Raw genomic sequence first — 230,686 nt, forward strand, 5'->3', positions numbered from 1 at the left:
TGCTATTCACACTACCGGGGCACCCCTTCTCCCGAAGTTACGGGGTCATTTTGCCGAGTTCCTTAACGAGAGTTCTTCCGCGCGCCTTAGAATACTCTTCTCGCCTACCTGTGTCGGTTTGCGGTACGGGCACCTTCACCTGGCTAGAGGCTTTTCTTGGCAGTGTGAGATCATGACCTTCGCTACTACAATTTTCGCTCCCCATCACAGCTCAGCCTTAATGATGTGCGGATTTGCCTACACATCAGCCTCACTGCTTAGACGGACATCCATCAGTCCGCGTCACTACCCTACTGCGTCCCCCCATTGCTCATAACGGCTTACGGTGGTACAGGAATTTCGACCTGTTGTCCTTCGACTACGCCTTTCGGCCTCGCCTTAGGTCCCGACTTACCCTGAGCGGACGAGCCTTCCTCAGGAACCCTTAGGCTTTCGGCGGATCAGATTCTCACTGATCTTTTCGTTACTCATACCGGCATTCTCACTTGTATAATGTCCAGCGCTCCTTACGGTACACCTTCAACCCTTATACAACGCTCCCCTACCCCTGATGCAAGCATCAAGCCATAGCTTCGGTGGTGTGTTTAGCCCCGTTACATTTTCGGCGCAGAGTCACTCGACCAGTGAGCTATTACGCACTCTTTCAATGGTGGCTGCTTCTAAGCCAACATCCTGGTTGTCTGTGCAACTCCACATCCTTTCCCACTTAACACACACTTGGGGACCTTAGCTGATGGTCTGGGCTGTTTCCCTTTTGACAATGGATCTTAGCACTCACTGTCTGACTCCCGGAAGTAAGTCTATGGCATTCGGAGTTTGACTGAGCTTGGTAACCCTTGCGGGCCCCGCACCCAATCAGTGCTCTACCTCCACGACTCTGTTTTCCGAGGCTAGCCCTAAAGCTATTTCGGGGAGAACCAGCTATCTCCGAGTTCGATTGGAATTTCTCCGCTACCCCCACCTCATCCCCGCACTTTTCAACGTGCGTGGGTTCGGGCCTCCAGTGCGTGTTACCGCACCTTCACCCTGGACAGGGGTAGATCACCCGGTTTCGGGTCTACGTCCACGTACTAACTCGCCCTATTCAGACTCGCTTTCGCTGCGGCTCCGGCTCTTCACCTTAACCTTGCACGGGAACGTAACTCGCCGGTTCATTCTACAAAAGGCACGCCATCACCCCTAAAACGGGCTCTGACTTTTTGTAAGCACACGGTTTCAGGTTCTATTTCACTCCCCTTCCGGGGTGCTTTTCACCTTTCCCTCACGGTACTGCTTCACTATCGGTCGCTAGGAAGTATTTAGCCTTGGCAGATGGTCCTGCCAGATTCATACGGGGTTTCACGTGCCCCGCACTACTCGGGATCCGTCTCGGAGAGAATCAACTTTCAATTACAGGGCTTTTACCTTCTTTGGCGGGCCTTTCCAGACCTCTTCGTTTAACTGACTCCTTTGTAACTCCATGTGAGACGTCCCACAACCCCAAAGAGCAAGCTCTCTGGTTTGGGCTTCTCCGCGTTCGCTCGCCGCTACTGACGGAATCACTATTGTTTTCTCTTCCTCAGGGTACTTAGATGTTTCAGTTCCCCTGGTATGCCTCTACATAACCTATGTATTCAGTTATGAGTAACTGGAAATTACCCCAGCTCGGGTTTCCCCATTCGGACACCCCCGGATCAAAGCTTGCTTACAGCTCCCCGAGGCAGTTTCGTTGTTCGCCACGTCCTTCATCGGCTCCTAGCGCCTAGGCATCCTCCGTGTGCTCTTAGTAGCTTAACCAAATTGCTCCGGTTTCGATTGCTCACTCCCCTTGTTTTGGACTGCGTCCAAAGCCAAAAGTCGCTCCCACTCGATACCATCGCAACAGCAATTAACTACCGTTTTTATTGAAACTTGTTATGCACAAGTTCAGCTAAAAAGGAATGTTCTAATTCGCGTTTGTTTCGTTTCGATATCTAGTTTTCAAAGAACAAACTTGTAAAACATTTTTGGTGGAGCCAAGCGGGATCGAACCGCTGACCTCCTGCTTGCAAGGCAGGCGCTCTCCCAGCTGAGCTATGGCCCCATATAAAGTTTAAAGGTATAGATGGTGGGCCCTGGTGGACTCGAACCACCGGCCTCACCCTTATCAGAGGTGCGCTCTAACCAACTGAGCTAAGGGCCCACATTATATATACTTTTTTTGAACCCAGAATGGGTTACGCTTGGCGGCGTTCTACTCTCCCAGGACCCTGCGGTCCAAGTACCATTGACGCTGAAGGGCTTAACGGTCGTGTTCGGGATGGGAACGTGTGGAACCCCTTCGCTATCGCCACCAAACGTTTGAGAGTTTGAGCTCTCAAAACTGAGCAACGAGTGAGTAACTAGCCGACCTGGCTAGATTTTGTATTTGAATGTTTCCGCTACGGGAAACGATTCTCCATAGAAAGGAGGTGATCCAGCCGCACCTTCCGATACGGCTACCTTGTTACGACTTCACCCCAATCATCTATCCCACCTTCGGCGGCTGGCTCCTTGCGGTTACCCCACCGACTTCGGGTGTTATAAACTCTCGTGGTGTGACGGGCGGTGTGTACAAGACCCGGGAACGTATTCACCGCGGCATGCTGATCCGCGATTACTAGCAATTCCGACTTCATGCAGGCGAGTTGCAGCCTGCAATCCGAACTGAGACCGGCTTTTTAGGATTCGTTCCACCTCGCGGCTTCACAGCCCGTTGTACCGGCCATTGTAGTACGTGTGTAGCCCAGGTCATAAGGGGCATGATGATTTGACGTCATCCCCACCTTCCTCCGGTTTGTCACCGGCAGTCACCTTAGAGTGCCCATCCGTAATGCTGGCAACTAAGATCAAGGGTTGCGCTCGTTGCGGGACTTAACCCAACATCTCACGACACGAGCTGACGACAACCATGCACCACCTGTCTAGCATGTCCCGAAGGAAAGGACTATCTCTAGCCCGGTCATGCTGATGTCAAGACCTGGTAAGGTTCTTCGCGTTGCTTCGAATTAAACCACATACTCCACTGCTTGTGCGGGTCCCCGTCAATTCCTTTGAGTTTCAGTCTTGCGACCGTACTCCCCAGGCGGAGTGCTTAATGTGTTAACTTCGGCACCAAGGGTATCGAAACCCCTAACACCTAGCACTCATCGTTTACGGCGTGGACTACCAGGGTATCTAATCCTGTTTGCTCCCCACGCTTTCGCGCCTCAGCGTCAGTTACAGCCCAGAGAGTCGCCTTCGCCACTGGTGTTCCTCCACATATCTACGCATTTCACCGCTACACGTGGAATTCCACTCTCCTCTTCTGCACTCAAGTCACCCAGTTTCCAGTGCGATCCGGGGTTGAGCCCCGGGATTAAACACCAGACTTAAATGACCGCCTGCGCGCGCTTTACGCCCAATAATTCCGGACAACGCTTGCCCCCTACGTATTACCGCGGCTGCTGGCACGTAGTTAGCCGGGGCTTTCTTCTCAGGTACCGTCACCTTGAGAGCAGTTACTCTCCCAAGCGTTCTTCCCTGGCAACAGAGCTTTACGATCCGAAAACCTTCATCACTCACGCGGCATTGCTCCGTCAGGCTTTCGCCCATTGCGGAAGATTCCCTACTGCTGCCTCCCGTAGGAGTCTGGGCCGTGTCTCAGTCCCAGTGTGGCCGATCACCCTCTCAGGTCGGCTACGCATCGTCGCCTTGGTGAGCCGTTACCCCACCAACTAGCTAATGCGCCGCAGGCCCATCCCCAAGTGACAGATTGCTCCGTCTTTCCAGTTTCCTTCAGGCGAAGGAAACAACTATTCGGTATTAGCTACCGTTTCCGGTAGTTGTCCCAAACTTGAGGGCAGGTTGCCTACGTGTTACTCACCCGTCCGCCGCTAAGTCTCAAAGAAGCAAGCTTCTTATCAACTCCGCTCGACTTGCATGTATTAGGCATGCCGCCAGCGTTCGTCCTGAGCCAGGATCAAACTCTCCAATAAAGTATTGAAAAGAGCGATAAGCTCATTTTGAATCTGACGAGATTAAACATCTCATTTGTGCTCCAGTCGATCCAAGCCAAGGCTTGTCTCAAACTTTCGCGTTCATTCTGCAAGCAGAATGTTTACTCACTCGTTGTTCAGTTTTCAAAGATCAAACTTGTTTTTTTGTCACCATTTTCTCTCAGCGGCGACTTTTATAATATATCATACTTCGTTCGTTTTGGTCAAGTGTTTTTTTGAAATTCTTTTTCGAAGCTCGTAATGAACTTCTTCATTTCATCGAAAGCATGTAACCAAGCAAGCAAAGCAACGAGATATAATGTACCATATAAATATCCTGGGAGTCAACTATCCAAACAAAGAAAATTTCAACCCTAATAATAGGCCCACACCTGGCAATCCCAAAACAGTCACTGTCCCTATCGTTGCAGGGTTCAACGGGATGTAGGTTCCTATAATCCAGCCGGAATAATTCACGATGTATATCCCTACTGCAGCAAGCACCAGATGGATTCCAAATGACGTAAATACCGACAACCCTATCCGCTTTCTGAATAAAACCACAATAAGTCCCAGTAAAGATACAACTAGTACGCTCCCCAGTATAATACTCTTCATATGGTACACCTCCATGTTTAATGTAATCTCAGCTCTATATACTCAATCCTCGCTGTGATGCAACATCATCATTAGCTCTGGCTCGCTTTGCTCTTCTCAAATGAATCTGGTACTTTCGCTCAGCTGCCTCCAATACATAGATGGCATAATCAATCTCATCCTGCCCCTGCGCATCTTCAAACTGTCTCATAGCCCGTTCCCACTCCTGCTTAGCCGTCTGTACATCTGCATAGATCTGATCCTCCTCAAGCTCCTTCAACATTCTGTTCTGTTTCTCTATTGAGTTCCGTGTATTTCGCCACAAAAACATAAACTCTCCTCCTCCTGATCAGCACAGCATATTCTCATACTTATCAAGGAAAGGACAAACTTAGAACTTGAGCATTTATTTTCTCCACAAAAAAAGAGAGCCCTAGGGCTCTCTTTGCTCATCGAAACTTATTTAGCTTCCGAAGTTTCCAAGGAAGTTCATTGTTTAATTCAACCTGAAAACACTAACGCATCTCTCTGCGCCCTTCTAACGCCTTGGAAAGGGTCACTTCATCCGCATATTCAAGATCGCCACCTACAGGCAATCCATGCGCAATCCGGGTCACACTGATCTCAAACGGACGTACTAAACGGGAGATGTACATCGCCGTAGCCTCACCCTCAATATTGGGGTTTGTCGCCAAGATGATCTCTTTAATACGTTCATCACTTAATCGAATCAGGAGTTCCTTCAAACGAATATCATCTGGTCCAATTCCCTCCATAGGTGAGATCGCACCCTGTAACACATGATAGTATCCATCGAATTCCTTGGTGCGCTCCATGGCCACCAGATCTTTCGAATCCTGAACTACACAGATTACAGAGACATCCCTGGACTTATCCTGACAGATGCGACACGGGTCGGTATCGGTAATATTACAACACACAGAACAGTAATGAAGATTACGCTTCACACTTACGAGTGCTTTGGCAAAATCAATAACGTCATCTTCCTTCATGTTAAGCACATGAAAAGCTAAACGAGCTGCCGTCTTGGGGCCAACACCCGGCAATCGAGTGAAGGCATCAATCAGCTTGGCTATTGGTTCGGGATAATACAATCGATTGTGTCTCCTTTGACAGGATCAATTTTTAATTAAAATAATCCCGGAATATTCATGCCGCCAGTGAACTTGCCCATATCCTTGTTGGCAATTTCATCAGCTTTGGCCATTGCATCATTAACAGCTGTCATAACGAGATCCTGCAACATTTCAACATCTTCCGGATCTACCGCTTCAGGTTTGATCGTGATAGCAAGCAATTTCTTGTGTCCGTTAACTTCAGCCGTCACTACACCGCCACCGGATGTACCTTGGACTGTTTTGTCCGCCAATTCCTCTTGTGCTTTCAGCATTTGCTCCTGCATTTTCTTCACTTGTTTCATCATTTGGTTCATGTTGTTCATAATTGTTCATCTCCTTTGTTATGGTTATCGCGCTATGCGCATTATTCTTTGATCACTACAAGGTCCTCACCAAAGAGTTGAATGGCTTCATCTATCCAAGGCTGTTTACTGCTTGAACCACCGTCTTCATGCTCGGGTTCAAGCTTAAAGTCCTCCTTTGGCGTTTCAGAAGCTCCCTCCGTTGCTCCGGTCCAATCTTTGAGCATCATCGTCACCAATCGCGCAGGACGCCCAAGCTGCTCGGACAACACCCGCTCAATGACTTCACGGTTAGCCTGCTTCTCCGTTGTTTCACGGTGAATGTTGTTTTTAAAAGCAACCAACACATTGTCCTCAAGCAATGATACCGGCTCACCATCCACGAACCAGGCGTGAACGGTAACCCTCTCTTCCTTCACCCTTTGCAGGATCTGACTCCATTTTTTGCTGATCTCTGCGAACTCAGGGGCTCCCTTGCGCGCAACATACTGATCCAACTGTGCAGGAAGCTTCGCAGGCGAGTTCCCTCTCGATACAGGAGCTCTTGTTGCCGGACGCGACGGAGCGCTCGATGCAACTTCTCCACCAGACAACCCACTCTTTAGTGCACGATCCAACTTCTTCTCCAACTCAGCAAGCTGCTGCTTCAAGCGATTGATCTCTCCCCCATCAGCAGGTGCTGCATGAGCTGAAGCTCCCACCTGAACAGAAACCTCGCCTTGAGCTGGAATACTACACAGTTTAAGCAATGCAACTTCAAATAATGTCTGTGGTTGTACTGCATACTTCATTTCACTCTGGTACCGATTAAGAGTATCAATCATGTGGAACAGTTGTTCCCTGGTAAATGACTCTGCCATATCACGGAAAGATTCCGGATTAAGTACCCGGTCCGTCAGTTTATCTGCATCAGGTACCATCTTAATCATAAGCAAATCGCGGAAATAATACAGCAAATTCTCCATGCACTTGTCTGCGCTCTTTCCTTCATGCATGAAACCTTCAATCATCTGCAGAATATGACCAACATCACCCTTGAGTAGCGAAGCAGCCAGTTTGGCAAATTGTTCTGAAGCAATTCCACCCGTCATGTCCATGACCTGCTGGTACGTTACTCGCCCATCTGTAAATGAAGAGATCTGATCCAGCACACTGAGTGCATCCCTCATTCCACCGTCTGATAAACGGGCAATGTATTGGAGCGCATCCTGGTCCGCTTCCATACCTTCCTGTTCACAGATCAAGGTAAGTCTTGCTGTCTGCTCTTCCAGGGAAACCCGACGAAAATCAAATCGCTGACAGCGCGATATAATTGTTGCCGGAAGGCGGTGTGGTTCTGTTGTTGCCAAAATAAACATCACATGTGGCGGTGGCTCTTCCAATGTTTTGAGCAAAGCATTGAATGCCTCCGTCGTCAGCATGTGCACTTCATCAATAATATAGACTTTCTGCCGGACTTCGGTTGGCGCATATTTAACCTTTTCCCGAAGATCACGGATTTCTTCAACGCCCCGATTGGATGCAGCATCAATCTCCTGCACATCCATCACAGCGCCAGTCGTAATCCTGCGGCAAGCTTCACACTCGTTACAAGGTTCAGGCGCAGGCCCACGTTCGCAGTTCACAGCTTTGGCCAAAATCTTGGCGGCACTTGTCTTCCCCGTTCCTCTGGGCCCGCTAAATAAGTAGGCATGGGAAGTCCGCTGTTCACGAATCGCGTTCTGCAAGGTCTGAATAATATGCTGTTGCCCCACCATATCTTGAAACGACTGGGGACGCCAAGCCCGGTATAACGCGATATGCTCCATGATGCGTTACCTTCCTTCCACTTCGCATTCGAGTCCTTTGTCGTTCCCCCATTATACTATATTCCAGGGTGAATCCAAACTTTATCTGACTCATTCATGCGTGGTTTTTTAAGACATATCAAAAAGACCCCTGCATACATACAACTGCAAAGGTCTCTACATTTAAATGGTAAGCCGTGCACCTGCTATCGATATTTGCGATCCAAGTGGCACCCCTGAACAATAGCTCGGGCTAGGCAACCCTCCGGCACAAGAGTGATCTCACTTATGGCTGCTTCCTTCCGGACCTGACCAGGTTCATGAGTACTCATTGCGGAGGACCCAACCGTCAACACCACGTTTAGGGACCAAACCTCACATCGGCAAAACCTCTAGCAGGAATTCAACCTCGCTATAGCGGATTGCGAGTTACAGGGCACCGCTACCTCCCCATCTAGCACGGTAAGAAATAGTATAACGTAAGGTCATCCAAATTGCAACTAGAGGAAAGGAAAGCAGAAGCAACTATGCTTACATATAACATATAAAAACCCCTGCCAGATCAGCAGGGGTGTGTTGGATGCAATTAGCAGACAACTCCAAGAATTGTCCTATTAGATTCCGTATTTCTTCTTGAAACGATCAACACGGCCGCCAGCATCGATAAACTTCTGTTTACCTGTGAAGAACGGGTGGCACGCGGAGCAAATCTCTACACGAAGTCCGTCTTTAACCGAACCTGTCTCAAAAGTATTCCCGCAAGCGCAAGATACTTGACCAATCGTGTATTTAGGATGAATTGCTTCTTTCATTACCTTTCACCTCTTTCCGCCCTGAGCCTCAAGCGGACCCAGAGTAAATGGCACAACTCTGAGATTATAACACGGCCTTGTGCCTGTTGCAATCCATTATTGTTAAGAGGTAATCAACCGTTTGGGACGTGCCATTCCAGCTGGTGGAACATGGGTATACGATCCGATCACAACATCAGGCAACTCGTCTTCAAAGATCTCAATCATCTGCTTCATGCCCAAGATATCTCCTTGAGCAGGAGGGATTAATTCCAGATAACTCTCCGGATCAATATTGAGGTTACGCATCTGAATCAAGCGTAGATCGGTTCTTCTCGCAAACTCAATCATCGCCTCAATCTCTTCTTCACGATCCGTTACACCCGGGAAGATCAAATAGTTAATCGAGGTGTATACACCCTGCTGCGCCGCATATTTCATCGACTTTTCAACATTGGCTAAGGTATAACCACGTGGTTTATAGTAGGCGTTATAATGGTCATCCAGTGCGCTGATTGTACTTACGCGCATCAGATCCAATCCAGCATCCACAATACCTCTAATATGATCGTTCAGACCGGCATTGGTATTAATGTTGATATACCCCATGTCCGTTACAGAACGCACTTCGCGAATCGCTTCAATAATCAACTTGGCCTGCGTGGAAGGCTCCCCTTCACAACCTTGTCCAAAGCTAATGATGGACTCTGGCGTCTTCAGGTGTTCCAGCATAACCTCCACAATCTCATCCACACGTGGTCGGAAGTTCATACGTGTCTGCGGGGAAACAAAGCCGCTATCATCCGGTTGCTCGGAGATACACCCGAAACAACCTGCATTGCAAGAATAGGATACTGGCACTCCACCTTCCCAACGATTCAGGAACGTGTTCGATGAAGTCAGACATTCATATCCAAGCGCACAGTTGGATAGATGGGTGTAGAGACGGTTCTCGGGGTATTGCTCTGTCAATCGTTTAACGCCAGAACGCACATCGTCACGGTCACAGTTGAGCGGATTCCACTTGTCAGGACTATCCGACTTCGAAGCGGTGACATAAAAACCGCCATCTTTCCAGACTACTGCGGAATAACCAAACAACGGCAACTTATACTCCTTATCCGTCTTCACATATCCAGGGAGACACAAACGAGTAAATCCTTGCGGAAGCAAAGCACCTACAGCCTGTGTGTCCGTTGGCATTGGCAGCATCTCACCAGTGTCCGGATCCATACCAATGGGCCGGGTGCTCGGGAGTCCAACCAACGTCGCACCCTCTGGCAAAGGGATAAGTTCGTCTTCCATAATCTCCACGATCATATCTCCACTGCGGGCAAGCCCGTACAGGGAAGGATGATCAAATACATTACCTTTTTCATCTGCGTATACTAAATACATGATGTTCTCCTCACATCTAATGGGTTAAACCTAACGACGGGTATATTGTAACATTCACAGCAGTGCTGCAAAAAGAAAATGATTAGTCGAACGACACTTACGTCGATGTACCTGACGTAGCTGTCTGTCTAGATGAGCGACGGGTAGTTGTTGTCCCGGAATTGCTTGTCGGGCTATTACCAGCCGAATCAAATGCCGCCAAAAACTCTGCATTTGTCTTGCTGTTACGAAGTTTCTTCAGGAATCCTTCGACAAAGTCATGGGAATCATTCATGTTTTTACGAATCGCCCAGATTGTATCCAACTCTTCCTTGCTAAGCAATACTTCTTCACGACGTGTGCCTGAACGACGAATGTCGATTGCCGGGAATATGCGGCGCTCTGCCAGACGACGGTCCAGATGAAGCTCCATATTACCTGTACCCTTAAATTCTTCATAAATGACGTCATCCATACGCGATCCGGTATCAATCAATGCAGTTGCCAGGATGGTCAAGCTTCCGCCTTCTTCCACATTCCGGGCAGAACCGAAGAAACGTTTCGGACGATGAAATGCAGCCGGATCAATACCACCACTAAGTGTACGACCGGATGGTGGAATAACCAGGTTATATGCACGGGCAAGACGCGTAATGCTATCCAGCAGGATAACAACATCCTTTTTGGCCTCGACGAGACGAAGCGCACGCTCAAGTACCAATTCCGCCACTTTAATATGATTCTCAGGCAGTTCATCAAATGTCGAAGCCACAACTTCCCCTTTTACCGAACGCGACATATCCGTTACTTCCTCTGGACGTTCATCAATCAACAGGACAAACAGTTCAATTTCAGGATTGTTAGTTGAGATGCTGTTGGCAATTTCTTTGAGGAGAAGCGTTTTACCCGCTTTGGGAGGTGCTACGATCAATCCGCGCTGTCCCAATCCTACCGGGGCGAGCACATCCATAATTCGTGTGGACAAATGGTTGGGGGATGTTTCGAGAACCAGCTTTTTCTGCGGATACAGTGGGGTTAGTGCCGGGAAGTGAAGTCGCTCTGCAGCCGCCGATGGATTCTCACCATTTACAGCGTTGACTTGTAACAAACCGAAGTATCTCTCGTTTTCCTTAGGCGTTCTACATTTACCTGATACGAGGTCACCTGTTCTTAGGTCAAACTTGCGAATCTGAGAAGCTGAGATGTAGATGTCTTCCGTACTTGGCAAGTAGTTAATCGGCCGAAGAAATCCGTATCCTTCAGGTAAAATCTCGAGTACGCCTTGCATGAACATCAGACCGCTCTGTTCGGCTTGTGCGCGCAGTATAGCAAAGATTAATTCTTTCTTTTTTAACGTACCATAGTAAGGTATCTGATATTTTTTGGCCAGTTTGTAGAGGTCCGTTAGTTTCATTTCTTCCAAATCGGAAATTTGTAGATCCATATAATAACCACCTATTCAATTAATAAGTCCGTGTGAAATGGATAGTTTCGCTAGATGTTCCGGCTATAGAGCGCAGCATCTGCCACAATCTCTTCTGTCCATTGTACGGAATGTAACCGTTATAATGCAAATACTTGTCTTTGAGTGTAAGTTTCCGGGTGGGATGGCCAACATTCGGCATGATCCGCTATTGAGTGAACGATGCATTGAGGCGATCAATCCGGATAGACCGGCTATGGAGCGCAGTTCAAACAAAACCGGGGGTTGGGGATGAGAAATGATGTTCTTACAGCCATATGAAGTTTAATTCAAAAAAAGACCCTCCGGTAAAGGAAACAGTAACATTTCGTCTTATGCCGGAGAGACTGAGAACTCTATTAAAACAGGTTTACCTAATCACCGAAAAGATATGCAGTTCAGTTAAAATAAACATGTGTAGGACTGAATCATGCATCATGCTTCCTATTAATTAATCCGTTTCCCGCCATACATCTGCACCGAGCAAACGAAGATTAGTCACCAGATGATCATAACCACGGTCAATATATTCAACCCCAGTTACTTCAGTCACACCTTCACTGACGGTGAGACCTGCAATCACCAGCGCTGCACCAGCGCGAAGATCGGATGCTTTTACTTTGGCCGCGTTTAATGCACTGCCTTCAATAATCGCTGACCGTCCTTCTACTCGAATCTTTGCGCCCATCCGTACCAACTCAGGCACATGCTTGAACCGATTGCTGTATACAAAGTCGCTCAGGACACTTACACCGGTTGCCTGTGTTAATACACTGGTCATTGGTGACTGAAGATCCGTCGGAAAACCAGGATACACCAGCGCCTTCACGTCAACATGATTATAGTTCGGTTTGCCAATAACACGTATACTTTCATCCAATTCCTCAATGCCAACACCCATCTCCAACAGCTTTGCCGTTAAAGCTTCCAGATGTTTGGGAATCACATTGTCAATCAGAACATCTCCACGCGTCGCCGCTGCAGCGATCATATACGTTCCCGCTTGTATACGGTCCGGAATGATGGAATGACGGCAGCCTTTCAGCTCCGAGACCCCTTCAATACGGATCGTTTCGGTACCTGCACCCTTGATGCTGGCACCCATGGAATTCAGAAGTGTTGCTACATCTATAATCTCAGGCTCTTTAGCCGCGTTTTCGATAATTGTAGAGCCTTTGGCACGAGTAGCCGCCAGCATAATATTAATGGTTGCGCCCACACTGCTTACATCAAGATAAATTTTTGCGCCGCGAAGCTCTTTGGCATGCAAATGAATGGAGCCATGTTCGTTCGTTACGGTTGCGCCAAGCGCTTCAAAACCTTTGATATGTTGATCAATTGGACGAGGCTCAAAATTACAGCCCCCTGGTAAACCTATCGTTGCTTCTTTGAAACGTCCCAGTAATGCACCCATCATATAATACGAAGCGCGAAGCTTCTTCACGGGACCATTCGGCATAGGAATGGATTTGATCTCAGAAGGGTCAATTTTCATCTGACTGCCTTCCCAAGTTACACGTGCTCCGAGTTCCTCCAAAATTTCTGCATAAACCGCCACATCACTCAAAAGCGGCAGGTTGTCCAACACGACTTCTGACTCGGCAAGCAATGCTGCAGGAATAAGCGCAATGGCGCTGTTCTTGGCGCCGCTTATAGTTACAGTTCCCTGTAACGGACGTCCGCCACTAATCATCAATTTTTCCATAAAGCTTAATGTCCCCCTACGTGTTTTGCAGCCGATGAACGGCAATACGTGCTGTTGGCTTCCGATGTAGAAATAAGGTGTGAAAATGGAAAGACACCGGCTAGGCGGTGTTCTTCCATTTCACAGTATGGAACTGGCAAAGATAAATTACGCTTTGTTGTTGGAACCAAACTCGCGGATTTTACCTTTAACGGTTTCTTTGATTGCATCACGGCCTGGTACGATGAATGTACGTGGATCGTAAGCATCTGGTTTAGCTGCAAGCACTTCACGAACCACTTTCGAGAAAGCAATTTGGTTCTCTGTGTTTACGTTAATTTTGGATGTACCCAGGGAAATGGCTTTGTCGATGTCGTGTTTAGGAATACCTGTACCACCGTGCAATACGAGTGGAACTTGTACCGCGTCACGAACTTCTTCCATCTCTTTGAAGCCCAGGTTAGGCTCGCCATGGTAAGGACCGTGTACGGAACCAAGAGCCGGTGCCAATGTGTCGATACCTGTTTCTTTAACGATACGGATACACTCGTTCAGGTCAGCGTACATGATTCCGCCGATAACGTCGTCTTCTTGTCCGCCTACAGTACCTACTTCAGCTTCTACAGAAACGCCTTTAGCGTGTGCATATTCAACAACTTTTTTAGTCATTTCGATATTTTCATCGATAGAGTGGTGGGAACCGTCGATCATAACGGATGTAAATCCAGCATCGATCGCTTCTTTACACTTGTCGAAGCTTGAACCGTGGTCCAAGTGGATCGCAACTGGTACGGAGATTTTCATGTCGTGAATGAGTCCTTCTACCATTTTAACTACAGTGTAGAAGCCGCCCATGTGACGTGCTGCGCCTTCGGATACACCCAGGATTACTGGGGATTTTTCTTCTTCAGCTGCACCAAGAATCGCTTGAGTCCACTCAAGGTTATTGATGTTGTATTGACCAACTGCATATTTTCCTTCAAGTGCTTTGTTCAACATGTCTGTCATAGATACTAATGGCATGGTTTCAATCCTCCTAGGGGTTTGGGTTGTGTCTATGGTTTTTAGCCGAAATCACATACGGCCTTATTATACCACATCCCATGTCAAATACTAAACAAGCATTTGCAAAAATGCTGTGCTTTGCAGCACAGTTTTCATAGACACCGCTTTATAACTTACCCATTTCCAATATTCCCCGGATAAAGCGGTGAAATACCCCATTCTCCCCACCAAGTACCATCTATATTGTCCGCATACAAAAAAATCCTGTATCAACAGGATTCAACTGCATTTATTGACAGTACCATTGCGAAGCTGCATATTCACAGCCACTCGCATCTCGTCGATATCAAACGGTTTCGTGAAGTGCATGAGCGCTCCGAGATCCGTGGCTTCCTTAATCATGTCCAGTTCACCATAAGCGGTCATCATGATCACTTTGATCCCCGGATCAATTTCTTTAATATGCTTCAGGATTTCCAGACCGTCCATCCCGGGAATCTTCATATCGAGCAATACCAGGTCAGGCTTGTCATTATTTACAATCTCCAGAGCAACCTTGCCGTTGGGTGCTTGAAAGGTGTTATACCCTTCACTGCTGAACACTTCCATTAATAGGATTCGGATTCCGTTCTGGTCATCAACAATCAAAACTTTTTTATCTTCCACTCTGTAACCCCCTAGAATTAGGAAAGCATATACGTCTTCGAATCTGGATAACTATCCCATAGTCGTCATGATAAGTATTCTACCTCTTCCATTAAAATCCTGCTACTTTCACAAAATGACAAAAAGCATTTCAGCCTGCTTTTTACGCAAAAAAAAGGGATGTTCACGGCAACCTCTGCGGTTGCCATGAACATCCTCCAATATCTATTACGTCAACGCTAAAACATGATTATTTCTTTGCATTCTCCAATGAAGCTTTCACGAATTCACGGAACAATGGTTGCGGACGATTCGGACGGGAAGTGAATTCCGGATGGAATTGTACCGCCAGGAACCATGGGTGTCCTGGAAGTTCCACGATCTCAACCAGACGTCCATCCGGGGACGTACCCGAGATAACCAGTCCTGCTTTTTCGATCGCTTCACGGTATTCGTTGTTGAACTCATACCGGTGACGGTGTCTCTCATACACCAGCTCGTCATCATAACAAGCCATCGCCAAAGAACCTTCTTGAAGCTTACAAGGATACAGACCCAGACGCATCGTACCACCCAGATTTTCGATATCTTTTTGCTCAGGCAACAGATCGATTACAGGGAATTCGGTAGCCGGATTAATCTCGGAGCTGTTCGCACCATTCAAACCAACAATGGAACGTGCATATTCAATAACGGAAACCTGCATACCCAGGCAAATACCGAAGAACGGAATTTGTTTCTCACGAGCATAACGGATTGCCGATACTTTACCTTCAATACCACGATCTCCGAATCCGCCAGGAACAAGGATACCGCCAATACCATGTAACAGGTCGCCTACATTCTCATCCGTAATATCTTCAGAAGGAACCCAGCGAATTTTCACATCCGCATTCGATGCGAATCCAGCATGAGACAACGACTCAACAACACTCAGGTATGCATCGTGCAACGCTACATACTTACCAACAATAGCGATCTCAACCGTATGCTCCAACTTGTTGATCCGGTCAACCAGCCCTTCCCACTCGCTCATATCCGGTGCAGGAGTAGTCAGTTTCAGGTGATTTACCACAATCTCATCCAAGCCTTCTTCACGCAGGTTCAAAGGCACTTGATACAAGGTGTCTGCATCGCGACATTCAACCACGGCATTCTCATCAATGTCGCAGAAGAGAGCGATCTTGGCTTTCATGTCGTCAGACAATTCATACTCCGTACGGCAGACAATCACATTCGGTTGAATACCGATACTGCGCAGTTCCTTAACACTATGCTGTGTTGGTTTTGTTTTCACTTCACCCGCTGCTTTGATATAAGGAATAAGTGTTACGTGAATGTACATCACATTGTCGCGACCTACATCACTCTTGATCTGACGAATGGCTTCCAAGAAAGGCAAACTCTCAATGTCGCCCACTGTTCCGCCAATTTCCGTAATAACCACATCTGAACCAGCTTCACGTCCAGCGCGGAATACACGCTCTTTGATCTCGTTCGTAATGTGTGGAATAACTTGTACCGTTCCGCCCAGATATTCCCCGCGTCGCTCTTTGCTGATGACGGAAGAGTATACTTTACCAGTCGTGACGTTGCTGTTTTTGGAGAGATTGATATCAATAAAACGTTCATAGTGGCCAAGGTCCAGATCCGTTTCCGCGCCATCATCCGTTACAAAAACCTCGCCGTGCTGATAAGGGCTCATTGTCCCCGGGTCGATGTTGATATACGGATCAAATTTCTGGATCGTTACTTTAAGCCCTCTGTTTTTCAGCAATCTGCCCAGCGAAGCAGCTGTAATCCCTTTGCCCAGGGAGGACACAACTCCGCCCGTCACGAAAATATACTTTGTCACTGTTATTACCCTCCTAATATAAGTACAGAAATTCAGGCGATATATGGTATTATCGTAACCTGTTTCCCAGGTAATCATCGTTAAAAAGAGCAATGGCAGAAATTCCCTGCATCTGCGAACTGCTCTTTCTGCGAAGACGGTTTAAATACACGTTGTTTTACAGCAAAAAATGGTGCAAATATTCCGGTAGCCTTCATTTCATTTGGTGTTTTTGATATACAAAAACGGGCCACGAAATGTTGGCCGGGAGCATACGGAAAGGAAATTATTTTGCAAAATTATGCCTCTAAAAATACAAAAAAAAGTACTCCCGCAGGACGGGGCACCTTCTATAAAAAACATAAATATATTGTCGCTCATTCATAAGCCCATGCAATAGTTTACCCGTTACCCCGTCTGCTGTCAAGGCTGACTATTCCGGGGAAACGGGTAAATTATAGACGTCAAAAATGACTACCGATTATCAGAATCGTCGTCAAATTCATCCTCGTTTTCAGACTCTTCTTCGTCTTCTTCGAGGTCTTCATCTTCCAGATCGTCATCTTCGACCAGCACTTCTTCTTCGCTGTCTTCTTCATCAAAGATGTCATCTTCGTCTTCATCTTCTTCGTCTTCATCTTCGTCTTTATCCGTGCTGTCGAAGTCTTCATCGCTGTTATAGCTATCTTCTTCTTCACCGAAGTCTTCATCTTCCAGATCATCATCTTCATCGTTGATGATACGCGGACGCTTCGCACCCGTCATGGAATCTTCTGTTCCAGCTACCGGATACCAGCGCTTCAAGCCCCACAGACTTGTACCGACACAAGCAAAACGGCCATCGATATTAATCTCGGTATATAGCTGGGCGATAAACTCGTTGATTTCTTCATCAGTCATTCCGCGCTGCTTCGCTACCTCATTCATCAAGTCACGATAGTAATACGGCGTATTAGCCGCTTTCAGCACCATAAAGGCAAGGTCCACCAAAGGGATCTCTTTTACCTTTTCTTTATCAATTTTCAAATTGAGCGAGGTACTCACTGCAGACACTTCCTCTCACACAAAATTCACTTTTTAACCCCTACGAACTGGACTGTTACGTATAACATATCCATTAACAAACCTAAGTAAAACCTATTTAGCGTTAAAAAGCAAGTTTTTATGTACGGATGTGACGCAAATACGGAGAGCAGCTCCAATCTGTCCAATATATTCAACGCGATACGACATTAAACTCATACGTGTCCTTCATTGCAAAAGAGACAACTCCATAATAAAAAAGACGGAGTCCCCTCCGCCTTTTGACTGTATACCCTTGAAGGATTTCTCCTCACCAGGTTCCCCGCAAGAGCCCTCTAGCTCTCCATCCATCATATGTCCCTGCGCCCGTTTTGACACGAAGTGAATGTGTTTTTATAAAAAAAGGGCAAGTTCCCCATGCGGCGGGATGAGCGCATTCATAGAATACCTCAGCATGTTCATCCCGAAGGGGGCTGCCCATTATGGACTATACTGGTTTATTGCATCAATTAATTGACGGAATGAGACGCCCTGAACCAGAACAGGGAGGGCGATATTTGATCCGATTTGCCAAACCGCAGCAGTACGAGGCCTGCCTCGTGGAATTATCCCGAATGCGGAATGAATTTACCAACCTTGGGGCCGTCCGCTCCTCGCGACTAGCTCGTTCCATTATCGCTACAGTACAACGCCCGGAGGATTTATACCGCTATGGGGATGAGATTACGATTGAAGAAGACATCCCCATCTCCCTTCACGCCACCGCACTCCACAGCAAACCGAGCAATGCCCAAGGCATACCCTGGGGAGTGAAGCAGATTCGGGCACCCAAAGTATGGTCTGTATCTACCGGGCACCGGATCAAAATCGGTGTAATTGATACAGGTGCTGATTATCACCATCCTGATCTTCGATATTCCCTGGCACGCGGAATCAATCTGTTAAACCGCAGCCTGCTTCCTCATGATGATAATGGACACGGCACCCACATTGCGGGGACCATCGCCGCAGCCAACAGCACCGCAGGCATGATTGGTGTAGCTCCACGGTCCCTGATCTATCCCGTGAAGGCATTCGACCACAACGGATCGGCTTATGTATCCGACATTGTGCTTGGCATCGATTGGTGTGTGCGTAACAGGGTCGATATCATCAACATGAGCTTTGGCATGAAAACACGCAGCAAGGCACTGCTTGATGTTGTCAATCGTGCGTACCATGCCGGAATTGTCATTGTTGCTTCGTCAGGAAACGATGGCAAACGACGCAGCATTGATTATCCAGCACGTTATCCGCAGACCATATCCGTCGGAGCAACTGACAAAAACAGACGTATTGCTTCCTTCAGCAATCGTGGCGCATATGTGGATGTCTATGCACCTGGTGATAAAATTGTCTCCTCATGGGTGCAAGGCAAGCATCACGAGATGAGCGGCACTTCCATGGCAACCTCGCATGTGAGCGGTGCTATCGCCTTGCTGCTTGCTAAGCATCCGGGATTATCCCCCAGTGAAATCAAGACCCTCGTCAAACGTGCTACGATCCCACTGCGAGCCCGCAAGACTACCACAGCGAAAACCAAAATACGTGGCGGTGAGATTGACGCCCTGAAGCTAATGCAGGAGGGCGAAGAGTGAGTAGGCTATGCTAACCATTAGCAGAACTCGTTTGATTGATGTTTGGCGAATCACAGTAACCCACCCCCGACTTGAATGTGCGAAGAGATCTTGCTTGCGGCTGAATCCTCAAGTGGCACCCGCTGTGATGTCTGGGGAGGCTAGCGTATCTTAGATAGGGAAATTCGTTTTCTTCAGCTCTGGGTACAAAACAAAAAAAGTCTCCATGTACCACGTTGAAGACACAACGCGGACATGGAGACTTTTTGCTTGAGGCGGAGCGGCGGCAGGCCGCAAGCCTGGAATTTACATTTTATCTGGTGCGCTTACGCCTACCAGACGAAGCGCCGTTGCAATAACGGTACGCACAGCACCGATCAGTGCAAGACGTGCCTGAGTTTGCTGCGCATCTTCCGTAATGACACGTTCTGCACGGTAGTAGCTGTGGAACAGGGAGGCCAGCTCGTATACATAACGGATGATACGATGAGGCGCATATCCTGTTGCAGCTGCCGAGATTTCTTCAGGCAGTTCTCCCATTTTGCGAAGAAGGTCATACTCGTGCTCTGTTGTCAGCTTGGACAGGTCGATCTGTGCCAGTGGCAGCAGTTCAATACCTTGTTCTTCAGCCTGACGGTATACGCTACATACACGTGCATGCGCATATTGTACATAAAATACCGGATTTTCATTGGATGTCGAAATTGCAAGGTCCATGTCAAAGTCCAGGTGGGAGTCCATGCTGCGCATCGTGAAGAAATAACGGATGGCATCAATACCCACTTCATCCATCAGATCTTCCATCGTTACAGCTTTACCTGTACGTTTGGACATTTTCACTTTCTCGCCGTTCTGGAACAAGCTCACCATCTGTGCAATCAAAACGACCAGTTTCTCAGGGTCATTGCCCAGTGCTTGCATCGCAGCTTTCATCCGGGGGATATAACCATGGTGATCCGCACCCCAGATGTTGATCATCGTGTCGTATCCACGCGCATATTTGTCTCGGTGATAAGCAATATCTGGCGTCAGGTAAGTATACGTGCCATCGTTCTTGATTAACACACGTTCTTTGTCGTCACCGTATTGCATCGTTTTCAGCCAAGTTGCTCCATCTTGCTCATAGATCTCATTGCGGTCACGCAATTCATCAAGCACTCGCAGAACTTCTCCGTTGTCATACAGGGAGGTCTCGCTGAACCAGATGTCAAAGTTAACACGGAAGCGATTCAAGTCACGTTTGATCTTGTCCAGTTCCTTCTCCAGTCCAAAGTCACGGAAATAAGCTGCACGGTCACCCGGGTGCATGGACAGCAATTCATCACCCTTTTCAGCAACGAGTTGCTTGGCAAATCCTTTAATATCTTCACCGTGATAACCATCTTCAGGCATCTCAGCATCCTGACCCAGCTCTTGCAGATAACGAGCTTCAATGGAACGAGCCAGATTAAACACCTGATTACCTGCATCATTAATGTAGTATTCACGGGTTACTTCATATCCAGCGTAGTCAAGGATGTTACATAGAGCATCACCTACAGCCGCTCCACGGGCATGACCCAGATGCAGACTGCCTGTCGGGTTGGCACTGACGAACTCCATCTCGACTTTGCGCCCTTCTCCGATGCTAATTCTTCCGTAGTCTTTGCCCTGCTCCTGCACAAGCGCAAGTACTGGATAAAGGTAACTCTTGTCCAACTTAAAGTTAATGAATCCTGGACCGGCAATCTCAGCCTTCTCGATTCCTGCTTCAGCCAGATTCAGATTGGCAATGATCTCTTCAGCAATCTGGCGCGGATTGCGCTTGGCAATCTTGGTCAGCTGCATGGCAGCATTGGTAGCCAGGTCCCCGTGTGTCTTCTCACGCGGTACTTCCAATGTAATGGCTGGCAATTCTTCCTGTGTAACAATTCCGGCCGCCACAATGGCGTTGCCGATGGCCGTGCTTACCCGTTCGTTAATCGTATCTAGTGGATTACGTGTCATGAAATTGGTTCCTCCTGTATATGCAAACTAATCGCGAAATGTCCGGATTCTTCATCAAAGCGGTAAAAGTCGTAGCTCCACGCTGCGCGTGCGCTCAATCCCTGAATGGAAAGTTCCAGCTTCTGTGTATGCGTGGACAGGGCAAACGACATGTATGGTGATCGGTAGAAACCAGGAAGCTTCCGATTCAATTCAAAAGTCTGCTCCGATTCCACTTCACCATGACGTATAATCTTGATGGATTGTCCACCCAGCTTCAATGTGGTACGAGTTGTGCCTCCCTCGGGTCCAACCTCCGGTTCTTCATAACGAACATAAAGAACAGACCCTTTCAACACGGCTTCACCCTGCATTTCCTGCAGCACATCTTCACCTTCATAACGGCTGTGCAGCCGGATGTGTACCGGTCGCATGTTCGACATGAATGTTAACCTCCATTATATTCGAGGCGACGCAAAATCAGGCACGGCCGGTGAGAACAGCCCTTCCCGTATTGTTGTGTCGCTATACGCGCTCATATTCCCGGATAGCTCGCTATCCTACACTCTACTGTATAACTATATCCAGTTCCCTCGCTCAATTCAAATCCAAATTCAGAGTTTTTTCCTCATCAAGCCAAAAAAGAAGAGCTACACCTGTAAAGTGCAGCTCCCTTTTGCTTCATTATAGTAATATTCATTCATCCGATCAGGCCCATTGTGATTCATAAGGAAAAGGACATGTCGACTCGCTCAGCTTCGCTCGCACCTGTACAAGACAGCCACAGTGCCGACAAGTCGTGCCATATTGCAATCCCGGACAGGCAGAGCAGATGGATAGCCGCCGCTCGTATTCCTCATCCTGTACCGTCGGACGCGAGCGTGAAGCAATCTCAACAAGTCTGGCCATTTTGGCATCGCTAATCTTCACATCATACTGATCATTGCAACCCTTGCAAGGTTCCTGCCTTTTCATCATTATCCCTCTACAGCGATGACCCCAACCGATGCTGGAGGAAGAATAAAACGCAAGGTGTTATTCTCCAGTGTGAGTCCCTCCCACGCCACAGGCTGAACATGATTCGGCTGTTCAAAGGTATTGAATGCGCCAAAATCAGTATGGTGCAGAATCTGCCCGGATACTTTAGCCGCTTGAGCTGCGTCCAGCTGACAGACGACTTCCAACTCATCGATGTGGCTCAGATTACAAGCTGTCACATGAATGACCCCATCCTTGTTGCGGGACGCTGATAAGCTGAGCTGAGGAATGGTGTCTTCTCCGAAGGTATACCCAGGGCTATCATAATTCAAATCCAGTCGCTGCGCATCCATATGAACCTGATACATATCAAATACATGATACGTAGGTGTCAGGAGCATTTTGTCCCCTTCCGTGAGCACAAGCGATTGAAGCACGTTCACGATCTGAGCCAAATTGGCCATCTGTACCCGTTTATTATGCTGATTGAAAATGTTAAGGTTCACCGCTGCAAGAACTGCATCCCGCATCGTATTTTGCTGGTAGAGGAAGCCCGGATTGGTTCCTGGCTCGACGTTATACCACGTTCCCCACTCGTCTACAATGATACCCACCCGGCCATCTGGATCATATTTATCCATAATTTCGGAGTGCTTCACAAGCAATTCATCCATAAACAGCGTTTTCTTTAACGTGGTAAACCATTCAGCCTCTCCAAAACCGGTAGCGTTCCCTTTGTCTTCCCACACACCTGTCGGAATTGTATAATAATGAAGACTGATGCCATCCATGAAACGGGCAGCTTCCCGCATCAACACTTCCATCCATTCATAGTTACTATCGTTCGGGCCACAAGCGATTTTATAAATCTCGTTCCCGGAATAATTACGTACATATGTAGCATACCGACGATATTCATCCGCATAATATTCAGGACGCATATTCCCGCCGCATCCCCAGTTCTCATTTCCCACGCCAAAATACTTCAGCTTCCACGGTTCTTCCCGGCCATTCTGTTTCCGCCAGTTCGCCATAGGGGACTCGCCATCAAACGTAATGTATTCCACCCATTCCTGCATTTCCTGCACGGTTCCGCTACCCAGGTTGCCACTGATATATGGCTCGGTGCCGAGCAACTCACATAATCTCAAGAATTCATGCGTACCAAAGTGATTGTTCTCTTCCACACCACCCCAGTGCGTATTGATCATACGAGCACGCTCACTCTTCGGACCCACACCGTCTTTCCAGTGATATTCATCGGCAAAACAACCGCCCGGCCAACGAAGGACTGGAACATTAAGCTTCTGCAAGGCCGTCAATACATCATTTCGAATTCCATCCGTATTCGGAATAGGTGAATCTTCTCCTACCCACAGCCCCTCATAAATACAACGTCCCAAGTGTTCGGAAAAGTGACCATATATATTGCGATTTATTAATCCTTGGTCTGAATCTGCCTTTAGAATAACATCAACCATGATTTCAACCTCCATATAATGTATTGTTATCGCTTACAATAACTTGTTTTAAAGCAGGTTTCAACCGTTTTTATTTCTACACAAACAAGCCCCTTCCCACATCATTAGCCAGGAAGAGGCTTATTCATTATAGATATCCATGCAGAGACATACCAGATTGATTATCATTCATTTCTAATTTGGATTTGCTCTGTTGTTATTTCAGATTAACAGGCTATTTAATCCTGCTCTGAAGGCAACAACATTTTTTGTGTCCACGTTGTTCCGCCATCAGTAGTCTGATAGATCGCAGGGGAGTTATCACTTGTTACGACGAGCCAACCCGTCTTGGCCGATGGGAAAGAGATACGGGAACTGTACCCCGGATCTTTCAAGTCAACGTTTTTCCACGTGGAACCTGTATCATAAGAACGTCCAATACCCACTTTACCAGCTGCTGGTGAACCTGCAGACAGATAAGCTGTCTGATTACCAATCAACGCCATGTTACCTGGATGACCACCTGGATTGGCAGGTCCGGTTCCTTTCCCCGTACTGTTTGTACCTGGCGCAGGACCTCCTCCTGCTGTGGATTGCGCAAATACTTGGGTCCAGTTCTTACCTTGATTGCCGCTCGCATAGAGGGAGTACGATTGTTGGGACATGCCTGCATCACCATACAGAAGGGCCCACACTTGCTGACCGTGTGCATACAGATCCGCTCCACTCCATGTGTCTGAGACAACTCGAAGAGAGGTTGTCCAGTTCTTGCCGCCATCACTCGTTTGCTTCAGATGATATCCCGATCCAGGTACAACAACGACAACATACCCTTGCTTCTCTGTCGCAAAAGCAGCTGCACGTGTGTTGGCAGGCGTATTTATTTTGCTCCAGGTTACCCCGCCATCCTTCGTCTGATATGCACTATTATAGGTGTAACCATATCCTACATCTTTATTGCGAAAATCGATTCGCTTGAATTGAATGCCAGGCGTATCGAGTCGTGTCCAGTGCGATCCCCCATCATGGGTACGAATCAGATAGGTTGCAGGTGAATTTTTCACTTGTGCCAACGCATATCCATTCACATTATTCGGAAAATCAAGCTGTGTAAATTGCCACTGTCCGGTATATATGGACTGCCACGTACATCCTGCATTTGAGGTTCCGATCAGGAAGCCTTCACCCCCAGCTCGTCCAGTCGTATCATTAAGAAAATCAATGTCTGTAAATTGCAATCGTTGCTCTTCCACACCACTACCTTTTTTCAGTATAGCAGAGAGTCCATGATCTCCCTTTCCACATGCCTGCGAGGATGCAGCGTTAGCGCCTGATAGCGTATGTATCGGTCCCATCCCCCAAGCCAGCGTTAACGATAATGCGAGTGCACCAATCCGTTTCCATGTCACTGTACTCTTAGTTGTCATCGTAACACCTCCTTCTACGGTTTTACCCAAATCGGGTGATGATAACGTAACAATCTGGTGTACTTCGATGACAATTTCGCAAGAAAAAAACCACCTTTACCCATGATTGGATCATGTAGGCAGAGGTGGTTGATTACTAAACGTAGTGCACTCTAAGTTACATGGGAAATGTTCTTATACCAAGGATAACAAAACTGACACTTAAGAACAGGCATAAACTAAAGTATATTTTGTTGTATTTATATTCCCGAATACTATATGCAGCAAAAAGCATCGCGAGGCTAGCCAACATCAACGTGAAGTTAAGAAATACCGTCACTGCTAATACAAAATTGATGAAAAAAACTATAAAAACTACAGGAAACCATTTGGGATACATACTCAATTGAGATCGAATCACACGCATACATATTCACCTTCCTCTACTTCCATATTATACATAAGTGTGGTGATAGATTCATGCCAAGGCAAGATATCTGCATGTGCGAGCCTGTACTGATACAAGCAATAAATGGTAGAGACATAGGAACATACGTGCTATAATTGATTTTATGGACTCTTGAATAACGGTGGATGTTTTCCAGATCACGGCGCAGCTTCCCGAGAGGGGGTGACGTCGATGGTCAAACTTGTGGCGTTGCTTGATGTGATCCGATGGATTGCGGCGATCCTCAGTATTGTACTGAGTGGACGAAAGCTTTACCGTTGGTTACGCAAAAAGTTTCGTAGCAAGCGAAAACCCACCTCATAAGGTCGGAAGCCTGACGGTGGGTTTCGCTTGAATAGCATTATTTAGTTCATGCGCGCCGTGGCAATCCACAGCCTTTCGGGTCCTAAGAGTCTTTGCCGTTGGCGCGGTGAAGACTCTTTTTTAGTATATGGTCGAACCCGATCACCATATACTTCACGAATGTAATATATCAATTAATATACTACTGAATAACTTATGTAGTCAGTATAGCATAGCTCTTTCCAAAAGTTAAATTAAGTTAAGTTAACTTAACTTAATTTAACTTCGTCATTTGGTTTGCCAGAATACTTTTGGTCTAACAATCAATTCCGTTCCTTAGGCTAGAATAGTTGAGGACACAGGGATAAACGTGAACAAAAAAACGCCCTCCCTGCGCTAATTTGAAACAGCGCAGACAGAGAGCGTTATCTTTATCAATTATTCTGTGTTATTTCACGAATCCAAGCAGCATTTCGCGGATCAGCTTCGCAGCTACAATCTGTGTCTGTTGTGTGGGATCATAGATTGGTGCTACTTCAACCAGGTCACAACCAACTACATTTACATCAGATCCGGCGATCATATGGATGGCTTCCAGCAGTTCTTTGGACGTAATGCCGCCCGCTTCTGCTGTACCTGTTCCTGGAGCTGCTGACGGATCAAGCACATCGATGTCGATGGTCACATATACTGGACGGTTGCCCATCTTCGGAAGAGCTTCCTTCATCGGAGCTGCCACTTCAAATGGGTAGAAGTTGATGTTCTCGCGACCATACTGGAACTCCTCACGGGAACCAGAACGGATACCGAACTGATAGATGTTTTGGCCACCCATCAACTCAGCTGCTTTACGCACTGGCGTGGAGTGAGACAATGGCTCGCCTTCATAATTTTCACGAAGGTCTGCGTGTGCATCAATATGAATCAGGATAAGATCCGGGTATTTCTTGTACATTTGTTGGATGACTGGCCAAGTAACCAGATGCTCGCCACCGAGACCAACTGGGAACTTGTCATCAGCAAGCAGACTGCCGATGTATTCATGAATTACATCAAGGCTGCGTCCCGCGTTACCGAAAGGCAGTAGCAAGTCTCCAGCGTCAAAGTACGTCATGTCTACGATACTTTTGTCGAGATATGGGCTGTACTCTTCGAGTCCAACCGATGCTTGACGGATATGAGATGGGCCAAAACGGGAACCCGGACGGAAGCTGACAGTATAATCCATGGGCATACCATAGATAACTGCTTTCGAGTTCTCATAATCCTCAGAGCTGCAAATAAATACGTTTCCTGAATAAGCTTGATCCAGTTTCATTAATGATTTCCCCTTTATTTCGTTAAATCTTCCACGAATTTAGGAAGTACAAATGCTGCTTTATGCAGACGCGGAGAGTAATACTTGGTATCCATCTCCGGGAGTTGGGTCTCATCCACTTTGAGCGGGTCATGTTTCTTGCTACCCATCGTGAATGTCCACAAACCACTTGGATAGGTTGGAATATTACAGCCGTACACATGTACGATCGGGAAGATTTCTTTGACGTCTTTGTTCACCTTCTGGATCAGATCCGCCTTAAACCACGGGTTGTCCGTTTGGGCAACGAAGATTCCGTCTTCTTTTAACGCTTCATAGATACCTTGGTAGAAACCGCGCTCAAACAATGGAGCAGCCGGACCTACAGGCTCTGTAGAGTCTACGATGATCACATCGTATTCATTTTTATGTTCAATAATATGCATGTAGCCGTCGTTGACAAGCACTTCAACATTAGGCTCGTCCAACTTGCCGGCGATTTCAGGCAAATATTTTTTGGAGTATTCAATGACTTTTCCGTCGATCTCGACGAGAACTGCTTTTTCTACAGCAGCATGCTTGATCACTTCACGAATGACCCCGCCATCGCCGCCACCGACAACCAGAACTTTTTTCGGATTCGGGTGAGTGTTCAGCGCAGGATGTGCCGCCATTTCGTGATATACGAATTCGTCTTTTACGGTCGTCATCACCATGCCATCAAGAAGCAACATGTTACCGAATTCCTCGGTTTCTACCATGGCCAAATCTTGAAAATCGGTTTTCTCTGTGACATAGGTCTGCTTAATCTTCGCGGTGATCCCGAATACCGGGGTCTGTTTCTCCGTAAACCACAATTCCATAATCTCTACCTTCTTTCCGTAAAGTTAATGATCAGCCATACCCGATCAAGTGCGATGCACTATAATCGGTTCGCCCAAGCACGTCCAGCGTTCGGCGCCATATCACGTTATGATTGCTGGCCTGCGGGAAAAGTCCGCGGTTCACTTCATTATATAGATTAAATTGACCAGAGCGTGCAGAGCGTCTGACTAATCAATGAATCAATGACCATTCGTCTGTTCGTCCTTACGCGCTTTAGTATCTTGTGCCGAATCTTACCTTTTCATTACCCTTTTGCATTATACGCGATTGACGTTTATACTGCAAAACGGTTTTTCCGGCGAAAACGCTACATTTTGTCTGCTTATGTACCTGATTGAATATCCCTGCCAATGAAGTCCCATACTGGAAGAAAAGAGAGGAGCCCGTTCCATGACCAAGCCAAATCAAAAGACCCGCAAACGCGGGTTCCGTGTACGTAAATTCATTAAAAACCTGTCTCTGCTCGCCGTGCTCGCCATGCTTGCTACCGCTGCAGGATTGGTCTACCTATACGCAACCAGCCTGCCCCTCGCAGACTCTGATCGGAATTCCCGATTGCTGGACAGTCAAGGGGAAGTGATCGCTACCTTCTCCGCCGGTGGCAAAGACTCTGTTCCGGTTCAACTGGAGGATATCGCTCCGAATCTCGTCAACGCCACTCTGGCTGTAGAGGATCGCAAGTTCTATAATCACTACGGTTTTGACGTTCAGGGAATGGGACGGGCCGTGCTCGTTAACCTCGAACATATGCAGATGTCGCAAGGCGCGAGTACATTGACCCAGCAACTGGCGCGCAATCTATATTTATCTCATGAGAAAACATGGACTCGCAAAGCAAAAGAAGCCATGTACACGGCGCAATTGGAGATGAAATACAGCAAGGATGAAATCCTACAGATGTATCTGAATGAAATCTATTATGGGCATGGTGCATACGGAATCGAAGCAGCTTCGCGAATGTATTTTGGCAAATCCGCCAAACAGCTGGATCTCGCAGAGAGCGCTATGCTGGCAGGAATCCCAAAAGGACCAACCTACTATTCACCCTATAACCATATGAAAAACGCCAAAGACCGGCAGAAGATTGTGCTGAATGCCATGGCTGATATCGGCAAGATCACCCAAGCTGAGGCGGATAAAGCTTATGAGCAAATGCTAGCATTCAAACCGGAAAGCGAACGTAAAACGGTGGAAAGTGCCCCGTATTTCCGCGACTATATCCGGAATCTGGCCATCAAAGAACTGGGAATCAGTGAAGCGATGCTGGATCATGGGGGATTGAACATCTACACCACACTGGATCTGCGTGTACAAAAAGCAGCGGAAGACGCGATAGCGAAGGGTATGGATGCCAAAAGTGAGCTGGAGACAGCTCTGGTGTCCATCGACCCTCGGACAGGCTACATTAAAGCCATGGTGGGCGGCAAGAATTACCGCACCAATCAGATTAACCATGTACTGGCGACAACGCGCCAGCCAGGTTCGGCGTTTAAACCTATTATGTATCTGGCTGCCCTGGAGTCCAAGCAACTCACCAGTGCATCCATATTTAATAGTGAACCTACCCTATTTCACTACGACAATGACCGTAAGACCTATAAACCCGGCAACTTCGGAGACAAGTATCTGGGTGAGATTGACCTTAGACAAGCGATCGCCGCTTCAGACAATATCTATGCGGTGAACACCATTATGCAGATCGGTCCTGAGCAGGTTGTGAGTATGGCAAAAAACCTCGGTATTACGAGCAACCTGAGCGCCGTACCTTCTCTCGCACTGGGAACGTCACCTGTCAGCCCGCTGGAGATGGCGTCGGCCTTTTCCGTCATTGCTGCTGGCGGACAACGGACGCCGCCTGTCGCCATTCTGCAAGTGACGGATGCAGCAGGACGTGTACTCTATGAATCGCCTCAAACCAAGGCTGAGACCGTTGTGGAACCTGCGGCAGCTTATGTACTAACTCGATTAATGGAAAGTGTATTCGAAAATGGAGGAACCGGTAACCGGGTATCTGCCACAATTAAACGTCCGGTAGCCGGAAAGACAGGCACAACCAACACGGATGCCTGGCTCGTTGGATTCACACCAGAACTTTCTACCGCCGTATGGGTTGGATATGACCAAGGCAAAGCCATATCGACTTCGGACGGCCGCCGCGCGGCACCAATCTTTGCCCAATTCACAGAGCAGGCGCTTGCGAGCGTACCACCCAAAATTTTCACTGTTCCTGATCACGTCGTAAGTGTCTATATCGACCCGGAATCCGGTAAGCTGGCAGGCAACGGTTGCGAAGAGAAACGACTGGAAGTTTTTATTGATGGCACTGAACCCACAGAGGTCTGCCACGGTACGACGGATGATTCGGATCCTGGAGAAGATGAGAAGACCCGTGAGGTACAGAATCAACAAGGCATACAGGAAGAGAAACATTCCTGGTGGGGAGATTTCAAACGTTGGTGGGTAGAATGACGCAAATGCACGATGACTTAGTTGCGTCACTCGTAACTTCTCGTTATATTGGGCATTTGGAAATTAACTTCGGATGAAAACTCATAATTATTCAGTTCGATGAATACAGATCATACACAAGCAAAAGACCCCAAACCGAACTTTACGGTCAAGGGTCCTTTTGCTTTTTTTGATTTTATACGGTGTTGAATGATTTGCCTTAAGCGAGTGCTTCTTTCAATTCATCCGGAGAAGCATTCCACCATTCTTCGTTGTGTGAGATCAACAGCTTCTTGAGTGCAGCCCGATCTTCCGGCCCCAGTTCATCCAGCATGAAACGGCGCTTCATGGCATAATCCATGCGATTCACATGTTCCGCCAGCAGTTTCCATCCGCGTCTCGCTTCTGTATCGATCCACATCTCACATGCTGTTGCTCCACCATACAGCTGTCCCTCTTCCGTGCGATCCACAGCTACCCACACCAGCCATACTTGGCGACCGTTGGGTACATCCTCACGATTCGTCGAGAACTTGATATTGCGCTCCACTTTACTCTTCGCATGCATCGCACCAATATCAATTTTGGCTTCACCATTGTCAATAATGACCGGAGATAGGTTATTCAGATCAATGGAGCCTGCACCGAAGCCTTTATGCTTGCTCTTTGCACTAACGATATTCAAGGCAATCTGCTTTTTGCCGTTTTGCTCGTTTTGGTCCATGTTTATAGCCTCCAAGGGTTGATACAAATATTTTAACTAATAATCGGCCCATTGCAAACATATACATGCTGTAGATGCTTGTCAACGGGAGGTATTTATCGATGATTCCACGACGCGCCAAGAGCTGGCTCACCGCATCCCTGGCCCTGTGTGTGCTGGCCGGAGGGATATGGATCACTCTGGGTTATACTCACTCAACTCATTCCGAATTGCCAACACTTGCCCCGGAATCGGGCAAGCCTAAGGCAAAGTCCCCAACCCCAGCACCTCCAGAAAGTGTACAGACCCCTACTGCCGAAGTGTACAGCAACCGTGTTGTGGAATATCACATGGATGTAAAACTGGTCGAAGGGAACGTACTGGAAGGGACTCAGACGATTACTTGGACACATCCAGGTAAAAAAACCGTCAACGAGCTTTACTTTCATATGTATCCCAACGCCTTCTCTTCTGCTGACACCACCTTTATGAAGGAATCCGGCGGAAAGCTTCGGGGTGATGTCATGCCTACCAACGGTTATGGCTCCATGAATATTACCGAAATGAAAACGGAGGACGGGCTCTCTCTGCTGCACCGGATGCAGTATGTGCAACCAGATGACGGAAATATCAAGGACACCACCCTCATTAAAGTACGCTTACCCAAACCCGTCAAAGGCGGAGAAAGCATTACACTCCACACCCGCTTCCAAGTGAATCTGCCAAAGATTTTTGCCCGGATGGGAACTGCTGATGATTTTGTCATGGCAGGTCAATGGTTTCCCAAATTAAGTGCCTATGAACCTGTGGGCAGGCGCGGACGGACAACGGAAGGTTGGAATCTGCACCAATACCATGGCAATTCAGAGTTTTACGCCGACTTCGGTATATATAGTGTGCGTATTCGGGTGCCTGAAACATACAAAGTTGCCGCTACCGGATTTCCGACACAACAAGCCGTGGTGAAGAACGGAGAAAAAGTCTATCAATTCTATGCCGATGATGTGCATGATTTCGCCTGGGCAGCTTCACCGGATTTTGTCTACGCCGAGGAACCCTTCTCTGCACCCAATGTGCCTGGTGTACGAATCAAATTATATTTGGATCCTGCTCATCAGGATCTGAAGGAACGTTATTTCTACGCCGCGAAGGCCGCTCTATCCAATTATAGCAAATGGTTTGGCCCGTATCCTTATGCTACCTTATCCATCGTTGTTCCACCCAAAGCGGGGAACGGTGCTGGAGGTATGGAATACCCTACGCTAGTAACGGCCTTTGGAGCCGATGACACTACTCCAGGTTATGACCTGGAACGTACCGTAGTCCACGAGATCGGACACCAGTACTTCTACGGCATGGTTGCCAGCAACGAATTCGAGGAAGCCTGGCTGGATGAGGGGTTCACCTCTTATGCAGAAGACAAATTGATGGAGCAGGAATACGGATTGATTCCGAATCTGCCGGTACAATCGGGCCTGATTACGTCTCCTTCATCCTTAACACAAGAATCCTGGAAGTTCGATTCACAGAATGAGTATGCAGCCAATGTCTACACACGTGGCAAGCTTGTATTGCTTGGTATTGAACATCAAGTCGGCACAAAAAAGATGGAACGCATTCTCTCTACCTATGTGAAGAAGTACCGCTTCAAACATCCCACTTCGGCAGATTTTCAGAACGTTGTGGAACAAGTGACCCGCACGTCCTGGTCTGATTATTTTGACCAATACGTCTACGGTAATGGAATGGCTGACTTTGCTGTAGAGAAGATTCGTGTTACGCCTGTACAGAAAGACGGTCAAACATGGTACGAGTCATCCGTGACGATCGTCAAAAAAGGCAGTGATTACAACGCCGTTCCTGTTCGCATTGCTTTTGAAGACGGACATACCCTCACCAAGCAATGGGATGGCATAGAAGATCGAATTACCTATAAATTAACGCACACATCCCCCGTAGCCTGGGCCATGACCGATCCCCTGTACACGATCGTGCTGGAGAACCGCCATATGAACAATTTCCTAAAATCCGGACTGGATGAGCAGACGAAGTCCCGCTGGAGCATGAGTGTAACCAAACTAATAGAAGCCATATTCGGAGGTCTGTCATGGTGAGGTGGATACGGTGAAAGCGAAAATACGTGAAGGCTGGTTTCTCGTCCGTCAGCATATGTTCATTGCGGCACTCTTATTTCTTTATCAACTCATTTGGGGATATTTCTTCTATCGAATGGTACAATCGGCAGTCATCCCACTCCTCCTGCGCTATCCAGATTCTGATGCCGGGGAACTGAGTACACTTTTGTTCAAAATGGAAAGCCAACTTAACCTATCTACCCATCCGGAGGTTCATCGTTATCTATGGATTCTGGGGGGCATGCTGCTGGTTCGCATGTTGATCAGCCCCCTTATTCAGGCAGGACTGCTCTACTCACTTCAGCACTTTAATTCTACAGAAGAGCGCATCCCATTCGTCCGTGGAATCAAAAAACTGTGGAAACCGATGCTGCTGCTGCACACCATACGTACATTATTGATACTTCTGCCCGCCTACTGGCTCATACCGAAGCTCTACTCGATCCTCATGGACGGATTTCATTCCCTTCAATTACTTTTGCCTGGTATACCTTATGTTGCTGCCTGGATTGTATATGGATGGGTCATCCACCATGTCATGCTCTACATGCAGTTCGGTGTGTCGGCACCAGAAGGAGAAGGCGGGGCTCACGGCACCCTCAAAGCACTCTGGATTGCACTGCGTCATCTCATCGCCGTTATCGGCATTGCTCTCCTGCTGGGCGGAGTCCACTTACTCGTCTTTGGGGCATTCACTTCAGCCTCATGGTTATTAACGGGACTTACCGGACTTATACTACAGCAGACGTATCCACTTGCCAGATGTCTATTGAGTCTGTGGAAAATATGCAGCCATTTCCGATTGTGGCAGTCCAAAGTATCCAAAGGTGAGAGCATTTAGTTTAAAAATTGTTACCATCACATGTTAAACTCATGGCCTGCTATGTACTTATAAATAGGCAAACCTCAACCTTTCCCCGTCAAAGGTCGAGGTTTTTTTTGCTAATTTTGTTGCTAAACGTTGCCAAAGACGTACTCCTCTGTTACAATAATCGCAGTGAGTTTTTAGTAACAACTTTGTAATCTTTACATTCATATTTGTAACTACTTAAAATTAAATCGTCATTTCTTGATTTCGCAGGTGCATAACTAGCATAGCCAAATTCCTGGCACCTGGGAAGCGGGGGAACCAGTTATGGGTGAATTGATCTTGCTACAGAGGGATCATAGGGGACCTTCAACCGAATCCTTAAGCTAACCTCGCAGGCGTTGGAAGGGGAATATCTCTTGTTCAAGAAGAAATTAACCGCAGCTGTACTTAGCATCACATTCGCATTATCGCTTGGTGCAGGTAGCGCATTCGCAGATTCAAAAATGGATAAAGTAATTGATTCAGCAATGGGAACTACATACAAAAGTGGGGGAACAACGCTTAACGGCTTTGACTGCTCCGGATTTACACGGTATGTATTCGACAAATTGGGTATTGATTTGGCACGCCAATCCAGTTCCCAATTCGACATGGGCGATTCCGTATCCCGCATGGAAATGAGAGCTGGCGATCTGGTATTCTTTAATACTACAGGTAAAGGCGTATCCCATGTAGGAATCTTTGTAGGGGATGGAAAGTTCGCACACTCTTCTTCTTCCAAAGGTGTTACGATCAGTGCATTGAGTGAAAGCTATTGGGCCAATCGTTATGTTGGCGCTAAACGGATTATGAGCACGGACGCGTATGAATCACTGGCCCTTGACTAGGGACAAGCTGAGCAACATGATACTGTAACCATGAACCATACTGTAACGAAGCAAGAAGCATAACAGAACCGCCCGGTACATTCTCCGCAGGAATGTATCCGGCGGTTTTTTTGTGCTTCCATCCTGATTCATATTGCAAGTTACGCTCGGGGCTATCCTGCAACATCAACAGGCTCATTTTGTGCTCGTTCGTCCGTGCCCTTATGATGTTTTTACCCATCCTGTTATAATATAAACGGAATTACCGGAACTTTTGTTTCATATTTTTTTCTGGTAAGAGAGACTTGCTAAATGAATATCTCTTTTGTAGAGTGGACAGAGAGTTCTGTTTCAAGGAAAGGAGCATGCAGGTGTATGAAGGAAGCCCCCGTAACGTTTCACGTTGTACCCATGCGAGAAGAACATGCGGAGCTCATCTGCAGTTGGCAGTATGATCCGCCTTACAATATCTACAGCTGGCTCCCCTGGGAGCAGATGAAAGCGCTGGAAGTGGAATTCGGAGATGCACAGCTGCGGCAGGAGCAATATGCGATTGTCCTGGATCAGAACGATCGTATATGTGGATTTGCTCAATACTTCCCACTTCAAGGGGTAACCCGGATTGGCCTCGGCATGCATCCAGAGCTGTGTGGTCAGGGGCAAGGGACAGCTTTTGTCACGGCCATTGTACAGGAAGCCATTCGCCGAAATCCGATGAATGAGCTCGATCTGGAAGTGCTCACTTGGAATGCTCGTGCCATTCAAGTCTATCTAAAGAGTGGATTTGTCACCCAGGATACATACGAACGACAGACCCCAAGCGGCTTGAAGCCCTTTCACTGTATGGTTTATGAAGGGCCTCGTGATTAAAATCCATTGCAAAACAACCAAATTTGCGCCTTGTTATGTGATTAGTTCAAAAATTTCCCACAAAATGCTATGATGTCAGTACAGGTTCCGTTATAATGATATGGATAGTTTCAGGTTAGATGATCTTTCATTCTGGAGGGGACATAAGGGATGCACAAATGGATCATGAGCGGAGTATTTTTTGCAGCATGCGCTTTAGCTATTGTTTTAATGTTTACGCTTCCAGGGAAAGAAGAAGTGGCTGAAGAAGCCAAGCCTACCATGCCGGAAGTCACATTGGATGCCGGACAGGCTGAAGCACTGGTCAAAGCCAATTGTATCTCCTGTCACGGGGATCAGCTTCAGGGTGGCGTAGGACCTGCTCTAGCAAACATCGGCAGCCAGGATGATCTGGAGAAGATCTACACTACGATTGTCAAAGGTAAAGGTGGCGGTATGCCTTCCTTCAAGGGCAAACTGCAGGATGAAGAGATTGCTAATATCGCCATGTGGCTGTCAGAGAAGAAGTAATCTCTGCACACACATAACAAAGAGGCCCTTAATCCCCTTTTGGGAGAATAAGAGCCTCTTTGTTATGCTATTGATTAGGCATCTGCCGCATGCTCGGCCAGAAAGGCCTCCACTTCACGTGCGGACGGCATCCCGGACTGGGCGCCGAGCTTCGTCACGGATAACGCGGCCGCACCCATGGCAAAGCCTACGGCCGCGTCCAACGTCTCACCGCGCGCGAGGGCTACCGCCAACGCGCCGTTGAAGCAATCGCCAGCGCCGGTCGTATCGACGGCGCTTACGGCGTAGCCGGGCGCACGGCATGCGCCGGCACGCCCTGCCTGTACGCGGCCACCAGGCGCCGCCGCGTACACAGCCCCCTCGGGGCCGAGCGTCGTGACGACAGCGGCCCCGAGGGATGCGGCGAGCTCTGCGACCGCCGCATCCAGGTCTTCCGGCCGGAGATGATCCCGGCCGGTCAGCACGGCAAGCTCACTGCGGTTCGGCGTGACAACGTCCACGCACCGCAGGAGCTCCTGGGGCAGACCCGGCACCGCGGGAGCCGGGTTGAGCACCACCAGTGCGCTGCCTTCAGCCGCCAGTTGGGCGGCGCGGGTAACCGCTGGCAGCGGGATCTCCAGCTGTAGCAGCACCGCTGCGGCTGCAGTCAGGCTTTTTACCGTATCCGCTTCTTCCAGCATCTCAGGCACTACTTGCCCATTCGCACCAGGAATAACGATAATCCGGTTGTCTCCCCGAGAGAGCCAGATGGAAGCTGTCCCTGTAACCGTGTCTTCCAATCTGCGAACCTGCGAGACATCTGCACCACTTTCCGTCAGACTGTGCAGCAGACGTTCGCCAAAACTATCCGATCCCACCGCACCAATCATTGTGGTCTGTCCACCCAGACGCGCAGCAGCGACAGCTTGATTTGCACCTTTGCCGCCAGCGAGATAGTGGAGTTCCTCACCGCTCACTGTCTCTCCCTCTTCCGGAATCGTATCTGTCTTCACCACGAGATCCATATTGAGACTGCCTACGACAGCAATAAGAGGTTGTTCCTGATTATAGTCTGACATGTATGGGTTCACTCACTTCCGGCCGCGCGATAATAACCAACTTCGTTATTCCGACCTCATTTTGTCATAAGCTTCGTTGTACTGCCCTGCTTCCTTAATATCTACAGATGTAATACCGCCCGCATCCCATGACGTGAGACGCAGCGTAACCGTTGTATAGTCAATCGTAATAAAAGGATGATGATTGAACGCTTCCGAGATCGCAGCGACCTCATCCACAAATGCAATCCCTTTCATGTAGTTGGAGAACACAAATTTGCGTACAATCCACCGTCCCTCTTCCAGTTCCCAGCCTTCCAGCCTTCCCAGATGAGCTTCGACTTCCTCTTGCGAAAAAACCATGCGTTATCTTCCTCCCCATAGGATGGTACATTACAGACGTGCGTCCGTATAACCACCAACACCTTCGGTGCTATCGTCAGCAACCTCAAAGGCCAGGCTCATCGCCATGCGATCAGCCCATTTCACGAGTAACATCTTACCACGGACAAGCTTCAAAATCCAATCAACTTATATGGCGTAGAACCACTAACCATAAGGCTTTGTGGAAAATTCCAGTTCCATTCATACACCTTAAAATGCATGTATATACACTAGATTAAAGGTACAAATGTTAACTCTTCTTCCCCGATCAGAATATGAATGCGGTGCTGTTCCTTATCATGGATGACCACGCCACTTCCAACCGGAATCACAGACTCTTCGCCCAGTGCATAGAACAAATCTTCCGCCAACGCCTCATCCACTTCAAGTTGCTCAGGTGCAGCGAGTCTCTCCCACTCTTCCGCGTCCATTTCAAAGAAAACATACCGATCCGGTATGCGTCCAATTGCCGTTGTCAGATCTGTCAAAATTCCTTCATAATCCCGTCCATGCTTTACGCCCATTGGCTTTTCACTCCTATTCGGCCCCTAAGGAGCGGATTTGATCTTATTATACCTGAAAATAGCCCTTAAAAAAAAAGGCCTTCTGGTCGATAAATACTATATATGACCGTTTGAACTGTTTTAGCAACCGCAAGGAATGCCTAACATTGAACGGATTGCGGCCAAAAATTCGTCCGGAAGCCCGAATACAGCCGCTTGAAAGGATTCAATTTTATCTCATGGATGAGGTGTATGATGAACATTTCAACGATTATTGGACTAGTTTTTGGGCTGGTCTCCCTTGTACTCGGTATGTTCCTGAAGGGTGCGCCCTTAATCAACCTGGTTAACAATCCGGCAGCCTACGTTATTATCTTTGTTGGTACGGCAGGAACCATTTTTATTGCATTTCCTATGTCAGAAGTTAAGAAAATTCCTAAGCTTTTCGCGATTATTTTCAAAAATCAAGTACTTATTGATCGAGTGTCTCTGATCGGCACGTTTATGGATTGGGCTTCCACTACCCGTCGTGAAGGTTTGCTTGCACTGGAATCAAAAGTAGAAGAGATTGACGATCAGTTCCTTCGTGGCGGTATGCGTATGATTATCGACGGCAACGATCAGGAATTTGTAAGTGATGTACTGATGGAAGATATTCATGCTACAGAGGAGCGCCACCGCGGCGGTGCCTTGATCTTCGCCCAGGCGGGGATGTACGCGCCAACGCTCGGGGTTCTCGGGGCCGTTGTAGGCCTCATCGCAGCACTTGCCGATCTCAGTGACATGGAGAAACTCTCCCATGCGATTGCGGCAGCATTTATCGCAACACTCCTTGGTATATTTAGTGGTTACGTGTTATGGCACCCGATGTCTAACAAACTGAAGCGGATGTCCAAGCAAGAAATGGAGATCAAGCTGATGATGGTTGAAGGGTTGTTATCCATACAATCTGGTGTATCCACCATTGCCATCAATCAAAAGTTATCCGTATTCCTGACACCTTCCGAACGCAAACAACTGGAAGAGAAGGAGGGATCATCAGGTGAAAAAGGCTAAAAAGCACGAACCACATGAAGAACATATAGACGAGAGCTGGTTGCTTCCCTATTCTGACTTGATGACCTTGTTGCTTGCCCTGTTTATCACGTTGTTCTCCATGAGTTCACTCGATGCGGCCAAGTTCGAGCAGATGGCTTCCGCACTAAGTAGTGCATTGAATGGAGGCTCTGGTATTCTGGATCATACGTCCATGAATCCGGATACGCCAGGTGTTGACTTGGGTAAGAACAAACAGGAACCTACAGAAATCACCAAAAAAACACCAGCTCAGATTACGGATGCACAAATGGCTCAAAAAGAGCAGGAAGATCTGGAGAAGCTCAAGAAACGGCTTGACCAGTATATCTCGAAGAACGGCCTTTCGGACCAGCTGAACACCAAGCTGAATCAGTCTGAATTGAAAATCACCATCAGTGATAACGCCCTGTTCTCCTCAGGCAGAGCAGATGTGAAGCCTGAATCACGATCCCTGGCCAAAGCCATTTCAAGCATGCTGCAAGAATTTCCTGAATACGAAGTGGTTGTATCCGGTCATACCGATAATATTCCCATTTCGAACAACCAATATAAGGATAACTGGGATCTGAGTGCAGACCGTGCGCTTAACTTCCTGAAAATCCTGTTGCTGAACACACAATTGGACCCTTCCAAATTCACACCAAGTGGTTATGGAGAGTATCACCCGGTTGCCAGTAATGACACCAATGCCGGACGGGCACAGAATCGCCGTGTAGAGGTTTCTATCATTCGGAAGTATCAAAGTAACAATACCAATGTAAAAGCCGTTGGCGGAGGAAATTAAAAGCCACTAGGCCGCCAATGACCAAAAAGACCGTTCTCCATCTAACGATAGGGAGCGGTCTTTTGCTTTTATATTTTCTTCAATAACCATTTCACCTATTGGGTCAAAGAAAGTCGAATCGACTATTCCAGTGAATAGTCGAGCAGACCGCCCAGCTCCGCTTTTTCAGCAGCGGTGAGTTCTCTCCAAGAACCAGTTGCCATTTCTCCAAGATGGATGTTCATGATCCGAATCCGCTTCAGCTTACGAACCTCGTAGCCAAAGGCACTACACATCCGCCGAATCTGACGGTTCTTTCCTTCGGTCAGGATAATACGGAATACCCGATCCGTCATCCGGGTCACGGTACAAGGCAGTGTCATTTCACCCAAAATCTTAACTCCGGTGCTCATGCCTCTAAGGAAACTCGGCGTGACCGTTCGATCAACAGTGACGATATACTCTTTCTCATGGCGTCCTTCTGCTCTAAGAATCCGGTTAACGATATCTCCGTCATTGGTCATCAGAATCAAACCTTCCGAGTCTTTATCCAGACGTCCAATTGGAAAGATACGTTCATCGTGTCCGACAAAATCAACAATGTTCCCCTGAATATGCTGCTCAGTAGTACTTGTGATTCCAATCGGTTTATTCAGCGCAATATATACATGTTTTCTCTTTTCATTGATCGGTTTGCCATTAATTCGTACATCGTCGCCTTCTTCTGCCTGACTGCCCAGCTCAGCCTTAACTCCATTAATGGTTACCAGCCCACGATCCACCAACTTGTCGGCTTCACGCCGCGAGCAATAACCTGTTTCACTAATAAATTTATTAATACGCAAAAGGTAATCTCACCTCATCTATTTCTCTTCATCTGTAATTGGTTCATCCGTTACCTGATCTGCCTCGATAACCTCCGGTTGTTGCTCGGATGCAGGCAGTTCAATAATAACCGTTGTTCCCTTGTTCATGACGCTTTTAATATCCATCATGCCCTTATGTGATTGAATAATTCGCTGACTGACCATCAGACCAAGCCCTGTCCCGGACTCCTTATTCGTAAAGAAAGGCTCCCCAAGCTTGGGCATCATCTCTTCCGGGATACCAATGCCTTCATCCCTGATCTCAATTCTGACGCGCTTCGACTGCTCGTCATGCTTGAGCTTAATGTGGATGTTTCCTCCATTTGGCATGGCCTCCATACCGTTTTTCAGCAAATTGATGAATACCTGCTTCAACTGGTTCTCTTCACAGTGTACCATAGCCGAATCGGATGAGGCACGCAGTACAAATTCTACACCATGCAGGTGCGCCTGACTATCCAGTAACGAGATGACATCGCCGAGAATAAAACGAATATCCCGATTCTGAAAATGAACTGCCTGCGGTTTGGCCAAAATCAGGAATTCACCAACAATCAGGTTGATGCGATCCAGCTCCGATAACATCAGATCCAGATGACGATGATTCAGCTTGTTGCTCTCTTGCTGTAACTGTAGGAATCCGCGCAACGTGGTGAGTGGATTACGTATTTCATGCGCGACACCTGCCGCAAGCTGGCCCACGGTTGTTAGCTTCTCAGAGCGTCTGAGCAGCTCTTCCATCCGATTACGGCTTGTAATGTCTCTGGAGACACTAATGAGTGCGGTAATCTCCCCAGCTTCGTCTCGTACTGGAGCCGTACTGACACTGACTTCTACACGAGTCCCATCTTTCTTCATCCAGGTGGTTTCATTGGACGTAATAGACATTCCCTCAACGAGTTGGGCATGCTGACGTTTCATTTCTTCCTCTGCCTCTGGCGGGATGATTTTCAGATTACGACCTTCCACCTCGCGACTTCGAAAGCCATATAATTGTTCAAATGCCCGGTTAACCCGCAGCACTTTCCCTTCAAGATCCGTAATATGAATGGCATCGGCTGTCTGATTGATAATGGACTCCAGATGCTCTTTTACCGCGCGATTTTCTTCATACATCTGTTTCAGACGACTCGTATAATGGCCCAGATTACGAATCATGGCATTAATCCGATTGGCCAGTTGGCCGAGTTCATCCTTCCTCCGTACTTTCAGACGGAAGTCAAAGTGTCCATCCGCTACATCATTCACTTTGCCCAGTATGGATTGGATCGGACGCGTAATATAACCTGCGAGCAGATAGCTACCAAAGATCACGATCTCCAGCAACACCAACGATATTGAGGCATGGCTCACCAGTTGCTCAGACACCATGGAGGATATTTGCTTATAGTCCATGACAATACTGATGACATATGAAGACTGATTAGGTGTGAAAATAGGGATAAAACTCTTCAGCACCTTCTGTTCGTGCGTTTCACTGACAAAAGATACATTCTGTCCTGTCCGAATGGCGCGCACAACAGCACGATGATCTTCATCGGTAGATCCATACTGATACGTGCCAAACCGAATAGGTCTGTTATTCAACTTGCTAAAATTCGAATCTCTTCCGTCATCACCCATGTTCGGGCTGCCAAAAGTCAATGGATTGATGCCTGTAATCTCCAGAATGGAGGGATTGACCTCACGGATTTTATTCAAAATCTCATCCGGACTAGAGATTTTCACATAGTCATCAACTTCCGTATTATTATAGAAGGGATTGATTATGTAGTTTCTCTTTCCATCATGGTAGTAACCCCAGATATCAATATCCGAGGGACTGGATGTCGAATACTCGAAACCATCGGACCAGAAATGCTCCAGCTTCTGCCCTTGAGGAATCGTTACCTGTTGTTTTTCAAATAATTGTTTAAACGCCTGATACCAATAGGTCATGGATTTGGTGGACAGCCCGATCTCTCTTGGATCTGATGAACGGCTAACCACAATATCATCATCCGTCTGTTCCATCAATGAAATATGCGAAACGCCGACCTTTTGACTCAAGCGAACAAGTTCTTCATTTGTGATATTATTAATATCCGGGTCCAACTCTTCCGCTGCCATGACAGCAGCAAGCCACAGATTGTTTCCAATCTGCCTTTTTACATAATCTGAACTGTATTGATTCTGTTCGACAGCAATTGCAATCTGCTTTGCAGTGAGTACCATCTTGGTTTCACTGTCCTGCCTCAGATTCTCTTCTGTAGTATAATAACTCAGTGCGATATTCAACACTAAAATAACGAGCACTGAGCAGGACATAATCATGGATAATTTCGTTTTAATAGACAAGTTTTTTTGTTCACCTCTCGGCTTGTACCCTCTGGCGATATATGGCAAAACCTATCTCCATCATAACGCTTGTATGTCTTTTTGAAAAGGATAATTGACCTGTGACCAAAAGTTACCGAATGACGGAAAAGCTCGAAATTCGTTGTTTTTTGTATTTTTGAACTCTACAATGAAATTAATCACTGTATTTGTCCACATACCCACAGGCTTGTGGATAGTTTGTTTATAACTATGTGAGCAACTATACGGTTATCCACATTTCTATACACAACATGTTAACAACCCGAATGCCTGTTCGCTGAATAAATGCTTTTTGGAAGGAGTTATATTGTAATGGATGACCATTCTCTCCAGCCCGACCTTTCACAATTATCCGAGGAAGCTCAACATGAGCATTGGATGCGGGAGGCCATTGCTGAGGCATACAAAGCCGAGGCCCTTGGGGAAGTGCCGATTGGAGCTGTAATTGTACAAAATAACCAAATTGTTGGTCGAGGGTACAATCTGCGAGAAACGACACTGGATTCTACCGCCCATGCAGAGATGGTGGCTATTCGTCAGGCAAGCGAGACCATCGGAGCTTGGCGCTTGTTGGATTGTTCTCTGTACGTCACACTGGAACCTTGTCCCATGTGTGCAGGCGCCATTGTACAATCCAGGGTTCCCCGCGTAATCTTTGGTACGGCTGATCCCAAGGCAGGCTGTGCAGGTACACTGATGAACCTGCTACAGGAGCCTCGATTTAACCATCGAACCGAAGTGATCCCGGATATTCTTCAGCCCGAATGCTCCACGATGCTAACTCAATTTTTCAGAAGTCTGCGTCAAAAGTTAAAATAATCACCGACTACAAACATCCCAATTGGAAAGGAAGTGTGCTGTAATGGCGCTAACCCTATATGACACAGCCAATGGCATAAGCCTTCGGTTGCTCACACCCCAAGATACACAATCCTATCTGGACCTGATTCAAATTACACGAATCCCATACCAGTCCGTAGAACCCTTGCGAGAAGATGATTTCTATACATTGGATGCTCAGACTCGACGAATTGAGGATCGGGTCAATGCTGCAGAAGAAGGTACAGGTTACCAATTTGGGATCTACACCATTAAAGACAGCCTGTTGATTGGACAAGTAAGTCTTAACAATGTCGTATTAGGCGTTGCCAATTATGCTGATATGGGTTACTTTATCCATCCGGATTATCAGGGCGGCGGACGAATGACAGCAGCGGTTAAACTGGCCGTAGCCTATGGCTTCCGTGCGCTGAAGTTAAATCGGGTCCAGGCTGCGGTATTGCCTACCAACAAAGGTTCGCAGCGCGTGTTGGAGAAGAACGGGTTCCAGTTTGAAGGTACGGCTCGCAAATACCTCAAGATCAACGGCAAATATCAGGATCATCAGATCTATGCTGTACTTGCTGAAGACTTGGATGAACTTGCGGATTAACTAATTTAGAAGCTCCACCACATAGCTGTCTGCATCCCCAATTCAACATGATGCACATTCAATCTTTAAAACCGCGCTACCCTATTTATGTAGGAGAGAGTGCGGTTTTATTGGTATGTAACCTTAGCCACCATTCAAAAATACAAGATCAATCATTCGGAGGATATCCCCTCTTAACGCTATGTAACATAAAAAACCGCCTGTATCCAAGCGGAAGGAGATGATCCTTCACTTGAATCACAGACGGTTTGAACTCAGCAGATTAGTATCCGTATGAAGCGCTCATTAGTTCTTCGAACTCTTGCATAGTAATTACGTCATCGCCCGTAGGGATGTTGATTTTGAATGCTGCTTTTTCGTTAATCTTGGTGTACGTATTGGAACCGGTAAATGCCAGTTTCACTTCGTCTTTCGTATCTTCTGGCTTGATCAACACATCAGCGACCATCTTCTGATATACAGGGAAGTCGTTTTTGTCCAATGCGAAATCGATGTTGAATTGGTTAATTGTCAGAACATCTTTCAATTTATCCAAGTCTTTAGCCATTTCAGCCTGATCTGCTTCAGTGATTTTCAAATCTTCTTTAGCTTTGTCGATATCAGCCTGATCCATTTGCAGCATTTCACGATATTCCTCTTTGGACAGAATATCCAACACTTTAGGCATAGCTTTTGTTACCAGTACAGTAACGGCTTCTTTAACATTGTCATTATTCACCGAGAATTGTACAACTTGCTTCGCATCTACACCTTCAGGAAGTTGTGCATCTTTGGTGTCCAGGTTTTTGAAGAATTTAGCTTGATCGTATTCGCTCAGGACTGCGTCCATGACTTCGTTGCTCAGCTTTTGAGTTTTAGCTGCGTCCATAGCATCCGGGTTCCACTCCGTACCCTCTTGCTCAGCCAGTTCTTTCAGATCAAGTTCCAGGAATTTGCCAACAACGTTCTCCGGAATCGGGAAGAACGGAATATTCGGCACTTTCACATAGAGCTTCTCAGCCGTCATTACCATTGGAATGGTAAAGGTCATACCCATATCGCCTTTAAGTTCAATGCCAAGAGTCATCTCTGTCTGCATTGGCTCACTTTGGTATACACCTGTTACATTCAACTGAGCATCCTTCAACATGCTCATAAACTGAGTCATGCTCGGATCCGTTTGAGATGCATCCCCAGGTTTATAGCTCAATTCATTAATAGTGAAGTTGGAACTCATTTCATACGAAGTTAATTTGGAAGCATTGGCCGCAGCCGTCTTCAATGCCTCTTTTGGTTCCTGCTTGCTGCTACATGCTGTCAAGGCCATGGATACGGTCAACAGCAACGTAAGAAGAAGCGCCCCCATACGTTTAGTCATTTGTTTCTCTCCTCTCGTGATAACCCCAAAAAAAGTAATTCAATATCAATGATATACCATATCACCAGATACTGAAACCTAATTTGGGAAAAATGTGATCTTTCCTCTTTAAAATGGCTACAAAGACCTACGTGAGGTTTGGAAATAACCATGTGCCTGTCTTTGTATATGTATGAATACGCAAAAGCCCCCTGTTAGGTAACAAGAGACTTTTGCGTGAATCTGTTTCTTCTATTAACCTTGGGGATTCAAATGATCCACATGATTTTGATTTTTTACTTTTTTGGAACCGGATAATGGCTCCTGCATGGAAGAACGTTTGGATGAATGATGATGCTGTTCGTCAGCTTGCGCTTCCGGTACAGGAATTGTTTTCGGTTTGCTCATAATGTTACCCCCTCATCAATGTTAGGAATGGGATGGGTCCCTATCTTCCGTTTTATCATGATTTAGTGCATCCTGATGACGGCGATCATTGATATCTTGCTGAATTTGCTGGGCATGGTGACTGTTTACGGCTGGCTGCTCCAGATCATCAACTACATTTTGCAGGTTTTTGTCTACTCCCGCTTTGGCTTTAGTCAAATGTGTTCACTCCTTGAGGTTTCAAACTATTGTCGCGTCTGGGATTGTAACGACTGAGCACATTCGTGAATGTGCCTTGTATAATCGTGGGCCAGTTCCTGAATTGGCTCTGTACGCTCATCTGTCGTTCGTCCATCCCGTTCCACATCAATCAGTTGGACACTGACTTCACGGGAATCCACATACTCACATTTGAAATCAAAAGAATACATCTCATGACCTGCTGTCGCAATGTGTATCCGAATGGCCTGCTGATCGGCCTCATCCGCCATTACTTGAGCCTGATCACCCACATTCAAGACTTGAGGCAAACGCTCTTGCCAAGCCCCTACAAGCTCTGTCTGATCGATGTTTAACTCGCGATTCATCTTACCACCTCCACTCCTATAAAGTGCGGCGATGAAGATGTTTTTATACATATCAGACGTACTCAAAATATAATTTTGTACTGAGCGACGTATACAGGGGTCACCACCCCGTACCATCACTCCGTTAAACAATCGCATAACGCAAAAAAGGACCCGAGCGATATCGCTCGAATCCTTGTTATAAGTGTAGTATGGCGGAGAGGGTGGGATTCGAACCCACGTGGAGTTGCCCCCTAACGGTTTTCAAGACCGCCCCGTTATGACCGCTTCGGTACCTCTCCAGGGAATTAACTTTTATAAACTTGCCACGAAAAGTATCATACCATATCTCGACAATATAATGCAACCTTTTTTATATTAAAATTTATGATTCATATCAGACAAATGCCCTTTTAATACAAAACACTCCAACCCGTCATTCAAAATGACGGATTGAAGTTGTATTGCTCTTGATAAGGATGGTTAACTGTCGCTTAAGAGCGACGTGCAATCACACTTGTGCCGCCCATATAGGGACGCAATGCTTCAGGAATAACAACCGTACCATCTTCCTGTTGATAGTTCTCCAGGATAGCGGCAACCGTCCGTCCAACAGCCAATCCTGACCCGTTCAATGTATGCACAAATTCCGGTTTGGCTTTTGGCTCTCTACGGAAACGGATATTGGCACGGCGTGCCTGGAAGTCCTCACAGTTGGAGCAGGAGGAAATCTCACGATAGGTGTTGCTCTCAGGTAACCATACTTCAATATCATACGTTTTAGCTGAAGTGAAGCCCATATCTGCGGTACACAGTGTCAGAACGCGATACGGCAATCCCAATAATTGAAGCACACGCTCCGCATTTTGAGTCATTTGCTCCAACTCTTCATACGAAGTCTCCGGCGTAGAGAGCTTGAGCAGCTCTACTTTGTTAAACTGATGCTGACGAATCAATCCGCGTGTATCCCGTCCTGCCGAACCGGCTTCAGAACGGAAACATGAGCTGTATGCCACAAAGTGCTTCGGCAATTGATCTACATTCAGAATCTCTTCGCGATGATAGTTCGTTACCGGAACTTCAGCAGTAGGGATCAGATAATATTCGGTATCTTTCAACTTGAACAGATCTTCTTCAAACTTAGGCAGTTGACCTGTTCCAAACAAGCTATCCCGATTAACGATGTATGGAGGCAGAATCTCTTCATATCCATGTTGATCGCTGTGCAGATCCATCATGAAGTTGATTAATGCACGTTCCAGACGGGCACCCAATCCTTTATAAAAGGTAAACCGAGATCCTGTTACTTTGGCAGCTGCTTCAAAATCAAGGATATCGAGATTTTGAGCAATTTCCCAGTGTGCTTTTGGCGCAAAAGTAAATGATTTTGGCTCTTCCCAACGACGAATCTCAACATTGTCGTCTTCAGAAGCTCCAACAGGTACACTTTCGTTAGGAATGTTCGGGATCGCCATGGTGAGATCATTGATCTTCACTTCCAGTTCCCGAACTTCTTCGTCCATGGCTTTGATTCGATCAGAGACTTCGCGCATCTCCACAATCAGATCATCTGCATTTTCACGATTCTTCTTCAGTCTAGCAACTTCCGCAGAGACCGTATTCCGACGGCTCTTGAGCGTCTCACTCTCTTGAAGCAATTCCCGACGTTTGGTATCCATCTCGGTAAATCCAGCGATAAGATCCAACGATTTGCCACGTTTAGTCAATGCTTCCTCTACACGTGCATACTCATTCCGCAATATTTTCACATCAAGCACGATATACCCCTCCTAAATAACCCCACGAAGTGAAGCCTTATGTTAAATCGATTCTCAAAAATCTACTGTGTATACCTTACTATATACTTATCGGAATCTGTAACCACAAAAACAACCTATGCTCCCGGTGCGACCCTCCGCTGCGATTCCCGCTATGAAGCAGATACAGGCAACATCAGGCATCCGTTCAGATGCAACTGCCAATCAGCGGCCTTACAAGGCTGCTGGGGAAGTGATCCGATGACCGGGAGATCATAGGTTGTACATCATACACTATTTAGGGTCTACCGCGTGTTTGTAGGACTTGGCCATGTCTACAAAATAAGCATGCAGACGATAGTCATCCGTTAACTCCGGATGATACGAGCAAGCCAGCAAATGTCCCTGACGAGCTGTAACAATCTCATCATTGTAAGTAGAGAGTACCTCTACCTGCTCTCCAACACGCTCAATCAAGGGAGCCCGGATAAACACAGCTCTCACCGTTTCCTCGATGCCTTTGACCGGCAAATCTGTTTCAAAACTTTCTCTCTGCCGTCCAAATGCATTTCGGGATACAGTCATATCCATTAACTCCAAATGGGCCTCTTCCTGTCCCGTGATGTGCTTAGCCATAACGATTAAGCCAGCACAGGTACCAAATACCGGTTTGCCCTCAGCAGCAAACGCTCGAATGGCATCCATAAACCCATATTTACGCATCAGTTTGCCAATCGTTGTACTTTCCCCGCCAGGAAGGATAAGACCATCCAGATCATGCAATTGCTGAACCTGTTTGATAGCAACACCTTCTGCTCCAGCGCGTTCAATACTCCGTATATGCTCTGTGACAGCCCCTTGAAGCGCTAATACGCCGATCTTCATTTGCACATTCCCCTTCTCATACCAGCCGCGATCTTGCATACGCTCGGAAGGTGCAAGTTTGGATATCTCTATGCCCTTCATCGGTGCTCCAAGATACTTGGACACTTCGGCCCGTAATGTATGTGTCGTTCATTACCTTATATAGAGCAGTTAACCCACTCCACCAGGTAAAAAAACCTTGGAATTTTCCGCCTCATTATACGTGAATTCTAACTTGATATTTTACCGGAAAAATTGTAAATATACAATCCATCCGGTCGAATAACTTGTATTTTGGCAATGATATAACCACATATCATCCAATTCACGATCATACTCTTTTACAAGAAGTATCCTATAAACTAGAACAGGTTTTTGATCCCGTCAAAGAGATCGACGAAGAAATCTTTAACAGCTCGGAAGAACAAACGGAACCATCCGCCTTTATCAGCCTCTTCCGCTGTGATCAAGTTCACTGTTTTTTCCTGAGGCTCAATTCCATCTGCTTTGTACGTATACGTTACTGTACCAACCTTCGTACCTGCCTTGATTGGTGCTACCAGCTTGTCAGCCTCAGTTACGTTGGCTTTGAACGTCACATCCAGGTTCTGAGTACCTTTGGGTACAACGAAACTTACCGCATTATCTGTTACGACAGGAACAGTTGTTTCTTTACCTTTTTTCAAAGGTACAGCTTCCCAGCCCGTCACTTTGGTTTTGCCTGCGACAGCCTGCTTCACTTCAAAGTTGTTAAATCCAAAGTCCAATACCTTTTTAGTTTCTCTGAAACGTGCGGATTCCGAATCTGTGCCCATAACAACACTAATTAGACGCATACCGTTACGTTCCGCTGTACCTGTAAAGTTATTACCTGCGTTCGTGGTATGGCCTGTTTTCATTCCATCCAGACCTTCATAGGCATAGCTTTTGAAATTGGTTATATTTTTATTCGCTTCCAGCATCCAGTTATAATTGATAATTGGGGCTTTATCATTGGGACGGAACTTATAGGATTGAATGGTTGTAAAATCTTTGTAGTCTGGGTGATCCATGATGATATATCTGCATAGAATTGCAGCATCCAGTGCGGACATGACTGTTTCCTTGTCTTCAGCTGGGCGGAAATCGGCAGGCATATCTGCTCGATCGAGACCGGAAGAGTTGATGAAGAACGTATCCTTCATGCCCATACGCTTCGCTTCATCATTCATCATTTTCACGAAAGCTTCTTCCGAACCTGCAACATGTTCAGCCAAAGCGACCGTAGCATCATTAGCAGACCCAACAGCCATAGCAATATAGAGATCCTTAACTGTGTGTTGGTCCCCTTCAGCAAGGAAAATACGTGATCCGACACTTTGTGCAGCATTCTTTTTAACAGTTACAATATCGTCCCAGCCGAGTTTACCTTGTTTAACTTGTTCAGCGACAATGTACTCTGTCATCATTTTGGTCATACTGGCAGGTGGCATGGCTTTATCCGCATCGACATTGAGCAAAATCTGACCCGTTGATGCCTCCATGAGAACGGCTGACCTAACCTCAAGCCCCAATGAGTCTACCCCAGGTACCTGTACAGCTTTCTCCGTCTTCGTTGTTGTTGCTGCAGCAGTCAGGACCTGCCCGGAGTCGTTCGCAGCAGCCATGACTGGCATTACTGCAGACATGCAAAGCATGTTAATTAGCATTACCGAGGCTACGCTCTTTTTGAGCATTTGGCGTTTCTTCTTATTCATGTGTTTGGCTTTCAATGATGAATACTCCCTTCGATCCAAAGCATTGTTAATTGCTTCAGTGCAGCTTATGCTGCGATTTTCTTGTTCCCTAACCTGCATGTTTGATGTGTGAGATGTGTGCTATATGCGCTGTATCGAACGAGCAATATTATTGCTCCTAAAGTTCGTTATCGATTGTCACTTAGTCCGCATTTTGCGAATGCTTATGTAAAAGGACGTCCGCGCTTCTGTTTGGCTGGCAGCCTTTTTTTGCACTGCATTTGCTTTTCGAAACCATATTCATAGATTCACGTCAAATAGCCGCCGCAACGCCTTAATCCATCCATGGATCGTCACCGCTTGTTCTATTCTATCACAGGGGTATCTGCAAAAAAAGACAGACCCGGTGAAAATCACCGAGCCTGTCCTGGAAATGATTAACTCTCTTCCGATTACAACGAGTAGTTAGGTGCTTCTTTTGTAATCTGTACATCATGTGGATGGCTTTCACGCAGGCCTGCACCTGTAATACGAATAAAACCAGTATCGTTCCGAAGCTGCTCCAGGTTGCTTGTACCGCAGTAACCCATACCGGAACGCAGACCACCAATCAGTTGGTGAATCGTATCAGATAATGGACCTTTGTAAGCGACGCGACCCTCAATTCCTTCTGGAACCAGTTTCTTGTCATCATCTTGGAAATAACGATCTTTACTACCTTGTTTCATCGCAGCCATTGAACCCATACCGCGATAAACTTTGTAGCTACGTCCTTGGAAAATTTCAGTTTCCCCCGGGCTTTCCGCTGTACCGGCAAACAAACTTCCCAACATAACCGCGTGTGCACCTGCAGCCAGTGCCTTCGTAATTTCACCAGAATATTTAATTCCGCCGTCCGCAATAATCGGAACTCCATATTCACGTGCCACTGTTGCACAATCGTACACTGCCGTTACTTGAGGTACACCAATACCAGCAATTACACGTGTTGTACAAATCGACCCTGGACCAATACCCACTTTAACTACCGAAGCCCCTGCTTCAATCAGGTCACGAGTAGCTTCACCAGTAGCCACGTTACCTGCAACGATGGTCAGGGTAGGGAAGCGTTCGCGAAGCTGACGTACTGCTTCAATGATATTAATGTGGTGTCCGTGAGCCGAGTCTACCGTAATCAAATCAACACCAGCTTGTACCAAAGCATCCGCACGTTCAAAGGTGTCCTTGGAGATACCAATCGCTGCACCAACCAACAGACGACCTTGAGCATCTTTGGCTGCATGAGGGAATTGAATGGCTTTCTCAATATCTTTAATAGTGATAAGACCTTTCAACGTGTTCGTCTCATCAACTAATGGAAGTTTCTCAATCTTATGTTTCTGAAGGATACCTTCAGCTTCTTGCAATGTAGTACCTACAGGAGCGGTAACCAGATTCTCACGAGTCATAACTTCGCTGATTTTGATGCCGTAATCATGGATAAAACGCAAATCACGGTTGGTCAAAATACCAACCAGCTTCTGATCTCCTTCAATAATGGGTACGCCGGAGATCCGATATTTCGCCATAACTTCTTCAGCATCAGATACCAGATGATCTGCTGTGAGTGAGAATGGATTCGTAATTACACCACTCTCTGAACGTTTAACCCGATCTACTTCTTCAGCCTGTTGTTCAACAGACATATTTTTATGAATGATACCGATACCGCCTTCACGTGCAATGGCAATAGCCAAAGTCGCTTCAGTGACCGTATCCATTCCTGCACTAATCAAAGGAATATTTAACTTCACAGTGTCGCTTAAACGAATAGATACATCTACTTCCTTAGGCAGTGTCTCGGATTTCCGTGGCACTAGCAATACATCATCAAAGGTGAGGCCTTCCTTACCAAATTTATCTTCCCACACGCAAGTGTTCCTCCTTATGGTTGCTCAGCTTTACGGTCCAAAACCCGAAGATTCCAGGCTGTATTTTACGCCGAAAATACGTTTTCTGAAAAATTTATTATTGCCATCTTAGCAAAGCGATATTTAGACTGTCAAGGAAAAGTACTTGGTTATATTAGGTGTATTGCCTGATGAATACAACTGTTTTTGTCGTGCGGACAACTTAAAAAAATATAACCTATAAATGTCTGCACAAATCAAACGACGTTTATTTCTATTAAGCCATTTAGGATACAAAGTTTCCGTTTTCAGGCTTTTTTTATACCTCAAGTACTCATTTGTATATAAATAAAAACCACCACCGAATAACATCGGCAGTGGTTCTTTGCTTGGCGGCGTCCTACTCTCCCAGGACCCTGCGGTCCAAGTACCATCGGCGCTAGAGGGCTTAACGGTCGTGTTCGGGATGGGTACGTGTGGAACCCCTCCGCCATCGCCACCAAACGCGTAGCTTACATTTCAGAGTGGTTGTTCTCTGAAAACTAGATTCGAAACGAAACATGCGAACTATCACTTGCATATTTGGATAAGCCCTCGACCGATTAGTACTGGTCAGCTCCATGCATTGCTGCACTTCCACCCCCAGCCTATCTACCTCGTCGTCTTCAAGGGGTCTTACATACTGGGAAATCTCATCTTGAGGGGGGCTTCACGCTTAGATGCTTTCAGCGTTTATCCCGTCCGTACATAGCTACCCAGCGGTGCTCCTGGCGGAACAACTGGTACACCAGCGGTACGTCCATCCCGGTCCTCTCGTACTAAGGACAGCTCCTCTCAAATTTCCTACGCCCACGACAGATAGGGACCGAACTGTCTCACGACGTTCTGAACCCAGCTCGCGTACCGCTTTAATGGGCGAACAGCCCAACCCTTGGGACCTACTTCAGCCCCAGGATGCGATGAGCCGACATCGAGGTGCCAAACCTCCCCGTCGATGTGGACTCTTGGGGGAGATAAGCCTGTTATCCCCAGGGTAGCTTTTATCCGTTGAGCGATGGCCCTTCCATGCGGTACCACCGGATCACTAAGCCCGACTTTCGTCCCTGCTCGACTTGTAGGTCTCGCAGTCAAGCTCCCTTATGCCTTTGCACTCTTCGAATGATTTCCAACCATTCTGAGGGAACCTTTGGGCGCCTCCGTTACTCTTTAGGAGGCGACCGCCCCAGTCAAACTGCCCACCTGACACTGTCCCCGCACCGGATTACGGTACCAGGTTAGAACCTAGATACGATCAGGGTGGTATCCCAACGTTGCCTCCACGCAAGCTGGCGCTCACGTTTCAAAGGCTCCCACCTATCCTGTACAGATCGTACCCAAATTCAATATCAAGCTGCAGTAAAGCTCCATGGGGTCTTTCCGTCTTGTCGCGGGTAACCTGCATCTTCACAGGTATTAAAATTTCACCGGATCTCTCGTTGAGACAGCGCCCAAGTCGTTACGCCATTCGTGCGGGTCAGAATTTACCTGACAAGGAATTTCGCTACCTTAGGACCGTTATAGTTACGGCCGCCGTTTACTGGGGCTTCGGTTCACAGCTTCGGATTACTCCTAACCACTCCCCTTAACCTTCCAGCACCGGGCAGGCGTCAGCCCGTATACTTCGCCTTACGGCTTCGCACAGACCTGTGTTTTTGCTAAACAGTCGCTTGGGCCTTTTCACTGCGGCCCCCTCGTGCTATTCACACTACCGGGGCACCCCTTCTCCCGAAGTTACGGGGTCATTTTGCCGAGTTCCTTAACGAGAGTTCTTCCGCGCGCCTTAGAATACTCTTCTCGCCTACCTGTGTCGGTTTGCGGTACGGGCACCTTCACCTGGCTAGAGGCTTTTCTTGGCAGTGTGAGATCATGACCTTCGCTACTACAATTTTCGCTCCCCATCACAGCTCAGCCTTACGATGTGCGGATTTGCCTACACATCAGCCTCACTGCTTAGACGGACATCCATCAGTCCGCGTCACTACCCTACTGCGTCCCCCCATTGCTCATAACGGCTTACGGTGGTACAGGAATTTCGACCTGTTGTCCTTCGACTACGCCTTTCGGCCTCGCCTTAGGTCCCGACTTACCCTGAGCGGACGAGCCTTCCTCAGGAACCCTTAGGCTTTCGGCGGATCAGATTCTCACTGATCTTTTCGTTACTCATACCGGCATTCTCACTTGTATAATGTCCAGCGCTCCTTACGGTACACCTTCAACCCTTATACAACGCTCCCCTACCCCTGATGCAAAGCATCAAGCCATAGCTTCGGTGGTGTGTTTAGCCCCGTTACATTTTCGGCGCAGAGTCACTCGACCAGTGAGCTATTACGCACTCTTTCAATGGTGGCTGCTTCTAAGCCAACATCCTGGTTGTCTGTGCAACTCCACATCCTTTCCCACTTAACACACACTTGGGGACCTTAGCTGATGGTCTGGGCTGTTTCCCTTTTGACAATGGATCTTAGCACTCACTGTCTGACTCCCGGAAGTAAGTCTATGGCATTCGGAGTTTGACTGAGCTTGGTAACCCTTGCGGGCCCCGCACCCAATCAGTGCTCTACCTCCACGACTCTGTTTTCCGAGGCTAGCCCTAAAGCTATTTCGGGGAGAACCAGCTATCTCCGAGTTCGATTGGAATTTCTCCGCTACCCCCACCTCATCCCCGCACTTTTCAACGTGCGTGGGTTCGGGCCTCCAGTGCGTGTTACCGCACCTTCACCCTGGACAGGGGTAGATCACCCGGTTTCGGGTCTACGTCCACGTACTATGTCGCCCTATTCAGACTCGCTTTCGCTGCGGCTCCGGCTCTTCACCTTAACCTTGCACGGGAACGTAACTCGCCGGTTCATTCTACAAAAGGCACGCCATCACCCCTAAAACGGGCTCTGACTTTTTGTAAGCACACGGTTTCAGGTTCTATTTCACTCCCCTTCCGGGGTGCTTTTCACCTTTCCCTCACGGTACTGCTTCACTATCGGTCGCTAGGAAGTATTTAGCCTTGGCAGATGGTCCTGCCGGATTCATACGGGGTTTCACGTGCCCCGCACTACTCGGGATCCGTCTCGGAGAGAGTCAACTTTCAATTACAGGGCTTTTACCTTCTTTGGCGGGCCTTTCCAGACCTCTTCGTTTAACTGACTCCTTTGTAACTCCATGTGAGACGTCCCACAACCCCAAAGAGCAAGCTCTCTGGTTTGGGCTTCTCCGCGTTCGCTCGCCGCTACTGACGGAATCACTATTGTTTTCTCTTCCTCAGGGTACTTAGATGTTTCAGTTCCCCTGGTATGCCTCTACATAACCTATGTATTCAGTTATGAGTAACTGGAAATTACCCCAGCTTGGGTTTCCCCATTCGGACACCCCCGGATCAAAGCTTGCTTACAGCTCCCCGAGGCAGTTTCGTTGTTCGCCACGTCCTTCATCGGCTCCTAGCGCCTAGGCATCCTCCGTGTGCTCTTAGTAGCTTAACCTCGTGCTCCGGTTTCGACTGCTCGCTTCCCTTGTTTTGCTTGCGCAAAGCCAAAAGTCGCTCCCATTCGATACCATCGTACGTGCAATCTACCGTTTTTATTGAAACTTGTTATACACAAGTTCAGCTAAAAAGGAATGTTCTAATTCGCATTTACTTTCGTTTCGATATCTAGTTTTCAAAGAACAAGCTCCATGCAAAAGCAAGCTGTTTGAGAGTTTGAGCTCTCAAAACTGAGCAACGAGTGAGTAGTTTGCAGCTAAGCTGCGTATTTGAATGTTTCCACGCGGGAAACGATTCTCCATAGAAAGGAGGTGATCCAGCCGCACCTTCCGATACGGCTACCTTGTTACGACTTCACCCCAATCATCTATCCCACCTTCGGCGGCTGGCTCCTTGCGGTTACCCCACCGACTTCGGGTGTTATAAACTCTCGTGGTGTGACGGGCGGTGTGTACAAGACCCGGGAACGTATTCACCGCGGCATGCTGATCCGCGATTACTAGCAATTCCGACTTCATGCAGGCGAGTTGCAGCCTGCAATCCGAACTGAGACCGGCTTTTTAGGATTCGTTCCACCTCGCGGCTTCACAGCCCGTTGTACCGGCCATTGTAGTACGTGTGTAGCCCAGGTCATAAGGGGCATGATGATTTGACGTCATCCCCACCTTCCTCCGGTTTGTCACCGGCAGTCACCTTAGAGTGCCCACCCGAAGTGCTGGCAACTAAGATCAAGGGTTGCGCTCGTTGCGGGACTTAACCCAACATCTCACGACACGAGCTGACGACAACCATGCACCACCTGTCTAGCATGTCCCGAAGGAAAGGACTATCTCTAGCCCGGTCATGCTGATGTCAAGACCTGGTAAGGTTCTTCGCGTTGCTTCGAATTAAACCACATACTCCACTGCTTGTGCGGGTCCCCGTCAATTCCTTTGAGTTTCAGTCTTGCGACCGTACTCCCCAGGCGGAGTGCTTAATGTGTTAACTTCGGCACCAAGGGTATCGAAACCCCTAACACCTAGCACTCATCGTTTACGGCGTGGACTACCAGGGTATCTAATCCTGTTTGCTCCCCACGCTTTCGCGCCTCAGCGTCAGTTACAGCCCAGAGAGTCGCCTTCGCCACTGGTGTTCCTCCACATATCTACGCATTTCACCGCTACACGTGGAATTCCACTCTCCTCTTCTGCACTCAAGTCACCCAGTTTCCAGTGCGATCCGGGGTTGAGCCCCGGGATTAAACACCAGACTTAAATGACCGCCTGCGCGCGCTTTACGCCCAATAATTCCGGACAACGCTTGCCCCCTACGTATTACCGCGGCTGCTGGCACGTAGTTAGCCGGGGCTTTCTTCTCAGGTACCGTCACCTTGAGAGCAGTTACTCTCCCAAGCGTTCTTCCCTGGCAACAGAGCTTTACGATCCGAAAACCTTCATCACTCACGCGGCATTGCTCCGTCAGGCTTTCGCCCATTGCGGAAGATTCCCTACTGCTGCCTCCCGTAGGAGTCTGGGCCGTGTCTCAGTCCCAGTGTGGCCGATCACCCTCTCAGGTCGGCTACGCATCGTCGCCTTGGTGAGCCGTTACCCCACCAACTAGCTAATGCGCCGCAGGCCCATCCCCAAGTGACAGATTGCTCCGTCTTTCCAGTTTCCTTCAGGCGAAGGAAACAACTATTCGGTATTAGCTACCGTTTCCGGTAGTTGTCCCAAACTTGAGGGCAGGTTGCCTACGTGTTACTCACCCGTCCGCCGCTAACCATCAGAGAAGCAAGCTTCTCATCAAGTCCGCTCGACTTGCATGTATTAGGCATGCCGCCAGCGTTCGTCCTGAGCCAGGATCAAACTCTCCAATAAAGTATTGAAAAGAGCGATAAGCTCATTTTGAATCTGACGAGATTAAAAATCTCAATTGTGCTCCAGTCGATCCAAGCCGAGGCTTGTTTCAAACTTTCGCGTTCATTCTGCAAGCAGAATGTTTACTCACTCGTTGTTCAGTTTTCAAAGATCAAACTTGTTTTGTTACCGAATGTCGTTCTCTTCAGCAACTTTTATATCTTATCACATCCGAACCAACTTTGCAAGCTCTTTTTTAAGTTTCTTTCGAAGCTTATTTGATTTGCTTGCCGCACTGTGTAAATCGTGTTTTCTTGGCCGGAATTAGAATATACCATGTACAGATTTTTATTGCAAGTCTTTTTTTCAACTTTTATAGTTACCGAAATGATACGTCCTAAACGAATATAGAGTGTCCTCCCAATGTAGCAGATTCTTATACGCGTCCCACTTGATTTTATTGTTTAACATCCCTAGCAGGAACTTTTCTTGGCCATAAACTATAGCTAAAGCTTATTATAAAATCGATTCCGATTATGATTCCCCACATTTTAATCAGATTATAGAAGACGGCTGTACGTTCAGGATCCCCAATCCACCATATCATGGCGAATAGAAATGCACTACCTATTGCCCAAGCCAAAAGATGTCTAAACCATCCATTACGCTCATGACGTGCATGCTCCCTTCCATATAACTTGTTGCTACGAGGATTCTCTCCGCCTTTGAACCAATACAGGAAATATCGATCCGCCCAAGCGATCATCTGATGACCATAGGCGATACTTACTCCGATATACACCGCAGCAATACCATGGATCATGCTCGCTGTAGCTCCACGCTGAAGATCTATCACAGTGGCCACCAGCAACAACAGATCCACTATTGGTGTTGCCATCAACAAACCAATGCCTAACCTTTTCATGCCAAGAAGATACCTGACACTTAGACCCGCAAACACAAACACCCAAAAGGCAATCTCACATCCTATAATGAAATAACCAATCATCTATTAGCCCCCTTTTTTTATAATACGTTTGTATTAAATATAATTTAGCACATTTGTATCATAATAATCAACAATGATATAATGTTCCTATGCCTAAAATTGTTGATCATGATAAACAGCGTATGCTCGTGGCCGAGGCAGCTTGGCGTATTATACGAAGAGATGGCATGGAACAAGCCTCTGTTCGGAATATCGCTGAAGAAGCAGGAATTTCGGTCGGTTCAATGCGTCACTACTTTTCTACACAGTCAGAACTATTACTATATGCCATGAATCTGGTATCCGAGCGGGTATCCAATCGAATCCAACACATGTCCTTCACCGGATCTCCCATGGATAATATGAAATGTTTATTACTCGAGTTATTACCAAACACAGATGAAAAACTGGCCGAAATGGAGGTGTGGTACGCTTTTACAGCCAGATCCAAAACCGATGCTACGCTCAAAGAACTTGCCGATACAGTGTATGATGCACTCAGACAGGCTGTAGGCTATGTTATCACTCACCTGATCGAACATGATCTCACGAGACCAGATCTTGATATTAAACTTGAGATCGAGAGATTGTATGCACTCGTGGATGGCTTGGGTATCCATACGGTGCTTAGACCCGATCAGATGAATGCCAAACTCATGGATGATATCCTTGGTTTGCATCTTGCCTCCTTATGCCGTTAAACCAAAAAAAACCGCAGCACATTCGTTATGACCAAGCCCTGTTACGATAACAGGAGTTAGTTCTGAATGTCTGGCGGTTTTTCTTTTTATCCGATAATGATCCGGCCCTCCGGATGACGATACAGTTTCTTCTCTTTGCGCGGACGAAGAGCATACGCGATGGTTAATGGCCCAATACGACCTACAAACATGGTAACGGTAATAATGATTTTTCCCCAATTGGTCAACTCATCCGTCACTCCCACAGAAAGACCCACGGTACCAATAGCCGATGCAGCTTCAAACATCAGTGAAAGGAATGGCGCATCCTCTGTCGTAAGCAGAAGCATCACCACGATCATGAATATGATCAGTGAAACCATAATAATGGTCAGTGCCCTCATCAGTAATTCCTTCGGCACACGCTGGCGGAAAAACACAATATCCTTGTCTCCCCGAATCATGGCATACACTGCACCAATCATAATCAGGAATGTAGTCGTCTTGATCCCGCCCCCGGTCGATCCCGGGGAAGCCCCGATAAACATCAGCAGAATGAAGAAAAATTGGGTAGCCTGCCTCATCTCCGTGATATCGATTGTACTTGTTCCCGACGAACGTGTAGAGACCGATTGGAAGAAGGATGCATAGATCTTCTCGCTCCAGGTGAGTGAAGCCAGTGTATGTCCATTGGTAAATTCGAAAACAAACAACACAATTGCTCCTATACCAATCAGCGCTCCCGACACAGATAGCACCAGTTTCGACTGTAGGGATAGACGACGGCGTTTGCGATACTCAAACAGATCATTTAATACCACAAAACCTAGTCCACCAGAGATAACGAGCACGGATGCAATCAGGTTGAATATCCAGTCTCCAGTGTAATATTGAAAGCTGTTGCCTAACAGATCAAATCCCCCATTATTAAACAATGAAACGGAATGAAATATTCCATAGTATATAGCCTGAACCAATGGCATCTCTGTTGCCCAGCGCATCGCCAGTATGACAGCAGCCACCCCTTCAATGGTAAAAGAGAAGATCAACACCTTGCGGATAATGCGTACAATCCCTTCCATACTGTCTGCATTAATGGCTTCTTTGAGCAGTAGCCTGTCCTTGAGTGAGATTCGTCTGCCCAAGACAAGTGCAAAAAGGGTAGCTATGGTCATGAAGCCGAGTCCACCAAGCTGCATTAATACCATAATGACAAGCTGACCAAACAGATTAAAGGTCGTCCCTACATCTACGACGACAAGTCCTGTCACACATGCGGCAGAGGTTGATGTAAAGAGCGCGTCAATAAACGCCAAATGCTCACCACTTTGGTTAGAGATTGGCAACATGAGAAGCACTGTTCCAATCGCAATGATAAGCAAAAAACCACCGACCAGGATTAACGGGGGAGATAAAAATTTGGCAAAGTGAAGCCTGAACTTCATGAAGGGCACCTCTTTTAACAAAATACGAACAAGTTAGTCTAACTTGAATCCACGACGCAGTTCCACCATATTGTTGTTGTGCTTTGAACAGAACGTTCTGATGAACATTATTTTAAGCGCCTATGTAAACCTAAAGAGGAACTTGCCTCAGTATCATACTGAACGGCAGGTTCCTCTTCTATTATGAACGTACGGAACGTTCCTTATTTAATCTTGCGTACGAGGACGCATGTGCGGGAAGAGCAGTACGTCACGAATCGAAGGGGAGTTGGTCAGCAGCATGATCAGGCGATCAACCCCGATTCCCAATCCGCCTGTCGGTGGCATACCATATTCAAGCGCACGGATGAAGTCATCATCCATCTCATGAGCTTCGTCGTTCCCATGTTCTTTCTCTAGCATCTGTGCTTCAAAGCGTTGACGTTGATCAATTGGATCATTCAGCTCTGTGAAGGCATTGGCATGCTCGCGTCCAACGATGAACAATTCGAAGCGATCCGTGAAGCGCGGGTCTACATCGTTTTTCTTCGCCAGTGGTGAGATTTCAAGAGGATGTCCCGTGATGAATGTCGGTTGAATCAACGTCTCTTCCACAAACTCTTCAAAGAACGCGTTCAGAATATGACCGAATGTCATATGTTTTTCAACCGGAACCTTATGTTCCTTCGCCAAGTTATGTGCTTCCTCATCCGTCATATGCACGGAGAAGTCTACGCCCACAACTTCCTTAACTGCATCCACCATCGTAACACGACGCCACTGCGGCGTAAGATCTACTTCATGGTCTCCATACTGGATCACTTGCGTACCCAGCACTTCCTGTGCAATATGAGCTACCAGGTTCTCCGTCAATTGCATAATATCCTTGTAGTCGGCATATGCCTCATACAATTCAATCATTGTAAATTCCGGATTGTGACGTGTGGACATACCTTCATTCCGATATACACGGCCGATCTCATACACCTTCTCCAGTCCGCCAACAATCAGACGTTTCAGGTGAAGCTCAATCGCAATCCGCATGTACAATTCCATATCCAGCGCATTGTGATGTGTGATGAACGGACGTGCTGCAGCTCCTCCTGCGATGGTATGCAACGTAGGTGTTTCCACTTCCAGATATCCAAGGGAATCCAGGTAACGACGCATTGATTGAATGATTTTGGAACGTGCGATAAAGGTCTGTTGTACGTCCGGGCTCATAATCAAGTCAACATAACGCTGGCGATAACGAAGCTCCACGTCAGTGAGACCATGGAATTTGTCCGGAAGCGGATAGAGCGATTTGGACAGCACTTCAAGGTCTTTAACTTTGACAGAAGTTTCACCTGTTTTGGTCTTAAAGATTACGCCAGTTACCCCAACGATATCGCCAAGGTCCAGCAGGCTGAATGCCGCATACTTGTCCTCAGGCACGGTATCCTGACGAACATAGATCTGGATTCTGCCGCTCAGGTCCTGAATATGTGCAAAGCTTGCTTTACCCATTCCCCGCTTCGCCATAATCCGTCCGGCAATACTGACTTCGATGTGCTTCTCTTCCAGCTCTTCCTTGGTCAGTTCTTCATACTTTTTCAGAATGGAGCCGGCTTCTTCGTTACGTACGTATTTTTGGCCAAAAGGATCGATTCCCAATTTGCGGAGCTCGTCCAATTTGTCACGGCGAATTTGTAAAAGCTCGCTAAGTTCGGTTTCCTGATTCAAGACTTCATCCGTCATGATCTATATTCATCTCCTTATTTACATTGCAGGCATCGCGTGAGGACACTCTTCCTCAAATGTTGAAAAAGCTTCCCTAAGGAAGCTTTTGTTTACCATGCCCAACTGCTTCGTTACTATAGCTTTTTAATATCTACAATTTTATATTGAATTACGCCAGCAGGCACACTTACATCAACAACTGTACCATTTTTCTTGCCCAAGATCGCTTTACCGACAGGGCTTTCGTTGGAAATCTTGTTCTGAAGCGGGTTTGATTCAGCAGAACCTACAATTGTATATTCTGTGATGTCGCCGAATTCCAAATCTTCCACAGTAACTGTTGCACCTACACTCACGACATCGGTGTCAATCTCATCACTGTTAATAATGCGTGCGTTCCGAAGCATTTTCTCCAAAGTAATAATACGACCTTCAATGAAAGCCTGTTCGTTCTTGGCATCTTCGTATTCAGAGTTCTCACTGATATCTCCATACCCGATGGCTACCTTAATCCGTTCAGCCACTTCGCGGCGCTTCACTGATTTCAATGTTTCCAGTTCTTCTTCCAGCTTCTTAAGTCCCTCTGGTGTAAGGATAACTTCCTTGTCGCTCATCTCAACCGATTCTCCTGTCATGGGAATAATTTGATTGTACGGCAACGGAATCAGTGGTAATTACATAGCTCCGCCCGCATACATCTTCAAAACTATATGAAGTTCTCCAGAGAAATAGAATATTCCTCCTGATGACTAGCCTTTAATTAACGCACATGGCGAATTTATACTGTGAAAGTATAGGGGAACGATCTCGAAAAGTCAATGTTACGTCATCTGTAGCTGTAAACGTTTTACAGACTTAATTACGATGCACTTCCGGCAATTACCGGTTCTGACTCCAAATTACCTTCACTTTTCAGCTGACTCACAAAGTTCTCCAGAATCTGTACCATCTCATCCCGCTTGGTGCCTTCCATAATAACATCCTTGATACGGGCAGATCCTTTCAAGCCTTTCAGATACCAAGCCAGATGTTTACGCATCTCGCGTACGGCAACTGTCTCATTCTTCAATGCAATCAGGCGATCCATATGCAGGATGGCAACACGGATCTTCTCTTCGCCATTCGGGTCAGGAAGCAATTCCCCCGTGCTTAAGTATTGAATGGTACGATACAGCATCCATGGGTTTCCCAGCGCGGCACGACCAATCATAACCCCGTCACAGCCCGTTTCATCCAGCATACGGCGTGCGTCCTCTGGTGTATGGACATCACCGTTGCCGATCACCGGAATAGAGACAGCCTCTTTGACATCTTTGATGTGTGACCAGTCAGCAGTGCCTGTATAGAGTTGCTCTCGTGTTCGGCCGTGTACACTTACCGCCTGTCCGCCTGCACGTTCCACCGCGAGCGCATTCTCAACCGCGAAGATATGCTCGTTATCCCAGCCAATACGCATCTTGACCGTTACCGGCTTCTCAACCGCATCTACTACAGCGGATACCATCTCATAGATCTTGTTCGGATCAAGCAACCAACGTGCACCTGCATCACATTTTGTTACCTTAGGCACAGGGCATCCCATGTTAATGTCGATGATGTCTGCATTCGTTTCCTTGTCCACAATCTTGGCTGCTTCTATGAGGGAATCACGATCTCCTCCAAAAATCTGAAGGCTCAGCGGTTTCTCACGCTCATCTACAAACAACATCTCCCGTGTACGCTGGTTGCCATGGACAATGGCTTTGCCACTCACCATCTCCGCACATACGAGGCCTGTTCCGAATTCTTTTGCGATTAATCGAAAAGCCGGATTACATACACCAGCCATCGGCGCAAGTACGACCTGATTTTTCATTTCAATGCCACCAATGTTAAGCACGGTAGTCGTTTCACTCCTTTTACAATTCTATATAAATCAACGATTATGGTTCGATCGATATCTCTATTGTTATAGCATGACAAAACCGAAACGGTCCTAGTTACCCTGCAACTCCTCGATACTGATTGCCAGCACACCAGCAATTCGATCCAGTTCTTGCTGTGATACCTTACGGTTCCCCCGCTCAATGGTTCCCAGAATGGCCAGCGAGATGCCGGTCTCGGCAGCAAGTTCATGTTGTGTTAAACCTTTCAGCTTCCGGAATGCCCGGATTCGATTGGCCAATTGCATGTTTTCCAAAGCTGTATTCCATCCTTTCCATCCAGTACAGACAACGATGCGTGTACAAAGGTATACAAACCTGAAACCTCGTCCTCCGGTACGATATCCGACAGTGGCACCAGTACAAAAGCCCTTTCGCCCATACGGGGATGAGGCAATTGGAGCAATTCGGTATCTCGCGTCTCACCCTGCATCCAGAGCAGATCCAGATCAACGGTGCGCGGTCCCCAGCGAATATCACGAACACGACCAAGCCGGTTCTCGATATCCAGTAATTCCGTAAGTAACTGCTCCGGTGTCAGCATCACCTGTACGGCGACTGCCATATTCAGAAACGCAGGCTGATCTACATATCCTACAGGTTCCGTCTCATATAGCGAAGAACAACGCAGAACGAATATATGAGGGTGTTCATCGAGCAAAGACAACGCCTCAAGCAACGTCTCTTCCCGGTCACCCAAATTGGCCCCTAAAGCAATATAAGCCTCTGAAGATTCAGAGGTCGAATGTGCAATCATGATCGGTTCTCACTTTCTTGTGCGGCGAAGCTCTACCGTTACGCCCTCAAAATGAATATCGAATGGCGGATGTGGCTTCGTCACCTTGACTGTCAATGCATTGATAATAGTATAAGTGTCTAGTAAAGAAGATGCAATATGTTCGCCCAAAGCTTCAATTAACTGGAATGATTTATTCTCTACAATCTGTTTGACCAGCTCATGGATCTCCGCATAATTGATCGTTTTGGTCAGATCATCATTACGTCCAGCCTCACTCAGGTCCATGTCAATCTCCAGATCAATATAGTAACGTGCCCCTAGCTTCCGCTCCTCGGCAAATACACCGTGATATCCGTAATACTCCATGCGATGCATAACCATTCTATCCATACGATCCGCCTGCCCTCTATATATATTGAAATTCTAATCTATTTGAAGTTATTCCTTAGCTCCGCCTTATAAAAACGCTGCGCTTCCACTGGACGGGTCACTCTGACCCGCCAGAATTATTTCCTCCGTATACCTGGAGAAGCGTATAACATGGCATCACACATATCTGCCGTCCGCCGAATCGACTTCACATCATGAACCCGAACCATCTGGCAGCCTTGGGCGATGCCGAAGGCAACGGTCGCAGCCGTTCCTTCCAGCGCATCATCGGCACCAACATCCAGGGTGTTCTGGATGAATCTTTTGCGTGAGGTGGCTAGCAGAACCGGATAACCCATTTCATTGAGTAAACCGAGCGATGACATGAGCTTCAGATTTTCTGCGAGATCCTTCACAAAACCAATGCCCGGGTCCAGGATAATCTGATCTGCTTTTACACCGGATCCCAGCGCAATCTGTATGCTCTCCTGCAAATCGCTGACGACATCACTCAAATAATCGGTATAGTTTCGTTCCTGTCGATTATGCATCAGAATAACGGGACACTCCAGTGCTGCTGCCGTGCGTGCCATATCTGGATCTGCCTTGGCCCCCCACACATCATTAATGATATGGGCACCGGCTAGAATAGCTTGACGCGCAACATCGGCCTTATACGTGTCTACCGATATTGGAATGTGCGGGGCTTGCTGATGCAATGCTTCGATAACCGGAATGATCCGGCTCAGCTCTTCATCGGCGCCCACTACATTTGAACCTGGCCGTGTGGACTCCCCGCCGATATCAATAAGGTCCGCCCCGTCCTCCATCATCTGCATGGCATGAGCAACCGCCCGCTCCACGTTGGTATACCGACCACCATCCGAGAATGAGTCAGGTGTGACGTTGAGAATACCCATGATCTGTGTTCTTGCACCCAGCTTCAACTCAGCTGGCCCCCATGCATAGTTCCGTTCATAGATGACAGGTGTAAGTGTCATGAAGTATACCCCGCTTTCTGCCGGTACATACCCAGAAGGACTGTTGTAACCGGGCCTATATGTCCGTTGCTGATTATCGTTACGACTCCGTCCTGATCCCGCAGAGTCGTAACCGGAACCAGTTCGGCAACTGAGCCTGTTAGAAATATTTCATCTGCTTGCAGAAGATCTTTCCAAGCAGCTAACGTTTCTATGCAAGGAATGCCTTTCTTCGTGGCGATCTCAAGCACCACGGCTCTCGTGATGCCAGGCAGAATGCCGGTTGAGAGCGCTGGCGTGTAGAGCACATTTTCCCGTATCCAAAATACATTGCTGACAATACCCTCAGCGACATGCCCGTCACGGGTTAATTGTAGACCTTCTGCACCCTGTGCATCCTGCCCATACGCATTCAACTCCCGTTTCGCCAGAATGCTGTTCATATAATGCAGTGACTTGAATCGGACTTCACCTTCGGGCGTGTTGCGTGGTGTAGACAACCTTTGAAGCATTTTGCCACTTTCATATAAAGAGGGAGTGGGCTCAGGTAATGCTTTTGCCAGTAAAATATGATTTGGATTCGAATAATCACCAGAAGGTAAACCTAGCGGCGCTTCACCTGCGGATACCGTGTATCGGACGTATGCATCCTGAAGTCCGTTCGCCTGCATCAAACGTTGAATCCAATCTGTCACCTCTGCCGCGGTCGTTGTAAAAGGAATGCCCAGTTCTTCACACCCCGAAGCCATCCGCTCCAAATGCCGTTCCAGCAGAAAAGGGATGCCTCGATAGGTCCGAAACGTCTCGAACAATCCAAGTCCGTACAAAAAGCCGTGATCCGTTACAGGAACCACGGCTGCCGCCATATTGACCAACTCTCCGTTTATCGCGGCATATTGCATATTATACCTTCACCTGTTGGGACAGGAAGTTGCGAAGCATCTGATGCCCATGGTCTGTAATAATGGATTCCGGGTGGAATTGAACCCCTTCAATCGCATATTCTTTGTGACGCAAACCCATAATTTCACCTTCAGCTGTCTCCGCTGTAATCTCCAGGCAGTCCGGCAGACTGCTGCGCTCTACAATGAGGGAGTGATAACGGGTAGCTGTAAACGGGGATGGCAATCCGGCAAATACGGATGTTCCATTATGGTGCATCTCGGATGTTTTGCCGTGCATCATGCGCTCTGCACGAATGACATTGCCCCCAAACGCTTGTCCAATGGACTGATGCCCCAAACATACACCAAAGATCGGAATGCTTCCCTTGAAATGCTCAATGACTGCCAGGCTAATACCTGCTTCATTCGGTGTACAAGGACCCGGAGAGATCAGAATATGATCAGGTGCCAGTGTCTCTATGCCTGCCAAATCAATCTCGTCGTTGCGGCGAACTTCCACCGTCTCACCCAGTTCACCCAGATATTGAACCAGGTTGTACGTGAAGGAATCGTAATTATCGATAACCAGTATCATATGCCTGCTCCTCCTCATCTTCCGTCAATCAAGTGACGGTTGCTTCGTTTTATTTTTTAATGGCTTCGGCTCGCTCTACTTGTTCCTGTTCCATAACTCTGCTTGCTTCTGCCTCTTCGCTGTAATTCACAGCTCTCATCATCGCTCTTGCCTTGTTGCGACATTCCTTGTATTCCCGATATGGATCGGAATCAATGACAATGCCTGCACCGGCCTGTACATAACCAATACCATCCTTAATGGCAAGTGTACGAATGACGATGTTCAATTCCATATTTCCACTGTAATCCATCCACCCGATGGAACCCGTATAAGGTCCACGACGCACAGGCTCAAGCTCCTCGATAATCTCCATGGTGCGGACTTTGGGCGCTCCGGTAATCGTTCCACCCGGGAATGTCGCAGCAATCACATCAAATACGGATAACCCTTCTGCCAGTCTGCCTTCCACCTGGGAAACGAGATGCATGACATGGGAATACTTCTCGATGGTCATCAATTCAGGCACATGAACCGAACCGTAGGCTGCAATCCGTCCGATATCATTACGTTCCAGATCGACGAGCATAATATGCTCCGCCCGTTCCTTCTCACTACTCAGCAGTTCATCCGCCATCGCCTTATCCTCTGCCTCATCACGACCCCTTCTTCGGGTCCCTGCGATGGGACGTGCACTGACTTTGCCATTCTCCACTTTGACCAGCAGCTCTGGAGATCCGCTTACCAGTTGAAAGTCTGGACTACGAAGCATACCCATATACGGTGATGGATTCACGAGGCGTAACCATTCATAAATATGCTCAGCGCTCGAATGAAGCCGTTTTTCCTGTCTCAAGGACAGATTCACCTGAAACACATCGCCCTGTCTGATATATTCCTGTACTGTGCGTACTGCCTGTTCAAATTCCTCCTGCGGGAAGGAGGTTGCCCACCCTTCGGATTCCCCGTTCGTATCTTCAGGCTGCGGTGTACGATTGACCTGCTTGTTGCGGTGTTCCAGTGCCTGCATTTGTTCCTCGGCCTGTGCAACCCCCATTATATGAAGCCATCGTTGCTGCATCGCTATCGCCCGCGCTTCGGCTACTGCATATAGACCACGCACATCGGTTTCGTTCGGATTAGGCTCTACAGCCAGATGAACCATGCAGAAAAGTGCCTGTTGCTGATGGTCATACGCCCATATTTCTTCAAAACGCATCCACCAATAATCCGGCAGAGCCGGGTTATCTTCAGCCAAGGCTGGAAGCTTCTCCAACGATCTCGCTACATCATAGCTGAGATAACCTGCGTATCCACCCCCAAAGTCTGGAGCCCCAGTAACCTTAGGCGCACGATAAGGGGCTGTCCATCTCTTCAATACATCAAGCGGCTTGCCGCTGTCCATCGAGGTGGTTCCTTCCGGTACATCACGAATAACCGCTTCCTGACCCTTCCCGGAAATAACGGAAACGGGGTCTAGTCCCAGAAATGTATATCTTCCGCCTTTGCCATTCTCCAACACCATTGCGTAGGGTGACGCCTGTTCCCAGGCTGCTTCCCAAGATAACGGTAAACCGCCATGATACGGCCCCTCATCCGACTTGGTGATATAGGGCATCATGGTCCAGCCTTGCTCAGCCCACTCCATCCAGTCGGCGTATGTTGTCATCAGGTGTGTCATTGCGGTTTGCCGCCCTCCATCTGTCGCTAGTTCTATTGTCTGATAGTATACTAAAGCGCCGCTCCTTTTAAAAGCATTACACCAAAAATCCTCCATACCCGTCAGCGGGCAAGGAGGATTGGTTTTGTCATTTGTAGGTTTAGCCTTCGAAGTTGTAAAGCGGTGTGCTGAGGTAACGTTCACCGTTACTTGGCACGATTACAACAACACGTTTGCCTGCACCCAGCTGTTTGGCAACCTGGAGACCTGCACGGATCGCTGCACCGGAAGAAATACCGGACAGGATGCCCTCTTCCTTCGCTACCTGACGAGCCGTCTCGAATGCATCATCATTCTCAATGTGGATGATCTCATCATAAATTTCTTGGTCGAGGATCTCAGGAATAAAGTTGGCACCAATTCCTTGGATCTTATGAGGTCCTGGTTTGCCGCCTGCGAGAATTGGCGAAGCTGCTGGCTCAACTGCAACAATTTTAATACCAGGGAAAGCTTCTTTCAGCACTTCGCCTGTACCTGTAATTGTTCCGCCTGTACCAATTCCGGCAATGAACGCATCCAACGTACCGCCCACAGACTGGATTGCATCAACAATTTCAGGGCCAGTCGTTTCACGGTGAATCTTCACGTTGGCTTTATTTTTAAATTGCTCAGCCATGAAATAGGATGGGTTTTCTTTCAGCAGTTCTTCGGCTTTTTTAACAGCACCGTTCATACCTTCAGCTCCAGGTGTAAGCACAAGCTCAGCACCGTACGCACGAAGCAAGTTGCGACGCTCCAAGCTCATGGTCTCAGGCATTACAATAACGGACTTGTAGCCTTTGGCTGCAGCCACCATCGCGAGTCCAATTCCCGTGTTACCACTTGTTGCTTCGATAATGGTATCACCTGGTTTCAACTTGCCTTCTTTTTCCGCTTCTTCCACAATGCTAATTGCGATACGATCTTTCACGCTTGAACCTGGATTCTGATACTCCAGCTTCACGAATACTTCAGCACTGCCTTCAGGTACGATACGGTTCAGACGAACAAGCGGAGTACCTCCGATGAGTTCTGTTACGTTATTAACTACTTTAGCCATATGAATGCCCTCCTTAGTGGATGAATAAAACTTGAGTCCTGTTAACTATACTTGTGCGGCCGATAGCCTCTGGGATGTTATAGAAGAACTGCGGAAATCCTGCTGCTCCCATCCCTTACTGCTAATATTTCAAGACAGGGTGAAGGTTTCCGTAAGTTTCTTTGTTCAAAAGTAAAGCTTTTATATCCGAGTAAACGAGTAGGTATTTATTATTTTCATCTTATCAACGTTAACCCTTATTGTCAATATGAGTACTCAAAAAAATACTCTGCCTTCGGCCCTAAGACCGCAGACAGAGTATTTTTATCAAGATGCTGCAGAGCGAGACCATATTCCCATAAAATTTCAGGAGGCAGGAATCTCGGACAGGATTACGGCTTCATACTTGTTACGCAGCATTTGTTCGACCTGTGGCAAGGGATCCGCCTGACTCAGAGCCAGCTGCATTCGAATCTCCTCACGGACCTCTTCGGCCGATTGCACCTGTTGTTCTTCTTTATCATTGAGTCTGATAATCGCATAGCCCTCTTCCACTTGAACTGGACCACCAATATTACCTATATCCAGTCCGGCAGCGAGTTGGAGAATTTCTTCGGACTGGAATGGATCATTCCGCTCAATCCAGCCCAGCCTGCCACCAGCATCACGAGAGAAGCTGTCTGTCGATTGCCTGCGGGCAGCTTCTTCAAAGTCTTCCCCCTTCTCCAACGCATCCAGTAAGGAATCGGCTTCCTCTTCTTCCTTCACTACGATAATGGACAAGTCATATTTCTCGGGGGAAACGTAGTCCTCACGGTGTTCAGTCCAGTAATGCTCAATATCTGCATCCTTGATCTGTATGCCGATCGTTGCGATTTTCTCCAACAGCAGCCTGTAGCCGGCTTCCAATTCAAGCTCCTGTTTCGACAGGCCCAATTGAGACTTCATTTCGTCATAATACGCTTTCTCCGAATCGTACCCATCCATCGCGGCCGCGAGCTCCCTTGCAATCTCTTGGGGAGTGACGATCAGCTTGCGTTCAATTGCTTCGGCATATACCGCTTTACGGTTTAACATCTGGAGTAATAACTCACTGCCGTAACGTCTTTTCAGCGCATCGGTCCACTCTTTATCCGTGATAACTTCTCCGTTGATCGTCGCTACGGTGCTTCCTTCTTCCGTATTGGCATCATGGGATGCATCTGCCTCGTCTTTGCCCTGTCTGAGACCATGCATAGCCATCACCGTACCCATGACCAGCATGCCCAGCGTCAAGACAATGACAGCCGTCCACAACCCTTTTTCCTGTCTTGTCATTCCGCATCCCGTCCCCGCATAGATCAGTTCTTGGCTTGCTCTAGGATGGTCTCAAGTTGTTCTTTATTAAAGTCATAAGCTTCATTACAGAATTGGCAAACTACTTCAGCTTGGCCCTCTTCTTCAATTAATTGTTCCATCTCCGTTTGGCCCAGGCTGATTAGCGTCTTCTCTACCCGCTCACGTGAACACTCACAGCTAAAATGAATATCCAACCCTTCCATTACTTGTACATCTGGCAACAATCGGCGAAGCAACTCTTCCAATTCAAGCCCCTGCTCCAGTAAAGTCGTCACTGGCGGCAATGCACTAATAGCATTTTCGATCGCCGTGATCTCTTGATCTGTCAATCCCGGCAACAGCTGCATAATGAATCCGCCTGCGACAATAACGGAATTATCCGTATCAACGAGCACGCCAACGCCTACAGCAGAAGGTGTTTGCTCCGATTGAGCAAAATAGTACGTGAAGTCTTCACCCAGTTCTCCTGAAATAATAGGTACACTGCCACGATATGGCTCTTTCAATCCCAGGTCTTTCGTTATGTTAATGAAACCTTCCGTTCCAACCGCACCGGCAACGTCCAGTTTCCCCACACTGTTGCTTGGCAGATGTACATGTGGATTAGAAACATATCCTCGTACTTCGCCTTTGGCATTGGCATCGGCTACAATCTGTCCAATTGGACCATCGCCGTTGACTTGTACCGTTAACTTCTCTTCACCTTTGAGCATTGCACCCATAATGGCTGCAGTTGTAACCGTACGCCCCATGGCAGCTGTAGCCGTGGGAAACGTATCATGTCTTCTGCGTAGTTCCTCAACCAGTTCCGTAGTCTGGATAGCAAAGGCTCTTACCTTTCCATTCATTGCTGTACCACGAATTAACCGGTCATGCTTGTTGTTGTTTTCCAAGTCATTCAGCCTCCTTTGGCGTATCGCCATAATAGTCGTAACACAGAAAAAACGGCACAACACTTAAGCTGTAATCTCAGCCCGCTGTATGCCGTCTCTATGCTCACCTTTCCCGGTTCCGCTCATATATAATACGCAGCCCTTCAAGCGTAAGCAGCGGATCAACTTCCTCTATACTACGGGTTTCTTCTGCGATAAGTGTAGCGAGACCACCTGTCGCGATAACTCTGGGTTTCGCACCCATCTCTTCGCGAATGCGTTCTACAATACCGTCTACCTGCCCTGCATAGCCAAATATAATACCTGCTTGCATGGCATGAATAGTATTACGGCCAATGACCTTTTTAGGTTTCTCCAGCTCTATACGAGGCAGCTTGGATGCCCGCTCATAGAGGGCTTCCGTGGCGATCTGAATGCCAGGTACAATAGCTCCACCCAGGTAGTGACCTTTCTCGTCAATACAGTCAAAGGTCGTTGCGGTCCCGAAATCGACCACGACGAGAGGGCCGCCATATTTCTCAACGGCCGCTACTGCATTAACAATACGATCTGCACCCACTTCACGAGGGTTCTCATATCGCAAGTTCAAGCCGGTTTTGATGCCGGGCCCGACGAGTAAAGCTTTTTTGCCTACATATTTCTCACACATCGCTTCGATGACATTCACCAGTGGCGGAACCACAGATGAGATGATGACACCTTCGATGTCACTTGCCCTGATACCCGACATATGAAATAAATTATAAATCAATACGCCGTATTCATCCACTGTTGACTGACGGGATGTACTCAGACGAAAGTGGTGCAGTAATTCCCGGCCTTGATATACGCCGAGCACCATATTGCTGTTCCCCACGTCTACAACTAGAATCAAAGAGGTTCACCCCTCTTTCTTTTCATTTAAATCCAGGCTGATATCCAGGCTCTCAAAAGAATAGGTTAACCTGCCAACCGAGATTACATCCACACCACTCTCAGCAATACCACGAATGGTCTGGAGGGATACGTTACCGGATGCTTCAACCTTCACATGAGGAGCCTGTTCACGAATAAGCTCAACCGCTTCACGCATCCGTTCTGGATGCATGTTATCCAGCATAATGATATCTGCCCCGGCTTGCAAGGCTTCTCTCACCTGCTCCAGATTTTCAGTCTCCACTTCAATCGTCATCGTGTGTGGAATAACGGTTCGCGCACGCTGTACCGCCTCAGTGATTCCGCCTGCACCCTTGATGTGGTTATCCTTAATCATAACGGCATCGTACAGTCCGAATCGATGATTCGCTCCGCCACCCACGCGCACTGCGTATTTCTCAAGTAATCGGTGACCCGGCGTTGTCTTACGTGTATCCACAAGTCTGGTCTCAAGTCCATCCAGCAGATCAACGTAAGCACGCGTACGCGTAGCAATCCCGGACATACGTTGCAGCAAGTTGAGTGCCAGTCGTTCCCCCGTAAGTAGCGAGTGTGTACTTCCCTCTACCTCGGCTAAAATTGTGCCGTGGGTAACCTTGTCTCCGTCTGTTACCTTCGGTGTAAAAACAAGATCAGGATCAACGATCTGAAATACAAGTTCAGCCACAGTCATGCCTGCAATAATACCATTGTCTTTGGCGTGTATAATAGCCTTGGATTGGTTGCCTGCTGGGATCGTCACACTCGTTGTAACGTCACCTGCACCGACATCTTCACGAAGCCAGTTTTTGATTGATTCGATAAGCCCTTCATTATATCCGTTCAGTATCATGACATCAATTCCTCCACAATCGCTTGTTCTCGCTGCTGCAGACTATGCTTCTGCCACACCATATCATCACGTACCGGGAAATCCTCACGATAGTGAGCCCCCCGACTCTCCTCGCGGTGTAATGCGCCACCGGTAACTAACCAGGCACAGGTCAGAAGATTGGCATACTCCAACTCTTCCTTATGAGTAAGTGTCTGATCAAAAAACTGCAATTCCTGTTGCAGCTTCTCCATGGCCTTCCGCAGGTCCTCACCTTTTCGGCGCAAGCCTACCTGACGAACCATCATTTTCTGTAATCGTAAGCGTCTTTCGGATACCGGCTTTTGCTCTTCCATGATCTTGTTGATCTTGCTATTCATGCCCGCAGATGAAGGCGCACCCACTCTTCCTTGTAATGAACCAAGCGGAGGAAGAGATTGAATACGCTCAACAATTCTCCGGCCAAATACAATCGCTTCTGATAAGGAGTTGCTTGCCAGTCGGTTAGCTCCATGCACTCCTGTAGAAGATACCTCTCCACAAGCAAATAATCGGGAGATACTGCTCTCTCCACTTAAATCCGTTTTCACGCCACCCATCATGTAATGGGCAGCAGGTGCGACGGGAATCCAGTCGGTTGTCATGTCCAATCCATAACGCATACATGTCTCATATATGGTAGGAAACCGGTGCTTGATCATCTCTGGCTGTTCATGCGTAATGTCCAAATACACGAACGTACTGTTGGTGGACTCCATCTCACTAACAATCGCTCGTGCCACGATATCGCGTGGGGCCAGTTCAAGCTGGACATGATAACGATCCATGAAGCGTTCGCCCTTCACATTGCGCAAATATGCTCCTTCACCGCGTACGGCTTCTGACACAAGGAAACGCGGGGCCCCCGGGTAACAAAGAGAGGTGGGGTGGAATTGGATAAATTCCATGTCACGCACGATAGCCCCAGCCCGGTAGGCCATTGCTACACCATCGGCAGTAGCTACATCCGGGTTCGTTGTGTATCGGTATAGTTGCCCTGCCCCGCCAGAGCAAAGAACGGTTGCCTGTGCTTTCACGAACACTTGCGATCCGTCATCCTTTTGAACCAGTGCGCCAATGCATTCCCCTCGCTCTGTAATCAGGTCAACAACAAAATGCTCATCCCATACTTCAATCCCGGGATGCTCATTCACTTCGACAGCAAGTGCACGTACAATCTCATATCCCGTGGCATCCCCGTTGGCATGCAAAATACGGCGGTGGCTATGCGCACCTTCCTGCGTCAATGCCAACTCGCCGTTCTCCAGATCAAACAAAGTACCCAGACGAATCAATTCCTTCACTCCGTCCGGACCCTCATTTACCAATACCTCTACCGCCTCGGAGCGGCATAAGCCCGCTCCTGCAACAAGTGTGTCCTGCAAGTGGTAAGCAGGTGAATCATCCTCAGCAATAACCGCAGCGATTCCTCCCTGCGCATATCTGGTGTTACTTTCAAGTAATGACTTCTTCGTGATCATTAATACACGTTGTTGTTCACTGGCCTTAATAGCAGTAAACAAGCCAGCAATCCCTGAGCCTATAACCAGTACATCCGTCTCTACAATGGGTAGCGCAGACAGATCAAAATCAACTAAATATTGCGGTATCATGTTATTCACCTGTCTTGGAGCAAGAGTAGCGCATCCTATTTTACCAACAACATGCGCTCTAGTGATTCTCTGGCTTTGTCGGCAACAGCCGGTGGCACGTAGATCTGCGGCTTCATCGTTTCCAGGCATTTCACCAGTTTCTTCAAGTTGTTCACCTTCATATTGGGACATACGAGGAACTTGGTAGCAAAGTGGAACTGTTTATCCGGACTATCCAGACGAAGCTGATATCCTGTGCCATCTTCGGTACCTACGATAAATTCCTTCGCTGATGAATTTTTGCAATACTCCAGAATAGCTGTCGTGCTGCCCACGAAATCACCCATTTCCACAACCTCAGGGCGACACTCTGGATGAACAACAAACTCTGCATTTGGATGTTTGGCTCTCATCTCCACCACATCCTTGACTGTGAGCATATCATGCGTGTTGCAGTAACCTTCCCAGATAATCATTTTTTTGTCTGTATGCTGCTGCACGTAATGTCCCAGGTTTTTATCAGGTACCCAGATAATCTCGTCGGAATCCACCGATTGAATAACCCGAACTGCATTCGCTGAAGTACAACAGATGTCAGTCTCAGCCTTAATCTCAGCCGAGGAATTGATATAAGTAACCACCTTGGCGTTAGGGTGTTGTGCTTTCAATTTGCGTAGTCCATCCACGTTCACCATATCTGCCATCGGGCAGCCCGCACGTTCATCCGGAATAATAACTGTTTTGTTCGGCGCCAGAATTTTAGCGCTTTCACCCATAAAATGAACACCACAGAAAACAATTACATCGGCATCGGTTTGTGCTGCCTTCTGGGCTAACAAAAACGAATCTCCACGGAAGTCAGCAACCTCCTGTACCTCGTCACGTTGATAATAATGGGCAAGAATAATGGCATTCCGTTCCTTCTTCAATTCCATCAGCCGCTCACGCAGCTCGCGGTTCATCTCAGCCTTGCGCTCTAAAGCCAGAGCTTCCACCTGTGATCCTCTCCTTTATCGGGACAGCGTCATACGCTGTTTCGTAGGGCCATCCTAAGTCGTTAATGTCGCTTGAGAAACGAATCACAAGCGGTTTAACAACTAATCTACACAACGTTCACGACTCTGTCAATAAATGAAAAAGGCCCGGTACAGCACCTTAACCACCTGTTTGCTAACTGGTTCGCCATCTAACTCCCGTTTATCTGTATCTATCCTCTTTTAAAATAATGGACAAAAAAAGAGAGCCCAAGGGCTCTCCTGATTTCACCTGCTGGCATAGCCAGATGTATTATTCATTAAGACGTTGGCTTCGTTCCGCCATCATCCGGGTTATTGTTATTACCTTTTTCCAGATTCGGAGACTCGTTTGGAATATCTCCTGCTGGTGACTCAGGCGTTTCATCTTTACCTTGAATACGGACACGCACATCACCGATGTTGTCGATGATTGGCTCTCCGCCTTCAGTTGGTGTGCCTTCACCATCATTGTCGTTCTCTGCTTTTGGAGTTAAGGAACCTGTTTCGATCAATTGCTTGATCTGATCCATTTCCAAAGTCTCTACCTCAAGCAAAGTTTGAGCGATCAGATGCATCTCTTTTGAATGTTTAACAAGCAAGTCCTTACATTTCTCATAACATTCATTGATAAAGCGTTGCATTTCCTGATCAATCTCATACGCAATGGAATCCGAGTAATTCTGTTCATGACCGATATCCCGACCAAGGAATACCTGTCCTTGTGAACTTCCGAATTGCATAGGTCCCAATTTCTCACTCATTCCGTATTCCATAACCATGCTGCGAACAATACCTGTCGCTTGCTGGAAGTCACTGTATGCACCAGTACCAATCTCTCCGATGAACAATTCTTCAGCTACACGACCTCCGAGAAGTCCGGTTACTTTATCCAACAGTTCCTGCTTGGTAACCAGCATACGGTCTTCTTTTGGCAACATGATTACATATCCACCCGCACGTCCGCGCGGGATAATGGTCACTTTATGTACCATATCAGCATGTTCCAGGAAGTATCCTACAATGGTATGGCCTGCTTCGTGATAAGCAACGATTCGTTTCTCACGATCACTGATGACACGGCTTTTCTTCTCCGTACCAACGATGACACGGTCAATCGCTTCGTCAACTTCTTTCATGGAAATATCTTTACGATTACGACGTGCTGCTAGCAATGCCGCTTCGTTCAAGAGATTCTCCAAATCTGCACCAGAGAAACCTGTTGTACGTTTCGCGATAATATCCATCTTCACGTCTTTAGTCAGTGGTTTATTACGGGAATGTACTTTCAGGACAGCTTCACGGCCTTTTACATCAGGGCGGTCAACCGTAATTTGACGGTCAAAACGTCCTGGACGCAGCAAGGCAGGGTCCAAAATATCTGCACGGTTCGTTGCAGCTACGATGATAATACCTTCGTTAGCTCCGAAACCGTCCATTTCAACGAGCAACTGGTTAAGTGTTTGCTCACGCTCATCGTGACCACCACCAAGACCAGCACCACGCTGACGTCCTACAGCATCAATCTCATCGATAAAGATGATACATGGCGCATTTTTCTTTGCATTTTCAAACAAATCACGTACACGTGATGCACCGACACCGACAAACATTTCCACGAAGTCGGAACCTGAAATACTGAAGAATGGTACACCCGCTTCACCGGCTACCGCACGAGCGAGCAACGTTTTACCTGTACCTGGAGGACCTACGAGCAATACGCCCTTAGGAATCCGTGCACCTACTGCTGCGAATTTACGAGGGTCCTTGAGGAAGTCTACAACCTCAACAAGCTCCTGTTTCTCTTCGTCAGCACCCGCAACATCTTCAAATGTAACCCGCTTCTTCTCTTCGTTATAGAGACGAGCACGGCTTTTACCAAAGTTCATTACTTTACCGCCGCCGCCTTGAGCCTGATTAAACAGGAAGAAGAACAGCAGGAACATAATGATCAAAGGGATAAAGGAAGTCAGCAACGTCAACCAGATGCTGTCACCTTTCATTGGCTCCTGATGATATTGGAAATTGTTAGTTTCACTTGCAGCTACAAGCTCACTAATTGCCTCATCCGTAGGAGGAATATACGTTGAGAAATTTTCTGATTTGGCGCCATCTGGTGCCTTCTTGTATTGACCGGTCACGAGATACGTTTGACCGTTGAATTGAACCGTCAATTCAGAGACATTGTTGGCTTTGATCGCTGCACGCAACTGATCATATCTAGGATTATCGGTGGCTTCGCCGCCATTGCTGACGAACTGGACTATCCCCACCACAACTAAAAAAAGAATCAAATAAAAACCAGAATTCCGGATGAACCGATTCATCCCCTACCTCCTCTCGAGACACTTTAATTATTTTAACATAGCCCGACATGGCTTCTCAACAGAAGCCAAGAACAGCTCAAGGCTTGGGTCGGGCAGGATATTAGCTACTATAGACTTCCGGCTTCAAAATCCCAATATAGGGCAGGTTCCGGTACTTCTCCGCAAAATCCAAACCGTAACCAACGATGAACGCGTCAGGAATGTCAAAGCCTGTGTAATGAGCTTCCAACTCAACTTTACGGCCTGAAGGCTTGTCGAACAGCGTAACCACACGCACCGATTCGGCACCGCGGTTTTCTAACAGTTCAATCAGATAGCTGAGTGTAAGTCCGCTGTCGATAATATCTTCGACAATCAAAACTTCCCGTCCTTCAACGGACACATCCAGATCCTTAATGATTTTGACAACACCTGATGACTTGGTGGAAGCGCCGTAACTGGATACCGCCATAAAATCCATTTCAACAGGTACCGTTATGTTTTTAACCAAATCAGCCATAAATATAAACGCACCCTTGAGCACACAAATGACCAAAGGATTGCGGTTTGCATATTCGGCACTTAGTGTTGCACCTAATTCCTTGACTTTACTCTGAATTTCTTCTTCACTGATCAATACTTCTTGAATGTCGTTCTGCAACTGTGCGAACCTCCTAAGTTATACTATGAAAGCCTTACCTGAACCATAACCACTACCCCTGAATCGCTGAATCGCCTACAGTCATGTACAGGATTGCGGAAGTGCCCTCCCTGACAGGAGCCACATTGGACCGTCGAACACCCGGTAACCAGATGATATGACCTGCTCCATCACATACCACAGGAATACGTGGACGGACAGATGGGGGGATTTTCTCATCGATGAAAATATTTTTCACCTTTTTGCTTCCGTTTAATCCCATTACTTTCATGGTATCTCCAGGTAACCGTGAACGCACAACCAGCGGCATAAGCAGTTGATCCGCATCAAACGCGGCTTGATCCGCCGATTCCGGTACATGATAGTCCTCGGGACTCACCGTCATCAACCGAATATATCGATTAATTGGGGTGAGTGAAAGCTCATAAGTTCCACTCCATTGCGCAAGACGATACTCGTAAGATTGATCCTGTACGTCCGTCCGTATGCCGAAAGAAATCAGATTATACTCCCGAGTGCAGGCGAGTGTCTGTCCTATATCCAGGCTCCAGGTCGTCACATGGGTCTCCATGACCTTGTGTCGAATGGTTTCTATACGGGTAAAGTCGACAAAATCACTGTCCAAAGGCAGATAATTCAATATTAGTTTAATCAACCTTCGTTGTAAAGCGACATGTAACTTCAAGAAGGAAGGCACCTCAAAGGTTTGCCTTCCGCCGTTCACCTGCACTAGACACCTGTATGTGTCATATGCACTCTGCTCCATGAAATCGTCTTCATCACCCACAATTTCGGCAAGCCGATTCAATGACGGCGTGAGTTGTCCATTATACTGCCCCAAAAAAGGAAGCACATCCAAGCGAATGGCATTACGCCGATATTTACGCAGGGTGTTGCTTTCATCATTAAAATACATAAAACCCTGGGTATTACAAGCTTCTACAAGGTCTGTCTTGTTTATACGAAGGCATGGACGAATAAGTTCCACATTTTTTTCTCGCCTTTTAAACTTCATTCCCGAGAGTCCCGACAAGCCGGTTCCACGAAGCAAATGAAGCATGACTGTCTCCGCCTGATCATCCGCATGATGTGCCAAAGCGATGCTTGCGGCATTATACTTGGTAGCTACTTCATGTAGAAAAGCATACCGCTTGTTGCGAGCAGCCTCCTGTGGTCCTTGACCCGTCAGCTCCATATATGAAGGAACATCGGCCTTGGTCCATTCAAATGCAATGCCAAGCTGCTGTGCCAGTTCCATCATTTTGTCGGCTTCATCATCCGATTCGGGACGGAAACCATGATGCACATGCGCACAGATCAATTCAAGCGGGACATGCCGCTTGCTGATCTCGTGCATGATATGCAAAAAAGCCACCGAGTCCGGCCCGCCCGATACTGCGACGACAATCCGATCCCCGGGAACCCATAACTGATGCTCTTCCGCTGCATCCAGCACGTTCTTCACCAGCATGTTCCAGCGTAAAGCCTCCATACCTGTTCCTCATTCCTTGCGTTATGTATATGCACTCTCACAGATCAGAAACGCAGTGCATAGATGAGCACTCCAATAAGTAATATCACAGATACAGCGAATGCGTTCTTAAGCCAGCGCGGTGTTGTACTTTTGGAACGACGGCGTAGAGGCGTGGGACGAGCCATCATTTCCTTCCACGCTTGTGCCGCATGACCTGCATCACGAAACTGACCTCGTAGTGCCTGAATCGTCCAATTGCGAAAAGGACCCAGTCGTTCACTGCGCTCCACCAGCGCTACGAGCTGATTCACACTTCGCAGTTGTGGTAATCCTTCTGCTGCCAGTGCCTTGAGCGCGTCTGCTTCAAGTACATGAATCAACAATAATGCAAATGCAAACACATCATAGGTACCATCGGCTGTACGGCTGCCTGCATTCCAGAAGCCCCGATCATACCATTCGGTGAACTGCTTGACGCTTCGACCAATAGACGTAACTCCGCCGTAGTCGATCAGTTCTACCTGCCCATAATCGGATACCAGCACATTCTGAGGTTTGAGATCACCAAACACCCATCCTGCCTGATGCAATTGTGCCAGCTTCTGCAAGAGCCTAAGTCCCACCAGAAGTGTCCAGTCTGTCCCCTGACGCCGAATGAAGTGATGAAGAGCCTCACCTCTAACGTAACGCATCACATAAAAGGGAATATCCCGGCCACGAACGGCATAATCATCCACATCTTTAAGATAGGAAGGAATGCCGCTCTGCCGAAGGGCTTCATGATTACGCTGTAGTTGAAAAGATTTGAGCACATTGACTTCCGATTGTAGATCTACCGGATCAAATCCCATTTTTAGCGCGTAGTGTTTGCCATTTTCACCCCGTTGGACAAGAAAAACGATGCCATTGGCTCCTTTGCCCAGTAGCTTCCGAATCGTGTAACGACTGCGATTCCATTTCCCTGTAACCACTGTTCCTGGCGGGAAAGAGGCGTCAGACAACGTTGTCACCGAGCATCCCTTCTCTTTCAATGCGATAGTTCCCTTCTATTTCCTGCTGTTCCTCCAGTGTACCATAACGGTAAAAATCAATCACCTTCTGAATTGCAGGACCTGTCGGTGTTGCGCCCTTCATCTGCAACCTTCCAAACAGGGACCGAACACGGCCTGGATCCGTTGTCCAGTCAATATCCATTACCGCATCTTCTCCACTGTGTCGTCCCGGGAAATGAAATACGGAAAGCTTGCTCTGACCTACACGCGCCTGCAAACTCAACATTAAATCGCGAATGCCCTCTTCAACCGCTGCCAGTTTGGGCTTCATGCTGGCACTGACGTCTATTAGCAATATCACCTGTAAGGCTGTAGTTTCAGCCATGTCATCCATCACTTCCACGACCCGGGCACGTTGTGCAGGCTCCAGATCGGTTACCGTTTTGGGCTCCTTCTCCCCCAAAATTTGTGTTAACTCTCTATTAACCGCCTGCTGAATAGTCTGAACCACCGTTTTCCTTGTCATCATCTGCATGGTATGGGCAAGCTGCCGTGTACCTACGATTTGGCTGATTCCACCTCCGGCTCTGGCAATATCCTCAATCTCCCGACTGCCCAACTCACCAATGGTTCCATAATCAATCACGCCAACTACATTAACCGTAATGCCCTCTTCCTGTGCTTCGGCCGCTGCCAGCACCGGACTTGGTCCTACATTGGAACAACCGTCGGTGATCAATAAGATTTGCTTCATCCGATATCCCTCCGTTATTCGTTACTCTCCAACTCTATGACTAGCATTGCCAGATTGAAGAGACTTCAAACAGAAGAATATGCAATTAGCTGACGGTTCGTGGTCGCTCCATCCGATTAATGCCGGGCACACGCAGTGTGGCCCATTCAGGACGGAAATGCTCTACTTTTCCAACAACGACGGTCATATCATCCAGAATTTCATGCTGCTGATATCTTATGACACTTTCAAGCAGGCAATCGGCCAAATCTTGTGGATCGTCTGTATCAATCTCTTGAATGAGTCGTTTCATCCATAGCTCTTTGTTCACAGCATACCCCGGTGCATCATAGATGCCATCCGTCATCATAATGAGGATATCACCTGGTTGTAGCTGTACCGTCACCAAATCCACTTCAATATCTTTAATAATACCGATTGGCAAATTGCTGGCTGAAACTTGAATAACCTCCTGTCCACGTTTGATAAAGCTTGGCGTTGAACCGATTTTCATAAACGTTGTCTCTGCCGTATATTCATCAATCAGCGCCATATCGACTGTGGCATACATCTCTTCAGGGGAGCGCAGCATCAGAACGGAGTTCACGGATTTGATCGCCAGTTTCTCGTCCATGCCTGACTGTAGCAACTGCTCCAGTATGTTCAGCGCCGCGCTGCTCTCCATGCGAGCCCGTTCCCCATTGCCCATTCCATCACTGAGCGCAACCGCGAATGTACCGTTTCCTAACTCAACCGTGCTAAAGCTGTCGCCTGACATCACATCTCCCCCTTTGGCAGCAGCAGCAACACCGGTGGTTACCTCGAACGTTTTGGCTGAACCAAACGTAACAGTCGCCAGTCCCTGACGAGGGTCGGTCATCGTCTCATGCAAGACGGCGATATGTTCGTCCAGTACATCCGAGATCAGCGGAGCGATCATTTTCCGGCACTCGTCGAATCCCCGTGTATATGCATGTACTATCTCAATTTCCACATTGCCCGCTTCCAGATTGATGATCTCAATCGAGTGAATGGACAGGCCCAGTGACTCCAGTGCATCCCGAATCTGTTCCTCCTGTTGCACCATCTCCTCACTTTCCCGCTGAATTTCTTTGGCCAGGTCCTCCATGACCTGAGATACACCGGACAATTGCTCTGCAACTAGCTGCCGGCTATCAATAATCTGGCGTTTCCACTGCATGTTATGCTGATGCAGCCCGTATTGGGCACGCATGACTTCAAGTACCTCTTCCGGCTTGGAACACACCCTGTTCCATTCGACTGGAATTTGCTTACCTGAAATCTCCGGGTTCCCTTCAATGGTACTCATCACATCGGTCATGTATTTATAGGTCTGAATAAACTTGGCATCCCAACATTGCGTACGCTTGAAGCAGCTTGCACATGTGCCCTCGGCAACCGCATTCATGAAATGATCCATTCCACCTTCTTTCTGTACTGGCTCGCCCGCACCGGACATCTGATCAAAGCTGCGTGACAATTGACGGAATACCTGCGAGAAGCGAGTGACCCGTTCTGCTGTGATATCCCTAATCCGCTTGGCATACTCATGCTGGGATTTGGTATGGTCCTGCGTACCTGGTACATATTTCGATATCGCCGTCATCAAGCTCTTAGGTGTCAACATAAACAGAACGATAGCCGCACATGTCTCCCATAATGAATTCATCACATCACCTGGCCCACCCAAGTAGATGGATAGAATGGACGAACCCAGCAGCATGCCCAGTGCAACCCCCGCACGTTTACCCTCTCGAAGCATCCCTGCCAGCATCCCGGCAAAAGCAAGCAGGCTCATCTGATACACCGCTGACATGTCAGCCAGACTCAGAATCAAGCCGGTAATGACCCCAACTGAGGCTCCGAGGGGGGCTCCGCCCACCAGCGCAAAGATTAATATGAGATAACGGGAGAGCATATGCTCGACGGATAAGGATTGAATGGTCCACCCCACGGCTCCCGTCATAACGGAAGCGAGCAATATAATCAGGCAGAGGATCTCTTCGTTCTTTAGGCTGAACTTTTTTTTGCGGTAGGTGAAGATCGGTATGGCTTGTATGAAAACAAGGGTAAGCACAAAGCTTAGTACCGAATCCATCGTGAGCATCAGCATAGCGTACCAGCTGAAGGATGGCCCGATCACAACCGCGAATAATTTGACCATAAATGTAGTGGTAAACACCATCGTCGGCGCATAAGATAATTCAGCACGATCATATGACTCCAGACCGCGGAAGAGCAGATAAAAGATGGCGATCTCTGATGCAACAATGAGTGGTACGGGAAACGGTGCAAAGAGACTACCTGCGAGTAGAGCGGCGCCTACCGGAATGATGTAATCCCTGCGCATGAAAGTAATTACGGCGAAGTACGCAATGGCAAAGGGAGATAACTCATTCAGGATCATCGCCTTTCCGAGTAGAAATCCCATAAACGTAAGCAGCAGTACCCATTTGCGGGAAGCCACCATTTGGACAGCCTTGCGGGAGCCAAGCCAATGTTTCAGACGTACAGACAACTCCTCCCGAGCTTCCGTACCACCTTTACCTGCTTTCATTCCCGGAAATTGAATGACATTCCACTTTTCCATCATCCTCAAGGCACCCCATTCGATTAATTTGAATTTTCGTGTTTCGTTCTCGATGGTTCTGATTATAGATAGAATAGAAGACGTAGTTTGTCAGAATAGGTGGGTAGGGTCCAAAAAGTTTACGACAAAAGAAACGAACCTGGCGCGGTGGAGCAAAACCCCGGCCTTATTGTGGTTTCTGTCCTTCCCTTACTTCATTCCGACAAAGGCAATGTCTGATTTTGAACTGGCGATGCTTTGGTCTCGCCATCATTTGAGCAGGATAGCTGTGGAATGCCACGGAAACCTGTCGGTAAAAAATGGTAGACGACAAATGTTCTTATGGTTCCATTTTGTCGTGCAGAAAAACTGGGGATATGGAGATTCACTTTACAAAAAAAGCTATTCCGCTCTTATCTGTGAAAGTCATCTGTGAAAGAAATGCAAAAAAACCGTTAGCCCAAGGGCTAACGGTTTTACTTATATGTTTAGATCAGGTTGTGACAGATTACACACGCTTGGCTCCGCGGCCTCCACGTTTGCCTTCTGTGTTCTTCTTAAGCGAAGAGATCCGCTCTTCACTATCTTTCAGGAAGCGTGACATTTTATCCTCAAATGAAGGTTTGCCTGCTGCGGGCTTGAAAGAACGGCCTCCGCGGTCACCACGGTTAAATCCACCGCCGCCGCCACCACGACCTTGGCCACCACTTGGACCTCCGCCGCTGAATCGTTCGCGATCTCCTCCACTGCGTTCCGGTCTAGGAGCTCTCGGGGGTCTGGATTGTGTTTGTTGCTCAACCGGTTTGTCAACAGCTTGCTTAATGGAAAGTCCGATCTTGCCATCCTTGTCAACGTTGATAACCTTCACTGTAACGAGGTCATTCAGCTTCAGGTGGTCGTTGACATCTTTGACGTAATTGTCGGCGATTTCCGAGATGTGAACGAGACCCGTGACACCTCCTGACAGATCCACAAATGCTCCAAAATGCGTGATTCCTGTCACCTTGCCCTCTAACTTGGTGCCCACTTCAATTGCCATAGAATAAAATGATCCTCCCTTAAAAATATACAACCCGATTTTTTGAATGCCAAAATCAATGCTGCGCTAATGTAATTATACCTTATGCCGTAAACCAAGGTCAACTGAACACTACCCCATCAGAGAGCCTATTTTTTCCGGTTTAACGGCTTCAGACACACGGATAACAAACCTAGCTCGGTAATGGACCGAATTCCATCAGTTCCCTGACTCTTCAACCTGGATTGGCGTTTCCTCAGGAAGATAATATCCTTTTTTCCGTGCCAGCTGTCCTATGTATTCAGGGTCATTCAACCGGCTGACTTCGTACTTCAACTGTTCCAGCTTCTTCAATGTATCTGCCTTTGAAGCTTGCTGAGTAGCCAGCTGAGAACTCTTGTCCGAAATTTGTGCATTCTGCACAAGGAATGTATATCCTGCCCATATTACAAATACAATCATAAACGTCATCCAAAGCATGAGGCGCCTTTTTGCACCGGCAGATTTTCCTTGGTTAGTTGGAGCCTTTGATCTGCCCACAGGTGTTTTACCCATTACGGACCTCCTTAAAACCAGCGTTTCCATATCGCTGCAATTCTTGTACCCACACGGATCATGAAGCGTGGCGTTACCCAATATTTCAGGAGCGGCCTAAACATCCAGCGGAACAACTTGCCGAAAGGTACCAAACATTGCAGTACCAGCCTGCCCAGGAATAATAGTATCGCAATTACAAAACCGAATAATACGCGAATTAACTTATAAATTCCTTTAGCCGGCATAACGATCAGGATGTTAAGGATATGTCCACACCAATGAATCAGCGTTCTTGCGAGTTTAATTAACATTACCACAAAACGCTGGGTTGTAACACTTAAAAGCCAAAAATAGAAACAAACCCCTATAATCAGCCCCAAAAAGACATAAAACCGCAACTGTCCGTGGTTTCCGGCGTATAGCATCCGAAAAACGAACAGCGCGGAAGCAACCCAATACAACAGATCGAGCGTGTGAATACTCCATCTCGGAAACCGCAGCTGTCCGGACAGTACCCGGTAACTGTCGTAGGCCATTCCCATCACGACCCCCGAAGTAAGCATCCACATCAATGTGATCCATTGAGTATCCGGACTCATCGGAACATCTTGCCGAACAGGCCTTTACTATTCTTGTTCTGGGAACCGGGGTCCAGATATTGCAGAGAGCTAACTGTGCCTTCAATGGATAAGAGACCTTCCTCCAGGCTCAGGTTTTTGATATGTAAATTGTGCCCTCGGATGGTCAGATGCCCAAGTTCAGTCTGCAGCAAAAATTCCTCACTGTCGAAGCTCTCCACGTTGGAGACACCCGTCAGATCCAGCAGTTTCCGATTCTGCATGCTCAGATGATGCTGTTTGGCCTTACCGTGCTCAACCATGGCATGTACCCCTCCTTCTTACACCTAGCTTATGGATGTGGAGGTCGGAATAGAACCAGCGTTGTTGAACAAATAACCCGTCTTCCAGTAAAAACAAAAACGCCCTTCCCTGTGACAGGAGGACGTTTCGATTCAACTTGCATTGAATGCATATTCATACCAGATGTACTGTTACCAGTTCATCCCGTTATCCTTGGCGATCGGCTCTTCCTTCACCAAGGTGTAGAGGCTGCTCGCCTCATCCTTCTTGGTACTCTCGGCAATTCGTTCCACCTTCACGGTGACCAGTTTCTGACCGAACTGAACCGTCAGCTCATCGCCCACTTTGACATTGGCGCTGGGCTTTGCTTCACGTCCGTTCACCAGAACACGTCCCTGTTCAGAGACGTCCTTGGCCACAGTGCGGCGTTTGATTAGCCGGGAGACCTTCAGGAATTTATCAAGACGCATTATTTTACGGCTTCTTTAAGTTTGTTGCCTGCTTTGAATGCAGGAACAGTGGACTCAGGAATCACGATTTCATTCCCTGTTTGTGGGTTACGTCCGGTACGACCGGAACGTTTGCGGGTCTCAAAAGTGCCAAAGCCGATCAATTGTACTTTGTCTCCGCTGGCAAGTGCATCTGTAATTTCTCCCAAAAAGCCGTTCAATACGGACTCAACGTCTTTTTTAGTCAAACCACTTTTGGTTGAAATGTTGTTAATCAGATCTGTTTTGTTCATTTTTAAAAGCCTCCCAAATTGAAAAAAAAGTATCTGCGAATCCCTGACAATACATTGATTGCCGCTGATTCGCGTTAGGTCACTACACATGTATTCTGGCTTGGCATCTGAAATCCTGCCTTGGTCCGCGACTTTTTTAGCTTTTTTGTCGATGGTCGGCAGGGAACAGTCTAAGACCAGTACCCGAAACTATCCATGACTAAACATCAATCCAGTCATTACAGTTGAACACATGTTCGTATTATCATAACATACTGCATAGCATGATGGAATAAGGCTAATAGGTATTTTCCAGAAAATTGAACCCGTTATAATCCTGCCTTCTTCGCTTCCTGCCAGAATTGCTCCATCTCTTCCACATTGCTATCTGCTGGTGTTCTTCCCTGTTCATGAAGACGCTCCTCAATATATTGGAAACGCCCAATGAATTTGCGGTTCGTCGCAGCAAGTGCCTCTTCCGGGTCCGTATCGATGAATCTTGCAACGTTCGCGGCTGCGAATAATAAATCACCCAGTTCGAGCTTCCGTTCTTCCGCAGACTGGCCTTGTTGCACCGCTTCTTTCAACTCTGCGAGTTCTTCCTCGATCTTGGCAAACACACCGTCAACATCATCCCAGTCAAAGCCAACTTTGGCTGCTTTCTTCTGTAGCTTGTATCCCTTCATCAGTGCAGGCAAGTCACGCGGTATACCATCCAGCACGGAAACCTTCTGCTGGTCCTGACCTTTGCGCTTCTTCTCCTCTGCTTTCATCTGTTCCCAGTTCTGAAGAGCTTCATTCGCATCTTCTGCCTGATGTTCTCCAAAAACATGGGGATGACGGAAGATTAGCTTATCATTCAACCCTTCGATGACATCATAGACATTAAATGCGCCCACTTCTTCTTCCATCTGGGAATGCAATAAAATCTGCAGCAGCAGGTCACCCAGCTCTTCTTTCATATGATCAGGGTCATCCTCATCGATTGTCTCAATGACTTCATAGGTCTCTTCAATCAGGTTTTTGCGAATGGACTGATGCGTCTGCTCCTGATCCCATGGACAGCCACCCGGGCTGCGAAGAATATTCACGATCTCATGCAAACGTGCGAAGGATCGGCGACGCAGGGCATCATCGGTGTTCTTCGGTACATAGATCAGTGACAGATTGCCGTACCCTTCGATCCGGTCCAGTTCGTGTAGCGGAATTTTGTGAATGATCTCCTGGCCCTGTACACCCAGTGCATGACCGACAAATACGGGATAGTCATCCGGGTAAACTTCCATCAGGCACAGCTTCACGTCCGAAGCAGTGAACACATCATAGACTTGTCCGATCAACGTATGTAGCTGTGGTTGTACCAGTTCTGTATTCAAGCTGCTGGCATCCAGGAGTTGAAAGCCTTCAATAGGATCAAATCCAAGCCGTATAAAGGCTTCGTCCAGAAAGCTTTCTCCACCCATTACACGTAGTGAAATGCCCATTTGCGGACAGCGTTCTTTGAGCAGTCGCACACTGGCTTCTGCCACCATGGGATGACCGGGTACGGCATACACAATCTCCGTTCCAGCCTCACCCTTGCGAGCAGCCTCGATCAATTGGTTCGCGATCTCATCATACACCTCGGGGAAGGAGGACTTCGCCTCATAGATCGCATCAAACGAGGTCATCTCCAGCCCCTCTTGCTTCAGATCATTCAATACAGGATGATCCAGGGTACGTACATACAGCGTAGCTGCATGTTTCATTTTTTTGATAATACCTACGGTCAGTTGGTCTGCATCTCCTGATCCAAGACCCACTACGGTTAAAGCTGCACTCATTACGTAAACCTCCATCCGGACTATCCTGCCCAGGCTCACTCATTCAGCGTGCCTGATCAGGACTAATTACACGTATTATACCAGAATCATTCTATATCCTATAATTGCATATTGGCTGTGCTGAATGCAGAAGCACCGTGAGCATGAAGCTAGCGCAGCACACGCAGTCTGCGCAGCAGCTTGGCCAGGCGAGGCCCCAGCTTGGGCACAGCCGCCAGCTCCGCTGCGGTCAGTAGCCCTGTCCGAGCCGCCGCCAGCAAGAACACGGCCGAGCCTGCGGCAATGCCCAGCAGGCTCACGCCCATTGCGGCCAGCCTGCGGTAAGCCGCGATACCCATGCCGCCGAGTACCGCTTCGGCGGCCAAGGCCATGCCTACCGCCGCCAGACTCATGGCGGCGATCACCAGCGCCGGCTTCGCCAGGACGGCGCCAGGGGCAGGGCGCAGGGCGACAAGTCGCGCCAGTAGCGCCACATTCAGGCCAGCCGCCAGCATGTAGGCGACTGCGCCTGCAAGAGCCGCGCCGCTGATGCCCAGCGCCGGCACAAGCATAACGTTCAGCAGCGCCTTGACGCCTGCGGCGGCCAGCATGCTGAACGCGGGTGCGCGCACGGCGCCGAGGCCTTGCAGCAGCGCCGCCGCAATAATGCTGACGGTGCTGCCCGCAGCCGTCAGCGCCATGTACCGCAGTGCTTCGGTGCCTGCGGCATCTCCGTACAGCATGCGGTTAATCGGCTCCGCCAGCACCGCGAGACCCGCGGATGCCGCCAGGCCGATCAACCAGAACCAGCGCAGCGCGAGGCCTGCTTGCTGCCGGACGGCTTCTGGCCCGCCCTTTAACCGGGCTTCCGCCATCGCCGGAATAAACAGCACAGACAGTGACGTAGCCAGCATCGTCACCAGTTGAACCAGCGGCAATCCGCGGTTGTAAATGCCGAAGGAAACCATCGATTGGAGTTCATCCAATCCTTCTCCCCGCAGAAGCCGTGGCACGGTGAAGGTGTCCACCAGATTCATCAGTGGTACGGCAAGCGACCCGAGACAGACCGGAATGGCGTACATGAGCAGCATCCTGATCCATTCAGCATTGGATCGAGATTGGTCTGCCAGAGCGGGGTTAATGGAACTCACCGTTTCCATCTGTGGTGTAACCGATCTATTCTCCTGATGCTCATGAGAATCTGATCCAACCTCTCTTCCGTTACTGCTTCTTCCCAAATCCAATGGTCCGGTTCCCTCTTCCCTACGTTTCCGCCGATGACGGACCATGTACCCTAACATCGTTAACAGCCCGACCATTCCGCCAGCAACGGAGCCCATCATGGCTCCAGCGGCAATCGTCTCAAGCGAAGCGTCTCGTCTCATCAACCATACAAGCAGAACAATCATGACGGTGACACGTATCGTCTGCTCCACCACTTGCGATACCGCTGTTGGGACCATCTGCTGTAACCCCTGGAAATATCCACGCAGTCCCGTCATCACCGGAACGAACAACAACGCCCATGAAGCTGCACGAATCGAAGGAACCACATGTCGATTGCCAATCATGTCAGCGATTAGCGGCGCACCTGCATACATCAAGAGCGCCATAACAAGTCCTATTCCCCCGAGCAGCACGGAAGATATCCGGATAATCCTCCTGCTCTCGTCCGGTCTCCCCAGTGCATTCTGCTCTGCTACGAATTTGGATACGGCCAGAGGCAGCCCGGCAGCAGCAAGCGTAACAATGAGCATATATAACGGATACACCGTATTGTAAATGCCAAAAACACCGTCTCCCCCCAGATTCTGCAACGGAATCTTTTGAAAAGCACCAATGATTTTGGAGATAATGGCGGCAAGCCCAAGAACAAATGCACCCTGTAGCAGCCTTGAGCCTGTAGACGGCTGTTTCATAAGTCCCTCCTGCATAATCCTTTTAAGCATACCTTGTTATTATACCTGCCTGAGGGCATACAGACTAACTCTGCATCATGACACTTGTCTTAATCAATGCCTTCCCCTTAAAATGCAAAAACTCCCGCATGCCCATGTCAGGGCACCAGGAGTTGATTCGCTATCTATTGTTCCATTTGCTTGCCAAGGAAACCAGCAGCTGTCTCGGACATCTTCACTTCCATCTGAGACATCTTCACCGATTCATCCTTATTGAACAGGATAACCGTTCCGATGGGGTCACCACCTGAAATAATCGGCGCAATAACAAATGATGATAACGTCTCGTCATGATCTTTGCTAAGCTCATAGGAACCGTTGTTTGTTTCCAAAATGGTCTTTCTGTTTTCCATACAGCCCTCTAACAGTTGACCTACCTGCTTGTCCAAATACTCTTTTTTGGAACCACCTGCCACCGTGATGATCGTATCCCGGTCGGAAATCATCGTTACATGACCCGTACTCTCATACAGGGATTCTGCATATTCTTTGGCAAAATCACCAAGTTCGCCAATTGGCGAATATTTTTTAAGGATAACTTCTCCATCACGATCCACGAAAATTTCCAATGGATCACCTTCACGAATACGTAACGTACGGCGAATTTCTTTTGGAATGACCACACGACCAAGGTCATCTATACGGCGGACAATACCAGTAGCTTTCATTTCACATGTTGCCCCACTTTCTCGAGAAGATTTTTCAACTACTGTTCCTTAATGGGTAGAGGAAAGTCCCAGAACGTTTAGTGTGATATCTTGACCATAGTATTCATCTGTTCCCATTTCCTTATACATGCTTCGGAGAATATAGTTGTGTAACTTTCGAAGAAGACGACCATGTACCCATACAGCCTGAATATATACAAGAAGAAGCAAGAAGGAGGTCCTAAGTCCTCCCCTTGCTTCTCTGTATGGTTGTCCATATTTACGTAGTACAAGACATATTCGGGCAGAATTAACCCTGAACGTGTGCTAACACAGCATTACTTACTGCTTGTACCTTCATCTGTAGTTGCATCTTTGTCTGTTCCGGTCGTACCTTGGTCCGTCTTGGTATCTGTACCTTTGGAGTCATCCGTTTTTGGTTCGGTTGTTTTCTCTCCTTCAGTTCCTGTACCCGTTGTACCCTCAGTTGTACCTTCAGTCGTGCCTTCTTCGGCTTTTTCTGTTTTTGGCAATTTAACTTCTTTTACGATTTTGTCCAATTCATTTTGCATGAACGTATCAATCTCAGCAGCTGCCAATTGGCTCTTCAGACTTTCTTTTTGCTCAGCTGTCAATTTGGTGAAGTCCGCTTCCGTACGAGCTTCCACTTTCATGATGTGGTAACCATACTCCGTTTCAACCGGATCACTGATTTTGTTCAGTGGCAATGTTTTTGCAGCTTCCTTGAATGCCTCTACCCAGCTGCCTACAGGTGTTTCTTCGTACAATCCACCTTTTTCAGCAGAACCTGGATCTTCGGAATATTCTTTTGCAATTTTAGCAAAATCAGCTCCGCCATCCAATTTCGTTTTTACTTCTTTTGCAATTTTCAATGCATCTTCTTTTTTACGCTCTTTTTGCGTTTTTGGATCTGTGAAGTTAATCAACACGTGGCGAACAGAAGCTGTTGTGAACTGATCTTTGTTTTTCTCAAACTCAGCCTTAACTGCATCTTCCGTAACGCCTGTTTCTTTGTCTTTAATAACTGTCATGATGCGAGTCATGTAGTTTTTAATGTTATCGTCTGTCAGGTTCTGAGCTTTCAGCATCTCAGTCCATTGATCTGCCTGTACAGAAGCTTTCATTTTATCGAATTGCTCGGTTGCCGCTTTGGAACCTGCTGTTTTGGCTTCCTCACTTGCTTTGCCACTCAGATATTCATAAGCAACTTCCTGTTTCACCAAATACTCTTTGAAATCGTCCATATCCATCATTTGTGCATACTCCGGATAGAGGAATTTCATGACACGTTGCTCCATGTCGAATTCATTGGCTGTAATGGTACCACCATCATACGTAGCGACTACAGCACTCGTATCCGTCGATTCAGGTGTTTTTGCTTCTTCCTTCTTGCCACATGCAGCAAGCAGTGATAAGGATAGTACTGCGACCATGCTCACAGACAGTACTTTTCCTACTTTTTTATACTTTGGTAACATCTTTTAGTTCCCCCTTTGATTTAAAAGCCGTCTTCATGGACTCCAGAATTTTCTCTACCAGCTCCATCAGTTGCTTATCCCCAAGCCCCTTGCCTTTAGCGTGAATCAGCATATGGGGTCCTTGTTCAAATTGTACACGTCTTTCGAACTGATTTCCAATGTGCGCGATTTTCGAGAGTTCAAAGGCATGTTCACGCCCTTCATAAAACTTCACGGTAATGTCCTCACCACGTTGGGAAATGGACTCAATACCGTAAATTTTGCCGTATACTTTCATCCGCGCAACAGCCAGCAAGTTAATGACGGCTTCCGGAAGATCACCGAACCGGTCAACCAATTCGTCTTCCAACTCCATCGCATCGTCGAAGGATGCAATGACCGCCACTTTTTTGTATATCTCAATCTTCTGAATACTGTCATAAATATAATCGGACGGCAAGTAGGCATCAATACTGAGATCCAGCGTTGTGTTCCACTGGTCGGAAGGTACCGGCTCTTCGCCAAGCATCGTAACTTTGCGTTTGTTGATCTCCTCTGCAAGCATCTGAGAATACAGATCGAAGCCGACGGAAGCGATGAATCCATGTTGCTCTGCGCCTAGCAGATTTCCTGCACCACGGATCGACAAGTCACGCATGGCAATTTTGAAACCTGAACCCAGTTCGGTAAATTCTTTGATGGATTGCAGACGCTTCTCAGCAACTTCTGTAAGCACTTTATCCCGTTGGTACGTAAAATAGGCATACGCAATACGGTTGGAACGACCCACACGTCCGCGCAGCTGATACAGCTGGGAGAGCCCCATTTTATCCGCATCATGTACGATTAGTGTATTTACGTTTGGAATATCTACCCCGGTCTCGATGATACTTGTGCTCACAAGCACGTCATATTCACCATCCAGGAAGTCCAGAATCGTTTTCTCCAGCTCTGTTTCCGACATCTGACCATGTCCCACACCAACCTTGGCTTCAGGCACAAGTTCAGAAATTTCGGCAGCCATCTCCTGAATTCCCTGAACACGGTTGTAGAGGTAATACACTTGCCCGCCACGAGCAAGCTCACGTTCAATGGCTTCACGAACAAGCGCCTGGCTGTGTTCAACCACATAGGTCTGTACCGGGAAACGATTCTCTGGCGGAGTCTCAATAACGGACAGATCACGCACACCCAGCATGGACATGTGAAGCGTACGCGGAATCGGGGTTGCCGTTAGCGTCAGCACGTCCACATTGGTTTTCAGCTTCTTCAGTTTCTCCTTATGGGTTACTCCGAAGCGCTGTTCTTCATCAACAATGAGCAGTCCCAGATCCTTGAACACCAGATCCTGCGACAGCAATCGATGCGTTCCGATGACAATATCTACTGTGCCTGCTTTGATACCTTTGGCAGTTTCATTCTGCTCTTTACGGGAGCGGAACCGGCTAAGCACATGAATGTTGAACGGATAACCGGAGAACCGCTCACGGAACGTCTCAAAATGCTGCTGTGCCAGAATCGTTGTCGGAACGAGTACAGCCACCTGTTTGCCTTCAATAGCTGCTTTGAATGCAGCCCGAATAGCCACCTCGGTTTTTCCGTAACCCACATCCCCACACAATAAACGGTCCATTGGACGGTTTTGTTCCATGTCCTTCTTGATTTCTTCGATCGCACGCACCTGATCACGTGTCTCATCGTAAGGGAACATGTCCTCAAACTCCTGCTGCTCTGCAGAATCCTTGTCGAATCCAAATCCTTTGGAGGTCTGACGCTCTGCATACAGCTTGATCAGATCATCAGCAATATCCTGTACGGATGTGCGGACTTTATTTTTAACCCGTGTCCACTCATTGCCGCCCAGCTTGTATATTTTCGGTTCTTTTTCTTCGGAACCCACATATTTCTGAATCAGATCGATCTGCTCAATAGGTACAGACAGTTTGTCTCCACCGGCATAGAGAATATGCATGTAGTCCTTATGAATACCGCCAACCTCGAGGGTGCCGATCCCAAGGTATTTACCAATCCCGTGGTTCTGGTGAACGACATAATCGCCCACTTTTAACTCGCTGTAGGATTTGATTCGTTCCGCGTTGTCTACATTCCGAATCGGTTTGCGTACTTTACGCTGTTTTTGCGAGAACATCTCGCCCTCGGTCACGACAGCCAAATGAATGGACGGCATTTCAAATCCCGTTTGCAAGTTACCGATCATCATCTCTGGCTCTGGAATATCATAGTCCATCAATACCCGGCGCATTCGGTCGAGTCGTTCCTCACCGTTCGCCAGCATGAGCACTTGAACTCCGGCCTTATGCCAGCGCTCCATCTCTGCCTTCAGTACGTTCATCTGTCCATGGAAATCCTGCATGCCACGACTGATGAAGTTCAGAATGTTCTGTGGCTGGGTGTGTGGAACTTGGCGCAAAAAGATCGACATAAACAGCGTCTGGAATGGACGCTCATACAAGAGTTCATCACCGTCTGCGGATAATGGAAGATCCGGAAGTGTTTTTCCGTTTTGCATCAAATGCAGGTTCCACTCCGATTCATCACGGTCCAGCTGTTTTGATGTCTCTGATAGTCTGGCAGGCTCATCAAGGACCAGCAGGGTATCTTCTGGCATATAATCGTAAATCGTTTTGTTCTCCGGATAGAGCGGAGAAATATATTTATACATTTCGGAGAAATACACGTGCTCCCGCAAAAGCTCGATCTCCCGGTGAATTTCTTCACGAAGGCGCAGCTTCGCCTGCCGGTCCGTCATTTTCTCCAGCTGTTGCTCCAGCAAAAGAGCAGCCGCATCGGCAGCCTGTTCCATCCGTTCACGATCTGCAATTAACTCCTTGCATGGCAAAACCGTAATCTCTTCAATTCGTTCAATCGAACGCTGATCGGCTGGATCAAATGTCCGAATGGAATCGATTTCGTCATCAAATAACTCCACTCGATATGCAATCGATGAAGTAACCGGATAGAAATCGATAATACCTCCGCGTACACTCATCTCACCACGAGATTCCACGCGCTCCACACGCTCATATCCGAGCTTTACCATCTCCAGCAGGAAGGAGTCCAGTTGGAGTGTGTTGCCTTGTTTAATTAAAATTCGAGCATTGGCCATCACTTCCGGAAGCGGAACATAACGTCTTACCCCGGAAAAAGGAATAACAACAACGCCCCTGAATCCCTGGGCGCAGCGGACCAACACATCAATACGCTGACCCAATGTTTCCGGGCTGGAAACAGCAGCTTCAGCAGCGACAAGTTCGTTGGCAGGATAGATTAACACCTGATCATGTGAAAGCGCTTCCTGTAAATCTTCTGCAATTTTTTGAGCTGAAAACATATTGTGTGTTACTACGAGCAATGGTCGGTTCATTTCCTGATGCAGAGCTGCCAGCATAATCTGACGCGCTGAGCCGGATAGACCCGAAACCAATTGTTCCTTCATGCCGGACTTGATTCCGGCTGTAATGGACCCGAAGTCCGGATCTTTGGAAAAAGCCTGTATAAGTGCTTGTAACAAAAGGGGCACCTCTCTTATAACTTACTTGATTATCTCACGCATACGCGTAGTATCACTAATAAAATGGATACAAATTCCTTTTTGTCCTGTTTCATCATAAAGGATTACTCGCAACATTGCCACATCTGTTGATGTGGCGGGACCTGGTGTGGAGATAGCAGTGTGTTTCATGCCAACTGAAAAGAAGCCTCAGCAGGCTGCCAAGGCTATAAAAGGTGGAGCGTTATTACGCAACCGCCCTCAACTGTCATTCAATCCTGTACGGGCGATGTCTACTGAAGCGGACTCGCGAGCAGGCTAAGCTCTGGATTGTGCTCCAGGGCTTCCTTACAGTAATCACATGTAATCCGAACGGTAATGTCACCACCGGAATTATACGCTATTATATCCCTCCGCTCGTCGGGGGTCAAGAAATGAAAGCCGAGCTCTGCTTCCGTTATCCGGGCAGAATCGATTCGTCCGATAAAGGTACGGCAATGCCTACATACGTAATTCACTGACATGTTTATGCCTCCTGAACATGGTTTATACGTCCAGTATGTCCAGTATGGCTGAATCGAACCCGTCTTTTTGATCATTTTACCAGGTTGTATTACAACATTATCCGTTAAACTTCGCCATTGTTTGTTCAAACGTATGAGTCAAGCTATGCTCCAGAGCATCACATGTTTGCTCGATGGTCTGATCAAGGGCTTCCTTTTCTTTCTTCATGAATGTCGACAGTACATAATCGACAATGGCATGTCCTGGTTCAGGACGGGATATTCCCATGCGTACCCGGTTAAACTGCTGTGTACCGGTATGCTGAATGATGGACTTGATCCCATTATGCCCGCCAGCACTGCCTTGATAACGCAATCTGACTTTGCCAATCTCAGTATCCATGTCGTCGTATACAACAATCAGATCTTCAAGACTAACTTTATAAAAATCCATATACGCCCGAACTGATTCACCAGATAGGTTCATATAAGTCATTGGTTTAATCAGCACGGTTTTCACACCGCCAATATGGCCTTCTCCAATCAGCGCCTTACATTTACTCTGTGTAATGGAGATACTATGACGATCAGCCAACCGGTCGAGTGCCATAAAACCGATATTATGACGGGTTTTGGCATAGTTCGAGCCTGGATTTCCAAGTCCGACAATCCACTTCATCTTGTTCCCTCCTTCGGATTAGCCTGAGGTGAGGCATAGACTTCGAATGTTATATTTCATATAATATCAGGAAAGTAAAGTTACGATTTACTGTAGTATTCACAGTTAATATTTTATCAACCCAGGAAGGTGAGCGGGTTTTGCGCGAAGACAACGGACAACTGACTCAACATAGCGATTTTATCTATCATCTCGAATATCACGTACCTGTACAGGTATACGACCGCGACACCCATATTGAGATTGGACTCATCACCCGTTTTGATAATCAATTTGTCGAAATTGCCGATACACTTTTTCATCGGCGGCGTTTCCGATTTATCTCCCGCCCCGGGTATTAACCATATTAAGATGAACGAACCATTTTACACTGGATCATTGCGTGTGCAGAAACATCTTGCGTTGTAAATGAGTAGTTCAACTTATATGGATTGACCAGGGTCTATTTTCACTTTTAATAAAACGGCACGCCGACAGGGGTTACATTTTCCATTGAACCGGAAAACGTAACCCCTCTACTACTTTATGCAGACGTCCTTATTCAATTTCAAACAGCTTGCTGATTGACAATTCCTCATGAACCCGGATAATGGCTTCTCCGAGCAAAGGCGCTACAGACAACACTTTGAGTTTGCTTGTCGGATTAGCATGCGTAATTGGAATGGTATCCGTTACGATGACTTCCTTCAATGGTGCATTCTCCAAACGTTCCATCGCAGGTCCGGACAATACCGGGTGAGTACAGCACGCGTATACTTCTTTTACGCCGCCTTCCATCAGAGCATTCGCTCCCAGTACAATCGTTCCCGCCGTGTCAATAATGTCATCGATCAGAATGGCTGTTTTGCCCTCGATATTACCAATAATGTTCATCACTTCGCTCACATTTGGCTCAGGACGACGTTTATCGATAATCGCCAGGGGTGCATTCAGGAAATCAGCCAGTTTACGTGCACGCACTACGCCACCGTGGTCAGGCGACACAACAACCGGATTTTCGATCTGTTTCGACCGGAAATATTGAGCCAGAATCGGCACGCCGAGCAAATGGTCAACCGGAATGTCGAAGAATCCCTGAATCTGCATTGCATGCAAGTCCATCGCGATGACACGCGTTGCACCCGCTTTTTCAATCAGGTTAGCAACCAGTTTCGCTGTAATTGGGTCACGCGAACGTGCCTTGCGATCCTGTCTTGCATAGCCGTAGTAAGGTATAACAACGTTAATCGTCTTGGCAGATGCCCGTTTGAGTGCATCAATCATCACGAGCATTTCCATCAGGTTATCATTAACCGGCAAGCAAGTGGACTGCACGATGTAAACGTGACAGCCCCGAACACTCTCGGAGAGTTTCACTTGAATCTCGCCATCACTAAAGCTGGTCGTGTGGGATTCCCCCATAGGGATCCCGATATAATCAGCAATTTGATGGGCAAGCTTGGGGTTAGAATTGCAAGTAAATATTTTTAATTTCGAATCAAAATAAGTCATAAAATAAAAACCCTCCGTGCTGGTTCATTGGAATCTAAAAGCGTCTGCGACATGTCGGCACCTCCCGGATCTTCGGGAGGCAATCTTGTTATCAAAACCCCTTATTGGGGTTTGGCATTTTGTTTCTTGGCTTTGGCACGTCCGCGAATCTTCTCCGCATAACCAGGTTTATTCTCCTGACGTGGACGAGCAATGGCCAGATCATTCTCGGGAACGGAATGGGTAACGGTAGAGCCAGCAACGACATAAGCGCCTTTTCCTACCGTAATTGGTGCAATCAGATTGACGTTGCTACCTACGAAAGCATCATCTTCAATCGTCGTTACAGCCTTATTATAACCATCATAATTGACAGTTATTGCCCCGCATCCAACATTTACGTTTTTCCCTACTTTGGCATCCCCAATATAGCTGAGATGAGATACTTTGGAACCTTCGTCAATTGTAGCATTTTTCACTTCAACAAAGTCACCAATTTTTACGTTGCGACCCAGTTTAGTTCCTGGACGCAAATTAGCAAATGGACCAACCGTTGCATCAGAACCCACTTCGGCATTGGATAACACCGAATGTTTGATTGTAACTCCGTCCTGAATAACGCTGTCTTCCACATCTGCCTGAGGACCAATATGACATGCTTCGCCGATCGAAGTTGTGCCTTTGAGAATTGTCCCCGGATACAATACTGTATCTGCTCCAATCGTAACATCCGCTCCGATATATGTCGATGACGGATCAATGATTGTAACACCGTTCAACATATGACGTACAGCGAGACGTTCACGCATGAAGGCTTCTGCTTGCGAAAGTGCCAATCGATCGTTAACCCCGATGGATTCCGCGATGTCATCCGACATGTAAGCCTCAACCACATCTCCATCATTACGCAAAATGCCGATTACGTCTGTGAGATAATATTCTCCCTGAGCATTCTGGTTCGTTACTTTATCCAGCGCAGCGAACAATTTTGCATTATCGAAGCAGTATGTGCCTGTGTTAATCTCATTCACAGCATCTTCCTGTTCGTTGCAATCCTTTTGTTCTACGATCCGCTGTACGGAACCATCTTCTCCACGTATTACTCGGCCGTAGCCTTTGGGATTGTCCAACTGAGCCGTAAGTACTGTAGCTGCCGCCCCGCGACTCTCATTGTGATTCATCAGACCTTCCAATGTCTCACGAGTCACGAGCGGTGTATCCCCACAGACCACAATTGTGGATCCTGCTTCGCCGCCAAGCAAGGATTTAACTTGCTGTACTGCATGTCCTGTGCCCAGTTGTTCCGCCTGGAGTGCATACTCCGCCTTGGAACCTAAAAATGACTGCACCGCTTCGGCACCATGGCCGACAACTACCACACTGCGTTCAACGCCTGCGCTGAGTGCTGCATCCAGCACATGTCCAACCATAGGTTTACCGCATACGGGATGCAGTACTTTGTACAATTTTGACTTCATTCGTTTGCCTTGCCCTGCGGCAAGAACGATTGCCATTCGTTTCAAAGTTAACGACCTCCTGTTCTGAAAAACCCATTGAAATGCATTGCTTATCTATATCCAATGAGTATCGTTCAGCCGACTTCAAGCCGGTCTTGTTCATCGCCTGCTGTCTCTGTAATCACACGTAACAACGCGGACACCAACGAAATGTGACCTATATGTATACGCCGTGTACCTGCGAGCTTAACCGAATCCCAATGATTCCTAAGATGCCGCCCTGCCACCAAGCGCACGATGCGCTTTTTGTTCTCTGCTAATAAACTCAATACTGAATATATCTTATTCCGATCAAAAAGAAAAGAGAGCCATAAGACATGGCTCTCTTTTCCTTCGAACCCCAATAATGTTCTCAGGCACCTTCTTCAATGACTTCTTCCTCAGTTGCAGCACGATCGTATTCAGTCAGAACTGCTGCCTGAATCTTCTCACGCGTACCGGAAGAGATCGGGTGGGCGATATCACGGAACTCTCCATCAGGAGTACGCTTGCTCGGCATAGCAACAAACATTCCGTTGTTACCATCAATGACACGAATGTCATGAACGACGAATTCGTTATCGATGGTAATGGATGCGATAGCCTTCATTCTCCCCTCCGAGTTAACACGGCGGAGTCTGACATCCGTAATTTGCATGTGTGTGTTCACCACCTTTTTCCATCAGAACTTGGTGTATAATTCCACACGGCATATACGAACTCCTTCTTTTTATAACCATAAAAATTTCCTAATTTCAGGAATTTTTTTATTTAATACACAATTCGACAACGTTAGTGCCAGGTCGATGGAAAAGACCCTTTAACGACATAACATTCGTCATCTTTCTACAGGTCAAAATAGTTGCCAGGCTTGACGGAAATCTGTCTGCTCTTGGCATCAACCGCTGTCAGCTTCGCGAGAGATACGTAATCGGTTAACAGCCGTTCTTCTGAATCTACAGAACCAGATTCCACCAGTACCCCTACCCCGGCAACTGTAGCATTAAACTCGGCCAAAAGATCGATCATTCCTTGCACCGTACCCCCAGCCTTCATGAAGTCATCCACAATAAGTACTCTGGAATGCTCACGCATCGCCCTACGAGACAGGGACATGGTATGCAGACTTTTATGGGACCCGGATACATAATTGATACTTACGGCCGATCCTTCTGTAGCCTGATGGTCCCTGCGTACGAGCACGACAGGCAGGTTGAGCTGGGCTCCGGTCGCATAAGCCAGTGGAATTCCTTTGGTTTCTACCGTCATAACCACATCAATATTCATATTGCCAAAGGCCGTTGCAAAGATCTTGCCGGCTTCATTCATCAATGCGGGCTGACCAAGCAAGTCGGACATGTACAGGTATTCTCCAGGCAAGATCCGATCAGGTTGCGCGAGCTGGGTCGAGAGCCGTTCCGCAAATGCAAGTGCCAGTTCTCGGGATACCTTCGGAATCCACCTTACTCCCCCGGCTGCTCCAGCCAGTGTATGCAGTTCTCCTGAGCCACCTTCTTCGAACACTTCCTTGATAATCGCCAAATCTTCACTAATTGAAGACTTTGCGGCACCATAACGTTCGGCAAATGTGGTGAGCGGAATAACCGTATGCGGTCTGGACAATAAGTATTGCGTCATTTCAACCAGCCTTGCGCTTCGTTTTAACTTCTTCACAGAGATCCATCCTCACGATCACGGAAACATCTAAATCCGAATAATTATTTAAAAATATACCACCTTTATACGTGTTTGTACATTATAAAAGCGAATTTCATGTCAACATACGTACAGCGTACACTTCTTTACAGAAACCACGCAGGCCATTGTATATCCGGGCAACCTTGGATTCTTTGGAGACCAGTCCAAATACCGTTGGACCACTACCGGACATCAACACACCGTCTGCGCCCAACCGAATCATGGCATCCTTCAGATGCTGAACTTCCGGATACAGCTTCAACGTTACATCTTCAAGCACATTGCCCATCTGGTCACAGACTTCCGTAAAGGATTGGTTGCGAATCGCCTGTTCCATTTTAGCCGCACTCGGATGACGAACAATCTTGTCACTGCGGAACCGTCCGTATACATCGGCTGTAGACACATTGATTGGAGGCTTGGCCAGAATTACCCAACATTGCGGCGGATTAGGAATGGGAGTCAACTTCTCACCACGGCCTGTAGCGAGTGCAGTCCCTCCTGTGATACAGAATGGAACATCCGAACCGAGTTCAGCTCCAAGCTCCTGCAGTTCGTGATCCGGTATATTCAATCTCCACAGACGGTTCAATCCACGCAGAGCTGCTGCTGCATCACTGCTGCCTCCGGCAAGGCCGGCTGCAACTGGAATCTTTTTATCCAGATGAATATGGACGCCCGTACGTACGTTATAGCGCTCCTTAATCAGTCTGGCTGCCTGGAAAGCCAGATTCTTCTCGTCCAGCGGGATATAACCCGCCTGACTGGAGATGAAAATGGTATCTCGCGGCAGCTCCGACATTTCCAGCCGATCAGCTAGATCGACCATGGTCATGATCATTTCAACTTCATGGAATCCATCGCTTCTTTTATGTAAAACGTCCAGCATCAAATTAATTTTAGCAGGCGCTTTTTCGTAAATTTTCAAGGCGTTCACCCGTCCTCACCTTTTCCCTAAGACAACTTAACATATTATATCAAAATGGGGCTGTCAAGTCATTTCTATTCCGCATCTAAGGGGAAAAAGCGGGGTTGTCCCTGACGGATTTCCCCACTTTTCAATCTGCTTGAACCGGATTAAGATTTGCGGGCAGCCTGCTCAGCAAGTTGAATGGCTCTTTTCACCATGTTTCCTGCATCCTTGGCTTTGATTCCACCCCAACCTTCCTGTTGGACCGTATCATAGAAGCCCAGGTCTTTCGCGAGCTCATTCTTCAGATCCTCGGACATGACACTTCTTCTTCTGCGACTCATGAACCATCCTCCTCCAAAGTATCCATCATAATGTAATGAGTTCGTTCACGTTTTGGACATCTTGCATCAGGCCAATTGAAGTTTCCTCCATTGCTTAAGGAACTGCCCTTCACCTGTCCATATAGTATGCCGCGACCACCCCTCACTCATTCCTGCGTATGTATGGGTTACCATAGAAGATAAATGGGTGATTTTGTAGACATAAAAAAGCGATCCACCCAAAGGGCGAATCGCCTGTACAACGATACTTACGTCTCCATATAGGAGCTATGCGTCTGGCTGCCCGGGTCAAAAACCATGACTTCCACCGATTCCGTAAGTATATCCGCATAACTATAAGATACTCGCTTGAAGGTTTCTTGCTCTTCATCAAGCTTAACAATAAAAACAGAAGGGTACGTTTCTTCCAATACACCCGTACGCTCAATGGTCTTACGGCGGCCACCATTAGCCCGCAGCATAATCTTCTGACCAATATGTGCATCGAGATTGCGTTTGATATCCAACAGCGTGTTTTTAGCCATTGTCGACGACCACCTCTTTTCTTGTCCATTATACCGGATTTTACAGTCATTGTCAAATCAAAACTAATTATTATATCAGCATCAAAAAGTTGTTGTCAATGAATTTTTTTGCAAACAAAAAAAGCCCCAAATTGGGACTTTAAATGGCCTACATCAGACTGCCGATGGGTTCACTTTTAGCGTAGATAAATCATTCAGCCCCGGCAGGCCTACCCGGTAGCTCCCCCGTGTCTCGACACCACCCACACCTTGGCTACCACTGATCGTATTGTGCAGCACGTCATTCATGTTGACCGTTTCCCGTACCGATGTGAAGGAAGCCTTGGCTGCCACGTAGACCGGGTCAAGTGCATGAATGAGGATTCTGCCTGGAGAACTGGCAAAGTTCGCTCCAGCGCGCAGCAGTGCCTCAAAATGGGACTGACAGGCCCCTGCCACAATAGTGAGTGCATCCAGATGGCGTTCATATTGTCTGGCCACCTGAATGGCCGCTACAAAATTTTGCGAGTTCTTATAACTACCAAGACTATATAAGTCATAGGGCTGACGTGTCTTTAACACCCCGTCATGACCCGTAATGACCACGATATCTGGACGTACTTTGGGTAATAAACGGTATAAGGTATCTGCCATTGCCGATTCATGAACGTATTGTCCCTCTGCGGGAACACGAAGTTGCTCATAGAGATCCATACTTTTTTTCAAATAGTTCGGATCACCATCCAGATGAAGCACCTTTCCCGGCATTTCAAAATAAGCCGGCTCCTGTTGAGCAGACCAGTCCTGTACCAGACCTTCACGATTCCGCTCAGCCTGTTCCATACGAATCTGTTGCAGGCGGGAAAGGGTCTGATGTGCTTTAATATGCGCCTGTCTGGTCTTGGCGCTTTGCGGTTCGTAAGGAACCTGTATCAAATCGTCCACTGGGGAATCGGCAAGCAGCCGGAACTCAGTCCCTTTAATGACCGCAGCATCCAACTGAAGGCCTTCCACCCGAAAAGTCACATCGCCGCCGTATGACTTCCGAACGACCAAGTCTCCGATATTCATCAACGTAATCACCTCTACCCCATCGTATGGGCAGAGACCCGGTTTGGTTCATTCGAATTTTATAATGCTGCGCGTACCCCTGCTTCCCACATTACGGTGCTGAGTGTAGCATACTCCTGCAGACTTAACGTCTCTCCGCGTCGGGATGGTTGGATACCTGCCTGCTCCAGCAGAATGTCTGCCTGTTCCCGGTTCTCCTTTGTGAAGAAACGAGCCTTCAGGTTGTTCGAGATTGTTTTTCTCCGTTGGGCAAAAGAAGCCTGTACCACTTCGAAGTAGTGTGCTTCATCGGGAATCTCAACTGGTGGTTGCTCACGCACCTTCAGCTTAATGACAGCTGATTCCACATTAGGTTGGGGAATGAAGACCGTCGGTGGCACAATACACACAAGCTCAGGAATACTGTAGTACTGAACTGCGATGCTCAGACTGCCGTAGTCTTTCGATCCCGGTGCAGCAGCCATGCGTTCAGCCACTTCTTTTTGGATCATGACAACAATGCTGTCCACTGGCAGCTTCTCTTCCAACAGTTTCATCATAATTGGAGTCGTTACATAATAAGGCAGGTTAGCCACAACACTGACTTTGTCCACCGATGCAAAATCGCTTTGGAACAGTTCAGCCAGATCAAGCTTCAGCACATCACCATGATGCACACGTACATTCGGATAAGGCTGCATCACTTCTCCCAGAATGGGAATCAAGCGCTGATCAATCTCTACGGCTGTGACAGGACCCGCTACCCGGGCCAATCGTTCCGTAAGGGCTCCAATACCCGGTCCGATCTCTAAAGCGCCCTTGGACTCGTCCAAATCGGCTGCATTAACAATTTTGTTCAGTATATTTTGATCGATCAAAAAGTTCTGACCTAGACTTTTCTTAAATGAGAATCCGTGTCTTTGAATAATTTCTTTGGTTCGCTTGGGCGTTGCAATTTCTATCGTCTCTTCCATATCCTTCATATGCTCACAATCCTTCACGTTCAATTTGCGCTAATGCTGTAGAGAACTCTTCCCGTGTAATCTGAAATACACCGAGACGTTTGTGGAACTGCTTACCGTTACAATATCCGATACCCAGCAGATTGCCCATCTCCATGCGACGTGCAGCAGCCTGCGGATGCACAATAAGTCCTGCCGCGATCAGGTCCTCCCAATCGATCAGGCTAGGAGCGCCTTCGTATGAAGTATGTACGCGTGCAAGAGCATGACGGATCGCCTCCGGTGAGGCATTCTCCACCCCAATATCCCCTTTGCGTGTGGCATCGGCTTCCGGAATGAAAGCATGTTTGCAGCCAGGCACCTTATTCGCAATGATTTTACGAATGCGTTCGCCGGCATGATCCGGATCTGTCAGTACAATGACTCCCCGTCTCTCCTGAGCAAGCGCAATCCGCTTCAGAATGCGTTGGTTAATGGCTGATCCACCTGTTTCTATGGTATCGGCTTCCACGGCCCGACGGATGGCTACCGTATCATCACGGCCTTCCACCACAATGACTTCTTTTATCATGTTCCATTTCTTCCTTTCTAACGCAAAAAGAAGAGGAATATCCTCTTCTCTGCCAAACGGCGGGGGAGACTGAATTCAGACCCCTCCGCTGCATATTCCGCATGAATCATTCATGCAACTATTTTATAGCATTCCCATTTCAAAGTAAAACGATTTTAGTTCGCTTCCGGCTTCACCGGACCGATCACGTAGACCGTCTTGCCTTTCTTGCGTCCAAAATTCAGGGCATGCTTCACACTGTCATAATATACGTCAATTTTGTTGCCTTTAATGGCACCGCCTGTATCTTCCGCACGACGGAATCCCAGACCTTCGATATATACCCACCAGCCAATTGGAATGACTTTGGGATCAACCGCAATGGTGCGCCCTTCCGTTACACGAGTACCGGAAGCTGTTTTGGTTCCAATGCCAGGCTCTTCGGAAGAGTAGGCAGTCATGGATACATTCTTAAGTACTTTGGAGTATTTAAAAGAAGTCCCGGATACGGTAATCACTTTGCTGCCCGAGGCAGATGTTTTCTTCGAGTTCGTTGCTGTAGCCTTCTTCGTTGTTGAAGTTTGAGCTGATACGGTCTGAATCTCTGGTTTTTTCACAACAGGTTTTGCTTTGGTGCCGACAGCAATCACTTTATCTACACGATTATTCGCGACAGATTTGCCGACCATTTTTTTGGAGACCAATTCTCCATCCTGAAATACCTTTTCGATGTGCTGTACAAGTGTGCCTTCTTTGCCGTTCACAACGACACGGTTATCCCCTTTGTACAAGCTAGGGTCAGCCGTTTTAATTACTTTGTAAGCGATTGATTGTTCTACATCCACTGTACGCTTTGTTACGCGCACTACACGGATCTTCATATCTGCTTTGATCGCAGTTCCAAGCGCCGGATACACCTTATCATTACTTTCAACTTGAATACCTGATTTTTGAATTGCATCTTCTACGGATGAATCCGTTGTATACAGAGTCTTGGTGTCTCCGTCTGCCGTAATGTTAACTGGAACGGCCCGCTCAATAACGATTCGGTCTCCATCTGTAATCGCCCCGTTCATGGACATGGATACCTTGTCGTGAGGGCTGACTGTGATCGACTGCTCCTCCAGCATTTCCTGAAGCATTCCTGTACGAGTCTCTACCACCTGAGCTTTGCCATCAATAACCAGTGAAATTTGTTTCCCGGCCTGACCGTAAACGACTAACAAGATCATGATTGTAAGCGCAATTGAGAAAATCGCGATCAATGCCATTTGACGCATGTTCTCATGCTTCCACCGCAACGCGAAAGACTTACTGGATGATCGTGACTCATGGGTCTCTTCTGGTTGGAATGTGCCCACTTCTCCGTCCTCCTTCATAGCCTCGCCGTCTAAAGTAACGCATGATGTCTTTGACGTGACTATACCAAATTTTCTACAGAACACAGATCGGACCAACTGATCGGTTCTGCACCATGAATCAATCTTCGCAACATGATGTCATCCTCCTGAATACCTACCGTATGATGACAACATTTCTTTTATTCAAAAACAAAAAAGCCAAAGAAAGAGTGTAAGAGGAACTCTTTCGTGGCTTCCGAATGATTTTGAATATCGGAAATTCATGCACGAGGTTGCCTCTCTTTTTCCGCTTGCGAGGTTAGCTGTCGGGTTCGGGCGAAAGAGAGCCGCCCTATCTTGGGTCACCCGCTCATGGCGGACGCCCTTGAATTCACCCCGAGACCCAAAGAAGAAATCAAATACGGCTTCGCAGTTCCCTTCGCTGCTTTTGGGTCAGCGAACGTTGCGCATCGGCCAAATACACCGATGTTTAAGCCCTATTGGTTCCCCCGCTCTCCGTTAACGGAGACTCAGCGAGACTGATTCATGAAAGTAATGTTGTTTCATCGGAAAGTGTCCCTTTGTTCATCCCCCGAACATCTGTCCAATTTTCCGCACAACAATTCACTGAAAAGATGATATCCTGTTTTGATGCATGTTGTAAAGCGTTGATCAAGTACGTTTTTCTGAATATTTGGTTAAAATATTGTAATATTCTTGATTTATTTGGATCAAAGGGCAAATTAACTCCGCTTACCTGCCTTTTTCACCTCATTTGCTCGTTTTTTTAACGAATTCCAAATCGTTCCATGGCATTTTTGGTGGTTATTGCAGCAATTTCCTCCACCGAAATGCCTTTAATTTCCGCAGCTGCCTCTGCAACCAGACGTACATGCGCTGTCTCATTTCGTTTCCCGCGATAAGGGTGAGGTGTCAAATACGGAGCATCGGTTTCAATGAAAAATCGGTCCATCGGAACCTTCGCCAGCACCTCTTTGGGTTGCTTTGCGTTTTTGAATGTAATCGGTCCTCCGAAGGAGAGATGGAAACCCATATCGAGACAACTTTTTGCTGTTTCCCAGCTGCCCGAGAACGAATGCATCACACCACCAACTTCACTCGCCTTCTCTTCACGCAAAATTCTTATGATATCCTCATGTGCATCCCGATTATGGATGACAATCGGCATGTTCACTTCACGCGCTAAGGCAATTTGTTGTCGTAATACGCGATGCTGTATTTCCTTCGGTGAAGTATCCCAGTGATAATCCAATCCAATCTCACCGATTGCCACCACTTTTTCATGCTTGCATAAAGATGCAATCCACTCCAAATCCCCTTCCTGCATTGTGATCGCATCTACGGGATGCCAACCTACAGCTGCATATATAAAGTCATACGTTTCAGCGAGTTTCATTGTCGTTGGAATTGTCTCCCGGTTAAAGCCAATGTTGATCATGCGACCAACTCCTGCATCCACAGCACGCTGAATCATGTCCTCGCGGTCCTCGTCGAATTGTGGTGCATCCAGATGTGTATGTGTGTCGAACAGCATCATGTCTGTATCTCCCTTCATGTCGAAATAACGACTATCTTCTTTTGAAAATTTAATTGGTGAAATTCAAATTTTTCAATGACTCATACATAAAACATTTTGGGCAATCTGTATATTACATCATTACGTTTGTTTCTTCACAACTACAATATATAGAAGATATAAGGATATTCTGATCTACATATTGCTGATTGTGCTAACTTTGCCTACTTGCATTTACAAAATTATGTCGATCTACATATACTCCCCATTAAAGCAGATTACTGTATCATGAAAAATAGCTCTTTTTGAAAGTCTTTTGATATCTAAATTCTTCATTGGATTATACCCACACGATTACAAGAAATAGGGGCGTATATGTGACGGTAATTCATGAATAATCGCATCCACCTTGTTTTGCGGGTAATACAAATGATGTTTCCCCCGGTGAAGCCCGCTGATGGAACGGACAATGTCAGATACTTCTGACAACTCACGTAAATTGTCCTGTCGATCCAGAAGAAGAATCTGCTTATCCGTGGATTCATCCGGACGAAAAACATCATACGGATTATCGGAAGGAAAATCAATTTCAAGATCATATTCGGGATCAAGGCCTGCCTGTACAAAAGCTTCCCGAATCTCTTCTATTATTGTCAAGTCGACCTGTTCAAGCTCTACATACTTATATAACTTGCGATCCATAAAACGTTCGCATAACTCACTCAGAACAGTATCGTCCTCCTTTCGCCACTGTGTAAATGCCGTCTGAATTAATGCTTCATCCAACTGCAAATATTCATCTACGGATAATTCTCCTGCAAATAATTGAGGGAGTGGATCAATCATGAAGCGAAATTGAAAATCATGCTGTATGAGTGTTTTTGCTCGCTTGAATATTTGCCGCAATAGAATTTCAGAACTACGAGTTACCGGATGGAAGTAAATCTGCCAATACATCTGATACCTAGACATGAGGTAATCCTCCACAGCATGCATGCCTGACTCCTTGACTACAATTCGTCCATGATAGGGACGCAGCATCCGAAGGATGCGATCAAGGTCAATCGTGCCGTAATTTACACCTGTAAAATAAGCATCCCTAAGCAAATAGTCCATTCGGTCTGCATCAAGCGGGCTGGTCACCAAGTTCACCACAATCGGCTTTTCGTACGTTTTTTGAATGACAGATGCCACTTTCTCAGGAAAATCAGGAGCATACCGTCTTAAGATCGCCCCTACTTCGGTATCACCTGTAATAATGCGACAAGTCCAATCTTCGTGATTCATGTCAAAAGCTTCCTCGATGGAGTGAGAGAATGGACCATGCCCGAGATCATGAAGCAGAGCTGCACACAGAGCTACAATCTTTTCTTCCTTCGGCCAATCTGAATAATGACTTCTTTCAAATTGAGAAATGATCTTGCGTGTAATTTCATAAACACCTAGTGAATGTGAGAACCGGCTATGTTCTGCTCCGTGAAAAGTAAGGTAAGAAGTACCGAGTTGGCGAATCCGGCGTAAACGCTGAAATTCCGGGGTGTTAATTAACTGCCATATAACCGGATCTTGCACGTGGATATAATTATGTACCGGATCTTTGAATACTTTCTCTTCCGTTAGTCGTTGTTCCATGTCGATTCACTCCTTTAATTTCTTTTATATTAACGCTTTGAGCTCCACGATTCACCTAAGATTCGACACGTTATGACGAACTTTGTCGAATAACGTAGTTTTGTCGTTTTCCAAATCGACAAACTTGGCATTGTTGTTTAAATGCGAAAAAAGGCTGCCAATCCCTTACCACCAGTAACCTTGTGAAAAACAGCCTTAATTTTAAGCTAATTTTAAGGTTGACTGTTTTGGGAATCGTTGGTATGATGAGTATCATAAAACATAAAATAATGTCGAATAATGACAATGATAGTTAGCTGAGAGGAGCACTGATTATAATGATGAAATCAACAGGTATTGTAAGAAAAGTGGACGAACTGGGACGGGTAGTTATTCCAATCGAATTGCGCCGTACGCTCGGTATTGGTGAAAAAGATGCTCTGGAAATCTATGTTGACGGCGAGCGCATCATGTTGAAAAAATATGAGCCTGCTTGTATCTTCTGTGGTAATGCAGAGAACGTTACTTACTTCAAAGGTAAAATTGTTTGTAACGAATGTATTTCCGAAATCCCTGCACCTGTGACAAAATAAGAAAAACCAGGTATACTGGACTTATCTAAATTGTTATTTCTAACCTTTTTAATATTCCTTAATAGCCTTCCCGGTGTGAACCCCACCGCGGAAGGTATTTTTTTGCCCTGTTATGGGTTCTATTACCCAAAAACTACATGAATGTTGAATATAAGGTCCTTTTCAGGTTATGTTCCCCATAACAGAAGATATTGAGTTAGATTGGCTACTCGATTAACGCATTATATACATCCCGCTTCGTCAGACCACGATCCGTTGCCGTTTTTTTCATCGCATCTTTGCGGTTATATCCTTCACCCTCATAATGGCTGACATGATCCGCCAGTGACATCAGCTGCCACCATGCTTCGCGCTCAGCCTTACGCTCCTCTTCCTTAATACCTTCCACCAGCAAACAGTACTCGCCAAGAGGTGGATGCTCTTCAAGCCAGTCTATGCATTCCTTCACAGTACCCCTTGCGAATTCCTCATGACGCTTGGTTAGTTCACGAGCCAGGACAATGGAGCGATCACCCAGAATTTCTTCGAGGTGGACTAATGTTTTCCGAATACGGTGAGGTGATTCATAAAATAACAAAGTCCCGTTGGATTCGTCAAAAGCCTCCAGCACTTTTCGCATGTCCTTTTTCTCCCGCGGCAAAAAACCGCCGAATGTAAAACGCTCCGTCGGTAATCCGGACACGATCAGAGCAGACAATGCAGCATTGGGTCCAGGGATGGGAATGACCGTTATTCCGGCTTCCAGTGCAAGCTGTACAAGGTCGGATCCCGGGTCTGAAATGGCTGGCAGACCAGCATCACTGACGAGTGCCAAATTTTTTCCTTCTATTATATAGCGTATCAGTTCAGGTCCACTTGCCCCCTTGTTATGCTCATGATAACTAAACAGCATCGAAGGTGTAATTTCAAAATGAGTGAGTAGCTTCCGGGTCTGTCGTGTGTCTTCTGCTGCAATGATGTCACAACTCTGCAATGTCTTGATGGCTCGGAAGGTCATATCCTCCAGATTACCAATGGGTGTTCCAACCAGATACAGCTTGCCTGATCCTTCAAGCTGCTCCGCATAGCTTTTCTGAATATGCAAAGTCATCTATAGTCCTCCTTTCGTAGTACGCTCAGCATGTTGCTGGCCATAGTAAATATCCATAATCTCTTCGCAGTATTTCCCCTCTTCATTGTAGACAATGAGTGGAGGAAGCATCCTTACTTCCGGTTTACCATCTTTCATGCCTTCAATTAATACCATGTTGGCTTCCAGATGAGCACGGGGATGTACCATCCGAATTCGTTTCGGCTCCAGCTTATACTCACGCATGAGCGAGATAATCTCTGCAAGTCGCTGTGGACGATGAACCATCGATACTTTGCCGCCATTACGTACAAGTCGACTGCAAGCCTGGATCACTTCTTCCAAGGTACACCCGATCTCATGACGTGCCATTGCCTGATGTGTGTTCATTTTGAGGTCACTGCCATTCAGGGGCATATAAGGGGGGTTTACCGTTATTGCATCATATACAGCATGTCCCGTTTCTTTCACCAATTCTCGCAAATCACCTTCACGAATCATAATCGATTCGTCCAGTGCATTTAATTGAACGCTGCGACGAGCCATATCCGCCAAACGAGGCTGAATTTCGATTCCCTCCAGACTAGCCTGTGTACGCGTTGTAAGCAAAATGGGAACTACCCCGTTACCTGTACACAAATCAAGTACACGACCGCGTTTAGGTACGGAAGCAAATCGGGCTAACAATACCGCATCCATCGAAAAACTGAACACTTCATCACTTTGAATGATTCTTAAATCATGAGAGAGCAGATCATCAATCCGCTCTGACTCATGCAACACGACTTCATTTGCTTTCATATGGTACGCTCATCCTCCGGTACTCTATATCTCATGCTTGTTAAGTTTAGGTTTGTAACCTTGAAAAAAAACCGTAGGGGATCCCTACGGTCACTTCATTTATTCAAAAAAGACAGGCAGAACAGACAATCGCCTTCCGTCCGCAGATGTCCATAATAGACATTGCAGATATGGAAGCCTTCGTGATACAACCGAGCCAGGTTATCATACCCTTCACCCACAACGTCTTCACCTGTAGCCGGACCTGCTGGTCTTGCTACGGGAGCGAGTGCTGAGGAGATTGGCAGATCTGCCGGAGCCTCACGTTTGAGCAATTTGCGTAATTGCTCATTCTCGATGGTAAGCCGCTGATTATCCTCAAGCAGCTCCTTCACAATCATTTTTAACTCTCCTAAATCACCGTGCAACTGACCCAGTTGGGTTTCCATTTCATGAATGTGCGTAAACAGATTTTTCTTTTCCAAGTTTCCACCCCGAAGCAACCTTTATGGTTTACTTGATAACGACGTCATCCAGCGGAAGTTCTTTGACTTTACTGATGTCGAACAGTTGAACATGGACTGTGCGGCTACCGGCATTAATTCCGACAACTTTTCCTTCACCCAATGAGGTGACGACCAATTTGCCTACAGCTGGCAGTTCTTCTCTCACACTTTCATAGTTATCATGCTCAAATTTCAGACAGCACATGAGTCTTCCGCACAACCCTGAAATTTTCGTCGGATTCAGTGACAGGCTCTGATCTTTAGCCATCTTGATTGATACCGGCTCAAAGTCTCCCAGCCAGGAAGAACAACACAATACACGGCCGCAAGGTCCGATACCGCCAAGCATCTTCGCTTCATCACGTACACCAATCTGTCTCAGCTCGATTCGTGTCCGGAATATGCTTGCCAGATCCTTGACCAGCTCCCGGAAATCGACTCTTCCTTCAGCTGTAAAATAAAATATGATTTTATTGCGATCAAACGTAAATTCCACATCGACCAGCTTCATTTTGAGGCCATGGTCTTTGATTTTATTTAAACAAGTACCGAATGCTTCCTTCGCTGCACGCTTATTTTCATCAACCACACGGGCATCGGTCTCGCCCGCAACGCGGATGACTTTCTTCAGCGGCAACACCACATCGGACTCGCCCACTTCCTTCTTACCAACGACAACCTTACCGTACTCTACCCCCCGCGCTGTCTCCACGATAACGCAGTTTTCTTTCTCAATGGGAAGGTCCAGGGGATCGAAGTAATAAATTTTGCCCGCTTTTTTGAAACGGACACCCACTACACTGTACAAAAAATTAACCCCCTTGTAAGCCAACCCCACTTCGTCTGAAGCCCCGTCTTCTTAGGGAACCGGCCGAAGTTATAACCGTTTGCATATGATTGGAACTAACTTATCCCTCTCCCAGTCTTATGCCAAACCGATCAAAAATTGCTCCAGACAAAGCTGGCCATTGACGTTAAAACGCAATTTTTTTCTGCATGCTGCGGCCAGATCCATATAGGAAACCCACTGTTCTGTGCTGCGGGTATGTGCCAACTGAGATAGCATGTCTAACTGATCTATAAAAACGATATGTTCATGCCTACCGTACTGAACATACAGCATGTCCCTAAACCATAGATGGAACAAACTGAGTAACATGTCCAGGTGTTCAGAGAGTCCGGTTTTAAAAAGCTTCTGCTGTGCAGAGATCAATGATGTACTTCCTCTACCCAGGGACTCCTTCCCTAATTGTAACATTACGTTTCTAATTTCTGCAAACCAATTCTGCTGGAGAATTTCTCTACATGCTTCCAATCCTGACGCTAAATGGACGGCAGAGCGAGCCAGATTGGCAGGGTGCCCTTCCTCAATTAGTGATTGCAGCATCTCTTCCGGATTCAGTGCACTGAACGGCACCAATTGGGAGCGTGAACGAATCGTAGGCAACATGGCCTGTCCATTATCTGTAATCAGGATGCCAACTGCCGGTACCTGCGGTTCCTCCAGAAATTTCAACAGACTGTTTGCTGCCTGCACCGTCATTTTCTCGGCTTGTTCTATAATATATACTTTGGGATGACCTGCCTCTGATCGGTATGAAAAGATACGCTGCAGATCCCGAATTTGATCTATTTTAATATTGTTTCCATCAGGTGCAAGCATGGTTAGATCCGGGTGATTACCATGTTCCACCTTACGACATTCAAGACATTGTCCGCACGCGTCATCTTCCAGCTCTGTACAGAATATTGCCTTGGCAAAGGTAATTGCCGTCTTCCGTTGCCCGCTTCCCGCTGGACCGCTAAATAAATACGCGTGGCTTATTGCCTGACGTCTCAAACTGCTTTGTAACATTTGCTTGGCCGCTTGTTGACCCATAATCTGTTGAAAGGACATACTTCCTCCTCAGAAGCTTAAATTAATAAGCATCCCCCGAATTTCGCCTACTTGTTGCAATAGAGAGATTTTTCCTTCTTCTGTATCCAGCAATTCATCTGCCATGGATAACAGAGCGGAGTCAATTTCATCAATCAGCTTATAACGCTTGCCTCTGCCACGACGATCCCAACCCCTTGTCTCTTTCATGGATACACCGCGACGAACGGTCTCTTCCAGGAACCTTTTAACAAGTTGCTTATACGCCTTCAGTTCACGAATCGTCATGGAACGTGCCAGGCGATCACCTTGAAGCTGGATTTCACTAAACCGGCGATTCAGTTCAGCTTGTGAGGCCCGTTCCCCCTGGTGGTTCATCATATCAGAGAAATTTTTGGATTGAACCGGTTTGGAGCCTGAATCAGTAGAACTGATCCCGCTCTGAATCGGTCTGAATCCAGGATTGATTTTCATGGATACGCCCGCTTTCTATCAAAGTTAGCTAATCGCCCATCAGCACAGTGCGCGTTGCGCCTGTGCGTGAGGATGAGGCTTCTATATATGCTGATCACACTCTATATAAATGGTAGATATACATCACCATTAAGGACTTGTTGTTTGTAGTCAACCTCTTTCCGAATGAGCATTCCCCAGCTAGAAAATGTTCATTCGGAAAGAGTGTGCCAATTCTTCTGGTCAAGAAAGGCGGTTCCATAGGTGGCACACACGAACTTCTTTTAGATCTGCTTGCATCCATCGTTTCCAACATGCTATTGATCATGAAAGACCCTCATGGGATGATTCATGCAAAAAGTTTAGAAGTGTTCGAAGCGATCTACCGGGAGAACAAATACAGTAGCTCCACCTACTTGAACTTCAACAGGTAGCGGCAGGTAAGAGTCGGTTGTTCCACTCATCGGTGTGACCGGAGTCACGAGCTGTTCACGAACCTTACAGCTGCTGCGAATGACGTTCATTACGGACTCGACTTGACCATCATCGACACCGATCATAAACGTCGTGTTGCCTGCCTTCAAAAATCCACCCGTACTGGCCAACTTCGTTGCCCGAAAGTTTGCTTTGACCAATGCGCTGGATAATCGGTTGCTGTCTTTATCCTGTATAATCGCAACAATCAGTTTCATCCTGCATAACCTCCTTCAGAATAAGCACCTTTATTAAATGCCCTGTCTATATATTAGACAATTACTCGTCAAAATCCTTCAAAACCCCTGTCTCCAGCGACAAAATCATCGCTGCCAAGACATCCTCCTGCTTCATGGAAGCATCAATAACTCTGATTCGTTCCGGGAACTGCTCTTTTAATAGGAAATAACCCTCTCGCACTTTATGGTGAAACTCCAGATTCTCCAGATCCAGACGGTTCACCTCGCGGCCATCATGAGCGTCGATCCGTGCAAGCCCCAATTCAGGCTCGATGTCCAGATATAAGGTCACATCCGGCATAAGATCACCGATCGCAAAGCGATTAATAGCCCATACATTCTCTATCCCGAGTCCCCGGGCATATCCTTGATAGACCAGACTGCTATCGACAAATCGATCACAGATGACTGCTTTTCCAGCTTTCAGCGCAGGCTCTACCTTCTCCGCCAGATGCTGGCTGCGTGCAGCTGCATACAATAGCGCTTCGGTTCGAGCATCCATTGCCGTATGAAGAGGGTCCAGGATTATTGAACGTATTTTCTCCGCAATTTCAATTCCGCCAGGCTCTCGCGTAACTACGTAAGGTATACCCCGTTCTTCAAAATAAGAACCTATTCTACCAATCATCGTTGTTTTACCGGAACCCTCTCCCCCTTCCAGCGTAATGAATTTACCTCTGCCCTGCATATGCTTCCCTGCTTTCTATGTCGATAATTGCATCTATTGCTGCTGTAATTGAAAATGCTTTGACCCTCTTGCTACAGGATATGATATCCCCCGCCCAGAGGTGTATAGCTACAGCTATATCGTTACGTATTAATAACACCAAGATCATACAAGCTTGTTTCTTTCTATAATACTATAGGTCAGCAGTTACTCCAACATGAACAACAAAGTAAAGCGTCAACCGTAGATGATCCATACCCATAATGGAAGCATCATTGATCCGGCAATGGCACTTACAATCATGGATACTGAACTGAGGGCTACAGCATTCTCTCCATATTCAACAGACCTTGCCATGCCAAGGGCATGAGATGCTGAACCCAATCCAATTCCGTAGGCATGTTTACTGCGGACTTTGGCCCATTTCAGGAGCATCGGTCCCAGTAATATCCCTGAGAATCCTGCAATCATCACAAACAGCGATGTGAATGAGGCATTCCCTCCAACCTGATTAGCAAGTTGAATAGCAACAGGAGTCGTCACGGATTTTGGCAATAAAGCAATGACCATCTCTTGAGGATACCCCAGAAGAATGGCGATTAAAGCACCTGTGGACACCCCTGTAATACTGCCTCCGATCGTTCCGCCCACAATTGGAATGATATTTTGCTTCAGCACATGCAGATGTCTGGACAAGGGAAACGCGAGAGATACAACTGCTGGGCCCAAGAGTTCCTGTATCCATTTGCCACCTAGCATATACGTTTCCAGCTTGATACCGGAAATCACCAAGATCAGGATCAGGATGGCAGTCGTTGTGAGTACAGGCATAAGTATCGGCCATTTCAGCCTTTTATATAGACGAGTGGCTGGAATATATACAGCGATAGTTAGCGCGATCATTCCAATTCCGAGGATGAATGCTGACAAGTGATCGCCTCCTTTTTACCTGTATGAGACGATCTCCATATCATGAGCCACTCACTTAATTTGGCAGATATCAGACATGTGATTAATGTGCTAACGATCAAACCAAGGACTAATAATAATGTGTTAGCTCTAAAAAAATCAAAATGATTAATGATGCCCACAGTAGGTGGAATGAACAATAATTGCAAATGGGATTGAAGCCACGTTGACCCTTCTTCTCCCCAGCTCATTTTGACCCATCCCAGTTGGATGGCAATGAACAAAACCAGCATACCCACAATACTTCCTGTTAACGGCAGATGTAATAGAGTTTGAATGAGGTTGCCAATCCAGTAAAAACCGTACATTAACAAAACTTGCAGGACTATTCCTGTATATTTTTTTAGCGGAATACCCAAAGTGTTCCCTTCTTTCTTATGTCTATCTGTATAAGCTGAACTAGAACGTGTCTCCGTACCTGCTGAAAGGCGGAACGTAACTGAACGTGTCTGGAGCAGAGCACGGAGCGGGAGCGCTAACGACCCTGTGACGACTTATTCAGCGATTTGAAGCGCCCGCACCGCAGCAATCTAAGGAATCTGAAAGACGCTATATTGGAATAACCAGTCGTTTACAGCGTGTTTATTAGGTGATTTGGGTTAATAACAAGTCTCCGGTTCCTTAGAATATCGCCTGGACAATTCGCGAGGATCAGCAATCCTTGACTTCAAAATGTTGGACCCTAACATCCTTCAACATATTGCATGCCTGAGTTGGAAGATAGCAACTAGATTAATGACCAAGAGACCCTCACATGTGTAGGGTCCGGTATCACTAACCGTATTGGTCATACAGACTACCGTTGGTAAATGTAATTCAGACTTCATATGTGTATTTATCAATCCTTCATGACCTTTAATACCTGTAGTGATGCATCTGATACCCCGTGAAACTTCGCTCCTTCATTACGCAGGAGTTGTATACGATCCACCATCGTTGGACTTAGACGTTCACCTGGATAGACAAGCGGAATCCCTGGAGGGTATGGAGTAACCATCTCGGCAGATCGACAGCCTGCACTTTCTTCTATCGGGACATAGATCGTATCCGCCTCCACAATTGGTTGCATTGTGAAGGAGATCGGTTCGGAATAACCAGTGTTTTCTTGTAAATTGTTCCACGTGGAAATATAATGCGCAGAATCTTTCACGAGCTGATGTGATGTCTCTGCATTAGATTGGACCTGCTCATGCCCATTGGCAGAGCTGATATGGTGTAAAGCCTGCAACAGGTGCTTAGCATCTTGCACCGTTGAGCCCAGGCTGAAGAGCAAGACGACGTACCGTTCGTCGCTCATCTCGGGCACACAGCCGCATGCTTCCAGCTGCTGCTGTAGCCCATAACCGCTCAGCACCCCTGCGCCGTCATAGATGACGGCCTTGAATGGGTCCTGCGCGGTATACCCCGCGGCAGATGGCATCGCCGCCGCGGGCAGGCCCTCCCGTGTCTGCTGCGCAGCGGACACGGACATACCAGCCGGCTTCGCTGTTCCGGCTGGCGGTTCTGGCTGCAGCGGCTGTGCAGGCTGCAGCAACTGGAAGCGCGGCAGCTCCGCGAGGCCGCGCTTAAAGGCGTTCACGGCGGCGAGCCCCGCCGTGAATGTGTCCGCGCCCTGCACGTGCAGGAGCCGGCGCGCCAGATCAAGCGAAGCCATCACCGGGTATGATGGGCTTGAGCTTTGCACCATGGACAGGCGCTGCCTTAACAGGGACCGGTTTAACCGTGGTCCCTGGATGTGCAGCATCGCACCCATGGTGAAGGCCGACAGCATCTTATGCGTCGACTGCACGACACCGTCTGCTCCGCATGACAGTGCAGAAACAGGCAGCTCCGGATGCTGCCCATAATGCGCGCCATGCGCTTCATCTACGAGCAATGGCATGCCAGCAACGTGGCATACCTCGGCAATGGGCGTCAGATCAGCGCCCATGCCGTAGTAATTGGGCAAAGTGACAAGTACGCCCTTTGCCTCAGGATAGGACTGGACAGCAGCCTGAACCGTCTCAACCGACGGCATGACCGCAAGTCCAGACGCTGGATCGACCCACGGCTCCAGAAATACAGCTCTTGCGTCGGCTAGCATTAACCCGTGAATAACGGATTTATGTACATTCCGCTGAACCAGCACAATACTGTTCGGCTCATCACACACAGTAAGAAGTAAGGACAGATTACCAGCCGTACTTCCCCCCACAAGGAAGAAACTCTCCTCTGCACCAAAACAATCTGCCGCAAGCTCCTGTGCTTCCTGGATCACACCTTCCGCATGATGCAAATCGTCGGTGCCCGTAATCTCTGTAACATCCATCTCCATCATCTCCAGGAATGAACGATCCGGTACTAATCCTGTCTGCGAATGAGTCGCTTCATCGCTGAGTCGTTCCCCATTCCCTATGGCATCCCCATCGTTCTCCACTAAACTAAGTTGCTCTATCCTTCTATTTACATTTCTTCCCGCTTCGCTCTGAATATCTCCGTTATGCCGGAGTTCCTCATTAACAATATCCTTAACGGGAGATTGTCCTGCTTCTGCTGGTTTCAGCAAATGTCGGTAAGCTTGTCCATTCTTATGCCCAGGCACATGAAAAGAACGCTGCTTCGAATCACGATACGCAAGCAACGCTTCATATAAAGGGGCTCTACTTGATTTAATTTTATGATTCATGAAATAACCATCCTGTACATATATAATGTGCGCCCGGTGCGCTCCCACATGCTTCTTAATCCAAGGAACGCCATTCTTCCCCATCTCCACACGCGCTGCTGCAAATTTTCGATATCATTATATCAGCATACGCCTTCCTTAAATGTCAGACAAGACTCTCTCTCCTAAAAACAGAAAAAGGCCCAATGGGCCTCTATACACATCAGCATCTTTACAGCGTGATGTTTCGCTTCTACTTCTATTAGCAATATGCATTATGCGTTTTTTTGTACCCAAATTTGCTTCATTTGATGAATAAAATAATTGTACTTGGCATCCTGCGCATCGGTATGAACCATTTCTGCTTCACAAGTGTCACATATGAATTCAGATACAATAAAAATGCCTTCTCTTTTTCTTTGCTCGCAGATAATACATGTGTGTTCGGCATGTTCTTCCATGAACCATCCCACCTTGTTTTACGTTTACTATCAGTATTGCACAGTTTCTATTATTTTATACATTTTCATAGTGCTTTCTTTCTATAAAATATATATATTCGCCCACCCCCTCCGGGGTGTCTGTACCGAAAAATACATTCATCTTCTGATCAAGAGCATTCATCTTCTCATGTCTACACTGTTATCCTGCATCCATCGCGTTTCCCTCAAAATCACGTATCCCTTAGTCTGACTCAAAACTTATATTCAAATTACTTAAAAAAACTTGGAATCTCAGCCGATATATAATACATGATAACGATATCAAAGCCTGACAGTCCATGCATTCGAGAGTATACTGAGATAAGCTCATTCGAATCTCAATATCTTGTACAATCGTCATGGCGTGATAGACAAGGTTCATATATACATACATAATGCATTCCCTTTTACACGTATAAGAAAACAAATACCTATCCCACACAAACGTGAATTTGAAGGAGGATATATAAACGTATGATCGCCGAACCGGAGAATAAAGCAACATTTTATCAATACCGGCTTCTGAAAAAAAAGGCTATCGCCCGCAGTGTCATCTATAGTTATCTTTGTTTGCCGGTCATCATGCTTTTATTCAATCTACTTGCATTCTCTTGGACTGGCCTCTTCTTTTTTGTACTGGCAGGCCCAATCACCATTTGGATTCATTATGTCATTGCCAGAACAATATTACTTTTGGTACGTACCTCTTACGCCAAACGGTGGCGCTGGAATCTGCGTATGCCTTGGTTAGGTTATATCCCTGATCAGCATTTCAGCTTCCGTATGTTTGTACGGGTACACCTTAACATGAGCTGGATTGGACTATGTATCATTACAGTATGTTTGATATGGTCCCCATTGTCCTTCACCCTCTCGCTGATCTTCTGGCATTTGTGGTTGCTGGGTCCTCGCTTATATGTTGTCATGGTACTCTCCCGCGAGCGCAAAGATGGACTCATCAAATTAAATGAACAAGATGTCTCATATTATCTGCAATAATACCCTTCGTTCATCCAATAGTGCAGTATCTCATTCACCTGTAATACATAATGGCCTGAGCCCCTCGGATATTTGTTAAAAAAGAGCTCGTATCGTCCAGCTGGCTCAGCCTCACATGATCAAACAAAGGTTATCCACAGTGGATAACCTTTATGTTTTGTTCCCTTCCTGTCCCTTATCCACAGTCTGGGTATGGCTAAATTAGTTATCCCCATGACAGACTCCATTCTTCTCCACTTTTTCATCTGCTGTTCCATATCCTTTAACTCCAAATATCTCGTATACTTTACTCCTATGAGCGATCCTCTATCTCCCTTCTAGCCTAGCCTTCCATTAACCATTCAATCTACCCCATACCTTTATATAACTACATCTCTCGTCCTCTACCTTTAAAAGCTCAGCACACCCTATAATAGATCAAGCGCATATACTCGCCTTTCTGTACCACAATATCTACTCCTAATCCTCTTTACCTTTATGGCTTCTCTTGCATTTCACACTAGGTAATCCGATCACGATTGCAGCCTACTTCGTAAAATAACAAAAAGCCCCCTATCATGTACACGGGAGCTTTACTATATAAGGAACATCACAACGTTAATTTCATATCCAATCTTACACGCAGCAGCTCAATCGTCTTCAGCCAATGATTTAACTGTCGTTTGAGTAGCATCATTTCTAGGAACCATTAGTGTAAAGGATCCATCATGTACTGCTAAATGCACAGTATGTCCTTCCTTTGCAAATACTCGCAAGGTACTGGATTCATTGGATGTACCCTTGGCTTGCCTCTCTGTCCAACCCCAGCTTTTAATCTCGTCTAGATATACCTCAGGCAAGCTAGTGCTCTCACTAATACCAGACAGCGTATATCGAACATAGTCCATATCCGAATTGTTCTCGGACTGGTCAGATTTATTCGCTACTTTAGGCACCGGGAAACTCTTCTCGTTCACCGCACCTTCATATGAAGTCCATACAGATCCTGAAGCTTCACCGCATCCTGCCAGAACAACGGTCAAACAAAGCAACAGAATTGATTGTAGTCCAAGTCTCCGCCAACTTAACACACACACCCTCCTTTTCACAGCTGCACATTCCAGCTCTGTGGTCAGGTACTTTTAGCATATTTAACATAGTCCTATTATACTGGTTTTGCCGCTGTTATCCGTAACAAAAATGTTACCTTCATTTGACGATCATGTTAGAGCTTCCGCTCATCATCTCTAATCCTTATAAACAAATAAAAACCACCACCGAATAACATCGGCAGTGGTTCTTTGCTTGGCGGCGTCCTACTCTCCCAGGACCCTGCGGTCCAAGTACCATCGGCGCTAGAGGGCTTAACGGTCGTGTTCGGGATGGGTACGTGTGGAACCCCTCCGCCATCGCCACCAAACGCATAGCTTACATTTCAGAGATCGTTCTCTGAAAACTAGATTCGAAACAAAACATGCGAATTATCACTTGCATATTTGGATAAGCCCTCGACCGATTAGTACTGGTCAGCTCCATGCATTGCTGCACTTCCACCCCCAGCCTATCTACCTCGTCGTCTTCAAGGGGTCTTACATACTGGGAAATCTCATCTTGAGGGGGGCTTCACGCTTAGATGCTTTCAGCGTTTATCCCGTCCGTACATAGCTACCCAGCGGTGCTCCTGGCGGAACAACTGGTACACCAGCGGTACGTCCATCCCGGTCCTCTCGTACTAAGGACAGCTCCTCTCAAATTTCCTACGCCCACGACAGATAGGGACCGAACTGTCTCACGACGTTCTGAACCCAGCTCGCGTACCGCTTTAATGGGCGAACAGCCCAACCCTTGGGACCTACTTCAGCCCCAGGATGCGATGAGCCGACATCGAGGTGCCAAACCTCCCCGTCGATGTGGACTCTTGGGGGAGATAAGCCTGTTATCCCCAGGGTAGCTTTTATCCGTTGAGCGATGGCCCTTCCATGCGGTACCACCGGATCACTAAGCCCGACTTTCGTCCCTGCTCGACTTGTAGGTCTCGCAGTCAAGCTCCCTTATGCCTTTGCACTCTTCGAATGATTTCCAACCATTCTGAGGGAACCTTTGGGCGCCTCCGTTACTCTTTAGGAGGCGACCGCCCCAGTCAAACTGCCCACCTGACACTGTCCCCGCACCGGATTACGGTACCAGGTTAGAACCTAGATACGATCAGGGTGGTATCCCAACGTTGCCTCCACACAAGCTGGCGCTCATGTCTCTCAGGCTCCCACCTATCCTGTACAGATCGTACCCAAATTCAATATCAAGCTGCAGTAAAGCTCCATGGGGTCTTTCCGTCTTGTCGCGGGTAACCTGCATCTTCACAGGTATTAAAATTTCACCGGATCTCTCGTTGAGACAGCGCCCAAGTCGTTACGCCATTCGTGCGGGTCAGAATTTACCTGACAAGGAATTTCGCTACCTTAGGACCGTTATAGTTACGGCCGCCGTTTACTGGGGCTTCGGTTCACAGCTTCGGATTGCTCCTAACCACTCCCCTTAACCTTCCAGCACCGGGCAGGCGTCAGCCCGTATACTTCGCCTTACGGCTTCGCACAGACCTGTGTTTTTGCTAAACAGTCGCTTGGGCCTTTTCACTGCGGCCCCCTCGTGCTATTCACACTACCGGGGCACCCCTTCTCCCGAAGTTACGGGGTCATTTTGCCGAGTTCCTTAACGAGAGTTCTTCCGCGCGCCTTAGAATACTCTTCTCGCCTACCTGTGTCGGTTTGCGGTACGGGCACCTTCACCTGGCTAGAGGCTTTTCTTGGCAGTGTGAGATCATGACCTTCGCTACTACAATTTTCGCTCCCCATCACAGCTCAGCCTTACGATGTGCGGATTTGCCTACACATCAGCCTTACTGCTTAGACGGACATCCATCAGTCCGCGTCACTACCCTACTGCGTCCCCCCATTGCTCATAACGGCTTACGGTGGTACAGGAATTTCGACCTGTTGTCCTTCGACTACGCCTTTCGGCCTCGCCTTAGGTCCCGACTTACCCTGAGCGGACGAGCCTTCCTCAGGAACCCTTAGGCTTTCGGCGGATCAGATTCTCACTGATCTTTTCGTTACTCATACCGGCATTCTCACTTGTATAATGTCCAGCGCTCCTTACGGTACACCTTCAACCCTTATACAACGCTCCCCTACCCCTGATGCAAAGCATCAAGCCATAGCTTCGGTGGTGTGTTTAGCCCCGTTACATTTTCGGCGCAGAGTCACTCGACCAGTGAGCTATTACGCACTCTTTCAATGGTGGCTGCTTCTAAGCCAACATCCTGGTTGTCTGTGCAACTCCACATCCTTTCCCACTTAACACACACTTGGGGACCTTAGCTGATGGTCTGGGCTGTTTCCCTTTTGACAATGGATCTTAGCACTCACTGTCTGACTCCCGGAAGTAAGTCTATGGCATTCGGAGTTTGACTGAGCTTGGTAACCCTTGCGGGCCCCGCACCCAATCAGTGCTCTACCTCCACGACTCTGTTTTCCGAGGCTAGCCCTAAAGCTATTTCGGGGAGAACCAGCTATCTCCGAGTTCGATTGGAATTTCTCCGCTACCCCCACCTCATCCCCGCACTTTTCAACGTGCGTGGGTTCGGGCCTCCAGTGCGTGTTACCGCACCTTCACCCTGGACAGGGGTAGATCACCCGGTTTCGGGTCTACGTCCACGTACTACATCGCCCTATTCAGACTCGCTTTCGCTGCGGCTCCGGCTCTTCACCTTAACCTTGCACGGGAACGTAACTCGCCGGTTCATTCTACAAAAGGCACGCCATCACCCCTAAAACGGGCTCTGACTTTTTGTAAGCACACGGTTTCAGGTTCTATTTCACTCCCCTTCCGGGGTGCTTTTCACCTTTCCCTCACGGTACTGCTTCACTATCGGTCGCTAGGAAGTATTTAGCCTTGGCAGATGGTCCTGCCGGATTCATACGGGGTTTCACGTGCCCCGCACTACTCGGGATCCGTCTCGGAGGGAACAGACTTTCAATTACAGGGCTTTTACCTTCTTTGGCGGGCCTTTCCAGACCTCTTCGCTTAACCGGTTCCTTTGTAACTCCATGTGAGACGTCCCACAACCCCAAAGAGCAAGCTCCTTGGTTTGGGCTTCTCCGCGTTCGCTCGCCGCTACTGACGGAATCACTATTGTTTTCTCTTCCTCAGGGTACTTAGATGTTTCAGTTCCCCTGGTATGCCTCTACATAACCTATGTATTCAGTTATGAGTAACTGGAAATTACCCAAGCTGGGTTTCCCCATTCGGACACCCCCGGATCAAAGCTTGCTTACAGCTCCCCGAGGCAGTTTCGTTGTTCGCCACGTCCTTCATCGGCTCCTAGCGCCTAGGCATCCTCCGTGTGCTCTTAGTAGCTTAACCTCGTGCTCCGGTTTCGACTGCTCGCTTCCCTTGTTTTGCTTGCGCAAAGCCAAAAGTCGCTCCCATTCGATACCATCGTACGTGCAATCTACCGTTTTTATTGAAACTTGTTATACACAAGTTCAGCTAAAAAGGAATGTTCTAATTCGCATTTACTTTCGTTTCGATATCTAGTTTTCAAAGAACAAGCTCCATGCAAAAGCAAGCTGTTTGAGAGTTTGAGCTCTCAAAACTGAGCAACGAGTGAGTAGTTTGCAGCTAAGCTGCGTATTTGAATGTTTCCACGCGGGAAACGATTCTCCATAGAAAGGAGGTGATCCAGCCGCACCTTCCGATACGGCTACCTTGTTACGACTTCACCCCAATCATCTATCCCACCTTCGGCGGCTGGCTCCTTGCGGTTACCCCACCGACTTCGGGTGTTATAAACTCTCGTGGTGTGACGGGCGGTGTGTACAAGACCCGGGAACGTATTCACCGCGGCATGCTGATCCGCGATTACTAGCAATTCCGACTTCATGCAGGCGAGTTGCAGCCTGCAATCCGAACTGAGACCGGCTTTTTAGGATTCGTTCCACCTCGCGGCTTCACAGCCCGTTGTACCGGCCATTGTAGTACGTGTGTAGCCCAGGTCATAAGGGGCATGATGATTTGACGTCATCCCCACCTTCCTCCGGTTTGTCACCGGCAGTCACCTTAGAGTGCCCATCCGAAATGCTGGCAACTAAGATCAAGGGTTGCGCTCGTTGCGGGACTTAACCCAACATCTCACGACACGAGCTGACGACAACCATGCACCACCTGTCTCCTCTGTCCCGAAGGAAAGATACATCTCTGTACCGATCAGAGGGATGTCAAGACCTGGTAAGGTTCTTCGCGTTGCTTCGAATTAAACCACATACTCCACTGCTTGTGCGGGTCCCCGTCAATTCCTTTGAGTTTCAGTCTTGCGACCGTACTCCCCAGGCGGAGTGCTTAATGTGTTAACTTCGGCACCAAGGGTATCGAAACCCCTAACACCTAGCACTCATCGTTTACGGCGTGGACTACCAGGGTATCTAATCCTGTTTGCTCCCCACGCTTTCGCGCCTCAGCGTCAGTTACAGCCCAGAGAGTCGCCTTCGCCACTGGTGTTCCTCCACATATCTACGCATTTCACCGCTACACGTGGAATTCCACTCTCCTCTTCTGCACTCAAGTCACCCAGTTTCCAGTGCGATCCGGGGTTGAGCCCCGGGATTAAACACCAGACTTAAATGACCGCCTGCGCGCGCTTTACGCCCAATAATTCCGGACAACGCTTGCCCCCTACGTATTACCGCGGCTGCTGGCACGTAGTTAGCCGGGGCTTTCTTCTCAGGTACCGTCACCTTGAGAGCAGTTACTCTCCCAAGCGTTCTTCCCTGGCAACAGAGCTTTACGATCCGAAAACCTTCATCACTCACGCGGCATTGCTCCGTCAGGCTTTCGCCCATTGCGGAAGATTCCCTACTGCTGCCTCCCGTAGGAGTCTGGGCCGTGTCTCAGTCCCAGTGTGGCCGATCACCCTCTCAGGTCGGCTACGCATCGTCGCCTTGGTGAGCCGTTACCCCACCAACTAGCTAATGCGCCGCAGGCCCATCCCCAAGTGACAGATTGCTCCGTCTTTCCAGTTTCCTTCAGGCGAAGGAAACAACTATTCGGTATTAGCTACCGTTTCCGGTAGTTGTCCCAAACTTGAGGGCAGGTTGCCTACGTGTTACTCACCCGTCCGCCGCTAAGCATCAAGAAAGCAAGCTTTCTATCAACTCCGCTCGACTTGCATGTATTAGGCATGCCGCCAGCGTTCGTCCTGAGCCAGGATCAAACTCTCCAATAAAGTATTGAAAAGAGCGATAAGCTCATTTTGAATCTGACGAGATTAAAATCTCAATTGTGCTCCAGTCGATCCAAGCCAAGGCTTGTCTCAAACTTTCGCGTTCATTCTGCAAGCAGAATGTTTACTCACTCGTTGTTCAGTTTTCAAAGATCAAACTTCTTTCGTTACCGAATGTCGTTCTCTTCAGCAACTTTTATATCTTACCACATCCGAACCAACTTTGCAAGCTCTTTTTTTAAGTTTCTTTCGAAGCTTATTTGATTTGCTTGCCGCACCGTGTAAACCGTGTTTTCTTGGCCGGAATTAGAATATACCATGTACAGATTTTGATTGCAAGTCTTTTTTTGATTAAATTATACATCCTCCTAATAATCTTTTCCTGTATATCTACATTTAATATATATCTCAAACGAAAAGGCCTCTCTATAAAAGAAAGACCCTCTCCTCAAGTTGCCCTAATATCTATAGTTAACCGATAACCTCTTGGATGTGAAGCTGCCTTTGCTGCATTAAGTTAATGATCGTTCCTTCTACTGACACCATAGGCCGTGTAGGATGATCTCGATCAGAGAATACGATCTCTCCAATCTGGTTATTGCTGAGTTTTACTCGGATGCCGTTATGGATCTGGGTTGATCGTTGAACAAATACACGTACAATTGCAGGATCCAATTTTCCAAATGCCTCGCTCTGGATTTGTTCTAGAACTAGATACGGTGATTGTGCCTTACGGTAAATCTTCTCCAGCGTCATGGCGTGGAAAATATCAGCGATAGCTACGATTTTAGCGTAAATATGAATCTGCGTCCCACTAAGCTGCAACGGATAACCTGATCCGTCAACTTTTTCATGATGCTGCAAAGCAGCAAGTCTGGCGCCCTCATTAATAGCCTTTGCCTGTTTAAGAATCTGGTAACCATATTTGGTGTGCTGCCGGATCTCATTCTGCTCTGTAACGGTTAACGTAGAAGGCTTATGGAGAATTTGCGGATCTACTTTGTTATTACCAATATCATGGAACAAGCCTGCAAACGCAACTTGCATCCAATCCTTGGAGGGAAGATCTATCCACTGGGCCAGTTGATAGGATGTGATTGCACTCAGTACAGCATGGTGATACACATAGTCATGTTCTTGCATTACTCGTGGACTGAAGGTAAGCACATTATATTGTTTGAGATGTGCAAACACAGCCTCTAACTGTGTACGCAGCTCATATACAGGCAATTCAGCCGCCAGAGAGGACAAGAACGCAGTTTTGGTCAGTCCTACCATCTTTTCATACTCATCCTGTAGAGACGTTGTTACAGGGGCTGTGCTGACATTCCCTGTCTTCGCTGTCCGTTCACCATTCTTCTCGTTTGCTGTACTTCCTGCGGACGCAGATGCACCCTTGGTTCCTGTATTACTTGATCCCATTCTCTCTTGCTCAATATCCACCTGGTGAATCATAAAGGCTTTGAGCACTTCCATATCCTTGGGTAAAATGACTTTGCCCTTCTGAAGCAAAACGTTGCCACGAAGCGTTTGCACATCACTCCCAAGTTTGAGTCCTGGTTTGACTTCTGACAGGGTGATAAGTCCCATGTATATTCCCCTCACTCATCGTTCTTCTATGTTAAAAACAAACAAGACCATAGTCCCGGTTTTTCATGATATTTCCCATTATATTACTCAGAAATGAGGCTGTACATCCTAGATTCGAAAGAATAGAAGAAGAGATCCCTTTATACAACAAAAGGGCTCCCAGTGGGAGCCCTCTCAATCTTTTTCCAATCTCCAAGAGATCGGTTTGTATAACATTCTAGGTTTATGCTTCCGAACCGGAATCGTCGTCCTCAACTTCAGCATCTGCATCCGCGTCAGACAGGGTTCCTTCTTCCAGGCTTACTGCCGGAGCTTGGGTTTCCCCGCCTTCCATGCCTTCAAGTGACTCATCGTCTGGTTCTTCTTCATTTTTGTCAATCCGGCTGACTGTAGCTACTGAATCTTCGTCACGAATATGAATCAGCTTCACACCCTGCGTGTATCGACCCATCGTGGATATGCCTTCCATACTCATCCGGATCAACGTACCGCTAGACGTAATAATCATCAGATCCTCTTCGGTTTTAACCATCTTGAGGCTGACTACTGCGCCGTTCTTCTCTGTGACATTAATCGTCTTAATACCTTTACCGCCACGAGTCTGCATTCGATAGTCACTCACAGGTGTACGTTTACCGTATCCTTTGGCTGTAACGATCAGAACATCGAGATCTTTATCGACTACATCCATGCCGATAACGGCATCCTGTTCATCCAATGTGATCCCTTTAACCCCGGTTGCACTACGTCCCATGGAACGTACATTACTTTCGGAGAATCGAATAGACATTCCGTGAGCTGTACCCATAATGATCTCTTGCTGTCCATCGGTCAGCTTAACATCAATTAGAATGTCATCATCACGCAAGGAAATACCGATCAAGCCGCCTTTGCGGATATTGGTGTAATCCTCAAGTGGCGTTTTCTTCACGACCCCTTGACGGGTAGCAAAGAACAAGAATCTGTCACTTTCAAATTCTTGAACCGGAATCACGGCATTAACCGATTCACCCTGCTCAATCTGGATCAGGTTGATAATCGGTGTTCCCCGTGCGGTACGTCCAAGCTCTGGAATCTCGTAAGCTTTGAGACGATACACCTTACCTTTGTCGGTGAAGAACATGAGGTAGTTGTGAGAGTTGGTTACGAACAGATGCTCAACAAAGTCAGTATCTTTCGTATCCATACCCACAACCCCACGTCCACCACGTTTCTGGCTGCGGTATGTGGATACCGGCAGACGTTTCACGTAGCCTGTATGGGTAATCGTAATGATAACCTCTTCGCGTGGAATCAGGTCCTCATCCAGAATACTCTCTTCACCTACAGTGATCTCTGTACGACGATCATCACTAAAGCGGTCGCGAATCTCTTGCAGCTCTGTGCTGATAATTTCAAGCACCAAATGTTCATTGGCCAGAATTTCGCGATACTCTCTGATTTTGACCATCAGTTCGTTGTATTCATTCTCAATACGTTCGCGTTCCAGACCTGTGAGGCGTTGCAAACGCATATCGAGAATCGCTTGAGCCTGATCATGACTGAGTGAAAAACGCTCAATTAAACCTTCTCTGGCTGCATCTGCATTACTGGAAGAACGAATCAATGTAATAATCTCGTCGATATGATCCAACGCTATACGCAAGCCTTCTAGAATATGTGCACGAGCTTCAGCCTTCTTCAGTTCAAACTGCGTACGTCTGCGAATAACCTCAATCTGATGCTGCAGGTAGTGATACAACACTTCACGCAGGTTCAGGATTTTAGGTTCTTTATTCACAATCGCAAGCATGTTAATTCCGAAAGTGGATTGCATCGATGTGTGTTTGTATAGGTTGTTCAGAACAACACCCGGATTCACGTCTCTACGAAGCTCAATTACAATTCGCATACCATTACGGTCAGACTCATCACGAAGGTCGGTAATGCCATCAATCTTTTTATCACGTACCAACTCGGCGATTTTCTCAACGAGTCTCGCCTTGTTCACCTGATAAGGCAGCTCTGTAACGATAATTCGCGCTTTGTTGTTATTCTCTTCGATGTTGGTTTTGGCCCGCATCGTTACTGAGCCACGTCCGGTCTGATACGCCTGGCGAATGCCTGAGCGGCCCAAAATGTAACCGGATGTAGGGAAGTCTGGTCCTTGAATGTAATCCATGAGTTCCATGGATGTAATGTCCGGATTTTGAATCATGGCCTGTACACCATCAATGACCTCACCCAGATTATGAGGAGGAATATTGGTGGCCATACCTACCGCGATCCCGCCAACCCCATTGACAAGCAAGTTAGGAAAACGAGCAGGCAAAACGATTGGTTCATGTTCTTCACCGTCATAGTTCGCCTGGAAATCAATCGTATCCTTGTTGATATCTCTAAGCATTTCCATAGCAATCTTGGACAAGCGAGCTTCCGTATAACGCATCGCTGCTGCCATGTCGCCATCGACTGATCCAAAGTTACCATGTCCATCTACATGCATATAGCGCAGGGAGAAATCCTGTGCCATCCGTACCATCGTCTCGTATACAGCAGAGTCACCGTGTGGGTGATACTTACCGATAACTTCGCCGACGATTCTGGCTGATTTTTTATGTGGTTTATCGGGGGTCATGCCGAGCTCTGACATTGCGTACAGAATACGCCGGTGAACCGGCTTCAATCCATCACGTACGTCAGGTAAGGCACGGCTAACAATGATGCTCATCGCATAATCCATAAACGATTCACGCATCTCCACGCCTATATCCCGATCTGTAATCTGAGAGTTCATTTCTTCCGCCATGCTGGACCTCCTTCTTGTCCTTCAACAAACGTTCCATTCCGTCATGCAAGAAAATTGATTATATGTGAAAAGCCTAACAAGGCTAAAACCGCGCAAGAACGCTACTCTTTATTATATTACTTTCACAAAAGTTACACAATTAAACGTCCGCTGGGCAATAGCCTTTCTTCCGGGAACTTCTGCGTCTCTAGGGATACGCCCTGCCTTCCTCCTCAATTGCACATACAATGCTAGAAATACGGCATATGTACTGTGCCCATCGAGGCTAAAGCCATTCCCGTCCTACGATCAAACTGCAAATTGTGCAGCTCATCGCACAAAACGCCATATTTCTCTATTATACCACTGAAATCGTCTCTTGTCCTTTGATTTCTCCGTGTCTTTCCCTCTTTGGAAATGAACAAAACATGAAAGGACTGATGGATCTTGGGTATCCAACGCGTCTCCAGCAAATGGGCCAAAACAGCTGTGTTACAACGCAGTCGCATGGTGAATGAATATATCCCAGTCACCCGAAAATATAGCCGTCAAACTTTGGAACGAATGACTGAATTATTCGAGTCCAACTATATCAAACCGGACCGTGGTACTTACGGTAATGGGGTCATGCGAGTGAAAACAACCCGTTTATACGAACCAGTTGTTAATCCCGACGATTACGCCACAGAAGCAGATGTTCCTGAAGAAACCAATGATCGGAACCCACCTACGGATGAACTCGAAGCAAGTGCTGTTACCTCCAGAGCTACCCAGCTCATAACAACATATCATCTCCAATACGGTACAGAGGAGAGATCCTTTCATTCCCTGGATGAACTCGAACGAGCACTGAATGATCGCATTCAGGAACGGGATTATATCATTCAACAGGGAATCTCGCTGATGAAGCATGGAGATTTGCCTTTTGACTTGCGTGTGTTGACTCAAAAAAATCTGCAACATAACTGGGAAACAACAGGTATTCTGGGACGTGTTGCTGCACCGGGCAAAATTATCACGAACATTCATGGTGGTGGACAATTGGCCACGTTTGAAGAACTCGTACTGCCCCATCTTCAACAGGATAGATTCAAAAAACTCCGCAATGAGCTATACCGTCTAGGTATCCATACCGCTGTGCAATTGCAGACATCATTTCCAAGGCTCAAAGAGATTGGTATTGATATTGCACTAGACGAAGAAGGACGTCCCTGGATTCTTGAAGTCAACACATTGCCGGGCATTTATGCTTTTGGTTTACTCCCGGACAAGGGGGCATACCGGAAGATCAAACGCTATGCAATTGCGTACGGCCGTTTGCCCGCCAAAAAGAGTAAGGCTTCTCGTCCATCCCCCAAAGCACAGGCCTCGTCTACCAAAAAACGTGTACGTCGCTAACCACGGGTTACGGAAGTCCTCTGCCTCCTATTCCGTGATTCAAATAATATAAAAAGGCGCCCTCACAGGCGCCTCTTCGAATATCGTTAAATGTCGAGGTTTTTCACGTATTTCGCATTTTCCTGGATAAAGTCACGACGCGGTTCAACGTTATCCCCCATCAGGGTATCAAACATCGCATCAGCAAGTATGGCATCATTGATCGATACTTGCATCATAGTCCGGCTCTCCGGATCCATCGTCGTTTCCCACAATTGTCCGGCATTCATCTCGCCAAGACCTTTGTAACGCTGAACGTTAAATTTCGCATTTTCTCCGAACGTGGCAATAATTTCATCGCGCTCTTGCTCGGAACCGGCATAACGAATCACTTTGTTACGCTCAATCTTGAATAATGGCGGTTGTGCAATATATACGTAACCTGCCTCAATGATTTTACGCATGTACCGATACAGGAATGTCAGCAACAGTGTTCGGATATGAGCACCATCGACATCGGCATCCGTCATCAAAATGATTTTGTGATATCGGGCTTTGGCAATATCGAAGTCATCACCAATACCTGTACCCATCGCCGTAATAATAGCCCTGATCTCCGCATTACCCAAGATCCGGTCGAGACGAGCTTTTTCCACGTTCAGAATCTTACCACGCAGCGGCAAAATCGCTTGGAAATGACGATCACGTCCTTGCTTCGCTGATCCGCCGGCAGAGTCACCTTCGACGATGTACAATTCGCTGATTGAAGCATCCTTGGATGAACAGTCTGCCAATTTACCCGGAAGTGAGCTTACTTCGAGTGCACCTTTACGACGTGTCAGCTCCCGGGCTTTACGGGCTGCTTCACGCGCACGGGCTGCTTGCAGTCCTTTTTCCAAAATACGGCGGGATACGGAAGGATTCTCTTCCAGGAACTCCTGCAGTTTCTCGGCAAACAAGGATTCGACAATTCCACGAACTTCGCTGTTACCCAGCTTGGTCTTTGTCTGTCCTTCAAATTGCGGTTCCGGAATCTTGACCGAAATAATAGCGGTCAAGCCTTCACGCACATCGTCCCCAGAAAGGTTACCCGTACTGTCCTTGATTACCCCCGCTTTACGGGCGTAGTCATTGATAATCCGTGTAAGGGCACTCTTGAAACCTGATTCATGGGTTCCGCCCTCATGCGTGTTGATATTGTTGGCGAAGGAATAGATATTCTCGGTGTAGTTGTCATTGTATTGCAGGGCAACTTCCACCTGGATATTATCTCTGGAACCTTCAACGTAGATTGGAGTTTCATGCAGTACTTCTCGCTTCTGGTTGAGGAAGGAGACGTATTCGATAATGCCGCCTTCGTACAGGAACGAGTTGGTTGCACCTGTACGCTCATCCGTCAGTGTAAGACCAATTCCCTTGTTCAGGAATGCCAGCTCACGAATACGGGCAAGCAAGATGTCATAATCATAAACTCTCGTTTCCGTGAAAATTTCAGGGTCTGGGTGGAATCTAACCGTTGTTCCCGTTTCTTCCGTTGTTCCAATTACTTTCAGGTCATATTGTGGAGCTCCACGACGGTACTCCTGTTGATAGACATGCCCGTCAACCTTAACTGTGACAACAACTTTTTCGGATAGTGCATTAACTACGGATACACCTACACCGTGCAAACCACCGGATACTTTGTACCCGCCGCCACCAAATTTACCTCCTGCATGGAGGACGGTCATAACGACCTCAAGCGCAGGACGTTTCATTTTGGCATGTTCACCGACAGGAATCCCACGTCCGTTATCGACAACAGTGACACTGTTGTCTTCATGGATAGTAACCTCGATATGGTCACAGTAACCTGCGAGCGCTTCATCGATACTGTTGTCCACTACTTCCCAGACCAGATGATGCAGACCTTTGGAACTGGTGGAACCGATATACATCCCCGGACGTTTCCGTACGGCTTCCAGTCCTTCAAGAACCTGAATTTCATCTGCACCATATGACGGTTGATTCATAGACATGCTTTCACCTACTTCTATAGATTCAATATCGTAAATATGCGTTAACTAATAATGTTTGCTGAAATAGGCAACATCCTTCATTTCAGCCAGTTGTCCACATAAAGACAAGCAGCAAAATACACACCTTTATGCCAATGAACTACTAGAGATCAGGAAAAATGTGAGCCCTCTTCTTCAGCGTGGCTGAGGAGATTGGCGAGTAGTACACAATGTTTTTGGTCACCACAATGGACTTGGCTTCCTCCTCACCGATGTGTTCCACGGTTTTTTCCTGCTCGGCATGCGTGACATATTGCTTGGAGATCTTTGAGGATTTTTCAATCGATATATCAAAAATAGCGACCAATTCGGAAGAACGGATGATCTTCTCACCGCCCAGATGAATGTACATAAGCCCTCACTCCTTAGCGTTCAACCTGTCCGGCATGAACGTGATAAATACTGGCATCTTTGAGCTTGTCAACGTTCAGGCTCTCGATCCCCGTAGCTGTAATAAAGGTTTGCACCTTGCTCTGGAACGTTTCGATCAGCTGCGTCTGGCGAAAAGGGTCCAGCTCTGACAGAACATCATCCAGCAGCAGGACCGGATATTCTCCGATTTCTTCGTGAATCAGTTCGATTTCCGCAAGTTTAAGGGACAACGCCGTTGTGCGCTGCTGCCCCTGCGAGCCATATGTTTGTACTTCCCGATCGTTAATGAAAAAGGACAGGTCATCCCGATGCGGCCCACTAAGGGTTGTGCCTCGGCGAATCTCCTGCTCTTTCATTTGTGATAATTTTATCATAAATTGGTCCATTAAGACAGCTTCATCTTCCTCAGCGGCTTCGCTGAAGGACGGAAGGTAGGCTAGGCGCAAGACTTCCCCGCCTCCGGTGATCCCCTGATGAATCGTTTCTGCCCACTTTTGCAGTTTCTTTATGAATTGTTTCCTTTTTTTGACGATCTTAACACCATGCTCAACCAGTTGTTCGTTCCATACCTCAAGCATGGTCTGGGCTGATGCCCCTTGTCCCCAAAGCTGCTTAAGCAAATTGTTTCGTTGGACGAGCACTTTTTGGTATTGCTGCAGGTGATACAGGTAACCTGGTGCGACCTGTCCGATCTCCATGTCAAGAAACCGGCGGCGGACCCCCGGTGTGCCTTTTACAATCTCCAGATCCTCCGGAGCAAACATCACGACATTGAGTGCTCCGACAAAATCACTTAGCTTGCGCTGCTCCAGGCCGTTAATCTTTGCTTTTTTGCCTTGTTGCGACAAAGATAACTCAAGTTTGACCGATCCGTACTTTTTGTCGACCTCTGCTGCAAGTCTGGCACGTTCCTCACCGAAACGAATCAGCTCCTTGTCACGGGATGTACGGTGGCTCTTGGTGAGTGCAAGTACAAAAATTGCCTCTGCAAGATTGGTCTTGCCCTGGGCATTCTGCCCGATCAACAAGTTTACGGGACCAAAAGAGTCCAGTCTCAGATGTTCATAATTGCGGAAATTCTGCAGATCAATGCTGTTCACAAACACGCGGTAACCTCCCTTTTATCCCGTCCGTCAGGAGGCAGCAGGATCGAACTGGTCTTCTTATTCTGCGGCAACTTCGAATGTGCCTTCTCCGTCCACTTCAACGATATCCCCAGGGTATAACTTACGTCCCCGGCGTTCCTCAGGCTCTTTATTCACACGTACAAGTCCTTCCTGAAGCAAAGCTTTGGCCATACCCCCAGTTGGGATGCAATCAGCCAGTTTCAAAAATTGATCAAGCTTAATATATTCCGTTCGAATCGTAACTTGGTTCACTCTGATCTTCCTTTCGTTAGTTGGTCGTCCGATATGGCAATATCACGTAAAGGCTGTGACTGTCATCCAGCGGTTTCAAGATGATAGGACTCATGACTCCTGTAAAAGCGATCATCAGCTGCTCACTTTCAACGACTTTCAGCACATCCAGCATGTATTTGGAGTTGAACGAGATTTTTAACGGATCTCCTGTAAATTCGGCAGGTTCGATTTCTTCTCTTACTTTACCTAGCTCGGAAGAGCTTGAAGAAATTTCAACAGATCCTGAATCCATCGTTTGCATACGCACAATGTTTGTTTTCTCTTCACGCGACAGCAAATAAGCCCGGTCAATGGATTCACTTAATTTTTTTGTATCTAAAACAAGTTCTGTTTTGTATGACGTTGGAATAATTCTAGAAGTATCGGGATATGTTCCGTCCAGAATACGGGAGTAGAACAATACACGGTCGATTTTGAACAGAACCTGATTGTCTGCAACAACGATATCCACAAGCGTATTTTGATCCGGAACAATTTTGCTGAGCTCGTTCAGCGTTTTACCAGAAATGACCACGTTGTTGAAGCGGATACCTTCTGCATTATCCAGCATTGCTGAACGAGTAGCAAGACGGTGGCGGTCCGTTGCCACAAATTTCAATTCGTTGTCACCCAAACTCCAGAGTACACCCGTCAGGATTGGAGTTGTCTCATGTGTGGAAATGGAGAAGACGGTTTGTTTGATCATATTTTTCAGCAAATCGCCTGGAATGGAAACCGTTTGGTTTTCCTCGATGCTTGGCAGTACCGGGAATTCTTCCGGATCAAGACCTACCAGTTGAATCTCGGTAGCACCTGCGGAGATAAAGGTGTTGAAGTTCTCTTTGACTTCCATGTGGACTTCTTGGGATGGCAGCTTCTTGATGATCTCCACGAAAAACTTGGCTGGCAGAACTACACTGCCCGGTTGATCTACCTGAACTACGCTTTTATCTCCATCTTCAAGCGGGATGAAGGATTGAATGGATATATCGGTGTCGCTTGCTGTCAACGTTACACCTTGATGATTCACGTCGAATTTGATACCGCTCAGAATCGGAATCGTTGTACGACTTGAGATCGCTTTGGATACTTGCTGTATGGAATCGTTTAAGTAGTTTTTCATTATGCTGATTTTCATGGTTTCACTCCTAGCTGATTTTTTGGGTGTTGGGGTGTTAAAAGGTGTTTTTCAAAGGCCGAAGGCTAAGCTCCGAAATGGCTATTTTGGAGATGATATCTTTAAGATCTTTTTAGTAATAATAGTAATAGGGGCACTGAATATGTGGATAAGTGGGTATAAACCCGTACACCCAAGCCTATCCACATGTGTATACGTTGTGCATAGGCTTGGGACTTGTTCAGGTTGGATTCTTGATTTTTTCGGTTAAGTTGTTGATAACTTTATAGAGATCCTGATCGTTTTTAATCGCTTGGGAGATTTTTTCGTGAGCATGTATGACAGTGGTATGATCTCGTCCTCCGAATGCTTCCCCAATTTTGGGCAGAGAAAAATCTGTCAGTTCACGAGAGAGATACATGGCAATCTGTCTTGGGAAAGCAACTGCCTTGGTCCGTTTCCGTGCTTTGAAATCTTCAAGCTTAAGGCTATAGTACTCGCCGACCTTTTGTTGGATGTCATGAATAGTGATCATTTTGGGGCGACTGGAAGGAATAATATCCTTCAGTGCTTCAGCTGCCAGATGAGTGGTTACATCTTGATTAGTCAGTGAAGAATAAGCAACGACCCGAATCAGGGCGCCTTCCAGTTCACGGATATTGGTGTCAATCTGGTTGGCGATGTACATCATCGCTTCATTTGGAATATCCAAGTTTTCCGCACGTGCCTTTTTACGCAAGATTGCAATCCTTGTCTCCAAATCAGGAGGCTGGATATCCGTAATTAACCCCCATTCAAATCGAGAACGAAGTCGTTCTTCCAGTGTCGGAATTTCCTTTGGTGGTCTGTCGCTGGAGATGATGATCTGCTTCCGTTCCTCATGCAGCGCATTAAACGTATGGAAAAATTCCTCTTGTGTTGATTCTTTTCCCGCCAAGAACTGAATATCATCAATGAGCAAAATGTCGACGCTCCGGTATTTGTTACGGAAGCTCTCCCCGCGGTTGTCACGGATCGAGTTAATGAATTCGTTGGTGAATTTCTCAGACGACAAATAAACAACTTTGCTGCCTGGATCATGCTCCAGAATGTAATGTCCGATCGCATGCATCAAGTGTGTTTTACCGAGACCTACTCCTCCATACAGAAAAAGAGGGTTGTAAGCTTTGGCGGGCGCTTCAGCGACCGCCAGCGATGCGGCATGGGCAAAACGGTTGCCTGGCCCGATGACAAATGTATCGAACGTATATTTCGGATTCAGCATGCTGAGTACCGCTTCTTCCTGTACAACGGTTGGCGTTGGTGCCGGCAGTTGCGGGTCCGGTTCAGCAGGCTTGTTCTCTTCAATGACAAATTTCACATCGACTTGCTTGCCAAGCAGCTCGTATACCGTCGATCCGACCAATTTGGTGTAACGGCTCTCCAGCCATTCGACGGCAAACGTAGTTGGTGCGGAAATGACGATGGAGCGGTCATTCAGTTTGGTAGCCTTGGTTGCTTTGAACCAGGTATCAAAACTGGGTTTGCTGAGTTTGTTTTGTATGATTGATAAAATTTGCTGCCATAAATCAGAAGTATGGCTGTCCACAGACTGTCACTCCTTTTACATGTTCCAAGTGTGGCTTAAGCCATGATGCAGTGTCGAAATACGAGATATATTGTTGAATTTATCCCCAAACCCCCGCAGGTCAAAAACAAAAAAAGTATGAACAACGGAAAATTGTTCACAACTTTATCCACAGGCTGTTGATAATATTATGGGTCAGATCACATATTCACATCCAAAAGTAATACAATCATAGCAAAAGAAACCCCGCATTTCAACGTATCGCGTGATTTTATCCACAAATTCAATAACTTGTGTATAATTTTTAGTCACAACACAATATATTGTTTATAAACTGTTTAATTTTCGACAGAAAGACCCAAAAACCAAAAATGTTTTATACACAGGTTATCCGTCAAATGATGCCAAATTGTGTGTAAAAGTATTCTTCGTTTGTGAATAACCTGTCTGTGGATAACCGTGAGGTGAACATGGAGCATGATCGAGATCGGAAAAAGAGTTACCCCTCCACCTCGCTTTTTTCATGGCAATGGAACGATGGTGAAAGCTACGAGTTCAATGTCAGGGTAGAGACGAAGAGAGGGGAAACTCATGGATTTAATTGAACAGGATCAGGGGTGTATTTTCTAAACAGATGGTAATTCTGTGATCGGCGATGTAGAAGAATAATGGACTAAAAGGACTTCATTTTGGGATCTGGAATGTGGATTATCCGCAATAAAGAGGTAAGCGGGTGCTTAAACATAGAGGTAGAATGGTATGAATGTATCATATGATTCGGAAGGATAAATTATACGTGTATAACAAAAGAGGTTGTCCTCTAAAACCGATTATTGGTTTTGGAGGACAACCTCTTTTGAAGAGACAATGTATGGATTGATGATTTAGAGACGGGTAATGGACATCTTACGCTGGAATTCAGCGATATCTGCGTATTCCTCTTCCAGTTTGCGAGAGATCCGAATAAAGATGGGTAGCAGCTCTTGGTAGATGGCAGCATTCTCTTTGACAGGGGTGTGTCGATGTGTTGTACCGACCATGGAAGAGACGGCATGAAGCGATTTGATCCGCCCTGTAGCGTACAAACCAAGCACGACAGCACCCAGACAGGAACTTTCGAAACTCTCGGGCACAACGACTTCCTGATTGAAGATATCAGACATCATCTGACGCCAGAGAGGTGAGCGTGCAAACCCACCGGTGGCTTGAATGGAGGTAGGCTGCCCAATCTGTTCTTCCATGGCGAGCAGTACTGTGTATAGGTTGAAAATAACCCCTTCCAGGACAGCACGGATCATATGCTCTTTCTGATGATGGAGTGTTAGGCCAAAAAAGGAACCACGGGCATCCGGATTCCACAATGGTGCACGTTCGCCCGAGAGGTAGGGGTGAAATAGAAGTCCTTCCGATCCTGGCCGGACACGTTCGGCAATTTTGGTCAGCACATCATAGGAATTGATGCCAAGTCGCTTCGCTGTCTCCACTTCAGACGCGGCGAATTCATCCCGCACCCATCGAAACAGCATGCCACCGTTATTCACAGGCCCCCCAATAACCCAAAGATTCTCTGTAAGGGCGTAACAGAACGTTCGACCTTTTGGGTCGGTAACAGGACGGTCCACGACGGTACGAATGGCACCGCTGGTTCCGATAGTTGCTGCAACTACACCAGGTTCAATGGCGTTTACGCCGAGATTGGATAAAACCCCGTCACTTGCGCCAATAACGAAAGGTGTGGAGGGGGAGAGAGCCATTTTTTCAGCCGATTCGTGATTCATTCCTTCTAATATATATGTTGTTGGCACGAGCTTCGAGAGATGGTCTGGTGTAATGCCTGCTACCTCAAGGGCCTCTGCATCCCAGTCCAGTTGTTCCAGATTGAGCAAACCTGTGCAGGAAGCGATGGAATGGTCGACGACATATTGCCCGAATAGACGGAAGAACAGATATTCTTTAATCGAAATAAATTTCGCTGTACGCTCAAAAATTTCAGGCTCATCGTGGCGCAGCCACATTAGTTTGGTTAGAGGTGACATCGGATGAATAGGTGTACCTGTGCGCAGGTAGATTCGATGTCCCAATCCATTCTCTTGCAGCTGGGCAGACCATGCGGCACTTCGATTATCCGCCCAGGTGATGCAACGGGTTAAGGGTGTGTTATCCTGTCCCATAGCAATGACACTATGCATAGCTGAGCTGCAGGATACAAACAGAATCTGCTCGGCAACTACACCGCTCTGTTCCATGACTCCACGGACAGAGCGAAGGGCCGCTTGTACAATCTCTTCAGGGTCCTGTTCGGCAACATCGGGTGCAGGGGTATACAAAGGGTATTCCTGCGTTGACGTGCTGATAACGGAGCCTTGCTCGGTAAATAACACGGATTTGGTACTGGTTGTACCAATATCGATCCCAATCATATAGTTGTTCATGTATTTAATCCTTCTTTCTCCAGAAAGCGATGAGATTTTAATTTCTTTCTACTATAGAGACCCCATTTATACCACTGTACTCAGAAGCAAAATAAAGATCAGTCCAACCACGGATAATAGTGTTTCCATAACGGTCCACGTTTTCAATGTCTGGGAAACGCTCATATTAAAGAATTCTTTGATCATCCAGAATCCCGCATCATTCACATGAGACAAGATGAGTGACCCTGCACCTGTAGCGAGTACAACCAGCTCAATATTGACACCTGGTGTGAGTGCAAGCACTGGCGCGACAATGCCGGCCGCAGTTGTCATAGCTACGGTTGCTGAACCGGTAGCTACACGAATGAGCGCAGCGACAAGCCAGGCAAACAGGATGATGTTGATGTTGGCATGGGTAGCGACATCAGCAATGGCGTTACCTACACCACTATTGATCAATACCTGTTTGAAGGCACCGCCTCCACCAATAATGAGAATGATGGTCGCTGTAGGTGCCAGACATTCACTGGTGAAGCGAGAGATATCATGTTTGGTGAATCCACGTGCAAAGCCAAGTGAAAAGAGGGCAAACACAACTGAAATGAGCAGAGCAATGATCTCATGCCCGATAAATTCACTGAAAACAGTGAAGCCGCTCGTGGCATTTGGGTCAATGATGCTTGCTATGGAACCAATCAGCATCAAAATAACCGGCAGCAATATGGTAAACAGGGTAATACCAAACCCAGGCATGTTGCTGTTTGTTTTGTTTGCGAATTGTTCAGCCAGTTCAGCTGGCGGTTCGGTGTGTATTCTTTTGCCTATAAATTTACCAAACAAAGGACCTGCAATAATTGCTGTAGGAATACCAACAATCAGGGAGTACAAAATGGTTTTACCCAGATCCGCGCTGTAGGCTTCAATCGCTATCATTGGCGCGGGGTGGGGGGGAACCAAGCCGTGTACAGTCGACAGACCGGCCAAAATGGGAATACCGATCTGAAGTAGAGACATATTGGTTTTACGTGCAACGGTGAAGATGATCGGAATCATCAAAATTACGCCGACTTCGAAGAAAACAGGAATACCAACGATAAATCCAACGATCATCATGGCCCAGTGCACACGTTTCACACCGAACCGATCGACCAATGTCGTTGCAATACGTTCGGCACCGCCAGATTCGGCCATCATCTTGCCAAGCATCGTACCAAGAGCAATAACAATTGCAATGGTTCCAAGTGTGCCGCCAAGTCCCCCGGTAATGGAAGAGATCACATCGGCAGGTTTCATACCTGTAAGCAAACCGAGCATTAATGCGGACAACAGCAGGGTGATGAAGGGATTCCATTTATACTTGGAAATCAAGACGATTAGAAAAACGATCGCAATTAACGTCCAAACCAATAATGTTGCGTTGTGGGAAAGTCCAAAAAGAGTGCTCATGATGTTATGTGCTCCTTTATTTCTGATATAGAACGCTTACAAGTGAAATTTACGTCAACAATCTTATTCGTGCCGGTACTTGAAAAAAGGTATTGGCGAGAAATCTAGTTTTATCATGCCCAAAGTGAAACAAAATCGCATTTTGTATACTTGTCGACAAGTTAAGCCGCAATCACTCACAGCGGATATGATTGCAAACGCCCTGCTCCTTTTAGGAATCAAAGCTTTCGTGCAGGGTTTTACCGGAATCCTGAAAATACGTGCGGACTCCAGCCTGAATGAGTATTTTGTCGCCGGATTCAAGTGCTTCAACGAGCAACCGGTGTTTCTCAATTACAGCGCTTACTTTCTGCTCGCCTTGAACGAATACTCTGCGCGTCGTGAGCAGCATAACGGTCATCACAACATATCGAATACTCTTCCATAGATGTGAAATACGGGAATGCTGGGCGGCTTCAATAATCGTTTCGTGGAAAACGAGGTCCTGATAGGCGAATTCGACAGCGTCCTGATGTCGTCCAGCAAGTTGCATTTTGTCGATTACGTTACGCAACTGGGTGATTAATGACGCTGGAACATCACCTGCGAGTCGCTGCTGCACAAAACTTTCAATCAGGAAACGGACATCATACAATTCTTCGACATCCTTGATTCGTAGTCCAATGACAACGACACCCATCCGTTCAAGCCGAATAAGGCCTTCATTGGACAATGTTCGTAACGCTTCACGAACAGGTGAACGACTGCTGTCAAAATCAGCCGCAATTCGATTTTCCGACAAAATCTCTCCAGGTCGAAGGGTACCACTGATGATCCGCAGCCTTAATTCGCAGGCTATGGCTTCACCACGGGAAGCCCCTTGAAGCCAGGAAGAAGGAAATAGCATATGGCTAACGCTCCTATTAATAATAATCAGTTCATTACTGATCATAACATAACTATTTTGCAGACTGGACATTTCAGTTCAATCCATAGTTTGCAAGCTGCAAGCTAACGGCTAATGTTTTTTTCAAAGGACTACTAAAGGCAGGTAAGTAACCAGCTCCATCCATATACTTGTATACAAGATGTGATTTTTATCCTACACCTTTCTCAAAAGCTTGTAAACCATAATTGAAGCGGATACAACATGATTGGAATTCGGCAATATCAATAACCTATAATCATTATCCACATGTGAATAACTTCAAACAGAATGGAATAAAGAAGATAGTGGGCATTGGAGGGTGTGGATAACTATAAATGATGAAATATGGTGTTCTGATCAGGGTATGGGGATAACTTTCAGGACTCTCTTCGAGGCTTAGTAATGAGATTCAAGTGAAGGGACTGTGGTCATTACTTTGGGTCAGCTGGAGAGGATATATAAAAGAGGGAGAAGCTGTGCGTCTTGCAGTTGACTTTTGCAGGTGGACATGGTTAAATATATAAAGGTGTTTTCTGTGAAGATGAAAGTGATTCATCACATAAGTATTTCCTTGTGAGGAGGTGCAATACATTGAGACCTACATTCAAACCGAACGTTAGCAAACGTAAAAAAGTTCATGGTTTCCGGAAAAGAATGAGCACGAGCAACGGCCGTAAAATTTTGGCCGCACGTCGCCTTAAAGGCCGTAAAAACCTGAGTGCTTAATGCATTGAAGACCACCGAGGTGGTCTTTTTTTTCTTAATGAGCTCAATTCAGACTGGATGCTGGTACAGATCAGGTCTGAAAGGTCTGCGAAAAAGTACTGAACACACACGATGTATGTGGAGTGAGTTTTCCATTTTACGAAAACTTACCTTTATATAAGGATGAATGTTGTTTCGTTTCATTTGGCCGAGTAACAATTATCCCGGATGAATGATTATGAGGTTCAATTAGCCGATCAACAATTCGTCCAAATGAAGTTGTCGCCAAGACGGTTTACCGTCATTCAAGAAAGCCTATACTAAATCAGTAATGAGGCCTCCGTCAATAACAATGATGGAGAACAGCAAGGAGAAGTGCCGTGTATAAAAGACTGCGTCTACGAAACCGGGCGGACTTTAGCCGCGTATACCGGTATGGAAAATCGTTTGCCAATCATCAATTCGTGGTGTATGGCTGCCGCCGTAAAGATACGGAACAATTCCGGGTTGGTGTATCCTGCAGCAAGAAAATCGGAAACGCTGTCGTACGCAACCGGATGAGACGCATGATTAAGGAAATTGTTCGTCATCATGAACATGAGATCGTTACGCAGATGGATCTGATTTTTATCGTCAGAAAAGGTGCGCTGGACATGCCCTATAAGGAAATGGAAAAAAGCCTGCTCCATGCGATGCGCAAGGGCTCACTTTTGAAGTCAAGTAAGCGGTAAGCTTCGGTTTATTTGTCCTCCTAATTATGGTATGATTTACGGTGGAATGGAATGGTTAAGAGAGGGGTTATGAAGTGTCGCGATTGAAGACATCAAAGGGGAAGTGGATTCTCCTCATTGCAGTCATTGCAATGGTCACCGTACTCGCCGGATGTACTCCACAAGGAGCCGGGGTTACTACGGAAGATCTGAAGAACAGTGGCTCATTCTGGCAAAGTAATGTTGTATATTGGTTTTCACTAGCGCTCGATACATTCGCCAACTGGTTTAACGGTGAATATGGACTGGCTGTCCTCGTAATGGTGCTTATTGTTCGGACATTGATTTTACCATTAACAATGAAACAGGTCCGTAGCTCCAAAGCCATGCAGGCAATTCAGCCGCAACTGAAGGAGATTCAAGCGAAGTATAAAGATACACCTGAGAAAGTTCAGCAAGAAACAATGAAGTTGTTTCAAGAGAACAAAGTTAATCCGATGGCCGGTTGTCTGCCGCTTATCATTCAGATGCCGATTTACATCGCACTTTATAACTCAATTTATGGCAACTCCAGTCTGAGAACCCATGATTTCTTGTGGCTCCAGCTCGGAGAACCCGATCACCTGTTTATTTTGCCAGTGCTGGCTGCGATCACTACATTCATTCAAACATGGATGATGATGCGTATGAACCCTGCACAGCAAGTGGGACCAATGCAGTTCATGCTGTGGGTTTACCCTATCTTGATCTTCGTGATGTCCTATCAGTTCCCGTCAGCACTTCCGCTGTACTGGTTCTACAGTAACATCTACACGATCGTGCAAAACTATTTCCTTTACCGGAATAATGATAAAATCGTGGCTGAGGTCAACGTGAAGCAGAATAGCTCTTCGAAAAATGGAGCTAAACGCAAAAACGGTGGCAAAGCGACCGTCTCTGGAAAAGGGTCGAAAGGGGCCAAAAAATCGAAATGACCAAAGTCATTACGTCAGGAAAAACCGTTGAAGATGCTGTAAACCAAGGATTGACTGAGCTTGGCGTAAGTCGGGACAAGGTCGAGATACAAGTGTTAGAGCAGCCGTCAAAAGGATTCCTGGGTTTGTTCGGGGTGAGGGCGGCCAAAGTAGAAGTGAAATTGTTGCCTGTACCAGAAGTTGTCCCACAGCCGATCAAACCAGCTGCATACCAACCTGAAGTTGATGCATTACTTGAGGATATCGCAGCTAAAAATCCCTATGAAGAAGCGGCTGCTTTCTTGAAAGAGGTCGCAGCAGGTATGGGACTGGATGTTGAAGTGCATATCAAAAAACAGCGGGATGGACATATCTTCAATATTGCCGGAGAAGATCTGGGCATGATTATTGGCAGACGTGGACAGACGCTGGATGCGCTTCAGTATCTAACGAACATTGTAGCGAACCGATACTCGGAAAGCTTTGTTCGAATTGTGCTCGACGCGGAGAATTTCCGTCAACGTCGGCGGAAGACGCTGGAGGATCTGGCTGAACGGTTGGCTGGACAAGCCATCCGTACCGGCAAGGAAGTTGTACTGGAGCCAATGCCTCCGCTCGAACGAAAAGTCATTCATGCTAAACTGCAAAACCACCCGCAGATTAAGACATTAAGTAAGGGTGAGGAGCCTAATCGGCGTGTGGTTATTACGACGAAATAACACGAAATTGAAGACGCAATGGCTTCCTGCCCGGTGCAGAAGCCATTGCTTTTTTCGTACAGAAGCAATTTGGTAAGGTGTGTAGAAACAAGTAAAGAGAGAACTTAATACGATAAGTGACATGTCATATGTTATATCATTAATAGATTCGAAAATGGATATGGCGTTCCCCGAGGGACGGCAATTTTAAAATAGAGCAAGGAGAGATAACCATGATCAGTGATACGATCACAGCGATATCAACGGCTGTTGGAGAGGCGGGTATCGCCGTGATCCGGGTCAGCGGCCCGGAAGCAGTGTCGGAGACGGAAAAGATTTTCCGCAGCAAAACCCCTTTAACTCAGGCAGCATCCCATACGGTTCATTATGGTCATATTATAGATCCGGCGAGCGGCGAGAAGATCGAGGAAGTGCTGGTTACAGTCATGCGAGCACCTCGGTCGTTCACAACCGAAGATGTCGTGGAGATTAGTGCGCATGGCGGCGTGGTGTCGGTAAAACGGGTCATGGACCTGCTGTTGCAGCTAGATATTCGTCTGGCTGAACCCGGTGAGTTCACGAAGCGTGCTTTCCTGAATGGGCGGATTGACCTGTCTCAGGCTGAAGGTGTCATGGATCTTATTCGTTCCAAATCGGACCGGGCTTTCTCGGTTGCATTAAAACAGGTCGAAGGTAAACTGTCCTCCAAACTGCGTGATCTACGCTATACTTTGGTGGAAACATTGGCTCATATTGAAGTGAATATTGATTATCCAGAGCATGATGTGGAATCGTTAACGTCTGATTTTATTAAAGAAAAGTCCAGTCAGGTTATGACTGAAATTGATAAATTGTTGACTACAGCAGAACAAGGAAAGATCCTGCGAGAAGGGATCACGACGGCGATCGTTGGACGACCTAACGTAGGTAAATCCTCATTGATGAATACACTTGCGCAAGATAATCGAGCTATTGTCACGGACATTCCAGGAACAACTCGTGATGTAATCGAGGAGTTTATTACGATTAATAATATCCCGCTGAAGTTGCTTGATACGGCAGGAATTCGGGAAACGATGGACGTTGTTGAGAAGATCGGGGTAGAACGTTCACGTTCCGCGGTAAGTGAAGCCGATCTGATCTTAATGGTCGTGAATGCTGCGGAGCCACTTCATCCGGATGAGATTGAATTATTGGAACAAATCCGCGGTAGACAATCGATAATCATTATGAATAAAATGGACTTAACGCCACAGGTAGAACGTGACGTGCTGCTTCGTTACATTCCGGAAGAACGGCTTGTACCGATGTCAGTGAAAGATGATCTGGGTGTAGATCGACTGGAAGATGCCATCTCTACACTATTTTTCAGTGGTAAACTGGAGTCGGCAGACCTGACCTATGTCAGCAATGTGCGTCATATAGCGTTGCTCAAAAAAGCAAAGCAGTCCCTGGTGGATGCCTATGAAGCAGCAGATCAGTTCGTTCCGATTGATATGATTCAGATTGATGTTCGTTTGGCGTGGGAGCATTTGGGCGAGATTGTTGGAGATACAGCACATGATGCATTAATTGATCAGATTTTCTCCCAGTTCTGTCTAGGAAAGTAAAAAAAATATACTGCGGATTGACTTGAATCGTAGTGTATGATGGAAAGGTACAATTTCTGCCTGTTGTCAAAGGATGGAATGATGTTGTAGCCATTACGTGTTGGTTTCATATAGATAGGAATGCAAGTTCCGATGAACGGTTAGAAGTATTTTGTTTTCATAACAAGGGGGTAAACGGGAATGGCTTTTGATGGCGGCAGTTATGATGTAATCGTCGTTGGTGCAGGGCATGCTGGTGTGGAATCCGCACTGGCCGCAGCTCGTATGGGGTCCAAAACACTAATGATTACGATTAATCTGGATATGGTGGCCTTTATGCCTTGTAACCCATCCATTGGGGGACCGGCGAAAGGACATGTCGTGCGTGAGATTGATGCTCTTGGTGGAGAAATGGGACGGAATATCGATAAAACCTTTATTCAGATGCGGATGCTTAACACAGGTAAAGGGCCTGCTGTTCATGCGCTTCGTGCTCAGGCAGATAAATTCTCCTATCAGCATAAAATGAAGGAAACAATGGAGAATGAACGTAATCTGACGATGCGTCAAGGTATGGTTGATCGCCTGATCGTTGAAGACGGAAAATGTGTAGGCGTCGTGACTCAGACGGGAACAGAGTATCGGGCCAAAGCAGTCGTTCTGACGACAGGCACATACTTGCGCGGCAAAGTGATCATGGGTGAGCTGATGTATGAGAGTGGACCGAACAATCAACAACCATCTCTTAAATTGTCAGAGCATCTGCGTGAACTGGGCTTTGATCTGGTTCGTTTCAAAACAGGTACACCACCACGTGTGCATAAGGATACGATTGATTTTAGCAAAACCGAAATTCAGCCTGGCGATGATGAGCCGAAGTTCTTTTCCTATGAAACAGAATCTTCCGATAATGAGCAGCTGCCTTGCTGGTTGACGTATACATCTGTGGAAACACATCAGATTATTAATGATAATCTGCATCGCGCACCGATGTTTTCGGGGGTAATTGAAGGGACTGGACCGCGTTATTGTCCATCCATTGAGGATAAAATTGTTCGGTTTAGTGACAAGCCTAAACATCAGATTTTCCTCGAGCCGGAAGGCAAAAATACATCCGAGTATTATGTGCAGGGACTATCTACAAGTCTGCCGGAAGATGTTCAACTTGCGGTTCTGCGCTCCATTCCAGGTATGGAAAAAGTGGAAATGATGCGTAACGGTTATGCGATTGAATATGATGCGATGGTACCTACACAATTGTGGCCATCACTTGAAACCAAACGTCTGCCAGGTCTGTTCACAGCAGGTCAGATTAATGGTACATCGGGTTATGAAGAAGCGGCTGGACAAGGCGTTATGGCTGGCATTAATGCAGCACGCAAAGTACAAGATAAAGAGCCGATTGTGCTTGATCGCTCCCAAGGATATATTGGCGTGCTGATTGATGATCTGGTAACGAAGGGTACGAATGAACCGTATCGTCTGTTGACTTCGCGTGCTGAATATCGTCTGCTGCTTCGTCATGATAATGCAGATATGCGCTTGACGGAAATCGGACATGACATTGGTCTGATCCCAGATGATCGTTATGCGAAATTCCTGGATAAAAAGGCGAAAGTCGAGCAGGAAGTCGCACGTCTGAAAGTGGCTAAAGCTCGCCCGGTTGAAGTGAACGCGAAGTTAGAAGAGTACGGATCTACACCTATTCAGGATGGCAGTACGTTGCTTACCTTGCTACGTCGCCCGGAACTGGGGTATGAACTGATTGAACAACTCTCACCATCTGAGGTAGAACTGACAGCAGATATGAAAGAACAAGTCGAAATACAAATTAAATATGCGGGTTATATTGAGAAACAATTGATCCACGTGGAACGTTTGCAAAAGATGGAGAAAAAGAAAATTCCGGACACCATCGTATATGATGAGATTCATGGTCTTGCTATGGAAGCCAAGCAGAAGCTCGCTATGATTCGTCCAATCTCGATTGGTCAGGCTTCTCGTATTGCTGGAGTTACTCCTGCTGACATCTCCATTCTGCTGGTCTACCTGGAGCATTATAACCGTGTAACCGCAGCAAGGGGACAATAATGGACGATATTCAACAGCAACTGCAGCGGCGCTTAAAGAAACATGGATTAGAGCTGGGAGAACTCCAGTTGGAGCAATTCGAGTTGTATTATCAGGAATTGGTATCCTGGAATGAAAAGATGAATCTGACTGGAATCACGGATCGTGAGCAAGTGTATACCAAGCATTTCTATGATTCAGTATCACTGGCTTTTTATACTGACATGACCAAAGTGAATAAGCTGGCTGACATTGGTTCTGGAGCAGGTTTTCCTGGATTGCCACTGAAAATCTGTTTCCCGCACATTAAGCTTACGATCATTGATTCGTTGAATAAACGGATTGGCTTTCTACAGCATGTGGTAGATATCCTTGGCCTGACAGACGTGGAGTTGGTTCATGGACGTGCTGAAGAGATTGGACGTAAAGAAGGATATCGTGACAGCTACGATCTCGTTACGGCGCGTGCGGTAGCCAAGCTGGCTGTGCTGAATGAATTCTGTCTTCCTTTTGTTCGTAAAAGTGGAATATTCGCTGCAATGAAGGGCGGAGACCCGCGTGAGGAAATGAAAGAGGCGGAATTCAGCTTCAATCAGCTGAAAGGACGGGTTAAAGCCGTTCATCCATTTCAGCTACCGGTTGAAGAATCAGAGCGTCATATCATCCTGATTCAGAAATTTGATAAGACACCATATAAGTATCCACGCAAACCAGGCACTCCAATGAAGACGCCACTGGTATAGTATTGTGATGGCTGTGTAATCAGTCATAACTAAATAGATTGTAAACACGTATTAAGAGGATGTTTCACGTGAAACATCTTCTTTTTTTTGTTTTCAAAAGGAAAGGTTTAGTTAACATCACAGACAAGGCATTTTACATATTTCTAAAAGAACCTCTCATGATAAACTTCGTGTAAATTAGCTCATAAACATTTTCGCTAATTGAATGTGTGCCAGTGGTCATATTTCCAATATTCACAAAGAAAAAGCAGGAAAATTAGCAGAGTTTAAAGAATAGGTAAGCATAGGATTATGATAGAAAAGATGATAGAATAGAAGTATCCGATCCTGGGTCACAGTGATCATAGATTATATGTATAGATAGATGGATATGCGTCCGATGTTGCATGACAGAAAGCATTATGAAAGGCAAAACTTATTCCAAGAACGATGCAATTGAAGGGTCGCTTATTGAATAAGAAGCACCTGCAAAGACTGTGGGAGCTATTACGAAACTAGGTGGTAATCTGCGGAATGAAAGAACAATTTTCGAAGTTGTTTGGTTTGGCGGAGCGCAATAACGGAGATGAGATCAAACAGATTCCGGTTAATGAAATTGTGAGCAGCCCATATCAACCCCGTACTATTTTTGATGATGATAAAATTGATGAGTTGTTGCAGACGATCAAAACACATGGCGTCATTCAGCCTATTGTCGTTCGCGTGCGAAATGGATCATATGAGATTATTGCCGGGGAACGTCGCTGGCGTGCAGTTCGAAAACTGGGCTTGGATACGATTCCTGCTATTGTGCGTGAATTCAACGATTCTCAGGCCGCATCCATTGCACTGATTGAGAACCTGCAGCGTGAAGGATTGACTTCAATTGAAGAAGCGGTCGCTTATCAGAAGCTGATCGACTTGCATCAGCTGACACAGGAAAGTCTTGCGCAACGACTCGGCAAAAGCCAGTCAACCATTGCCAACAAAATCCGGTTGTTACAGCTACCGGATGGCATTAAGGCTGCATTGATGGAACGCAAAATTTCTGAACGTCATGCAAGAGCATTACTTTCTCTCGATACGGAAGAATTGCAGATGAAGTTGCTCGGTGAGATTATTGAGAAAGAATTAAACGTGAAACAGACAGAGGCACGTGTTGCCTTCTACAAGGAATCTTCCAAGATCAAAAAATCCAAACGTATTTCCTTTACCAAGGACGTTAGACTTGCACTGAATACGATTCGCCAATCCATTGATATGGTAACTGGCTCTGGTCTGGATATCAAAACAAAAGAAGCAGACCATGAGGATCATTATGAGATCGTTATCCATATTCCCAAACGTAAATAATTGAAGCTTATGGCGGCAATGGGCCGCTTTTTATGTCTATAAAGCAAGACAGGTCTGACATTTTAAAGGTCGGTATAGTGATGGAACGGTAGTTGTTGTTTGTGTGGACGATAGCCACCTGCTTTTTGTTAACAATATCTCACAACCTACAAGAAAAGACTCCTATTTTATTTGAGGTGAAGTAATTGTCTAAGATTATGGCCGTAGCAAATCAAAAGGGCGGTGTGGGGAAAACGACGACATCTGTTAACTTGGGTGCAGGACTGGCTTCACTCGGGAAAAGAGTATTGCTTGTCGATATTGACCCTCAGGGGAATACAACCAGCGGAGTTGGAATCAATAAAGCAGATGTGGCTAATTGTATATATGATGTCATCATTAATGAGGTCCCTCCTCAAGAAGCGATTGTGGAGACTCAGATTGAAGGTCTTCATATCATACCTGCAACGATTCAGCTTGCCGGAGCCGAGATTGAATTGGTGTCCACGATATCACGGGAAGTTCGCCTGAAAAAATCACTCGCCATGGTGAAAAAAAACTATGATTACATACTGATCGATTGTCCACCATCCCTTGGCATGTTAACGATCAATTCGTTAACCGCTTCCGATTCGGTGATCATTCCGATCCAGTGTGAGTACTATGCACTTGAAGGATTAAGTCAATTGCTTAATACGGTTCGTTTGGTACAAAAACATCTGAATACATCCCTGCAGATTGAAGGGGTATTGCTAACGATGTTTGATGCACGGACCAATCTGGGGATACAGGTTATTGAAGAAGTGAAAAAGTATTTTCAACAAAAAGTATATCAAACGATTATTCCGCGTAACGTACGGCTTAGTGAAGCGCCATCTCATGGTCAATCCATTATTACGTATGATCCTCGTTCCAGAGGGGCGGAAGTGTATCTAGAGCTCGCAAAGGAAGTGATTTCTTATGAGTAAGCGGCTTGGAAAAGGTCTTGATGCCCTCATTCCTTCGCTTTCAATTAATGACGATGATAAAGTCGTAGAAATCCCGATTAGTCAACTGCGGGCTAACCCCTATCAACCACGTAAAGTATTTGATGAGGGCGCAATCCATGAACTGGCTGAGTCCATTCGTCAGCATGGTGTCATACAACCTATTATAGTTCGTCCTGTATTAAGAGGTTATGAGATTATTGCTGGAGAGCGACGGTTCAGAGCATCACAATATTGTGGTAATGCCACTGTACCGGCCGTAGTCCGCAACTTCAGTGACCAGCAGGTAATGGAGATTGCATTGATCGAGAACCTGCAACGGGAGAATCTGAATGCGATGGAAGTTGCAGTTGCTTATCAGGGGTTAATGGATCAATTCGCGTTGACTCAGGAAGAGTTATCTGTAAAAGTAGGTAAATCACGTTCTCACATCGCTAACTTCTTGCGTTTGTTATCCTTGCCGGAAGAAGTGAAGGACCATGTTTCACGTGGAACATTATCCATGGGACATGCACGTGCCATCGTAGGTATTAAAGATGAGGTTGTAGTGAAGCAGCTTGCCAAACAAACCATTGATCAGCAATGGAGTGTACGTGAGTTGGAGGAAGCTGTTCAACAACTGGATCGTTCCAAAACAGGTGAGGCTAAAGCCAAGTCAAAATTGAAAAAGAAAGATCCATTTATTGATACGTTGGAAGAATCTCTGCGTGAACGTTTCAAAACAACAGTGAAAATCAAGCACAATAAAGATAAAGGTAAAATTGAGCTCAACTACTACAGTCAACAGGATCTGGAACGGCTATTGGAATTGTTACAATAACAGTCGGTCCAAGATTCATTAACAACATGCGGGGCTTACTCATGTCATGACATATCGCCTCTGTATCATGGAGAAACGATATGTCATTCTTTGTTTACAGGGTCATATACGTAGTACGTGTAGGCGAATTATTAATTTTAGGGACAAAGGTGGTTGTGAGGTGGAGGGAATTATCTATCTGGATCATGCAGCAACATCTTGGCCCAAACCACCTGCTGTCGGTGATGCGATGCTGAATGCCATGGAGATTGCAGGGGCTAATCCGGGCAGAGGAAGCCACCGAATGGCTGTTCAAGCAAGTCGTGTACTGTTCGAGGCGAGAAAATCCGTATCTGATATTTTTGGAATCAAAAATGCGAATGATATTGCCTTCGGATCAAATACGACAGAAGCCTTGAATCTGGCTATTCAAGGTTCGCTCCAGGAAGGCGATCATGTGATTGCCACCATGGCTGAACATAACTCAGTTAGACGTCCACTGGAGTACATGCGCAGACTCCGAAATGTGGAGATTGATTATGTACCTGTTGATGCTTCAGGAGCCATTGATCTGATGCAAATGGAACGTATGTTTCGTTCTAATACTAGATTGGTGGTATGTACACATAGTTCGAATCTGCTTGGCAGTATTCTTCCTATTGGAGAAATTTCGCTTCTGTGTCGTAAACATCGGGCGATTTTATTGGTAGATGCGGCGCAGAGTGCTGGGGTTATGCCTGTGAATGTACAACAACTGGGCATTGATATGTTGGCTTTTCCAGGGCATAAGGGACTGCTTGGTCCTCAGGGTACAGGAGGCTTATACATTGCTCCTGAGCTCGATATAGAGCCTTTGCTTCATGGGGGCACAGGAAGTCAATCAGAAGCTCTGGAGCAGCCCAAGGTGCGTCCTGATCGGTATGAAGCGGGGACACCCAATACAGTCGGGATCGCAGGGTTGAATGCGGGCGTGAAGCACGTACTGGAAATGACACCAACGTTTATCTACCAGCATGAGTGGGAACTGACCCAACATATGATGGACGGTTTGTCATCGGTTAAGGGTATTCGCATGCTTGGTCCAGAGATTGGACAGCCACGTACTGGATTGGTATCTTTTACTGTGGATGGGTATGATTCAGCACAACTCGCCTTCCGATTAGATCGGAATTACGGGATTGCGGTTCGCTCCGGTTTTCATTGCACACCGCTTGCACATGAATCTGCTGGTACAACCGCTACCGGAGCAGTAAGGGCAAGTGTGGGATACAATTCAACTCGAGAAGATGTGGATGCGCTCGTTAAGGCAGTGTTGGAATTGACGGGGGCAGACTAGATTATAGTTGAAATGTTGAACTCATTTGGTAGTGTGCTGCTGTGTGATTAAGCTTAGGGATATCGGGTTGATTTATAATAAATGATAATATTACAGACAGACGTTAATCTGATCAAAAATATAGAGGGGTAGTTGCACTTACATGGCTGAATTAAACGAGCTGATTCTGGAACAGCTGTTATGGATTATTGGCGGAATGGCATTACTTACGGTGATCTTGCTGATTGTGAGTATTGCTCAAGGAGCAAAGTTACGAAAGTTTAAACGTAAATATGAAGCCATGATGGCTGGCAGTGGAGTAGAGGACCTGGAGTCATTGCTGATTAATCTGAAAATTCAGATGGACAGCATTGAGGATGAACACAAACTGCAAACGAATCAGCTGCAAGTTGTCATGCAAAAGCTGACCCGCATTCAAGGTAAAGTTGGCGTGAAAAGATACAATGCCTATGGAGAGCATGGCAGTGATCTGAGCTTCTCCATGGCTATGATTAACGACAGCCAGGATGGCATGATCCTTACGGGGATATATAACCGTGACGGTTCTTATGTATATGCAAAACCTCTTAAAGGGGGAGAGTCCGCGTATACTCTGTCCCCAGAGGAAAAGGAAGCTATTACTCTGGCACAGCAAGCAGAGTAGAACGTGTATGCCATTCCCGAATGGCCGAATACAGACTGCTGGATATAATCTCGGACATGCGCATAACGAGACTGAGCCGTGTGTTCTGTAGAACAAAGTATTCCATAAAGCCGCCGACGTTAACGATACCTGTCAGATGGATATCGCCGACCGGCGGTAATTCTTTATTTACTCCCGCACCTGGTTTGAGTGGGCCATTGACGACTTGAATGCATCCTACACTGGATGATTGTCCTAGACAGGCATCAATGCCAATCACATAAGGGTTATGGTGTGTTTTTTGTATATTGTGAAGTGTATCCTGCAGGTTCATCGCATGGACGGGTTCATCCAAGGTACCATAGAGATGGAATAAAGGGCTGTCCCACTTGGAAAGGGCTGATCCGACCAGAGGACCAAGGCAGTCGCCTGTTGAGCGATCAGTGCCGATGCAGACGATCACTACATTTTGCAGAGAATGGGCTTTATAGAGATGGAACATCAACCGATGGGTAATGGCGGAGTGAATGCCTGGATCGGTATGGGGGATTTTTAAACTGGTCATGTCTTGTGATGAAAAGGAACGCGAAGTAGGATTCATAGGATCTATCCTTTCCCTTGGAATAGTAGTAACAGTATATGGAAAGGTAGAGCGTTTTATACTTCACGAGGACAAGCTTTTTCTCCAAGGTTAAACATATGGCGAAAGGAGCCGGACATGGACGAATGGATTAATGATTGGATGCTGATTGCATTTGATTCAACCCAGCAGGCCCTGCGTGCTGAAATGCTGCTGGAGTTTGCGGAGATAGAGATTGATTTGTTCCCTACGCCAAAAGAAATTACAGCAGGGTGTGCGCTATGTATCCAGTTTCCAAAAGAGGATCTGGAGCGAGTGCAAAAGATCATTCGTAACGAGTTCGTAGAGATCCGGGGCCTCTATTTCAAAACAGAAGACAGCTATGATAACATACCGATGTAGAGGAGGTATGCTGGATGTTGCCATTTCAATTTGCTCAAGAGGACAATAGTGGCACCACTGGTGCTTTGAGTGAAGCCCTTCGTTGGACGGATAAAGTCTGGAACAGAATTGCAGATCCCGATATGTGGCTTAACATTATGTTCAGCTCCATTCGGATCATCATTATTTTTATCATCACCCGTATTGTCATTAGGGTGGTATATCGCATTATAGATCGTTCCATGGAACGCAAGCAGGAAGGCAAGATTCGCGTAAATCCGCGCAGATTCGTAACTGTAGGGGAACTGTTGAAAAATGCGACCTCCATAACATGTAATTTTATTATGATTCTGCTACTGTTATCTGAGATCAATATCCAAGTTGGACCGCTACTCGCGAGTGCAGGTGTGCTGGGGCTTGCCATTGGTTTCGGTGCACAGGGTCTGGTCAAGGATGTGATTACGGGTTTCTTCATTATATTGGAGGACCAGTTCGCTGTGGGGGATGTTATACAGACGGGAACCTACAAGGGAACGGTTGAGGTGATCGGACTTAGAACAACCAAACTGGTCAGCTGGCAAGGTGAGGTTCACATTATCCCGAACGGGACGATTGCAAGTGTAACGAACTACTCCATGTCGAATTCGCTGGCTGTAGTGGATATTCCGATGAAGGCGGACTTAACTCTCGATGAGTCGGTACATCTAGTGAAGAAATCTTTGGTCGGAATCGAAGAGCGTGACCTAAATATTGTGAAGGTGCCGGATGTGCTCGGTATACAGTCGATGTCCACATCAGAGTATGTGGTGCGAATTGTAGCTGAATGTATGCCTAACTCTCGTGCTTCTGTGGAACGTCAGATTCAGGGCGATGTGAAAAAAACGCTGGAGTATCGTGAGATGAGTCATCAAGCAGCATTGGAACAAGCAGCAGCTTTGGATAAAGATGAGGGGGATGGCACAGGTGGAGCGTAAAAGTTTCCAGCTTGGGGATATCGTGCAGATGAAGAAGCAGCATCCCTGTGGCAGTAATGAAATGGAGATCATTCGTATGGGTATGGATATTCGGATCAAGTGTGTCGGTTGCAAACATAGCGTATTGATTCCAAGAGCAAAATTCGAGAAAAACATGAAGAAAGTATTGCGCTCAGCCGAAGAGTCCACTGAATCATGACCTTGAAAATAATAGGGGCAGGGTGCTCAAAATAACGTTTACATGCAGGCCCCGCATGAGTGTTGCGTTCTGTAAATGATCATGCTATAATCAATATTGCTGCGGAAAGGTACCCAAGAGGCCCAAGGGGGCTGACTCGAAATCAGTTAGGCGTGTCACAGCGTGCGTGGGTTCGAATCCCACCCTTTCCGCCACTTCATTTACAATTTACTCAATACACATTGAGTTTTATAAAAAAGATCGTTAATAAGACTTCCCATTAGGGAAGTTTTTTTTGGTATAACGTTTTATCGAATATGTATTGAACACGTATCCATATCAGATACATCAACAATGATTAAAGTCGAAAAATAAAGAGCCCCGAAGGGCTCTTTATCCGGCGGTGCATTTGTTTGTTAGGAAACAATCGGTCGTAACAATCAGAAACTTGGTGTACTGCACGTAGCAATACGCGTGCTTCAGACGAAGGGCCTTACAACACATAACCACTTGCTTCTTAAATTACGTGATGAATCTCCAACAGCGAATGATCGGCTTCGTTGTCCAACGGAACCACACCTCTCTCGTGCACCGCCTAATTGTATTATGTGCTTTATTCCGTATTGTATACATGGATTGTGAAAAAAGTATTGCGATTAATGGACGCGGGCTTTGGTCAGCTTCTTCCACTTACGATTTTGATTGCTTGTTTCGGGAAATGCTTCACCTTTTTGCAGTGTAACCCGCTTTGGATTCTGAATTTCCGTGACAAAGCTTTTTTCCCCAACTTCCGTGTACTCTCCATCGTTTGGGGCTTTGTCTCCTGGTTCAAACTCGGTTTTTTCACCCATGATAAAACCTCCTCTGCAGATTATGTTACTTTGTTGCTTTTGTAGTGTGCTCCATAGCCGGGCTGATCATGTGCCAATATGTACAGGGAACGTTTGCTTGCACTTTGACTCGGTATTTGTTATATTAATATAGTTCGAGTTTGTGCTCGTTCCTTGCTCTCAACCTGGATTGAGGGCCAGAGTCCATAAGGAGGTGAAAATTATGCGCAAATATGAAGTGATGTACATTATTCGTCCTGACATTGAGCAAGAAGTTGTTCAAGCTACAGTCGATAAATTCCAAGGCATCATCTCCAACGGCGGTGGTGAAGTTACAGCTCACGACGTTATGGGTAAACGCCGTCTTGCGTATGAGATCAAGAAATTCCGTGATGGTTTTTATGTTCTGGTACATTTCACTGCTGAACCAGCAGTTGTAACTGAACTTGAGCGTCTCATGAAGATTTCTGACGAAGTAATTCGTTATCTCATTACCAACGACGTTAAGTCTGCTTAAGACAACTCGTGATTAACGCACCAATACGCTCTGAAGGAGGGGATTACATTGTTGAACCGTGTCATTCTGATCGGACGGTTAACCCGGGATCCTGAGTTGCGTTACACTCCAGCAGGAGTAGCAGTTACGCAATTTACTTTGGCAGTGGACAGACCGTTTACAAGCCAAGGAGGAGAAAGGGAAGCCGATTTCATTCCGGTCGTAACCTGGAGACAGCTTGCCGAGACCTGTGCAAACTATTTGCGCAAAGGACGCCTGGCTGCAGTCGAAGGACGCATTCAAGTACGGAACTACGAGAATAACGAAGGAAAACGTGTATACGTGACCGAAGTTATTGCTGATAATGTTCGTTTCTTGGAGTCAGCTAACCGTGATAATAGCGGTGGCGGCGGTGGGCAACCAATGCGTGAAGAGCCTTCTTATGGAGGCGGCGGACGCGCGAACAATAACAATAATTCGCGTAGCAACAATCAGGATCCTTTTTCTGATGACGGAAAACCGATTGATATATCGGATGATGATTTGCCATTTTAACATGAGCTGATACTCTTCGGAGATATGGGTTACATGATAGGAAAGGACTGAAAAGCATGGGCTTCAAGCAAAGAGAAGGCGGAGACAACGATAAAAGACCGGCACGTCGTGGCGGCCGTAATAAACGTCGTAAAGTGTGCTTCTTCACAGCTAACAAAATTACTCACATCGATTATAAAGATACGGACTTGCTTCGTAAATTTATCAGCGAACGTGGAAAAATTTTGCCACGCCGTGTAACAGGTACTAGCGCTAAATATCAACGCATGCTGACGATTGCAATCAAACGCTCCCGTCAAATCGCATTATTGCCATACACAACTGAGTAGTATATACTCAGCTTGCATACGAAGCAGTCGGCTTATAGCCGGCTGCTTTTTTTGTATTTATACAATAAAATAACATGCTCACTCTGGCTAATCTGAGATTCCAAAAATTTGGTGATAGAAGCATTTAAGCCTCAAATGAATTATAATAGAGTCTAAACTACTGAAAAGGCTCAGTTCACAGAAATAGCTATATTTCAGAATAATCACCAGGAGTGGATATGAATACATCAAAGCGTAGAGGCAAACAGAGAAAAAAGAGAAGTCTGAAAACCTGGATTCTAGCAACTCTTTTACTTTCCATTATATATGTATGGTTACAGCAAAAAGGTGATATAGATAACATGTGGCCCGGGACAACGATTCAAGAGGTTGTACCGATCACAGGCCTTCATCCTGTGGTAGCAGAGAATGAGAAATTATTGGTACGGAAGGCAGCGAGACGAGGAATAGAGATGGTTATTACCCACGGCTACCGAAGTTCTGAGGAGCAAGACGCACTATTCAACCAAGGACGCTCAAGTGCAGGTAATATCGTTACGAATGCGCGTGGCGGTGAGTCATATCATAACTATGGATTAGCTATTGATTTTGCACTGAGGACGCCTGAGGGTGATGTGGTGTGGGATATGGAGCGAGATGATAACGGGAATGGCAAGGCAGACTGGATGGAAGTTGTAGATCTCGCCAAAGAGTTAGGTTTCACTTGGGGTGGAGACTGGGCTAACTTTCCGGACTATCCTCACTTACAGATGGATTTTGGCTTGAGTATCAATGAGTTAAAACGTGGTAAAAGGCCTCCTGAAACTTCCTAAAACAATTGTTTATATACAATGAAATGAATAAATATTAACTAAGCTCTGCATTTTGCAGGGCTTTTTTCTTTCTTTTGTAAAATAAATGATAAAAGATGACAATTTGGTCTTTACATTAGCAAATAAATAAAACTATACTATAATAACTAGATTTTTTACTTTGATCGCACATATTATTTCAAATATAAGCATGGTAGCTCCAATTGAATAAATTTCAGCTATAGTTCGAGATATAATCAACACTACTAAATGTAACATTTACCTCACGTTAATTTAAGAAACTCTACCCTAATTAAGAGATACACATGCAACTGATGTAACTACTATGTTATGTATATGTTAAATTGACCATTTGCCTATGTGCACCTCACATCTAAAAACATGAAAATAACTCCCCAAATCCCTGCTATATGCCTTTATAATATTACTAATATCCAAATCTGTAGTATAAAAAACATTTATACCAAAAATCTCAAAATAAGCATTGACGTTAGCTAAAATTACACGTATGATTACATTAATTATTTTGCTGTATAATTCCACTAGGAATTATCAACATTAATTGACCAATGGTCTAAATATAAGTCTCTTAAACTAGTTTCTCCTAATGATTTGGTATTTTGTATAAGCTATTGTTCGTTATCTTCAAGAACTTGGAAATATACAGTAGATGCATTCCTCTACACACGAATACAATCTACGGAAATTATGGGGTTAGGGTGATTGATTTGAATACAGAGCTATTGGAAGTCAGAAATCTAACAACATCATTCAGAATTGAAGATGACTATTATGCAGCAGTGGATCACGTTAACCTTAAGGTGAAGAAAAATGAAGTGTTGGCGATTGTAGGTGAATCCGGGTCAGGTAAAAGTGCTTTTGCATTCTCTCTTATGGGCTTGCATAACAAAGCAAAAATCGAAGGCCAGATTCTCTATAAAGGACAAGATATTGCCAACATCTCTCCAAACAAGTTGAACAAGCTACGCGGTAAAGAAATGGCTATGATTTTTCAGGATCCATTGTCTGCGTTAAACCCTCTAATGATTATTGGTGAACAGATTGAAGAGATCCTTACACTTCATCAGTCTAAGCTGTCTTCCAGAGAGAAGAGAGAGAAGGTTATTCACTTATTGAATCAGGTAGGGATTCCACGTCCCGAACAAATATACAAGCAGTATCCCCACGAATTATCTGGTGGTATGAGACAGAGAATTGTCATCGCCATTGCGATTGCTAACAAACCAGAACTACTCATAGCCGATGAACCAACGACGGCGCTTGACGTTACCATTCAACTACAGATTCTGGAGCTAATCCGAGATCTGAAGAATGAAATTAACGCAGGCATTATTCTGATTACACATGATTTGGGTGTTGTGGCTGAGATGGCTGATCGCGTTGCCGTTATGTACGCAGGCGAAATTGTTGAAATCGCAGATATCTTCACATTGATGAACGATGCGAAGCATCCATATACCCGCTCATTGTTGAATTCTATTCCCACCCTGTCTGAAGAAAGATCCAAATTACATGTTATCCAAGGCATCGTACCATCACTCAAAAATCTTCCTCGCAAAGGGTGCAGATTCAAAGCCAGAATTCCATGGATTAGTGAATCGGCTCATGAAGAGAACCCGCAGATGCATGAAATTGCACCAGGTCACTTTGTACGGTGTACCTGTTACCAGCACTTTCATTTCCCTGACCAAAGCGGAGGAGGAATAACATAATGGCATTACTCGAAGTAGAAGGGCTCAAGATACACTTTCCGATTCGCGGGGGGTTGCTTAAACGGGAAATCGGCAGTGTAAAGGCCGTTGATGATGTGAGCTTCTCCATTGAACAAGGACAGACCTATGGACTGGTTGGCGAATCAGGTTCAGGCAAGACGACAACAGGCAGAGCCATTATTGGGCTGAACCATGTCACTGACGGAAAAATTCTGTTTAACGGCAAAAACCTGGCTACGGAGCGACGTAAAAACAGGCAGCTCCAGCGGGATGTACAAATGATTTTCCAAGACCCATATTCATCATTGAATCCAAAGAAGCGGGTTATCGATATCATCGCTGAACCGTTTCGTAACTATGAGCGTCTGACAGCGACCGAGGAGAAAAGACAAGTAAGAGAATTACTTGAAAAAGTTGGTCTGAGTCCGGAGTCCATCTACAAGTATCCGCATGAATTCTCAGGGGGGCAGCGGCAACGGATCGGCATTGCACGGGCTATTGCACTGAAGCCGAAGCTGATTATCGCGGATGAACCTGTCTCTGCACTGGATGTATCAGTACAGGCTCAGGTACTTAACTTTATGCAGGAGATTCAAAAAGAATTAAATCTGACGTATCTGTTCATCAGTCACGATCTGGGCATCATCCGCCATATGTGTGATCAGATCGGAATTATGTATAAAGGTCGATATGTGGAACAAGGTACAACGAATGATATTTTTGAGAATCCGCAACACATCTATACCAAACGTCTGATTGCTGCCATTCCGGATATGGACCCAACCAAACGAGAGGAAATGGTAGCCTTCCGTCAACAGGTCAAGTCCGAGTATGAACATTCATACCGAAATTTCTTTGATGAGGAAGGGCTTGCATACTCGCTCCAATCCATTTCCGATACTCACCGAGTAGCTCTACCTCAGAAAGGTTGAAGGCCATATGTGGAAAACGATAGTACGCAGAATTATCATAATGATCCCTCAGATCTTTTTACTAAGTCTTTTGGTCTTTCTGATGGCCAAGGCCATGCCGGGTGATGCGCTAACCGGATTGCTTGATCCAAGCGTTGATCCCAAAGCGTTGGAAGCCCAGCGAGAGAGACTGGGATTGAATAATCCTTGGTACGTGCAATATTGGGACTGGATCAAAAACGCCATCCAAGGTGATTTTGGACAATCCTTCCGTTTCAAAATGCCCGTTACGGACCTGATCGGTCAACGTGTAGCAAACACGTTCTGGCTCGCACTGGCGACACTTGTACTGACTTACCTGATTGCTATTCCACTGGGTATCATCAGTGGTCGTTACAACGATACCTGGTCTGATCGGTTGATCACTGGTTACACCTACTTGGGCTTCGCCGCTCCATTGTTTATCTTCGCACTGGTGATGGTATGGATCTTCGGATTCCATTTCGGCTGGTTCCCGACGGGAGGAAGCGTTGCGCCAGGACTTACACCAGGCACATTCAGCTACGTAATGAGTAAGTTCTATCATCTATTATTGCCGGCATTATCCATGGCACTGATTACAACGGTATCTACCGTTCAATATTTGCGTAGTGAAATCATTGATATCAAGCATAAGGAATTCGTTATTACTGCGAGAGCCAAAGGGGCTTCAGAATCCAGGATCTATAACAGACATATTTTGAGAAACTCGCTACTACCTATCGCCGCATTCTTCGGATATGAGATTACGGGGCTTATCGGTGGTACCGTATTTATCGAAAGCATATTCAGTTATCCAGGTATGGGGCAGTTGTTCCTGAATTCCATCTCATTGCGTGACTTCAGCGTTGTGACTGCACTCGTATTGTTATATGGCGTAGCTTCCATTCTCGGGGCATTGCTGTCTGACATAATTCTGGGAATTGTAGATCCACGTATACGGATCAAGTAAGAACTTGAAGATTTCGGGGTGAAAACAAGATGAGCAAGGCCAACGAGGTAGTTGTAACTTCACAAAAAGTTGATAAAAGCCCCTCCAGTTTGAGTATTTTATGGAGGGAGCTTGTCAGAGATAAGGTGGCACTAATCTCGCTCATTTTCTTGGGCTTGGTCATGTTGCTGGTGTATGGCACGTCTCTCATTCTGAATCAGGATGATATCGTACGCGTGGATCTGTTTGCCTTATATGAACCACCTTCTGCACAATATTGGCTTGGAACAGACTATGGGGGTCGTGATGTATTTGGCCAACTGGTCATTGGTACACGTAACTCGCTGACTATTGGAATTATCGTAACGTTAATGACTGGCTTCATAGGTATCTTAATTGGCCTTTTATCCGGTTACTTCGGTGGAATGATAGACAACCTGTTTATGCGTGTTGTTGACTTCTTCATGATCCTTCCGATGTTGATGATTGTTATCGCGTTTGTTACGGCAGTACCGAAATACAATATCATCTCGTTCTCTCTAATCATGACGGCGTTTCTCTGGATGGGTATCGCCAGATTGATTCGTTCTAAAGCATTACAGGAACGGGAGCTGGACTATGTAAAAGCTTCAAAAACATTGGGCTCTTCTCATCTGAAGATTATGCTCTCACAGGTTCTTCCGAATCTGAGCTCCATTATCATCGTAACGATGACATTGAATCTCGCTGCCAACATTGGCCTCGAATCAGGGCTGTCTTTCCTCGGGTTTGGTTTTCCCGAAAGTACGCCTAGTCTTGGAACACTCGTAAGTTATGCACGTAATCCGCAAACCCTGGAATCCAGATGGTGGATATGGCTACCCGCATCAGTACTGATCCTGGTATTGATGTTGAGTATAAATAATGTCGGTCAAGCCCTAAAGCGTGCGACTGATGCAAGACAAAGAAGAGGTTAAAAAAAGGGAGGAAAGGTTCATGAAAAAGGGATTATTTTCACGGGGACTATTTTTCACGATGATGTTGGTCTTTGTATTGGTGCTCGCAGCGTGCTCTGAAAAAGAAGCAGCTACTCCAGCTCCTGCTACCAACAACACAGAAGAGGGAAAAACGGAGGAAAAACCTGCTAATGAAGAGGGCGTTTACTCCATTGAAGACTTCAACAATGTCAAAACGAATGAAGGTACTGCGATCGAAGGTGGATCAATTACATTCGGACTTGTATCGGATACTGCTTTTGAAGGTACACTGAATTTCAACTTTTATTCCGGTAACCCTGATGCACAGGTTCTTCAATGGTTCGATGAAGGTTTGCTGACTTGGGATAAAGACTATGTGTACACCAATGATGGTGCTGCAACATATGAGACTTCCGAAGATGGTAAAACGTTCACACTGACTATTCGCGACAATGTAAACTGGCATGATGGTAAGCCGGTAACGGCTGAAGATCTGCAGTTTGCTTATGAAGTTATCGGTAACAAAGCGTATGATGGTCCACGTTACGACTCCAACTTCACTAGTGTAGTGGGTATGGATGAGTATCATGCTGGAAAAGCAAAAACAATCTCTGGTATTAAGGTGCTGAGCGACAAACAAATCAGCATTACGTATAAAGAATCTACTCCGTCCCTGCTGACAGGTGGCGTGTGGACGTACCCACTCGCTAAACATATCTTCGGAGATATGGATGTAGCAAAAATGTCTTCTTCCAAAGAAGTACGTGAAAAACCAATTGGTTTTGGTCCATTTAAAGTGGATGTTATCACTCCAGGTGAGTCTGTAACTTTTGTTAAAAACGATGACTACTGGCGTGGAGCTCCAAAACTGGATAGTGTAACTCTGAAAGTTATCAACCCGACAACGGTTGTTCAAGAACTGAAATCTGGCGGGGTAGACCTCGTGGATGCCTTCCCGACAGATCAATATAAAGACAATGCTAACCTGTCCAACGTAGAATTCCTGGGCGCAATCGATCGTGCTTATACGTACATCGGTTTCAAACTGGGAACGTGGGATGAAGAGAATGGAAAAGTTAAAAGCAATGCTGAAGCAAAAATGGGCGACAAAAACTTGCGTAAAGCAATGTGGATGGCTGTAGATAACGATCAAGTTGGTAAACGTTTCTATAATGGCCTGCGTTGGAATGCAACAACTCTGATTCCACCGTCTCACCCAGAATTCCATGATGCCAGCAATCCAGGTGTAACGTATGATCCAGAAGCAGCGAAAGCTTTGCTTGATGAAGCTGGTTACAAACTGGATGGTGAATTCCGTACCAATCCGGATGGAACACCACTCGAAATCAACTTTGTATCTATGACTGGTGGGGACACAGCTGAACCATTGGCACGTTATTATGTTCAATCATGGGCAGCTATTGGTTTGAAAGTAAACCTGGAAATGGTTGAATTCAACAGCTTCTATGACCGTGTAGGTAACACAGGTAAAGATGATCCGAACATTGATGTGTATCAAGCCGCATGGGGTGTTGGTATTGACGTAGATCCATCTGGCCTGTACGGCCGTGATGCACTCTACAACTTCTCCAGATTCTCCAGCGAAGAGAATGACAAATTGCTGGCACAAGGTATCTCTGCTGAAGCATTCGATGTAGACAAGCGTAAAGAGATCTACAATCAATGGCAGCAATACATGGTAGATGAAGTTCCTGTATTCCCTACACTGTATCGCGCAGTTGTAGCACCAGTTAACAAACGTGTAATGAACTACGCGATTGGCGATGGAACAGGTGTTTACCTGAGCGACTTGCAAGTGAATGCAGAAAAAGCAGTTGTAGCTGAGTAATCCTTTCTTCCAGTAGTAACTGTAAGGATTGGGGTCCTTTAAGAAGTCGGTTGCTAGATTATGATGAAGAATTCTCCTGGGAAATTGAACTAAAGTGTCTTTACAAACATGGATTCTGTACACTCTGGCATGGGTGTATGGGGTTCATGTTTTTTTTGTAACCAAAAAATAAAAAAAATTTAACTTTTTTTCAAAAAAGTGCAGACAAAATGCCTCTTCACTTCGTCTATATAGGTAAGAGGTGATCATCTTATGAAAAAATGGTGGAAACGGGCAGGTATGCTACTGGCTCTGCTGCTCATTATATATTTGGGTGTAAAACCGGACATGCTGGTAGGCAAACCGGGAATTAAAGCTGAATCCGCGGTATTAATGGATATGAACTCCGAACAGATCCTAATGGATTTTAACGGCTCCGAAGAGATTGCTCCTGCAGGCGTTAGTAAGTTGATGACAGAACTGCTTGTGATGGAAGCCGTGATTAAAGGAGATATAAGATGGGACGATCTAGTTAATGTGAGTCTGTATGCCAGTTCCGTGGGTGGCAGTCAACTGACCCTGAAGCAGGGAGAGCAATTCACCGTTCAGGAGCTGTTCGAGATCGTGGCTGTCTATTCAGCCAATGATGCAACTGTCGCTCTCGCTGAACATATCAGTGGTTCAGAGCAGAAGTTTGTGCAGCAGATGAATCAGAAAGCTTCTCAGATCGGGTTGTCTGAAAATACACAATTCACGAATTCAACGGGCCTCAGTGAAAAGCTGCTTGGTCCTAACCGTCCGATGGAAATACAAGGGCAAACCTTAATGACGGCTATAGATGCATGCAAACTTGCGCGATATCTGCTGAATAACCATCCCGAGATTTTAAGAATCTCCAGTAAAATGCAAGTCTCCATGCATCAAAAAGGGATGTACATGAGCAACACGAATTGGATGTTGTCCTCCATTGGTGGGCCTTATGCTTATGATGGGAATGACGGATTGAAAACCGGATATGATGAAGAATCGGGATATCACTTTGTGGGGACAGCTGAACGTGATGGCAAAAGACTGATTTCAGTTGTTTTTGGGACGGATACCCGTGAAGGGCGTTTTGTGGAGACACGAAAGTTGTTCAACTATGGATTTTCGGGCTCAAAATAAAGAGTGGACATGGGCTTGCTCAGAGAGACATCTCGCTGTTAACTTATGGTTAATCATGGTAAAATTACTTACGTATAATTCCATATTATTATGTAATTCACTTTAAAGGGGGAGATTGTTTGAACGCAATTAGTAAAAAGGTATACGCTCTCACGCTTACCATGGCTATGTCCATCGCACTGATTCAACCGGCTGTCCAAGCGGCCGAAGCCGTTAAACCTACAGCCTCTGTCTCGGAGGAAATTGCTTCCAAGGCAACACAAACACTGCAACAACTCGGATACATAGATGGTACGACAGATGGCATGGCCCAATTAACGGCTCCAATCACTCGCGCGGAGGCAGCAATCATTTTGCAACGGGTACTTCAACTGGATGCGCCTGCATCACTTACAGGTTTTGCAGATGTTTTGCCGGAGAATGAAGCAGCGCCTGCCATCTACGCATTAAAGCAAGGCGGTTTCATTCAAGGGAAAGCCAAAGGCTATGCCCCCGATGCTCCACTTACACGTGCACAGATGGCATCGTTGTTCACACGTGCATTTGAACTGAAGGATAATGGAATCCAGGTCGTATACAGTGATGCCGATCAGATTCCAGCTGTGCATGCGGATGACGCTGCGCGATTGAAACAGCATTTTATTATTGAAGGTAGCGCATTTAACGCCAAACAGTCAGTGACCCATGGGGAATTCGCTGATGCACTATATCTGGCGCTTGGACTCGATGTGAAATTGGATGGTCTTACTCCTCTGGAAGACTTCTTCAAACAGCCTGCTCAGGCAGGGTTCCAGATGTCCCCGGACGGTAAGCATCTTGCTTACCTGGAGCCGTGGAACAACCGCATGAATATCGTAGTTACTGCAAATGGCCAGGATAAGCCTGCACGGATTACGAGCGAAACAGAACGTAATATTGCAGGATTTGCTTGGGCAACCAATGAAAAGCTGCTCTATGTACAAGATAAGGCAGGCGATGAGAATTACCATATATATGTCACGGATATCGATGGTACAAACAGCAAGGATCTGACGCCATATCCTAACACAAGAGCCATCCTGGTAGATCCGCTTGAGAATATTCCGGATGAAATCTTGGTAGGCATGAACAAGCGTGATCCGCGCATTTTCGATGTGTATCGGATTAACATCAAGACAGGGGAGGCTGTACTTGCTGCAGAGAACCCGGGTAATATTACGGGCTGGCTGACGGATCACGAAGGTAAAATTCGTGTTGCCGTGTCCAGTGATGGCAATGTGTCTTCGTTACTGTATCGTGAATCGGAGGACAAAGAATTTGAGCCGCTTCTGACAACGAAGCTTGGAGAGACTTTTGCGCCAGTCATGTTCACGTATGATAACAAAAATATCTATGCGATATCCAACTTGGAGCGAGACAAAACGGCGATTGTCGAGTACAGCCCAAGCAGCAAAAAGGTAACCAAAACCATCTATGAAAATAAAGATGTGGATGTAAGCAACTTCGTACCTTCCAAAGAAAAGGGTACTATTCTTGCTGCTGTATATGAGACAGATAAAGTGAACTATGAATTCTTTGATCAAGAGTTCAAAACATTAATGCAGGATATCAAAGCGAAAGTGCCAGGCAAGGAAGTAAGTATCGGTAGCATAAGTAAGGAAGGCCAAGTATTGTTCGTAGCGTATAGTGACAAAGCAATGGGAACGTATTATTTCTATGATTCCAAAACAGGCAAACTCGATAAACTGGCTGATGCTGCACCTTGGATTGATGAGAGTCAAATGGCAGATATGAAGCCTATTACGTATAAGTCACGTGATGGTCTGACCCTTCATGGTTATCTAACATTGCCTCAAGGAGCTGAGACTTCTAACCTGCCTTTGGTGGTTGTTCCACATGGTGGTCCTTGGGCGCGTGATTCATGGGGCTTCAATCCTGAGACTCAATTCCTTGCAAGCCGTGGTTATGCTGTTCTTCAGGTCAATTTCCGTGGTTCCACGGGATACGGCAAAGAATTCCTGGATGCAGGTAATAAAGAGTGGGGCAAAGCGATGCAGAACGACCTCACAGACGGTGTGAATTGGCTGGTTGAAGAGGGGACGGTTGATCCAAAACGAGTAGCCATATATGGAGGCTCTTACGGTGGATATGCCGCTCTGGCAGGACTGGCTTTCACACCGGATGTCTATGCTGCTGGCATCAGCTATGTGGGACCTTCCAACATCTTCACCCTTCTGGACTCACTTCCACCTTATTGGGAGTCTGAGCGTAGTATGTTCTATGAACGTGTAGGAGATCCCGTGAAAGACAAGGAGCTGTTAACAGCGATTTCACCTCTCTTCCACATCGACCAGATGAAGGCTCCATTATTCGTGGTTCAGGGCGCTAATGATCCACGTGTCAAACAAGCCGAGTCAGACCAGATTGTTGAAGCATTACGCAAGCGTGGAGTCGACGTACCCTATATGTTAAAGACCAATGAAGGTCATGGCTTCGCAAATGTGGAGAATCAGCTTGATCTGTACCGTGCGATTGAGAAATTCCTGAATCGTCACCTGATGCAGCCATAATACGTTAAACATGAGGGCTGTCCCGCAGGTTTACCAAACCTGTGGGCAGCTTTTTTATCGGATCACAGATAAAAATGAACCATAAACTATATTGTTAAATTGACATATGGATTTCTTTTGTTTTAAAATGACCAGTGAGTCATTATTATTCAATTCGGTTTAATATATATGTATCAGACCCACTGTACGATACTTAAATCAAGATCTGATCGGGAGGTAACATGTGATGCAAAAACAAATGAAATGGCCGCTGGTCCTATTTGCCATAGGGGTATTTATGGCTGCACTGGATAACGGAATCATCACCTCTTCACTGACCACCTTAAATGCATCATTTGGTGTGTCACCAACGTGGGGAGCATGGACGATTACGCTCTACACACTTGGGCTTGCGGTGAGTGTTCCGATTGCAGGCAAACTGTCTGACCGTTATGGTCGCAAGAAACTGTTTTTGATAGAAGTGGCGCTGTTTGGGATCGGGTCCCTGCTGGTTGCGCTAAGCACATCATTTACGTTCTTCCTGATCGCTCGTGTCATTCAAGCTTTGGGCGGTGGGGGGATATTTATCATTGCCAGCTCCTACGTGCTAAGTAAGTTCCCGGCGGAGCGTCAAGGTACAGCCTTGGGTCTGCTAGGGGGTATGAATGGTGTTGCGGCCATTTTGGGGCCGAATATCGGTGCTTTTATACTGGACATTACGGGCAACTGGCATTGGTTATTCCTGATCAACGTACCTATTGCCATCCTGCTATTCATTGCAGGTATCCGATTTATTCATGAAGAGCAGGAGCTTAATCGTGCAGCAGTGGACTGGAGCGGTATTGCTGTCCTGACGCTGGGTGTACTCAGTCTAATGTATAGCTTCAGCAATCTGGATGGTGTGAACATGATTCAAAGCCTGGGATCACCAATGTTCTTCGGCTTTTTCTTGGCAGGTGTAATCATTCTGGTGCTCTTTTACTTCATGGAAAAAAGACTGGAAGGATCTGAACGTGAACCTGTTGTATCAACACAGCTTCTGGGCATTGCATCCTTTCGTTGGACGCTGTTGATTGCCTTTTTCTCGGGAGCCATTCTGGCCTCGGTGATCTTTATTCCCGGTTTCGTTGAACAGTATCTTGGCGTATCCAATACGGCTTCTGGGTATTGGTTTACTCCACTCGCGCTGGCATCCGGTATTGGGGCGGGCGGAGGTGGCTACCTTGTTGACCGCAAAGGGCCCATCTGGACGTTATCGGTTGCGGGGTTATTATCTGCCATTGGATTTCTGCTGTTCCCATTATGGGTGGAGCATATCTGGCAATTTGTCATTGCGAGTACTCTCGTAGGGATCGGCTTCGGCATGATGCTTGGTGCGCCAGTTAACGTACTTGTCACCGAACAGGCGGGGGAGAACAACAAAGGTATCGCGGTAGCGACAAGCTCGTTATTCCGCCAGATGGCAATGGCTATTGCACCTACCATTTTCGCCGGATTCCTGGCACGTTCTTTCACTAATCTGGGGTCCAACATTCAGGCAGGATTCGCTGATAAAGGAATTCAGGTGCCGCCTGAAATGCTGCAACAATATGCGTCAGGCGGGGCATCAGGTAGTGATGTCTCCAGTCTGACCCAGGGCCTGTCCCAGATCCCTGATGAAGGTATCCGTGATGTGTTGCTTCAGGCACTGCATCAAACGACAGGCGAGGGTTACAGTGGACTTTTCTGGTCCGCGGTTATATTCAGTGTGCTTACGCTGGTGGCTGCGCTTATAACGGGACGTCTGCGTCATAAAGAGAAGAATCCTCATGTGGAAAGTGTATCGACGAACGGATAAAATCATGTGTGAAAATGAAGAGAACAGTGTACCTTTTGAAACGAAAAAGGAGTCACTGTTCTTTTCAATTTAACCGGATTGTAACTTTTCCTCCTCCCTCAATGATTACAATAGAACGAGCGTAAGCGGTGTCTTGATTCCAGAGAGAGAAAACTTTGAAGAACACCGAGTCACAAGGTATCTCAGACGTTTAATTGGTATTATATAAGTTCAACGAATCGTTACACTGCATCACTGCGAGTTCAGAGTAACCTTCCGATCGCTGTTATCCCCAGATTTTTTGATTTCCTTTCCAAAGGTTAAAATCCGGTAATAAAGGCGAGCGCTACGCTTCTTGAGGTTTTCTCTGACCTCTCCGTTATTTGTGTAAATATTAGCTGAAACTTATATAGCCAGGCAGTATCATTTTCATAGTGAAGAAGGAATCAATGGATGAAAAGCAGAACTAAAGATAAGAAGAAGAAAAGAAGAAAAGGCCTATATATAACGCTCGTTTCACTTGTTGTTTTGTTAATCGGAGGTTACTTGTTCCGTCAACAGCTGGCTGTGGCGGCATTTGATCTGTTTCTCGCCGGCTCGGTAGAAGATCAGCTATCCCGCTCTTATGTACCACAAGAAGGCAACAATACGCCTGATCCAACAGTATACCGTAAGGAACCTTTCTCCGTGTTACTGCTGGGTTCGGATAAACGTGCCTATGAGAAGACGCGCGGACGTTCAGACACCGTTATCTATGCTGTAGTACGCCCCAAGGAATCTCGTGTGCTTCTGGTATCCATTCCACGTGATACGTATGTGCAGATTGTTGGACGGGATGCAAACAAAGACGGCGTAGATGATTATGATAAGCTGGCGCATGCCTATGCTTTTGGTGGGGAGAATATGTCCATCAATACGGTGGAGAAATTCCTTGATGCTGATGTAGGTTACTATGCAACGATCAACTTTGACGGGATCAAAAAAGTAGTTGATGCGCTTGGTGGTGTAAAACTGCCAATTGATGAGGACATTGTGAACAAGAACCCGGATCATGTGCAATTCACGATTGAAGGCGGTAAGCCGATCTATGACGGGCAGGAAGCATTGTATTATGTAAGATACCGTGAGGATAGTGATTTTAATCGTACCAAACGGCAGCAGATTTTCCTGAACGCGATGGCGAATGAGATGCTCAATTTGAATCAAATCGCCAAAATTCCCGAATTGATTCAGATTATGGGAGACAGCTTCCAGACGGATATGCGAGCTTCGTTTATTATTGATCTGGCTAAACAGGTGCTTACTCAGGAGAAACCTCAGATTTCGAGCTTCACCATTCTTGGTGAGGGGATGAAAAAGGATGGTATCTATTATGGCCAGGCTGACGAGAAAGATGTCCAATATGCCAAAGAGCTGATTAACAACTGGATGGATCAATCGACTCCAGCCGGCGAAGTAATGATCCCTGACCGGCAAAAGATTGAATAACCAATTCCATACCGATGATGTGTTGTAGACCACAATCAGCAGTACGTTTATTCGCGGGCTGCTGTTTTTTTTCTTTGCAGTGAGAACTGTGATCCTTTTGGAACATCCTGCGTTCTAATCCGTATAATATAAGTTGAGCGAGATAAGTTGAACGAAGAAATTCATAAGGAGGATACACAAGGGTATGAACATCGCATTCTTTTTGCTACCCAAACAAGAGGTTACGTGTGTGACGTCGGATTCTACGCTGCGGCAAACGTTGGAACGGATGGAATATCATCGTTTTACGGCGGTTCCCATTTTGAATAAAGAGGGCAAATATATTGGTACGGTTACCGAAGGCGACTTACTGTGGTATATGAAGAATGCCGAGGGAAAGATTTCATTTGAAAACGCTTCAAAATTTTTACTCAAAGACGTTCCACTCCGCTTGGATATTAAACCCGTATCCATTGACGCCAACATGGAAGACCTGATTAATCTGGCTAAAGTTCAGAACTTTGTTCCTGTGGTCGACGATATGGATCGATTCATTGGTATTGTCAGACGGAGTCAAATTATAGAGTACTGCGAGGGCATTGTAGCCAAAGAATCAATCAAGGCTAAGTAAAGCTGTACCGAATTTAAATATTATGGTGTCATGAGGGATAATCACAGCCATCCAGTATCATGTTAAACTTAAGAAGTGCTGAACCAAGGGCGCATTCGAAGCTTTTGACAAATATATAGGTCGATAGGATGTACGGAGGACTCCGCATAAGTACCTGACATCAGTTTCGGAGAACTTCTCCGCTTTTTGGGGTAATTTTGCGGGCCCTCTTTTTATGCTATAATGGAGAATAAAGCTTTTTCGGGGGAGAGTGACTTTCGCCAATATGCCTAAAGAACTGGATGTAGCCAAACGTGCTAAAGTGATTGAATGGCTGAAAACCGAAGTGCTTGATCAGGTATCCCGATTATTCAAGGCGTTATGGGAAGGCAGTACAACTCGAATCGGGGACAGTCTTGCCAGTTTGATTATGAGTAGTTACATATTGGGCCGCAGGCTCGGTATTCCTTTCAAGGATCTGGATGCTCTGCTAGTTGAGAAGTTGAGGAAGCATAAACAGGAAGGTCACCAGCTTGAAGACTGGTACCAGGATATTTCCGCACTAGAAGATCATATGCGTAAGAGGTGAATTTGTTGAAATTTAGCTTTAAATCAGCTGTTTGGAGCGCAGTTTATCTGCTCTTGCTACTTTCGCTGTTAACTCCTTTATCGGTACTTGCCATATTTTTTATGATGATACCGGGAGTTATTTTGTATGCTTCATTATCTTTAAAATCTTTTATATGGCATCTCGTGCCTGTAGCTGTTATTTTGGTCGTATTCCACCCCATCTATCTGTTACTATTGCTTATCTTTACCCTGCCAGCGATCGTTATGGGTCACGCGTATAAAACACGCAAATCGGCGCTGTTTGCACTGATGGCGGGAAGTGGCATGATGTTGGCAGAATACTTGTTGTTGCTCTTGGTTGGCAGTGTCATTTTCCAATTCGACCTGTCCAGTTATATTGAAGATGTAGTCAAATTGACCATTGAACCGTTAACGAATTCATCGAATCAGATGATTAACGGGTTTGCATGGACTCCTGAGATGACCGAGGATGTCGCCAAGCAAACGCAGCTTATGATCCCATTTGCTCTCGTTGTTACATCGATGGTAATGGCCTTTATTACGCACGCCATTGCGCGCCCGATTTTGAATGTGATGGGTGTGGTGGTATCAAAGCTTCCACCAGCGAGAGAGTGGCGTATGCCGCGTGCATTGATCTGGTATTATTTCCTCGCATTGTTGATCGAAGTGATCTCGAGACAAAGTGATGGAACATATTGGACTATGATTGCCATGAACCTGTCGCCATTAATCAATCTAGGCTTCATGATTCAAGCGATCGGCTTCTTCTTCTTTCTCTCACATACAAAGAAATGGAATCCGGTTATACCTTATTTCCTGGCGGCTGCGGTCTTCTTCATTGGTCCGCTTCGGATTATCGGAATTATCGATCTGGCGTTCCCGCTTCGTGAGGCAATATCGAAATCAAAACGATAGGGTGATGAGTCTTGCCTAAATTTCTGAAGAAACGCTGGCACGGCTACTATACCGTATGGGCGTTCATACTGCTGCTATTGCTCGTTATGTTCGTTACCATTTATAACTGGACGCTTGGTTTGATTAGTCTGATACTGGCTTCGGCGCTGGGAATCGTCATGATTAAGGCGGAGCTCGCGTTCCGCCGTGAGCTTAACGACTATATTAATGGCCTGTCTATCCGGATCAAACGGATGGAGGGGGAAGCGGTCAGCATGCTTCCATTCGGAATTGTGCTGTACAGCGAAGATCGTACGGTAGAGTGGCATAATCGCTTTGTTGCGGAGATGTTCCAGGAGAAGACAATGGTGGGTAATCCGCTGCTTAATTTGTTTCCCAAACTTCCTCAGCCTAAAGAGAAGAAGGATGGGACGAAGGAACATGCATCCAGGGAATTCCATGACGAATTCCAGTTGGATGATCGGCATTATGGAGTTATTCATAACCCGCAGGAGCGGTATGTATATGTATACGAGATTACGGAGCTAGCCATTCTTCGTGATAAATATGAAAATGAACGCCTTGCTTTGGGTATTCTCGTTCTCGATAATCTGGACGAGGCTGCCCAAGGCATGGACGACCAGCAGCGTACCGCGCTGATTGCTCGTGTGACCAGTGAGATTACATCATGGGCCAAACAGTATGAAGTGTACCTGCGCCGGCTGTCTTCTGATCGTTATCTGTTGATGCTGAATCATAAGTCATTGCAAGAACTGGAGCAGAGCCGATTTGTCATTTTGGATGAAGTTCGGGAGATGACCGCTGACCTCAAAGTGCCCATGACACTCAGTGTCGGACTCGCGTTTGGTTCGGATAGCATCAGCGAGATGGGAGAATTGGCACAGTCCAGTCTGGACATGGCACTTGGACGCGGCGGCGACCAGGCGGCTGTGAAATCGGGGCAACGTCTGTCTTTCTACGGGGGCAAGTCCAACGCCGTGGAGAAACGAACACGGGTGAGAGCACGAGTTATTGCGCATGCGCTGCGTGACCTCATGCAGGAGAGCGATCGAGTGCTCATCATGGGGCACAAAATTCCGGATATGGACGCAATCGGTGCATCCATCGGGGTATGGAAAGCGGCGAGTCTGTACAATGTGGAAGCACGCATTGTTCTGGATGGAATCAATCCAGCGATTGAACGGATGATGGAGCAAGTGAACAAGGACGAGAAGTTGTCCAAGGCATTTGTATCACCGGAACAAGCAACCCAGATGATGACAGAGCACACGCTACTGGTTGTGGTGGATACACACAAGGCCTCTATGACCATGGAGCCGAAACTGGTGCAGTCTGCAACCCGTGTTGTCGTTGTGGATCACCATCGTCGGGGTGAGGAGTTCATCAATGATGCTGTGTTGATCTATCTGGAGCCTTACGCTTCTTCGGCTGCGGAACTGGTAACGGAGCTTTTGCAATATATTCATGACAAAGTACAATTTACTCCACTTGAAGCTACGGCTCTGCTTGCCGGAATCACGATGGATACGAAGCATTTTGCATTGCACACCGGGTCTAGAACGTTCGAGGCCGCAGGTTTCCTGCGACGTAGTGGTGCGGACACCATTATGGTCCAACGGTTGATGAAAGAAGATCTGTCAGAATATATTGCTAAGGCAGAAATCATAAAGCATGCTAAAATGGTATACGGGAACATTGCGCTGGCGGTCACGGACCCTGGCAGCAAGATTTCACAGATGATGATCGCCCAGGTGGCGGACACATTGCTAAACATGACTGACGTGGTCGCTTCATTTGTAATTAGTGAGCGTCCGGATGGACTGATTGGCATCAGCGCGAGATCGCTGGGACGCATGAATGTTCAAGTTGTCATGGAACGACTGGGCGGTGGCGGACATTTGACGAATGCTGCCGTTCAGCTCGAAGGAACGCTTGGAGAGGCAGAAAAACGGCTGACGAACGTACTGGCTGAAATCGAAAAGGAAGAGGGGCTGTTCGAATGAAAGTCATTTTTATAAAAGATATGAAGGGTCAAGGCAAGAAAGGGCAAGTGAAGGAAGTATCTGAGGGCTACGCACAGAACTTCCTACTGCCACGGGGAATTGCTCGTCTGGCAACGGACGGCAATATGAAGACACTCGACAACCAGAAGGCAGCTGAGGAACGACTCAAACAGGAAGAGAAAGCAGAAGCGGAAGCACTCGCGAAGAAGCTGGAAGCAGAAGTGACTGAACTGAAAGCCAAGTCCGGCGAAGGTGGTCGTCTGTTCGGCGCCATTACCAGCAAACAGATCGCAGAAGCTTTGTCTAAAAAGGGTTTGAAAGTAGACAAACGCAAAATTGAGCTGGACGAGCCTATTCGTACACTCGGCGTAACACAAGTAACTGTCAAGGTTCACCCTGAAGTGAAGGCAACCTTGAAGGTACAGGTAACGGAAGAGTAAGATGGGCGGCGAAATGTTATTCGACCGGATTCCCCCGCAGAACCTGGAAGCCGAACAGGCCGTGCTGGGTGCAATCCTGTTGCAGGGTGAAGCCCTGATTACAGCGATGGAACGGGTGCAAACCGAGGATTTCTATGATAAACCCCATCAATTAATCTTTGAAGCGATGATTCAGCTGGGTGAGGGAAATCAACCGATTGACCTCGTGACACTGACTTCGCTTCTGAAGGATAAAGGTGAGCTGGAGGACATCGGCGGCGTTAGTTATCTGGCTAAGCTGGCACATGGTGTACCTACAGCCGCGAACGTAGACTATTACGCTCAGATTATCGAAGAGAAATCGATGCTGCGTCGTCTGATTCGTACGGCAACACAGATCGTAAGCGAAGGATATACAGGCGGCGAAGATGTTGCAGCCATGCTTGGAGAAGCTGAACGTCGTATTCTGGAGATTTCCAATCGTCGCTCCAGTAGTGGTTTTATAGCCATTCAGGACGTATTGATGGAAGTATTCGATAAAGTCGAAACGCTGCATCAGAACCGGGGAACGACAACTGGCATCCCTTCCGGCTTCATCGATTTGGACAAGATGACTGCCGGCTTCCAGCGCAGTGACTTGATCATTGTAGCGGCACGTCCATCCGTAGGTAAGACGGCTTTCGCCTTGAATATCGCTCAGAATGTAGGCATCCGGGCGCAAGAAACGGTAGCCATCTTCAGTCTCGAGATGTCGGCTGCACAGCTCGTACAACGTATGATCTGTGCGGAAGCCAACCTGGACGCGGGAGTTCTTCGTACAGGGGAATTCAAAGGGGATGAAGATTGGCAGAAGCTGACGATGGGTATCGCAGCTCTCAACGAAGCTAATATCTATATCGATGATACACCTGGTATCACGGTAGCCGATATTCGTGCCAAATGCCGTCGTCTGAAGAAGGAGAAGGGTCTGGGTATGATCCTGATTGACTATCTTCAATTGATTAGTGGACGCGGCAAAGCCGGGGAGAACCGTCAACAAGAGGTATCCGAGATCTCACGTACACTGAAGCAGATTGGCCGGGAACTGGAAGTTCCAGTTATCGCCTTGTCTCAGCTGAGCCGGGGTGTAGAGCAGCGTCAGGATAAACGTCCGATGATGAGTGACTTGCGGGAATCGGGTTCGATTGAGCAAGATGCCGACATCGTAGCGTTCCTCTACCGGGATGACTATTATAATCAGGATACCGAAAAGAAAAATATTATCGAGATCATTATCGCCAAACAGCGTAACGGTCCGGTAGGTACAGTAGAACTGGTCTTCCTGAAAAACTTTAATAAATTCGTCAACTACGAGAGGGCGCACAATGACGCCTTCGCGATGTAACGGGCAGGTGCTGACGGCTTCGATCAGGAAGCAAACTCGTCTGTCCCGAAGATCAACTATTAGAGCAACTGAACTCAAACATGTGTTATAAATACCAGATATAGATTCACACTAAAATAGATATCCTTGAACCGGTGATAGCAGTCAAGCAAGATTGGACTGAGGTCTCCGGTTTTTTGTGTCGAAATTATGGGCAAATCCCGAACATTACAGTTGTACTATATCTAATTGTTCGCCATTTGATTTGACTTTGAAAAAAGGTACTGGTACACTAATACTGCTGCGTTAAAGCAGCGCAAACCTTCCCTTGAATGTAACGGAAGGACATTTTTACTGTCCGTTAGCACGCTTCTCAGTCGGTTTATTGCGTAACATGCCTGCCGGGATAGAGGACGGACAGACCAATACAAAGGTGCGCAAGGCACCCACGGAGGAATGTTAACTATGTCAACGGTAGTTGTAGTGGGAACGCAATGGGGAGACGAAGGGAAAGGTAAAATCACGGATTATTTGGCGGAGAGCGCTGATGTGGTGGCTCGTTATCAAGGTGGTAACAACGCGGGTCATACAATTCTGATTGATAACAAAAAATATAAACTGACGATGATTCCATCAGGGATTTTCTACACGGATAAAGCGTGTGTTATTGGTAACGGAATGGTTATCAACCCGAAGGCACTCATCGAAGAAATTAATTATATTCATGACAATGATTTTACAACGAAGAACCTGTCCATCAGTGAGCGTGCACATATCATCCTGCCATATCACATGGTACTTGATGCACTGGAAGAAGAGAGCAAAGGCCCGAACAAAATTGGTACGACTGGCAAAGGAATTGGCCCATGTTACATGGACAAATCAGCTCGTATTGGTATTCGAATGGTTGACCTGCTGGATGCTGAAGATTTCGAACTGAAACTGCGTCACCTGGTCAAAGAAAAAAACCGCGTCATTGAGCAAGTCTATGGCGGTCAGCCTGTTGATGTGGAAGAGATTCTGCGAGATTACCTCGAATACGCAGAAATTCTGCGTCCTTATGTACGTGATACATCCGTTGTTCTGAACGAATATATTGATGAGAATAAAAAAGTATTGTTCGAAGGCGCACAAGGCGTGATGTTGGACCTTGACCAAGGAACTTATCCATTTGTTACATCATCCAATCCGTCCGCAGGTGGCGTATGTATCGGGTCTGGCGTAGGCCCAGCTCGTATTCAGCAAGTTATTGGCGTAGCCAAAGCCTACACAACTCGTGTAGGAGATGGCCCATTCCCTACGGAATTGCATGATGCGATCGGCGACCAAATCCGTGAGACGGGACATGAGTATGGTACGGTAACTGGACGTCCACGTCGTGTGGGTTGGTTCGATAGTGTTGTTGTTCGCCATGCGCGTCGTGTTAGTGGTATTACAGGTCTGTCCCTGAACTCTCTGGACGTAATGACGGGTCTGGAAACCGTAAAAATCTGCACAGGATACAAATTCCGCGGCGAGGTTATCACACACTATCCGGCAAGCCTCAAAATGCTGGCTGAATGTGAAGCGGTATACGAAGAGATGCCAGGCTGGAGCGAAGATATCACTGGAGCGAAGAAACTTGAAGACCTGCCAGTGAACACACAGAATTATGTAAAACGTGTTTCCGAACTGACGGGCATTCCAATTGCGATCTTCTCCGTTGGTCGTAACCGTGAGCAAACGAATCAAGTTCTTCCAATCTACGAGTAATCGAAGAAATAGAGAGATTATTTATTGAATTAATCAAATAGATTACTATGCCGACTCCGGCAGTAAAGCCTCCAGTTGTTGCTTCTATAGCGATGACTGGAGGTTTTTTGTATGTTTATCGGATATAATCCCGAGATTTCCGTCAATACTGGTTAACAGTAGAGTCACAGATCCCGACATGCGCATGCTAGAACGGGTGGGATAATCGGAGGGAGAGAACGGAATGAAGTTGCTTGTCTGGTTTGTCAAAATCGTGCTAACCGTGTTGCTGGTCAGTTCACTGACCCTGCTTACGACCGGATTAATTGTACAGTCATATGCGAAGTCGCTACTCGCAAGTTTCAATATTCAGTGGGAAGGTCAACCCATGGGATTAACCGCCATGTTCCAGGGTGCCTTGGGTGGTAAAACCAGTGAGGGGAATAAATCGGGAAATGGGACGACAGATCAGCCGACCGGAGCGGACGAAGAGCGGGTTCCGGAAGATGCTGTTTCAGTTATGGGAAATGGTACGGAGAGCAGTCAATCTGGCGTAGATACAGGCAGCGAGGCGTCTCAAGGGAATGGCTCAGGCGAGGGCGCAGGTGAAGGTACAGATACGACCGTAGGCTCAAACTCAGGCGCAAATAACAATGGGGCGGATACAGGCACGGGTAGTAAATCAGGAACAGCCCAGGGAAGCGGTTCAGCTTCGGGGAACGGAACCGGAGCGGCTAGCGGTGGTGCTTCCTCAGGAAATGATGCGATTGTTGTATCACCGGATGACATCACAGGAGCGAAGGACAAGCTGCCCGCAGAGGAGAAAGAAAAAATCTTCAGCTTGCTCATGAATAAGCTGCCACAGAAAGAAATGCAGCAGATCTCAGGCGCCATGGAAGGTGGCCTAACCGAACAGGAATTACGTGAGATTGAACAGGTGATCTCGAAGTACCTGACCAGTGAAGAGTACGACAACCTGATGGAAGTCCTGCAAACAGAATAAATTGGAAGTTAAAACAGGTCTGTTCATGGGCCATTGGAGATGATCGAAAGGTTTATGATTCCGTTTACCTTATCCCTTATCAGAGTTGATCTGGTGAGGGATTTTATTTGTATTTTTATGAAAAATAAAGCATATTTCACTGGGTCTTAGAACCTAGTCTTAAATTGCGAGTAAAAGTACATAGTACAGCGGATGTTGAGGCATAATGGGTGATGGATCGGTCATAAAAACTTATGGATAATTCAGGAAAACCAAGCGTGGCGTGGCTTTGCGGTGTGATGTGTAGAGTTGAAATAAGTGTAAAACCTGTGTTAAAGTATACGGGTGTGATAAAAGGTTAAAATTTTGACACTTTTATGAGCGCAGCTAAAGTCCTGATTTTGTGGACACCCAATACAAGTATCAACGAGCATGGGACAGACACGATGGGTGATGTCTTGACAGAAATGCGAACTGAGAAGTGCTGAAAAGGAGAGAATCATGAAAGGTTTCAGAGGCATACGCCAACCGGGCAAAGACCGGGTACACGAACAATCCGGGGAACACCGGACGGCCGAAGACAAAAACAACATGAGCATGTCCACCTTCAGTGTGAATAAGAAGCGCGTTCTGGCCTCGCGCAAATGGATCATTACAGCAGCTTGTGGTGTATTCATCGCAGCATCGCTCGGGTTCGCAGGCAAACAATATGTTACTGCAAATACCGTGCCGTATTATAAAGTAATGGTTAAAGGTAGCGAGATTGGTACCATTGCAGATGAAGCACAATTACAACAACTATTTACAGACAAAACCGAGGAATATCAACATAAATATCCGGATGCAGAGATGGTGCTGAACACGGATGGTATCACAACCGAAACGGTAAGAGCATACAAACCTGAAGTGAACAGTGACGAGACGCTGGACAAACTGGGTGACATGCTAACAGCCTACGCCAAAGGCGTGGAGCTCAAGGTAGACGGTGAAGTCATTGGTATTGTGAAAGATCAGGCTACAGCGGATGCAATCCTGGAACAGGTGCAGAGCAAATACATATCGGCATCGACTGTGCGAAGTTCGCTGAAGACGAAGTCGGTATCGGCTAATTCCTCGAAGAAAAACGAGGGACCAAGTACAACCCTGAAGTCGGTAGGCATCAAGGAAGATGTAGCGACGGATGTGGTGAAGGCTGACCCAAACAAAATATGGGATGTGTCCGAGGCGGTTAAAGCATTAACCGTCGGTAAAGACGCGCCTGTAACTTATGTGGTTCATGAAGGAGATACGATCTCTTCGATTGCTGCCAAGTATGAAATTACACAAAGTGAGATTCGCCAGCATAATCCAGGCATCAAGGAAACATCGCTTCAAATTGGAGACGAACTGACCTTGACCGTTCCGAAACCGGCGATAACCGTTAAATCGGTGGAGCAGGTTGTTGAGCAGATTGAGATTAAACCGCAAGTGGAAGTACGCAAAAGTGCTGAGTTGAAAGCAGGTACCACAAAAGTCGTGCGTCCAGGACAAAGCGGATTGAAAAGCATGCAGTACCGTATAACCAAAGAAAATGGTGAAGTTGTTCAGGAAGAGTGGCTTGGTCAGGAAGTGATTAAAGCAGCTGTAACTGAAGTGGTCCTTAGCGGAACCAAAGTCGTTGGCGAGGGCACAGGTGAATTTGCTTGGCCGGTATCCAATGCAACGATGAGCAGCAGCTTCGGACAACGGTGGGGGCGCCAGCACAAAGGTGTCGATCTGGTAGGTAACCGCGATGTGAAAGCGTCTGACGAGGGTGTAATTACTTTTGCTGGACAGAAAAGCGGTTATGGTAATGTCATCATTATTAACCACCGTAACGGATACGAAACACTGTATGGACATCTGAACAGCATTGGCGTTAAGGTTGGACAAGTGGTTGAAAAAGGCGAGAGTATTGGTGTTATGGGCAACACGGGTCGTTCGACCGGAACACATCTGCATTTTGAGATTATTAAGAATGGAACGGTAGAAAATCCGTTAACGTATCTGAACTAATACAGAGCTTAAGGAGAGCAAGGTTGGCAATGATGCCGGCCTTGTTTTTTGCTGCTGTAAAAAATTTTCAAATGAAAGACCTTTCAAGCCTCTGATCGGGATGTGACGGTGCTTCAGGTATGTTAAACTATAGAGTATATACAACAATCAACGAGGCTTTGGTACAAGCTGAACATAGAAGATAGATATAGACGCTAATGCGGATTAAGCAGGATATAGGGGTGAATTCAGCCGATGCAGGGGAAGATTTTGGTGGTGGACGATGAACAGCCCATCGCAGACATTCTGAAGTTTAATTTGGAAAAAGAGGGGTACGAGGTCATCTGTGCATTTGATGGTATTCGTGCGGTTGAACTGGCGTTATCCGAAAAACCGGATCTGATGCTGCTAGATCTGATGCTGCCGGGCAAGGACGGTATGGATGTATGTCGTGAGGTGCGCGCTCATCTGGAGATGCCGATCATTATGCTTACCGCCAAGGATGGCGAGATCGACAAGGTACTCGGGTTGGAATTGGGTGCGGATGATTACGTGACGAAGCCGTTCAGTACGCGTGAGTTGCTTGCACGGGTGAAGGCACAGATGCGCAGACGGCAAAAGCTTGCGATTACGGCAGAAGCGCCGGAAGATGAGGAAAAGCAGGTCATGCGGCTATTTGATCTGGCGTTTGATATGGACATGTATACGGCTTACAAAGGCGGGGAACCGCTTGATCTGACCCATCGTGAGTATGAACTTCTCTATTATATGGCGAAACACTCCGGCAAGGTTATGACTCGGGAACATCTGCTGCAAGCGGTATGGGGATATGAATATTTCGGCGATGTACGTACTGTGGATGTCACGATCCGTCGTCTGCGTGAGAAGATTGAGGAGAATCCGAGCAAACCGGAAACGATTCTGACACGCCGCGGGCTTGGTTATCTCGTGCGCAGTGCCAAAAGCGTGGGGATATAATGGGCCGATTCGCGCGATTCTCGTTCTTCCGAACGATTCAGGCGAAATTGATTATTATCTATGTACTGCTGATTTTGATTGCGATGCAATTGATCGGCGTTTATTTTGTGAGCGCGATGAAAAACTCGCTAACGAGCAACTTTACGGAAGACTTGCAGGCCCGTGCGGAGATGCTGTCGGTTCTCGTGGGGGAGACGATGGCGGGTGGAGAAGCAGAGGCTGGCGAGGATAAAACGGAAAATCTGCGTGTACTGGTGAACAACCTGTTCAACATTAACGGTGCCGAGATTCAGGTGCTGGATGCTAGCGGAAAAGTACTGACGACCTCGCTAAGTTCACATTCAGACTATGTGGGGCGCAAAAACACCCAGACCGTCGTCAGCCGTGCGCTGCAAGGCATCCGGGATAATGAGGAATATATCGTGGACGAGGATAATGTTCGCAAAAAAGTCGTCGCCAAGCCTGTGCTGTCTGGCGGCAAAATCATTGGTGCTGTCTATATCGCAGCATCCATGAACGAGCTATATTCCACGATGGAGGGAATCAACAAAATCTTCATCTCCGGTATCCTGATTGCCTTAGTGTTAACGGCAGTGCTTGGCGTGATCCTGTCCCATACGATTACGCAGCCGATTAAGGAAGTGACTCGGAGGGCGACAGCGGTCGCAGAAGGTAACTTTGATCAGCAGACACCTGTATTCGGCACGGATGAGATTGGTCAGCTCAGTCGGGCTTTTAACTATATGACCAGCAGGCTTCGGGATGCACTCTCGCAGAATGAAGAGGAGAAGGAGAAGTTGACCTCCATTCTGACCAATATGAGTGATGGTGTGGTAGCTACGGATGAGTACGGGAAAGTCATTCTCGTAAACCGTCGTGCCAGCAGCATACTGGGTATGCATCCTGCGGATATTGAAGGAAGACATTTTGCCATATTACTCGGCATTGATCCGGAGGATGCGGAAGCTCTCGCAAGTGGGTTCACAGGTTCTACGCTGCTGCAAATTGCACCCGCAGGACAAGAAGAGCCTGTGGTCATTCGGATGACGTTCACACCGGTTCATCGGCGTGAACGGGGGATTACGGGAACGATTGCCGTACTTCAGGATGTTACCGAACAGGAAGAGCTTGAGGCATCCCGGCGTGAATTCGTGGCGAATGTATCCCATGAACTGCGTACACCACTAACTACGATCAAGAGTTACGCAGAAGCGCTGGATGATGGTGCACTGGAAGACCCGCAGCTTGCCGGTCGTTTTGTTGGTGTTATTCAGAACGAGACGGAGCGAATGATACGACTGGTTACGGATCTGCTACACCTGTCGCGACTGGATTCCAAAGAGGCTTTGCTGCGGAAACAACCAACCGACATTCTGGAAATGCTGGAGGAAGTGACGGATCGCTTCTCGTTTCAAATGCATCAGAAGGATATTCAGCCTGTACTATCTGTGGAGAATGATATTCCGGCTGTTCCACTGGATCGAGACCAGATTGATCAGGTGCTGGATAATGTCGTATCCAATGCGCTGAAATATACGTTGGAAGGCGGCACCATTACGATTGCGGCTAGACGCAGTGATGGACACGCCCTTGCCATCTCGGTATCAGATACCGGAATGGGTATTCCACAGCGCGATCTGGATCGCATTTTTGAGCGGTTTTACCGGGTGGACAAGGCTCGTTCCCGCAGTATGGGAGGCACAGGATTAGGACTGTCCATTGCCCGGGAAATTGTGAAGGCGCATGATGGCAGCATCTCTCTGGAGTCTGAAGTGGACGTAGGCACGACAGTAACGTTCACACTGCCGATGCGTGAGGAAGGGGGTGAGCACCGTGAAGGAACGGATTAAATCCTTGGTGCTTGCTGCCCTTGTTGTAGCCAGTCTGGTTCAGAGTTATTTTCTAATCTACCGTCTGCCCGGAGGCGGCGATTCCATTGTGACGTCAGAGACGAACTATGTGAAGACGGAAAATATGGGTCAGGAACGCAATATTGAAGAATTGATCTTCCCTGATCAGATGATTATTCATCTGGGTGAGGATAAACATACGGTGTTTTACCCTGGCAATACGTTCTATCAGTTGATCTATTCAAGGTTGCAGGGGCGGACGTTCGATGATTTTCAGCGCCGTAGCGTGCAATCGGTGAACTGGGATCAGATTCGCAAGGAGAACCCTGGATTTGAGCTATCGTTCAAAGAAGGGATTCCCGTAGCATTGTTGCAGCGGGTAATGCGGCTCGGGACGGATTCCTTATTCCAAGGAGAGACCATTAACCGAATCTCGATCTATACGGCTAAAAATGAAACGAAGGCCCATGCGCTGTTCTTCAGCGCCAAGGGAGACGTGGTATATGAAGCAACGCAGGCGGACCTGACCGTACAAGACGTGCAGCAGCATGTTGACTTCGGTACGAACTGGACGCCATATACCTTAATGGATGGCGGTTATTATATCCCGGCCGAACTTTTGGAGACGATTGAGGCGGATGTGCCAACAGGTCAGTTCACGGTTGAGCAGATGCAGCGCAGTCTGTTCTTCGACCCAAGCATGACTCGGAACATCCGGGAAAAAGACGGGTCTGAGATTTACACGGACAGTAAACGTAGTCTGCAGGTGAAACAGGAACAGCGCTGGATCAGTTACACCGATCCGGCGGCACCGCCAGCAGGACAGATTGATCCTGCGAAGGATGCGTTGTCTGCGGTTGATTTTGTGAATCAGCATGGGGGCTGGAAAGGCCGGTCACGCATGATGCTGGGGACCACGGACAGCAAAACACGGCTTGAATTCCAGCAGTATTACGGCAGTTATCCGATTATGGATTCCATGCAGTTCCGCTTCGGCACGATTAGCATGGAGATGCAGCAGGAGACGGTATCCAGTTATGAACGATCGCTGGAGTACCTGAACGAAGGTGCAGAGACCAAGAAATCGGTCAAATTGCCTGGCGGAGACAAGCTGAAGGCTCTGATTAAAAAGGTCGCAGGTGAGAATCGCCAGGTTGTGGATGTATATCCAGCGTATCGTCCTTCTACAACTGAGGATGGACTAAGGCTGATTCCGGTATGGGTTATTCGCTTTGGAAACGGGGAGGAGACTACCGTATCTTGATGGGTTATAGTCTTTAAACCAAAGAGTAGCTGTACTTTATCACTACGCGTGCAGAATAACCTTTCGATCGCTGTTACCCCCAGATTTCTTGAATTCCCTTTTAACACGGGAGAAATCTGGTGGTAAAGGCGAACGCTCCGCTTCTTCAGGTTATTTCTGCCCTCTCCGTTATCGTATAGCTTTAAGTTCAAAGGCTATAAACGGCCAGTTCCGGTGGAGTGTGTAGGCAACTTGAGAAAGTATTGCAAGCAGCTAGTTTAGGGGGTGGATGTTATGGATTGGGGACGGGCGAAAAATGTGTTGATCTATGCCTTTCTGCTGCTCAATCTGGTGCTGGGATACCAGATCTGGATGGATGCGCGGGAGACGGCCGGAGCCAATCTGGACTTCACCTCACTGGCAGACAATACACAGCAGGCGATGGAAGAGAAGGGCATCCAGGTGCTGGCTCCGATTCCGAATGAAACGCCGAAGTTGCCGAAGTTGTCCTATGAGTTCATTGAAGAGGACAAGGCTGGTGTTGATATGGAGCTGGAACAGCCGGTAGATAGCAAGTTGATTTTCTCACAGAGTGAGCTGGAAGATGCATTACAGCGTGAGATTCCACAGATCGGGACATACCGGCTGGATCAGCTGATGGCCGAGGATGGGGCTTTTGTGCTTCACCCACTGGTGGATGGCAAATGGCCGCTCTTCAATGTGAGTCTGGAGCTGTTCTACAGCGACCAGAAAATAAAGGGTTATCGTCAGACTCCGGTGCGGATTACGACCGCCGAGGAGAGCGATCAGCAGGTGCTTCCGGCGTCGAAGGCGCTGGGAACGCTGATCGAGAACTTTTTGCCAAATGATGCGATTGTCAAAGATATTCAGCTGGGCTATTACGGCCAGTTGTTCAATTCAGATATACAGGTAGCGATGCCGGCATGGCGGTTCGTGCTGGAAAGTGGCGAAGTGTTGTACGTGCAGGGCATCAGTGGGGATGTATTCAGTCCCAAGACAGACAAACCAGGGGAGTAATGCGTTATGGGGATATATTTTACCGTGTTATCCAGCGGTTCGACAGGTAATGCCACGGTCATACAGCATGGGGGGACCTCTCTCATGATTGATGCGGGTCTTAGTGCGAAGCGATTGGATGCACTGTTTCAGGAAAGGGAGATTTCTGGGGCAGAACTGGACGGGATTCTGGTTACACATGAACATTCCGATCACATTAAAGGACTAGGCGCGATGTCTCGGAAATATAATTTACCAATCTACGCGAATTTGAATACGTGGGCGGCGCTGGAAAAGTCGGTTGGGGCGATTCCAGAGGAAAACCGGAGGATTTTTGAGACGGGTGAAAAGCATGATTTTGGGTCACTGCGCGTGGAATCCTTCGGGATCTCGCATGATGCGGCTGAGCCAGTAGGGTATACGTTCGATGACGGCAGTGAGAAGCTGTCTGTTGCAACCGATCTGGGATACATGAGCGACAAGGTTCGCGATGCAATCTCTGATTCCGACGTGCTGGTGCTGGAGGCGAATCATGATGTCGAATTGCTGCGTATGGGGCGTTATCCGTGGAACACCAAGCGCCGGATTTTGAGCGACATTGGGCATTTGTCGAACGAAGCAGCAGGGGCAGCGCTTAGTGAATTGATGAACGGACGCATCAAGCGCACGTATCTGGCACATCTTAGCCGGGATCATAATATGATGGACTTGGCGAAAATGTCGGTGCGTGACGCGATGGAGAGCCGTGGATGCTTTTATCGGGATCATGAGTTCAAACTCTGTGATACGTATTACGACCGGCCTACGCCATGGGATAGGGTGGGTGAGCCATAAAGCTGTCCAGTTCGGCGGCTTTGCGCTCGACTTCCTCGCGGGTTAGGATGCCTTTATCAATAAGCAGTTCGATGATGGTACTCAGTGCAAGGGTATTGCGATAGTGTTCTTCCTTGAGATCGGCCAGCTTGGCCGCCATATGAACTTCGTCCATGGCTGTGAGTGTACGCGTGCGATCCATGTATACTTCCTCCTCTATGAAGCTTCGAATTGTCTTTTACTATTATTGTAGTCAGGCTTGATGGAAAACATTCCTCTTTTTGCCGCTAACATTTCAGTGATAAGGCGTGTATGCTGAACCTGTGACCATGCAGGGGTAAAAAAGTTCTTCAAAATGGCCAAAACGGCGCTTAGCGAACCGGATTTTGTGGTGATAGATACTATGGACCTTTATTGTTAAACGCGTTATAGCAGAAATGTGCGTTAATTTTCGTTATTATGCAACTTTTTGGGATTTGGCGTGTTTAGTATATGAGGAGCATTGTGATTTTGGCTGTTTTGCGTGTGAAATGGCATGTCATAGAATGCGAGAGCATGATTGATAGAGTCACTGACAGAATGGCGTGTCCGTTCTGTTGTACATAGACGCTGTATCTCTATTCGATTGGAAGCCGGGATGCGGCGATATGAAAGACCATTTTATAAAATGCAAAAAAGCATGGGAAACCGTTGGAGTCTTCACGTAACGAAGACGACAGAAGAAACCTGAAGAAACAGAGCGATCGCCTGAAAGCTTTCTGAAAGAAAGCTGCTTCGGAAGCATACGCTATGAACAAATTTTACCGAGGAAAATGGAATAAAAAAATTTGTGAGTAACAGCGATCGAAAGCTCGGCTGTGGCTGGAGTGGGGGAACGTAAGGACACCATCATCGTTGATTCATGCGACAACTTAGGCGGCAGTCAGGGTCTTGATGCGTGACAACGAAGGGGAGAGGATCACGATGGGATTGTTTGGAGACGATTTTTATTCAACCAAAGTATCAAGACGCGCCGAACCTGAACAGAAAGGCAAACTTCAGATCATTCGCCCTGGAGGCAGAGCACGTGGACGTGACCGCTGGAGTAATCCGCGCAGATCGCGTACGGGAATCAGCTCTACAGTGAAAGTAGCTGTGATCAGCTCGGTGATCAGCTCCATCGTGACCGTCATGCTGTTTAGCTTCATCACACAGCCCGCATCGTTACCGCTGGCTAATGCTACAGGTAATGGTGGTGGAGGCGGTGCTCAGACAGCACAGGCAGCTGATCCATACGATCGGATTATTCAGGCAGCGGCGAAGGTGCGCCCTTCTGTTGTGAGCATCGTGAACCATAAAACGGGCAGCAGCCTGTCGATGGAAGATTCTGCGTTGGGATCAGGGGTCATTTTCAAGAAGGAAGATGGCAAGGCCTACATTATGACCAACCACCACGTCGTGGAAGGTGCGAGTGACCTGGAGATCGTGACTGTGGACGGGGAGACACATAAAGCGAAGCTGGTCGGTAAGGACCGTGTGAGCGACATTGCTGTATTATCCGCAGAAGATAAAGGGCTGGGTGCAGTGGCGGAGATCGGTGATTCCAGCAAACTTCAGCGCGGTCAAACGGTGCTGGCGATTGGAAACCCGCTCGGTCTGGGCGGTACGCTGACCTCCGGTATTGTCAGTTACACAGATCGTATTCTACCTGTATCGATTAATCAGGACGGCGTGTACGACTGGGAGCAAAACGTGATCCAGACGGATGCGGCTATTAATGAGGGTAATAGTGGCGGTGCACTCGTCGATCTGAACGGTAAAGTGGTCGGCATCAACACGATGAAAATCTCGGATACGGGTGTGGAAGGTCTCGGCTTCGCGATTCCGATGAACGAAGTGATGAAAACCGTAGATTCTCTGCTGGTGAACGGCAAAGTATCTCGTCCATACCTGGGCGTATACACGGTCGATCTGAGCAACCCATATGCACCCCTGGATGACGAACAGCGCAAGGATCTGAAGCTGCCATCTCACGTGGACAGCGGTGTGGTTGTGCTGGAAGCATCGGGTCCGGCATCTGATGCGGGCATGAAGCTGAATGATGTCATTACGGAATTTGACGGGCAAAAAATTACCTCCACGCTAGATCTACGGAAGTATCTATACGATCAGAAGAAGATTGGGGATACGATTGAAGTGACCTTCTACCGGGATGGCAAAGCGGAGAAATTATCGGTGAAGCTGACAGATAAACCGGAGTAAAGGAAGTTCAACGAAGCCTATACTGTTGGGCGGATTGAAATAGGGAAAGCTAGAAGAGTGATCAGATCTACTGACCACTCTTTTTTAGTTATTATGAGTGGACGTGTTCGTTCGACAGTAAATGAGTAGATCAACCATTTGTAATATGTACTCATGATCAGTTAGACCCGGAGCCAAAGTAGCAGATACATCAGACTTGGGCTGTGGTAAACTGTTGTCTATATGTTCAAACGGTCGCTGATGCAAATAACATCTGTTTGTCGATCTTATTTTTATTTCAAAATGGAAGGGGTATTTCTAATGGAACGATTGAAGAAAAAGATACTTGGGGGAACAAGCTTGATGCTGTCCCTGTTGATGTTGTCTGCCTGTGGATCTGAGGTTGCTACGACAGGAGCATCGGTGGATACAAGTGCTCTGCAAGAGAAAATTGCTGGGCTTGAGAAGAAATTGGTGGAACAGGGAGCCAAGAGCGTTGAGCAGGAGCAAAAGATCGCAGCACTTGAGACCAAGTTGAATGAGCTGAGTACAAATGTGATTGCAGTAGGTGGGGCTAGTGGTCAAACGCCTGCTGCATCCGGAAACAACGGATCGGCCGGGAAAGGGGACGGGGTGCTGATTACGTTTGCCCAGTATGAGAAGCTTGAGGTTGGCATGTCTGTGGAAGAGGTTATCGAGATCCTTGGTGGCGAAGGTGAGGCGCTGAGTGAAGCGGAGAATATGGTGGTCTACAACTATAAAGGTACTGCTGGCAATGGTGCCAATGCAGTTATTGCCTTTCAAAGTGGCAAGCTGTTGACGAAGGCGCAATCGGGATTGAAGTAACCATCAGAGCTGACGAGCAGATTATAGACAAAACAAAATGATAAGGGACATAAAGTTACCTAAATACATCAAGCGAGCCTTAGCGGGCTCGTTTTTTTGTATTCATTTTAAACGTGATGCTTGACAAAGGAAATTAGTTGTAACTATAATAGTTACATAATCGAGTTGTAATCATTATAGTTACAACATGAATTCAAAAAGGAGTTTTTTTATATGAAAGTAGAGGTTTGGTCAGACTTTGCATGTCCTTTTTGTTTTATTGGAAAACAAAGATTCGAAACGGCCTTAGAGCAATTTTCCAATAAAGACGACGTAGAGCTTGTTTTTAAAAGTTTTGAACTTGACCCTCATGCTCCGCAAAGTGCAGATCATGATGTGCATGACATGTTGGTTGGCAAGTATGGAATGAGCCGCGAACAGGCGATTGCCATGAACGATAATATTGGATCAGAAGGAAGAGCGGCTGGAATTGATTTTCAGTTTGACTCCATTCAGCTCACGAATACGTTCGATGCCCATCGCTTAGCAAAATATGCTTCAGAGCAAGGAAAAGAGATAATATTACAAGATTTATTCCAGGGTTATTTTACAGAAGGTCGGCGCTTGGGTGATCATCAAACACTGATTGAGATGGCGGTAGATGCTGGCTTGGAAGAAGCTGAGGTCCGCCAAATCCTTAAGGGGGATGATTATGCCAGCGAAGTTCGTGCTGATGAAGCGGAAGCGCAACGAGTGGGCGCAACAGGTGTTCCATTCTTCGTCATTGACCGTAAATATGCTCTTTCGGGAGCACAGTCCAGCAAGAAATTTCTCGAAGTACTGGATGCAGCATGGAAGGAATCTCGTCCATTGACTATTTTGAATGACAACCAGACGGGTTCTGGATCAGCTGATCAATGCGTGGATGGTACATGCAGCGTGAAGTAAGTATAATTTGCATTTTGCGCGAGACCAATACTTTAGCTGGATCATAAATTCATTATTAAAAGGGGACGATACACATGTCTAAATTATCGATTGAAGCTTTCACAGGTTCTGTTCAAGCCTTTAACGTTAACTCAGCAATCATCTACGGAGAGAATGATGCGGTTCTGGTCGATGCTCAATTCCTGCTTAGTGATGCCCATCGCCTGACTGCAAGACTGCTGGAGCTGGGTAAAAATCTAACTCACATCTATATCACGCATTTCCACCCAGATCATTATTTCGGTCTTGAAGTCATTAAGTCGACTTATCCGCAAGCCAAAGTAGTTGCTCTTCCAGAGACGGTTGAGGATATCAAAAATACGTTTGCCAAAAAAATCGATCAATGGAAACCAACGGTTGGCAATAACGTCCCAGACGAACCGGTAATTCCAGAAGCATTGAATCAGGATGTCATTGAACTGGAAGGTCATGAACTGAGAATCAAAGGTCGTCTGCAGGGAGACACACCCAATAACAGTTACGTATGGATTCCATCCATTAAAGCTCCCATTACTGGCGACATTGTATATAACGAAACGTTTGTGTGGACGTTGGAAACGAATGCTGAATCCCGTCAGGCATGGCATCGTACACTGGATGAGTTGGAAGCATTGCAACCTGAGATCGTTATTGCAGGGCATCAGGCTTACCATACAGAGAATACACCGGGGGCGATCGCCAATACACGGCGTTACCTGATTGCTTATGATGAAGTATTGAGTGTATCACCAACAACAGATCAAATTATAGCCAATATGAAATCACGGTTCCCCGGACTGGATACGCTTGAGATTGGATTAATTCTTGCCGCTAAGGCTGTCGGGGTGAACCATGCCGAGTAATCTGGAGATCATTCAAAGCACATACCAAGGTGATTCGAAGGAAAACGGTGTGAAGTATCAGACCTATTTAGCGGAACAAGCGGAGTGGACAGAAGCAGCAGGTTTTCCTTATGCGGGAACATACATCGGATATGATGATATTTCTCAGAATGTGTTCTACCGTTTGGGCACGGAATGGGATGGCTATAAGGCAGAAGTCAGCGAGTTCTATGAAGATGGCGATACGATTATTGCAGTGGGCGTGTATTCTGGAACGTATCGAAAAACAGGAAAATATTTTGAAGCAGACTTCGTGCATATCTGGAAGCTTCAAGATCAAAAAATTATCAAGTTCAAACAGTATGTAGATAGTTACCTGGTGCAAAGCGCAATTGAATCCAAATAACAACCCAGTTAAATTCCGATTGTTAGCACATATGCATATGATCGTAGACATTAGAGAGGAAGATTTATACGATGTTTAACAAAAAATCAACAACTGGAGCAATTTTGCTCCTGAGTCTCATGTTAGTTTTGAGTGCTTGTGGTGCGAGCGCAACGAATAATGCCGGAACAGCAGATAATACGGCATCCAATGCCGCAGAAACAACGAATACAGCAACGGAAAACACAAAAACTCCGGAAGCGGCAGAGCTTAAAGTTACAACATTTAACCCTGGAAGTAAAAGCATCTTTGGAGTATCCTCGAACCTAATTGAAGGCCCAACTGAAGTGGCTCTCGTGGATGCGCAGTTCCAGAAGAATGATGCCGAAGAAGTGGTCAAACTGATCCAAGCTACAGGCAAAAAATTGACAACCGTATTTATCAGTCATCAAGATCCGGACTATTATTTCGGTCTGTCCGTGATTCGTGAGGCATATCCTGATGTGAAAATTGTAGCTACACCGGCTACGGTTGAAGGAATCAAATCGACGATTCAAGTAAAAAATGATTACTGGAACCCGATCTTGAAGGAAAATGCTCCAACTGCACAAGTTGTGCCTGATGCATTTGATGGCGATCAATTCACTGTAGATGGTGAGGCTGTACAGATTATTGGATTGGATGGACCAGATCCATCACATACTGTTCTGTGGGTTCCATCCATCAAAACAGTTCTGGGCGGGGTTCCTGTATACGAGAACCAACATGTCTGGATGGCCGATAACCAAACCCCTGAGAGCCGCGATAACTGGCGTGAGCTGCTGGATAAAATTACGGCCTTGAATCCAGAGCATGTTATTCCGGGTCACTATGTAGGTACAAGTGCGGGTGATATTTCGAGCGTGAACTTTACCCGCGATTATATCGCCAAGTTTGAAGCGGAAGCAGAGAAAGCTAAGGATTCTGCAGCGTTGATCGCTGCGATGGAAGAAGCATACCCAGACTTTACGAATACAGGTGACCTGGAGACAGGCGCAAAAGTAATTAAAGGCGATATCTCCTGGCCGTAAGTCTATTGATAGGCTTGTGGAAGAATGTATAAGAGCTTAACAATATCGTGTATATGAAGAGAAAACATCCTTATCCTGCTGTGCAGGAGGGATGTTTTTTGCGTTCATTCGACATGCAGGGGTTTCTTTTCGGCGGCAGGTGTGATAGAACTGAGAAGTGGCTATCCTGTAATGGGATACGCGGTTGTGAATCGGGAACATAGCTGGTTACAGAAAGGATGCTTAACGGATGTACGTTGTATGCAAAGAACACGTGGACATTGCCATCGACATGTTTGTCGATGAGTATGAGGACGCTCCAGATATCGTTGATCTGAAGGAGACGGAATTTGCCGATTGGGACCCGCCTGCGAAGTGCGCCGAGTGCGAACAGCACGCGGAATTCCTCGTCGTTTAGCGTACTGTAGGACTTAGACGGCTGGAGGCGTGACTTAAGGTGGCGCTTCAGGCTGACTTTCCATCCGGTATGAACATCACAGCAAGAAGCCAAGGAGAGCGTGATGAGCGCTCTTTTTGTGTTTGTGCGGGAATTGGTGGGGGTGTTGGTAGGCAGCTTGGAGTTGGGCGAGGGTTGTGGGGGCTGACGGTGGAGTAGGGAGAGTAGGAGAAGGATTATGGTGAGTAGATTCTGTTTCGAGTTGGGAAGAGTCAGGTTGTAGCAAACGTGCAAGGTGTGTAGGTAATAGAAATGGGAGTCTGGGTATGGGGATAGTAGAAATGGGGTGACAGCGATGTCGGTAGGGACGGTGGCGTGGCTGGGTTGGGCGGAGTAACTCTGAAGAAACTGACGGACCTTATTCGTGGCAAATACCGCTTGGTTGAAATCTAACGAATCGTAGACACGTTATATTGATGAAATGGCCTTGAAAGTGTTGGGGAGTGCTCGTTTGGTGCTAAATAGCGTGTTTTGGATTCGTTAGATTTTAAAGGAGCTAAAATGAGGCTAATTAAGGTGTGTGGAGTTCGTTAGAATTTGGAGAAATGTGTAGGATAGGTATAATACCGTTGGAACGAACGATGCAATGATGCATCTTACTTATAGAATATTGCGCAAGCAAGATAATTTAGGAGGAATGGATTTTATGTTTATTCAGATTATTGGCGTAGGCAAATTGAAGGAAAAATATCTGACGCTGGGCATTCAGGAATATGCCAAGCGGCTCGCTCCGTACATCAAGTTTCAGATGATCGAGGTCGCAGACGAAAAGGCGCCCGATACCCTGAGCGAAGCTGAGGTTCGGGCGGTAAAAGAGCGCGAGGGCGAACGCATCCTCGCGCATGTGAAGAGCGAAGCGCATGTTGTCGCGCTCGCATTGGATGGCCAGCTCTGGAGTTCCGAGGAGCTGGCATTGGAGATCGACAAGCTCGGTACGTATGGGACGAGCCATGTCGTGTTTGTCATCGGAGGAAGCCACGGTCTCTCCGATGAGGTATTGCGCCGCGCGAAGCAGCGCTTGAGCTTCGGGCGCATGACCCTGCCGCATCAGCTTATGCGGCTGGTGCTGGTGGAGCAGATTTATCGCGCTGTGAAGATAAATCGGGGGGAACCATACCACAAATAGGGTGAAAAGGGGGTGAGCTACCCACGACTGGCGGAAAAGCCGAATTAAACGGGCTGCTGCATTTCTTGGAGGTACAGATAAAGGGAAAGACCGGTTCAGTCCCTTGTCGTTTTTGAATATACAGCATGAACAGTGCCCAGAGAAACGAACAAGTTAACGAGGCTTTACTAGAGGCTAGGGTCGCCTTTTGTTCTTTCCGCAAGCTTCGTAATCGATTCAATGTCTTGATCGGTTAATTGATCCAGAAAATACTTGCGTATTGCCATTGAGACAATGGGCAGGGCCTCATCCAAAGCTGCTTTTCCGGCAGAAGTAATGATGACCTGGACACCACGATCTGCGTTTAATGGCCCCCTTTTAACAAGGCCCCGTTTTTCCATCCGCGTCAAATGATGGGATAATCTGCTCTTATCCCAGTTCATCGAGTCGGCTAGTTCCTGTTGACGAAGCTTGCCATCTCCGAATTGAATTAACCGATCTAGTACTCCAAAGTCCCCTTCTGATAGTCCTGTATGTTCAGAAAGCTCCTTAACAACGCGACCGAAGATTCGTTTAAAGGAGCCTTTCCACATATTCCATATTTGCATTTCATCTTCGTTTACTTTGTTGATATCCATGCGAGTATAATATCATAGTTGACACGTCAACCACAAGGTGTTAGCCTATACATAGGTTGACATGTCAACCTATGAGAAAACTCTCGAGTACCGAGTTGATGTATTAACCTGTATTGAACAGTAAATCCCCACTAAAGGAGTTGTTTCTTATGCAGGATAAACCCGTGGCCTTGGTCACCGGAGCCAATAAAGGAATCGGTCTTCAAATTGCCAAAGATCTCACGGCTCGCGGCTTCACGGTGCTCATCGGCTCCCGCAATTTCGAGAAAGGGGAGACAGCCGCGAAGAGTGTTGGAGCGGATGCCCATGCCCTCCAACTCGACGTTACAAATCAGGATTCTATCTCCGCCGCGGCAGAGCGCATCAGAAGTGAACTCGGTCGTCTCGATGTGCTCGTGAATAATGCGGGCATATCGCACCATGGTCCGACGGGCAGGCCTCTTGAGGAGGTTGGGAAGTCGGGACGCCCAAGCGTTGCATCTCTAGAAGAGGTGCGAGCCGTGTTCGAGACGAACATGTTCGGCGTCATCGCCGTCACGCAAGCGATGCTGCCGCTCCTTCGTGAAGCGCCGCCAGCGGGTATCGTCAACGTATCAAGCGGTTCGGGCTCACTGACGTTGAACGCGAATCCGACTAATTCACAACGCGAGATGTTCGGAGCCGTTTACAGCCCTTCCAAGACGGCTCTCAATGCAATTACGCTCGCCTTTGCCATTGAACTCGAGTCGACAGGCATTAAGGTCAATGCAGTATGCCCAGGCTTCACCGCGACGGATCTCAACAACTTTGAGGGCACGGGCACCGTCGAGCAAGCCGCGCGACATCCCGTGCGCCTTGCACTCCTCAACGAGGACGGTCCGACGGGCACATTCTCAAACGAAAGACGCCAACTCTCGTGGTGACGTAGTCTCGAGTAGCACGGGCTCACCGAATTATGTGTATACAACCTGAAGGCGTGTATGCCTTCCCAATATCCTTAAGGAGTGTGCAACCAAATGGAATATGTAAAACTTGGACGCAGCGGGTTAGAGGTTTCAAAGTTAAGTCTTGGAACCATGAGTTTCGGAGTACCTGAACGCGGCAATACCCCATGGTCTCTGGATGAGCAGCAAAGCAGACCGATAATTAAGAAGGCACTCGAATCGGGCATCAACTTTTTTAGTACCGCCAACATGTATTCCGACGGAACAAGCGAAGAAATTCTCGGGCGTGCTCTAAAGGACTTTGCTCATCGTGACGAAGTCGTCATAGCAACAAAGGTATTTGTTCCGATGCGCAAAGGTCCGAATGCTTTGGGACTTTCTCGTAAAGCTATCATGACCGAAATTGATAACAGTCTAAGACGACTCGGAACAGACTATGTCGATTTGTACCAGATTCATCGGTGGGATCCTAATACGCCAATTGAGGAGACTATGGAGGCTCTTCACGATTTAGTTAAGGCGGGCAAGGTCAGATACATCGGAGCATCCTCCATGTTAGCATGGCAGTTTGCGAAAGCTCAGCATGTCGCAGAGCGTAACGGCTGGACGCGGTTCGTTTCCATGGAGAATAGATTAAACCTGCTCTATCGGGAAGAAGAACGAGAAATGCTCCCCCTTTGCAGAGACGAGGGAGTTGGCGTCACTCCTTACCTGCCTTTGGCTGCAGGCCGGTTAACTCGGGATTGGAATGAGCAGACCGCACGATCAGAGAAGGACCAGGTAGCAAAGGCATTGTTTAATAAAACGGAAGAGGCCGATCGCAAAGTCGCGGAAAGAGTTGTAGAAATTGCAGCTAACTGGGGAGTTTCGCGCGCACAAATTGCACTTGCATGGTTGCTACAAAAGGAAGAGGTCACAGCGCCGATTATGGGTTCGACCAAAATCAGCCATCTGGAAGATGCGGTTTTGGCCTTGTCGGTTAAATTGACTTCTGAAGAAATTATGCGTTTAGAAGAACTGTATATTCCACATCCATTCGTATAAATTTGACGCAAGTAAGGTGTTATCTGCTAATCATGCAAAGCTTAATTCTTGTATGTTCAATTCTATGGAAAGAACTCTTTATGCTATTTCTCATGAAGAGTTCTTTTGCTTTTGTATTGTTACGGTGAAGTTTTTCAATCTGTCGACTGTTACAATTTCATATTCTCGTTCCATTAAGACACTAGAGCATGTATTGCTTTAGTGTTTTTTATTTGCGCGGAGGTGTAAAAGTTGACAAGGTACAAAAGAGTTCTAATTAAACTCAGTGGTGGTGCAGTAGCTGGTAATACCGAGTTTGGGTTTGAACCTGAGAGGCTAGACCATATCGCAGACGAAATTATGTCAGTAGTAAATTTAGGCGTTGAAGTATCGTTAGTTATAGGTGGGGGTAACATTTTCAGAGGTAATATGGCGGAAAGCTGGGGGATAGAAAGGGCAGAAGCTGATAATATTGGGACGCTTGCGACTGTAGTAAATAGTTTAATGCTTCGTGGGGTTCTTAAAGCCAAGACCAAAAAGGAAGTACGAGTAATGACGGCAATACCTATTACTTCAGTTGCAGAACCATACATCCGTCTAAGAGCAATCCACCATCTAGAAAAAGGCTATATTGTAATTTTTGCAGGGGGGAACGGTCAACCTTACTTTACAACAGATTATCCTTCAGTACAGAGAGCCATCGAGGTTAATTGTGACGCTTTATTAGTTGCTAAGCAAGGTGTTGATGGTATCCTTAATGCAGACCCTAAATTTGATAAAGATGCAAGGAAATTTCATTCGCTTCATTACAACGACGTTTTAAAACACAACTTAAAGGTAATGGACCAATCAGCTTTCATTTTAGCAAGAGACTACAATCTGCCAATGCATGTGTTTGACTTCGATAAACCAGGCTCAATGAAAGAAATTTGTGAAGGTAAGAATAACGGTACGATAATTAGTGGCGAATCAATTTTGGAATTAAAATGAACTAATATTCTATATTAGAGTAGTCCTATGATAAGCAAAGAAACCACTCCATATAAGGAGTGGCTTTATTTTTATATTTTGATCCAATCATCTAAAATAACTGGACCCTCAATCATAAACTAAATCTCAAACTCAATAGTACCCTTTTCGGTTATTTCGAACGGACCTGGTGTGACATCTGCATCGGGTCTCTTTGTTCCGAAAAAGTCGGAGTCAAAATGATATGGAGTGCTGTCTGGTTCCTCATACTTCATATCGGCGTGATACGTCTTTCCAAGCAGATCTGTGGTAACTAACATTGCAGTGGTTCCCCGAAGCAATTCGGGCTCATGAATCTGAATATGCACCTTACCTAACGCAGGATCAATCTCAACGTTTATGCCTTTCTGAGCATAGATCTTCGCATCTGATTCATGAGTGCTTGGAACCGCATCGTTAAGAAATACATTGCCACCCATAGCCACCGGAAGAACGGCATTGCCTATAAAGAAATCCTTCGCGGCATCGCCAAGTTCCATAAGCTCCTCTTTGGTGTATTCCCACCATCTCTTATCTTTCACATCAGGATGTTGATCGTAGCCACCAAGTCCCACAGCATGCAGATAACATATGGAATTGTCCGGAACCCCGTCCATAACCGTCTTTCCGTCCTCTCCAACTTCATCCCTTGGTTTAAGGGGAAGATGCTCAAAGAAGGTAATCGGAACAGGTTCTTTATTCCCATCGTTATCACCCAAGAAGATATTGTTGTAGTACCTGTCATCGCCTCCAGTGATATTGGAGTATCCGGCCATGGCTGTCTCGTGAGGGAAATGATATGGCGTGATACGTGTAATTTCGGAACGAACCACAAATCGACCTGCAAACAAATTATGAGCAAATGCCCCGCCCTGAGCCATATTTCTGAAATTCATCGGAGATAGAAATAGATTGTGATCGACCATATATGGACCATGGCACACCTCAACGAAGAGGTCCTCGGAAATGTTGTCAAAAAATACATTACGGCTGATGCGAGTGCCCTGTGCCTGCCAGTCCAGCCAAAGCGCACGGTAACAGCTATAGATGATATTCTCATTCATCTGAGTATCCAGTGCAGCATGCAGTTTAATTCCCGCGACTTCGGCACCATGTCTGAGCCGTTTGTGGTGAATATTATAAATACGGTTCTGGTAAATGCGGCTGAAGGCTGCTCCCATATGGCCCACAATACCGGCCTGTTCACAATCATGAATCACATTACCTCGAACGATGTGACTACCGACGCGATCTTTATGCCAGCCGGAGCGTAATGCTCGTAAAATAACCTCCTGCTCCCGTTGAGTACCGCCTTTACTACGCTTCTCTATAGACCTGCTGTGACCTGTGCCGATTTCGGTACCTAGGCTAATCCCAACGCACTTGGATTCACTGATGATATTGTTCTCAATAATCCAACCCTTGCTCCAGTGGGGTCCAATCAAACCTTCCTGGTAGTCTGTAGGTGGTGCCCATTGAGGAGAAACTTGGCGAAGTGTGAAACCACTTACGGTTATGTAGTTCAGTCCCGGTTGTTCAGGCCAGAAGCAATAAGGACGTACATTAATTTCTACATTTTCCGTACGAGGATCTTTTCCGCCAAAGTTGGCCCAGATTTTGGTTGTCGTAGACCCCACTTCCGCATACCATTTCATCAGTGAATCCTTGGGATATTTTGCTTCAGGCCAAATTTCAGGATTGTGAACGCTTTCAACACTATTGCACTCATACAATGATTTTCCATCCAGATAGACATCCCCGAGATGAACTGGGAAAGGCCCGTCAAACAACCAGTCTCCACTGAGCTCAATCTCAAAGGGATTACGGACGGAAAAGATGGAATTGAGCACTTCTGTGCTCCAAACATGGTCTCCTTCAGATTGCCAATTAGTAATCCGCTCAGCTCCTGTTATCACGACTTCCCCATCTCCCGCGGATCGATATACGATTCGATGCTCCGCTGTTCCTCCATTCGCCGGGTTAACCCATTCCCTGTATACTCCCGCATGAACAATAACGGTATCACCAGCCATGGCATGAGCCGCAGCGCGTGATATGGTACGAAGGGGTTGATCTGCTGTTCCTTTTCCTTGATCATTCCCATGGTTGGATACATGATATTCCATAACAACTCTCCTTCTATTATAAAATGTTTGTTGTATCCCGTTATTATACTAGAAAATAAATGTAATGGGAGAGATAGGAAGTCAGATGCTAGACCAAAATGATTTTTTTATAAACCACATCACTACGCTATGAGGTTGTGTTTTTTTGCCTTTTGAGGCTTTAGCTATTGTTAAAAGCTATAACCAGCCATGTTTTTTTCATATAACATACTATCTTTCCAATCATGCTATACTCAGTGAACCAAAAAGTTAGAAGGAGAAATAACTATGATACCATTTCGTAATGATCATGTAGGTAGCTTTCTACGTCCTGCAAGCTTAAGTCAGGCACGTGAACAATATAAATCAGGCAACATCACATATGAAGAATTAAGAGCTGTGGAAGATCAAGAGATTATTCGAATCATTGAAAAGCAGAAGGAAAATGGCGTATTGGCCGTTACGGATGGCGAATTCCGTAGAAGCTGGTGGCATTTCGATTTTCTGGGTGGCTTGGATGGCGTAGAGTTGTATGAGCAAATAGACGGACCAAAATTCCATAACATGCAGACTCGCAAGGGTGGGATTCGTGTTGTTGGTAAAGTAGATTTTTCGAGTCATCCTTTTGTTAAGGATTTTGAATTTTTGAAAAAGCATGCAGGTGACGCTCTCGCGAAACAGACCATTCCAAGTCCCAACATGCTTCTATATCGATTGGAGAATGGCGCCAATATCTATACGGACCGGGAGCAATTCCTTCAAGATACGATTGCGGCGTATCAAAAAGCCATTCAAGCCTTCTATGATGCGGGATGTCGATACCTGCAATTAGATGATACCGCTTGGGCAGATCTATTCTCAGAAGCTGGTCACGATAAGCTGCGTGCCAAAGGTCTGGAACCGGCGGAAGAGTTGAAAACGATGCAGCGAATGATTAACGAGACTTTGGCTCATAAACCGGCAGATTTAGTTGTGACGATGCATATTTGTCGCGGTAACTATAAATCAAATTATTTCTCAACGGGTGGTTACGAGTACGCTTCTGAAGTTATCTTTGGAGGCTTAAACGTAGATGGATTATTTTTAGAATTTGATGATGAGCGCTCAGGTGGTTTTGAGCCATTACAATATGTGAATCGAAAAGATTTGAAAATCGTGCTTGGTTTACTCACATCGAAAACAGGCGAGTTAGAGGATAAAGAACAGATTAAAGCCCGGATTGCAGAGGCGGCAGCCTATGTACCCCTTGAGCAACTATGTTTGAGCCCACAATGTGGTTTCTCATCTACAGAAGAAGGCAACATTCTAACGGAAGAACAACAATGGCGTAAACTTCGTTATGTGAAGGAAATTGCAGAAGAAGTGTGGAATGAATCCATCTAAATAACGGAGGGGATCTAAAATGACGATCCAAGCAGACCAAGAGACAGTTATCGTTGAAGCGTTCATTAATGGTCAGAATGTAAAATCCCTTTCGCAGTTAGCAAAAGAGAATCCGGCCAACCCAACGGAGATTGTAGGTTATTTCCCTGTCACTACAAAAGAACAAGCCGTTGAAGCGATTGAAGCGGCGGCAGGGGCTTTTAAAACATGGAAGCAGACCTCTATTGATGAACGCATTATCATGATGCGCAAGGCGATCGAGAAGATTAGAGCTGCTGAGAATGAAATTGTACATTTGCTGTCCAGAGAGCATGGCAAGCCCCTGTATGATGCGCACGGTGAAATTTATGTTTCGTTAATGTGGATGGAGTTTGCTTGTAATGAAGTTACATCGGCTCTACAGGAAGAGATACGAGAGCATGAGAATGGTAAAACAATTCTTTCCTATGATCCAATGGGTGTGGTGGCAGCGATTAGTCCATGGAACTATCCCATTGCTTTGTCTACGATTAAGATCGCTCCTGCCTTACTTGCGGGAAACACAATTGTGCTTAAACCGAGTCCATATGCGCCGCTGGCGGCAGCGAAGGTCGCAGAGATTATTGCCAGCGAGTTCCCGGCTGGTGTAATCAATGTTGTTCATGGTGATGCGGATGTGGGCGTTGAACTGACCACGAATCCTCATGTTACGAAGATCGCCTTTACTGGTGGAACCGCGACTGCTAAGCATATTATCATAGCAGCTTCAGAAACGATTAAGGATATGACGCTTGAGCTTGGTGGCAATGATGCGGCGATCTTCCTGGAAAGCTTTGATGTTCATGATGAGCGAGCCATGCGCCGGATTGTCATTTCTAATTTTTTGACAACAGGACAGATCTGTATGATCGCCAAACGTGTGTATGTACACCGTTCGATTTATGATGAGTTTGTGGAAAAATATATAGAAGCGGCAAATCGCTGGATTCGAATTGGCGATCCCTTTGATTCAAATACGACGGTAGGTCCGGTGAATAACCTGAAGCAGAAGAATGTCGTGCTTGGTTTGGTTGAAGATGCGCAAAAGCGCGGAGCTAAGATCATCCCTCTCGGCCAAATTTTAGATCAGAAGCTTTTTGACCAAGGTTACTACCTACAGCCTACGCTTGTTTTGGATTGCGATGTTCATGATCCGATTGTCGTGGAGGAACAGTTTGGTCCTACGGTTCCGATTCTGCCATTTGACGATGAAGAGCAGGTTATTCAACTGCACAATGAGAGCATATATGGATTGACGAGTTCGGTGTGGGGCACAGAAGATGATGCCATCTCCGTCGCACGTCAACTTGAAGCTGGAACGACCATGATTAATACCGCCGCTGTGCAGGGGCTCGACGTTCGGTTCCCTTTCGGTGGATTCAAGCAATCGGGTATTGGACGTGAATACGGCGCGGAGGGGATCCGCACGTATACCGAAAAGCATGTCATCAACGTTCCAAAGACACTGGATCTTCCGTATATCCCAGAATAAATCGTATAGAAGTTGTTCAAAAAGGCTCTAACTTTGCGCTTTGTTTACTGATTTTAAGAATCAGTAGACGGGGCGTTTTTTTGTCAGGTCAGTTTGACAGTGGTGATTTTTTAGAGAAAAAATAACCCATATCTGATGGAGGTGACGCTGAAGAAAGAAAGAAACCACTCCATTTTGATGGAGTGGCTTTGTACGTACTTAGCTAATATACGGTGAACAGCGGCTATCTTCTACCTAGTGTCTCCCAAATCCCATGGAGCCAGGCGTCGAACTCAGCATCTTTGTCGCCCTCGTAAGTATCATAAAGATCCAGACGTGTCTTTTGCAGTTTTTCCTTGAATTCCTCAAATGTGTGACCTTCAGGAAGGCTTTTTTTGATCCGCAGCAAAATTTTGTTAGTACCTTTAAACAGCTCACCTTTGTTTTTGGCAGGCATTTGTACATCTTCATCCAACTGTTTCAGCTTGGAATATGCGGCTTCACGCACCTGGAACACTTGATCATTTTTCAAAACATGCTGAAGCAACTTAATGGCAGGGGCTGTATCCCAGTTTCCCAATTCGTTCACCGCATTCAGTCTGTCTCTCCAGCTTGAAGTCCGATTAGCCGCTCGTTTGAGCTCTTCAAAGTTCTCCGGTAATTCATTCACTGCTCCAATATCATGGTTGTTCGTCAAAATTCAATCTCCTTAATCATCGCCATCTCGGCAGAATGATGAATGTTATTTATGTGATCACTATTATAGCACGAACCTGACTAAACTACTCCTATGAAGCCGATTGGTTAGTCTTTTCCTTAATGGAGTCTACCATAAACACCCAACCAATTAGTCCACATAAGACAAAACCAAACGCATGCAGAGATCCATAGATAGGAATAAAATCGAGTATGGTTAAGGAGTACATATTTTTCAGTAACGGATAGAAGATGGAAATGACAACAACCGTGTAAAAGGCTAGGCAAGAAAGGCCTAAGAAGAAGGCTGCCTTAATATCCAAAGTATTTTTCCTCAAGTAAGCAAGGAGATAAGCGGTGTAAACTACAATATTGCAGGCGAACAAAGCGACACCAATGTATTCAATCGGCTTGGAGAAAATCATACCCGTAGCAATCAAGACTGGTCCGATGATATCAATGGCAACGACCCAGGGATACCAGCTTTTCTTCGTCATGATGCGTCCCAGTGCACCAATAAAAATGGGAACGATTGCAGATGAAAAATGAAAGTGAACCGAGCTTAACGCGTGCGTTGCTGGATTAGCTTGGAAGAGGTCCAATTGATATTGAGATAAGGTAAACCAAATGCCCCCGATAAAAAAATAAACGAGCCCCGCGCCAATCGCTACTTCCGCCGCTTTTCCTTTAGAGATCACAATTGTGGTCAAGCCATAGATGCCAAGCAGCAGGGTGAACAGTAGCCACCCAAGGGACAGAATCCCTGGGATTGTCGTAATTTCTAACCCCCATATCTTACTACTCATTATCGAAGCTAGGGTAAGAAGCGCAGCGGGAAATTGAAGCCATTTCATAGCAGCATAAATCACTCGTTGATGTTTATTTTTTGCGTCATGGTTCAAAAGTAAAATCACAAGAGGCACAATGACTAAAGCCGCAAAAAGCAGAAATTTATCAACAAGTTCGAATTGAAAGTGATCCAGAGAAAATATCAGAATGGTTATGATTCCACCGGGAAATGCGGGTGATTTTATGAGTTGCTTCAAGGAACTATTCATGGGATTTCCTTTCTGACTATGTTTATCGTAAGACCTGCCTGCATTCAGTTATGTAGCGTTTCTTTAGTATAAAACGGCAATTCTCCTTCTAGTAGTCTATCACATTTATTTTTCAAAATATGAACATAAACTTATCTTACTGAGCCAGATAACACCCGAAGACTTTGGTCACAGGTGTACAACCTATGTCATGGACATACGAGTATAGCACTGCTATAATGGACATATGAACACATATGACAAAATATTGGCAGCAGCTCTTAAGGTACTCGAGGAGGATGGCGGAGCCCAATTTACGACGCGAGCCGTAACTGCAATCGCTCAGGTTACGGCTCCTACACTCTACCACCATTTCGGCAATGCCGATGGTCTCCTGAGTGCAGCTATAGTGGAAGCGTTCAAACAGTTATTTGATAGCAAGATTGCCGCAGTGGAGTCCCCCATTCCAGAGATGGCTCTTCGTCAAGGATGGGATGACTATGTGCGATTCGCGGCAACCCGTCCTCGGATTTATGCGGCGATGATGGGGAGGTTGCTCGAGGGCGCCCATATTGAGGCGGCAGATCACTCGTACCAAGCACTAGTGCACAATGTTCAGAGAGTCGCCGTTGAAGGCAAACTGGCTGTTTCAGCCCAGGCTGCGGCAGATCTGGTCTGGGCTTCCGCCAATACGGCCTCTTGGCTGTATGTGACGGCCCAGATTCGTAAGGCATCCCCACCCCAACCCGATGTCGTTGATCTCATTCGGGAAAGCGTAATGCAGATCATATTGATCCAAAGGCCGGACGCCGATTCAAAATGAGGGATTCGATGACAGAGCCTGGGGACTTCAGGCAAAGCCCTAATTTAGAAGAAGTAAAAGAAAGATCGCTTATCCAACCTGGACTTCCAGGAGGATGGCGATCTTTTTTATGTTTGGATAATGCGACATTAAACGCACCCCCATTTCCATAAGTTCAACGCAACGATAAATCTCAACCCCTCCCGCCATAGTACTTCGTGAGCTTCGAGTGCATCACGCCAAGCCCGTCAAAACGATGTTCGGGCAGCAGGACAACACTTCAAAAAAAATATAGCACTGCTATAGACATTTTTGTATAGCACCGCTATACCATGATCCATATCTTATCAAACCTAGGAGGGTTATCATGTCATTCAAAACGCAAGAACTGGTCATGGTCACAGGTACGTCCAGCGGCATCGGTAGGGCTACCGCGGAGCAGCTGGCCGCTGAAGGATTTCACGTTTTGGCGGGGGTTCGTCGTCAGGAAGACGCCGACAAAATCAAACGCAAAAATATCGAGCCGGTGATCGTCGATGTTACCAATATCGACTCACTAAAGGCGCTGGCTGAACGGGTGGAGCAAGATCCGCTTGGTCGCCCTTTGCGGGCAGTGGTCAACAATGCCGGCATCGCCGTTAATGCACCTCTTGAAATGGTTCCGCTTGATGAATTTCGTCGCCAGTTTGAAGTCAGTGTGATCGGACAGGTGGCGGTTATTCAGGCACTTACCCCGGCCTTGCTGAACAGCGGCGGTCGCGTGGTCAATATTGGTTCGGTTGGAGGCAAGATCTCCATGCCTGGTTTCGGAATTTATTCGGCTGCAAAGTATGCTATGGAAGCGATCAATGACAGTCTTCGCAGGGAGATGTCCTCTTTTGGTCTCAAGGTGATTATGATCACTCCGGGTGGTGTTAGCACTGGCCTGTCGGAACAAGGGATTACGACAGCGGACCGGCTGGCCAAGTTGATGACACCGGACCAGCACCATCGTCATGATCGTCTCTTTGACGCCGTGAAGGCTCAGGCTGAAACGTGGGCAAAGGACGGTATTCGCCCTGAGAAAGTGGCAGCAGTGATTTCACGCGCAATCCACGAAAGAAAGCCCCGCACCCGCTATACGGTCGGTTCCGATTCGGCACTGCTGACTCGACTGGTCCGTATTCTCCCAGACAAACTTCTCGACCGGATGCTCCGCAGCCAGATGAAACTGCAGTAATGGGCATTTTCACATACCCTCTTGGACAAAAAGCTATACGAAGTGTTTATACATTAGGAGGAATTAGCATGAACGATACAAAGAACCGTTACGTTACTGTACTCTGGGAGGCGAGAGCCAAGGCAGGGAGAGAAGCCGAGATGAAGGCATTCATGGCTGCTGCTGTCACTCCGTCACGCAACGACCTGGGCAACATTGACTATGAGGCTCACGAGGTAGAAGGTCAGCCGGGCACATTCATCATCTACGAGCGCTGGGTAAACCGGGATGCCCTCGATCGGCACCTAAGCGCCCCCCGGATGCAGGAACTGGTGCCTCAGCTCTTAGAGCTGATGGAGGGATCCATTGAGCAAGGAATTCGACTCCTGCAACCGTTCCGCCCAGCGCAGTAAAATGCAACACCGCACGGAACTTATTAAGTTCTGTCTGGAAAGCGTGACAGATATTTTCGTGAGCGGTTAAAGACTTTAGTGGAGGAGGCAACAATACCTAATGGTACTCCTATTGCGTAAAAATAAGACTCTAAGCGCCTCATCCTTATAATCAGTGTTTGACGAATAGAGCACCAGGAGGTGTTGACTGCATTCCAGAAGAATGCAGTCTTTGTAGCGGTTAAGATTCCGTGTAGCAGTGGAAGCTTCTTTCCTCCCAGACACTGCGAAGTAACGGGGAGAAGGTTAGTAGCATCGGCCGCTACCTCACTTGAACCGATCCATTAATTAAAGGATGTACTTTGATTTCGTAGTCAACATTAATTTTCATATTTTCCCAATACTTCAACCATTGCTCTTCCGTTATTTCTTTAGAAAATGGCTTAAGCGAATGGGTTCCGACTTCTAAGGGATCCACTTTCCACCGTTGCATTCTTTTTATTAAATCTGACGTTTGTTCCTCAAGGTAGACCTTAACTTCATGAATTAACTGTTCCAATTGTTTCTCACTTTGAATATCCAATTCTCCCTGATATTCCTCCATTCTTCCTTGCAATCCCACATGCAAGGACAAGGTTGAATAGTCCTCTGATAATTTCATGCGAACATTGGATCGAACACGTCCTAAACTGATAGATAACTTTGGAATGGCCAAGACTTTTAGGAAATGATCATTATCCAGAAGTTGAAAAATGTTGTCGTCCAAGTCTTGAATGACCATGACTTCTTTATCGTTTTGGAATAAGGCTGTTCCTAGGTAATCGAAATTGTTCTTATCGGAATGAAAAACGGGCAGGATCGGATCCTTAAGAGGGGAGTATAACATCTTCATAAATTGATGAATATCGACGATGCTCATTTCACCTTGGTTATGTTTCTCGTAATGTTTTAACATCCGATAAAGAAAATAATCTTGGTTTTCTTGCTTCGTCAATTGATTTTTTATGTATTCATCAAAATCGCCTCTGACAATCAACAAGTAGACACGCGTTGAAATATCGGGATCAACCAATATCGTATTGATCATCTTTTCAATGCCTCCCTTTTTTGCCAGCTCCTCATTGATTAATAACATTCGTAGCTGCCCCTGCTTCAATTCCTGATAATAAATTAAATTAAATTCCCTGCCTCCCTGCTTTAACAGATCAACTTCCTTGGAGAGAAGACGCTTTTTTTCTTGAATGAGTGGTGGAACTAAAGTGCTGATTTTCAACTTTCCTTCTGTTCCCTCGCCAATCGACCAGAACACCACCGGAGCGATCTCCTCTATTAAGTTGTTCTCGACATAAGGAGAAGAACAGCCCGCCATCCACATAAGACATACACTCGCTAATAAACCATAGTGCTTGTACGGTAGCATAGCTACATACTCTCCTTTCGTTTAACTGCAGTGAAAAGGATCGCAGGAACAAGTAAATAAATGAATGCGCCGAGCCAGATTTGAATGTTCAGTAACATCTTTTGACCCGGAATCGTTTCCCATAACCATTGATCCATTAAGATGATGCTTATCAAAATGATGAACCAACTCGACAAAAATCCGATCCGAGTCGCGCCTTTGTTCATTTTTCTCATAAAGACTCTTCCGGCTCCATATAAACACAACAGAAGAATTGAAATGTCAAACACATAATTAAACATGTGGAAGGAGATAAGGATGTGATCGATTCGTTCTAAACCGCTCGTTTGAATGTAACTTCCCATATATCCTATTGGAAAATTGATCTTGCTTAAGAAGTTGGAACCGTAAAACAATACCGAAGCAATGAACAATAATGAAAATTCTATGATCGTCAGCATGTTTCCAATCACCAGATATTTCGATATTTTTTTATTGGAGCTTAACCATGGAGCCATAAAGACCAGATATACTGGACCGGAAAAGGCCGACCAAATAAACAGCAAACCCTGCCATGATTGTCCCGACCATTCAGTGGGGATAAGAGGATACAAATCGCGGTAATTTGCAATCGGCGGAAAGAAAAAAGGAATAAACATGATTACGATCCAAGCCCCGCAAAGAAAGGCGATGATGACAAAACGCAATGTTTTTTCCATTCCATGTGAAGCCACAAATAAACTGATCAAAAGAATCATTAGGATCAGCCATTTTTTATTCATCGATGGATATATAAAACTATGGAGCATTTCAACGTATCCCAGTGTGATGATTGAAATTTTGAACAATATGATCAAAAAACCAAGTATCGCGAAAACCTGAACTGCCCGTTTGCCAAAAAGCTGCAAAAATCCTTGATAGCCCTTCGCTGCATAACTGGAATTAAACCATTTGGACATCATCATCAAGTTAAGTTGGGACAGCAGTCCCATCACGACAATTCCCCAAACCATATACGAATGGACCAAATAAACGGGCATGATTAAAATAAAATAATGCATTTGCATGCGATTGACCAAAAAAAGAAAATAAATTCCACCAATAGGGGAAGTTCGATTGTATAAGAATAAACTTCTCACTTCTTCATCTCCTTCCGCGATTTCCGCAGTGGTTTTAGGTATTTCGGACGTGTTTTCATCCAAATTAAAGGGCCGCGGATAAAGAGATCGATCCAATCCTTCCCATGAAAAGGAGAAATCGGGGCTAAAAAAGGTTGACCTAATGACGTTAATCCATGGAGATGTGCAAGAATCCCAATCAGCCCGATTACGATTCCCGGCAACCCAAGAAACGATGCAAGGATAAGAAGAACAACTTGCAACAGCACCATGGATTTTGTCATTTGATAATTGGGAACTAAAAAGAAAGCAATAGCCGATATACCCATCAATACAATTAACACCTTACTTGCAAAGCCTGCTTCGACAGCCGCTTGTCCAATGACGATACCACCGATAACCCCTAGCGTTTGACTGGTTTTGGTGGGCATTCGCAAGCTCGCTTCTTTGATGATTTCCAGCGTTACGATCATGAATAATCCTTCCACAAACGGAGTAAAGGGCAATTTGCTTCTCGATTCCAATAATACGAAAAGAATCGGAAGTGGAACCATTTGGTAATGAAATGTCGTTAACGCAACATAAAAAGGAATCATCGTCAAAGAAACAATAAAACTCCCATACCGGATTAAACGTAAAAAACTGGCTATCGGCCAACGAAGAAAGTAGTCTTCTGGTGATTGGAATAGATGAAATAAAGTAATAGGACACACTAGGGCAAACGGTGAATTGGAGACCAATATTGTCAACTTTCCCTCACCTAATGCGTAGGCGCAGGCATCCGGCCGATCCGTTTGTAGAAACTGTGGAAAGACCGTATGATTGTGATCTTCAATAAAAGCTGCAAGCTGAGAGGAGTCTAAAAATTGATCAAAATCCACACTATTAATTTTATCTCTTGCGAGGGAAACAAATTCTGGATTAGTTAATCCGTCTATGTACATTAACACGACTTTCGTTTTACTTAATGAACCGATAGTGAAGCTTTCCGTTTTTAATGTCGTTATAGGTAAACGCCTGCGCAACATGGTAATGTTTTTATCGATTTGTTCACTGAAGCTGTCTTTCGCTCCATATATAACCGTTTCCGTTTCGGAAGGTTCTACTGCACGACCAAGAGGGTTTTCCAGTTGCACACTTAACCATTGATTGTTGACTGAATCATATAGAAGAATGAATCCTTGCATTATTTTTTGCTCTGCATCTTCGATCGATATAACTTCTGAAAGTTTGGAGTTGGTTAAGCAGGAAGAAAGCGAATTGCCGTCAGATCGATGAAGTGGCTGAATAATCACCTCGTTTAAACGTTCTTGATTGATTAACGTATTTATGTACAAAAGATGGACTGAAGCACTGGGACCCATGCTGTGCTCAACAACTTCGGCATCATCCATATGGTTTAATTTCTCTTTTAATTCATCAAGCCATGTGGACATGTGATGATTTTTCATTTGAGGATCATATTCTTCCGCCATAGTCTGTTTCTCCTTCCTTAAAGTAATCAAAATCATGTCGTGTTATCTTGCTCTGTAATCGGAAAAATTATACAACCGTTAATTTGCATTTCAAACCGCATTACGTTTCAGGTTTGATGGCGTATAAAGCAGTTTACGATCTTCTTAAATTAAAAAAAACGAACATGCTATTGTTGTCCAGCGATATCTAGAGATCAGAAAAAAAGAACGGTCTCCAAAGACCCGTTCTTGGCAAGCAATAAAGAAAGGTACATACCCGTTATGAGTACAAGTTAACATGGAGAGCTGTCCATCAGGGTACAATGCCCCGTGGAACAGCCCCTCTTTTCATGCCATCATCTAAGGCTTCAGGATGAATTTAATGCACTCATCGGCATGGTTATAGAAAGTGTTATACGCATTATGCGCCTGATCGAGCGGCACTTTATGCGTGATGATCTCCGTGGGATCGAACTCGCCTGCCACAATTTTTTGATACAGCATCGGCATGTAATGAATCACGGGCGCCTGTCCCATGGTCAACTTTACGTTTCGTTCCCAAATGTTTCCGAACATAAACTGGTTGTATTTAGAACCGTATACCCCCGTAATCTGAATCGTGCCGAATTTCCGTACCGCATTCATCGCGATGTTGATCGGGCTGAGCGTTCCGCCAACCAGCTTGGCCTTCTGCTCTTCCTCCTCCAAGGGGGTCTTCTTGCCGTCCATTCCAACGCAATCGATGACGACATCCGCACCCCCGCTCGTTATTTCTTTTATATGCAGCCCCATGTCTTCGAAATCTTCAAAGTTGAAGATTTCGACATTATTCATTTTTTTGGCATGGTTCAGTCGGTACGGAAGATTGTCGACCGCAATGACCCGTTTAGCTCCTTTCATCCAGGCGAATTTTTGTGCCATCAAGCCCACAGGGCCACAGCCGAGTACCACCACCGTATCTCCCTTCTTCACGCCGCCATTGTCCACGCTCCAATAGGCTGTCGGCAGTACGTCGGATAGGAAGAGGAGATTCTCATCCTCCAATTCGCATGACTCCGGAATAACGAAGGGCATAAAATTGCCGTACGGCACGTATAGCAATTCGGCTTGTCCGCCCGAATAATTCCCGTAACGTTCGGTAAATCCAAAGTAAGCTCCCGTATCCACTTGGGGATTGGGGTTGGAGTTGTCGCATTGGCTCTCCATTTCATGCTGGCAGTAATGACAGCTCCCACACGAGATATTGAACGGGAGCACAACCCGGTCCCCTTTTTTGACTTTTGTCACCTCGGGGCCCACTTCTTCGACAATGCCCATCGGTTCATGTCCAACCACGTATCCGGGTTGCGCTTGAATCGCCCCCTGGTATATATGAAGATCGGAACCGCATATGGCGGTCGAGGTGACCCTGACGATAATCCCGTCGTTTTTCTGAATCGTTGGATCCGGGACCTGCTACACTTGCATGTTCTTCATTCCACCGAATGTTACAGCCTTCATAATCGCCCTCCTGTAATAACATGCTTTGAATTCTGCACGAATGGATCTATTATGGAATTGGAGAGTGAGGATTATGCATTCGTGTTTTTTCTGATATTGCTACTCCATTATTATATGAAATCCCTATTTCGTGGGGTTGTGTCCAGAGATCAATATTTATTAGTTAAGGCAAGCCAGACGCTTCGGGTACGTTACTTTAGCAAAAACCAGAAAAGAAAGGGCCATCCCACAAAAGGATGGCCTTAATATTTATCTCTAATTGCAATTATCGAATCACAGATTTATTGAGAAACCTCATTTTTTAATACTCTCTGCAAACAGGTTTTCAAATAAAACCTTCTAATACAATTTTACCGATCGTCCTATTGCTCTCCAAAAATTTGTGGGCTTGACGGAGATTCTCTGCTGAGATGGGTCCAAGAACCTCGGTCAGTGTTGTCTTTAATTTTTGATGGTCCACAGCATCAGCAATACGATTAAGCAATAAATGCTGCTCAATCATGTCATCTGTTTCGTAAATAGCGCGAGTAAACATAAACTCCCATACGAAGGTGACGCTTTTTTGCTTAAGCAATTTGAGGTCCAGTGGAGAGGTTGGATCATCAATTGCGCTTACAACGCCTTGCGGAGAGATAGCTTCGCTAATACCGGCCCAGTGTTTTTCCAACGCATTCAGGCAAAAAATATACGGAACGTTTGTAAATCCAATTGCTTGAAGTTGTGGAAGGAGCGGTTCATGGTGATTAATGGTATAGTCCGCGCCCATCGATTTAACCCAGTTAACCGTTTCCGATCGGGAAGCAGTTCCGACTACAGTAAGCCCCGCTTGTTTTGCAAGCTGAGTGGCAATGGAACCTACACCCCCGGCTGCACCAATGATCAGCAGAGTCTTTCCTTTATTGAGGCCCGGATCTTGGGAAATAGACATTCGGGTGAATAATGCTTCCCAAGCTGTAATGGAGGTTAGGGGAAGAGCGGCGGCTTCCACAAAACTTAAGGAAACAGGTTTGCGCCCGACGATTCGTTCATCGACCAGATGGTATTCACTGTTTCCGCCTTGTCGTGCAATACTGCCAGCATAAAAAACTTCATCTCCGGGACGAAACAATGAACAGTCCGGTCCTGTCTCTTCCACGACCCCTGCTACATCCCAACCTAGAATTTTAGGGTTTTCCTCCACTCTTTCCTTAGGAGCTCGTACCTTTGTATCTACAGGATTGACCGATATGGCCGCAACTTTGACCAAAATGTCACGACCTGTTGCTTTTGGTTTTTCTACAACTATGTCCACCAGGCTTTGGGGATCGTCAATTGGAAGGTAACGAGTTAATCCTACCGCCTTCATTGTAGTCATGATGAACCACATCCTTTCCTTATTAGTATGCCCTTTATTAGTACTATATTGAAATGATCACTAGCCTTAAGGTCTTAAGCATAAATGAATTTTAGTTGAATACAGAGGTGAAGGCCAATTAAACGAATTGATTTGAAAAGTAACGCCAGGGAGATCATATAAAGGAAGGAACGATGAGTGGAGGCTTAATTGTTTGATTCCGGAATATCTATTTCTTTTATGATTTCTGCTATCCGATTTTTTCCCCATTCATACATCATTTCAACGATAGGAAGTAGAGTCATTCCCAATTCAGTCATGGAATATTCCACTTTGGGTGGAACTTCTGGATAAACCTCGCGATGAACTATTCCATCTTCCATCAGTTCTCTTAATTGATTCGTTAAAATTTTATGAGATATTTTTGGAAAAAGCCTTTGCAGATCACTAAACCGATAGGGTCCTTCTACACCTAAATGCCATAAAATAACAATTTTCCATTTACCACTTAGAATGGATAAGGTAAGTTCTTTTTCACAATTATAATCACCATTTATGATCTTTTCTTTAACTTCATCTCTAAAAGTATCTGGCATAGGCTCGTACCCCCTTATTCCTATCAATTGTAACCTGTAGGTAACCTTCTTACACAAAAGTGCATTCTTCACAGTGAAGAAAACAAGCAGTAGAATGAAATAGTCGTCTTACCGGCAAATCTTTTTCACTACCTAGGAGGAACTACAAATGAGTAAAAAAGCACTCTTTATTATACCACCAGAACGTTTCAATGAGGACGAATTATTTCAACCAAAAGCCGAATTGGAAAGCAACGGAATTGATGTGACCATTGCAAGTACAAAAACAGGTGAAATCATAGGGGATTATGAAGGTAAAGCAACTGCTGAGGTCATTTTCTCAGACGTTATTGCTTCTGATTATGATGTTGTATCCGTTATTGGTGGATCCGGCACGAACGATCATCTATGGGGGAATCAAGAATTACAAGATTACTTGAAACAAGCGTACACGGATAAAGTTCTTGTAACAGGAATCTGTGCAGGTGCGGTTACTGTAGCTAAAACCGGTTTACTTACCGGAAGAGAGGCTACTTGTTATCCAGTAGATGTACAAAAAGATCAATTAAAAGCGAATAAAGTAACATATGTTGAAAAACATGTTGTTGCTCATGATGATATTATCACTGGTGATGGTCCAGATGGTGCTAAAGAATTTGGAGAATCTTTGGTAAAAGCATTAAGCTAATTCTACATTTCCTCCTTGAAATTTTATATAATCGCGGGGCTGTCTCAAAAGCCCTTAAAAATATACATCGGTGAAAAGAATGAACACCGATACGTTCAAACGGGACAAAGCAGAGATTCATCCTGCTTTGTCCCGTTTGCGTTTTCGTCATGTTGTACAATTTTAAATTTTAAGAAAGCAGAGCTATGGCGTTTTATATTTTCAATTCACTAATTAATTCCTCTTCATGCTATATAAGAATAAATTCTCGCAATCATACATCCTCTATTCTTCCAATTCTACTATTACCACTTCAATTTTTGTAATTCCATCAGGTAAAAACAACTGTCATCACGTTCTTGTTCAGTTTTTGTTTAGAGTAAATGATTATACTAAAAATCGCAATAAATCTGGAGACGGGAAGAAGGTAATAAACGTTGCAATAGATCGTTTTTGAACAGTGCGGGTTGTAGACGAAGAAGCACAAGGACTTTGCTGTATTAGGATGCAGTATATTTTACATTTCAATTTGTACGGAGGAAATAAGTATGAACAACGGTATTAAAAAATGTATTTCAATTGCGCTTACGGTGTGTCTAATAATTGGGGTTAGTGGTCTTGCTCCTTTAGTCGGCTCCGTGGCCAACGCGGCAATTGCGCCAACTGTGGCGGAGGCAAACTATGGTCAGTACCAGGTCAAGTTAACTGCCGACCCGAAGACAGATACGCCGCCTAGCAGTTTTGGCACAGCTGCATCAGACGGGCGCATTTGGACGGACAAGAGTGTCATAGCAGAAGGTGATGGCAGGTTCAATGTCAGTTTGTCTGCGTTAGCGCAAGAATATATGACGGCAAATTCGACGAATCCAGGAGTCGGAGGGAGCGGCAATGCTGACGGTCCTGCGGCGGACGTAACCTTTATTTTGGACATGAGTTCGTCTATGGGTAATCTGAATGGCAGAGAAATAGCTGAAACAGCAGGTGGGCCCGGTGTATACTATCGTGTTGAAGCGATGGCCAAGGCAGCCAATGATGCAATCCGCACAGTCATGGATGCGAATCCGAATAACCGGGTTGCCGTGTATTGGTTTGGCGGATCGGCTAACTCCAACCACCTTGGTACGTTTATGGAACTAGGACATTACGATTTTAGTTCAGGACATGGAGCGGAAGATTATTTGAAATATGCAACGAACCAAACCATCACGGTGAACGGTAATCTAACCAAGGATGGCGGTGCCGTTGGAACACCATCTGCGGTTTCACTGGGGGCAGGAACACCAACACAGGATGGCATCATGTATGGCGTTTCGAAGACGATGAGAAATGTGGGAACCAAGGGTGCAGGACCTAAGCGCCAGCCTTATTTGTTCCTTCTATCGGACGGGGCGGCGATTCATGCCAAGAAGGCATGGTATTCTTCGCCAAAAGGCAAATCATTTGAAACGGATTATAACAATGCATTAACCGAAGCTACAACGATCACAAACTATAATCAGAGTGGCACTGATGGTACCAAATATGTGCCAGCTGCTGCCGGTACCAGTCTGGCCAATACAGGCGATCCGGAGATCGCAGCGCTGACTATACTCACCGGCGCTTATATGAAGGGTCTCCTGGATAGTCAGTACACTGCCTATAATGGAGGAGAATCCACTCAGGCCAAAGTGTATACGGTTGGACTGGGTTCCACTACGGCAATTAATGGACCATATAGTGGTAGCCAGCCAGTCTACGCATGGGCGGGTCTTGACCCGAAAAGAGTTAACGATCATAAAGAAGATAGTGATTATAACTATGGTACGGCAAAGAACACGTATGAAAGGTTGAAAACGTATGCGGCCCAAGGGCCAAATGGTTTTAACTACGCAGATTCCTTTGTCTACAGCAATTATTATACATTTGCTCCGACCTATGACATCGTCAGCTCAGCTTTTGCTGGATTGGCCAATGATGTAGAAGCTACTACAACCATACTTCCACTTCTGAATATACCGGAGACTACCGATCTTGGCTCAGAGACGGCTGATATAGCCAGTGCCATCGTGGTCACAGACGAAATCAGCGAGGACTTTAGCGTGGATCTGTCCACCTTGAGAATCGGGGATGCTGTTGCAGCGGTGGATACAACTACGACCATAACCGGAGGAACAGCCTACCAGTTTGCTGGCTACGGGAGCAGGGCTGTCATCAAGACGGTAGCAGGCGTGAGCAGTCTGACCTGGTATATTGACGCTGAAGATATGCAGAAGCATATTTACCGGTTCAAAAACCGGACCAACCCACAGTCTGGGGAGTATAGTCCACCAACAGAAGGTTCTTTTAAGCTCAGCTATAAAGTAAAACCGACTTTTCAGGTATCACCAAATCAAGTCGGGGAAATATCCCGCTATCTCAACTCGGGTAATGCTATCGATGGGGCCAAGACAGCAGCTTATTTCTTCCCGCCTACGGACAGCCCTTATTATCTTGCTTTAACGAATAAGCAGACGATCTCCAAAACAGATGGAATCGGTGCATCGTACGTAACCGAGGAGTCGCTGAACCAGGGCAAGGCGACAATGAAACTTGGAAACAACGGCAGGCTTGATCTGTTGATGGGAATTGACAAGACAGGTCCAGCGACAGTTCAAACGAACGGTTCTATGGACTATACAGTCACCATTTATAACTATACCAATACGGCAAAAACAGGACTCAGCGTCACCAGTGACGGTCAAACTCAAACGGGAATTGATGTTCCCGCGAACGGAAGCAAAGTGCTCACGTTTACTATAACGGCACCAAGCACGCAGCAGACATTAGTCAGCGATAATGCTGTAATAACGGGATTGAACCTGGGTTCCAATACAGTAACTACCAATGTAACGGATGTAACAACAGCAGTAATCACTACACATGTCATCGGAACTGTTGGTGGGACGACTGCAGGGGATAACACCTATAATATCGGTGATTCAGCGACACTTACAGCTAGCCCGGATCAAGGCTATATATTCGTGGGATGGTATGACAACACAGCAGGCACAGGTACTCCAGTAAGTATGGATTCAGCCTATACGTTTACCGTTCAGACGGATGAAGACTATTATGCTAAATTTGATACACTGCCTTTCGCTGAAAATGACACTTATAGTGTCTTGCGGGGAGATACGCTCACCGTTCCGGTGGCAGAGGGTATCTTACTGAACGATACAGATGCGGGTAATCGTCCACTTACGGCGGTGAATATCGGCTCAATCAGTGATCCGAGCAAAGGCGATCTTAATGTGAATTCAGATGGCTCATTTACGTTCGTGGCGGATAGCGAAGCGTCTGGTACTGTGACGTTCACCTACCAAGCTGATAATGGAATTGCCCTTTCGAATGAAGCTACGGTGACAATCACGATTACGCTACCCGTTTCTACACATGAGCCTGTGGCAGAAAATGATAATTATCGCATAAAGAGTGGGGATACACTCACCGTTCCAGTCGAGACAGGTTTGCTCTCGAATGATAAGGATGATGAGGATCATCCGCTCACCGTAATGAATATCAGCTCCATCAGCGATCCAAGTATGGGCACGCTGAATGTGGACCCAGACGGATCGTTCACGTTCAGTGCGGAGGAGAACACATTCGGTAAGGTGACGTTTACGTACCAAGCCTTTGACGGAACTGTTCATTCGAGTGTAGCGACGGTGACGATCACAATTACGATGCCAATCACTACGCATGTCATTGGGAATGATGGCGGCACGACTTCGGGTGATGATACTTATGGATTAGGCGAAACAGCTATAATTACGGCTAATCCGGCTGTAGGCTATTCATTCACAGGTTGGTATGACAATGAAGAAGGTACAGGCAGTCCAGTAAGTACAGCTGCGGCGTATACCTTTACTGTTCATGCAGCTGGAGACTATTATGCAAAATTCAGAGCGGTACCTGTTGCCAAGAATGACAGCTATCAGGTTGTCAGAGGAAATACGTTGACTGTCCCGGTAGAAAACGGAATCTTATCCAACGATACTAGCGCAGGGAATGATACCCTCATTGCAGTGAATATCAGTTCAATTAGCGACGCAAGCAAAGGTACGCTGACTGCCAGTTCCGACGGCTCCTTCACGTTCGAGGCAAAAGAAGAAGCTTCCGGCAGTGTAACGTTCACCTATCAAGCCTCTGACGGAACAGGTCAGTCCAATATAGCCACGGTGACAATCACAATGACCAACCCGAGCATTGCCGGAACGGTCATGGATAAAGAAACCGGGAATCCGATCTTAGGCGCAACAGTAATTCTACGTGACCTTGCAGGTAAAGAGAAGGGACGGGTCACATCGGATTCAGATGGCAAGTACACCTTTGAAGATGTTGTGATCAATAAATATATGTTAGAAGTGATTAGCGACAAGTATAGCCACGCTCATAGAGAAGTTTCCGTATCTACGGTCAACGGCAATGGGAACGGGGTTGTTATTCAGGACTTCGAGCTTGTGGAGTTCGAAATAACGTTGACAGCCAACCCATCGTCGATACTTGGTAACGGCACATCTACATCCATCTTTAAGTCGGTAGTGACTGATAAAGAAGGTCGTCCTCAGGCAGGGATTGAAGTCGTATTTGATGTGCCAGATACAACTTATGGTCATTTTGTTGGAAACTCCAACACAGTAAGTGTCTTAACGGATACCGATGGCATCGCAACTACAACCTTCACCGCGGCAGTTCTTGGTGGTACGGGGTCTGCGTCCATACCGCTGACAGCAACGGTTGACGATAAACCTAGAGGTCTCCATGTGAGTGACACCATCTATATTACCATTACCCCTGGTGTTATTACGGGCGTCGTCACAGACCAGGTAGGTCACCCTGTAAAAGGGGCTTTAATCAAAGTAAGCAAAGATTTTGACGGTGACGGCATTGCTGATTTTCATGCTGTTGCAGTTACAGCGGATGATGGAGTATACACCCTGGCTGTACCGCAGGGTAATGTGACGTACGATGTATCCATTACGAAGCAAGTAGATATTGGCGGACAGAAAAAATCCGTCACGTTTAATCAGAGTGTTCCAGTAAATTCCAGTGTGGATGGCCGATCCTTTGAGGGGAATAAAACAGTCTCTGGTGTTGTCTTGGTGGAAACATCACAGGGTGGATCCCTGGCACTCAACGGAACGGTGGGCGGCGGTTATACGGTTATAATCAATGACGGCAATGGGGCTCATACAGGCCAAGTTGACTCTGATGGAATATTCAATATCGACAGTGTGCTTAAGGGCAGCTACACTGCTAATGTCATCTATAACATTCCGCTTCCGGGCGGTGGAACACAACCTATTGTTGTCGGCCATGCTGATATTGAAATCAGTT

At 46.6% G+C, this 230,686-nt stretch carries 200 protein-coding genes, 4 tRNA genes, 9 rRNA genes, 1 other RNA gene, 1 pseudogene and 2 riboswitches (2 of these 217 only partly in view); of the genes and pseudogenes, 78 read left to right on the forward strand and 137 right to left on the reverse strand.

Going from position 1 to position 230,686, the window contains the following annotated elements:
* The 19 genes from ACX9NY_RS22985 to rpoE form a co-directional block, all read right to left on the reverse strand.
* A 23S ribosomal RNA gene (locus ACX9NY_RS22985) occupies positions 1 to 1,776 on the reverse strand; it reaches 1,151 nt to the left of the window's first position.
* Between the two features lie 210 nt (positions 1,777 to 1,986).
* A tRNA-Ala gene (locus ACX9NY_RS22990) sits at positions 1,987 to 2,062 on the reverse strand.
* 22 nt (positions 2,063 to 2,084) lie between these two features.
* Positions 2,085 to 2,161, reverse strand: a tRNA-Ile gene (locus ACX9NY_RS22995).
* 38 nt (positions 2,162 to 2,199) lie between these two features.
* A 5S ribosomal RNA gene (rrf, locus tag ACX9NY_RS23000) occupies positions 2,200 to 2,316 on the reverse strand.
* Positions 2,317 to 2,422: 106 nt separating this feature from the next.
* Positions 2,423 to 3,974, reverse strand: a 16S ribosomal RNA gene (locus tag ACX9NY_RS23005).
* Together the 16S, 23S and 5S rRNA genes with 2 tRNA genes alongside form the textbook arrangement of a ribosomal RNA operon.
* 348 nt (positions 3,975 to 4,322) lie before the next feature.
* Positions 4,323 to 4,592, reverse strand: coding sequence for a pro-sigmaK processing inhibitor BofA family protein (locus tag ACX9NY_RS23010; protein ID WP_339238991.1), 270 nt, complete (start codon positions 4,590 to 4,592; stop codon positions 4,323 to 4,325).
* A gap of 34 nt (positions 4,593 to 4,626) precedes the next feature.
* Positions 4,627 to 4,902, reverse strand: coding sequence for a DUF2508 family protein (locus tag ACX9NY_RS23015; protein ID WP_472475282.1), 276 nt, complete (start codon positions 4,900 to 4,902; stop codon positions 4,627 to 4,629).
* A 184-nt stretch (positions 4,903 to 5,086) separates the two neighbouring features.
* Entirely contained in the window at positions 5,087 to 5,686 is a 600-nt protein-coding gene (gene recR / locus ACX9NY_RS23020; protein WP_062838113.1) for a recombination mediator RecR, read from the reverse strand.
* A 35-nt stretch (positions 5,687 to 5,721) separates the two neighbouring features.
* Positions 5,722 to 6,033, reverse strand: coding sequence for a YbaB/EbfC family nucleoid-associated protein (locus ACX9NY_RS23025; RefSeq protein ID WP_036607248.1), 312 nt, complete (start codon positions 6,031 to 6,033; stop codon positions 5,722 to 5,724).
* A gap of 41 nt (positions 6,034 to 6,074) precedes the next feature.
* Positions 6,075 to 7,820, reverse strand: coding sequence for a DNA polymerase III subunit gamma/tau (dnaX, locus tag ACX9NY_RS23030; protein ID WP_472475285.1), 1,746 nt, complete (start codon positions 7,818 to 7,820; stop codon positions 6,075 to 6,077).
* A gap of 174 nt (positions 7,821 to 7,994) precedes the next feature.
* An RNA gene (ffs, locus tag ACX9NY_RS23035) (signal recognition particle sRNA large type) lies at positions 7,995 to 8,262 on the reverse strand.
* 151 nt (positions 8,263 to 8,413) lie between these two features.
* The gene (gene rpmE / locus ACX9NY_RS23040; protein WP_056698168.1) at positions 8,414 to 8,611 is read right to left on the reverse strand and encodes a 50S ribosomal protein L31; all 198 of its coding nucleotides are present in this window, start codon (positions 8,609 to 8,611) and stop codon (positions 8,414 to 8,416) included.
* 102 nt (positions 8,612 to 8,713) lie between these two features.
* Positions 8,714 to 9,988, reverse strand: a complete 1,275-nt coding sequence (locus ACX9NY_RS23045) for a radical SAM family protein (protein ID WP_339238988.1) — start codon at positions 9,986 to 9,988, stop codon at positions 8,714 to 8,716.
* 97 nt (positions 9,989 to 10,085) lie between these two features.
* Positions 10,086 to 11,411, reverse strand: a complete 1,326-nt coding sequence (rho, locus tag ACX9NY_RS23050) for a transcription termination factor Rho (RefSeq protein ID WP_472475288.1) — start codon at positions 11,409 to 11,411, stop codon at positions 10,086 to 10,088.
* Between the two features lie 469 nt (positions 11,412 to 11,880).
* Positions 11,881 to 13,134: a UDP-N-acetylglucosamine 1-carboxyvinyltransferase gene (locus ACX9NY_RS23055; RefSeq protein WP_339238987.1), complete on the reverse strand. Its 1,254-nt coding sequence runs from the start codon at positions 13,132 to 13,134 to the stop codon at positions 11,881 to 11,883.
* A gap of 147 nt (positions 13,135 to 13,281) precedes the next feature.
* Positions 13,282 to 14,136, reverse strand: a complete 855-nt coding sequence (gene fba, locus ACX9NY_RS23060) for a class II fructose-1,6-bisphosphate aldolase (RefSeq protein WP_091039193.1) — start codon at positions 14,134 to 14,136, stop codon at positions 13,282 to 13,284.
* Between the two features lie 261 nt (positions 14,137 to 14,397).
* Complete coding sequence (locus ACX9NY_RS23065; RefSeq protein WP_339238986.1) at positions 14,398 to 14,784, reverse strand: response regulator; 387 nt, start codon at positions 14,782 to 14,784, stop codon at positions 14,398 to 14,400.
* A gap of 229 nt (positions 14,785 to 15,013) precedes the next feature.
* A complete protein-coding gene (locus ACX9NY_RS23070; protein ID WP_339238984.1) occupies positions 15,014 to 16,618 on the reverse strand; it encodes a CTP synthase in 1,605 nt (534 codons plus the stop codon).
* Positions 16,619 to 17,071: 453 nt separating this feature from the next.
* A complete protein-coding gene (gene rpoE, locus ACX9NY_RS23075; RefSeq protein WP_062838121.1) occupies positions 17,072 to 17,641 on the reverse strand; it encodes a DNA-directed RNA polymerase subunit delta in 570 nt (189 codons plus the stop codon).
* A 461-nt stretch (positions 17,642 to 18,102) separates the two neighbouring features.
* Here rpoE and ACX9NY_RS23080 point away from each other — a divergent pair, with 461 nt between their 5' ends.
* On the forward strand, positions 18,103 to 19,257 hold the full coding sequence (locus ACX9NY_RS23080) for a S8 family peptidase (RefSeq protein WP_472475292.1): 1,155 nt from the start codon (positions 18,103 to 18,105) through the stop codon (positions 19,255 to 19,257).
* Between the two features lie 285 nt (positions 19,258 to 19,542).
* Here ACX9NY_RS23080 and argS read toward each other — a convergent pair whose 3' ends face one another.
* From argS to ACX9NY_RS23105, 5 genes are all read right to left on the reverse strand, one after another.
* Complete coding sequence (gene argS / locus ACX9NY_RS23085; RefSeq protein WP_339238982.1) at positions 19,543 to 21,222, reverse strand: arginine--tRNA ligase; 1,680 nt, start codon at positions 21,220 to 21,222, stop codon at positions 19,543 to 19,545.
* A complete protein-coding gene (locus tag ACX9NY_RS23090) occupies positions 21,219 to 21,644 on the reverse strand; it encodes a YwiB family protein (protein WP_339238980.1) in 426 nt (141 codons plus the stop codon). Before ACX9NY_RS23090 ends, argS begins: the two co-directional genes overlap by 4 nt.
* Before the next feature lie 265 nt (positions 21,645 to 21,909).
* Complete coding sequence (locus tag ACX9NY_RS23095) at positions 21,910 to 22,179, reverse strand: DUF6171 family protein (RefSeq protein WP_237178610.1); 270 nt, start codon at positions 22,177 to 22,179, stop codon at positions 21,910 to 21,912.
* Positions 22,179 to 23,660 (reverse strand): alpha-N-arabinofuranosidase, encoded by a 1,482-nt coding sequence (locus ACX9NY_RS23100; RefSeq protein ID WP_339258212.1) that lies wholly within the window; start codon positions 23,658 to 23,660, stop codon positions 22,179 to 22,181. Before ACX9NY_RS23100 ends, ACX9NY_RS23095 begins: the two co-directional genes overlap by 1 nt.
* 218 nt (positions 23,661 to 23,878) lie before the next feature.
* Positions 23,879 to 25,066 carry a WD40/YVTN/BNR-like repeat-containing protein gene (locus ACX9NY_RS23105; RefSeq protein WP_472475295.1) on the reverse strand — a complete coding sequence of 396 codons (1,188 nt, stop codon included), beginning with the start codon at positions 25,064 to 25,066 and terminating at the stop codon, positions 23,879 to 23,881.
* A 619-nt stretch (positions 25,067 to 25,685) separates the two neighbouring features.
* On the opposite strand from ACX9NY_RS23105, the gene ACX9NY_RS23110 reads away from it, so the two are divergent.
* Positions 25,686 to 25,817: a hypothetical protein gene (locus tag ACX9NY_RS23110; protein ID WP_017691304.1), complete on the forward strand. Its 132-nt coding sequence runs from the start codon at positions 25,686 to 25,688 to the stop codon at positions 25,815 to 25,817.
* 427 nt (positions 25,818 to 26,244) lie between these two features.
* Here the strand turns inward: ACX9NY_RS23110 and speB are convergent, their stop codons facing one another.
* Both speB and speE read right to left on the reverse strand, forming a co-directional pair.
* Positions 26,245 to 27,114 (reverse strand): agmatinase, encoded by an 870-nt coding sequence (gene speB / locus ACX9NY_RS23115; RefSeq protein WP_278297424.1) that lies wholly within the window; start codon positions 27,112 to 27,114, stop codon positions 26,245 to 26,247.
* A gap of 14 nt (positions 27,115 to 27,128) precedes the next feature.
* A complete protein-coding gene (speE, locus tag ACX9NY_RS23120) occupies positions 27,129 to 27,956 on the reverse strand; it encodes a polyamine aminopropyltransferase (protein ID WP_339258208.1) in 828 nt (275 codons plus the stop codon).
* Positions 27,957 to 28,368: 412 nt separating this feature from the next.
* On the opposite strand from speE, the gene ACX9NY_RS23125 reads away from it, so the two are divergent.
* Positions 28,369 to 30,447 (forward strand): transglycosylase domain-containing protein, encoded by a 2,079-nt coding sequence (locus tag ACX9NY_RS23125; protein ID WP_339258206.1) that lies wholly within the window; start codon positions 28,369 to 28,371, stop codon positions 30,445 to 30,447.
* Positions 30,448 to 30,646: 199 nt separating this feature from the next.
* On the opposite strand, the gene ACX9NY_RS23130 is transcribed toward ACX9NY_RS23125, so the two are convergent.
* On the reverse strand, positions 30,647 to 31,150 hold the full coding sequence (locus tag ACX9NY_RS23130; protein ID WP_253428974.1) for a YwhD family protein: 504 nt from the start codon (positions 31,148 to 31,150) through the stop codon (positions 30,647 to 30,649).
* Positions 31,151 to 31,251: 101 nt separating this feature from the next.
* On the opposite strand from ACX9NY_RS23130, the gene ACX9NY_RS23135 reads away from it, so the two are divergent.
* The 5 genes from ACX9NY_RS23135 (at position 31,252) to ACX9NY_RS23155 (ending at position 36,321) form a co-directional block, all read left to right on the forward strand.
* On the forward strand, positions 31,252 to 33,243 hold the full coding sequence (locus ACX9NY_RS23135) for a M1 family metallopeptidase (protein ID WP_339258204.1): 1,992 nt from the start codon (positions 31,252 to 31,254) through the stop codon (positions 33,241 to 33,243).
* A 10-nt stretch (positions 33,244 to 33,253) separates the two neighbouring features.
* Positions 33,254 to 34,105, forward strand: a complete 852-nt coding sequence (locus ACX9NY_RS23140) for a hypothetical protein (RefSeq protein WP_339238973.1) — start codon at positions 33,254 to 33,256, stop codon at positions 34,103 to 34,105.
* 245 nt (positions 34,106 to 34,350) lie between these two features.
* A riboswitch (cyclic di-AMP (ydaO/yuaA leader) is annotated at positions 34,351 to 34,488 on the forward strand.
* Positions 34,489 to 34,491: 3 nt separating this feature from the next.
* A complete protein-coding gene (locus ACX9NY_RS23145) occupies positions 34,492 to 34,962 on the forward strand; it encodes a C40 family peptidase (protein WP_440392513.1) in 471 nt (156 codons plus the stop codon).
* Positions 34,963 to 35,316: 354 nt separating this feature from the next.
* Positions 35,317 to 35,811, forward strand: coding sequence for a GNAT family N-acetyltransferase (locus ACX9NY_RS23150; protein WP_472475300.1), 495 nt, complete (start codon positions 35,317 to 35,319; stop codon positions 35,809 to 35,811).
* A gap of 150 nt (positions 35,812 to 35,961) precedes the next feature.
* Complete coding sequence (locus tag ACX9NY_RS23155; protein ID WP_278297432.1) at positions 35,962 to 36,321, forward strand: c-type cytochrome; 360 nt, start codon at positions 35,962 to 35,964, stop codon at positions 36,319 to 36,321.
* A 74-nt stretch (positions 36,322 to 36,395) separates the two neighbouring features.
* On the opposite strand, the gene rbsK is transcribed toward ACX9NY_RS23155, so the two are convergent.
* The 4 genes from rbsK to ACX9NY_RS23175 all read right to left on the reverse strand — a co-directional run bounded on the left by rbsK (position 36,396) and on the right by ACX9NY_RS23175 (position 38,266).
* Positions 36,396 to 37,379, reverse strand: coding sequence for a ribokinase (gene rbsK, locus ACX9NY_RS23160; RefSeq protein WP_339238971.1), 984 nt, complete (start codon positions 37,377 to 37,379; stop codon positions 36,396 to 36,398).
* A 45-nt stretch (positions 37,380 to 37,424) separates the two neighbouring features.
* Positions 37,425 to 37,721, reverse strand: a complete 297-nt coding sequence (locus ACX9NY_RS23165; RefSeq protein ID WP_062838136.1) for a 4a-hydroxytetrahydrobiopterin dehydratase — start codon at positions 37,719 to 37,721, stop codon at positions 37,425 to 37,427.
* Between the two features lie 30 nt (positions 37,722 to 37,751).
* Entirely contained in the window at positions 37,752 to 37,877 is a 126-nt protein-coding gene (locus tag ACX9NY_RS23170) for a hypothetical protein (RefSeq protein WP_339238970.1), read from the reverse strand.
* A 95-nt stretch (positions 37,878 to 37,972) separates the two neighbouring features.
* Positions 37,973 to 38,266 carry a hypothetical protein gene (locus ACX9NY_RS23175; RefSeq protein ID WP_253428962.1) on the reverse strand — a complete coding sequence of 98 codons (294 nt, stop codon included), beginning with the start codon at positions 38,264 to 38,266 and terminating at the stop codon, positions 37,973 to 37,975.
* 234 nt (positions 38,267 to 38,500) lie between these two features.
* Between ACX9NY_RS23175 and motA the strand changes: the two genes are divergently transcribed.
* The gene (gene motA / locus ACX9NY_RS23180) at positions 38,501 to 39,301 is read left to right on the forward strand and encodes a flagellar motor stator protein MotA (protein ID WP_339242860.1); all 801 of its coding nucleotides are present in this window, start codon (positions 38,501 to 38,503) and stop codon (positions 39,299 to 39,301) included.
* Positions 39,288 to 40,106, forward strand: coding sequence for a flagellar motor protein MotB (motB, locus tag ACX9NY_RS23185; protein ID WP_339238967.1), 819 nt, complete (start codon positions 39,288 to 39,290; stop codon positions 40,104 to 40,106). Before motA ends, motB begins: the two co-directional genes overlap by 14 nt.
* 122 nt (positions 40,107 to 40,228) lie before the next feature.
* Here motB and ACX9NY_RS23190 read toward each other — a convergent pair whose 3' ends face one another.
* Entirely contained in the window at positions 40,229 to 40,930 is a 702-nt protein-coding gene (locus ACX9NY_RS23190) for a pseudouridine synthase (RefSeq protein WP_339238966.1), read from the reverse strand.
* Between the two features lie 18 nt (positions 40,931 to 40,948).
* Positions 40,949 to 43,288 carry an ATP-binding protein gene (locus ACX9NY_RS23195; RefSeq protein ID WP_339258198.1) on the reverse strand — a complete coding sequence of 780 codons (2,340 nt, stop codon included), beginning with the start codon at positions 43,286 to 43,288 and terminating at the stop codon, positions 40,949 to 40,951.
* Between the two features lie 333 nt (positions 43,289 to 43,621).
* Here ACX9NY_RS23195 and tadA point away from each other — a divergent pair, with 333 nt between their 5' ends.
* Both tadA and ACX9NY_RS23205 read left to right on the forward strand, forming a co-directional pair.
* Positions 43,622 to 44,128 (forward strand): tRNA adenosine(34) deaminase TadA, encoded by a 507-nt coding sequence (gene tadA / locus ACX9NY_RS23200; protein WP_472475311.1) that lies wholly within the window; start codon positions 43,622 to 43,624, stop codon positions 44,126 to 44,128.
* A 43-nt stretch (positions 44,129 to 44,171) separates the two neighbouring features.
* Positions 44,172 to 44,741 carry a GNAT family N-acetyltransferase gene (locus ACX9NY_RS23205; protein WP_339258196.1) on the forward strand — a complete coding sequence of 190 codons (570 nt, stop codon included), beginning with the start codon at positions 44,172 to 44,174 and terminating at the stop codon, positions 44,739 to 44,741.
* Between the two features lie 262 nt (positions 44,742 to 45,003).
* Here the strand turns inward: ACX9NY_RS23205 and ACX9NY_RS23210 are convergent, their stop codons facing one another.
* From ACX9NY_RS23210 to ACX9NY_RS23270, 13 genes are all read right to left on the reverse strand, one after another.
* Positions 45,004 to 46,098 (reverse strand): hypothetical protein, encoded by a 1,095-nt coding sequence (locus tag ACX9NY_RS23210; RefSeq protein WP_339304927.1) that lies wholly within the window; start codon positions 46,096 to 46,098, stop codon positions 45,004 to 45,006.
* A gap of 234 nt (positions 46,099 to 46,332) precedes the next feature.
* On the reverse strand, positions 46,333 to 46,485 hold the full coding sequence (locus ACX9NY_RS23215; RefSeq protein WP_472475314.1) for a small acid-soluble spore protein P: 153 nt from the start codon (positions 46,483 to 46,485) through the stop codon (positions 46,333 to 46,335).
* Between the two features lie 21 nt (positions 46,486 to 46,506).
* The gene (locus ACX9NY_RS23220) at positions 46,507 to 46,683 is read right to left on the reverse strand and encodes a hypothetical protein (protein WP_017691325.1); all 177 of its coding nucleotides are present in this window, start codon (positions 46,681 to 46,683) and stop codon (positions 46,507 to 46,509) included.
* A gap of 26 nt (positions 46,684 to 46,709) precedes the next feature.
* A complete protein-coding gene (locus tag ACX9NY_RS23225; RefSeq protein ID WP_253428947.1) occupies positions 46,710 to 47,051 on the reverse strand; it encodes a hypothetical protein in 342 nt (113 codons plus the stop codon).
* 192 nt (positions 47,052 to 47,243) lie between these two features.
* Positions 47,244 to 47,332, reverse strand: a tRNA-Ser gene (locus ACX9NY_RS23230).
* Between the two features lie 192 nt (positions 47,333 to 47,524).
* Entirely contained in the window at positions 47,525 to 48,808 is a 1,284-nt protein-coding gene (gene serS, locus ACX9NY_RS23235) for a serine--tRNA ligase (RefSeq protein WP_472475318.1), read from the reverse strand.
* Positions 48,809 to 49,081: 273 nt separating this feature from the next.
* A complete protein-coding gene (gene pdxT, locus ACX9NY_RS23240; protein ID WP_339261265.1) occupies positions 49,082 to 49,672 on the reverse strand; it encodes a pyridoxal 5'-phosphate synthase glutaminase subunit PdxT in 591 nt (196 codons plus the stop codon).
* Positions 49,673 to 50,013: 341 nt separating this feature from the next.
* On the reverse strand, positions 50,014 to 51,402 hold the full coding sequence (locus ACX9NY_RS23245; RefSeq protein ID WP_339238959.1) for a D-alanyl-D-alanine carboxypeptidase family protein: 1,389 nt from the start codon (positions 51,400 to 51,402) through the stop codon (positions 50,014 to 50,016).
* Between the two features lie 416 nt (positions 51,403 to 51,818).
* On the reverse strand, positions 51,819 to 53,276 hold the full coding sequence (gene guaB, locus ACX9NY_RS23250) for an IMP dehydrogenase (protein WP_339304942.1): 1,458 nt from the start codon (positions 53,274 to 53,276) through the stop codon (positions 51,819 to 51,821).
* Positions 53,277 to 53,642: 366 nt separating this feature from the next.
* Positions 53,643 to 53,759: ribosomal RNA gene (rrf, locus tag ACX9NY_RS23255) — 5S ribosomal RNA — on the reverse strand.
* Positions 53,760 to 53,837: 78 nt separating this feature from the next.
* Positions 53,838 to 56,764: ribosomal RNA gene (locus tag ACX9NY_RS23260) — 23S ribosomal RNA — on the reverse strand.
* Positions 56,765 to 57,070: 306 nt separating this feature from the next.
* Positions 57,071 to 58,622, reverse strand: a 16S ribosomal RNA gene (locus ACX9NY_RS23265).
* 436 nt (positions 58,623 to 59,058) lie between these two features.
* Complete coding sequence (locus ACX9NY_RS23270) at positions 59,059 to 59,610, reverse strand: hypothetical protein (protein WP_472475321.1); 552 nt, start codon at positions 59,608 to 59,610, stop codon at positions 59,059 to 59,061.
* 89 nt (positions 59,611 to 59,699) lie between these two features.
* Here ACX9NY_RS23270 and ACX9NY_RS23275 point away from each other — a divergent pair, with 89 nt between their 5' ends.
* A complete protein-coding gene (locus ACX9NY_RS23275; protein WP_472475323.1) occupies positions 59,700 to 60,290 on the forward strand; it encodes a TetR/AcrR family transcriptional regulator in 591 nt (196 codons plus the stop codon).
* Positions 60,291 to 60,376: 86 nt separating this feature from the next.
* On the opposite strand, the gene ACX9NY_RS23280 is transcribed toward ACX9NY_RS23275, so the two are convergent.
* The 37 genes from ACX9NY_RS23280 to pth form a co-directional block, all read right to left on the reverse strand.
* On the reverse strand, positions 60,377 to 61,714 hold the full coding sequence (locus ACX9NY_RS23280) for a TrkH family potassium uptake protein (protein WP_339258186.1): 1,338 nt from the start codon (positions 61,712 to 61,714) through the stop codon (positions 60,377 to 60,379).
* A 207-nt stretch (positions 61,715 to 61,921) separates the two neighbouring features.
* On the reverse strand, positions 61,922 to 63,433 hold the full coding sequence (gene lysS, locus ACX9NY_RS23285) for a lysine--tRNA ligase (RefSeq protein WP_339238954.1): 1,512 nt from the start codon (positions 63,431 to 63,433) through the stop codon (positions 61,922 to 61,924).
* Between the two features lie 116 nt (positions 63,434 to 63,549).
* On the reverse strand, positions 63,550 to 64,029 hold the full coding sequence (gene greA / locus ACX9NY_RS23290) for a transcription elongation factor GreA (protein WP_076216743.1): 480 nt from the start codon (positions 64,027 to 64,029) through the stop codon (positions 63,550 to 63,552).
* 245 nt (positions 64,030 to 64,274) lie between these two features.
* Positions 64,275 to 65,294 (reverse strand): tRNA dihydrouridine synthase DusB, encoded by a 1,020-nt coding sequence (gene dusB, locus ACX9NY_RS23295; RefSeq protein ID WP_339238953.1) that lies wholly within the window; start codon positions 65,292 to 65,294, stop codon positions 64,275 to 64,277.
* Positions 65,295 to 65,390: 96 nt separating this feature from the next.
* Positions 65,391 to 65,585 (reverse strand): helix-turn-helix domain-containing protein, encoded by a 195-nt coding sequence (locus ACX9NY_RS23300; RefSeq protein WP_339242857.1) that lies wholly within the window; start codon positions 65,583 to 65,585, stop codon positions 65,391 to 65,393.
* Positions 65,546 to 66,094 (reverse strand): 2-amino-4-hydroxy-6-hydroxymethyldihydropteridine diphosphokinase, encoded by a 549-nt coding sequence (folK, locus tag ACX9NY_RS23305; RefSeq protein ID WP_339258184.1) that lies wholly within the window; start codon positions 66,092 to 66,094, stop codon positions 65,546 to 65,548. Before folK ends, ACX9NY_RS23300 begins: the two co-directional genes overlap by 40 nt.
* A 9-nt stretch (positions 66,095 to 66,103) precedes the next feature.
* Positions 66,104 to 66,466, reverse strand: coding sequence for a dihydroneopterin aldolase (folB, locus tag ACX9NY_RS23310; protein ID WP_339238951.1), 363 nt, complete (start codon positions 66,464 to 66,466; stop codon positions 66,104 to 66,106).
* Between the two features lie 116 nt (positions 66,467 to 66,582).
* A complete protein-coding gene (gene folP, locus ACX9NY_RS23315; RefSeq protein WP_339258182.1) occupies positions 66,583 to 67,446 on the reverse strand; it encodes a dihydropteroate synthase in 864 nt (287 codons plus the stop codon).
* Positions 67,443 to 68,327, reverse strand: a complete 885-nt coding sequence (locus ACX9NY_RS23320; protein WP_339258181.1) for an aminotransferase class IV — start codon at positions 68,325 to 68,327, stop codon at positions 67,443 to 67,445. Before ACX9NY_RS23320 ends, folP begins: the two co-directional genes overlap by 4 nt.
* A gap of 1 nt (position 68,328) precedes the next feature.
* Positions 68,329 to 68,904: an aminodeoxychorismate/anthranilate synthase component II gene (gene pabA / locus ACX9NY_RS23325; RefSeq protein ID WP_339238947.1), complete on the reverse strand. Its 576-nt coding sequence runs from the start codon at positions 68,902 to 68,904 to the stop codon at positions 68,329 to 68,331.
* A 49-nt stretch (positions 68,905 to 68,953) separates the two neighbouring features.
* Positions 68,954 to 70,564, reverse strand: a complete 1,611-nt coding sequence (locus ACX9NY_RS23330) for an anthranilate synthase component I family protein (RefSeq protein WP_472475327.1) — start codon at positions 70,562 to 70,564, stop codon at positions 68,954 to 68,956.
* A gap of 139 nt (positions 70,565 to 70,703) precedes the next feature.
* Complete coding sequence (gene cysK, locus ACX9NY_RS23335) at positions 70,704 to 71,642, reverse strand: cysteine synthase A (RefSeq protein WP_339238945.1); 939 nt, start codon at positions 71,640 to 71,642, stop codon at positions 70,704 to 70,706.
* Positions 71,643 to 71,987: 345 nt separating this feature from the next.
* Complete coding sequence (locus tag ACX9NY_RS23340) at positions 71,988 to 72,938, reverse strand: peptidyl-prolyl cis-trans isomerase (protein ID WP_339238944.1); 951 nt, start codon at positions 72,936 to 72,938, stop codon at positions 71,988 to 71,990.
* 23 nt (positions 72,939 to 72,961) lie between these two features.
* Entirely contained in the window at positions 72,962 to 73,852 is an 891-nt protein-coding gene (gene hslO, locus ACX9NY_RS23345; protein WP_472475329.1) for an Hsp33 family molecular chaperone HslO, read from the reverse strand.
* 103 nt (positions 73,853 to 73,955) lie between these two features.
* Positions 73,956 to 74,726: a type III pantothenate kinase gene (locus tag ACX9NY_RS23350; RefSeq protein WP_026081372.1), complete on the reverse strand. Its 771-nt coding sequence runs from the start codon at positions 74,724 to 74,726 to the stop codon at positions 73,956 to 73,958.
* Positions 74,727 to 74,732: 6 nt separating this feature from the next.
* Positions 74,733 to 75,599, reverse strand: a complete 867-nt coding sequence (nadC, locus tag ACX9NY_RS23355; protein ID WP_339238942.1) for a carboxylating nicotinate-nucleotide diphosphorylase — start codon at positions 75,597 to 75,599, stop codon at positions 74,733 to 74,735.
* Positions 75,596 to 77,230 carry an L-aspartate oxidase gene (gene nadB, locus ACX9NY_RS23360; RefSeq protein WP_472475332.1) on the reverse strand — a complete coding sequence of 545 codons (1,635 nt, stop codon included), beginning with the start codon at positions 77,228 to 77,230 and terminating at the stop codon, positions 75,596 to 75,598. The genes nadC and nadB overlap by 4 nt, the downstream gene beginning before the upstream one ends.
* A 35-nt stretch (positions 77,231 to 77,265) precedes the next feature.
* Entirely contained in the window at positions 77,266 to 78,204 is a 939-nt protein-coding gene (gene nadA / locus ACX9NY_RS23365; RefSeq protein WP_017691350.1) for a quinolinate synthase NadA, read from the reverse strand.
* Positions 78,205 to 78,503: 299 nt separating this feature from the next.
* Positions 78,504 to 80,549: an ATP-dependent zinc metalloprotease FtsH gene (gene ftsH, locus ACX9NY_RS23370; RefSeq protein WP_472475334.1), complete on the reverse strand. Its 2,046-nt coding sequence runs from the start codon at positions 80,547 to 80,549 to the stop codon at positions 78,504 to 78,506.
* Positions 80,550 to 80,649: 100 nt separating this feature from the next.
* Entirely contained in the window at positions 80,650 to 81,189 is a 540-nt protein-coding gene (gene hpt, locus ACX9NY_RS23375) for a hypoxanthine phosphoribosyltransferase (RefSeq protein ID WP_017691352.1), read from the reverse strand.
* A 52-nt stretch (positions 81,190 to 81,241) separates the two neighbouring features.
* On the reverse strand, positions 81,242 to 82,681 hold the full coding sequence (gene tilS, locus ACX9NY_RS23380; RefSeq protein WP_472475336.1) for a tRNA lysidine(34) synthetase TilS: 1,440 nt from the start codon (positions 82,679 to 82,681) through the stop codon (positions 81,242 to 81,244).
* Between the two features lie 44 nt (positions 82,682 to 82,725).
* Positions 82,726 to 83,673, reverse strand: a complete 948-nt coding sequence (locus ACX9NY_RS23385; RefSeq protein ID WP_253428901.1) for a serine/threonine protein kinase — start codon at positions 83,671 to 83,673, stop codon at positions 82,726 to 82,728.
* On the reverse strand, positions 83,657 to 84,409 hold the full coding sequence (locus ACX9NY_RS23390; protein WP_339238937.1) for a VWA domain-containing protein: 753 nt from the start codon (positions 84,407 to 84,409) through the stop codon (positions 83,657 to 83,659). Before ACX9NY_RS23390 ends, ACX9NY_RS23385 begins: the two co-directional genes overlap by 17 nt.
* A gap of 85 nt (positions 84,410 to 84,494) precedes the next feature.
* Complete coding sequence (gene spoIIE / locus ACX9NY_RS23395) at positions 84,495 to 87,002, reverse strand: stage II sporulation protein E (protein WP_472475339.1); 2,508 nt, start codon at positions 87,000 to 87,002, stop codon at positions 84,495 to 84,497.
* Positions 87,003 to 87,486: 484 nt separating this feature from the next.
* Positions 87,487 to 88,017: a S1 domain-containing RNA-binding protein gene (locus ACX9NY_RS23400; protein WP_017691357.1), complete on the reverse strand. Its 531-nt coding sequence runs from the start codon at positions 88,015 to 88,017 to the stop codon at positions 87,487 to 87,489.
* 198 nt (positions 88,018 to 88,215) lie between these two features.
* Positions 88,216 to 88,551, reverse strand: a complete 336-nt coding sequence (locus tag ACX9NY_RS23405) for an FtsB family cell division protein (protein WP_339238935.1) — start codon at positions 88,549 to 88,551, stop codon at positions 88,216 to 88,218.
* Positions 88,552 to 88,562: 11 nt separating this feature from the next.
* Complete coding sequence (yabQ, locus tag ACX9NY_RS23410; protein ID WP_105602442.1) at positions 88,563 to 89,132, reverse strand: spore cortex biosynthesis protein YabQ; 570 nt, start codon at positions 89,130 to 89,132, stop codon at positions 88,563 to 88,565.
* Complete coding sequence (yabP, locus tag ACX9NY_RS23415; protein ID WP_105602444.1) at positions 89,129 to 89,413, reverse strand: sporulation protein YabP; 285 nt, start codon at positions 89,411 to 89,413, stop codon at positions 89,129 to 89,131. Before yabP ends, yabQ begins: the two co-directional genes overlap by 4 nt.
* 171 nt (positions 89,414 to 89,584) lie before the next feature.
* On the reverse strand, positions 89,585 to 89,863 hold the full coding sequence (locus ACX9NY_RS23420; RefSeq protein ID WP_124118808.1) for an RNA-binding S4 domain-containing protein: 279 nt from the start codon (positions 89,861 to 89,863) through the stop codon (positions 89,585 to 89,587).
* Positions 89,863 to 90,135, reverse strand: coding sequence for an HU family DNA-binding protein (locus ACX9NY_RS23425; RefSeq protein WP_017691362.1), 273 nt, complete (start codon positions 90,133 to 90,135; stop codon positions 89,863 to 89,865). Before ACX9NY_RS23425 ends, ACX9NY_RS23420 begins: the two co-directional genes overlap by 1 nt.
* 308 nt (positions 90,136 to 90,443) lie before the next feature.
* Entirely contained in the window at positions 90,444 to 91,937 is a 1,494-nt protein-coding gene (gene yabN, locus ACX9NY_RS23430; RefSeq protein WP_472475345.1) for a bifunctional methyltransferase/pyrophosphohydrolase YabN, read from the reverse strand.
* 149 nt (positions 91,938 to 92,086) lie between these two features.
* The gene (locus tag ACX9NY_RS23435; RefSeq protein WP_472475348.1) at positions 92,087 to 93,835 is read right to left on the reverse strand and encodes a putative polysaccharide biosynthesis protein; all 1,749 of its coding nucleotides are present in this window, start codon (positions 93,833 to 93,835) and stop codon (positions 92,087 to 92,089) included.
* A 164-nt stretch (positions 93,836 to 93,999) separates the two neighbouring features.
* Positions 94,000 to 94,542, reverse strand: coding sequence for a stage V sporulation protein T (spoVT, locus tag ACX9NY_RS23440; RefSeq protein WP_036606123.1), 543 nt, complete (start codon positions 94,540 to 94,542; stop codon positions 94,000 to 94,002).
* Positions 94,543 to 94,859: 317 nt separating this feature from the next.
* Positions 94,860 to 96,020 (reverse strand): peptidylprolyl isomerase, encoded by a 1,161-nt coding sequence (locus ACX9NY_RS23445; protein ID WP_253428888.1) that lies wholly within the window; start codon positions 96,018 to 96,020, stop codon positions 94,860 to 94,862.
* Positions 96,004 to 99,531 (reverse strand): transcription-repair coupling factor, encoded by a 3,528-nt coding sequence (mfd, locus tag ACX9NY_RS23450; protein WP_472475350.1) that lies wholly within the window; start codon positions 99,529 to 99,531, stop codon positions 96,004 to 96,006. The genes ACX9NY_RS23445 and mfd overlap by 17 nt, the downstream gene beginning before the upstream one ends.
* A gap of 272 nt (positions 99,532 to 99,803) precedes the next feature.
* Positions 99,804 to 100,034, reverse strand: coding sequence for an anti-sigma-F factor Fin family protein (locus ACX9NY_RS23455; RefSeq protein ID WP_253428884.1), 231 nt, complete (start codon positions 100,032 to 100,034; stop codon positions 99,804 to 99,806).
* Positions 100,035 to 100,131: 97 nt separating this feature from the next.
* On the reverse strand, positions 100,132 to 100,692 hold the full coding sequence (gene pth / locus ACX9NY_RS23460; RefSeq protein ID WP_253428882.1) for an aminoacyl-tRNA hydrolase: 561 nt from the start codon (positions 100,690 to 100,692) through the stop codon (positions 100,132 to 100,134).
* 140 nt (positions 100,693 to 100,832) lie between these two features.
* Here pth and ACX9NY_RS23465 point away from each other — a divergent pair, with 140 nt between their 5' ends.
* Positions 100,833 to 101,033: a hypothetical protein gene (locus tag ACX9NY_RS23465; RefSeq protein WP_024633712.1), complete on the forward strand. Its 201-nt coding sequence runs from the start codon at positions 100,833 to 100,835 to the stop codon at positions 101,031 to 101,033.
* A gap of 196 nt (positions 101,034 to 101,229) precedes the next feature.
* Here the strand turns inward: ACX9NY_RS23465 and ACX9NY_RS23470 are convergent, their stop codons facing one another.
* The 14 genes from ACX9NY_RS23470 to ACX9NY_RS23535 all read right to left on the reverse strand — a co-directional run bounded on the left by ACX9NY_RS23470 (position 101,230) and on the right by ACX9NY_RS23535 (position 114,184).
* Positions 101,230 to 102,183: a ribose-phosphate diphosphokinase gene (locus ACX9NY_RS23470; RefSeq protein WP_017691370.1), complete on the reverse strand. Its 954-nt coding sequence runs from the start codon at positions 102,181 to 102,183 to the stop codon at positions 101,230 to 101,232.
* Between the two features lie 101 nt (positions 102,184 to 102,284).
* A complete protein-coding gene (gene glmU, locus ACX9NY_RS23475) occupies positions 102,285 to 103,676 on the reverse strand; it encodes a bifunctional UDP-N-acetylglucosamine diphosphorylase/glucosamine-1-phosphate N-acetyltransferase GlmU (protein ID WP_445252664.1) in 1,392 nt (463 codons plus the stop codon).
* 77 nt (positions 103,677 to 103,753) lie between these two features.
* The gene (locus tag ACX9NY_RS23480; RefSeq protein ID WP_472475353.1) at positions 103,754 to 103,948 is read right to left on the reverse strand and encodes a hypothetical protein; all 195 of its coding nucleotides are present in this window, start codon (positions 103,946 to 103,948) and stop codon (positions 103,754 to 103,756) included.
* A gap of 83 nt (positions 103,949 to 104,031) precedes the next feature.
* On the reverse strand, positions 104,032 to 104,316 hold the full coding sequence (gene spoVG / locus ACX9NY_RS23485) for a septation regulator SpoVG (protein ID WP_017691372.1): 285 nt from the start codon (positions 104,314 to 104,316) through the stop codon (positions 104,032 to 104,034).
* Between the two features lie 188 nt (positions 104,317 to 104,504).
* The gene (gene purR, locus ACX9NY_RS23490) at positions 104,505 to 105,332 is read right to left on the reverse strand and encodes a pur operon repressor (RefSeq protein WP_017691373.1); all 828 of its coding nucleotides are present in this window, start codon (positions 105,330 to 105,332) and stop codon (positions 104,505 to 104,507) included.
* Between the two features lie 97 nt (positions 105,333 to 105,429).
* The gene (ispE, locus tag ACX9NY_RS23495) at positions 105,430 to 106,284 is read right to left on the reverse strand and encodes a 4-(cytidine 5'-diphospho)-2-C-methyl-D-erythritol kinase (RefSeq protein WP_026081373.1); all 855 of its coding nucleotides are present in this window, start codon (positions 106,282 to 106,284) and stop codon (positions 105,430 to 105,432) included.
* A gap of 149 nt (positions 106,285 to 106,433) precedes the next feature.
* Entirely contained in the window at positions 106,434 to 106,610 is a 177-nt protein-coding gene (locus ACX9NY_RS23500; protein ID WP_017691375.1) for a small, acid-soluble spore protein, alpha/beta type, read from the reverse strand.
* A 248-nt stretch (positions 106,611 to 106,858) separates the two neighbouring features.
* Positions 106,859 to 107,134 carry a biofilm formation stimulator Veg gene (gene veg, locus ACX9NY_RS23505; RefSeq protein WP_053778931.1) on the reverse strand — a complete coding sequence of 92 codons (276 nt, stop codon included), beginning with the start codon at positions 107,132 to 107,134 and terminating at the stop codon, positions 106,859 to 106,861.
* Positions 107,135 to 107,287: 153 nt separating this feature from the next.
* Positions 107,288 to 108,184, reverse strand: a complete 897-nt coding sequence (yabG, locus tag ACX9NY_RS23510; protein ID WP_339238925.1) for a sporulation peptidase YabG — start codon at positions 108,182 to 108,184, stop codon at positions 107,288 to 107,290.
* Positions 108,185 to 108,243: 59 nt separating this feature from the next.
* Entirely contained in the window at positions 108,244 to 109,146 is a 903-nt protein-coding gene (rsmA, locus tag ACX9NY_RS23515; RefSeq protein WP_339238924.1) for a 16S rRNA (adenine(1518)-N(6)/adenine(1519)-N(6))-dimethyltransferase RsmA, read from the reverse strand.
* A 4-nt stretch (positions 109,147 to 109,150) separates the two neighbouring features.
* Positions 109,151 to 109,696 (reverse strand): ribonuclease M5, encoded by a 546-nt coding sequence (gene rnmV, locus ACX9NY_RS23520; protein WP_150364162.1) that lies wholly within the window; start codon positions 109,694 to 109,696, stop codon positions 109,151 to 109,153.
* Between the two features lie 155 nt (positions 109,697 to 109,851).
* Entirely contained in the window at positions 109,852 to 111,036 is a 1,185-nt protein-coding gene (locus ACX9NY_RS23525; protein ID WP_472475358.1) for a ubiquitin-like domain-containing protein, read from the reverse strand.
* A 271-nt stretch (positions 111,037 to 111,307) separates the two neighbouring features.
* Positions 111,308 to 111,561, reverse strand: a riboswitch (cyclic di-AMP (ydaO/yuaA leader).
* A 241-nt stretch (positions 111,562 to 111,802) separates the two neighbouring features.
* A complete protein-coding gene (locus ACX9NY_RS23530) occupies positions 111,803 to 112,573 on the reverse strand; it encodes a TatD family hydrolase (RefSeq protein ID WP_339238920.1) in 771 nt (256 codons plus the stop codon).
* A 333-nt stretch (positions 112,574 to 112,906) separates the two neighbouring features.
* Positions 112,907 to 114,184: an HD domain-containing protein gene (locus ACX9NY_RS23535; RefSeq protein ID WP_339238919.1), complete on the reverse strand. Its 1,278-nt coding sequence runs from the start codon at positions 114,182 to 114,184 to the stop codon at positions 112,907 to 112,909.
* 317 nt (positions 114,185 to 114,501) lie between these two features.
* Here ACX9NY_RS23535 and ACX9NY_RS23540 point away from each other — a divergent pair, with 317 nt between their 5' ends.
* Positions 114,502 to 114,756, forward strand: a complete 255-nt coding sequence (locus tag ACX9NY_RS23540; protein WP_024633700.1) for an AbrB/MazE/SpoVT family DNA-binding domain-containing protein — start codon at positions 114,502 to 114,504, stop codon at positions 114,754 to 114,756.
* Between the two features lie 205 nt (positions 114,757 to 114,961).
* Here ACX9NY_RS23540 and rsmI read toward each other — a convergent pair whose 3' ends face one another.
* From rsmI to ACX9NY_RS23600, 12 genes are all read right to left on the reverse strand, one after another.
* Positions 114,962 to 115,846: a 16S rRNA (cytidine(1402)-2'-O)-methyltransferase gene (gene rsmI, locus ACX9NY_RS23545; RefSeq protein WP_253428872.1), complete on the reverse strand. Its 885-nt coding sequence runs from the start codon at positions 115,844 to 115,846 to the stop codon at positions 114,962 to 114,964.
* Complete coding sequence (locus ACX9NY_RS23550; RefSeq protein WP_074092913.1) at positions 115,847 to 116,626, reverse strand: tRNA1(Val) (adenine(37)-N6)-methyltransferase; 780 nt, start codon at positions 116,624 to 116,626, stop codon at positions 115,847 to 115,849.
* Positions 116,627 to 116,721: 95 nt separating this feature from the next.
* Positions 116,722 to 117,090, reverse strand: coding sequence for a DNA replication initiation control protein YabA (gene yabA / locus ACX9NY_RS23555; protein ID WP_017691386.1), 369 nt, complete (start codon positions 117,088 to 117,090; stop codon positions 116,722 to 116,724).
* A gap of 28 nt (positions 117,091 to 117,118) precedes the next feature.
* Positions 117,119 to 117,919: a PSP1 domain-containing protein gene (locus tag ACX9NY_RS23560; RefSeq protein ID WP_053778939.1), complete on the reverse strand. Its 801-nt coding sequence runs from the start codon at positions 117,917 to 117,919 to the stop codon at positions 117,119 to 117,121.
* A gap of 117 nt (positions 117,920 to 118,036) precedes the next feature.
* On the reverse strand, positions 118,037 to 119,008 hold the full coding sequence (holB, locus tag ACX9NY_RS23565; RefSeq protein ID WP_339258161.1) for a DNA polymerase III subunit delta': 972 nt from the start codon (positions 119,006 to 119,008) through the stop codon (positions 118,037 to 118,039).
* Positions 119,009 to 119,017: 9 nt separating this feature from the next.
* On the reverse strand, positions 119,018 to 119,461 hold the full coding sequence (locus tag ACX9NY_RS23570) for a YaaR family protein (RefSeq protein WP_017691389.1): 444 nt from the start codon (positions 119,459 to 119,461) through the stop codon (positions 119,018 to 119,020).
* Positions 119,462 to 119,802: 341 nt separating this feature from the next.
* A complete protein-coding gene (locus tag ACX9NY_RS23575; RefSeq protein ID WP_017691391.1) occupies positions 119,803 to 120,132 on the reverse strand; it encodes a cyclic-di-AMP receptor in 330 nt (109 codons plus the stop codon).
* Positions 120,133 to 120,193: 61 nt separating this feature from the next.
* Positions 120,194 to 120,841 carry a dTMP kinase gene (tmk, locus tag ACX9NY_RS23580; protein WP_339258159.1) on the reverse strand — a complete coding sequence of 216 codons (648 nt, stop codon included), beginning with the start codon at positions 120,839 to 120,841 and terminating at the stop codon, positions 120,194 to 120,196.
* Between the two features lie 216 nt (positions 120,842 to 121,057).
* Positions 121,058 to 121,750, reverse strand: a complete 693-nt coding sequence (locus ACX9NY_RS23585) for an LrgB family protein (RefSeq protein WP_339258157.1) — start codon at positions 121,748 to 121,750, stop codon at positions 121,058 to 121,060.
* Positions 121,720 to 122,148: a CidA/LrgA family protein gene (locus ACX9NY_RS23590; RefSeq protein ID WP_472475370.1), complete on the reverse strand. Its 429-nt coding sequence runs from the start codon at positions 122,146 to 122,148 to the stop codon at positions 121,720 to 121,722. The genes ACX9NY_RS23585 and ACX9NY_RS23590 overlap by 31 nt, the downstream gene beginning before the upstream one ends.
* 479 nt (positions 122,149 to 122,627) lie before the next feature.
* Positions 122,628 to 124,454, reverse strand: a complete 1,827-nt coding sequence (locus ACX9NY_RS23595; protein ID WP_472475372.1) for an aminotransferase class I/II-fold pyridoxal phosphate-dependent enzyme — start codon at positions 124,452 to 124,454, stop codon at positions 122,628 to 122,630.
* A 254-nt stretch (positions 124,455 to 124,708) separates the two neighbouring features.
* Positions 124,709 to 124,894: a sigma factor G inhibitor Gin gene (locus ACX9NY_RS23600; RefSeq protein ID WP_017691396.1), complete on the reverse strand. Its 186-nt coding sequence runs from the start codon at positions 124,892 to 124,894 to the stop codon at positions 124,709 to 124,711.
* A 495-nt stretch (positions 124,895 to 125,389) separates the two neighbouring features.
* On the opposite strand from ACX9NY_RS23600, the gene ACX9NY_RS23605 reads away from it, so the two are divergent.
* A complete protein-coding gene (locus ACX9NY_RS23605) occupies positions 125,390 to 125,914 on the forward strand; it encodes a hypothetical protein (protein WP_076216777.1) in 525 nt (174 codons plus the stop codon).
* Between the two features lie 629 nt (positions 125,915 to 126,543).
* Here ACX9NY_RS23605 and ACX9NY_RS23610 read toward each other — a convergent pair.
* From ACX9NY_RS23610 to gyrA, 6 genes are all read right to left on the reverse strand, one after another.
* Complete coding sequence (locus tag ACX9NY_RS23610; protein ID WP_253428854.1) at positions 126,544 to 126,984, reverse strand: hypothetical protein; 441 nt, start codon at positions 126,982 to 126,984, stop codon at positions 126,544 to 126,546.
* Positions 126,985 to 127,196: 212 nt separating this feature from the next.
* Positions 127,197 to 127,313: ribosomal RNA gene (rrf, locus tag ACX9NY_RS23615) — 5S ribosomal RNA — on the reverse strand.
* 76 nt (positions 127,314 to 127,389) lie between these two features.
* Positions 127,390 to 130,315 (reverse strand): 23S ribosomal RNA (locus ACX9NY_RS23620).
* Between the two features lie 306 nt (positions 130,316 to 130,621).
* Positions 130,622 to 132,173, reverse strand: a 16S ribosomal RNA gene (locus ACX9NY_RS23625).
* A gap of 468 nt (positions 132,174 to 132,641) precedes the next feature.
* Positions 132,642 to 133,760, reverse strand: coding sequence for an HD-GYP domain-containing protein (locus ACX9NY_RS23630; RefSeq protein ID WP_472475376.1), 1,119 nt, complete (start codon positions 133,758 to 133,760; stop codon positions 132,642 to 132,644).
* A 223-nt stretch (positions 133,761 to 133,983) separates the two neighbouring features.
* Complete coding sequence (gene gyrA, locus ACX9NY_RS23635) at positions 133,984 to 136,548, reverse strand: DNA gyrase subunit A (protein ID WP_339238911.1); 2,565 nt, start codon at positions 136,546 to 136,548, stop codon at positions 133,984 to 133,986.
* 426 nt (positions 136,549 to 136,974) lie between these two features.
* On the opposite strand from gyrA, the gene ACX9NY_RS23640 reads away from it, so the two are divergent.
* On the forward strand, positions 136,975 to 137,925 hold the full coding sequence (locus ACX9NY_RS23640) for a YheC/YheD family protein (RefSeq protein ID WP_472475379.1): 951 nt from the start codon (positions 136,975 to 136,977) through the stop codon (positions 137,923 to 137,925).
* Positions 137,926 to 138,011: 86 nt separating this feature from the next.
* On the opposite strand, the gene gyrB is transcribed toward ACX9NY_RS23640, so the two are convergent.
* From gyrB to ACX9NY_RS23685, 9 genes are all read right to left on the reverse strand, one after another.
* Positions 138,012 to 139,922, reverse strand: a complete 1,911-nt coding sequence (gene gyrB / locus ACX9NY_RS23645) for a DNA topoisomerase (ATP-hydrolyzing) subunit B (protein ID WP_339238908.1) — start codon at positions 139,920 to 139,922, stop codon at positions 138,012 to 138,014.
* 142 nt (positions 139,923 to 140,064) lie between these two features.
* Positions 140,065 to 140,313: an extracellular matrix regulator RemB gene (gene remB, locus ACX9NY_RS23650; RefSeq protein WP_017691405.1), complete on the reverse strand. Its 249-nt coding sequence runs from the start codon at positions 140,311 to 140,313 to the stop codon at positions 140,065 to 140,067.
* 13 nt (positions 140,314 to 140,326) lie between these two features.
* Positions 140,327 to 141,439: a DNA replication/repair protein RecF gene (recF, locus tag ACX9NY_RS23655; protein WP_076216624.1), complete on the reverse strand. Its 1,113-nt coding sequence runs from the start codon at positions 141,437 to 141,439 to the stop codon at positions 140,327 to 140,329.
* Between the two features lie 57 nt (positions 141,440 to 141,496).
* Complete coding sequence (yaaA, locus tag ACX9NY_RS23660) at positions 141,497 to 141,712, reverse strand: S4 domain-containing protein YaaA (protein WP_036611994.1); 216 nt, start codon at positions 141,710 to 141,712, stop codon at positions 141,497 to 141,499.
* Positions 141,713 to 141,728: 16 nt separating this feature from the next.
* Complete coding sequence (gene dnaN, locus ACX9NY_RS23665) at positions 141,729 to 142,871, reverse strand: DNA polymerase III subunit beta (RefSeq protein WP_017691408.1); 1,143 nt, start codon at positions 142,869 to 142,871, stop codon at positions 141,729 to 141,731.
* A gap of 220 nt (positions 142,872 to 143,091) precedes the next feature.
* On the reverse strand, positions 143,092 to 144,438 hold the full coding sequence (gene dnaA, locus ACX9NY_RS23670; RefSeq protein WP_339238906.1) for a chromosomal replication initiator protein DnaA: 1,347 nt from the start codon (positions 144,436 to 144,438) through the stop codon (positions 143,092 to 143,094).
* A gap of 863 nt (positions 144,439 to 145,301) precedes the next feature.
* Positions 145,302 to 146,849 (reverse strand): gluconokinase, encoded by a 1,548-nt coding sequence (gene gntK / locus ACX9NY_RS23675; RefSeq protein ID WP_472475384.1) that lies wholly within the window; start codon positions 146,847 to 146,849, stop codon positions 145,302 to 145,304.
* Between the two features lie 66 nt (positions 146,850 to 146,915).
* Complete coding sequence (locus tag ACX9NY_RS23680) at positions 146,916 to 148,277, reverse strand: GntT/GntP/DsdX family permease (protein ID WP_339258145.1); 1,362 nt, start codon at positions 148,275 to 148,277, stop codon at positions 146,916 to 146,918.
* A gap of 211 nt (positions 148,278 to 148,488) precedes the next feature.
* Positions 148,489 to 149,163, reverse strand: a complete 675-nt coding sequence (locus ACX9NY_RS23685; RefSeq protein ID WP_472475389.1) for a GntR family transcriptional regulator — start codon at positions 149,161 to 149,163, stop codon at positions 148,489 to 148,491.
* A gap of 612 nt (positions 149,164 to 149,775) precedes the next feature.
* Here ACX9NY_RS23685 and rpmH point away from each other — a divergent pair.
* The 12 genes from rpmH to ACX9NY_RS23745 all read left to right on the forward strand — a co-directional run bounded on the left by rpmH (position 149,776) and on the right by ACX9NY_RS23745 (position 161,727).
* Positions 149,776 to 149,910, forward strand: a complete 135-nt coding sequence (gene rpmH / locus ACX9NY_RS23690; RefSeq protein WP_017691413.1) for a 50S ribosomal protein L34 — start codon at positions 149,776 to 149,778, stop codon at positions 149,908 to 149,910.
* Between the two features lie 359 nt (positions 149,911 to 150,269).
* Complete coding sequence (gene rnpA / locus ACX9NY_RS23695; protein ID WP_036611981.1) at positions 150,270 to 150,620, forward strand: ribonuclease P protein component; 351 nt, start codon at positions 150,270 to 150,272, stop codon at positions 150,618 to 150,620.
* Positions 150,621 to 150,694: 74 nt separating this feature from the next.
* Positions 150,695 to 151,573, forward strand: coding sequence for a YidC/Oxa1 family membrane protein insertase (locus ACX9NY_RS23700; protein ID WP_124118701.1), 879 nt, complete (start codon positions 150,695 to 150,697; stop codon positions 151,571 to 151,573).
* Positions 151,570 to 152,271, forward strand: coding sequence for an RNA-binding cell elongation regulator Jag/EloR (gene jag, locus ACX9NY_RS23705; RefSeq protein ID WP_339258143.1), 702 nt, complete (start codon positions 151,570 to 151,572; stop codon positions 152,269 to 152,271). Before ACX9NY_RS23700 ends, jag begins: the two co-directional genes overlap by 4 nt.
* Positions 152,272 to 152,483: 212 nt before the next feature.
* Positions 152,484 to 153,860, forward strand: coding sequence for a tRNA uridine-5-carboxymethylaminomethyl(34) synthesis GTPase MnmE (gene mnmE, locus ACX9NY_RS23710; protein ID WP_339238901.1), 1,377 nt, complete (start codon positions 152,484 to 152,486; stop codon positions 153,858 to 153,860).
* 180 nt (positions 153,861 to 154,040) lie between these two features.
* Positions 154,041 to 155,930, forward strand: coding sequence for a tRNA uridine-5-carboxymethylaminomethyl(34) synthesis enzyme MnmG (gene mnmG / locus ACX9NY_RS23715; protein WP_339258141.1), 1,890 nt, complete (start codon positions 154,041 to 154,043; stop codon positions 155,928 to 155,930).
* Positions 155,930 to 156,652 (forward strand): 16S rRNA (guanine(527)-N(7))-methyltransferase RsmG, encoded by a 723-nt coding sequence (gene rsmG / locus ACX9NY_RS23720; RefSeq protein WP_062836523.1) that lies wholly within the window; start codon positions 155,930 to 155,932, stop codon positions 156,650 to 156,652. Before mnmG ends, rsmG begins: the two co-directional genes overlap by 1 nt.
* Before the next feature lie 513 nt (positions 156,653 to 157,165).
* The gene (gene noc, locus ACX9NY_RS23725; RefSeq protein ID WP_253442288.1) at positions 157,166 to 157,984 is read left to right on the forward strand and encodes a nucleoid occlusion protein; all 819 of its coding nucleotides are present in this window, start codon (positions 157,166 to 157,168) and stop codon (positions 157,982 to 157,984) included.
* A 185-nt stretch (positions 157,985 to 158,169) separates the two neighbouring features.
* Complete coding sequence (locus tag ACX9NY_RS23730) at positions 158,170 to 158,931, forward strand: ParA family protein (protein WP_024629525.1); 762 nt, start codon at positions 158,170 to 158,172, stop codon at positions 158,929 to 158,931.
* Positions 158,924 to 159,769, forward strand: coding sequence for a ParB/RepB/Spo0J family partition protein (locus ACX9NY_RS23735; RefSeq protein ID WP_339238899.1), 846 nt, complete (start codon positions 158,924 to 158,926; stop codon positions 159,767 to 159,769). The genes ACX9NY_RS23730 and ACX9NY_RS23735 overlap by 8 nt, the downstream gene beginning before the upstream one ends.
* A gap of 160 nt (positions 159,770 to 159,929) precedes the next feature.
* Positions 159,930 to 161,084, forward strand: coding sequence for an aminotransferase class V-fold PLP-dependent enzyme (locus ACX9NY_RS23740; protein WP_472475398.1), 1,155 nt, complete (start codon positions 159,930 to 159,932; stop codon positions 161,082 to 161,084).
* A 142-nt stretch (positions 161,085 to 161,226) separates the two neighbouring features.
* A complete protein-coding gene (locus ACX9NY_RS23745; RefSeq protein WP_062836527.1) occupies positions 161,227 to 161,727 on the forward strand; it encodes a DUF4446 family protein in 501 nt (166 codons plus the stop codon).
* Here the strand turns inward: ACX9NY_RS23745 and yyaC are convergent.
* Positions 161,702 to 162,307 (reverse strand): spore protease YyaC, encoded by a 606-nt coding sequence (gene yyaC, locus ACX9NY_RS23750; RefSeq protein ID WP_036611957.1) that lies wholly within the window; start codon positions 162,305 to 162,307, stop codon positions 161,702 to 161,704. The two genes, ACX9NY_RS23745 and yyaC, sit on opposite strands and share 26 nt — an antisense overlap.
* Before the next feature lie 117 nt (positions 162,308 to 162,424).
* On the opposite strand from yyaC, the gene ACX9NY_RS23755 reads away from it, so the two are divergent.
* From ACX9NY_RS23755 to ACX9NY_RS23770, 4 genes are all read left to right on the forward strand, one after another.
* On the forward strand, positions 162,425 to 162,688 hold the full coding sequence (locus ACX9NY_RS23755; RefSeq protein ID WP_017691427.1) for a putative Se/S carrier protein: 264 nt from the start codon (positions 162,425 to 162,427) through the stop codon (positions 162,686 to 162,688).
* Positions 162,689 to 162,702: 14 nt separating this feature from the next.
* Positions 162,703 to 163,641: a mechanosensitive ion channel family protein gene (locus ACX9NY_RS23760; RefSeq protein WP_472475402.1), complete on the forward strand. Its 939-nt coding sequence runs from the start codon at positions 162,703 to 162,705 to the stop codon at positions 163,639 to 163,641.
* Positions 163,631 to 163,840: a DUF951 domain-containing protein gene (locus tag ACX9NY_RS23765; protein ID WP_339238893.1), complete on the forward strand. Its 210-nt coding sequence runs from the start codon at positions 163,631 to 163,633 to the stop codon at positions 163,838 to 163,840. Before ACX9NY_RS23760 ends, ACX9NY_RS23765 begins: the two co-directional genes overlap by 11 nt.
* Positions 163,841 to 163,943: 103 nt before the next feature.
* A tRNA-Ser gene (locus tag ACX9NY_RS23770) sits at positions 163,944 to 164,034 on the forward strand.
* A gap of 441 nt (positions 164,035 to 164,475) precedes the next feature.
* On the opposite strand, the gene ACX9NY_RS23775 is transcribed toward ACX9NY_RS23770, so the two are convergent.
* On the reverse strand, positions 164,476 to 164,670 hold the full coding sequence (locus ACX9NY_RS23775) for a YjzC family protein (RefSeq protein WP_036611947.1): 195 nt from the start codon (positions 164,668 to 164,670) through the stop codon (positions 164,476 to 164,478).
* Positions 164,671 to 164,872: 202 nt separating this feature from the next.
* Between ACX9NY_RS23775 and rpsF the strand changes: the two genes are divergently transcribed.
* From rpsF to ACX9NY_RS23910, 27 genes are all read left to right on the forward strand, one after another.
* Complete coding sequence (rpsF, locus tag ACX9NY_RS23780; RefSeq protein ID WP_036611944.1) at positions 164,873 to 165,166, forward strand: 30S ribosomal protein S6; 294 nt, start codon at positions 164,873 to 164,875, stop codon at positions 165,164 to 165,166.
* Between the two features lie 48 nt (positions 165,167 to 165,214).
* Positions 165,215 to 165,700, forward strand: a complete 486-nt coding sequence (gene ssb, locus ACX9NY_RS23785; RefSeq protein ID WP_307218987.1) for a single-stranded DNA-binding protein — start codon at positions 165,215 to 165,217, stop codon at positions 165,698 to 165,700.
* Positions 165,701 to 165,756: 56 nt separating this feature from the next.
* The gene (rpsR, locus tag ACX9NY_RS23790) at positions 165,757 to 166,029 is read left to right on the forward strand and encodes a 30S ribosomal protein S18 (protein ID WP_017691433.1); all 273 of its coding nucleotides are present in this window, start codon (positions 165,757 to 165,759) and stop codon (positions 166,027 to 166,029) included.
* Positions 166,030 to 166,247: 218 nt separating this feature from the next.
* Complete coding sequence (locus ACX9NY_RS23795) at positions 166,248 to 166,841, forward strand: M15 family metallopeptidase (protein ID WP_339238891.1); 594 nt, start codon at positions 166,248 to 166,250, stop codon at positions 166,839 to 166,841.
* A 728-nt stretch (positions 166,842 to 167,569) separates the two neighbouring features.
* Positions 167,570 to 168,574 (forward strand): ABC transporter ATP-binding protein, encoded by a 1,005-nt coding sequence (locus ACX9NY_RS23800; RefSeq protein ID WP_339258133.1) that lies wholly within the window; start codon positions 167,570 to 167,572, stop codon positions 168,572 to 168,574.
* The gene (locus ACX9NY_RS23805; protein ID WP_339238889.1) at positions 168,574 to 169,506 is read left to right on the forward strand and encodes an ABC transporter ATP-binding protein; all 933 of its coding nucleotides are present in this window, start codon (positions 168,574 to 168,576) and stop codon (positions 169,504 to 169,506) included. The genes ACX9NY_RS23800 and ACX9NY_RS23805 overlap by 1 nt, the downstream gene beginning before the upstream one ends.
* Positions 169,507 to 169,513: 7 nt before the next feature.
* On the forward strand, positions 169,514 to 170,476 hold the full coding sequence (gene opp4B / locus ACX9NY_RS23810) for an oligopeptide ABC transporter permease (RefSeq protein ID WP_253442276.1): 963 nt from the start codon (positions 169,514 to 169,516) through the stop codon (positions 170,474 to 170,476).
* A gap of 29 nt (positions 170,477 to 170,505) precedes the next feature.
* Positions 170,506 to 171,411 carry an ABC transporter permease gene (locus ACX9NY_RS23815; protein ID WP_253442274.1) on the forward strand — a complete coding sequence of 302 codons (906 nt, stop codon included), beginning with the start codon at positions 170,506 to 170,508 and terminating at the stop codon, positions 171,409 to 171,411.
* Between the two features lie 19 nt (positions 171,412 to 171,430).
* On the forward strand, positions 171,431 to 173,260 hold the full coding sequence (locus ACX9NY_RS23820) for an oligopeptide ABC transporter substrate-binding protein (RefSeq protein WP_339238887.1): 1,830 nt from the start codon (positions 171,431 to 171,433) through the stop codon (positions 173,258 to 173,260).
* Positions 173,261 to 173,512: 252 nt separating this feature from the next.
* On the forward strand, positions 173,513 to 174,403 hold the full coding sequence (locus ACX9NY_RS23825) for a D-alanyl-D-alanine carboxypeptidase family protein (RefSeq protein WP_472475408.1): 891 nt from the start codon (positions 173,513 to 173,515) through the stop codon (positions 174,401 to 174,403).
* Between the two features lie 119 nt (positions 174,404 to 174,522).
* Positions 174,523 to 176,952, forward strand: a complete 2,430-nt coding sequence (locus ACX9NY_RS23830) for a S9 family peptidase (RefSeq protein WP_472475410.1) — start codon at positions 174,523 to 174,525, stop codon at positions 176,950 to 176,952.
* Positions 176,953 to 177,178: 226 nt separating this feature from the next.
* Positions 177,179 to 178,768 (forward strand): MFS transporter, encoded by a 1,590-nt coding sequence (locus ACX9NY_RS23835; RefSeq protein ID WP_339258129.1) that lies wholly within the window; start codon positions 177,179 to 177,181, stop codon positions 178,766 to 178,768.
* 432 nt (positions 178,769 to 179,200) lie between these two features.
* Positions 179,201 to 180,235, forward strand: coding sequence for an LCP family protein (locus ACX9NY_RS23840; protein WP_091035261.1), 1,035 nt, complete (start codon positions 179,201 to 179,203; stop codon positions 180,233 to 180,235).
* A gap of 184 nt (positions 180,236 to 180,419) precedes the next feature.
* On the forward strand, positions 180,420 to 180,845 hold the full coding sequence (locus ACX9NY_RS23845; protein WP_091035263.1) for a CBS domain-containing protein: 426 nt from the start codon (positions 180,420 to 180,422) through the stop codon (positions 180,843 to 180,845).
* A gap of 265 nt (positions 180,846 to 181,110) precedes the next feature.
* Entirely contained in the window at positions 181,111 to 181,413 is a 303-nt protein-coding gene (locus tag ACX9NY_RS23850; RefSeq protein WP_253442948.1) for a MazG-like family protein, read from the forward strand.
* Positions 181,410 to 182,330 carry a DUF2232 domain-containing protein gene (locus ACX9NY_RS23855; RefSeq protein ID WP_472475414.1) on the forward strand — a complete coding sequence of 307 codons (921 nt, stop codon included), beginning with the start codon at positions 181,410 to 181,412 and terminating at the stop codon, positions 182,328 to 182,330. The genes ACX9NY_RS23850 and ACX9NY_RS23855 overlap by 4 nt, the downstream gene beginning before the upstream one ends.
* Before the next feature lie 11 nt (positions 182,331 to 182,341).
* A complete protein-coding gene (locus ACX9NY_RS23860) occupies positions 182,342 to 184,333 on the forward strand; it encodes a DHH family phosphoesterase (protein WP_339238881.1) in 1,992 nt (663 codons plus the stop codon).
* Positions 184,330 to 184,773 (forward strand): 50S ribosomal protein L9, encoded by a 444-nt coding sequence (rplI, locus tag ACX9NY_RS23865; RefSeq protein WP_036611925.1) that lies wholly within the window; start codon positions 184,330 to 184,332, stop codon positions 184,771 to 184,773. Before ACX9NY_RS23860 ends, rplI begins: the two co-directional genes overlap by 4 nt.
* Position 184,774: 1 nt before the next feature.
* Positions 184,775 to 186,136, forward strand: a complete 1,362-nt coding sequence (gene dnaB / locus ACX9NY_RS23870; protein ID WP_253442260.1) for a replicative DNA helicase — start codon at positions 184,775 to 184,777, stop codon at positions 186,134 to 186,136.
* A gap of 444 nt (positions 186,137 to 186,580) precedes the next feature.
* Positions 186,581 to 187,867 carry an adenylosuccinate synthase gene (locus ACX9NY_RS23875; RefSeq protein ID WP_339238880.1) on the forward strand — a complete coding sequence of 429 codons (1,287 nt, stop codon included), beginning with the start codon at positions 186,581 to 186,583 and terminating at the stop codon, positions 187,865 to 187,867.
* Between the two features lie 223 nt (positions 187,868 to 188,090).
* The gene (locus ACX9NY_RS23880) at positions 188,091 to 188,849 is read left to right on the forward strand and encodes a hypothetical protein (protein WP_472475419.1); all 759 of its coding nucleotides are present in this window, start codon (positions 188,091 to 188,093) and stop codon (positions 188,847 to 188,849) included.
* A gap of 480 nt (positions 188,850 to 189,329) precedes the next feature.
* On the forward strand, positions 189,330 to 190,862 hold the full coding sequence (locus ACX9NY_RS23885; protein ID WP_339238876.1) for a peptidoglycan DD-metalloendopeptidase family protein: 1,533 nt from the start codon (positions 189,330 to 189,332) through the stop codon (positions 190,860 to 190,862).
* Between the two features lie 234 nt (positions 190,863 to 191,096).
* Positions 191,097 to 191,819, forward strand: coding sequence for a response regulator YycF (gene yycF, locus ACX9NY_RS23890; protein ID WP_074092884.1), 723 nt, complete (start codon positions 191,097 to 191,099; stop codon positions 191,817 to 191,819).
* Positions 191,819 to 193,669: a cell wall metabolism sensor histidine kinase WalK gene (gene walK / locus ACX9NY_RS23895; protein WP_342571510.1), complete on the forward strand. Its 1,851-nt coding sequence runs from the start codon at positions 191,819 to 191,821 to the stop codon at positions 193,667 to 193,669. Before yycF ends, walK begins: the two co-directional genes overlap by 1 nt.
* On the forward strand, positions 193,653 to 194,933 hold the full coding sequence (locus ACX9NY_RS23900; RefSeq protein WP_472475425.1) for a YycH family regulatory protein: 1,281 nt from the start codon (positions 193,653 to 193,655) through the stop codon (positions 194,931 to 194,933). The genes walK and ACX9NY_RS23900 overlap by 17 nt, the downstream gene beginning before the upstream one ends.
* 273 nt (positions 194,934 to 195,206) lie before the next feature.
* Positions 195,207 to 195,950 (forward strand): two-component system regulatory protein YycI, encoded by a 744-nt coding sequence (gene yycI, locus ACX9NY_RS23905; RefSeq protein WP_253442245.1) that lies wholly within the window; start codon positions 195,207 to 195,209, stop codon positions 195,948 to 195,950.
* A 6-nt stretch (positions 195,951 to 195,956) separates the two neighbouring features.
* Entirely contained in the window at positions 195,957 to 196,763 is an 807-nt protein-coding gene (locus ACX9NY_RS23910; protein WP_339258117.1) for an MBL fold metallo-hydrolase, read from the forward strand.
* On the opposite strand, the gene ACX9NY_RS23915 is transcribed toward ACX9NY_RS23910, so the two are convergent.
* Positions 196,732 to 196,944, reverse strand: coding sequence for a hypothetical protein (locus tag ACX9NY_RS23915; RefSeq protein WP_036611899.1), 213 nt, complete (start codon positions 196,942 to 196,944; stop codon positions 196,732 to 196,734). The genes ACX9NY_RS23910 and ACX9NY_RS23915 overlap by 32 nt on opposite strands.
* Positions 196,945 to 197,705: 761 nt before the next feature.
* Between ACX9NY_RS23915 and ACX9NY_RS23920 the strand changes: the two genes are divergently transcribed.
* From ACX9NY_RS23920 to rlmH, 8 genes are all read left to right on the forward strand, one after another.
* Positions 197,706 to 198,983 carry a S1C family serine protease gene (locus ACX9NY_RS23920; protein WP_472475429.1) on the forward strand — a complete coding sequence of 426 codons (1,278 nt, stop codon included), beginning with the start codon at positions 197,706 to 197,708 and terminating at the stop codon, positions 198,981 to 198,983.
* Positions 198,984 to 199,283: 300 nt separating this feature from the next.
* Positions 199,284 to 199,808 (forward strand): hypothetical protein, encoded by a 525-nt coding sequence (locus ACX9NY_RS23925; RefSeq protein WP_339238867.1) that lies wholly within the window; start codon positions 199,284 to 199,286, stop codon positions 199,806 to 199,808.
* Positions 199,809 to 200,021: 213 nt separating this feature from the next.
* Entirely contained in the window at positions 200,022 to 200,735 is a 714-nt protein-coding gene (locus ACX9NY_RS23930; protein ID WP_472475431.1) for a DsbA family oxidoreductase, read from the forward strand.
* A 74-nt stretch (positions 200,736 to 200,809) separates the two neighbouring features.
* Complete coding sequence (locus tag ACX9NY_RS23935; protein ID WP_472475433.1) at positions 200,810 to 201,616, forward strand: MBL fold metallo-hydrolase; 807 nt, start codon at positions 200,810 to 200,812, stop codon at positions 201,614 to 201,616.
* Positions 201,606 to 202,001, forward strand: a complete 396-nt coding sequence (locus tag ACX9NY_RS23940) for a nuclear transport factor 2 family protein (RefSeq protein ID WP_339258110.1) — start codon at positions 201,606 to 201,608, stop codon at positions 201,999 to 202,001. Before ACX9NY_RS23935 ends, ACX9NY_RS23940 begins: the two co-directional genes overlap by 11 nt.
* A gap of 71 nt (positions 202,002 to 202,072) precedes the next feature.
* On the forward strand, positions 202,073 to 203,050 hold the full coding sequence (locus ACX9NY_RS23945) for an MBL fold metallo-hydrolase (protein WP_472475435.1): 978 nt from the start codon (positions 202,073 to 202,075) through the stop codon (positions 203,048 to 203,050).
* A 229-nt stretch (positions 203,051 to 203,279) separates the two neighbouring features.
* Entirely contained in the window at positions 203,280 to 203,447 is a 168-nt protein-coding gene (locus ACX9NY_RS23950) for a CxxH/CxxC protein (RefSeq protein WP_017691462.1), read from the forward strand.
* 685 nt (positions 203,448 to 204,132) lie between these two features.
* Positions 204,133 to 204,612 carry a 23S rRNA (pseudouridine(1915)-N(3))-methyltransferase RlmH gene (rlmH, locus tag ACX9NY_RS23955; RefSeq protein WP_017691463.1) on the forward strand — a complete coding sequence of 160 codons (480 nt, stop codon included), beginning with the start codon at positions 204,133 to 204,135 and terminating at the stop codon, positions 204,610 to 204,612.
* Positions 204,613 to 204,779: 167 nt separating this feature from the next.
* Here rlmH and ACX9NY_RS23960 read toward each other — a convergent pair whose 3' ends face one another.
* The gene (locus ACX9NY_RS23960; protein WP_472475439.1) at positions 204,780 to 205,229 is read right to left on the reverse strand and encodes a MarR family winged helix-turn-helix transcriptional regulator; all 450 of its coding nucleotides are present in this window, start codon (positions 205,227 to 205,229) and stop codon (positions 204,780 to 204,782) included.
* 149 nt (positions 205,230 to 205,378) lie between these two features.
* Between ACX9NY_RS23960 and ACX9NY_RS23965 the strand changes: the two genes are divergently transcribed.
* The 3 genes from ACX9NY_RS23965 (at position 205,379) to pyrH (ending at position 208,165) form a co-directional block, all read left to right on the forward strand.
* Positions 205,379 to 206,131 carry an SDR family oxidoreductase gene (locus ACX9NY_RS23965; RefSeq protein ID WP_472475441.1) on the forward strand — a complete coding sequence of 251 codons (753 nt, stop codon included), beginning with the start codon at positions 205,379 to 205,381 and terminating at the stop codon, positions 206,129 to 206,131.
* Positions 206,132 to 206,224: 93 nt separating this feature from the next.
* Positions 206,225 to 207,196, forward strand: coding sequence for an aldo/keto reductase (locus ACX9NY_RS23970; protein ID WP_472475443.1), 972 nt, complete (start codon positions 206,225 to 206,227; stop codon positions 207,194 to 207,196).
* A gap of 231 nt (positions 207,197 to 207,427) precedes the next feature.
* Complete coding sequence (gene pyrH / locus ACX9NY_RS23975; RefSeq protein ID WP_472475445.1) at positions 207,428 to 208,165, forward strand: UMP kinase; 738 nt, start codon at positions 207,428 to 207,430, stop codon at positions 208,163 to 208,165.
* A 119-nt stretch (positions 208,166 to 208,284) separates the two neighbouring features.
* On the opposite strand, the gene ACX9NY_RS23980 is transcribed toward pyrH, so the two are convergent.
* The gene (locus ACX9NY_RS23980; protein ID WP_472475447.1) at positions 208,285 to 210,309 is read right to left on the reverse strand and encodes a right-handed parallel beta-helix repeat-containing protein; all 2,025 of its coding nucleotides are present in this window, start codon (positions 210,307 to 210,309) and stop codon (positions 208,285 to 208,287) included.
* A 267-nt stretch (positions 210,310 to 210,576) separates the two neighbouring features.
* On the opposite strand from ACX9NY_RS23980, the gene ACX9NY_RS23985 reads away from it, so the two are divergent.
* Together ACX9NY_RS23985 and ACX9NY_RS23990 are read left to right on the forward strand one after the other, a co-directional pair.
* On the forward strand, positions 210,577 to 211,671 hold the full coding sequence (locus ACX9NY_RS23985; RefSeq protein WP_472475451.1) for a 5-methyltetrahydropteroyltriglutamate--homocysteine S-methyltransferase: 1,095 nt from the start codon (positions 210,577 to 210,579) through the stop codon (positions 211,669 to 211,671).
* A gap of 19 nt (positions 211,672 to 211,690) precedes the next feature.
* A complete protein-coding gene (locus ACX9NY_RS23990; RefSeq protein ID WP_472475454.1) occupies positions 211,691 to 213,181 on the forward strand; it encodes an aldehyde dehydrogenase family protein in 1,491 nt (496 codons plus the stop codon).
* 223 nt (positions 213,182 to 213,404) lie between these two features.
* Here ACX9NY_RS23990 and ACX9NY_RS23995 read toward each other — a convergent pair whose 3' ends face one another.
* Together ACX9NY_RS23995 and ACX9NY_RS24000 are read right to left on the reverse strand one after the other, a co-directional pair.
* Positions 213,405 to 213,857, reverse strand: a complete 453-nt coding sequence (locus tag ACX9NY_RS23995) for a HEAT repeat domain-containing protein (protein WP_472475456.1) — start codon at positions 213,855 to 213,857, stop codon at positions 213,405 to 213,407.
* 91 nt (positions 213,858 to 213,948) lie between these two features.
* A complete protein-coding gene (locus ACX9NY_RS24000; RefSeq protein ID WP_472475458.1) occupies positions 213,949 to 214,914 on the reverse strand; it encodes a YndJ family transporter in 966 nt (321 codons plus the stop codon).
* 226 nt (positions 214,915 to 215,140) lie between these two features.
* Here ACX9NY_RS24000 and ACX9NY_RS24005 point away from each other — a divergent pair, with 226 nt between their 5' ends.
* From ACX9NY_RS24005 to ACX9NY_RS24015, 3 genes are all read left to right on the forward strand, one after another.
* Positions 215,141 to 215,716 (forward strand): TetR/AcrR family transcriptional regulator, encoded by a 576-nt coding sequence (locus ACX9NY_RS24005; RefSeq protein ID WP_339258092.1) that lies wholly within the window; start codon positions 215,141 to 215,143, stop codon positions 215,714 to 215,716.
* Between the two features lie 346 nt (positions 215,717 to 216,062).
* The gene (locus ACX9NY_RS24010; RefSeq protein WP_253442214.1) at positions 216,063 to 216,914 is read left to right on the forward strand and encodes an SDR family oxidoreductase; all 852 of its coding nucleotides are present in this window, start codon (positions 216,063 to 216,065) and stop codon (positions 216,912 to 216,914) included.
* Positions 216,914 to 217,306: a putative quinol monooxygenase gene (locus tag ACX9NY_RS24015; protein WP_339258088.1), complete on the forward strand. Its 393-nt coding sequence runs from the start codon at positions 216,914 to 216,916 to the stop codon at positions 217,304 to 217,306. The genes ACX9NY_RS24010 and ACX9NY_RS24015 overlap by 1 nt, the downstream gene beginning before the upstream one ends.
* Before the next feature lie 301 nt (positions 217,307 to 217,607).
* On the opposite strand, the gene ACX9NY_RS24020 is transcribed toward ACX9NY_RS24015, so the two are convergent.
* From ACX9NY_RS24020 to ACX9NY_RS24045, 6 genes and pseudogenes are all read right to left on the reverse strand, one after another.
* Positions 217,608 to 218,705, reverse strand: a complete 1,098-nt coding sequence (locus ACX9NY_RS24020) for a Ger(x)C family spore germination protein (RefSeq protein WP_339238848.1) — start codon at positions 218,703 to 218,705, stop codon at positions 217,608 to 217,610.
* 2 nt (positions 218,706 to 218,707) lie between these two features.
* Positions 218,708 to 219,886 carry a GerAB/ArcD/ProY family transporter gene (locus tag ACX9NY_RS24025; RefSeq protein WP_472475463.1) on the reverse strand — a complete coding sequence of 393 codons (1,179 nt, stop codon included), beginning with the start codon at positions 219,884 to 219,886 and terminating at the stop codon, positions 218,708 to 218,710.
* Positions 219,820 to 221,277: a spore germination protein gene (locus ACX9NY_RS24030; RefSeq protein WP_472475465.1), complete on the reverse strand. Its 1,458-nt coding sequence runs from the start codon at positions 221,275 to 221,277 to the stop codon at positions 219,820 to 219,822. The genes ACX9NY_RS24025 and ACX9NY_RS24030 overlap by 67 nt, the downstream gene beginning before the upstream one ends.
* 339 nt (positions 221,278 to 221,616) lie before the next feature.
* Positions 221,617 to 222,756, reverse strand: a pseudogene (locus tag ACX9NY_RS24035) (zinc-dependent alcohol dehydrogenase).
* A gap of 325 nt (positions 222,757 to 223,081) precedes the next feature.
* A complete protein-coding gene (locus ACX9NY_RS24040; RefSeq protein WP_339238844.1) occupies positions 223,082 to 224,110 on the reverse strand; it encodes a zinc-binding alcohol dehydrogenase family protein in 1,029 nt (342 codons plus the stop codon).
* Positions 224,111 to 224,295: 185 nt separating this feature from the next.
* Positions 224,296 to 224,685 (reverse strand): winged helix-turn-helix transcriptional regulator, encoded by a 390-nt coding sequence (locus ACX9NY_RS24045; protein ID WP_253442200.1) that lies wholly within the window; start codon positions 224,683 to 224,685, stop codon positions 224,296 to 224,298.
* 148 nt (positions 224,686 to 224,833) lie between these two features.
* Between ACX9NY_RS24045 and ACX9NY_RS24050 the strand changes: the two genes are divergently transcribed.
* Both ACX9NY_RS24050 and ACX9NY_RS24055 read left to right on the forward strand, forming a co-directional pair.
* On the forward strand, positions 224,834 to 225,352 hold the full coding sequence (locus ACX9NY_RS24050) for a DJ-1/PfpI family protein (RefSeq protein WP_339238842.1): 519 nt from the start codon (positions 224,834 to 224,836) through the stop codon (positions 225,350 to 225,352).
* Positions 225,353 to 225,879: 527 nt separating this feature from the next.
* Positions 225,880 to 230,686, forward strand: the 5' portion of a protein-coding gene (locus tag ACX9NY_RS24055; protein ID WP_472475468.1) for an Ig-like domain-containing protein. Its footprint extends 1,472 nt past the window's final position; only the first 4,807 of its 6,279 coding nucleotides appear in the window; the start codon lies at positions 225,880 to 225,882; its stop codon lies beyond the right edge, outside the window.

This window comes from Paenibacillus sp. CB74 (assembly GCF_055687625.1).

Bases quoted from the DNA above. Each gene is read 5' to 3' on its own strand.
- ACX9NY_RS23010 (WP_339238991.1), bottom strand. From the start codon at position 4,592: ATGAAGAGTATTATACTGGGGAGCGTACTAGTTGTATCTTTACTGGGA.
- ACX9NY_RS23015 (WP_472475282.1), bottom strand. From the start codon at position 4,902: ATGTTTTTGTGGCGAAATACACGGAACTCAATAGAGAAACAGAACAGA.
- ACX9NY_RS23025 (WP_036607248.1), bottom strand. From the start codon at position 6,033: ATGAACAACATGAACCAAATGATGAAACAAGTGAAGAAAATGCAGGAG.
- dnaX (WP_472475285.1), bottom strand. From the start codon at position 7,820: ATGGAGCATATCGCGTTATACCGGGCTTGGCGTCCCCAGTCGTTTCAA.
- rpmE (WP_056698168.1), bottom strand. From the start codon at position 8,611: ATGAAAGAAGCAATTCATCCTAAATACACGATTGGTCAAGTATCTTGC.
- ACX9NY_RS23045 (WP_339238988.1), bottom strand. From the start codon at position 9,988: ATGTATTTAGTATACGCAGATGAAAAAGGTAATGTATTTGATCATCCT.
- rho (WP_472475288.1), bottom strand. From the start codon at position 11,411: ATGGATCTACAAATTTCCGATTTGGAAGAAATGAAACTAACGGACCTC.
- ACX9NY_RS23055 (WP_339238987.1), bottom strand. From the start codon at position 13,134: ATGGAAAAATTGATGATTAGTGGCGGACGTCCGTTACAGGGAACTGTA.
- fba (WP_091039193.1), bottom strand. From the start codon at position 14,136: ATGCCATTAGTATCTATGACAGACATGTTGAACAAAGCACTTGAAGGA.
- ACX9NY_RS23080 (WP_472475292.1), top strand. From the start codon at position 18,103: ATGGACTATACTGGTTTATTGCATCAATTAATTGACGGAATGAGACGC.
- argS (WP_339238982.1), bottom strand. From the start codon at position 21,222: ATGACACGTAATCCACTAGATACGATTAACGAACGGGTAAGCACGGCC.
- ACX9NY_RS23090 (WP_339238980.1), bottom strand. From the start codon at position 21,644: ATGTCGAACATGCGACCGGTACACATCCGGCTGCACAGCCGTTATGAA.
- ACX9NY_RS23095 (WP_237178610.1), bottom strand. From the start codon at position 22,179: ATGATGAAAAGGCAGGAACCTTGCAAGGGTTGCAATGATCAGTATGAT.
- ACX9NY_RS23100 (WP_339258212.1), bottom strand. From the start codon at position 23,660: ATGGTTGATGTTATTCTAAAGGCAGATTCAGACCAAGGATTAATAAAT.
- ACX9NY_RS23105 (WP_472475295.1), bottom strand. From the start codon at position 25,066: ATGACAACTAAGAGTACAGTGACATGGAAACGGATTGGTGCACTCGCA.
- ACX9NY_RS23110 (WP_017691304.1), top strand. From the start codon at position 25,686: ATGGTCAAACTTGTGGCGTTGCTTGATGTGATCCGATGGATTGCGGCG.
- speB (WP_278297424.1), bottom strand. From the start codon at position 27,114: ATGAAACTGGATCAAGCTTATTCAGGAAACGTATTTATTTGCAGCTCT.
- speE (WP_339258208.1), bottom strand. From the start codon at position 27,956: ATGGAATTGTGGTTTACGGAGAAACAGACCCCGGTATTCGGGATCACC.
- ACX9NY_RS23125 (WP_339258206.1), top strand. From the start codon at position 28,369: ATGACCAAGCCAAATCAAAAGACCCGCAAACGCGGGTTCCGTGTACGT.
- ACX9NY_RS23130 (WP_253428974.1), bottom strand. From the start codon at position 31,150: ATGGACCAAAACGAGCAAAACGGCAAAAAGCAGATTGCCTTGAATATC.
- ACX9NY_RS23135 (WP_339258204.1), top strand. From the start codon at position 31,252: ATGATTCCACGACGCGCCAAGAGCTGGCTCACCGCATCCCTGGCCCTG.
- ACX9NY_RS23150 (WP_472475300.1), top strand. From the start codon at position 35,317: ATGAAGGAAGCCCCCGTAACGTTTCACGTTGTACCCATGCGAGAAGAA.
- ACX9NY_RS23155 (WP_278297432.1), top strand. From the start codon at position 35,962: ATGCACAAATGGATCATGAGCGGAGTATTTTTTGCAGCATGCGCTTTA.
- rbsK (WP_339238971.1), bottom strand. From the start codon at position 37,379: ATGTCAGACTATAATCAGGAACAACCTCTTATTGCTGTCGTAGGCAGT.
- ACX9NY_RS23165 (WP_062838136.1), bottom strand. From the start codon at position 37,721: ATGGTTTTTTCGCAAGAGGAAGTCGAAGCTCATCTGGGAAGGCTGGAA.
- ACX9NY_RS23175 (WP_253428962.1), bottom strand. From the start codon at position 38,266: ATGGGCGTAAAGCATGGACGGGATTATGAAGGAATTTTGACAGATCTG.
- motA (WP_339242860.1), top strand. From the start codon at position 38,501: ATGAACATTTCAACGATTATTGGACTAGTTTTTGGGCTGGTCTCCCTT.
- tadA (WP_472475311.1), top strand. From the start codon at position 43,622: ATGGATGACCATTCTCTCCAGCCCGACCTTTCACAATTATCCGAGGAA.
- ACX9NY_RS23205 (WP_339258196.1), top strand. From the start codon at position 44,172: ATGGCGCTAACCCTATATGACACAGCCAATGGCATAAGCCTTCGGTTG.
- ACX9NY_RS23210 (WP_339304927.1), bottom strand. From the start codon at position 46,098: ATGACTAAACGTATGGGGGCGCTTCTTCTTACGTTGCTGTTGACCGTA.
- ACX9NY_RS23215 (WP_472475314.1), bottom strand. From the start codon at position 46,485: ATGAGCAAACCGAAAACAATTCCTGTACCGGAAGCGCAAGCTGACGAA.
- ACX9NY_RS23225 (WP_253428947.1), bottom strand. From the start codon at position 47,051: ATGAATCGCGAGTTAAACATCGATCAGACAGAGCTTGTAGGGGCTTGG.
- pdxT (WP_339261265.1), bottom strand. From the start codon at position 49,672: ATGAAGATCGGCGTATTAGCGCTTCAAGGGGCTGTCACAGAGCATATA.
- ACX9NY_RS23270 (WP_472475321.1), bottom strand. From the start codon at position 59,610: ATGATTGGTTATTTCATTATAGGATGTGAGATTGCCTTTTGGGTGTTT.
- ACX9NY_RS23275 (WP_472475323.1), top strand. From the start codon at position 59,700: ATGCCTAAAATTGTTGATCATGATAAACAGCGTATGCTCGTGGCCGAG.
- ACX9NY_RS23280 (WP_339258186.1), bottom strand. From the start codon at position 61,714: ATGAAGTTCAGGCTTCACTTTGCCAAATTTTTATCTCCCCCGTTAATC.
- lysS (WP_339238954.1), bottom strand. From the start codon at position 63,433: ATGACGGATGAAGTCTTGAATCAGGAAACCGAACTTAGCGAGCTTTTA.
- greA (WP_076216743.1), bottom strand. From the start codon at position 64,029: ATGAGCGACAAGGAAGTTATCCTTACACCAGAGGGACTTAAGAAGCTG.
- ACX9NY_RS23300 (WP_339242857.1), bottom strand. From the start codon at position 65,585: ATGCAATTGGCCAATCGAATCCGGGCATTCCGGAAGCTGAAAGGTTTA.
- folK (WP_339258184.1), bottom strand. From the start codon at position 66,094: ATGATTGCACATTCGACCTCTGAATCTTCAGAGGCTTATATTGCTTTA.
- folB (WP_339238951.1), bottom strand. From the start codon at position 66,466: ATGGATAGAATGGTTATGCATCGCATGGAGTATTACGGATATCACGGT.
- folP (WP_339258182.1), bottom strand. From the start codon at position 67,446: ATGACACTTACACCTGTCATCTATGAACGGAACTATGCATGGGGGCCA.
- ACX9NY_RS23320 (WP_339258181.1), bottom strand. From the start codon at position 68,327: ATGCAATATGCCGCGATAAACGGAGAGTTGGTCAATATGGCGGCAGCC.
- pabA (WP_339238947.1), bottom strand. From the start codon at position 68,904: ATGATACTGGTTATCGATAATTACGATTCCTTCACGTACAACCTGGTT.
- ACX9NY_RS23330 (WP_472475327.1), bottom strand. From the start codon at position 70,564: ATGACACACCTGATGACAACATACGCCGACTGGATGGAGTGGGCTGAG.
- cysK (WP_339238945.1), bottom strand. From the start codon at position 71,642: ATGGCTAAAGTAGTTAATAACGTAACAGAACTCATCGGAGGTACTCCG.
- ACX9NY_RS23340 (WP_339238944.1), bottom strand. From the start codon at position 72,938: ATGACAAGACAGGAAAAAGGGTTGTGGACGGCTGTCATTGTCTTGACG.
- nadC (WP_339238942.1), bottom strand. From the start codon at position 75,599: ATGATACTGAACGGATATAATGAAGGGCTTATCGAATCAATCAAAAAC.
- nadB (WP_472475332.1), bottom strand. From the start codon at position 77,230: ATGATACCGCAATATTTAGTTGATTTTGATCTGTCTGCGCTACCCATT.
- ftsH (WP_472475334.1), bottom strand. From the start codon at position 80,549: ATGAATCGGTTCATCCGGAATTCTGGTTTTTATTTGATTCTTTTTTTA.
- tilS (WP_472475336.1), bottom strand. From the start codon at position 82,681: ATGGAGGCTTTACGCTGGAACATGCTGGTGAAGAACGTGCTGGATGCA.
- ACX9NY_RS23390 (WP_339238937.1), bottom strand. From the start codon at position 84,409: ATGAAGCAAATCTTATTGATCACCGACGGTTGTTCCAATGTAGGACCA.
- spoIIE (WP_472475339.1), bottom strand. From the start codon at position 87,002: ATGATGGAAAAGTGGAATGTCATTCAATTTCCGGGAATGAAAGCAGGT.
- ACX9NY_RS23400 (WP_017691357.1), bottom strand. From the start codon at position 88,017: ATGGCAATTGAAGTGGGCACCAAGTTAGAGGGCAAGGTGACAGGAATC.
- ACX9NY_RS23405 (WP_339238935.1), bottom strand. From the start codon at position 88,551: ATGGGTAAAACACCTGTGGGCAGATCAAAGGCTCCAACTAACCAAGGA.
- yabQ (WP_105602442.1), bottom strand. From the start codon at position 89,132: ATGAGTCCGGATACTCAATGGATCACATTGATGTGGATGCTTACTTCG.
- yabP (WP_105602444.1), bottom strand. From the start codon at position 89,413: ATGGTTGAGCACGGTAAGGCCAAACAGCATCATCTGAGCATGCAGAAT.
- ACX9NY_RS23420 (WP_124118808.1), bottom strand. From the start codon at position 89,863: ATGCGTCTTGATAAATTCCTGAAGGTCTCCCGGCTAATCAAACGCCGC.
- ACX9NY_RS23425 (WP_017691362.1), bottom strand. From the start codon at position 90,135: ATGAACAAAACAGATCTGATTAACAACATTTCAACCAAAAGTGGTTTG.
- yabN (WP_472475345.1), bottom strand. From the start codon at position 91,937: ATGAGTGCAGCTTTAACCGTAGTGGGTCTTGGATCAGGAGATGCAGAC.
- ACX9NY_RS23435 (WP_472475348.1), bottom strand. From the start codon at position 93,835: ATGAAACAGCCGTCTACAGGCTCAAGGCTGCTACAGGGTGCATTTGTT.
- spoVT (WP_036606123.1), bottom strand. From the start codon at position 94,542: ATGAAAGCTACTGGTATTGTCCGCCGTATAGATGACCTTGGTCGTGTG.
- ACX9NY_RS23445 (WP_253428888.1), bottom strand. From the start codon at position 96,020: ATGTTACCAAAGTATAAAAAAGTAGGAAAAGTACTGTCTGTGAGCATG.
- ACX9NY_RS23455 (WP_253428884.1), bottom strand. From the start codon at position 100,034: ATGTCAGTGAATTACGTATGTAGGCATTGCCGTACCTTTATCGGACGA.
- pth (WP_253428882.1), bottom strand. From the start codon at position 100,692: ATGAAGTGGATTGTCGGACTTGGAAATCCAGGCTCGAACTATGCCAAA.
- ACX9NY_RS23470 (WP_017691370.1), bottom strand. From the start codon at position 102,183: ATGACTTATTTTGATTCGAAATTAAAAATATTTACTTGCAATTCTAAC.
- glmU (WP_445252664.1), bottom strand. From the start codon at position 103,676: ATGGCAATCGTTCTTGCCGCAGGGCAAGGCAAACGAATGAAGTCAAAA.
- spoVG (WP_017691372.1), bottom strand. From the start codon at position 104,316: ATGCAAATTACGGATGTCAGACTCCGCCGTGTTAACTCGGAGGGGAGA.
- ACX9NY_RS23500 (WP_017691375.1), bottom strand. From the start codon at position 106,610: ATGAGTCGCAGAAGAAGAAGTGTCATGTCCGAGGATCTGAAGAATGAG.
- veg (WP_053778931.1), bottom strand. From the start codon at position 107,134: ATGGCTAAAAACACGCTGTTGGATATCAAACGCAATCTCGATGCACAT.
- yabG (WP_339238925.1), bottom strand. From the start codon at position 108,184: ATGAATATCGGAGACTTGGTCGTTCGGAAGTCATACGGCGGCGATGTG.
- rsmA (WP_339238924.1), bottom strand. From the start codon at position 109,146: ATGAAGGATATGGAAGAGACGATAGAAATTGCAACGCCCAAGCGAACC.
- rnmV (WP_150364162.1), bottom strand. From the start codon at position 109,696: ATGATAAAAGAAGTCATTGTGGTGGAAGGCCGTGATGATACGGTAGCC.
- ACX9NY_RS23530 (WP_339238920.1), bottom strand. From the start codon at position 112,573: ATGATGCTGTTCGACACACATACACATCTGGATGCACCACAATTCGAC.
- ACX9NY_RS23535 (WP_339238919.1), bottom strand. From the start codon at position 114,184: ATGGAACAACGACTAACGGAAGAGAAAGTATTCAAAGATCCGGTACAT.
- ACX9NY_RS23540 (WP_024633700.1), top strand. From the start codon at position 114,502: ATGATGAAATCAACAGGTATTGTAAGAAAAGTGGACGAACTGGGACGG.
- rsmI (WP_253428872.1), bottom strand. From the start codon at position 115,846: ATGACTTTGCATATTCAGAAAAGCTATGCGGAGCAGCTTGAAGGATCA.
- ACX9NY_RS23550 (WP_074092913.1), bottom strand. From the start codon at position 116,626: ATGAAAGCAAATGAAGTCGTGTTGCATGAGTCAGAGCGGATTGATGAT.
- holB (WP_339258161.1), bottom strand. From the start codon at position 119,008: ATGTCCTTTCAACAGATTATGGGTCAACAAGCGGCCAAGCAAATGTTA.
- ACX9NY_RS23570 (WP_017691389.1), bottom strand. From the start codon at position 119,461: ATGAAAATCAATCCTGGATTCAGACCGATTCAGAGCGGGATCAGTTCT.
- ACX9NY_RS23575 (WP_017691391.1), bottom strand. From the start codon at position 120,132: ATGAAACTGATTGTTGCGATTATACAGGATAAAGACAGCAACCGATTA.
- tmk (WP_339258159.1), bottom strand. From the start codon at position 120,841: ATGCAGGGCAGAGGTAAATTCATTACGCTGGAAGGGGGAGAGGGTTCC.
- ACX9NY_RS23595 (WP_472475372.1), bottom strand. From the start codon at position 124,454: ATGAATCATAAAATTAAATCAAGTAGAGCCCCTTTATATGAAGCGTTG.
- ACX9NY_RS23600 (WP_017691396.1), bottom strand. From the start codon at position 124,894: ATGGAAGAACATGCCGAACACACATGTATTATCTGCGAGCAAAGAAAA.
- ACX9NY_RS23605 (WP_076216777.1), top strand. From the start codon at position 125,390: ATGATCGCCGAACCGGAGAATAAAGCAACATTTTATCAATACCGGCTT.
- ACX9NY_RS23630 (WP_472475376.1), bottom strand. From the start codon at position 133,760: ATGGGACTTATCACCCTGTCAGAAGTCAAACCAGGACTCAAACTTGGG.
- gyrA (WP_339238911.1), bottom strand. From the start codon at position 136,548: ATGGCGGAAGAAATGAACTCTCAGATTACAGATCGGGATATAGGCGTG.
- gyrB (WP_339238908.1), bottom strand. From the start codon at position 139,922: ATGTCTATGAATCAACCGTCATATGGTGCAGATGAAATTCAGGTTCTT.
- remB (WP_017691405.1), bottom strand. From the start codon at position 140,313: ATGTACATTCATCTGGGCGGTGAGAAGATCATCCGTTCTTCCGAATTG.
- dnaN (WP_017691408.1), bottom strand. From the start codon at position 142,871: ATGAAAATCAGCATAATGAAAAACTACTTAAACGATTCCATACAGCAA.
- gntK (WP_472475384.1), bottom strand. From the start codon at position 146,849: ATGAACAACTATATGATTGGGATCGATATTGGTACAACCAGTACCAAA.
- ACX9NY_RS23680 (WP_339258145.1), bottom strand. From the start codon at position 148,277: ATGAGCACTCTTTTTGGACTTTCCCACAACGCAACATTATTGGTTTGG.
- ACX9NY_RS23685 (WP_472475389.1), bottom strand. From the start codon at position 149,163: ATGCTATTTCCTTCTTCCTGGCTTCAAGGGGCTTCCCGTGGTGAAGCC.
- jag (WP_339258143.1), top strand. From the start codon at position 151,570: ATGACCAAAGTCATTACGTCAGGAAAAACCGTTGAAGATGCTGTAAAC.
- mnmE (WP_339238901.1), top strand. From the start codon at position 152,484: ATGATCAGTGATACGATCACAGCGATATCAACGGCTGTTGGAGAGGCG.
- mnmG (WP_339258141.1), top strand. From the start codon at position 154,041: ATGGCTTTTGATGGCGGCAGTTATGATGTAATCGTCGTTGGTGCAGGG.
- rsmG (WP_062836523.1), top strand. From the start codon at position 155,930: ATGGACGATATTCAACAGCAACTGCAGCGGCGCTTAAAGAAACATGGA.
- noc (WP_253442288.1), top strand. From the start codon at position 157,166: ATGAAAGAACAATTTTCGAAGTTGTTTGGTTTGGCGGAGCGCAATAAC.
- ACX9NY_RS23735 (WP_339238899.1), top strand. From the start codon at position 158,924: ATGAGTAAGCGGCTTGGAAAAGGTCTTGATGCCCTCATTCCTTCGCTT.
- ACX9NY_RS23745 (WP_062836527.1), top strand. From the start codon at position 161,227: ATGGCTGAATTAAACGAGCTGATTCTGGAACAGCTGTTATGGATTATT.
- yyaC (WP_036611957.1), bottom strand. From the start codon at position 162,307: ATGAATCCTACTTCGCGTTCCTTTTCATCACAAGACATGACCAGTTTA.
- ACX9NY_RS23755 (WP_017691427.1), top strand. From the start codon at position 162,425: ATGGACGAATGGATTAATGATTGGATGCTGATTGCATTTGATTCAACC.
- ACX9NY_RS23760 (WP_472475402.1), top strand. From the start codon at position 162,703: ATGTTGCCATTTCAATTTGCTCAAGAGGACAATAGTGGCACCACTGGT.
- ACX9NY_RS23775 (WP_036611947.1), bottom strand. From the start codon at position 164,670: ATGGGTGAAAAAACCGAGTTTGAACCAGGAGACAAAGCCCCAAACGAT.
- rpsF (WP_036611944.1), top strand. From the start codon at position 164,873: ATGCGCAAATATGAAGTGATGTACATTATTCGTCCTGACATTGAGCAA.
- rpsR (WP_017691433.1), top strand. From the start codon at position 165,757: ATGGGCTTCAAGCAAAGAGAAGGCGGAGACAACGATAAAAGACCGGCA.
- ACX9NY_RS23795 (WP_339238891.1), top strand. From the start codon at position 166,248: ATGAATACATCAAAGCGTAGAGGCAAACAGAGAAAAAAGAGAAGTCTG.
- ACX9NY_RS23805 (WP_339238889.1), top strand. From the start codon at position 168,574: ATGGCATTACTCGAAGTAGAAGGGCTCAAGATACACTTTCCGATTCGC.
- opp4B (WP_253442276.1), top strand. From the start codon at position 169,514: ATGTGGAAAACGATAGTACGCAGAATTATCATAATGATCCCTCAGATC.
- ACX9NY_RS23815 (WP_253442274.1), top strand. From the start codon at position 170,506: ATGAGCAAGGCCAACGAGGTAGTTGTAACTTCACAAAAAGTTGATAAA.
- ACX9NY_RS23820 (WP_339238887.1), top strand. From the start codon at position 171,431: ATGAAAAAGGGATTATTTTCACGGGGACTATTTTTCACGATGATGTTG.
- ACX9NY_RS23825 (WP_472475408.1), top strand. From the start codon at position 173,513: ATGAAAAAATGGTGGAAACGGGCAGGTATGCTACTGGCTCTGCTGCTC.
- ACX9NY_RS23835 (WP_339258129.1), top strand. From the start codon at position 177,179: ATGCAAAAACAAATGAAATGGCCGCTGGTCCTATTTGCCATAGGGGTA.
- ACX9NY_RS23840 (WP_091035261.1), top strand. From the start codon at position 179,201: ATGAAAAGCAGAACTAAAGATAAGAAGAAGAAAAGAAGAAAAGGCCTA.
- ACX9NY_RS23845 (WP_091035263.1), top strand. From the start codon at position 180,420: ATGAACATCGCATTCTTTTTGCTACCCAAACAAGAGGTTACGTGTGTG.
- ACX9NY_RS23850 (WP_253442948.1), top strand. From the start codon at position 181,111: ATGCCTAAAGAACTGGATGTAGCCAAACGTGCTAAAGTGATTGAATGG.
- rplI (WP_036611925.1), top strand. From the start codon at position 184,330: ATGAAAGTCATTTTTATAAAAGATATGAAGGGTCAAGGCAAGAAAGGG.
- dnaB (WP_253442260.1), top strand. From the start codon at position 184,775: ATGGGCGGCGAAATGTTATTCGACCGGATTCCCCCGCAGAACCTGGAA.
- ACX9NY_RS23875 (WP_339238880.1), top strand. From the start codon at position 186,581: ATGTCAACGGTAGTTGTAGTGGGAACGCAATGGGGAGACGAAGGGAAA.
- ACX9NY_RS23880 (WP_472475419.1), top strand. From the start codon at position 188,091: ATGAAGTTGCTTGTCTGGTTTGTCAAAATCGTGCTAACCGTGTTGCTG.
- ACX9NY_RS23885 (WP_339238876.1), top strand. From the start codon at position 189,330: ATGAAAGGTTTCAGAGGCATACGCCAACCGGGCAAAGACCGGGTACAC.
- yycF (WP_074092884.1), top strand. From the start codon at position 191,097: ATGCAGGGGAAGATTTTGGTGGTGGACGATGAACAGCCCATCGCAGAC.
- walK (WP_342571510.1), top strand. From the start codon at position 191,819: ATGGGCCGATTCGCGCGATTCTCGTTCTTCCGAACGATTCAGGCGAAA.
- yycI (WP_253442245.1), top strand. From the start codon at position 195,207: ATGGATTGGGGACGGGCGAAAAATGTGTTGATCTATGCCTTTCTGCTG.
- ACX9NY_RS23910 (WP_339258117.1), top strand. From the start codon at position 195,957: ATGGGGATATATTTTACCGTGTTATCCAGCGGTTCGACAGGTAATGCC.
- ACX9NY_RS23915 (WP_036611899.1), bottom strand. From the start codon at position 196,944: ATGGATCGCACGCGTACACTCACAGCCATGGACGAAGTTCATATGGCG.
- ACX9NY_RS23920 (WP_472475429.1), top strand. From the start codon at position 197,706: ATGGGATTGTTTGGAGACGATTTTTATTCAACCAAAGTATCAAGACGC.
- ACX9NY_RS23925 (WP_339238867.1), top strand. From the start codon at position 199,284: ATGGAACGATTGAAGAAAAAGATACTTGGGGGAACAAGCTTGATGCTG.
- ACX9NY_RS23930 (WP_472475431.1), top strand. From the start codon at position 200,022: ATGAAAGTAGAGGTTTGGTCAGACTTTGCATGTCCTTTTTGTTTTATT.
- ACX9NY_RS23935 (WP_472475433.1), top strand. From the start codon at position 200,810: ATGTCTAAATTATCGATTGAAGCTTTCACAGGTTCTGTTCAAGCCTTT.
- ACX9NY_RS23940 (WP_339258110.1), top strand. From the start codon at position 201,606: ATGCCGAGTAATCTGGAGATCATTCAAAGCACATACCAAGGTGATTCG.
- ACX9NY_RS23945 (WP_472475435.1), top strand. From the start codon at position 202,073: ATGTTTAACAAAAAATCAACAACTGGAGCAATTTTGCTCCTGAGTCTC.
- ACX9NY_RS23950 (WP_017691462.1), top strand. From the start codon at position 203,280: ATGTACGTTGTATGCAAAGAACACGTGGACATTGCCATCGACATGTTT.
- rlmH (WP_017691463.1), top strand. From the start codon at position 204,133: ATGTTTATTCAGATTATTGGCGTAGGCAAATTGAAGGAAAAATATCTG.
- ACX9NY_RS23960 (WP_472475439.1), bottom strand. From the start codon at position 205,229: ATGGATATCAACAAAGTAAACGAAGATGAAATGCAAATATGGAATATG.
- ACX9NY_RS23965 (WP_472475441.1), top strand. From the start codon at position 205,379: ATGCAGGATAAACCCGTGGCCTTGGTCACCGGAGCCAATAAAGGAATC.
- ACX9NY_RS23970 (WP_472475443.1), top strand. From the start codon at position 206,225: ATGGAATATGTAAAACTTGGACGCAGCGGGTTAGAGGTTTCAAAGTTA.
- ACX9NY_RS23980 (WP_472475447.1), bottom strand. From the start codon at position 210,309: ATGGAATATCATGTATCCAACCATGGGAATGATCAAGGAAAAGGAACA.
- ACX9NY_RS23985 (WP_472475451.1), top strand. From the start codon at position 210,577: ATGATACCATTTCGTAATGATCATGTAGGTAGCTTTCTACGTCCTGCA.
- ACX9NY_RS23990 (WP_472475454.1), top strand. From the start codon at position 211,691: ATGACGATCCAAGCAGACCAAGAGACAGTTATCGTTGAAGCGTTCATT.
- ACX9NY_RS24000 (WP_472475458.1), bottom strand. From the start codon at position 214,914: ATGAATAGTTCCTTGAAGCAACTCATAAAATCACCCGCATTTCCCGGT.
- ACX9NY_RS24005 (WP_339258092.1), top strand. From the start codon at position 215,141: ATGAACACATATGACAAAATATTGGCAGCAGCTCTTAAGGTACTCGAG.
- ACX9NY_RS24010 (WP_253442214.1), top strand. From the start codon at position 216,063: ATGTCATTCAAAACGCAAGAACTGGTCATGGTCACAGGTACGTCCAGC.
- ACX9NY_RS24015 (WP_339258088.1), top strand. From the start codon at position 216,914: ATGGGCATTTTCACATACCCTCTTGGACAAAAAGCTATACGAAGTGTT.
- ACX9NY_RS24020 (WP_339238848.1), bottom strand. From the start codon at position 218,705: ATGCTACCGTACAAGCACTATGGTTTATTAGCGAGTGTATGTCTTATG.
- ACX9NY_RS24030 (WP_472475465.1), bottom strand. From the start codon at position 221,277: ATGGCGGAAGAATATGATCCTCAAATGAAAAATCATCACATGTCCACA.
- ACX9NY_RS24040 (WP_339238844.1), bottom strand. From the start codon at position 224,110: ATGACTACAATGAAGGCGGTAGGATTAACTCGTTACCTTCCAATTGAC.
- ACX9NY_RS24045 (WP_253442200.1), bottom strand. From the start codon at position 224,685: ATGCCAGATACTTTTAGAGATGAAGTTAAAGAAAAGATCATAAATGGT.
- ACX9NY_RS24050 (WP_339238842.1), top strand. From the start codon at position 224,834: ATGAGTAAAAAAGCACTCTTTATTATACCACCAGAACGTTTCAATGAG.